This is a genomic window from Flavonifractor sp. An10 (genome assembly GCF_002161215.1).
Lineage (GTDB): Bacteria > Bacillota > Clostridia > Oscillospirales > Oscillospiraceae > Flavonifractor > Flavonifractor avistercoris.
Map to the genome: position 1 here is coordinate 168,291 of NZ_NFMB01000002.1, position 228,938 is coordinate 397,228.

Below are 228,938 nucleotides of genomic sequence, written 5' to 3' on the forward strand. Positions count from 1 at the left end.
GATGCTGATCGTGGCGGAAAAGTATCAGACCGGCTTTGACGAGCCGCTGCTGCACACCATGTTTGTGGACAAGAAGTTGTCCGGTGTGAAGGCCGTCCAGACTCTTTCTCGGCTGAACCGCACCATGCGGGGCAAGAAGGATACCTTTGTTCTGGATTTCGTCAACTCTGCTGAGGACATTCGCAAAGCTTTTGAGCCTTACTATGAGGAGACGGTGCTGGAGGAGGAGACCGACCCCAATGTGGTGTATGACCTGAAGAACACCCTGGACGAGTATCGGGTGTATCAGCAGATAGAGATTGACCGGTTTGCGGAGATTTTCTATTCCTCCAAGGAGCAGTCTAGCGGTGATTTGGGCAAGCTCCAGGGAACCATCCGTCCGGCGCTGGATCGATTTGAGGCACTGGAGGAGGAAAAGCAGGATCTCTTCAAGTCTACCTTAGCACGCTTCAACCGCATCTATGCCTTCATCACGCAGGTTTGCCGCCTGTTTGATAAGGAGATCCACAAGTTCAGCGTATACGCTAAGTTCCTCTATACCATGCTGCCCAAGGGTGGGCGGGATAAGGTCTATGTGGACGACAAGGTGCTGTTGGAATATTACCGGTTGGAAAAAGACTTCGAGGGCGGAATCCAGCTGGAGAGTACCCCGGAGGGCTTCCGTCCCATCACCGGTGAAGCTGGCCGCAGGGAAAAGAAGCGTGATCCGCTGACGGTCATCATTGAGAAAATCAACGAGAAGTACGGCACCAATTTTACCGAGATGGATAAGGTCCTGCTTCAGATGGAGAACGACTATGCCGCTCAGGACAAGTGGCACAACTACGCCCAGAATAACGACCGCAAGACCTTCATGCTGCTCTTTGAGAAAGATTTTCCAAATATGGCCGCCGCCCGCTATGAGCAAAACGAGGACTTCTTTGTGAAGATGTTCTCTGATCCTGATATGATGCGGCAGGTCATGGAAACGGTGGGGACGGTGCTGTATGAGAGGCTGAGAGGCCAAAAGGAATGATAGAGGGTACGATGAGGTGATGGAACCATGATTGAAAAAGTGAAGGGAATCTTAATCAATGGTCGTTGCTTTGCAAAAGAAACACCCCTTTCCTTTTTTCCTGGAGAGAATGACCGCATTGCCATTGTTTATGGCAAAAACGGAAGCGGCAAGAGCACAATTTCAGATGGATTTTCTCAGATTGCTTCTGGTGTTTTTTCCGAAGAATTATCTGCCTCACTAATTGACCGCTCCGATAATGCGATTGCTTTGGCTGCCGAAAGCAAGATATTTGTGTTCAATGAAAAATACATTGACGAAAATGTAAAGATTGATGCAGATGGGTTGGGGACCATTATCCTTTTGGGAGGTCAGGTCGATTTACAAGCGGATATAGATCACTATGCGGCGCTATTGGCGACAGCTCAAAGAGAATATGATGCGGCTGAATCGGCGCTAGAAGCATTTGGAAACAAGCATAATCCACTTAGCCCTGATTACCATTTGGAACGCATCAAAAAAGTATTACAGGGCGATTGGGCGGCAAAAGATTCTGCGATTAAAGGTAATAAAGCCAATTCGAAGGTGACAGAAGAAGTTATTAAAGAAATTGGCGGTATACTAGTTAACGAAACAAGAGAGCAATTACAGCAGAAGTTCGACGAAACTAAAGCTTTACTAGATAAGGTGGCCGATGCTACAACAACCTATCCGATACCTGTTTGTGAAGTTACATTTCCGGATGGCTTTGAAAAAGCACTTTGCTCGTTGTTGGCGAAAACAGTAGAAAAACCAGTGTTAACTGAACGGGAGTCTCTCATCCTTTTAATGATTCAGAATGGAAGGCAGTCTATTGTTGAGGCAGCCAAAAGAGACTTTAGCGACAAAGCGACAACAGTCTGTCCATATTGTTTCCGGGAAATTGATGAAGAATATCGGCGTGGTTTAATTGATAGCATCAATAAAGTGTTAAACAAAGATGTAGATGCTCATAAGGCTGAATTGCTTGCAATATCATTTCCTCAGTTTAGCGAAGACTATTCTAATTTTATAGACTTGGATGCTGAATTGGTAAAAGTGATTCAGCAGCAAATAAAAGCTTGTCAGGAATTGATAGCTCAATATGAAGATGCCCGGCAGCAGAAGCTTAGTAGCGTTTATAATCCATTAAATATTGCTCCCGTAGGCTTAGAGAGCGGTATACAACGACTTAATGTGTTTTTGAGTAAGCTTGAGTTAAAGCGACAGAAATTTGTGGATGCAATTCGCCAGCGAAAAGCAATTCTGCAAGAGTTGGTTTTGATCAATAAAAAAATTGCACACCTGCAAATAGAGCAAGCGTATCGAGATTACCAGAAGCAGCAGCGCGAAATGAGAGCCGCGGAAGCCAAACTGCAAACTAAGCAGAAAGAGGTAAATGAAACCTCAGAGCATTTAAAGGCCCTTGAGCAAAAAAAGTCAAATGTGGGACTGGCCATTGAAAACATAAACAATGCACTTGACTACGTGTTTTTTTCGCATGGTCGGCTTTCTATCGAGCTGAAGAATAATAAGTATTACTTAAAATCAAACAGAAAAGATGTCAAGCCCAAAAACGTGTCCTTAGGGGAGAGAAATATTATTGCCTTATGCTATTTCTTCACTCAGATATTGTCAAACCAGGATATTGGAAAACTATATCAGGATGAGGAATTGGTGGTCATTGATGATCCTATTTCTAGCTTTGATTTTGAAAACAAAGTTGGTATAAGTTCCTTCTTGAGGTACCAGACACATAAAATTATCAAAGGTAATGCAAAAAGCAAAATCCTATTTTTGACACACGATTTATCTACGTTTTCTGATTTGCAAAAAATAGCTGACGAAATGGAGAAGTCTTTCAAAAAGCAAAAGCTAGGTGTGTCAGTTAAGGGTAAATCATTTGAGTTGCAAGGGAGAACTTTGTCAGATCCGATAAAGTCCATTAATGAATATCGTGATTTGCTACACATGATTTTTAACTATGCAATGGGCAATACCGAGGGGTTAGATTTGGCAATTGGTAATTCTATGCGACGAGCATTGGAAGCATTCTCTACTTTTATTTATGGGACAGGAATTGCAGAAGTCTCTTTTGACCCGAAGGTTATAAAAAGTTTGGGCAATCATTCTAGGTATTTTGAAAACCTTATGTATCGGCTCGTGCTCCATGGAGAAAGTCATTTTGAAACCCGTGTTTATGCGATGCAAGACGATCTTAGTTTTTACCGTTTTATTTCAGAAGAAGAAAAACAGCGCACTTGCAAAGAGGTTTTATGTTTTATGTACTGCTTAAGTCCGGATCACATCGAATCGCATATTCCGGATGCAATCCATGAGATTCAGAAATGGATGGCAGACATTCGCACAAACGAAGAATTTGATATTATAGCTAATCCGAAAAAGCGGATTATCCATCTATATGATATTCCTTTGTCCGCTGGTTTAGGTGAGAACATACTGGATAGTGACATACCTTTTGTAGAATATGAAACGGATGTTGAGGATGGGGACTTTGCGCTTCATGTATCTGGTGACAGTATGGAGCCGGATATTCCCAACGGAAGTACCGTCTTTGTCAAAAAGCAAAGTGAAATAGCTGATGGCATAAGTGGTGCATTTTTCCTTAACGGGGAAGTTTACTGTAAAAAACTGCTACATAAAGATGGAAAGGTCTTTCTTTGCTCGGATAATGCTGAATACCAGCCTATCGAAGTTCATGATGGAGATACCCTAATAGTGTATGGAAAGATTGTCAAAGTGCTCTGTTAGTGCTATAATACTCCTAAGCCACCCAATCGTCCGTCTCAAGTAAAACCCCTGATAGGATGGCCTGGATAGATTTTTGATAGCAAAAGTCCGAATAGACCTTATGATAAGGATAATCTGCATCAAATAAAATCACGTCGAATCAAATCCTCTATACAAAAAAGTTTAGAAATGGATTTAACTCGGCGAGTGGGAATAATCACCTCCCGGAGCCCTGAAAATCTGAGCTTATGAGGTGAACAGATACCCATGCGAATGAGAAGAAAACCCAACCTGATCCCCCGGATGGAGCGCTGCGCCCGGGTCTTGATCTCCGATCCGGAGGCGCGGCGGGGAAACTGGCGGGAACTGATGCCCGAGGCGGAGACGGTGTACCTGGAGCTGGGCTGCGGCAAGGGCCGCTTCACGGCGGAGACCGCGGAGCAGAATCCCAAGGCCCTGTATATCGCGGTGGAGCGGGTGCCCGACGCCATGGTGATCGCCATGGAGCGGGTATGTGCCAAAGAGCTGCACAACGTCTTTTTCGTGGACGGGGATGCGGCTCTGCTGCCCCAATACTTTGCCCCGGGGGAGGTCTCCCGCATCTACATCAACTTCTGCGACCCCTGGCCGGGCAACCGCCACGCCAAGCGGCGGCTGACCCATCCGGACTTCCTGCTGCGGTACCGGCAGGTACTGACGGAGGACGGGGAGATCCATTTCAAGACAGACAACCGGGATCTCTTTGAGTGGTCGCTGTTCCAGTTCCCCCGGGCGGGGTTTACCCTGTCCCAGGTGACCCGGGATCTCCACGCCGGCGGCGTCTGCGGCGTTATGACCGACTACGAGGAGAAGTTCCACAGCCTGGGCACCCCCATCAACCGGTGCGTGGCCGCGGTGGGCCCCCTGCCGGAGCCGGAGGAGCCGTCTGAGACGCCGGACAATCTGTAAAAGAAAACCGTCCCCGCCGTATCGGCGGGGACGGTTTCTTTTGACTTACAGGAGGGCCACCACCCGGTACATGAGCAGGTAGTGGAACAGGGAGCCCAGCAGGATAAAGACGTGGAAGATCTCGTGGCAGCCGAAGCGGGGATTGTCCCGGCCCGGCCACTTGACGGCATAGAGCACGCCGCCCACGGTGTAGAGCACGCCGCCGCCCACGGCCCAGAAGAAGCCGGCAGAGGGGAGCACCTGGAGCAGCGGCACCAGGGCGGCCAGGGCCAGCCAGCCCATGAAGATATAGATGCCCGCGGTAAGCCAGCGGGGAGAGGAGATCCACGCGATGGTGAGCACCAGCCCGGCCAGGGCCAGACCCCAGATCACCGCAAACATGCCCCAGCCCCAGAACCCCACATCCCGCAGCACCACCAGGCACACCGGGGTATAGGTGCCGGCGATGAGGAAATAGATGGAGGCGTGGTCGTATTTCCGCAGGGCGATGCGGCCCCTGACGGACACATTGCGGCAGTGATAGAGGGTGCTGGCTGTATACAGCCCCACCATGCTCACGCCGTAGATGAGGAAGGAGGCCGCGTGCCACACGCTCAGCCCCAGGGCCGCGCAGCGCAGCAGCAGGAGCACGGTGCCGACCAGGGCCAGCACGGCACCGATGCCGTGGGTAATGGCCGACCAGGGGCGCAGGCCGTCATAGGGATCCCGATCCTTCTCCCGCACTCTGGCCCGGCGGGGCGTGACCTGGACGGGGCAGAATGCCGCCTTCCGGCGCGGCAGCGCGTTTTCCATGTTCATAAGCTCACCTTCCTTTTCTATAGTATAACACCAATGGCGATATATAATCAATATAAATCTTAAATATAATTTTGAAAATTATATAGATAAATCTGGGAAAGAAGCCCAAGTTAGGATCCCCAGCGGTGCCGCTCTCTATGCGGCCGGCGGTGCAGCGTTTCCTGAAAGGCCGGCGGGCACAAAAAAGGATCCGCGGCCGGCAAACGGCCGCGGATCCTCATGGAGCCTGCTTAGTACATCAGGTTCTTCTCGGTCTGGGGATCAAACAGGTGAATGAGCTCGGGACGGAAGGCGAAGCGGATCTCCGTGCCATAGGGGATGCCGGCGCGGTGCTCCTCGGGCAGATCCATGGTGGGGATGCGCAGCACCACGTCCTTGCCCACGGCGTTGACGTGCAGGTACACCTCGCTGCCCATCATCTCAGACACGTCCACCTTGCTGGCGATGGTGTCGGGGGTGTTGGCGGTGGCAAAGGAGATGTGCTCGGGACGGATGCCCACGGTGACGGCCATGTCGCCCACGCCCTTCTCGGCCAGCAGCTTCTGGGCCACATCGCCCAGAACCACGGTGGCCTCGCCCACGGTGATCTGGTACTTGCCGTCCTTCTTGGCCAGCTGGCCGTCGAAGAAGTTCATCTGCGGGGTGCCGATGAAGCCGGCCACGAACAGGTTGGCGGGCTGGTTGAACACCTCCTGGGGGGTGCCGATCTGCTGGATGAAGCCATCCTTCATGATGACGATGCGGTCGCCCAGGGTCATGGCCTCGGTCTGGTCGTGGGTGACGTAGATGAAGGTGGTGTCGATGCGCTGACGCAGCTTGATGATCTCGGCGCGCATCTGGTTGCGCAGCTTGGCGTCCAGGTTGGACAGAGGCTCATCCATCAGGAACACCTGGGGATCGCGGACGATGGCGCGGCCGATAGCCACACGCTGACGCTGGCCGCCGGACAGGGCCTTGGGCTTGCGGTCCAGGTACTGGGTGATGTCCAGGATGGCGGCCGCCTCACGAACCTTCTTGTCGATCTCGTCCTTGGGAGTCTTGCGCAGCTTCAGAGCAAAGGCCATGTTGTCGTACACCGTCATGTGGGGGTACAGAGCGTAGCTCTGGAAGACCATGGCGATATCCCGATCCTTGGGCTCCACGTCATTCATCCGCTTGCCGCCGATGAGCAGGTCGCCCTCGGAGATGTCCTCCAGGCCGGCGATCATCCGCAGGGTGGTGGACTTGCCGCAGCCGGAGGGGCCCACCAGCACGATGAACTCCTTGTCGGCGATGTCCAGGTTGAAGTCGTGGACGGCGGTCACCTTGTTGTCGTAGATCTTCTTCACATTCTTCAGCGTAACAGTTGCCATTTGCATGGGCCGAAAGGGCAATGCCTCCGCAAATACCCTCTTGCCCGCAGGGAGCGGAACCCTGCGGACGTTACGACAGGTCTCCACACTGCCGCACCGCCGGCCCGGCGGATGTTCCTCCTTTTTTTACGGCTCACGCCGCCCTATGAGAATGGAGTAGGGGGGCGCGGCCTGAATATAGGGGTTGCGCTGCTTATTTAACCGCGGTCAACCAGTTCCCCGCGGAAAAATACGTCCTTGAGCTCCAGGTTCTGATCCAGAACCACCACGTTGGCCCGCTTGCCGGGCTCCAGGCTGCCCATGCGGCTGAAGATGCCGATGGCCCGGGCGGGATTCACCGCAGCCGCCCACACGGCGTCCTCCAGGGGGATGCCGAAGGAGACGGCGGTGCGCATGCAGTTCATCAGGTTGGTGACCGAGCCGGCCAGGGTGCCGTCGGCCAGGGTGGCGTACTTGCCCTTCACCTTGACCGGCTGGCCGCCCAGGGTGTAGTCCCCGTCGGGCATGCCGGCGGCCCGCATGGTGTCGGAAACCAGGATGACCCGCTTGGGGCCGAACATCTTGAAGGTGGCCCGCACCACAGAGGGGTGGATGTGGACGCCGTCACAGATGAGCTCCACATTGCAGATGGGGGTGTCCAGGGCGGCCCCCACCACGCCGGGGGCGCGGTGGCTGAAGGGCGGCATGGCGTTGAACAGGTGGGTCACCTGCCGGGCGCCCAGGCGGAAGGCCTCCATGGCGGTGTCGTAGTCCGCCGTGGTGTGGGCGATGGACACGGTGACCTCGCCCTCCACCGCCTCGATGAACTCCATGGCGCCCGGCTCCTCCGGAGCGATGGAGACCAGCTTGACCAGCCCCTTGGAGGCGGCCATCAGCCGGCGGAACATGTCCACGTCAGGGGCGTGGATCCAGTCGGCCTTCTGGGCGCCCTTCTTGGCGGTGGAGAGGAAGGGCCCCTCCAGGTTGATGCCGCACAGCTCGGCGCCGGGCTTGTTGGCGTCCCGATGGGCGGCGGCCACCTGACAGACCTTTGTCAGCTGCTCCTCCAGCAGGGTCATGCCGGCGGGGCAGATCTGGGTGACGCCCTGGGAGAGCTCATACCTGGCCATGATCTCCAGGCCCTCGGGATCCGCGTCGGAGAAATCCTTCCCCATGCAGCCGTGGAAGTGGAGATCCGTCAGGCCGGGGATCACATAGCAGCCGCTGGCGTCATAGGTCTTGCCGTCGGCGCTGGAGCTGGAGAGCAGGCGGCCGTCAAAGCACACGTCCCGCCGCACAAAGCCCTCGTGAAGGTCGAAAACCTGTCCTCCGGTTATCCGCATACGGGTACACCTGCCTCTGCCAGTTTGTGGAGGGCGGCCTTGTCGCCCACCAGGGTCACGTCGGGGTGGAGCTGGAGCACGGAGGCGGGAACCTCCTTGGTCACCGGGCCGGCAAAGGCGCGGCACACGATGTCGGCCTTCTCCTCGCCGCTGACCACCATCAGGATGCGCCGGGCGTTCATGATGTTCTTGATGCCCATGCTCAGGGCGTGGCGGGGCACCTCGTCCCGGCTCTCAAAGAAGCGCTGGTTGGCGTCGATGGTGCTGTCGGTGAGATCCACCACGTGGGTCTCCAGGCCGAAGTCGTCGCCGGGCTCGTTGAAGGCGATGTGACCGTTGTGGCCCATGCCCAGCAGCTGGAGATCGATGCCGCCCAGGTCGCGGATGAGCCTGTTGTAGGCGGTGCACTCGGCCTGGGGATTCTTGGCCAGGCCGTCCAGCACGTGGGTGTTCTCCGGCTTGATGTCGATGTGGTCAAAGAGATTGACCTGCATGAAGTAGCGATAGCTCTGCTCGTGGTGGGGGGACAGGCCCAGGTACTCGTCCAGGTTGACGGAGCGGGTCTCGGCAAAGCTGAGATCCCCCTCCTTGTACCAGTCCACCAGCTGTTTGTACAGGCCCACCGGGGTGCCGCCGGTGGCCAGGCCCAGCACGCAGTTGGGCTTGTAGATCACCTGGGCGGAGATGATGTTGGCCGCCCGGCGGCTCATGGCCTTGTAGTCCTCCGCTTGATAAATACGCATATTCAGCAAGCTCCTATTCGTTAGCAGTATTTGGCGATGGCGGCGGCGATCATGGCGTGTGCCTCGTCCACTACAGCGGTGTCGGTGTCGATGAGGGCGGGCATGGGCTTGCGGACGGAGCCGCAGGGCACGCCGTTCTTGGCCAGGATGGCCTTCTGCACGGCATACAGGTTGCCGTGGGCCTCGCACATCTTGTAGATGATGCGGTCGATGTCGTTCTGGATCTGGCGGGCGGGCTCCATCTCGCCCTTCTGGAAGTGCTCATACACCTTCAGGAAGAGCTCGGGCATGACGGCGTAGGTGCCGCCGATGCCGGCGCAGGCGCCCATGGCCAGGCCGGAGATGTACTGCTCGTCGGGGCCGTTGAACACCAGAACTCCGGCGTCCTTCCACATCTGGATGTCCTGCACGGGCATGGAGGAGTTCTTCACCGCCACCACACGGGGGTTCTTCTGCATCTCCTTCAGCAGGGAGGGGGTCAGGGCCACGCCGGCCAGCTGGGGGATGTTGTAGATGACGAAGTCGGTGTTGGGGGCCGCGGCGGAGATGTCGTTCCAGTACTGGGCGATGGCATACTCCGGCAGGTGGAAGTAGATGGGGGGGATGGCGGCGATGGCGTCCACACCCAGGCTCTCGGCGTGGGCGGCCAGCTCCCGGCTGTCAGCGGTGTTGTTGCAGGCCACATGGGCGATGATGACCACCTTGCCCTTGGCCTCGGCCATGACGTTCTCCAGCACCACCTTGCGCTCCTCCACGCCCTGGTAGATGCACTCGCCGGAGGAGCCGCCCACGTACAGGCCGTTGACGCCCTTGCCGATCAGGTAGCGGGTCAGGCCCCGCACCCGCTCCGGGGAGATGTTCCCCTCGTCGTCATAACAGGCATAAAAGGCGGGAATGACACCGCGGTATTTGTTCAGATCGCTCATGATAATTCCTTCTCTCATTCTAAAGCTATTCCGATCTTTTTGCAAGTGGAAAATGTGGCTCAGCCCTTCACGGCGCCCATGGCAATGCCCTGGGTGAAGTACTTCTGGAAGGCGATAAACACCACGATGATGGGGATGGAGGCCAGGGCCGCGCCGGCCATGATCAGGCCGAAGTCGGAGGACATCTCACCCTGCAGGTTGGCAATGGCCAGGGGCAGCGTCCAGTTCTTCTCGCTGGTGAGCATGACCAGCTGGAGGAAGTAGTCGTTCCAGGTGTTGACGAAGGTGAAGATGGCCAGGGCGCCGATGCCCGGCTTGATCATGGGGAACACCACGCTGAAGAAGGTGCGCAGCTCGCCGGCGCCGTCCACACGGGCGGCCTCCAGAATCTCGGTGGGCACCGTCTCGGAGAACTGCTTCATCAGGAACACGCCGAAGGGCCAGCCCACGGTGGGCAGGATCACGGCCCAGATATTGTCGTTGAGGCCGATGGCGGTCATCTCCTGCAGCAGGGGGATGACGATGACCTGCTTGGGCAGGGCCATGGCGCAGATGATGATGGTGAACAGAATGCCGCGGCCGTAGAACCGCTTCTTGCCCAGGGCGTAGCCGGCCAGGGAGGCGGTGATGCAGGTCAGGATCATGGCCATGGCGGAGATAAACACGATGTTGAACAGCCACAGGAAGGCGGGGTGCTCAAACAGCCGCGCATAGTTGTCGACGGTCGGGTTCTGGGGGAACCAGATGGGCTCACGGGCGTTGATCTCGATGGCGTCCTTGAAGGAGCCGGTGACAATCCAGTACAGCGGGAACAGGAAGAACAGGGTGATGAGAACCAGGATCACCACGGCGAATACCTTGTACCCGGTGGAGGTACCGCTCAGATCGGTCTTTTTGTTTGTCATGTTCTCTCTCCCCCCTTAGTCCGTCTTCGCCACTTTGAACTGGATGGCGGAGAAGATGGCGATGATGATGGCCAGAACCACGCCGATGGCGTTGGCGTAGCCCAGGTCGTTGAGGCGGTAGGCGGTGTCGTACACCTGATACATGATGGTCATGGTGGAGTCCAGCGGCCCGCCCTTGGTCAGCAGCTGGATCAGCGCGAAGCACTGGAAGGAGTTGATGGTGGTGATGACCAGCACGTAGAGGGTGGTGGGCATGACCTGGGGCCACTTGATCTTCCAGAACACCTGGAGCTTGGTGGCGCCGTCCACCTGGGCGGCCTCGATGAGGGACTGATCCACGTTGCCCAGGGCCGCCACGTAGAGCACGATGGGCTGGCCGATGGAGGTGGTAAAGAGGATGAGGATGATGAACCAGAGGGCGGTGCGCTGGTTGCCCAGCCAGTCAAAGCCCACGTTGTTGGTTACCTGATTGAGGATGCCGTTGTAGGGGTTGAGGATCCACTTCCACACCACGGTGATGGCCACCGAGCCGGTGACCACCGGCAGGTAGAACACACAGCGGAAGAAGGAACGGGGGATGGCGTGCATCTTGTAGATGGCGGAGCTCACCCACAGGGAGAAGGCGGTGACGGTGGGCACCGCCACCACCACGATGATCAGGGTGTTGATAAAGCCCCTGTGGAACACGGGATCCTGGAACAGCTTGATGTAGTTGCTCAGCCCGGCGAAGCCCTTGATGCCGCCCAGTCCATACTCCGTGAAGCTGTAGAACACGCAGATGAACATGGGGATCACCACAAACCCGATGAAGAAAATCAGGCTGGGCAGCAGGAACAGGTAGGCGGAGATGGTCTCTCTGCGCACCAGGGCCTTGCTCATGCCGGAGAACTGGGACTGCTTCTGCTTTTTAGGCTTCCGCTCGGCGGTCGCCGCTGCGGTGTTTTGCGCCATGAATCTCCCTCTCTTTCAAGTGGTTTTCTGCCTTTCCCGCACCGGGAAAAGAGGCTGTGCCCGCCCCCTCTCAGCAGGGAGCGGGCACAGGAGTGCACAATTTAGATCAGATGCTCCGGTAAGTAAGCTCAGCCGATGTTGGCGTTGGCCTGCTCCACGAAGCTGTCGGCCGAGGTCTGAGGATCAGCACCGGTGGTGAGAACCGCAGACAGCATTTTCCACCAGTTGCCGCGCTGCTCAGTCCAGCCGCCGGTCAGGTTGTAGTAGCGGCCCAGGTAGTCGCTCATCAGAGCGAAGGGAGCGCGCAGCTCGGCGTCGGCGTCGCCCTCATAGACGTCGCCCCAGTCGGAGTGGACGGGGAAGAAGCCGGTGGTCTTCACAGCCTCGGTGCCGGCAGCCTGGTCGTCGCACACGAACTGGATGAACTTCTTGGCGGCGTCGATCTTGGCCTGGTCGCCGTTGTCAAACACGCCGAAGCCGTAGGGGCCGGCCATCTCCAGCTCGGGGGTGCCGTCGTCGGAGGGGAAGGCCATGGCGAAGGGGGTGAACTGGGTCTGCTCGGCGTACTGGGTGTAGTTGGAGTAGTTCCAGCAGAAGGTCACGGCGCAGGTCTGGTTGGCGAAGGACTGCAGCTCGTCGGCGGCGGCGTAGCTGGCGTTGGCGGACAGGGAGCCGTCGTTCACCATGGTCTGCAGCAGGGTCAGGGCCTTCACGTTGTTCTCGCTGTTGACGTTGTAGGAGGTGCCGTCCTCGTTGACATAGTAGTCGGAGTACAGGTTGTTGACGAGGGCGCGGGTGCCCTGGTCGCCGCCCTGGGCGCCGCAGTAGACGATGCCGGGGGTAGCCACGTTGACGGTGCCGGCAGCGGCCGCGTCACGGATGGCGGCCATGGCGGCCACAAAGTCGTCGGTAGTCCAGGTGCGGGTCTCCTCGTCGATGTACTGCAGGGCGCCGGCGGCCTCAAAGACCTCGTAGTTGATGGCCATGCAGTGGGCGGCCACGCTCAGGGGGTACATGTAGTAGGTGCCGTCCAGCTGGGACACGCTGGAGATGCCCTCGGCGATGTCGGAGCCGCCGGCAGTCCACAGGTCGGACAGATCCACCATCAGGCCGTTGCGGGCGTAGTTGCCCACGATGCGCTCGGGGCCCTCAAAGATGATGTCGGGGGCGCTGTTGGAGCTGATGGCGGTGGTCAGCTTCTGGTCGCCGTCCTGATAGTTGATGGGGGTCACGGTGACAGCGATGTCGGGGTTGGCCTCGTTGAAGGCGGCCACGATGGGCTCCCAGGCAGCGGCATCGGTAAAGCCGCCGATGTTGAAAGACCACAGGTTCAGCTCCACGGCGCCGCCGCTGGAGGTCTCGCTGGCAGGAGCGTTGGAGCTGCCGGCGGGGGTGTCGCTGCCGCCCTGGGTTCCGCCGCCACAGGCGGCCAGACCGAGGGTCATGCCGGCGGCGAGCAGGAGAGCAAGAGGTTTCTTCATGTTCATTGTTACATCCTCCTCATTTTTGATAAATTTTGCGAGGACTGGGGTTGCCCCCGTTGTGTAGATTGTATAGTTTCGGGCCGGGTTTGTCAATACGATTTTCAAAAAAATTTTCAAAACATTTTTTGTTCTGCAATTTTCTTTCAAAATCGCCCTGCTGCGGTCAGATGTGCTTGTCGGAGAGCACCTCGGCCACGATCTCCCGGGTGGCGGCGCACCTGGCCGCGTCCCGGCGGCAGACCTCGTGGAAGAGCACGTCCGTCAGATAGAGCTGGGCCACCCGGGCCGCCACGGAGCCCACCTGGAGCGGCCCCTCCCGGGAGCCGCACTGGAGCACCACGTCGGCATAGGCCGCCCCCGGCGACTTGGGGAAGCGGGTGATCAGGATGGCCATGGCCTTCCGCTCCCGGACGATTTTCAGATTTTTCAGCAGCTCCTCGGTGGAGCCGGAGTAGGAGTAGTAGAGCACCGCGTCCCGGGGCGTCAGGTGGGAGGCGGCGATGGCCTGCATGTGGGAATCCACCACCGCCGTGAAGTTGGGCATGCTGGTGCTGAACAGATGGGCGCACTCCTGGGCCAGGAGCATGGAGCCGCCCTGGCCCATGCACAGCACCTTCTCCGCCGAGAAGAGGATGTCCGCCGCCCGGCGGATGGCCTCGGGGCGGATGAGCTCCAGGGTCTGGGCCATGGCATCCCGGTCGGCGGCATAGACCTTGCGGCTCATCTCCTCGATGCTGTCCTCCGGCAGCACCTCGCCCTGGGTGGGGAGGGTGTCCGGCCGGCCGGCCGTGGAGTTGGCCACCGCCAGCTTGAAGGCGTTATACCCCTTGTAGTCCAGCCTCCGGCAGAACCGGGAGATGGTGGCCTCCGCCACGCCGGACTCCTCCGCCAGCTCGGAGATGGACATGAACTGGGTCTTCTGCTGGTGGATGACCACGTAGTCAGCCACCTTTTTCTCCGCGCTGGTCAGCTGGTAGTACTCGCTGTTGATCTTCTCAAATACATTGCCGAAGGGCATAAGCGCCCCCCTTTACTGCCTGGCCAGGAGCTGATCCAGCATCTGATCGCACATGATCAGCATCCGCGGCAGGTGGAAGGGGCCCTTGAAGGTGCTGCCCTTGCAGGCAGGCATGGTGGGCTTGCCGTCCCGGCGGAGGTAGCCGTACCAGTCGCCGAACTCGGGGTCGGAGAAGTGCTCCTTGCAGTAGTCCAGGGTGCGCTCGAACCAGGTCAGGTACTGCTCGTCGCCGGTGTCCCGGAAGATCATCAGGGAGGCGATGAGGATCTCGTCGTGGGGCCACCACAGCTTCATGTCGTGCTCATAGGCCTCGGGGGGACGGCCCAGGCAGTCGATGAAGTAGAGCAGTCCGCCGTACTCGTAGTCCCAGCCGGCGTTGATGGCCTGGTCGAAGATCTTCACGGCGGTCTCGTGCTGCTTCTTGTCCCCCTTGCGGTTGGCGTCCTCCATCAGGAACCAGGAGCACTCGATGTCGTGGCCGGGGTTGACCACCCGGCCCTCGGTGACGTCCAGGCGGGGGGTGCCGTCCATGGCCACGCTCTCCAGGGTGCAGCCCAGCTCGGGCTTGTAGTGGTACTGGAAGATCTCATTCACGCACTCCGCGGCCCGCTCATTGTACAGGGCCTCCTGCTCGGGATCCACCCGGCGCAGCACGGAGGTGATGTTCAGGTAGATCATGGGGTTGGCCAGGGCGCGGCCGGAGCGGGTCTCGGGGATGGTCTTGGGGCCCAGGCCGGTGGGGTCGGTGATGAGCCCCTGGTTCAGGTTCCAGATCAGGTCATAGGCGGCCCGGGCGCGCGCCAGGCACTCCTTGTCGCCGGTGACGCCGTAGTACTCCGCGTTGGCGATGGCATAGAAGCCCTCGGAGAAGCAGTAGCGGCGCTGGCGCAGGGGCTTGCCGTCGCCGGTGACGGTGAAGTACATGCGGTTGCCCGCCTTCCGGTTGATGCAGTACTTCTCCATGAAGTCCAGGCAGCTCTTGCTGGCCTCCAGCCACTCGTCCTTCACGCCGTACACGTGGCACAGATAGGCGAACATCCAGGCGCAGCGGCCCTGCATCCAGACGCTCTTGTCGGTGGAGAACACCTTGCCCTCCCGATCCAGACAGGTATAAACGCCGCCGTGCACCGGATCCATGCCGTTTTCCAGCCAGAACCGGATGCTCCGCTCCAGCTCCTCCTTAATCCATTTCTGATGGCATTGCAGCCGAATAGACAGATCCATCCTTGATCCCACCTTTTCAGATTCGGGGGAAACCTCCCCTGTTGCCACCATCATACCTGTCCCCGCCGCCTCCGTCAAGAGAGTTTGGAAAATTATTTTCAAAAACCTGAAAATATGCTTGACAGATCCAAAAAAACTGATAGCCTATAGGGGAAGGAACTCTGTGTGTTTCCGACAAAAAAGGAGGATGTATCCGAATGAAGCATCTGGGTATTGAGGTGCCTGTGAAACATGTGCCGGAGCTGGATCCCGGCTTCCTGCCCCTGGGCAAGTTCTGCACCGCTTTTCTGAAGGACGCCAGGCAGCCCCTGGACATCGCCGTGGAGCGGGCCGGCGGCGAGGTGGCCGTGTACAAGACCTTTATCCACGGCACGCCGGACATGGCGGAGGCCGACACCTACTATGTGGATCGGCTCATCAAGACCATGCTGTGGTATATGGGCGGCTTCAAGGTCTATCTCAGCGGCAGCAAGGACATCTATGAGGCCATGAAGGACACCTACTGCGTGGGCGGCAAGCGGAGCTTTGACGCCGAGTTCATGTCCAACGTGTATGAGAAGCCCTTTGAGGTGGTGTACTGCGACGCCGTGCCCGCCGAGAAGAGCAATCCCCAGGCCGTGGGCCGCCACCTGGGCGGCTGCCGCATCGGCTTCGACGCCGGCGGAAGCGACCGGAAGGTGTCCGCCGTCATCGACGGGGAGCCCGTGTTCTCCGAGGAGGTGGTGTGGTATCCCAAGGTCACCGAGGATCCCGACTACCACTACGAGGGCATCGTCTCCGCCCTCAAGTCCGCCGCGGCCCATATGCCCCGGGTGGACGCGGTGGGCGTGTCCTCCGCCGGCATCTACATCGAGAACCGCACCATGGTGGCCTCCCTGTTCCTCAAGGTGCCCAAGGATCTGTTCGACGCCAAGGTGAAGGACATCTACATCCGCGCCATCCGCGACACCTTCGGCGACGTGCCCTACGTGGTGGCCAACGACGGCGACGTGTCCGCCCTGGCCGGCGCCATGAGCCTGGAGGAGAACAACATCCTGGGCATCGCCATGGGCACCAGCGAGGCCGTGGGCTACGTGGACGAAAACGGCAACATCACCGGCTGGCTCAACGAGCTGGCCTTCGCCCCCGTGGATGTGAACCCCGACGCCATGGAAGACGAGTGGTCTGGCGACATCGGCTGCGGCGTCAAGTACTTCTCCCAGGACGGCGTGATCAAGCTGGCCCCCGCTGCGGGCATCAGCCTGTCCGACGACCTGGCCCCCGCCCAGAAGCTCAAGGAGGTTCAGAAGCTGATGGAGAACCCCGGCTCCCCCGCCGAGGCCATCTTCCGCTCCATCGGCGTGTACCTGGGCCACTCCCTGGCCCTGTACCACCACTTCTACGGCTTCAAGCATGTGCTGCTGCTGGGCCGGGTCATGTCCGGCCGGGGCGGCGACATCATCCTGGACGTGTGCAAGCAGGTGCTGGCCGACGAGTACCCCGAGATCGCGGACAAGATCAACCCCACCCTGCCCGACGAGAAGGCCCGCCGTGTGGGCCAGTCCGTGGCCGCCGCCTCCCTGCCCGAGCTGAAATGAGCCGTCAGGCGGCAATCCCCGCCCTGCTGTAACCCCGAACGGGCCCGGCGAGCCGTCGCCGGGCCCGTCCTCAGATCAAAGGAGGCCCCCGCATGGCCAAAGGTATTTTCAACCCGGACAACGACATCTGGCGCTTTACCGCGAAGCTGGTGGATCTCTTCCTGCTCAGCGTGTTCTGGCTGGTGTGCTCCATCCCCCTGTTTACCATCGGGCCGGCCACCTCCGCCCTCTACAACACGGTGGTGCGCTGCATCCGGGGGAACCGGCGGGACAGCTGGACTCTGTTCTTCCGGACGTTCCGGGACAACTTCAAGGTGGGGGCCCTGACCAGCCTGGTGGTGCTGGCCGCGGGGGCGCTGCTCTTTCTCATCTACAGCATGCTCTACCAGACCGCGCCGTACAGCCAGGCGGGCTATGTGCTCTTTATGGCCTACTACGTGTTCCTCCTGCTGCCTCTGGGGGTGCTGTGCTGGCTCTTTCCCACTCTCTCCCGGTTTGAGTTCGGGGTGGGCGGCCTGCTGTCCAACTGCGCCAAGCTGGCCATCGCCCACCTGCCCTCTACGGTGGCGCTGGCCCTGCTGCTGTACGGGACGGTGTTCGTCTGCATCAACTTCTTCCTGGCGGTCTTTTTCCTGCCCGCCGTCCTGGCCCTGGCCCACTCCCTGCTGCTGGAGCGGGTCTATGCCCCCTATATCCGCGAGCAGCTGGGAGAGGAGGAGCCGGAGGAGGACGACGGCTGAGCCGAGCCCGGAAAACAAGGAGGCCCCCCGATGTTTTACATCGGGGGGCCTCCTTCAGCCTGTCAAAAAACCGCCATGCAGTCTTTCTCGAAAAAGCGGCGGAGCCGCTTTTTCGACACAGAAGTTACGCCTTGAGGCGCAGCCACTCGCTGGTGTACAGATCCAGGATGTCCTGGGGCAGATTGGTGTAGGACTCGCACTGGGCCATGATCTCCGCGTCGGGATAGGCCATGGGGTCGCTGGACACCTCGGGATCCAGCTCCTCCCGCACGCTCATCAGCGGGGTGGAGTACCAGATCTCCTCGCAGTTCTTCAGGCCGGCCTGGGTGGAGCACATGTAGTTGATGAAGGCCTCGGCGTTCTCCTTGTTGGCCGCGCCCTTGGGGATGCACATGGCGTCCACGTAGATGTTGGTGCCCTCCTCGGGGAGATAGAAGGCCAGGTCGGAGTTGTTCTCCTGCATGGTCAGGAAGTCGCCGTAGTAGTAGGTGCCGATGGCGGCGTTGGAGCCCTCCATCTTGCTGAAGATCTGATCCATGGCATAACCCTGGAGGACGGACTTCTGCTCGATGAGGGAGTCCACCGCCTCGGTGATCTGGTCAGGGTCGGTGGTGTTGTAGGAGTAGCCCAGGCGCTTGAGGGCGATGCCGATGGCGTCCCGGGAGTTGTCAATCATCAGGATATCGTTGCTGTATTTCTCATTCCACAGCAGATCCCAGCTGCCGGTGTCCGCCTCGTCCACCATGGTGGTGTTGTAGATGACACCCATCAGGCCCCACATATAGGGGACGGAGTACAGGTTCTCCGGGTCGTACTCGGGATTCTTCAGCTCCGGGTCCACGTCGGAGAAGTTGGGAATGTTGTCGAAGTTCAGGGGCTCCAGCTTGTCCTCTTCGATGAGGCGGGAGATCATGTAGTCGGAGGGGATGATCACGTCGTAGTCGGCGCCGTCGCCGTCCAGCACGGCATACATGGCCTCGTTGCTCTCGAAGGTCTGGTAGTTGACCTTGATGCCGGTCTCTTTCTGAAAGTCCTCCAGGACGGACATGTCGATGTACTCGCCCCAGTTGTAGACGTTTACCTCGCCGGCAGAGCCGCCGCCTCCGCAGCCGCTCAGGCAGGCCGCCGCCACAGCGGCGCCCAGGGTCAATGCCACAAATTTTTTCAATTCTCTCTCGTGCTCCTTTCAGACACAAAATACATATTTTCCAAACCCGCCGGGGCGTGCCCCGGCGGGGCCGGAACAGGGAAGGGGGATCAGGGCCGCACGCCGGCCCGCCGCTCGGCCCGGATGGCCGCCTGGGTGCGCCGATCCTGCCGGCTCTGCCGGACATTGATGAGGATCATGAGGGCGATGACCACCACAAACATGAGGGTGGACAGGGCGTTGATCTCCGGGCTGATGCGCCGGCGCACCATGGAGTAGACCACCATGGACAGTGTGTTGGCCCCGGAGCCGGCGGTGAAGTAGCTGATCACAAAGTCGTCGATGCTCATGGTGAAGGCGATGAGGGCCCCGTTGAGCACGCCGGGCAGGATCTCGGGCAGGATCACCTTGCGGAAGGCGTACCACCCGGTGGCGCCCAGATCCTGGGCGGCCTCAAAGATGTTGGGATCCAGCTGCCGCAGCTTGGGCATGACGGACAGGATCACGTAGGGGATGTTGAAGGTGATGTGGGCGATGAGCAGGGTGCCGAAGCCCAGCCGGAGCCGCAGCCCCAGGCCGCCGAACAGGCCGTTGAGGGCCCCCAGGGCCAGCACGAACAGCAGCATCATGGACACGCCGGTGATGATGTCCGCGTTGGTCAGGGGGATGTTGTTGATGGTCATGCAGACGGTGCGGGCTCTCCGCTTCATGTTGGCAAAGCCGATGGAGGCGGCGGTGCCCGCCACGGTGGCGATGGCCGCGGAGAGGATGGACACCAGCAGAGTGGTCTGGAGGGCCTCCAGCACATACCTGTCCTGGAACAGCTCCGCGTACCACTGGAGGGAGAAGCCGCCCCAGACCGCGCTGCTCTGGGAGGCGTTGAAGGAGAAGGCCACCAGCACCAGGATGGGGGCGTACAGGAAGATGAAGACCAGAATCAAAAAGAGCTTGCTGAAAATTCCGTTGCGTTTCACAGCAGCACCGCCTCCCCCTCACCCTCGCCGAAGCGGTTCATAATCCCCATGCATACCAGCACGATCACCATCATCACCAGGGAGATGGCCGAGCCCAGATGGGGGTTGTAGGCGTTGCCCAAAAACTGCATCTCAATGAGATCGCCCAGCAGGATCGTGGTGCCGCCGCCCAGCAGGCGGGAGATGACGAAGGTGGACACCGAGGGGATGAACACCATGGTCACGCCGGACAGCACGCCGGGCAGGCTCAGGGGAAAGATCACCTTGCGGAACACCTGCTGGCTGTTGGCGCCCAGATCCTGGGCCGCCTCGATCACCCGGGGGTCGATCTTCTCGATGACAGAGAAGATGGGCAGGATCATGAAGGGCAGGAAGTTGTACACCATGCCCAGCACCACCGCGCCCTGGGTGCCCAGAAATTCGATGTAGGCCACGTCGGTGGGCAGGGCCAGGCCGAAGGCCCCGTTGAGGGCCCCGTTCAGGCCGTTGAGCAGGTTGAAAAAGCCCAGGGAGCCCAGGATGTTGTTGATAAACCCGTTGCGCTCCAGCAGGAACATCCAGGAGTAGGTGCGCAGCAGGAAGTTCATCCACATGGGCAGCATGATGAGCATGTTGGCCACCCGCCGGAAGCCTGGGGGCGTGCGGGTCAGCAGGTAGGCCGCCGGGTAGCCGATCAGGATGCAGATTACCGTGGCGATGGCGGCCAGCAGGAAAGAGCGGGCGAACACGGCGGCGTACCCCGCCATGCCCGCGAAGTTCTCCAGGGTGGGAACCCAGGCGCCGCCTGCCAGCTCCTTGGTGAAGGCGTACACCACCACCACAATGAGGGGGATTACCACAAACAGGGCCATCCACAGCACATAGGGCGCGGAGAGCCAGGAAAGCCGTCTATTCTTCATCGCCGTCCTCCGCCTCCAGCCGATCCTCATTGAGCTCGTCGTACTCGGAGGAATAGGAGCTGTAGTCGCCGAACATGCCGGAATAGGCGCTCTTCTTCATGATGTGGAAGCCGTCGGGGTCGATCTTCACCCCAATCCTGGCCCCTACAGGGGAGAAGTCGGTGGTCTGGATGAGCCACTTGAAGCCCTTGAAGTCCACGATGATGTCGTAGTGCATGCCCTTGAAGGTGACCTCGGTGACGGTGCCGGTGAGCTGGCCCTGCTCCTCGGGGACGATGTCGATGTCCTCGGGCCGGATTACCACGTCCACCGGCTCGTTGGGGGCGAAGCCGCCGTCCAGGCAGGGGAACTTCTTGCCGTACATGCCCACCACCTTGTCCTCGTGCATGATGCCGTCGATGATGTTGGACTCGCCGATGAAGTCGGCCACGAAGGCGTTCTTGGGCTCGTTATAGATGTCCTCGGGTGTGCCGATCTGCTGGATTTTGCCGCCGTTCATCACCACCACCGTGTCGGACATGGTGAGGGCCTCCTCCTGGTCGTGGGTGACGTAGATGAAGGTGATGCCCACCTGCTGCTGGATGCGCTTGAGCTCGATCTGCATATCCTTGCGCAGCTTGAGATCCAGGGCGCCCAGGGGCTCGTCCAGCAGCAGCACCTGGGGCCGGTTGACGATGGCCCGGGCGATGGCTACCCGCTGCTGCTGCCCGCCGGAGAGGGAGTTCACCGACCGCTTGCCGTAGCCGGCCAGGTTCACCAGGGCCAGGGCCTCCTCCACCCGGGTTTTGAGCTCCGCCTCGGGCACCTTCTGAATCCGCAGGCCGAAGGCCACGTTCTCAAAGATGTTCATGTGGGTGAACAGGGCGTACTTCTGAAAGACGGTATTGACCTTCCGCTTATGGGGCGGAACGTCATTAATCCTCACGCCGTCGAAGAACACATCGCCGGAGGTGGGCTTCTGAAAGCCGCCGATGATACGAAGTGTCGTGGTCTTGCCACACCCGGAGGGGCCAAGCAGCGTGAGGAATTCCTTGTCATTGATATAAAGGTTGATGTGGTCCAGAATGACGTCGTCGTCAAATTTCATGAAGCAATCCGACAGGCGGATCAGTTCCTTGGACATGTATCCTCCCCCATTTCAAAATGGTAGTAAAGGGCGTACCCAAACCGGCGGTTGGGTACGCCCTCATTGCGAAACAAATCATATATGCTCCGGCGAAAAATGTCAATAAGAAAATCGAAAATTTTCAGGGATTTTACGGGACGGGCCTCCCGGGGGCCCCGGAGGGGAAATATTCCTCGGCAAAGTCCACCTTTTCCACGGTGAACACCCTGCCCCGCAGGTACTCCAGCACACCGGCGTCGGTGGGGAAGGTAAACTCCAGCTTATAGGAGTAGAGGGCCTGGAAGGAGCGGCCGTACCTCTTGTTGTCCCGCTCCCGGCCGTACTTGCCGTCCCCCAGCAGGGGGTGGCCGGCGGCGGCGAACTGGGCGCGGATCTGGTGGGTGCGGCCGGTGAGCAGCTCACACTCCACCAGGGACAGCCCCCCGGCGGTGCGGAGGGTCTTATATAAGGTAGCGGCGCTCTTGCCGCCGGGCACGGGGCGGGAGTATACCTTCACCTGGGCCTTGTCCTCGTCCTTGAGCAGGAAGCCCTCCAGCTTCCCCTGGGGTGGGCTCATGCGGCCGTGGATGACGGCCAGGTAGTATTTGGCGATCTCCCGGTCGCGGATCTTCTGGTTGAGCACCCGCAGGGTCTCGGCGTTCTTGGCGGCCATGACGATGCCGCCGGTGTTCCGGTCGATGCGGTTGCACAGGGCGGGGGCGAAGGAGTGCTCGTCCCGGGGGTTCCACTCCTTCTTCTGATAGAGGTAGGCCTGGATGTGGGTGATCAGGGTGTTGACCTTCTCGTGCTCATCGGCGTGGCAGAGCAGGCCGGGCCGCTTGTCCAGCAGCATCAGGTTCTCGTCCTCGTAGACGATCTCCAGCCGGGGCCTGAACACCGAGAGGAAGGCGTTGTCCTCCCGGGGCTGGTCGAAGAACTCGTCGTTGATGTACAGCTGGAGCACATCCCCCTCCTTCAGCCGCACGTCCCGCTGGGAGCCCTTGCCGTTCACCTTCACCCGCTTGAGGCGGATATACTTCTGGGCCAGGGGGCCGGGGAGCAGGGGGAGGGTCTTGGCCAGCCAGCGATCCAGCCGCTGCCCGGCGTCGTTTTTTCCGATGGTAAACTCTCTCATTGAGCCGCCTCACGTCGTAAGATAGATTGGATTTCAGTTCAGTATACCACAAGCGGGGGCGGCAGGGAAGGGGGGAAGCTCCAGGCTGTCGATAAACTCTCCAGCCAAAGGATTCGGAGGGAGGGATAGTGTGAAAGGCTGCCCCGCAGGGCGTTTCGGAGCGCAACCGCCGCAATGCGGCGGCGCTTGGCGCGGAGATGAACCGTCAGGGTTCCCTTTCGCGTTGGATCAAACAACTTTTTGAAACTTTTTTGAAGTTTCAAAAAGTTCAGCAGCGTGTCGGAAAGGCTTTTTCGACACGCTGGGAAATGTAGGTTTGTCAAACATATTGGACAGTGAATTCGTTCGGAGAAAGCCAACTAAGCGGTCTCATGGGGAAGTTGTTGGAGCGGCGGTTGTGGACAGCGAGCTGTCTGGCGAAGTCATCCAGGGAGTAAAAACTGTGGCAGGAATAGAAGCGTTTCTGGTCCTCACGGTGGCTGCGCTCCACCTTGCCGTTGTGGCGAGGCGTATAAGGCCGGATGAGCTTGTGGCGGATACCCAGTTGGGCGGCGGCGGACTCAAACAGAGTAGGGAGATCCCGCTTGCTGTTGGAGAAACGATTGGTAAATTCAAAGCCATTATCCGTCTGGACACATTCCACGCGGATTCCCCGGCGGGCGTACCATTTGGACAGCTTTTTCAGAAAGTCAGCGGAGGAAAAGGTGGACTGCTCCGGGTAGGCGGCCAGGAAGCGCAGGCGGGTGAACTCATCAATGGCGGTGTACTGAAACAGGCGGAGTTCCGAGTCGGTGATGCAGCGGCGGGGGACCACCTTCACATCTACCTGAACCCGCTGGCCGGGATAGGTCATCTGCTGGTAGGGCTTTGGCTTGTAGGCCGTTTTCTTCTCTTTAGGTGAGAACAGCCCCAGCTTTCTCATCACCCGGAACAGGCTCTCTGGGCGGCGGGTGTAGCCTCGCTGCCGCAGCCGGTGCCACAACTCCACCATACCCAGATTCGGATTGCGGCGGCGCATATCCCGGATCAGTTTTAGTTCTGCTTCTGTGTGCTGGTTTGGATGGCTGTGGGGCCGCCGGGACTGGCAAACCAGGGATTCTGCTCTGCCGTCCCAGCGTTTCTTCCAAAAGTAGATATACGACCGGCTTTTGTTATACTTCCGGCTTGCCCGGCTGACGCCGTATTTCTCCGCGTACTTCATCAGGGATTGCCGATATGCCATGTCCTGTGTTATACTCTTGCTCATGAAGGATATGGCCCCCTCTCGTCAAGTTGTTGTCTGCAACTCCAACTTTAACCGATGAGGCCTTATCCTTCATCCTTTTTCTTCACTTGTCCAAAATGTATTGTAATCCTACAAAAGGCTTTTTCGACACGCTGGGAAAGCACTTGCATGTTTCACCGGAATTATGCTATGATAACCTACAGGACTTTCTCCCATACACATGATGTTAGACAAAAAAGAGGCCCGTAAAGGAATACCGCCTGCTGGAGTTTGCAAAAATGCGGATTTTCAGAAAAAAGTATTTGACATTGGGCCCCGGTTTCTGTATAATGTCTGCTGTGCCATTATGTGAGGTGTACCATGCGACTGGATCTGCGACCCATCCTTCATGTTCCCGGCGCGTCCCTGCCCTTTGACTTCACCCTGGATCTGTCCGGGCTGGATTTCTATGGGGAGCGCCCCTTTGCCCACCCTGTCCGGATCACCGGCGCGGTGCGCAATATGGCGGACGCCCTGCTTTTGGAGGGGAGTGCGGAGACCACGTTGGAGCTGGTGTGTGACCGCTGTCTCAAGCCCTTCCGGCAGGAGATGCATCTGCCGGTGTCCACCCTGCTGGCCGAGACCCTGGAGGACGAGGAGAACGACGAGATCGTCCTGCTGGACAACGGCGAGGTGGATCTGGACGAGGTGTTCACCACCGCGGCGGTGCTGAACATGGACGCCAAGCATGTGTGCTCCGAGGACTGTAAGGGGCTGTGCCCCACCTGCGGCGCGGATCTCAACGAGGGATCCTGCGGCTGCAAGCCTGAACGTGATCCACGTTTCGCTGCCCTTGCGCAGCTGTTGGATAAAGAGAATGAGTAAGTTTTGCCCGGCCAGGGCATGAACCTAAGGAGGTGTCATACATGGCAGTCCCTAAGAGTAAAGTGTCCAAGCAGCGCCGGAATAAGCGCCGCAGCTCCGTGTGGAAGCTGGAGACTCCTGGCGTTACCACCTGCCCCAAGTGCGGTGCGTTCCGTCTGCCCCACCGGATGTGCAAGAACTGCATGACCTACAACGGCCACGAGTTCGGCAAGGTGGAGGCCCCCGCCGAGGCGAAGTAAATAGGCGAAAAGAAGAGGGGACTTTGCCCCTCTTTCTTTTTGCCCGGAAATAGGGTACAATAAGAAGCGCGGAGGCGCCCGGGAGCAGGACGACAGCGAACCACGCAGACCGAAAAACAGGCCGGCCAAAGGCCGGCGGCATTTTCGGCGGAGTGGTGAGCAGTTGTCCGTGGCGGAGGGCGCGCAGCGTGACAGCAAGAAACGCGGAGAGCGCCGCAGGGGCGGATTTCATCCGCGCGCGGAAGAAGGAGGCCGGGGCCATGAGCCTGACCAAAATTCAATCGGTGGATCCCCACAGTCCGGCCCGCCGGGCGGGCGTGCGGCCGGGGGAGATCCTGACCCACATCAACGGCCGCCCCATCGCGGATGTGCTGGACTATAAATTCTACTCCTACGATCCCCGGCTGGAGCTGACTCTGGCGGGGGAGGACGGCCGCACCCGCACCGTGCGGGTGCGCAAGGACGAGGGGGAGGAGCTGGGCCTCAACTTCGAGACCTATCTCATGGATAGGGCCCGCTCCTGCGCCAACCGGTGCATCTTCTGCTTTGTGGATCAGATGCCCCCCGGCATGCGGGAGACCCTCTATTTTAAGGACGACGACGCCCGGCTGTCCTTCCTCATGGGCAACTATATCACCCTGACCAACCTGTCCCGCCGGGAGATCGACCGCATCTGCGAGCTGCGCATCTCCCCCATCAACATCTCGGTTCACGCCACCGACCCGGCCCTGCGGGAGGCCATGCTGAAGCACCGCCGGGCGGGGGAGTGCCTGGACATCATGGGGCGCTTCGCCGCCGCGGGCATTGAGATGAACTGCCAGATCGTCTCCTGTCCCGGCGTCAACGACGGCCCCGCCCTGGCGCGCACCCTGGCGGATCTGGGAGAGCTGTACCCGGCGGTGGAGAGCGTGGCGGTGGTGCCGGTGGGCCTGACCAAATACCGGGAGGGGCTGTGCCATATCGAGCCCTACACCCCGGCCCAGGCGGCCGCCCTGATCGACCAGGTGGAGGCCTTCGCCGCCGCCTTCCTGGAGAAGCACGGCACCAGCCTGGCCTGGTGCTCCGACGAGTTCTATCTCATCGCCGGCCGGGAACTGCCGGAGAAGGCGTACTACGAGGACATGAATCAGCTGGAGAACGGCGTGGGCATGCTGCGCCTGCTCCAGAGCCAGGCGGAGCTGGCGGCGGACGACGAGGAGCTGGCCGCCCTGGCGCCGCCCCCCTTCTCCATCGCCACCGGCGTGTCCGCTGCGCCGTTTTTGCAGAAAATTGTTGACACCTGCCGGGAAACATGTGCTAATATAAACGGATCGGTCTACCCCATTGTCAACCGCTTCTTCGGGGAGACCATCACTGTCTCCGGCCTGATCACCGGGCGGGATCTGATCGACCAGCTCCGGGGAAAGGAGCTGGGGGAGCGGCTGCTCATCCCCTCCAACATGCTGCGGGCGGGGGAGCGGGTGTTCCTGGACGACGTGACCGTGGAGCAGGTGGAGGAGGCCCTGGGCGTCCCCGTCTGCCCGGTGGACGCCGAGAGCGGCTTCGACCTGGTGGACGCCATGTTCGGGCGGAGCCCGGAGCCGCCGGAATATACCCTGCCGCCGGAGGCGGAATATTATCGTTACAATCCGTGACAGAGAGGGAGCGTGATAGGACATGAAGCCCTTAGTTGCCATCGTGGGCCGCCCCAACGTGGGCAAGTCCATGCTGTTCAATAAGCTGGTGGGCCAGCGGCTGTCCATCGTGGAGGACACCCCCGGCGTCACCCGTGACCGGCTGTACGCCGAGGCGGAGTGGCGGAACCGGAAGTTCGATCTGGTGGACACCGGCGGCATTGAGCCTTCCGCCGACAGCGAGATCCTGGCCTTCATGCGCCAGCAGGCGGAGATCGCCATCGACCACGCCACGGTGATCGTGTTCCTGTGCGACATCAAGACCGGCCTGACCGCCTCCGACCAGGAGGTGGCTAACATGCTGCTGCGCTCCGGCAAGCCGGTGGTGCTGGCGGTGAACAAGATGGATCAGGTGGGCATGACCAACCCGGACATCTATGAGTTCTACAACCTGGGCCTGGGCGATCCCATCGCCGTCTCCGCCGTCCACGGCCACGGCACCGGCGATCTGCTGGACGAGTGCTTCCGGTACTTCCCCCCCGAGGACGAGGAGGAAGAGGAGGATGACGTGATCAAGGTGGCGGTGATCGGCAAGCCCAACGTGGGCAAGTCCTCCCTGGTCAACCGGATTCTGGGGGAGGAGCGGGTGATCGTCAGCGACATGGCGGGCACCACCCGGGACGCGGTGGACAGCTATTTCGAGAACGCCAAGGGCAAGTACCTGTTCATCGACACCGCCGGCATGCGCAAGAAGGCCAAGGTGGACGACCGCATTGAGAAGTTCTCCGTCCTCCGGGCCACCATGGCCATCGAGCGGTGCGACGTGTGCCTCATCATGATCGACGCCAACGAGGGGGTCACCGAGCAGGACACCAAGGTGGCGGGCCTGGCCCACGAGGCGGGCAAGGCCTGCATCATCGTGGTCAACAAGTGGGACGCCATCGAGAAGGACGACAAGACCATGGATCGGATGCGCCAGGATGTGCGGCGGGATCTGGCCTACATGACCTACGCCCCCATCGTGTTCATCTCCGCCCTGACGGGCCAGCGGGTGGATCGGCTCTTTGATCTGATCAACTACGTCTCCGATCAGGCGGCCATGCGCATCACCACCGGTATGCTCAACACCGTGCTGGCCGACGCCACCGCACGGGTGCAGCCCCCCACCGACAAGGGCCGCCGGCTGAAGATCTACTATATGACCCAGATCGGCGTCAAGCCCCCCCACTTTGTCTGCTTCTGCAACGACGCCAAGCTGTTCCACTTCTCCTATCAGCGGTATCTGGAGAACCAGATCCGCGCCACCTTCGGCCTGGAGGGCACGCCCATCAAGCTGACCATCCGGCAGAAGAGCGATAAGGAGGGATAGATATGCCCGGTATGACATGGGCGGATCTGGCGCCGTGGATGCTGTCTGATCTGCTCCTGCCCTTGGTGATCGTGGCGGTGGCAGCCTACTTCTGCGGCTGCTTCAACGGCGCGGTGATCGTGTCCAAGTATATCCTGCGGGACGACGTGCGCACCCACGGCAGCGGCAATGCCGGCCTGACCAACTTTTACCGCACCTTCGGCGGCCCGCTGACCTTTGCGGTCATTCTCACCGATGTGCTCAAGGCCGTCGTGGCCGTGTGGGTGGGTATCCTGGTGGCGCGGTACTGGGACGGCGGCTTTTGGAACCAGGAGGCCATTGCGGTGGTATACGGCAAGTACTGGGCAGGCACCTTCTGCCTGCTGGGCCACATGTTCCCCTGCATGTTCCATTTCAAGGGGGGCAAGGGCATCCTGTCCGGCGGCACCATCGCCATCATGATCGACTGGCGCATCGCCCTGGTGGTGTGGGGCGGCTTCCTGATCCTGGCGGTGCTCACCCGCTGGGTGTCCCTGGGCTCCATCTGGGCCGGGGCCTCCTTCCCCTTCGCCACCTGGTTCGTATATCACGACTGGATTCTGCTGCTCCTGGGTATTTTCATCGGCGGGCTGATCGTCTGGAAGCACCGGGGCAATTTGAAGCGGATTCTCAGCGGCACCGAGTCCAGGTTCAGCCTGCACCATAAAACTGACGAGGGGGCGTCCAAGACATGAAGATCGCGGTGATGGGCAGCGGCGGCTGGGGCACGGCCCTGGCCCTGGTGCTGCTGGAGAACGGGCACGATGTGACCCTGTGGTCTTATACGGAGGCGGAGTCCGCCGTCCTGCGGGAGCGGCGGGAGAACCCCATGCTCAAGGGGGTGTCCCTGCCCGAGGGGCTGAAGCTGACCTCCGATCCCGCCTGCGCATCGGGCTGCGGGGTGGTGGTGCTGGCCACCCCGTCCTTTGCCGTGCGCACCACGGCCCGCACTCTGGCCCCCCTGCTGGAGCCGGGCGCGGTGCTGGTGTCGGTGTCCAAGGGCATTGAGAAGGACACCTCCCTCACCCTCACCGAGTCCATCGCCCAGGAGGTGGGGGAGGGCCATCCCATCGTGGCCCTGTCCGGCCCCTCCCACGCCGAGGAGGTGGGCCGGGGCGTGCCCACGGTGGTGGTGTCCGCCTCCAAGGACAAGACGGCCGCCGAGCTGGTGCAGGATCTGTTCATGAACGAGCGCTTCCGCGTGTACGCCTCCGACGACGTGGTGGGGGTGGAGCTGGGAGCGGCCCTGAAGAACGTCATCGCCCTGTGTGCCGGCATCTGCGACGGCATGGGCTTCGGCGACAACACCAAGGCGGCCCTCATGACCCGGGGCCTCACCGAGATCGCCCGGCTGGGCGTGGCCCTGGGCGGCCGGCGGGAGACCTTCGCCGGCCTGTCCGGCGTGGGGGATCTGATCGTCACCTGCACCTCCATGCACTCCCGCAACCGCCGCTGCGGCATCCTGATCGGCCAGGGCACGCCGGTGGACGAGGCGGTGAAGGAGATCGGCGCGGTGGTGGAGGGCTACTATGCCGCCGCCACGGCCAAGGCATTGGCCGACAAGACCGGGGTGGAGATGCCCATCACCGAGGCGGCCTACCAGGTGCTCTATCAGGACAAGAAGCCCAGGGCCGTCATCAAGGAGCTGATGACCCGGGCGCGTAAGCACGAGCTGGAGGACAGCTGGGTCTGAGCCCCAGAAAAAAAGAAAGAAAAATTGAAAAAAAGGCTTGCATCTCGCCGCGGAATGTGGTAATATAATCAAGCCGTCTGAAACGGGCGGCTGTTTCCGGGTGTGGCGAAGTTTGGTATCGCGCTTGAATGGGGTTCAAGAGGCCGCTGGTTCGAATCCAGTCACTCGGACCAACTCATGAGGATCCGAATTACATTATCCAGATGGATAGTGTAATTCGGATTTTTCATTTCTATTGAGAATGTGATTTGACGGACAAGGGCAGGGGAATATAACCTTGCCCTTGTTTATTCTTATTTAATATGTTATTTGTGACAACTTTAGCAAACAGGGGATGCGGCATTTATTTATGCCTGATGGCAAGGGCTTTATTGATTTTCCCCCTGTGTTTTATGCTGTTGTTGTTTCGATTACTTTTTGGGGATTGCAAAGTTTTATATATTTTAACATATCACATTACAATTCGGATAATGGTTCATCTGTCGCCGTTCTCCTAACTGTACGCCATTGTAAATTTGATTTTCTCCTGTACAATAGCATTCTACAGCATTGCATAGGAGGAATCAAATTATGCGCATCAGCACAGAAGAAAAGGGATCTCTGGTTGTCCGCTACCAGGCCGGTGAATCCGTCGCCGAGATTTGTGCCGACACCGGCGTGCCCAGGAGTACGTTCTACACATGGATCAAGCCGTACACTGTGACCATGACAGACTCCGGTCATGCTGTCAGCCAGCAGGCGTTTATCAAAATGAAACAGAAACTTCAAAAGTTGGAGCAGAAGATTGAGATTTTACAAAAGGTCAACTGCACGGTTTCAGCGCCGCTTCAGGAAAAGTTGCAGGAGCTTGCCAAACTGCACGGTCAGTACAGTGTCCATGCCTTGTGCGAGGCTCTTTGTGTATCCCGCGGTACCTTCTACAACCATATCTTCCGGCGGAAAGAAGTAACGGCCTATGATAAACGAAGGGTCGAGATGAAAGAGCATATCCAGGCAGCTTTCGATGAGAGCCAGCAAAGGTTTGGCGCAAATAAAATCGCTGCTGTGTTGGCAGAGCGAGGCGTTCGGACTTCGCCCAAGTATGTGGCTGAACTAATGAGAGAAATGGGATTACAAAGTGTATCCATCTACTCCAAACGCGATTATCAGAAAAGTGAGCGGCTGGCAAAAAAGCAAAACATGTTACAGTGGCAGTTCAAAGTGGATGACCCGAACCGCGTTTGGGTCAGCGACATCACTTGCTTTAAGGTTAATGGCAAGTATCTCTATGTCTGCGTAATACTCGACCTTTTCTCACGTAAAGTAGTAGCCCACAGAGTATCACCAAAGAATAGTACCTATCTGGTTACCTCTACCTTTCGTCAGGCATATCAGAATAGAAATAAGCCCCAGCAGCTGATGTTTCACAGCGACCAAGGCCCGCAATATACATCCAACACATTCCGGAAACTACTTCGCATGAACAAGGTTGTCCAATCTTTCTCGAAGTCCGGCCGTCCTCATGACAATGCTGTAGCCGAGTCCTTCTTTGCCTCCATGAAGCGAGAGGAGATTTATCGGACCCAATATCACTCCGAGCACCAGTTCATGAGAAGTGTTGATACCTACATAGAATTTTACAACACTAAGCGCCCTCACAGCACGCTCAACTACAAGACGCCGGATGGGTTCGAATTGCTCCATGCGCAAAAGAGAGAGCGGACAGGCTGATCTGGGCAAAGGGTTCAAAATTAGGTATTTTTCGTTTTTTCAACCATCAAGCTTGCGACTTTCATCTTTGCGATAAAGTAGGCGGGCCACACATGAGAAAAGAGAAAGCCTGAAATAACAAGACTTTCTCCCATAAAACGAGGGTAGGAGTATTAGACAGTCTAAGAAAACTGTTCAATACTCCTACCCTCATCCAGTTGGTGGAGGCGGGGGGAGTCGAACCCCCGTCCGAAAACGCTTCCTCGGGAACTTCTCCGGGCGCAGACGGTCATTTACATTCCCTTGCCCTGGCGTAGGCCGTCAAACTACAGGGCTTGGTAGCTTCATTGTTCATGGTGCGCTCAAAGCTTTGCGCACACACGGGCACCACTCAACGACGCCCCATCCCGGCTCGTGGTCCTTCCGGGCGGGACGGTCACGGCTTAAGCCGCGACAAGCTCAACGTTATCGTTGTTCTTTAATTTATAAGTTGCCCATTTTAAGGATGCTGGGCGCATCCGCCCGCTATTCCCGCCTCTACGTCCCCGTCGAAACCAGTACGCCCCCATGTCGTCGCAAAGTACATTTCACTCGGAACACCCTTTCGGGTATTCCTCGCTTCATTTCCTTGCTCCTCCATTTCCAGACGAACCCGCTTGCGCTGGGCTTCGCCTGGAGGCCTGACTCTGCAAAGTCCATTCTGTTCGGGACGCCCTTTCGGGCATCCCTCACTTCATTCCCTTGCTCCTCGCCTTCCCGGCGAACCCGCTTGCGCTGGGCTTCGCCGGGAGAGGGGAGGTCACAGAACATATCCGCGTGAATTTAGTTTGTTGAGCTTCGAAATCAGCACTTCTCCGGCGCGGGGTAATCCACGCCGAAGGTCTCCACGGTGACGGACTTCATCCGCTGATCCTGATGGGGCTTATCCATCCGATCCCGGTCGGCGCTGACGATGGCATCGGCCACCTCCATGCCCTCGATGACCTTGCCGAAGGCGGCGTACTCGCCGTCCAGGTGGGGGGCCTTCTCCACCATGATGAAGAACTGGCTGCCGGCGGAGTTGGGGTGCATGGCCCGGGCCATGGAGAGCACGCCCCGGTCGTGCTTGAGATCGTTTTTCACACCGTTGTGGGTGAACTCGCCCTTGATGGAGTAGCCGGGGCCGCCCATGCCGTTGCCGTTGGGGCAGCCGCCCTGGATCATGAAGCCGGGGATTACCCGGTGGAAGATCAGGCCGTTGTAGAAGCCGGACTGCACCAGGCTGATGAAGTTGTTCACCGTGTTGGGAGCCACCTCGGGGTAGAGCTCGGCGACCATCTTGCCGCCGTTCTCCATCTCAATGGTGACAATGGGGTTCTGAGCCATGTCATTTCATCCTTTCCCGGGGCCGGGCCCCGCTGTTTTCTCAGTAGTCGCGGCGGCCGCGGGTCTTCATGGCGCGGTCCATCTCCCGCTTGGCGTCCTTGGCCGCGGCGGAGGCCCGCTTGTCATAGAGCTTCTTGCCCTTGGCCAGGCCGATCTCCAGCTTCACCCGCGGCCCACGGAAGTACACCGACAGAGGCACCAGGGCGTACCCGTCCTGCTTCACCTTGGCGAAGAGCCGCAGGATCTCCCGCTTGTGCATCAGCAGCCGGCGGGCGCGCAGCGGATCCTTGTTGAAGATGTTGCCCTTCTCATAGGGGCTGATGTGCATGCCGTGGACGTGCATCTGCCCGTCCTTGACGATGCAGAAGGAGTCCTTCAGGTTGACATGGCCCTGGCGGATGGACTTGACCTCGGTGCCCGCCAGCTCGATGCCCGCCTCGTACTTATCCTCGATGAAGTAGTCGTGGTAGGCCTTGCTGTTCTTGGCGATCACCTTGATCCCCTTGCCGTCCATGTCCTCACCTCCTGGATGCCGCCCTGCACGCTTAGGTATCTATTATAACACGGCTGTCAAGTGGTCAGACGGGAAAGTATGTAAGCAGGGCGTTCAGGGCGTCCCGGCGCCACACCGGGCGGCCGTGCTCGGCCAGGCTGGCCTCCAGGTGGGGGCGGGAGGACTCTGCCCGGCCGAACTCGGACAGGCGGGCGGCGGCCCCCGCCGCGCCGGCCTCCAGGGAGAGCCACCAGCGGTCGTCCCACCAGAGCAGGGCGGCGTCCGGCCGGGGCTCCGGCAGGGCCCGGGCGGCGGCGGCCAGGCTCTCCAGGCCGCCGAAGGAGAACCAGACCCGCGACCGCGGGCGCACCCGGGCGAACACCAGCACGCCGCAGGTGCCGGGATAGGCCTCGATCTCCACCGGCCCCGCCAGCTCGATGCCCGCCTCACGGAAGGCGTCCCGGGCCAGGGAGAGGGCCCTCTCCAGGGTGAGGGCCGCGGGGGTGAGGCCGTGCTCCTTCAGATCGGCGGGGGTGATGTACAGCGCCACGCTGGCGTCGGAGATGGGCTGGATGGTCATGGCGGGGCCTCCTTTTCATGAACTGGGATATCTGAGCGGTATTATACCGGATAGGCCGCAGGTTTGGATAGCTGTAATGATTGGGGGGATTGGCAAAGGAGAGGGTGGCGCGGGGCGGAAAACTATGCTATAATATTGCTTAACTACTCAAGGATACGCCGCGCGGCGGCAAAGGAGATGGGCCGGATGGAACTGATGGAAAAGACGGTGGAGAGCCAGGTGCTCTTCTCCGGGAAGATCATTACCGTGCGCCTGGACAGGGCACAGCTGCCCAATGGCCGGATTGCCTCCCGGGAGGTGGTGGAGCACCCCGGCGGGGTGGCAATCCTGCCGCTGTTTGACGACGGGACGGTGCCCCTGGTGCGGCAGTTCCGCTACCCCTTCGGCGCGGTGGTGGAGGAGCTCCCCGCCGGCAAGCTGGAGAAGGGGGAGGATCACCGCCTGGCCGCCCTGCGGGAGCTGGAGGAGGAGGTGGGCGCCCGCTGCGGGAAGCTGACCTATCTGGGCTGCCTGTATGCCTCTCCCGGGTTTTCCAGCGAGGTGCTGCACATGTATCTGGCCCAGGAGCTGACCCAGGGGGAGTGCCACCCCGACGAGGACGAGTTCCTGGAGGTGGAGCGGGTACCCTTCGCCCGGCTGGCGGAGCGGGTGATGGCCGGGGAGATCACCGACGCCAAGACGGTGGCCCTGGTGCTGAAGGCCAAGTTGCTGCTGGGCCTGTAAACGGGAAAGGGGAGCATACGATGAGCAAGCGTATTCTGATTGTGGAAGACGAAAAGAACATTGTGGATATTCTCACCTTCAACCTCAACCGGGAGGGCTATGAGACCCTGGAGGCCTATGACGGCGCCGCCGGGCTCCAGCTGGCCCTGGAGCAGAACCCGGATCTGATCCTGCTGGATCTGATGCTGCCCAAGATGAACGGCTTCGACGTGTGCCGCAACCTCCGCAAGGAGAACCGGAGCACGCCGGTGATCATGCTCACCGCCCGGGAGGAGGAGACCGACAAGGTTCTGGGCCTGGAGCTGGGGGCCGACGACTACATCACCAAGCCCTTCTCCATGCGGGAGCTGCTGGCCCGGGTGAAGGCCAACATCCGCCGCAATGAGATGGTATCCGCCGCCGCGGGGGCCGCCCAGACCGGCGGCGGAGAGCGCATTGAGCACGGCCGCATCGCCATTGATCCGGATCTGATGGTGGCCTACAAGGACAACCAGCCCCTGGAGCTGACCCAGCGGGAGTACGAGCTGCTCAAGTTCCTGGCCTCCCAGCCGGGGAAGGTGTTCTCCCGGGAGGCCCTGATGGAGCACGTGTGGAACTACGAGGGCTACGTGGGCGACGTGCGGGCCGTGGACGTGGCAGTCCGCCGCCTGCGGGAAAAAGTGGAGGACGACCCGGCCTCTCCCCAGTTTGTGGTGACCCGCAGAGGCCTGGGCTACTACTTTAACGCCTGAACATATGCCAAGGGTGGACGCCGGGGCGTCCTCCACGGGGCCCCGCAGAGCGGGGACGGCGCTCAGCGCCGTCCAAGTGTTTTGCCCCAAGGGCAAAATCTTGATGCCGGCGGAATTCAGTTCCGCCGAGCAGATAGAATCTGAACTGGGGTTCCCGCACGGCCTGCCGCGCGGGGCGCAATGACCCGGCCTCTCCCCAGTTTGTGGTGACCCGCAGAGGCCTGGGCTACTACTTCAACGCCTGAGCGGGGGCCTGCAGCCGCTCAGAATATCCACACTCAGGAGGGGGGCTCCCCGTGTTTCGCAGCCTGCACATGAAGCTGATGCTGATCATGACGCTGCTCATCGTGTCTCTGATGACCGTGGTGGGGGCGTTCCTGATCAACTCGGTGGCCAACTACTACACCCAGGACTTCTATACCCAGATGTCCGAGGCCTTCGGCGACCCGGACTTCCTGACGGATCTGGGGACGCCCATTGAGGGGGAGGAGGACGGTGCCTCCAGCATCGCCTATATTCTCAATGCCAACAGCGCCCTGGGCATTGACAACCGGAACCGGAAATACTACGTGCTGGACGGCACCGACGGCCACTGGCTGGCCGGCTCCGACGAGGAGAGCGCCGGACAGGATCTGCCCGACGACTCCCGCAACCTGATGCGGGTGCTGGCGGGGGAGCAGGTCAGCAGCGACAGCACCCCCACCGCCTCCTACATGGACGTGGCGGTGGCGGTGGAGCGGGGGGGCAGCCGGTATATCGTCTACGTGCTGGACAACGGTGCCAACGCCACCGCCCTGAACAGCGAGCTTATCACCCTGATTGTGGAGGCGCTGATCTTCGGCCTGATCATCTCGGTGCTGCTGTCCTTCCTGCTGTCCAAGACCCTGACCACCCCCATCGAGCGGCTTACCGAGGGCGCCGAGCGGGTGGCCGACGGGGACTTCTCCCACAAGATCGAGGTGGCCTCCCGGGACGAGATCGGCGTGCTCACCGGCACGTTCAACGACATGGCGCAGCAGCTCAAGCGCACCCTGGAGGAAGTGGAGAACGAGCGCACCAAGCTGGGCACCCTCTTCCTCCACATGACCGACGGCGTGGTGGCCTTCTCCCGGGACGGGACGGTGATCCAGTCCAACCCCGCCGCCGAGCGGATGCTGGGCCGGGCCATCCCCATCGGGGGCGGCGAGAGCTATGACACCCTGTTCTCCGACGTGGCCCCCCTCCAGGGGGTGCTGGCGGTGGAGCAGCCCGGCTATCTGGACGGGGAGCGGGAGGTGGACGGCCGCAGTCTGGAGCTGCTGCTCACCCCCTTCGACCAGGAGCGGCTGGGCGGCGTGCTGGTGGTGATCCACGACGTGACCGAGCAGCGCAAGACCGAGGAGATGCGCCGGGAGTTCGTGGCCAACGTGTCCCACGAGCTGCGCACCCCGCTGACCAACATCCGCTCCTACGCCGAGACCCTGGCGGACAACGCCGGGGATATCCCGCCGGAGACGGAGAAGAACTTCCTGGGGGTCATCCTCAACGAGTCCGACCGCATGACCCACATCGTGCAGGATCTGCTCACCCTGTCCCGGTTCGACTCCGGCCGGTCGGAGCTGAACCTGGCCCCCTTCGACTTTGGGGAGGCGGTGCGGGACGTATATCAGGCCAACCGGCTGGAGGCCCAGCGCCACGGCCACACCATGGAGCTGGAGCTGCCCGGCAGCCTGCCGGAGATCGTGGGCGACCGGGAGCGGATCCTCCAGGTCATGATGAACGTGGTGTCCAACTCCATCAAGTACACCCCCGACGGGGGGCGCATCCGCCTGTCCGCCGGGGTGCAGGGCAAGCGGGTGTGGATGGAGGTGGCCGACAACGGCATCGGCATCCCCAAGGAGGACAGGGGGCGCATCTTTGAGCGGTTCTACCGGGTGGACAAGGCCCGCTCCCGGGAGTCCGGCGGCACGGGCCTGGGACTGTCCATCGCCAAGGAGATCATTGACCGCCACCAGGGCACCATCGAGCTGGTAGACCGCCCCGGCCCGGGCCTGACGGTGCGCATCACGCTGCTGGTGGAGGGGCCTGGCCATGGCTGGAAATAAGCATCCCCGCCGCCGCAGGCACAGCGGGCTGGAGCGGCTCAAGAGCCTGCTCATCGTCCTGCTCACCCTGTCCGCCCTGGCCCTCACCCTCCGGGTGCTCCTGTTCAACGAGCTGGCCGGGCAGGGCCCCCGGGGCTGGCTGGACAACCTGACCTCCCTGTTCCGGCAGGAGCAGACCGCCTCCACCGGCGATCCGGGCGGCTCCATCCAGTCCTCCGCCGCGGCCCAGCCGGTGCGGCTCTCCGTCTCCGACGGCTCGGAGCGGTTTGCCGTCCAGTACGACACGGCTCAGACCGACCAGATGTTCTCCTCCCTGGGCATCCTGCTCAGCGAGGCCCTCTCCAGCGCCGCCGCCCCGTCTGAGGTGACGGAGCAGGCGTGGCGGGACGCCCTGTGCGCCCCGGGCGTCTGGTTCGACTTCCTGGGGGACATCCCCCTGGAGGCCCTGTGCGCCTGGATGGTGGAGGGGGGGAGCAATCCCAACCTCACCGCCGCCGCCCGGCAGGTGGCCGTGGCCCGGGACGATGGCGGCGGGGTCTCCCTGTACTATCATAATGTGGAAGACGGCCTGTATTATGCCTGCCGGACGGCGGTGGCCTACGAGGGCCACATGGACGAGCTGGTCACCGGCTACGGCGGCAACGGCGTCTCCTTTGTCTTTGAGCTGGAGGAGGGCGGCGGCTATGACGGGCTGGATCCCTATGTGCTCCTCTCCGCCGCCACCCCCAGCCCGGCGGTGTTCCGCGCTTCCACCCCCCTGTCCGGAACCGACACCAACGCCGTTTCAGCCCTTCAGGAGTCCCTCTCCTTCCAGGTGTCCAGCGACGCCATCTACGCCATCCCCGGAGGCCTGCGGCTGCGCCTGGGCCGGGAGACCCTGGAGATCGGCGGGGACGGCACCGTGACCTACCACACCTCGGAGGAGCTTCCCACCCGCTACCCGGTGGGGGAGGACGGTTACACCGTCACCGAGCTGGTGGAGACCACCCGCCGGCTGGCAGCGGACACGGTGGGCCGCACCTGCGGCGCGGCCAGGCTCTATCTGGCCGGCGTGGAGACGGGCGGGGACGGGGCCGTGACGGTCAGCTTCGGGTACAGCCTCAACGGCGCGGCCGTTCTGCTGCCCGAGGACGGCTGTGCCGCCCGCTTCACCGTGCAGGACGGGCAGATTACCGACTATACCCTGCGCTTCCGGGAGTACGAGGAGACTGCGGAGCACAGCCTTCTGCTCCCGGAGCGGCAGGCCGCCGCCGCCCTGGACGCCCTGTCCCCCGAGGGGCGGGAGCTGCTCCTGTGCTATACGGACAACGGCGGCGACACAGTCCAGGCCGGCTGGGTCGCCAGATAGGAGTGCGCCATGGAATGGCCCAAGCTGAAAAACATCATTCTGCTCCTGCTGGTGTGCGTCAATGTGTGCCTCCTGCTCCTGGCCGGGCTCCAGGGGAGCCGCAGCGCACGCTATGAGGAGGAGACCCGCCAGGCCGCCATCGACGTGCTCGAGCAGAACGGCATCACCTTCGGCCCGGAGCGGCTGCCGGCAGACACCCAGCTGCGCCCGCTCACCGTCACCCGTGACCGGGAGAGCGAGGCCCAGGTGGCCCAGACCCTGCTGGGAAGCGCGGAGCGCCAGGGGGAGAACGAGGTGCGCCAGCTCTACGTGGGAGAGGGGGGGATGGCGGAGTTCTCCATGAACGGCACCTTCTCCGTCTCCCTCCAGCCGGGAGCTTGGGTGAAGGAGCACGACCGCTCCCACGTCGACGCATCCCAGGCCTGTCTGGAGCGCATCGGCTTCCAAGGTGCGCTGGAGACGGAGGAGCGGGACGAGGCCTCGGGCCAGGTGCGCCTGACCTTCCACCAGGAGTGGGAGGATGCTCCGGTGTTCTCCTGCCGCGTTGTCCTGACGTGGGAGGGGGACGAGCTGGTACATCTGGAGGGCAGCCGCCTCTCCGGCACCTCCACCCAGGCCTCTGCCCGGGGGGAGCCCCTGTCCGCCGCCTCCATCCTGGTTCGCTTCCTCAGCGGCATCAACGAGGGGGGCTATGTCTGCGGCCGGGTGGACGGCATGACGGCGGGCTACCTCCTCAGCGGGGCCGCCCGGCCGGTGGAGCTCACCCCGGTGTGGCGCATCGACACCGACAGCGGCTCCTACTATGTGGACGCCTATACCGGGGTTCTGACCCCGGATCAGACCTGAATCGGAGCCCAAAAAGGAACCGCCCCGCCGGCACAGCCGGCGGGGCGGTTTCTGCGAGTCAAAAAAGTGGCTGGAGCCACTTTTTTGAGGAAGCTGCATGGCGGAAGGGGTTCGGTTTCTTCCCAAAAAGTCACCCCTTCCGCCATGAGAAGTGTCATTTCCGACGCACATGTCGCCGGAAATGACAGATTTTGATTTTATTCCGTCCTCTGCGGAGAACGGAACTCTGCGAGGCTTTCTCCCTGGGCGGTTTTGCCTGCTATTGGGAGGCCGGAATGAAGGGCTCGCTGCCCGGCGTCTCCGCCGGAGTGGGAGACGGGGCAGGCGTGGTGTCCGGCGTGGTGGTCTCCCCGGTGCCCGGGGTTTCGGTGCCGGGAGTCTCCTCCGGCTCCGGCGTGGGCCAGGTGGCCGGGTTCTCCGGATCGAAGTTCTCATACCGGGGGTCGTTCACCGGCGGCCAGGTGGAGGGATCCGTGATGTCGAAGCTGTTGGGATCGTAGCCCGCCGGCTCCACAGGCTCCGGAGCGGTGGTGTGGACGTCGCAGGTGCCCTGGGCGTCCAGGAAACTCTTGAAGTAGTTGCCGTCGGGGGAGCTCACGCCGCCCACCAGCTCCCGGGTGTAGTCCAGGATGCCGATGGTCTGGACGGTGCCCTCGGTGATGCCCAGGCTCTCGTCCGCCTCCCGGGGGCAGAACTCCCCGGCCAGGTGGTACAGACCCTCGATGGCGGTGCCGCTGCTGTCCAGCACCGGGCTGTCGGTGCAGACCTCCACCGACACGTGCATGGCGCAGGTCTCCGCCGGCACGTCGTCGGCGAACAGGGTCATGCTCTGCACCCGGCTGCCCCTGGGGTCGTTGAGGCAGGCCTCGCTGGCCCGCAGGCCGCTGTCCCGGCAGATCTGCACCGTGACCAGCCCGTCCGGCTGGGTGAAGTCCTTGTTCTCCAGGCCCTCGTGCACCTGGCTCATGACCTTCTCCCACATGGTGACGGCCGGGTTGCCGCTGGCGTAGATGCGCTCCGGCGTGTCATAGCCCACCCAAACCGCGGCGGTGTAGTAGGGGGTGTAGCCCACGAACCACCGGTCGGTGTTGGAGTTGGTGGAGCCGGTCTTGCCGGCCACGGTCATGCCGGAGATCTGGGCGGCGGTGCCGGTGGCGCCGTTGCCGCCGGTGACCACGTCCTTGAGCATGTCGTTGATATAGTAGGTGGTCTCGCTGGAGAGCACCGCCTCCGGTTCCCGGTTGGTATTGTCCAGGATCACCTCTTCGGTGCCGTCCTCCGCGATGCGGGTCACCTGGGTATAGGTGCGGGACTCGATATACAGGCCGTCCCGGGGGAAGACCGAGTAGGCCGCAGCCATGTCGATGACCCGCACGCCGTTGGTCAGGCCGCCCAGGGCCAGCTGGCTGGAGCCCAGGTCGTTCTTGATCTCGCCGTTGACCTCCAGCCCCTCCTCCAGATCGATGTGGAAATTGTCCTGCATGAAGTTGAAGGAGTTCTCAAAGCCCAGCATCTGCAGCACCCGCACCGCCGCGGGGTTGGAGGACACCCGCAGGGCGTCGGCCACTGTCACCAGCCCCCGGTAGGTCTGGGGGTTGTTCAGGGGCCAGGCGCTGCCGCCCAGCACCTGGACGGGGTAGTCGTCAAAGACGGAGGCGGGGGTGATGAGCCCGGCCTCCAGGGCGGGGGCATAGACGCTCAGAGGCTTGATGGAGGAGCCGGGCTGCCGCCGGGAGCGGCTGGCGTAGTTCCAGCCCCGGTTGGTGGTCTTGTCCCCCAGGGCGCCCGCCAAACCCACGATGTTGCCCTCGGGATCCACAATCACGATGGCGGACTGGATCTCCTGGCCGGAGTTGCTGGTGAGCTCCAGGTTGCTCCGGTCGGAGTACACCGACTCCACAATGCTCTGAACATTCTGATCCACGCAGGCGTAGATGCGCAGGCCGCCGGAATACACCATGTCGGAGGCCACCAGCTCGGAGTAGCCGTACTGCTCCATCAGATCGTTCATCACGTCGGTGATGACCTGCTCATCGTACCAGCTGTAGATGGTGGCGGGCTCCTCCTCGTCCACGTCAGAGACAAAGACCAGCTCCTCCGCCACGGCGGCCTGGTACTCCTCCTCGGTGATGATCCCCTGGTCCCACATGGTCCAGAGCACCAGCTCCTGGCGCTGTTTGTTGCGCTCCCGCCCGGTGGTCACCTCGCCGTCCTCGTTGGTCATGCGCACGTTGGAGTTGGGGCCGTAGATGGTGGGGTTGTTGGTGATGGAGATGATGCTGGCGCACTCAGCCAGGGACAGCTCCGACAGATCCTTGCCGAAGTAGTGCTCCGCAGCCGTGGCCACGCCGCTGCAGGTGTCGCCCAGATAGATGTAATTGAGGTACCACTCCAGAATCTGCTCCTTGGAGTAGTTTTTCTCAAAATCCAGGGCGGTGAAGATCTCCTGGATCTTCCGCTTCACCGTCACGTCGTCATAGCCGGTGAAGTTCTTGATGAGCTGCTGGGTGATGGTGGAGCCGCCCTGAATGTCCTGGCCGGTGAACATGAGGATCACGCCGTAGAGGGTGCGGCGCCAGTTGACGCCGTGGTGCTCCCAGAAGGTTCGATCCTCGATGGCCACTGTGGCCTTGATCATGTCCTCCGGGATGTCCTCATAGTCCACCAGGATGCGGTTCTCATCGCCGTGGAGGGAGAGATGCTCCACATACTCCCCGGTGTTGGGATCCTCATAGTAGATGATGCTGGTCTGATCCATGACGAAGTTGGCCTCGATGTGGGCCTGGGGGATGATCACCGTCTGGATGTACCTGGCGGCAAAGCAGATCAGAATCACTGCGGTGATGATCCCGATGAGCAGCAGGGTGCCGACCACCTTGCCTATGGTGACGGCCACCGTCGCCGCGGTGGAGCGCTGCCTGCGCGGCCGCTTCCGTCCGGGCTGCGGGGCCTGATTGGATGTTGTAGCCAAAAGAACACCTCCGTAAATCGGTGAGCGCGGGTGGATGGGTGCAAGTCCGGCGCCGCATGGTACGGCGCCTTGCGCCTATTATACCATGATCTGCCCGCTTGTCCACCCTAATCATACCCTGCTTTAGAATAATTTTATGATTTATCTGCGAAAAATCCGGGGATTTTCCCCGTTGATTTCATGTTTTTTCAGTCGTTTCGAGGGCCAAATGCCCCCGGATGAAAAATTTGGCTGTCCACACTCTTGCATTTTGGGCCGGGACGGGATACAATAGAGCAGGAAGAAACGGAAGGCAGGTAGCCGATATGAGTGAAGAATTTGGCCCGGATTTCATCACCGTCACCGACGAGGACGGCAATGAATTTGAGCTGGAGCATCTGGACACCCTGGAGTACAACGGCCAGACCTACATGGCCTTTTTCCCCGCCGTGGCCGCCGGACAGGACGGCGAGCCCGCCGACGGGGAGGAGGAGGACTACGGCCTCATCATCCTCAAGACCGTGCTGGTAAACGGGGAGGAGCAGCTCTCCACCCTGGACAGCGACGAGGAGCTGGAGGCGGTCTACCAGCAGTTTATGGAGTCCCTCTTTGCCGACGAGGACGAAGGGGACTGACAAGGACACAAATTTTCCTGCTCGGTGCGTGACGGGCTCTATTTAAACCCACATCTCTCAAACGGGATGCCAGAACTCACGGCGTGAACCGCAGGCCTCCCGGCCCCCCTCCGAGGTGCGGCTGGAAGTTGGAAGCGACGAAGCGCCGTGGAGGCAACCCACCTGCCATTTTGTGCAGGTTTTAAGTGGGCTCGCACGGCCAGAGCGGGGCCCCCACGAAGCGGAAGCTTCGTGGGGCTTTTTCTTTTTCCTCTGTTTGAATAAACTGTAAAACCTGCTTTTCCTCTTGCGCAGGCGGGGTTTTTCCTGTATAATATTTGAACGTCTACGGAAACCCCGCCTCTGCGGGGGAGATTACTGAGAGGACTGAAGCTACAAATGAGCGCATCCAGAGAAAAGAAAACGCGCCAGAGCGACCCCAACAAGGGGCTCACCCAGACCCAGCGGAAGGAGCTCCAGGAGCAGAAGGCCGCCAAGCGCAAGGCGGTTCTGTATACGGTCATCGGTGTGATCGTCGCCGTCCTGGTGGTGATCCTGCTGGTGTGGCACTCCGGCATCTTCCAGCGCCGGGAGGCGGCCGTCAGCGTGGGCGGCCGGGACTACAGCGTCACCGATGTGATGTACTACTACGACAGCGCCGTGCAGACGGAGTATCAGTACAGCCTGTACGGCGCGTCCAGCTTTGACGCCAGCGTGGATCCCGCCGAGCAGTACCGGGATGAGGCCCAGACCCAGACCTACCACGACTACTTCCTGGATCAGGCCGTGACCGCCCTGACCAGCCAGACCGCCCTGCTCAACGCTGCCGACGAGGCCGGCTATACCATGACCGAGGAGGACCAGGCCACCGTTGACGAGGCGATCGAGTCCATGCGCCAGACCGCCGAGCAGTACGGCCGCAACCTGGCCGGCTATCTGAAGGTCCGCTTCGGCCGGTATATGACCCCCTCCGCCTACCGCGCCTGCCTGGAGCGGGCCCAGTTGGCCTACGGCTACTCCAACAGCGTGTACGACGGCCTGACCTATACCGACGAGGAGATCCAGACCTACTACGAGGAGAACGCCGACACCCTGGATACCTTCCAGTACTACTATGCCTTTATCGACGGCACCGCCGAGTCCACCACCGACGAGGAGGGCAACACTGTGGAGCCCACCGAGGAGGAGAGCACCGCCGCCATGGAGGAGGCCAAGGCCCAGGCCGACGCCTTTGCCGCCGCCCTGAATGAGGCCGACGACAAGGCCGCCGCCTTCGGCGAGCTGCTGGCCGACTATGTGGGCGAGGACAGCGTGGACACCTACAGCCCCCTGCGCACCACCGTGGGCAGCGGCCTGGCCTCCAGCTACTCGGAGTGGATGCAGGATGCCGGCCGCACCGCCGGCGACGTGACCGTGGCGGAGAGCACCACCTCCAGCAGCACCGGCTACTATGTGGTGCTGTTCATGGATCGCTATCGTGACGAGACGCCCACCGTGGACATCCGCCACATCCTGATCCAGGCCGAGCTGACCCAGGAGGACGACGAGTCCACCGAGGACGTGGACGAGAGCCAGATCCCCACCCAGGAGGCCCTGGACGCCGCCAAGGCGGAGGCCGAGGATCTGCTGGCCCAGTGGGAGGCCGGCGACAAGACCGCCGAGTCCTTCGGCGAGCTGGCCAATGAGTACTCCGACGACACCGGCTCCAACACCAACGGCGGCCTGTACGAGCAGGTCTATGAGGGCCAGATGTTTGAGGCCTTCAACGACTGGATCTTTGACGAGGCCCGCCAGGAGGGCGACACCACCGTGCTGGAGAACCCCCAGGACGGCCAGCAGGGCTGGCACGTGATCTATTTCCAGAGCTGGGACGACCCGGTGTGGAAGAACACGGCGGACAGCTCCCTGCGGGGAACCGACTATAACGAGTGGCTCACCGAGATCCAGGACGGCCTGGAGGCCACCGAGGGCAGCGGCATCAACTACGTGGGCTGAGCTGCGGAACAAGCATGAAAAAAGCGGACGGGGCCACGCTCCGTCCGCTTTTTTGAAAGGAAGCTGTATATGGACGAGCGATTTCTGCGGACAGAGATGCTGCTGGGGCCGGAGGCCATGGAGAGGCTGGCCGCCGCCCACGTGGCGGTGTTCGGCCTGGGGGGCGTAGGCAGCTGGTGCGCCGAGGCCCTGGCCCGCTCCGGCGTGGGCGCCCTCACCCTGGTGGATCACGACGACGTGGGCCTCACCAACCTGAACCGGCAGGCGGAGGCCCTGGAGTCCACCCTGGGCCAGCCCAAGGCCGCCGCCATGGCGGAGCGCATCTCCCAGATCAACCCGGCCTGCCGCCTTACCGTGCTGGCGGAGAAGTACGAGGCCGCCAGCCGGGAGAAATTCTTTGCCGTCCCCTACGACTACATCGTGGACTGCATCGATCTGGTGTCCTGCAAGCTGGATCTGATCGAGACCGCCCTGGGGCGGGAGATCCCCATCATCTCCTCCCTGGGCACCGGCAACAAGCTGGATCCCACCCAGTTCCGCATCTCCGACCTGTCCAAAACCGAGGGCTGTCCCCTGGCCCGGGTGGTGCGCAAGGAGCTGCGGGCCCGGGGCATCGTCCACCACCGGGTGCTCTGGTCGCCGGAGGAGCCCCGGGCGCCCATCCAGACCGAGGCCCCGCCCCCCGGCCGCCGCTCCGTCCCCGGCAGCGTGGCCTGGGTGCCCCCGGCGGCCGGCCTCATGCTGGCCGGCGACGTGGTGATGGCCCTGGCCGGCCTGCGCGCATAAAAGCATCCCTCCCCTGGCAGACTATGGCCAGGGCTTGTTTGAAACATGTCAACATGCCCAATCGACGGGTCTTTTGCCCGCTGGACGGCGCAATTTTTCCTTGAAATCCGTCAGGATTCCCGCAAAAAAATTGCTTGCCAGCGGCCCCAAATTCCTCGCCGCTGGACACATCGCCAATTTTCAAACAAGCCCTAAGGGAGGGATGCTTTTTGCAGAAAAAGTCCGGTTCAAAATTCCGCAGCGCCGTAGCCGGCGGGGCCGCCGGATTGGCCAACGGCTTCTTCGGCGGGGGCGGCGGTATGCTCCTGGTGCCCCTGCTCACCCGGTGGTGCGGCCTGGATCAGCGGCAGGCCTTTGCCACCTCCATCGCCGTCATCCTGCCCCTGTGCGTCCTGTCCTCCGCCATCTACTGGTTCCGGGGCGGGCTGGACTTCCTGCTGGCCCTGCCCTACCTGGTGGGCGGGCTGATCGGGGGCTTCCTGGGCGGTCGGATGTTCAAGAAATTGAATATGGTGTGGCTCCGCCGGGCCTTCGCCCTGCTCATCCTCTACGGCGGCGTCAAGGCCCTGTTCTTCTGATGGGCTGGCTGCTCCCCCTCCTGGCCGGAACCGCCACCGGCATCCTCTCCGGCTTCGGCGTCGGCGGCGGCACCCTGCTGCTCATCTATATGACCACCTTCGCCGGCGTGCCCCAGAACCTGGCCCAGGGGGTCAACCTGCTCTACTTCCTGCCCGCCGCCGCCACCGCCCTGCCAGCCCACATCAAGAACGGGTATATCGACGGCAAGACCGTCTGGCCCGCCGCCCTGGCCGGGCTGGCGGGCACCGCCCTGGCCGCCTGGCTGGCCACCGGGCTGGACGTGGAGCTGCTCCGCCGCTGCTTCGGCGGCTTCCTCCTCGTGGTGGGCCTGCGGGAACTGTTCGCCAAAACCTGACGGCAAAGGGTACGGAAAACTTCCCCGGCCGCAGCGGGAGACCGGGCCTCCGCATCCGCTCCAGCCCCCCGGCGGCCCGGCGGGCGCACCCGGTACAGCGCTGCGGCCATCGGGGCTTGCAGGGTAATCCCGATGCGTGCCGCCCGGGGCGCGGCAGCGCCTGTAGCGATGATCATTACGGGGCCCCGCCGAAGCCCAGCGAAGCGGGTTCGGTGGGGAGAGGAGGCACAGTGGAGGGAACGAGCTTTGCCGCTTGCGGTGAAGCGAATGATCTGGAACTTGTGCCGACGAAGCGGGCGACAATGCGCGGTTGGTTTTTGCCCTGTCCGTACAGCCCACCGCCGCCATGAGCCCCCGTTTTGGGGGGATCCAAGGGGCGGAGCCCCTGACCCTTCTTTCCCCCATTTCTTTGGGAAGAAATGGGGGCGCCCGCCGCGTCGGGGGTGCCGGGGGCGCTTCCGATAAAAATCCAGCGAAGCCACCTTCAAAAAAGCGGCGCGTCCCCGGGGATTCCCCAGCAAATGACGGGCGACCACAGGTCGCCCCTACGGACGGCGCGCCGAGTCGTCGCGCCCCACGGGGCCAGCGGTGGCGGGGGCAAGCGGGCGGATGATATCCGCCCCTGCGGGCCTGGCAGTTGTCATACCGCCCCGCGGGCGGCGCGTCAGGGATGCCGCGCCCTACGCCTGTCCCCGCGCCCGCCTGAAGGTGAGGTATCCCTCCAGAATCAGCGTCGCCGCCACCGCGTCCACGGTTTTTTTGTGGTTTTTCATCCGCTTGCCCGAGGCGTGGAGGATGCTGTGGGCCTCCACGGTGGTGCGCCGCTCGTCCCACAGCACCGGCTTGAGGCCGCAGGCGGCCTCCACCTGCTCCGCAAAGGCGCGGTACAGCTCGGCCCGGGGGCCCTCGGTGCCGTCCATGTTACGGGGGAAGCCCATGACCAGCTCCTCCACCCGGTGCTCCCGCACCAGCCGGGCCAGCTCCGCCGCCACCGCCTCCGGCTTCCGGCTGTGGATCACCGTGGTAAACCCGGCCAGCAGGCCGGTGGGATCGGAGATGGCCACCCCGGTTCGGGCGTCTCCGTAGTCAATCGCCATGATGCGCAATCCAATCACTCCTTTTCTCCCCCAATATACCCGAGAACCGGGAAAAAAACAAGGAAAAATCCTTGACTTCCGGGAGAAGCTGTGATAGACTCTATTCACCTATGAAAAAGGGCTCTTTTTTTGTGCGCATTTTTACGGTGTGATGACGTACAAACCCTTCCCTCGTCTGGAGGACATAGGGAGGCAAGCATGCCGAATCCGCACCGTGACGAACTTGACCGGCCGTTTTTCTGCCGGTGGTGCGTTGCTGGATTCGGCCCGCGGCCGGGTTCAGCTTTTTTGCTGTCCGCGGCCAATCATTGAAGGAGGTGCCGAACATGGCGAAAGCCGGCAACCGGGTGAAGATCACCCTGCGCTGCTCCGAGTGCAAGCAGCGGAACTATAACACCAACAAGAACAAGAAGAACACTCCCGACCGTCTGGAACTCAACAAGTACTGCCCCTTCTGCAGGAAGCACACGGTTCACAACGAGACCAAGTAATGCGTGCTCTGATTATGGCGCAGAAGAAAGAAGGGTGAAACGGAATGTCTGAAAACGAGAAGCTGGAACAGGCCGCCGACAAGGCCGCCGACAAGCCCGCGAAGGCCGAGAAGAAGAAGGACGCGAAGCCCGCTGACAAGAAGCCCGGCGTCTTCGCCCGCATCGGCAAGTGGTTCAAGGATATGAAGGGCGAGCTGAAAAAGGTTCAGTGGCCCACTCGCAAGCAGACCATCAACAACACCGTGATCGTGATCGTCTGCTGCATCATCGTGGGCATCTGCATCTGGGTGTTTGATGCCCTGGCCGGCGCCGTGATCACCGCCCTGCTGGATCTCTTCGGTAAGGGTTAAGGTGCGGCATGGCTGACAACGCGAAGTGGTATGTGGTGCATACCTATTCCGGCTATGAGAACACCGTGGCCGCCAGCATCGAGAAGGCCGTGGAGAACCGCGGTCTGCGCGACCTGATCCAGGAGGTCAGCATCCCCCTGGAGACGGTTACCGAGATCACGGACAACGGCCCCAAGACCGTGGAGCGCAAGGTCTTTCCCGGCTATGTGCTGGTGAAGATGGTGATGACCGACGACACCTGGCATCTGGTGCGCAATATCCGCGGCGCCACCGGCTTTGTTGGCTCCGGCAACAAGGCCATCCCCCTGACAGACGAAGAGATTGCCGCCCTGGGCGTGGAAAAGCGCGAGGTGGTGGTCGGCTATCAGGTGGGCGACAACGTGAAGATTACCGACGGCGCTCTGGAGTCCTTCCTGGGCACCGTGGAGGAGATCGACCTGGATCGCAGCAAGGTACGGGTGGTGGTCTCCATGTTCGGCCGCGAAACCCCCGTAGAGCTGGAGCTGGATCAGGTCGAGCCGGTCGAATGACATCCCGGGCCCTGCGGCCCGATTCCCCGCACGTGGGAGGGACTGCCCTGCAGTTCCGCTTCCAACCACATTTATCGTAGGAGGTGCTGTTTCAAATGGCACAGAAAATTACTGGTTATGTGAAACTTCAGATTCCCGCGGGCAAGGCGACTCCCGCGCCCCCCGTCGGCCCCGCCCTTGGTCAGCACGGCATCAACATCGCCGCCTTCACCAAGGAGTTCAATGAGCGCACCAAGAACGACGCAGGCCTGATCATCCCCGTGGTGATCACCGTCTACGCCGACCGCTCCTTCACCTTCATCACCAAGACGCCCCCCGCGGCCGTCCTGATCAAGAAGGCCTGCAACATCGAGTCCGGCTCCGGCGTGCCCAACAAGACCAAGGTGGCCACCATCAGCAAGGACGATGTGCGCAAGATCGCCGAGACCAAGATGCCCGACCTCAACGCCGCCAGCATTGAGGCTGCCATGAGCATGATCGCCGGCACCGCCCGCTCCATGGGCGTGGTCGTGGGCGACTAAGGCGAAGGAGGGAATGGAATATGTTTAGAGGCAAGAAATATCAGGAGAGCGCCAAGCTCATCGACAAGGGCGCTCTGTACGATACCGCTGAGGCCATGGAGCTGGTGGTCAAGACCGCTCCCGCCAAGTTTGACGAGACCGTGGAGCTCCACGTGAAGCTGGGCGTTGACTCCCGCCACGCTGACCAGCAGGTTCGCGGCGCCATCGTCCTGCCCCACGGCACCGGCAAGACCCAGCGCGTGCTGGTCTTCGCCAAGGGCGACAAGGCCGAGGCCGCCAAGGCCGCCGGCGCCGACTTCGTGGGCGAGATGGATCTGGTGGAGAAGATCCAGAAGGAGAACTGGTTCGACTACGACGTGGTGGTGGCCAGCCCCGACATGATGGGCGTCGTGGGCCGTCTGGGTAAGGTTCTGGGCCCCAAGGGCCTGATGCCCTCCCCCAAGGCCGGCACCGTCACCCCCGACGTGGCCAAGGCCGTCACCGAGATCAAGGCCGGTAAGGTGGAGTACCGTCTGGACAAGACCAACATCATCCACTGCCCCATCGGCAAGGTCTCCTTCGGCGCTGAGAAGCTCGCCGAGAACTTCAACGCCCTCATGGGCGCCATCGTCAAGGCCAAGCCCTCCGCCGCCAAGGGTCAGTACATCCGCTCCTGCGTGTGTGCTTCCACCATGGGCCCCGGCGTGAAGATCAACGCGGCCAAGCTGATGTAATGCTCTCCGGGAGAGGACTCCTTTCCCGGCTGTCCGGCCAGCGGCCGTGCCGACCAGTCAGGTCGGCGCGGCCGCTGCGCTTTTACCTCCGCCTTCGCCCAGGGACGGGCTTCGACAAAACTTTCTCCGCCGCCGGCACAAAAACCTCTTGCCAAGCCGCGGCAGATATGCTATAATTTTTTAGTCAATTGAATTGCAGGTATAGTTCAGTGGTAGAACGTCAGCTTCCCAAGCTGAATATGAGGGTTCGATTCCCTTTACCTGCTCCACGTCGGAGCAAAGTCTGCTTTGCTCCGACGTCTTTTTATGACTGAGGCAAAAAAGACGTCATCCGCCCGCTCTCTTACTCCTTCCTTTCCAACTGCGACCCGCTGCGCTGGGCGCGCACTTGGTAGGCCGCCCTGCGGGCGGCATTTTTCTCCATTAAGAAATATCGATTTTAACCTGCTCTTCCAAGAAGAAAGGCATGGCCTGTTGGTCATGTCTTTCTTCTTGGTGTTCGCCATTCAGGGGCGGCTCCACTCTGTCTAGACTGCTGCTGTCTATTTGTTACAATGGTTATTGTAACAGGGGCATGTCGGAATACAAAGTATTTTGTGGGAAGGCGTATGCAAACCGATATCAAGGTTTCATCTGAGACAACAAATCGGAGTATAATGCATACGCAGATAAACTCCCTTGTCCAACAAATTGTTGTGATCCAAGGGCGTGGTTTGGCGACGAAAAGAAGCCCGTATTCAATCAGATTAATTTAGATGAAGGAGCAAATAGAATGAAGCCTAAAATGAGCTTTCAAGACTGGTGCCTCCAAAACCGCTCATATCTGCTGCTTCATTTTTATCAGGAAGGGAACAATCCGCTCTCTCCTGATAAAATCGGATTTTCCTCCGGAAAGCGTGTTTGGTTCCGCTGTCATGTCTGTGGGCTTTCATGGCAACGCACATTAAATCATGTCACAAGGAACCCGGCGGTCCAAACCTGCCCATTCTGCGAACACCGAAAACCCAGCCCGTTTTATAATCTGGCGACGGAGTATCCGGAATTGAAGGATGAATGGGACAGCGAAAGAAATCCATTTCCGCCGGAAAGCTGTTTGCCCCATTCAAAACAAAACGTTTATTGGCGCTGTACAAAAAACCATCGATGGAGGGCCATAATCTGTGATCGCGCTGAAACAGCAGAGAAAGCGCGGAAATCAGGAGCCCCGGTATGCCCCTATTGCTCCGGAGAGCGTGTGTCCACAGCCTATAATCTGGCTGAAAAATATCCGGAAGTTGCCGGGGAGTGGGACTATGTATTAAACAACGGACAAAAGCCAGAAGATTTCCCGCCGCACAGCAACCACAAAGCCTGGTGGAAATGCACGTACAATCCCTCACACAAATGGCTGGCAAAAATATCCAATCGGACATCGCTGGGACGAGGCTGCCCCCAATGTGCAAAGGATTTTAAAATGTCCTATCCCGCGCGCGCATTATTCTATTATTTGCGGCAGGCTTGCCCAAGCTGTACCTGTGAGGAACCATTCCGAAAATATAAAATGGATATTTTTCTGCCTGAACGCAAATTGGTGCTGGAACATGATGGGTATTATTACCACAGCAGTTTGGCGGCCAGAAAGAGGGCGGAACAGAAAGACCGCGCCCTGCGGGAGGCGGGGTATCAGGTGCTTCGCATCTGTGACAGCAGGGAGCTGGCTGAGCCGGTTGTATTTCAAAAATCGAAAATTCTATACAGATTTGACGAGCGGGACCGGTATCTTGACCAAATGATCGCTGCTGTATTTTCCTATCTTGATTTGCCGCCGCTCGATTTTTACCACTGGCGGGATCGATATGCAATCAACCGAATGTATTTTCACGAGCGAAAGAAACGCACCCTGGCGGTAGAATATCCTGAGATTGCACGGGAGTGGAGCACCCGCAACACTGACAATCCTGATACTGTATTCAGCGGTTCATCTCGAAAAGTTTGGTGGCACTGTCCGAAATGTCAGCAGGAGTATCAAGCAACAATTGCCAACAGAACCAAGAACCGCTCAAACTGTCCGTTCTGTGACAATCTTCGGGCGTATGAGAAAAACTGCCTGGCAGTGCTCCGATCGGAAATTGCCGCTCAATGGCATCCTGAGTTGAATTTCCCCCTGACACCCTATGATGTAGTTCCCGGCTCTGAAAAAGAAGTATATTGGGCATGTTCGGAAGGACATGTTTGGAAGGCAGCCATCTGTTCCCGCACTAAGCCCCGAGAAAGCAGATGTCCCATCTGTTATCCGAGAACCGTGACGCGATGCGGCCCAGTGCGGCCGATGGATCCTGCGCTTGTTCAGATCTGGCATCCCACAAAAAATTTGCCGCTCATACCCAGTGAGATAGCGAATCAATCCAATAAAAAATTTTGGTGGCAATGTGAAAAAGGTCATGAGTGGCAATCTGATCCCAGCCATCTCAACAGACTGGCGCCTTCAAAGCGCTGCCCCTATTGCAATGACCGGGCTGTTTGCGGGGACAATTCCCTGCTTGCGCTGTATCCGGAGCTGGCTCGGGAGTGGGACAGCGAACTCAATTTTCCGCTGACGCCGGATCAAGTGCTCTATTGCTCTGGCAAAAAGTATTGGTGGCGGCGCGGGGAGTTCGTGTGGCAGGCGAGCATCAAAGATCGCCAGCGGAAAGGGGAGGGGATCCCCCGCAGTTAATACCTCAACTGCTTCCCGCACCTGCGCCTGTCTGTGTCCCATCCGGAGCTCGCTGCCCAGTGGGACATCTCAAAAAACGCGCCGCTAGGGCTTGTTTGAAACATGTCAACATGCCCAATCGGCGGGCCTTTTGCCCCCCTGGACGGCGCAATTTTTCCTTGAAATCCGTCAGGATTCCTGCGAAAAAATTGCTTGCCAGCGGCCCAAAATCCCTCGCCGCTGGACACATCGCCAATTTTCAAACAAGCCCTAGCATCGGAACAAGTTTCTGCACAGTCCGGGAGAAAGGTTTGGTGGCGATGTGAAAAGGGGCATGAATGGAAAGCTCCTGTCTCAAATCGAAGCCGGAGAGGACATAAGTGCCCCTATTGTGCAAATCGTTCCAAGAGGTTGGGCAGCGTTGCAGAGGAACGTCCCAATTTGCTTGAGGAATGGGATTATGAGAAGAACGAAAATGCACCACAAAATTGTTCTGCGCGTTCCAACAAAAAAGTGTGGTGGAAATGCAGTGTCTGTGGCCATGAGCGGCAAACATCCCCCGACAATAGGTTTTGCGGAAGTGGCTGCCCAGTTTGCGCGCGAAAACAGCGTCGCATCTCTTTTGTCAACACATGACAGCCTGTCGAGAAACCCGGCCTGCGCATAATCCGCAGACCGGGTTTCTCGACAGGCTGAGGCGGCGGGCCTCAAATGGGCCCGCCGCCTTTTTCCTTGGCTAATGGGGTGTGTGATGGAGACCGTCTGTTCAGCGCAGCCCGTCCGTCAGCTCCTGCACCTCCCGGAAAAACCGGGACAGGTGGAAGCCGTCGGCCACGGCGTGGTGGATGTTCATGGTCAGCGGCATGATCAGCCGCCCCCGCTCCTCCTCATACCGGCCCCAGGTGACCACCGGGGCCAGGAACGTCCCCTGGTCAAAGACGTGGACGTCAAAGTGCCGGTAGCGCACCCACGGCAGGCAGGACACGTCGAAGAAGTTGGGCGGCTGGTGCCCAACCACGCCCCGGAGCTCCCCGTACCGCTCCCGATCCCGCAGGAAGCGGGCGTGGAAGACGGACAGCTCCCCGGCATACTCCGTCACCAGCTTGGTGAAGTTCTCATCCTCTCGGTGGAAGTGGGCATAGCTGGGGGAGACAAAGTCCCACCGGATCAGGTTCCCCGATGTGTCCCAGCCGTACTTGAACTCGTCGTGGGCGTTGATCACCCGGGACACCGCCCAGATCATGGCCGGGTAGAACTTCAGGCCGCGCCCCTTGACATACCGCACCAGCGGCGTCACGTCCATGTCCACGGTGAGGCTCATCACCACCCGCATGTGATCCAGATAGAACTGAAAAAGCCCACTCCGGCTCCATGCGCTCCGGTCAACAATATGGTAAGTTGGATTCATGTGGATTTCCCCTTTGCATATTTGTCTGTTTGTCAAACATGCAGGGCCGCGGGGATCACGGCGCTTGCTCCATGCAGGCCGGCCCGGTCAGGCCCCGCATGGAGCGGAAGCAAGGCCGCGCTTCATGTGCCCACCTCCTGAGGTTTTTTATCTTGCCGCGGCTGCAGACAGTCAGGGATGCCGCGCGTAGAAGTCCTTCAGCAGCTCCGCCAGGGCCTGGGGATTTTCTTCATTGACCACATGGCCGGTATGTGCGATGATCTGCAGCTCCGCGCCCGGGATGTTCTGAGCCAGGAACCGGGCGGATGGGAGATTCGCCCGATCCTTTTCCCCGCAGAGGATCAGGGCGGGGCAGCGGATGCCGCCCGCCCGTGCGCTGAAGTCCAGGTTTTTCATGGAGCTCCCCAGGGCAAAGGTATTCCTCTTGTCAAAGGCCATGGACGTGAAGACGGACTTGGGCAGGAACCGGAACACCGCATTTTGGAGGGCGAAAGACGCCCCGGGAACCTTGTGCGGCGTGCCGATCAGCACCAGCGTCCTCACCTGCTCCGGGTGCTCCAGCGTGTAGTGCAGGGCCAGGATCCCGCCCAGTGAGAGGCCGCAAAGATGGAAGGGCTCTCCCACCTGCGCGCAATAATCCGCAAAGGAGGCGCAGAGATTGGGGTAGCTGGCCTCCTTCCCCCCGAGGATGCCGGAGAGCTCAGGGCAAAGGACGTCCTCACGGCCGCCCAGACAGGAAACCGTCTTCTCCCAGCTTGCCGCCCTGTGCCCGGAGCCGTGAACCAGAATGATCTTCGCCATAAGCGCCCTCCTAGGTCAGGTATTTTGGCTTATTCTACCACATCCCCGGCCGGAATTCCAGCGCCGCCAGCGGGGCCGAACCGCACCGCGGCCCGCACCCCCTCCTCCGTGTTTTGGATGGCGCAGGACGCGCCGTGGCGCTCCAGAATCATGCGCACCAGGTAGAGGCCCAGGCCGCTGCCGCCGGTGCTCCGGCTGCGGGAGCCCTCCTCCCGGTAGAAGGCATCAAAGAGATGGGGCAGGGCGCCGTCGGAGATGTGGACGCCGGTGTTTTCCACCTCCAGAACGGGGACACCCCCCTCCGCCCGGACGGTGACGCGCACCTCGGCCCCCTCCGGGGAGTAGCGGGCGGCGTTGGAGAGCAGGTTGTCCACCGCCCGGCCCAGCAGGGCGGCGTCCCCCTCCACATACACGCCGGGGGTAAGGCGCAGCTCCAGGGTCATGCCCCGCTGCTCCAGCAGCTCGGCGTAGGCGTCCAGCCGGGCGGATACCAGGGCCGACAGCTCCAGCCGCTCCCGCTTCTCCGCCTCCGCCCCCGACTCCATGCGGGAGACCGAGAGGATCTCCCCCACCAGGGCCTCCATGCGGTTCGCCGTCCGGAGGGCGCGGGCCAGGTATCTGTCCCGATCCCGGTACACCCCCACCCCGTCCAGCATGCCGCCCAGCTGGCCCTTCAGGATGGTCACCGGGGTCTTCAACTCATGGGAGGCGGCGGCAAAGAAGGCCAGCCGGCGGCGCTCCTCCGCCCGGGCCCGCTCCATGTCGTCCCGCAGGGCGGCGTTGGCGGTTTTCAGCTCCGCCAGGGCGGCGGAGAGGCGCCCGGCCATCTCGTCCAGGCTGCGGCCCAGCAGGCCGATCTCGTCGGGGCGGCTCTCCCCGCACTTCCACTGGAAGTCCAGCTCCGCCATCTTCCCGGCGATGGCGCTGATGCGGACGATGGGCTTTGCCAGATAGCGGGAGTACCCCACCGCGCACAGCAGGGAGAAGGCCAGCAGGGCCAGGGCCAGCCAGGGGGCCACCCGGCCCAGGGCCTCCACCGCCTGGTTGGCCAGGCGGAACGGCGGGGTGACCAGCAGCTGGTAGGTCTCCGGCCGGTCGGCAAAGGTCACGTCGGCGGCCAGGGCCCCGGCCATGGTGGTGGTCACCACTCCCTTTGCGCGATCCAGCTGCACCTGGTAGTCGCTGCTCTCATAGGCGGCCACCGAATCGGACTGCTCCACGGCGGTAGTGACGGACACATAGAGGGAGCCCGTGTCCGCCGATGCACCGTCGGGGCTGGCCAGGGACACCGACGCCCCGCTGTCCCGGATAAACTCGTCCAGAATGGGGCCGGCGTCGGCCAGGTTGGTCTGGGCCAGCCGGGCGACCAGCCCGTCCACCTGGGTCTGGAGGCGCTCACTGACCACGGCGGTATAGGTGATGGGGGCGGCCCAGGCGATGAAGGCGAAGGTGAGCACCCCCGCCCCCAGCAGCAGGACAAAGGTGAGCAGAAAAATCCGGGCCGCCAGATGCTCACGGATGCTCTTTCGGAACACGATAGCCCACCCCCCGTACCGTCTCGATGCAGTCCACCCCCAGCTTTTTGCGGAGGTTCTTGATGTGGCTGTCCACCACCCGCTCGTCCCCGAAGAAGTCGTAGCCCCACAGCCTGGCCAGCAGCATTTCCCGGGTGAACACCCGGCCGGGGCGGGCCAGCAGCTCCCGCAGCAGCTCAAACTCCCGCAGGGTGAGTTTCTCCGGCAGGGGCTCCCCGCCCAGGCGCACCTCCAGGGCGTCCAGATCCAGGGTCAGCTCCCCATAGCGCAGCAGCTCGGCCCCGCCGGCCGACCCCGACACGCGGCGGAGCACCGCCCCGATCTTCCGCAGCAGCACCGGCATGGAGAAGGGCTTGGTCACATAGTCGTCAATCTCCAGATCAAAGCCCCGCAGCTGCTCCGCCTCCCCGTCCAGGGCGGTGAGCAGGATGATGGGCACCCGGGACTGGCGGCGGATGAGCTCGCACACCCCAAAGCCGTCCAGCTTGGGCAGCATCACGTCCAGCAGCACCAGATCAAAGTCCCCCCGCTGGATGAGATCCACCGCCTCAATGCCGTCCCCGGCCAGGGCGGTGTCGTACCCCGCGTCCCGGAGGTAGGCATCCAGCAGCTCCTGGATGTCCGCCTCGTCCTCCACAATCAGAATCCGTGTCATGCCATCAACTCCTGTGCCCACATCCTAACACACAATTGTGAATTTTGTGTGGAGAACCTCCCCCTTCCGGCGGGGAAGCGCAAAAACAGGCGGGGCGGCCCGCATGGGCCGCCCCGCCGCGCTGTTTCGGCTCCTACAGACGCCGCAGCCCCTCCCAGCAGGCCATGATGAAGCAGTGGGGGAGGAACTTGCTGGCTGCCCGCTGCACCAGGGCGGGCAGGCCGCAGGTGGTCACCGCCATCCAGCGGCTGTCCCGCAGGGCCCGCCGGGCCACGGTCTCCGGCCGGAGGGCAAAGGGAAAGCAGCGCACCGTGCGTCCGTTTTTGGTGTCCCGGGCCACGTCCATGAACTCGGTGCGGATCCACCCCGGGCACACCGCCGTTACCCGGATGCCCCGGGGGGCCGCCTCCCACCGGAGTGCCCGGCTGTACCGGAGCAGGAAGGCCTTGGTGGCGGCGTAGACGTTGAAGCCGGGCAGGGGCTGGAAGGAGGCGGAGGAACAGATCTCCAGCACCCGCCCGCCTCTCCCCATATGGGGCAGGACGGCGGCGGTAAGGGCCACGGCGGCCTTGCAGTTCAGATCCACCATGTCCGCCGTCTCCTGGAGGGTCATGTCGGCGTAGGTGCCGAACTTGCCGAAGCCGGCGGAGTTGATGAGCACCCGCACGTCCGGCCGCTCCCGCTCCAGCAGGGCGCGGAGGGCCTCCACGCTCTCCATTTTGGTCAGATCCAGGGCGATGGAGCGCATGGGGGTGCGCAGCTCCGATGCCAGGGCCTCCATCCGCCCCTCCCGGCGGGCCACCCCCCAGATCTCGTCCAGGCCGCCCAGCTGATCCAGGCGGCGGATGAAGGCCGCCCCCAGGCCGGAGGACGCCCCGGTTACCAGTGCGATATTCACGCCAATGCCTCCCTGCCGCGTTGTTTCCTCTATTTTACCCCCAAAAGGACGGCCCATGCAAGCCCGCCGGAGCGCAGAACAGGGAGTCCGGATCCTCTCCGGACTCCCTGTATCCTGTTCTACGGGCCTGTATTCAGGCGGCCGGAGCTCATGTTATCGTCTCATTCAAAACGCACCTAATATCTCGCTCATTTTGTCCCTCTCGCCCCTCATTCTGGTCAACAGCCATTTGATCCAATTCATCACGTTTTTCTCGTCTTTTCCTCATAAACTCCATCGACCAATCCCCAAAAGTGGGCAAAAAAGAAGGGAGCCTAAGGGTAAAACCTTAGACTCCCGTGCCATTTTCAGCGGGATGTTATGTCTGTTTTGGACGAGACACTGTCATGGAGTCTAAAGATATTTATCATTATATCATCACCGTCGGTCAGACGCAACCTATTTGATATGCGGGTTATCCAGAACCTCCCATGATATCTCCGATGCAAAGTGTATATCGTAAGATATCTATATTGCAAAGGAGTATCGTATATGACAACTATTCAGACATATGTACCATCGCCTCCAACGCCAGGCTTGGCCACAATTTACATTGTTCGTGTTCAAGAAACCGATGACTCTATTCTGCTGTATTACGACATTGCGCTTGGTCCATCAGCAGGCTATGCGTATTGTCTCTATCAAGTCACTGGTTTTTGGCCGTTGTGCTGGCGGATCACGAAAAAATCTGCTGGCGAATTTGTCCGGTGCTGTGCATTGAAAGCCATTCAGCGCAACCGCAGAAATGTAAAAGACCTGCTTGAGAGCGCTGATTCCTCGTTGGTTGTCTATTTAGATTGTGCAGATGATTCTAACAGTGATAGCATCCATATTTGTAGATCCTATCCCTTGGATATCAGCAAAATAAATCCTGATGACATTCGGATTAACGGTACAGTGTCTTGGGCCGAAGGATCACCAGAGAACATTCGAGCAAACTTGATGGCGGCTTACAATCCGAACTTGCCTTTGTTATTGATTAGCAAGGAGGAGAAGGCATCCCCCATGATAGATTGGGCGGCTAAACACCACGTCATTCTCTTGCCCAGCAAAATGGATTCCGGAGATTATCAGATGTTAGATGGAAAGTACATTGTAGACCGAAAATCTGACTTACTGGAACTTTTTAATGATTTTTGTATGCCAGATAATCGCCGTCGCTATGAAAACGCCGCTGTCAGGGCAAAAGGCCAGAGGAAGAAGTTAGTATATGTTGTTGGCACAAACGATGTCACCGATATCGATTCGCTGGAAGGTTGGTCTGCTCCAATTCCCGGGAAAAATAAGATCGCAGATGGAAATTCATTGGCTGCACACTTGCGGCGCTATCAGATGACTTTCCCACATATATCATTTGTCTTCTGTCCTTCGGATACTCTCTGTAAAACGATTTTTGAACAAGCCAACGGAAAAGCGTAGCAGGGCAACTCCTTCTTTGCTTCTCTGGAATAATAGTAGTATATTTCCACTATATAGCGAAAGAAGGTGAAAAATCAAAGATAAAATCACCCAATGCATAAAATTAACAAGTGGGAAGTACCCCTGATGGGTACCTCCCACTTTTGTTTTGCAAGGAACAGCCTTCTTCAATAACGTTTCCATCTGATAACCATTTGCTTGTTCTCTGATAAGGTGTCATGAGTTTGCGTAATGTAAGCAAATTGCAATGCAAGGAGCTTACATATGCAAAACTTTATGCCGCACTACAAAAAACAATCCTATGCAATCACCGCTGATGGCCTACAATTCCTGAAAGACTTTGGGAAAGTTTCGAATTACAATGGATATATTCAGATTGCTTTAAAAGATGATACAAAATTTAAAACTATCTGCTCTGTTTACCTACAGGATCTCGCTGACTATGTTTCGAAAATGGAACTGTATCCCTCAAAGAATTATTATCTAACAGCGACGTCCTTCACCAAGATTGAGCGGTCATATGAAACTATGTTTTCTTACAACGCCATCGTTATCGACATTGACTGCCATGTGAACTCAATTACAATGCAGGAGAGGGAGCGTTTAATTGATAACTTTATTTGGCGCTTCAACAATGACTGTGTACAATGCAAGGACTTAGACTCTCCTAACTATGTCGTGCTGACTGGACGCGGCGTACAACTTTGGTGGTTTCTTATCCCTGTATATGCGCCTCAGTTCAAGAATTGTATTTTAGATATTTCTGCCCATTTTACCGGTATTATTCAGAACTTGCTGGATGAATTCCAAACGGAACTGAGCGGCTTGGAAGTTGATGTAGCCGCCTCCAAAAATCCGATCGGCTTCTTTCGTATGCCGGGAAGCACGAATCCGATTGTGGGGAAAGAAGTATGTGTCCAGCATTTAAGTGATAAGCGCTTGGATCCCAAATCGTATCGAGATGAACATCTGCCGTTTACCTCCGAAGCGAAACAGACGGTCAGTAAAAAGAAGTATGTCGCCACAGCTCAGGATCAGAGTGAGTGGTTCGAACACCTTGTGGAGGCAGTCAAAAAAATTCGAGATCTCCGCGCCGCACCGATTGGGAGTGAACAACGGAATAACTTTATCTATCTTTTCTTTTGCCTCACAAAATCTATCTATCCTGTTGATGTGGCAATGAGCCTGACAGAGGAGTTTAATTTGGGCTTTCAGGTTCCGCTCAGACCGCAGGAACTGAAAAGCACGCTATCATCTGCAGTTCGGAAACACTATGTAATCGGGCCTAAAAAAATCATTGACCTTCTGAACGTCACCGACGAAGAAGCAAACCTGGTTAGTCTTATGTCTCCAAGCACCCATACCCATATCAGCAAATTGGAAGAAACAGGAAAAGTGAATCGCGATGCAAAAATTCTTAAAATGTACCTTGAGGGAGCCAAGCAAAAAGATATAGCAGCTGCCATCGGTGTTACGCGCCAGACAGTCAGTGCGGTGCTCAAGACTCAAAATGCCGAAGCCCTTCTTGTCGCCAAAACAAAACTTTTGTCTGACTCTGGCGTAAAAGCCAAAGAAATCGCCCAAAAACTGTGTTGCTCACTGCGAACAGTCACTTACCGTCTTTCCGCCGCCAAGGCCATGGATGAGTGCGATTTCGCCAAATGTGCAAAAATGTTAAAAAGTTGCCCCTATAATGGTTTAACTTTATCTCCCGCTCCCAGACAGGGGAAAACGACGGAGGCTGCACAGGCGGTAGTAGTTCACTTGGAAAGGTTTGTCCTGAAGTATCTGAAACGGGCCTCTCAGTCCGAAGGAAGTCTATGTCTGCCGGAGTCTGTGCTGGTTGAGCGAGTTATCGAATCTCGTAAACGGGCCAAGCCCGATGAAATCGTTATTACCTGCAAATCTATGGCTCAAAAGGGTATCATTAAATATGTGACAGATATAGGCAACACCAATTATCTTTATCTTCCGCAAAACTATGAACTGGAAGCAAACACTGCAAAAGGAATTTTAGCAGTGATTGGAGCAGAAAAGAAAACTGCCATTTCGACAGATGAAATCGTTCGCCTTCTTTTCTCTTATGAGTCCGAAAAGCAGATAATGCTCTCCATTGAGCAAAAGTCTGCAGTGGTTACTGCCCTTACCTCTCCTATGTGTATAATCACTGGCGGTCCAGGGACCGGAAAAACAGCTGTAACGGATGCGATTTGCTCACTGATTTTGAAACACAATCCGGGTTCTAAAATAAAGCTCTGTGCCCCAACGGGCAAAGCCGCAGTTCATCTTGCTGAGTCTACAGGACACCCTGCAACCACAATACATAGTTTGATACCTGCCCACTCTATAAAATGCGATTATCTCATCGTGGACGAAATGTCGATGGTCAGCACGGAACTTTTTAGCGCTCTAATCGAAAAAACTGCCTCAAGTGTACGAATTGTACTGATTGGAGATCCAGATCAGTTGCCCTGTATTGGGCTTGGGAATATTCTGCGTGACCTGATTGCATCAAAATGTATGCCAACGGTTACGTTAAAGACCCGCTTCCGTCAAAATGGCAACAGTGGTATAACCGAATTTACAGAGAATATAAGTGGACAAGCAGATTTCCGCATAGCATTATCCACCATTAGCGATTCCTTATCGTCCGATATCTCTTTCCGGTGTGCAGGCGGTTCCGTTGTATCAACCGTTTCTGATATTGTGACTGATTTAATAACACAGTATGGCGTAAGCACCAGTGAAATTCAGGTACTCACCCCGACAAAGAAGTGCGCCAATGAACTTAATATTCAACTGAGAAATATTCTCAATCATTCTGTATATGGACAAGCTCCAGCAGACCCGGAACTCCTCATGCCTGGTGATCGGGTAATCTTCTGCAAAAATGACTATAGCCGCAACCTTTTTAACGGTACAGAAGGTATCGTTAAAGAATCTAATCCTCAATATGTCACTATTGAATATGCCAATCATCATATTGTAAGACATACCATTGCAGAAATACAGAAGCGAAACCTCATTCTCTCATATGCGCTGACGATCCACAAAGCACAGGGCAGCGAGTATTCCACCGTCATTGTCCCCCTCGATGATTCAATGGACAGTATCCTTACTCGAAACTTAGTATATACTGCTGTCAGTCGGGCAAAAAAGAGATGCGTTTTGGTTAGTTCGAAAGCCACGTGGGAACGGGCTCTCCAGCGCACTCTGGAAGGAACCCATCGTTCGAGACTGTCGGTTCTGCTCAAGCAAAATCCAAACTAAAGAATTGAGTGTTTTCTCGTCAATATACAAAGCAATTATAGCTTTCAAGTTTTAAACCGCAACTCCGCTACTATTGCCTTGGCCTTTCACATTTTTTCAATGTAATTCACCAGGAAAGTATCTTTGCTCTGATATGTAACGCAAAATATGTATAGAATAAAAATGAGTTCACAATTCCAAAAGAGGCGGTAATTTTTGCAAAAGGGGTGGAAATGATGCTACCGGGTGAGGAAAGAATTCGTGACTGTGCCGCTACATATTACGCGGCCATAGAAAAGTATAATGCGGCAAGGCAAGAGATCAATCTACTCAAAAACAATCTTTATAATCTGGATTTTAGTGCCCGCATTCAAAATCTCGAGGATACTCTCCATGTGTTGGAAGACAGTATAAAACAACACTTTTCTATATTATCCCATGCCATTGCAACCATTCCCAATAAGAAGCACCAAGAAGTTATGGAAGATTTTCTTCTCTATAAAATGCCCAAGGCAAAAATAGCAGCAAATGTGGGATATAGTTACCGACACATATGTAGCTTGATTTCCCAATTTTGCTATCGCCATGTGAGTTCATTTGAAGGAGCGCAGGATGATGGGACAGGTTTCTAAACAAAAAGGAAAGCGCGGCGAACTTGACCTTGCACATGAGCTACGGAAACTCGGCGTTCCTAATGCTCGCCGGTCCCAGCAATTCTGTGGGACAGAGTCGAGCGCCGATATCGTTGGAGTCCCCATGGTACACATTGAGTGTAAAAGATCAGAAAGGTTATCCCTTTATGACGCATATAACCAGGCGGCAAAGAACACTGGGGATTCAGGGAATCTGCCGGTTTTGGTACATCGCCGCAGCCGTCTGCCGTGGCTTACAATTATGTCCCTGGACGATTGGATTAAATTATACAGGGCCTATATTATTCATTGCACGGATTTGTAGGCGAAAAAGTTGCCTGCGACAGCATAATTTTAACAAATTGTAAAGTAGCTTTGTGTAAGCTATTTTCGACAAACAAGAATATCACGTGTATGCTGTGTATCATAGCCGATAATGTCTACCGTTTCCTTCTGCGAACCTATGCTCAACTTGTAAGAATGGAAGCCATCGTCCTGTCGGACTTGGAACTCATATGTTTCACCTGCATCCAAATTGACGGTAGCACTTTCGCTGTAGCTATCCATGATGTTATTGTCGAGCTTATCCCACATCATCATACGGAAGCCGACACCACTCTTATACTCAGACAAATCGAAATGGTAGCGACCGGGAACAGGGGCGGTATCCCAATCCATGACACAATGGGCAGTATGTTGGTTCGTAACCTCGTCTATACCGCTGTGACTCGAACTAAGAAAAAATGTATTCTCATTGGCTCTCAGACCGCTTTAATTCGTGCCTTGAGTTATAGCGTTGATGGTCATCGCTCCATGCTGGCTACTCGGCGTCAAGGTATGAAGCAGTAAAATCAAGGTGTATGACCCAATCACGTTGTTAAACTCGGAAAATCAAGGACTCAAGAGTTCTTGCTGTGGGGCGTCTACATTTAATTTTGCTCTACATATTGAAATTTACAAGCAATTATTGCATTTTGGGATAAAATGTGATATAATACATTCAACAGTTGGGTGATCGCAACGGCGAGGCCCAACTGTTTTTATTTTACAAGGAGGATTTACCGTTACAAAGAAGATGAATTTACAAATGATGACCAAGGCGAGCGCTTGGGACAAAATATTCTGCGGTCTGTGCTTTTCTGCAGTTGTATGGCTCATAATCTGTTTTTTTTTCGGTATCATGCCTGCTATTGTTCAGCAAAATAGTATGGCCCCAACATATTGTGATGGCGACCTGATTCTGATGCACCGGCTGGATGAGGCCGAGCTCCCCAATCGAGGTGACGTAGTTACTTTTTTTGCCGAGCCTGGTAACAGTACGCTGTATGTGAAGAGAGTCATCGGGTTACCTGGCGACCAAATCCGAGCAGATGACGATGTATTAACAGTTAACGGTCGATTTTTTGATAACATTCCAGGAACCGGAAGTTGGATTGTCAATGTGCCAGATAAGCATATTTTTCGCTTGGGAGACAATCGAGCTTCCTCATATGATTGCCGCTACATGGGGTGTATACCTGTTGAGCAACTCTGTGCTAAAATTTTGTGATTCACCGCAAAAATCGTGATATTCCAAGTGGTATTCGTATATCATAAATCAACTTCACATGGAAGGTCGACGCCAGGTGAAAATCTTAAGAAAGGATGATCAACACAAGGGCCCACCAAGTACAGGACAACTCAATACATCTGATCACAAATAAGAAAGGCGACCTGGAAACAGGCCGCTTTTCTTATTAAAAATTTTCCACAATATCACAATACTTCTTGTAAAAAAAAACATTTATAATATAATCGTAGTTAGTAGAAAGGCATTTTGATGGAGGAACCAGAAATGAACTTCTCTTATTGGGATTGGAATTTGCCCTAAAACGTATGGAAATTGAGAAGCCTTAAATTATAAGACAGTATAGAGGGGGAAACCGTATGTCTATCATCAAATTTAAAATGTACGGCGGGGACCTGGAGATCACCGAGGGGGTAACTGTGGCCGAGTGCGAATACTGTGGCACCAAGCAGACGGTTCCCCGACAGAAACAGCCTCGAAACAAAGTTTACCTCCATCTAAGCAGATGCGAGATTATGCAAGCGGATGTGTTTCGCAGTTAACAGCTGAGCAAAAAGAGGCTATTCATGATTATACAAAGGGGATTCCTCCTTATTATAGAAATATAAATAGCGTTCTCATGGGCACTCAAAGTAACTATGATCTTGTTAACGAAGAACGATGTGAGTTTACATACAACGCTGAAAGAGACAAGAACGCCATGCGATATCACAGTGTGTCGTGGCTGCAGTGCCAGTGTATTAGGCGATTTGGTTCTGGCCTCTGATGATAATCTTCTTGGTGCGCTCTTCGCAGATAAAGGGTTCGCGAGCATGAGTATGTCTCGAGGATTAGCTTTCAAATAATGACATGCTTCTAGAGATTCATCTCCCAGCCGGTAGCTACGCAGCGAACATTGAAACGCTTAGCGCTGCGGGTAGATATGAAAAAGAAGTTTTGATTGATAGAGGTCAGTTATTCCAGGTTGCTGGTGTGCATAGGGACGAAAATGGCAGAAGAGTTCTTGAGGTCAATGCTATTAGGAGGTAATATGAGTAACGAACGATTTAACAATAATAAAGGCGATATAGAGTTCAAGCGATGCCAATGTGAATTTTGCAGATATAATTGCAAGGATGAAAACGGAATTGATAAGAAAACGTGTCCAAAATATCCGGATGGCAAGCCAGATGAAGTTCTGCAAACAAAAGTAAAGTGTCCCTTCTTGGACTTTCAAGCGATGTTACAGCGAAATGCACAAATCTTTCGAGGGATTCCTGGTTACAGAAAGTTTGATACTGTTCGTCGTTTACGAGGATTGTCTTCGGAAGAAAAATACTATATTAAAACTAAAGAGCAGCAAGAGTTCTTGCTGAAGGTCAGCAATATCCCTAACGCTCGAAAGATGGATGAAGAGCGGCTGTGGTTAAACTACCTTGAATCTAATGGAATATTAACAAATCGTGTTTTAGATTACGGTAGTTTCCATAGGCATCGGAGTGCCTATACGCTATTGTCTTGGATTCCTGGAATGTCTGTATCTGATGTTTTGAATGACGCAAACAACGACGTTTGCCTTCAATTAGGGTACAAGGCGGGGACGCTCTTGAGGCAGATTCATAAAATTAAGCCTCCCCAGCGCCTGTTACCGCAAGCGATGTCTCGTGTAATTGATGAATGTATTTTTAAGTTTTCCTGTGATGATGTATCCCTTGAGAAGTATCCATCAATGAATGTTTTTTTAGATTACCTAAAAAAACACAAGCATATCGATTTGCACGAAGAAACATACAGTATATTGCACGGCGATTTTCACACCGGAAATTTGATCTTTTATGACAATCGCATTTGTGCGATTGACTGGATACGTGGCGCATGCGGGAATCCGATTGACGATTTTGTTCGCAATATTGTAAACGGCTCTGAAAATCCTGCTTTCGCCTCCGCTCAAATTGATGCGTATTTTGACGGAAATGTTCCAGAATCATTTTGGCTTGAACTGGCTATTCTTACAGCGATACACGAATTAAAGATTACCGAATTTCAATTTCCAGACGCCAAAAATGGAGAAGCATTTGTGAGTTATCAGCACGGTCTTGTTGTGGACCAATATAATTCAATGCAGTTACTTATACCAAAATATTATTCCCATACATAGAGGAGAGAAAATCATGAGTATAGAAGATGAAATCAGAGCTAAAAAAGAGAAAATGCAAGCAGACATAAGAAAAGCTGAAGTAGAAAAGAGAGAAGCAGAGCGTGTTCAAGCTGCATTTAATAGTGCTGGAATGAATCACTCCTCTCCGGTATTGATTGTACCAGCAACAGAGTTGCAGGCAGTTATCTCAGAGGCGATTCCTAGTATGCGATTCAATTCTCCCAAAATTGTTCGCACCATTACTATGACAGATGGGCAACGCACCTTTGTACGTTTCGCAAGGACGGGGCAAAATAGTGAGCGTGCGGACATGTATTCGTTTGATGTAACCTTATATTCTAGCGGTTCAGGCAAGGGCTCGTATACTTATAACATGTGGGTGTTTAAAAACGGAGCAATTTCTTTTAACAAGAGTGGCACCTCAAACATGACCTGGGCTGAAATAAAATCAACTGGAATAACTGCAGCAACTGTTCGTTCTAAAATTATTGAGGCAATTGCACTGCAATCTATTAAAAGAGAGTCTTCGTATTCGCAATCTTCTTCAAAATCTTCCAGCTCTGGTGGTTGCTATATCGCAACAGCCGTATATGGTTCTTATGATTGCCCTGAGGTGTGTGTGCTGCGTCGATATAGAGATAATAGATTGCAGAAAAATACTCTCGGAAGATTGTTTGTCAAAGTGTATTACGCAATCAGTCCTACTTTGGTGAAATGGTTTGGCAAAAAAGCATGGTTTACCTCTTTGTGGCGTGGTTATTTGGATAATAAGGTATCTTCATTAAAGAAAAGTGGATATAGCGATGAAAAATATAACGACTAAACTCCGTTCTTCCGGTTTGTTATTAAAAGCCCCTATTTATAATGCTGAAAATATCCATGCTAAAAACCGTAAGAATGCCATAGTGATGTTCTCTGGTGGGATGGATTCTACTGTGTCATTATGGTGGGCTCTTGATAACTATGAAAATGTTGAAATCCTTATAGTGGACTATAATCAGCCTCACAGTATCGAGATTGACAAAGCTATTAAGATTGCTAAGATGGTCGGCGCAAAATATCAAAAGATTAAAGTTGATTTTCCAACTTCGTTTTGGGGCATTGAGAATCACCTGACCAGAGGGCAGGCTTGTCTTATGACCTCTTTGGCAGCGCTCAATATAAGTCATGATGGTGCTGATATAGTAATGGGAATCCTGTCTACAGATAACTATGGTGATTGCGACAGAGATTTTTTAGACCACATAGCAAGTGTATTATTTCATCCAAATGATTGGTCAGATATTGGTATTGCAACGCCGTTGCGCGCAGTAAAGAATAAATCAGATGTGATTGCATTAGGTTATCAATATGGAGCTCCATTAAGCCTTAGTTGGACTTGCCGGGATCCGATAAATGATAAACCGTGCCATAATTGTATGCAATGTAGACAGCGGGACGAAGCTTTGGTTTCTTTTTATCGAGAATATGGCATATCAAAGGACCAATATGATAAGTGGAGTCTTGTTTGTGCTTCCCCCTATCACCCGTATTTTCGGGATGTTTCGTATGATATCCATATTGTTGTAGAGGCGTTTCTACAAGCTGGTGGCTTCAAACACGGCAAAAGGTGTTACGTATACACTTCCCCCGATGGAAAACAGCGTGTTTCTACACATATTTCGTCAATTGAATCACTTGAAGAGGCAGGTACGGGGTCATTTATGGATTTAATTCACATACATGGGTATCTGCATAATAATTATCGGTGGGAGTTGTGCGTTTCCCCAAATGGGGCTATTGCAGCAACTGATGTATTACCCAATGTGAGTGTTATTGAAGAAGAGCTTATCAAGAAAGCTGAGTTTTAATGTGGAAACAGTAAATAAAATTGTAGTAATAGCAGGTCATTCTGGTTCAGGTAAGAGCACCCTAACAAAAAGGTTGTCCGAGTCTTTTTTGTGTGAATCATTAAATTTTAGCTATATAGGACAAGCCTTAGCTGCCGAAGAACGAGGTAGTGTTGTTTTTGATGGGCTTAACGATTATATATATCAATGTATTTTGTCAACTGCTCGAAAAAACCTGCTTACATTTGTTGATGGTCTTGCCTCAGATGATATTATTCAACGCCTCTCTGCCGAAGGTTTTTCCATATTGGTTCTTTTTCTGGATACACCATACGATATGCGTATAAAACGTATGATGAACAGAGAAAATTGCTCTTTGTTTGAAACGGAAAATATTGAACGTGCAAAAGCCTATGGGAAGGAAAAATCCGGATTATCTAATGTAATTGCAATGGCGGATCATAGGATTGACGGCACTAAAGCGATTGATGAAATACTGGCGGATGCGATATTATACCTAAAGGAGAAATTGCGACTTGAGTAGTAGTATTACAGACAAAAAATCGAACTTATTATGGAGCAAGTCGTTTATAATTATTGCGCTAGTAAATGCACTGACGTTCCTAGGATTTAATATGGCTACGGCTGGGTTTCCGGTATACTTGTCTTCTCTTGATATGGACGAATCTGTAGTTGGCTTTTCTACCTCGCTTGCTGCCGTCGGTTCTCTTTTCATGCGCCCCTTTGCCGGATACCTGGGCGCAAAGATTTCATGTAAAAGATTCTCTTTTATGGGATTAGCATTAATGGCTGTACCATGTGCAATTTCTATGGTAGCTGTTAATACCAAGGTTCTTCTTCTTATGCGCTTTTTGCAAGGTATTGGTTGGGGGATATCCTCCACCTGTTGCGCAACTATTATCGCTCAATGTGTTCCGTCAACACGGTTGTCAGAGGGAGTTGGATATGCGGGTGCTATTTCATCAGTTACAACAGCCTTTGCTTCCAGCCTCGCAATATTCATCCTCCAAAGCATGAATGTTATCTCCATGATAATCTCTATTGGATTGGTTATTGCGCTTGCAATATTACTTTTGTTGTTGATGAGGCCCACCGAAATAGCGACTTCAAATCAGGTGCGTAAAAATCCTATCGTGATCTGTCCTCCTAATGCGATAGTCCCTGCGGTAATGATTTTTTTTATTACTTTTGGATATTCTCCAATAATTACTTTCGTGACACGCTTTGCATCAGAGAGCGGATTCGCAGGTGTATCTTTATTTTTTTTGATTTATGCCATTGCAACAATAGTGATAAGACCATTAACGGGTATTTTCGCAGATAAATATGGGTGTGTTTTGCCCACAATGTTTGCTATGACCACATCTGTGTTAAGCCTTGTTTTTTTGCTTGTTGCCCATAATAGTATGATATTCTATTTTGCAGGAGCACTTTCTGGCATTAGTACTGGGATGGGAATGAATGCTTTGCAAACGATGGCGTTAAAAGGTGCAACTACTCAGACCCGTGCTGCCACTATGTCTACATTTCTTTTTGGTTTTGATTTTGGCATGGCTATTGGCGCTGGTATATCTGGATTACTCGTTAAAACATATACATATAATGCAATGTATGGAATTGTTGCAATTGCCCCATGCGTGGGACTATTATTCTTCATTTTGATTTCCGCGGTAAAAAGAAAAAGGGCGTGATAAAGTTGCGTGCGTTTAGGAACGCTGGACCCGCCAAATGGATTGCAAGAAATTGGTCTTTACGCATTACTAGGCTATGGGTAATTTGAAGGGACTCATTCTGAAGGATTTTGCCGTTGCTACAATCGCGACTTTGGCAACGGTATGGCAACAAAAAATCAGATGGCCTCTACCGCATACGGCGATGGCCAGCGGCCACGGTTGCGGAGCTTAGCGACCGCTGTGCGGCCTAACGGCCACCCCAATATAAACAGCTAATTGAAGCAGTCCAAAACTTCTCCATAATGATGGTATCCGCAACAGCGGAAATCTACATTTATGGAGGGTAGTGTTGGAGTTTTGGGGGTGGATTTTGTCAACACGCCCAATCCTTGACACTACCGTGAACAGTATTACAAAGTCATTTGGGAGCAGTAATATCTACTCATAATAGTAAAGCCTCCGCCAAATTGAGAATTGGCGGAACTGGCTTCTGCAAAGTAAGCGGTGTATGTACTCAACACCAACACGATGACGTTACACCGCCCCTCCTGCTCCAGTGCGGACAACATCAAGCCGTCAAACCGTCAGGACTACCACGGTTCCAAGGAGGATCTCAATGCTCAGAGGTACACTCCTTGCAAACGTCGTTTTCCATAGGAAGGGATACCGCTTTCTCAATAATTATGAATCTCTTTAATCACATCTAAACATCTGTACTGAAAATTGGCAGAGTTAGGTTCTATCTCGGCAATATACTCACTTGTACCCAAATGGAGTTTACACAGAGTTTGGCATTGACCCAGAAGAATCTTCCATTTTTTGCTTTAGCGTATTAACCCTTTTATAGATATTAAAATAACAGCACTCAGAGCAATCTTCCTGTACGGTTTTTTCATAAGACATCCCACACTTTTTAATTACACCAACAGCACGTTTATTCCGTACATCGCATGCCGCGATAATCTTTTCCAGTTTTAGTGTATTAAAGCCATATCGAAATAATTCATCAAGTGCCTCTCGCATCAGTCCACTGCCCCAATATTCTTTTCCAATCCCAAAACACACCTCACCAGACAGGCTTTGTTTATTAAAATATAGTGCGATGATGCCAATGACTTCGTGATTTGAGTTGTTCTCAATTGCCCAGCGCGCTTCGCCGCCCCTCTTCTGTCGGATTTCCCAATATTCGATTAAGTATCTAATTTTTGCAAGAGTATAAACCGGAGCGGCGTAGTATTTATGATTACTCTCATCCGCTGCATAATTCCGGTGGAACGATTCAGCATCATTCAAACTGAATGGGCGTATAGTCAATCTTTTTGTTGTAAAAGTCGGTATCATCTTATCCTTCGGTCTGCTTCAAAAATGTTTCGATATGATTGTAGCACTGAAAATAATAATAGACAAATGTGACAATCTCCAATCCAAGCTGGATCAAAAATTCATTGCTCACTTCCAACATAGTTGATTGATTCAGTTCTTTTTCCAAAATATTCTGCATCTTACTCATTACTGCAATAAGTTTTTTTGTGGCTCCTGTCTCGTCCTTTATTCCCACAGCTTCAGCAACTTGAATAGAAGAAGTGGCCGTTATCTTGCATTTAATAAAGAAAAAGCCAAGTCGCTCCGGATAAAATGAGAGATTGTACAACAGCGATTTAAACTCTCTCTCTATGGAACTTTGGCTCCAATTTTCTTCTAAAAGAAAAATCTTCGTTACCAAGTATTCAGCTGTATATTCCTTCCACATTCGTTCACCAATTTGAAATAGAAATCGCATCACCTCATCATTTGGTGGCATATTCTTAGACATGCTGTCACAATATGCGTGTGCTAATTCGTGCAGAACGATTCGTAGGGATTCATCCGATGGCTCTAATAGCGATTCCCTTATGATAATGATAGCTTTTTTTGATGTTTTAAGCAACTCCGCTCTGAGTTGAACTGCATACTGTTCTAGTTGGACAGTGGTAGATTTTACCTCGAGCCGCAAAATCCTTGCTGCATTTTGGTAGACTGAACTGTATGCGCCTTCTGGCGCTTCCCATAACATAATATCATTCAATTGATATGGAAAATCGGGGTACTCCTTGACGAACAGCCTATAGGCTTCTTCTAGCAGTGTGTTTTTACACATATTACATTCCCCACCTCCGGCAACAAGAAAATATGCTGTTGCAAAATATATCTTGAAAATTAAGGTAAAGAAAAAGTTGCTGAGAATTCCCGAAGCGACGGGTTCTCAACAACTTTTTTCGTGTTAAATTTCCTGCTTGGGTCTGAAAACTGCATTTTGCAACTGGCCCTTTCGAGAGGATTAGAACATAATACCGTACCGCTCAGAATACTTATCGTGCCTCTCGTAATAAGCTTCGTGAAGGCCCTCTTCTGTTATTACGGTGTTGATATGCATCAGACGATCGAATACCTTTCCCGCCTTGGCATCTTCGGGAATGTCAAACTTGCTGCTGTCGAGTTTAATATCCTGACTCATTTTTATACCCCCTTAGTCATTTCACAGCGAGATTAAAAATATCTACATTTTGATTATAAGCGATGAATCCCTGATTGTCAATGCAAAAAACGCCATCTGTGACGCTTTGTTGCTATTATAGTAACCGGCAAGGCTGTCCAGTGACATAATGAAGAAGTCATCATATACTTCTGATAACAACTTCATAATCACACCCGATGTAATCCAGTATTTGTTTAGATAACACCTCCATCTGCTTATATATCTTGACCATGCCATTCACGCCAGATAGATTATTCTTTTTGCAATATGGCGAGAGACTCATCCATTTAGTGAAGCCAGCACCCCAAGAATTTGGTTCCATACCACGCTCTTGAATCGTAATCGTGATTAACTTCTCGATGTCATCAGGCAAGAGTAAATACGTTCTGCAAGACAATGGGCGAATGATACTGGCTAATGTATTGAAATAGGTCAGGATCTCCTCCACACTGATATCGTAAAATCCAAGAATATCCAGCAGCTGGTTATGCAAAATTGCTCCTTCTGCAATATAGACCCTGTGAGTTAATCCATAAGTTTGTACAAATGATTCCCAAAGGAGAAAATGATGTTCCTTGTAGATATCAAATGACACTCTTCCGTCTCCAATATCATACTTGCACAACTGAGGGAGGACTGTTTGAAGCTCTAATGTTTTGTACATCACCTTCGTATATGCCACTATTACATTTTCATAGAGCAAATACGAATTAGCCTTCATCGACTGTGCTGTTTTAATGGAAACCTTCATCAATAGTTCTTCAAATACCCGTTGTGGGATAATCGCCTGCCTAAACAAATCTACCGGTTGACTGGTCTCCTCCTTATAATATACAACATCATCGTTTGCCTCTAATAATTGCTTTTGTAAAGAATACGCAAAAGTTGATTTCCCTGAGCCTGGGAGCCCTTCCACAAAGCACAGTCTGGCAGGCATAATCACACCTCCTTTGCATCAAGTTTACGAAAGATAATGCTCTTTTTTATTTTGACTTGATCAAGAATCTTTTGTTCTATGCGTTTTCTATCCATACAGAATTGTACTGCACCAGAAAAGCCAGACATCCCATGCTTTTTTCCATAATTACAAGTCGTTACTAGCTTAATAAATCCATCAATCCAGCGATATCCTTGATCATTCCTCATCTTTGCAGTTTGTAAAAGCAACTGTTCTATCTGGTCTGTCGATACATAAACCAACTCTGTCGATATTTCGCATATAGTTTCTAGTAGAGCATTCACAAATTGAAGAATGGTGCTATCATCTGCTTCATAATACCCCAGCAGTTCTGTAATAGGGTGCTGCAACAGTGCGCCTTCAAATAGGTACACAGTGTTATCTGAAATCGTTTTAGCAAAGGTTTTCCATCTGCTGCGGGTTATTTCTTTGTATCGTTCATAGCCTGCCCTTCCATCACACAATTCGTGGGCAAGTGCATATGAAGTGAGATTCTTATCCCGCAGATGATACTTAGACAAAAACTCAAGCCAATTCACATAATAATAGTTGCCTTCAATGGATGAGAATTGTCTCACCTGATCTTCAATCGTACTCTTAAACTCAGAGTGAAGTGAGATAATCATATGAAGAAATGCCGTGAATTCTTCTTCCGAAAAAATGGCCAGTCGGCAAATATCGAGTGGGCAGGGTTTCTCAGACCGCATCACAATATGCACATTCGGGTAAGTATGTCGTACTTCCTCCGCCTTTATTTTTGCAAGCGTTGATTTTCCAGAACCGTGAATACCCTCAAAAAAGAATACTTTATTCATAATCAAACATATCCGAAACTTGAAAGTAAATTCGATATGCGGTTTTGATCAATCGCCGTTCTTTTTGAAGCATCCTTAATTTTTTGATATAATTTGTCTCTAAATAACCCTGCTTTTTTAGTGTTTTCATCACGATTTTTCAGCAAACCAGAATTTTGACAATGCTCCTGAAGCAGAGCAAATGCATTGCCTTTTTCAATTTGCTTTAGCCAAGTTGCAGCTTTGTCCCCATAAAATACCCTAAGCAAAGCAACTATTTCATTCAGAGCCACCCCGGATAAGGTCATTTCTATATATCGTTTTAGGAAGGTAGCACAGTCAATCCTAGTATCTTTAAGTACTAACAAAGCTTTCTCAGGCTCACAAATATCAAACAGCAAGGAAGCATGTAAGAAATCAAAGATATCACGATCCCAGTTGTGTAGTAGCATTCTCAGCAGAAATGCATCCTTACTAAAAGCACATCGGCAGGCGTCTCGCTTTTTATCCAAAGGAAACTCGTTAGACAAGTACTCAATAAAATGATTTGCGATAACAGTCTCCTCGGCCAACCTGTTGTCAAAAATGATGTGCGACAATGATAGAAATGGGATATACACCTTATAAACCGGGAAATTTAAGATGCTGTTGTCACGAATAAAAACATCACAGCCATTATCTTTGAGAAGGCGCAATTGATGTATTACACCGATTCTATTATTATATGTGTCAAAAATCTGCCACGGAACAAATTCCCAAGATGCTTTATCAAGAAACACACTATTCGGGACGCTTCCAATATCATCTCGTAACAGAGAAACCCAGTTGCTCAAGCATGTTGAATCTTCGTCAGCATGAGCAATCCAATCTGTCATATCTGCTCGGTCTATCAAACAAGAGACACATTCATGATCCTGAAACAACTCGGTCAGGCATCTCTCTAAAGCGATTTCAAAGCATGGATGTGCTCCAAAATTAGTAAGGTAACGTTGTGTCTGGTTATCAATAACCAGAATACAGATAACAGAAAAACCTTTTCCCAAAGAAGCATCCTTTACAATAATGTTGAATCGTCCTTGAGCTTCAATCTGCCTTATGACCTCGTACAATTCTGGGCACCGTTTACGAACATATTCCTGCGGAATTGTTGGAGGTGTCAAGTTGTTGAATACAATTTTGTATTTAACATATCGTTCAATTGCCTCGTCCAGCGCATGCCCTATGGCTTCCTCCGGTGTATTGCCACTTCCTCCGCCGTTGGAACCACACATTTTTGATAGAATGGCATCTGGGAGCAGTTCGGTTTTTCCAGATGAAATGTTATAGTACGGTACAAATGGGGTTTGATCACTTTGAAGGAGTTGCTTCCAAATCTCTATGATTTCTGCTTTTTCAACTCTGTCGGATCCGCAACAGTTCTGCATATCCCGAAACACTATTGGGGAAACGTCTTCAATCGCTTCAATGGGTAATAGAATCTCATCATAATAGCGGAGAAAACCTCCGTATGCTTTCGCATGCTCTGAAGTTTTGCTGATATCAAACGCAAAATGATTACACAAGTGCTCCATAGACTCTCCAAATGCACTTGCAAGGCAAAAAGATTCAGTAGTTCCTTTTCCAGCAACATTCCACTGCCCGTCTACATCATATAAATATGCAGAATAAACGCTATCTACATGCTTTTCAATTGTGTATTCCATATTCAATTGTAATAAGGTATAACAAGCTTTTATTGTTTTGACTGTCTGCAATGGTTCGGCATCTTTATGCTTACTATACAGAATTATCACACCCTTCTATCGACTTATGATTCTGATACGTAGACTCTTTTAGGGTACAAAAGTAACTCATTCACTTTATCAAGGTCGATCATAATTGGTTTCTCTTCCAACACGGCCTCCTCACCCACAGCAATGCGGTCAAAGAAACTGACAAAATCATATCTGAATTCTTCTTGGCTATTTATAGTATCCTCCCTATAAATTGACCGGAACACGTATTCTTGGAAGCGTAAAAGATCAGCCTCACACGGCGACCGGTCATCCAGATACTGAATGAGAAACGGTCGGAGCTCATAATATAGCGTATCTATATTTTCTATTACTCGCAAAAAAGTTGCTTCTTCTGGCGGAACCCGAACTCCATCGTAGTATTCTATGGCAGGGTTGTCAATCTGATTTCCGATAGATATTTCGGTATACCACATTTTCAAATCCGAATATACTTGAAACGCTTTTTGTCCCATCATCCATGTGTATAAGTGATTATAGAATTCCTTATAGTCCACCTTGCTCTTTTGGTGCAGATATGAGGCTACAAAAAGAAGAATACCAAATGAGTGAAATCCTTTGACAATAGACGTAAACATCCTACAGTTTACCCACGCTTCTCTTGGCATTGTTGACGTCTCAACCACAATATCCGCAAACTCTTGGATTAACCTCAGATTGTAATCGGGTCTGCAGTAATACACCTTCAATGGCATCTTTACCGTCTTGATTCCATATTTATCTGCAGTTGTCGGAATGCCAATTTCTGAATTCACAAGTAAAGCAAAGTCATATACATTAATATAGCGATATTGGCCATCGGCAATCAGTTCGCATATTCCTGCAGTAAATGTGTCATAAGATTCCCCCGGAAGCCCTAAAATAAGTTCCGAATATGTAGGAATGTTTTCTTTGTTATATTGAGCAATTAACTTTTTGAAATGTGCTACAGGAAGATTGCGCCGACCAATCAGTTCTAATGTTTTCGGATTTAGCGATTGGAAAGAGATTGTTACGCCGGCAAGAACACCGCACACGTTTAGGATTCTTGAAATCTCCAAAACTCTTTCATCGCTCTGTTTACTAAAAGAAACAGAAAACTTGTATGGGAAACCATACCTTCTTCTCGTTTCTGCGATTTTCTTCGCGATAGTTAGATCTCTTGAGAACATGCCGAAGTTGGAATCTGCGCCGTTGCAGACCACGATTTGATGTTGGCCCATCCATTCTATTTCAGCAAGTATTCGGTCGAGATCCATCATCCTGAGACGGGATTGGTTGAGTCCCCAGTCACAGTAGGCACAGTGAAATGGGCATCCACGGTTAGTTTCTATGGTCGCGCTGTAACGGGCATCTGGGTCATCAAACATTTTGTCAAACACTCCGGTCAGATATGGTGACGGATAGTCCTCAACAATGCAGTCAGAATGATAGTTATATGAGATCTTATCATCCAAGCGATAGGAAATGTTATTCACACACTCTCTGTCCAAACAACCTATCTGATATAAAAGTAATTCTTGAAATGGGATTTCTCCCTCCCCGTGGATTAAGTAATCCACATACGGGAGTTCTTGGAGCAACTTGCTTTGGCCAATTGGTATGCTGTGTCCACCGAAAATGATAACGCATTCAGGATAAGCTTCCTTGATTTGTTTTGCTAATTGCTTACTATACTCAAAATTCCAGATGTAACAGGAAAACGCAAACACATCCGGCTTCTCAAGGATACAGAGATAACGTTCAGGATCCAATTTTTCTACGAACAGGCCACACAACCGGTAGTTTGCTCTAATCACATCATCCTGAAATGCATATGCGTACAGTATCCCGATTGAATACGGAAGAGAGATGATACCGTCCGGCTTATCGCACGCCTGCATCATATACAAATTTTTCATGACTACACTCCCAGTGTCAATGCGCTCAAATAGTCGTTTGCCTGCTGTTGACATAAATGCCTAATCACTGCGTCTTTCAGTGAACCCTTCATCCTAATCACTGTCCCCGTTGAGCTGTAATCTACAGCCGTTTCTGAGAACCGGCGAAACTCCAACAGGCTGTCAAATCGTTTGTTCTTTCCGTGAGCAGCAAAACCAAATGTCTTCCCCGGAATGCAAAAGACCGATACATACGGTGACACATGCGGGTTATAGCAATAACTCGAACCGTCCCACTTAAGATCGTGTATGCATCTGTCAAAACATGGAATTTTGATACCGCAATGCTCCGAATCCGTTGGACGGTAAAGATCAAACAGCATAGAAAGAAATGTCTGATATGTTTGTTCTGAGATACCGCCCTGCATACCAAGAACAGGAAAGCACCTATTGACGGAAAAGTCCATGCCCAAACAGGAAAAGAAGGTAAAAATATCTTTTGCCCGGCTGGACGACAATTCTGTCACAGTAGCAAGCGCAGACACATCGACACGGTTATTACGGAGGAGGTCAATTGCACGCATCACCATACTATATGTACCAAATCCGCCTGCGTTTTTCCGATATTCGTCGTGAAGACTCTTCGGACCATCCAAACTGACGACAATCCCAACATCGTATTGATGAAACAACTCGGCTGTTCTTTGTGTAATCAATGTGCCGTTGGTCTGGATTTGTATCGCAGGATTGCCATTTTTGCGGATCAGTTCAAACAGTTTTTCAAGATTATCCGGCGCAATCAGTAGTGGTTCTCCACCGTGCAGTATGAACTGCACTGACCGTCTGTTCCTTCTTGCAAGTTCGGATAGGCAAGAAATATACTCTTCACACGCATCGAGATTTTCCGCAAAAGCGTTGTTAACTACAATCTTGGAGGTCCTAGTGCGGTATGTATCTGAATGTTCGTAACAATACCGACAGGAAAGGTTGCATTCAAACGTAGAAATAATAACTCCTATCATTGGGATCAACTTTCCTTGTAAAATGATTTGTAATAATCATAAATATAATGGACAATATCCTTTTGGCAGGCACAAGTGTTCGGCCTGGAGAAGATAGTGTGATTAATTGCTTCTGCAACATATGGGCATCCGCCATTACAGTACAATTGGATATCACAATCCTTACATTCGGTCTGGAACAACTGATCGCAGCGGCTACCAAACGCTTTATCTCCAAGGGCGATATTCAGGTTATCGGTCAGGATATTCCCAATCCTATTCTCACTATCCATGCAATAATGTAGGCACCGGAAAAAGTCTCCGTTTGGTTTAATTGCAACTGTTGTACGACTGCAATCTCTGATAAACGAACAGACTTCCATATATATTTCACTCTTAATACACATGGCGCTGATGATACGCTCGAAGCATGTAATGGAAATATTACTTTCTTTGTCGTTAATCCAGAGATTGAACATCTCTCTCGCAAATTTAATGTATGCTTTTTCGTCTAGTGGAGTATAGGATTTTGGAAGACTCGGATCTGTAAAGCACGGATTGAATGAAAAATCGAGATTGTTTTCCTTGAAGAAATTGTAGAAATCTTCAGGAGATTGAATAGTAACGTCTGTAACAGTGGCCAATGCACCGACCGAAACTCCCGCCTCCTTCATCTTCATGATGTTCCGATAGACCTGATCGAATGATCCGTCACCTGCCGCATTAATCCGATAAGCATCATGCATATATTTGGGACCATCGATACTGGTGCCAATCTGGATGTTGTACTTCAAGAACAGTTCAATAAAAGTATCGTCCACCAGCGAGGAGTTTGTTTGCATTCCAATCGTAGTATTCGGGTAACTTTTAATGATCTCACACCCCTTTTGGAGCAAATCATGTCCAATCAACAGCGGTTCCCCACCATGGAATGTAATATCGGTTTCTTTCCGTCCGAGGGACTTGTTAATTGCAATGAGTTCTTCAATGAACTTCCTAAAATAGCGATCCAGAAAAGTTGCAAATGCCTCGCGTATCTCATTGATTGGTATCATCTTTTCGCAGTGCATTGTTTCTTCAAAGCAATACTTACACCTTAGGTTACATTCGGGTGTACATAAAAGTAATCCATTCATATGTTTCTCCCTCAATTATCACTTAGTTATACTCTGATTTGCTTTCAGCCTCATTAAATTCCATTTTCTCATTATTTATGCGATATATATCGCAATCTTGGACAGGATTGGCTTCAATCAGATAATTTGTGCTTTGCTCCAAACCTGATTTCAGGATAATAGCATGATAAACCCATAAAACAAGTTTTGGGATCAGACGGAAAAACCATGTTCTCTAGGTATTCCTTCCGGGAACTGGATTGTTCGGCAATTGCAATATTAGCTTTTACCATAGTTATGCTTTTTGCTATGTGTTCCTGTTCTGCCGCTCTGCCGACAATCTTCAAGGCGTGGATATTCATTTCCGTAAAATCATAGATTGCGCACATCCCGCAGGCATCATGCTCGTACAGTTCTTTGAACATCATGTCGTTAAAAAAGAGTTGCTGAGCCAAATCAAATGTGAGATTTGTACCACCAATTTGCTTTTTCGAGAATTTAAGCGTCCGGCACAAAGCGCCGTGAGGATAACAGTGAAAGCCCAAGCAGTTGGCATCAGAAAATTTACATCCATTTCTCATCATGAACACTTCAAATTCAATCTCTGGAAAAGATTCTTTCATTCTTTTCACATCTTCGATCCGCACATCTCTGGGAACAATCACTCGCTTCACGCCTGACATAGCATATGTACTCAAAATTTGAGTATTGTATACACCGCACATCGTACTTGCGACCGCACTGATTCCCTCTTGCCTGCAAATATCTGCGACTCTAAGATTCGAAACTATAACGCCGTCAACTTTAAACTCTTTCAGTTTTCGTATATACTCCTGAAGCATTCGGAGCTGATTTGGGTTGTAATAAGGTGCGTTCAGAGTGACATAAATCTTTTTTCCTAAGCGATGCGCTTCTTCAATCGGTTCTATTAATTCAGGCAGAGAATACCGATTGGCATCTTCTGCAAAGTCAGACATTCTATTTAAGTCATAAAAGCGCTCGTTGTTTGAAGCCCAAGAGGTTTCATAGAAGCCAATATAGAACTCGTCCGCTCCGCTTTGTGCAAGATGTTTCATGTCATTCGCATGATTGATTGGAGCCAATATAAACATAAATTCACCTAATACTTTACGAGTTGTTGATATCGGACAAAGGATATTTTTGTTTCCAGAGATATAGGGGAAAATCAATAAATCTAACCTCTGAGTCAGTCCGAATCGTATTGGCAGACACCTCAAAGAAAACAGCCTTTCCAACTTGACAGAACGTGTGTCCTTCTTGGTCGACATAATTTAAAAAGAATCGGCTGCATACCTCACCACAAGGGCTGCTGAGATCAAATTTCTCCCATACACTCCGATTGAGTCCTGCAAACTGACAGTTCCTGCCCATTGTAGCATATGAGCAATTCCTATGGATTGCAGCTCTTTTCCCCCCAATGTGGATTTCCATCGTTTCTGCACATACATCAAATTCAATTGTTTCGGCCAACGACTCATATTCATCTGAGTAACCGTAATATTTGAAACAACCCTTGGAATAATTCGCATGCCGGATATCCCGGGAGTATTTCTGAAGCAGTCGCCCGTGATTTATGTTTACATTCCCTCTCCCGCTGATATATCGCAACATACCGACATCGTTGACCGTTACCTCGTCAATCACGTCTCTGTACTGGGTTAGGAGTTCGTCAATGAGCCTAATACCATTGTTTAGGAACGATTCCGAAAAAACGGGCAGCGTCAAAGTGATTCTGATGTTATTTTTTCGACAGTAGGGATATGTGCTCGCAAACATACCTCGGATGTTTCGAATGAAATAGTCATCACAGAAATATGCGCCGAGACAAATCCTATCGTATCCGACTTTTTTTGCATCCTCAGCTGCAGACATGAGATTTTCCACGCACTCATATTCATAAAGTAATGCTGTGAATATGTCACACAGGTTCAAGCAATATTCCATAATCACTTCTCCGTAATCTGTTTTTGTGATTTTCCATCAGTTCCGTGTCACGCATCAACAACACGACAGTCAATTGCACCTTGTCTTTCTATGAACGGGTCAAACACCTTACAAGGTCAATTGTTTCCGATGAGTACAGTGTCTATCGTCTCGTTAGCTTTTCTGATAAACTCCGACTTAAAGCCGATGCAGCCAGCTGTGCAGTGTCTAGTCTTTCTGTAGTAACACGCCTGACAGTCCGCACAGTCCGCAATACGATACGCTTCGCAGTCGACCCTGTTCAGAAAATATGAGGCCAGGTCGGTTACGGAGTCAAAATCACAGATATTTACCTTCTCAAAGGAGGACATACCGAAACAACGTACTGCCTCAAGCGTCGGAAGGATATCAATTACTGGATAACACAGAGAGTTCGTCTCCAGCAGGTTACTCTCCTTGACCCCATACCTATCAAGATACTCCTGAATCCATTGCTTTTCTTCGTCTGTCCAGATACAAACGGGGGGCTTGTTACAGTCATAATAGGGTACAATCGCGTTATCGCAGAACCGTCTGAGCAGATTCATCAAGCCCTGTTTTCTCTGCCTAAAGAAAGCGACGGAACTGACTGTGTCGCAAACGCTGAAATCGGGAACTGTCAACGACAATCTGACCCTGTGCAGATCAAACCGATTCAAGAGTTCGATAATGAACGAACAGTCTAAATCATCCGAGTAATAGTTGACACCAAGATTAATTCGATCGCGCATATAGCGTTGGTTGATTAGCACATCCAAGTTTTTTGCGATCTTTGCAAAACGCTCTTCTCCGATTGTCTCGGGCGAATTACAGTTGACCAGCAATCTGAACTTTGGAGATGAGATTTCATCGATATAGGGTTCCAGTTCCAACCCGTTCGTATAAACAGTGCACTCCTTTATCTTTCTATCCTCGATAATCGTTCTCAGAATGTTCTTAAAATCCTTATGTAGCGTAGGTTCGCCACCAATCAAGCCGAGAAATGCAGGCCCATCCTTTGTAATAAAATGTACCGCCGACAGGAAACTATCAAATGTGATGTCGGTCGACTGCTTGTTGACAAATTCGTTTGCAAAGCAATACGGGCAATTCAGATTACAGCGATAAGTTAGCATGATGTTTGGCATAGCATTTCCTCCAATCCGAAAGCACAAGGATTTTGAAACGGTAGGCGCAATTTGTTTGAATTGTTCAATTAAAAACGCTTAGAACTCTAAATTGCCTATATCATATCAGATTTTTCGCTATTTGTATAGAGCCAAGCTTGTGGCACAGGTAAACAATAACCAAAAGTAAAACGATAGGAGTCCTCGGAATACGCCAAGGACTCCTTTTACTCTTTAATAATGTGGATATAGTTTTTACAAACCAAAATGATACCTGATTCATATGGAGATCTGTTTGCATAACATAAATCAACATCAAGGCTCTCGCAGAAGCGCTTCAATGCTTCGCTTTTGATTTTCATACATCGATAGATTGATGTATGGATACAGTTTTCTCAATAGATTTGAATCCTTTCTTTTGAGAATTTCTTCAATCAAATCTAGACATCGATATTGAAAATTGGCGGAACTAGGTTCTATCTCGGCCATATACTCCACACGAAAAATCGGGGAAGTATAGTGAAACACACATTTTAAAAGTGATTCTTCGGGCATATATCTCTTATAACAGATAATTAAATTAATCATTTCGAGATTTTGCTCAACCGTCCCAACAGGATTGATAAGGAACAACTTATGTGTTGTTGCCCAAAACTCGGGAATCCACGAAAACTCAACATTAGTTGGATCTCGTGACTTTAATTCTTCCTTATATGCCTCAAGATTCTTTTCGCTCCAAATCTGTCGGCTTACATCGCCAGACCAAGGCATGAGTTTCTCCACCTTCATAAAATAATAATTTCAATAGATTACAAACTCATAGGGGAAGACTCCTCTCTGGCACGAATATGTAATAGCCATAACTATGAGAATCATCATCCTCTATGTGTGATAGCAGAAACTTGCATTTCTCTCTTATATCAATTCCAGTCAAAACAACCTTTATCTGCTTTGCCCACTCTATAATCCACTTGGCCATTTCAATCTGGGAAGCACTGCGGCCACACAGACTCATATCTATGTCTTCGATACACAGAATTTTGTTTTGGCAATTTTTCAACATATCCGAATGAAATTGCTGGCCGTCTGTGCCATGAATTATGTGACGTATCCATTGCTCCAGCAAAATATGGCATGGGAGGATTACAGTGTTCTCGTTGCCCAATGTCTTTAAGAATGAGGTTTTCCCGCACCCAGACGGCCCAGCAATAAATATAATTCGTATATTGGCAGTAGCAACTTCCTCTTTAAGCTGCTCACTGCAACATGGGCTATCACAACCCCCAACTAATCTCCACATTTAAGTGCTTCACCCGCCTCCCATTTAATATCTTAAGCCTTCCTAAGCCTAAATCCCAACCCATCAACATTTCATTATCTCTTTCAAATACTGTTTGCCAGAATTGATTTTACAAGGTCACTGGGCATTCCCCAAATTAAGTGTAGAGTCCTTTCTTCGCCATAGAAAGAAGGTACTCAATGGCCCACACTTTGGATGGCATACTGGCATAGACTCTGGCCTTCTCAATAAACCTCAAATGTTCCTGTGTGTTCAAGCTTATCGTTTCTTGCCTTCCCCTTTTCAATCGATTCATCTGTCTATAGGCTACTTCAGCTGTTACCCCTAGGCCAATATAGTGATCAAAAACATCCTCTCGAAATAGAATTCCATCCGGTAAAGGAACACTATCAAGAAAAGCGGTGATATCCACATCCTCTTTCCAGCAGAAGCGCATGAGGCTGACATACCGGATTGCAGAGAAAAAGGTCTCAATGCGGGTACACATACTTTGTAGCACCCGTCGGGTGTTCTGATTCTTTCCATGATCTTCAATTGGTAGCAGGCTCCTCAAATTTCTGAGAATAAATTGCTTAGTACTGCCTATACTTAAGGGGTTGAACCAGTTTTCACAGTACGATGGTAGTTCGGTATCCGTAGCTAAAGCAACACTGGGGAATACAGCAAACTGATCCGGAGCATAAGGTTCAACTGGTTGCTCATTAGGTTTGTAAAGTTCCATTGCCAAGGAAACTATCTCAGCATACCGATTGACAGGAATCATGACCAAACCCATCAGTCTTTCGTCCGCTAAGAAGTATTCGCCCTTTAAATTATGGCCATCCACCTCCATCAATGCGCCGCAGGTGCAACGGCGGGGAGAGAGGTCAAAACCATCTATAGTACTATCATCAAATATAAACTCCATTCTATGACAAACAGGGCAGATATAATGTGGGGGCAGAGGATTTGTTGGTGACAGCCCCAAAAGGTAAAAGAGAAAAGAGGACGCAGCAGTTTGGGCAAAATAATACGGGCAATTATGAAACTTTAGCATATCACAAAATGAGATAATCTGCTTTAAATCCTCTCGCTTTGCCCCTCTGATGGAGGACTGTATTTCCGCAGCAAGCCGCTCCCGAGCAAGAATAGGTGGTGAAGGACCGTACTTCTGATAAAGGGCCGTTTCTACTCGTTCTTCCATGAAAATATTCTCCCTCATCCAATTCAAGGATACTCAACCTGCCAAGCCTTGTAACATTAATTTGTGAATAACTGGGAACTGGCTAATCTCCGAAGAATAGCATCCTCAACCTCTTCCAGTGACATTGTCATCATCATTTTTGCCATATCTGGATTTCCGGCATCTTTTGCAAGTTCTATGAAGTCACGATTTCCAACATATAATCCGCCCAATCCGCCTGAACCATACCTGTATTTCAGCGGCCTTGGAGCGTAAGATAGGGATTTCAAATATGCTGACAGCGCCTTTCGACCCTTCCCTCTCAAGCGGTATATATCTCCCTGCTTTTTATAGCTCATTTCCAGGTGCTCGTCCGAATTCATTTGATCACTAAACCGCAGCATAGAGTTTATCGTTCTTTGCGCTGCCCTATAGTCTTTTCGATCTCTGCAGATATAGTACATTTCCAACTGGCAGGAAAACAAAGCAAGCCAGGCAGGCCTCAACTTGTTAATATCTTTGGTGGTTTTTGCTTGCTGTTGAAACGCTTTTGTGCGCAATGTCACGAGTTTCTTTTGCCAATAATAGGCGGATCTAAGGCTTCCCTCCACACCGTCATCATATTGGAATGCGAAAACAAGTAGCTGTATTGTTTGTTGGCTATTCGCGGATGCTACTCTCTTATAACATTCCAGCATCCGTTTCATATTTTTTCGCACTACAATACCATGACAGTAAGCGATTCCCAGAAAAATATCATGCTCAGGCTTGAAAGCCCGTGTCTGCACTGCTGCTTTTCTTGCAAAGTGGAGCAAAACAGGCGTGGGAACATTCGTCACTAGCAGGAATTGGGAATGCTTCAGCACTTTCTCGACAGCATCCGAAAATGTGTCCTCAGGCTTGAGGTTTTTGCCCATCCAAGAGGATATTGCCTGTCTTTTCTTGTCATTGCGTATGAGTTCCGCCACAAACATTAATTGTTTTTCCTGGCGCGATACACACCTAAAAAAGACATATCCGTCAAAAATGTTTTGAACTTGACGAACTGTATCTTCATCCAGCATCTCGATCGCCGGAAATTCGATAATCTTCTTCATTCCGTTTCCTCATTATCCGAAGCCGCAAGGTAGGCATCAATTCTAGTAAAGTATTCACCAACTGCATCATCAGCATATGCCCGTGCGGTTATCTCGACTGTCTGGAAGTAGTACTCCATAAATTCCTGTTCCGTACTGCCACCGTCCGCATAATCCGAATACTCATCCAGATATTCCCTTGCTGTGTTAAAAACCTGAAGACTGCGGTATTCTTCGCTGCTATCTAGGTACAAATCTACCAACACATGTTGGTAAGCGTGGTAGCACTCATGCGCAACTGAGTTTAGAATCTCTTCTGGCGAATCCTCTTCTAAGTGCCCTATATCAATCGTGATACGATTGGTCGCATCTTCATACGTAGCAACTGTGCCCTCCTCCAACACATCGGTTTTGACAACCAAGGCGTCAAAAATGCCAAGGTATCTGCGTTCAATGTTGGCTACAACCTGCATAACCGATAATCTTTCCTCAGAAGAAAGCCCAGCCCAGGTTTCCGTCTGGAGTAAACATAGAGTCTCTATATGATTTGCGATCGTTTCGCTCTCTACAGATTCATCAATGCTTGGCAAAGCATTCATCGCAACCGGGATTCCGCCGTTCAGTTGTGTTATGGCGCAAAATACCAATATGGAGGACAGACAAGTTGGAACAATAACTCTGGTATTCACTGCGGTTTGGTATAATCGCCTCAGTACCGTCCGTTTTCTGTTTGCCGTTTGCTTTATAGGGGCCAATAACACCCACAATGCAAGGAGAATGCTCAATACCGCTCCGATTGCCGCAGAACAATATATCCCCAGCAGGAAATATTTCCCTAGAGATATTGTCGCGTAAACTTCATAAGGAATCAGCAATGTGATTACAAGATTCATAGTATTCCGGTGTGTGGGAGCTGTGAATAAGAATCCTAAAATAATGAAGGATGCGAACAGCAGCCACAATATTAGTATAGATTGCTCATAAGAACAATTTGGGATCCTGCGGAACAAAAGAGAGCGATACCATACCATGCTGAGCAAACCCCAGAAGATATGTTGACCGGCATATGTAGAAATGTGATATTTATTTCTCATGGAATTCACCATACATAAGGGCTCTTCTACAGAACCCACAACAATTATATTTGTCCCTTTTCAAGTTAAGTGTTGCTGGATGGAACCTCTCTAAATGTGGGACTCGTATAGTGCCTCTGCCTCAAAATATACCCTGGAACTCAGGCGTTCTGGAGATCTCATCCGTAACGATACAGAAAGCAACACTTAACCTAAATGGGAGTTATATTTTGGCTTTTGTGACTAGACATTGTGTTCCCTACTTAACCACGGGAGAAAACAGACTTTTGATTTGCATACTTATTTGACTTCGCCGGAAGCATGGCGGCCATTTTTAGCCATATTTATTTTTATTGTATGATGCTATGTGATGAAAATCAAGTGTCTATCCTGACATTGTAATTATAACATATCAGGTGGGCAGTGGCTGTCATTCTTATTATTTTTTTCGATTTTTTCTTGAAGTTGCATCAACATCGTTTGGAACAGTCGACACCAGGCGAAAATCTAACAGAAAGGACATAGAAACCGCAAGGGTCCATAGAATCCAGGCACAACAACTCAACACGCACAATCACACAAAGAAAAGCGGCCTGATTTTTAGGCCGCTTTTCTTTGCGTGAAAAAGGACTATGGTCGAAGAATCTCCCCCAATGCAATATATTTCGGACAATTTTCAGCGCAAAAAATGCGGAATATATAAATTCCAAAAAGTCGTATATCCGCTCACAATTGTCCTCAAAAACAGATTGATTTGGCGCGAATCGTATATTTTTGTAAAATATTTGATAAATTGCGCCTATTTTCGACCATGATTACAGCCTACTACTGCTATATATCGATAAGCCGTCGGACGACTGATTTTTGCCAACCTTGCCAGCTCCGAGACATTGATTTTCCCTGCCTGATATTGTGTAAAATACCTCCAAAAGACCTTTGGAATATCATCTTGCGTAATTGGGGGCCGGCCTATTCGCTTGCCTTTTGATCGGGCATTTTCTACTCCTGAGCGCACACGAGTTCTAATCATCCCCAACTCCAATTCTGAAAAAACGGCAATCAACTGCAGAAAGGCTACCGTCATCGGATCAGGCTCGTTAGCTCGGCAATCGATGGTGATGCTACCCAAAATCTGGAGACGGATGTGCTTGCCTTTTATTTTCTCAACGATTTGGCAAAACTGCTGGACAGACCTGGAAAGTCTGGATGGTTCCGTGACAACGATTGTATCACCTGACTGGACTGCTTCCCACATCAGATTTTGTTGCTCTTTGCTGTCCGCATCGCCATGCTCATATTCCCACCATATGACTGTAGCCCCAGCGGCTCTCAGTTCTCGCACTTGACGGTCGATATCCTGTTTGCTTTCGCAGGTAGAACACCGAGCGTATCCATGTGTAACAGAAAACCTCTCTGCAGTTTTCATTACGGTTTTCGTTTCTTTTTACCCCCTCTCGGGGCCCCCAAACGGGGGCCCCAGCGTGTAACGAAAAACAACTGTTTTTCGGACGCCCCTACCGGATCTCCGGGTAGGGGTCATCATCGTCGTCATCGTCATCGTCACCATCGACAAACCACTCCGGCGGCAAGTCCAGCGGACCGTCATCATCGTCCGGGGGTTCGTCGTCCGGGGCGGCCATGGCGTGCGACTGGGCCACCTGCCGGGCGTCCCAGTGGCAATCGTCGGCCATAGACCTCAGACAGTCGCAGCACAGCCCTGCCACCATGTCGGCCACGTCTGCGGCGTATTTGCGCATGACCAAGTTGAGTTTGGGCATCGCTACCCTTAGTCCCTCCAAAATGTCCACGGCCTCGCTGATATAGGCCGGTTCCTCTTTGATTTTGCGTTGCAAGGTCCAGAGGGAGATTCCGAAAGCCGCCCAGTCGTCTACTGCCCAGCAGTCCATCTCCTCAACCTGGATGTTGTTGGTATTGTTTTCCACGATTTCAGTCCTCCTTCATCTTATCTGTATGTCTCTGGTCTACGTCAGCCCTCCAAAGCGCCCAGGACGCCTCAAGCTCGTGCTGGACGTCGGTGAGTAGAAAACTTAAGGATTCTGCCACCTCGGAGAAATCCGGCAGTAGGGGCAGTTGCTTGGGGTTCTGATAGTCGCTCAGCGCGGCCAGGAATGCCGCCGCCCATTGGACCCCCTCCCGGGGCGGCCCATCCTCGCAAACGCCACAGACAAGCCGCTGCAGGGTCTCTATGGTCTGCCTGGGGTTGTCGCTGTGCTCAATTTCGACCATGATCTCGCTGTACTTATCCATTGCGGGTACCTCCTTCCAAGTCCATGCTATCCACGTATCTGCTCAGCCGCCGGGAGATGTCCCGGACAGCCTTGACCGCTGCCAGCGGGGGCCGGGTCTCAAATCGCCCCGCATAGTCTCTGAGGGCTGCCAAAATCTGCCCACCCCAGGCGATTGCCGTCGCCCGGTCATCGTACTTGATGGTCTGCGCCACAGAACCACGCAGGTAGGTCATCAGCACCTCATCGGCCCCATCTCGCTCAAGTAAATAGGCTGCCATTGCATAGCCGCCCCCCCTTCGCATGTAGATCGCCTCCTGTCAAAAAGTTCAAAGAATTTTGAGTCTCATATCAGATGCAAAAAACGAAACCATGATCAGACACAAATCCGATCACGGTTTCGTTATATATATTATATCACATTTCCGCTAAAAACACAAGAACTATCGTTGGTTTTCCCATGAAAAAGCGCAAGTTCTTTTTGCATAAAGTAGCGGAGAGCGTGGCCGTAGGCGTCCATCTCATGCTCTGACATGTAAGCATCAAGGTGCCTCCGCTCCTCCTCGGAAAGATGGATTGTGACGGCATAGGTTTGCCGCTTTTCGGGCTCTGTTTGTTTTCCGCTTTGGACCCAGAATGGTTCTATCCCAAATCGCTCCGCATAGGGCATGACCTGATCCACCCGGATCCCCAACAGTTTGGCTACATTCCTTTTTGTGTAGGGGCGTCCCCTTGTGCTTAGTTCCAGCATCTTCTGATAGATATGCAGAGGAACCTGTTCCTTGGTAAATAGCGCCTCCGGCCCCATTCCAAGCAAAACGGACAAAAGTGCGTATTCTTCGGTGTAGGCGATCTCACCCAACCGGAGTCGTCGAGCGTGGGCCACTGTAATTTGCCGGCCAAATACATCCTCAATCATAGCCGCTCCAAACTTATTAGTCAGAACTGTATATATCCGTGCCGTGTCCCAGGCCAGCCTCCTGACATTTCCCGGAGCCAGAAGGCCGGCGTTTTCTATTGCCCGGCCCAAGTTGTCTGTATCCTCTATGCTGGCGGTTACATCAAATGGCATCTGATACCACTGGTGCAAAAGGTCAGTCAGACCGTGTTCCGTCTCGCTACTCCCCAAATTTGGCTTGGGGTTCTCTTCCGGAATCAATACCAACTGTCTGCTGAGGGACATGGTATCCCGATAGGGAGCCTCCATCAGCCGGCAGCCATGCACGGGACACAGCGGCATGATCCAGATCTGGTGCTCTATGTGCCAGTATGATTCCCCATAATGTTCTCGGTCAGCCTGGGCGCAAAGTGGGCAATATCGTAACGGATGCTCCCTCAGTTTTTTGGTAAGCGACAGCAGACGGGGCTGTATATCCTCTCCGGCCAGGTAACGACGTAAATATTCTTCCTTCTGTTTCTCTGGCAAAAAGAGTAGACGGAAGGGCAGGAGGGAGTGATGCAATGCTAGTTCCGCCAGGTTCAGGACTCCATCCGGGAGTCTATGCGTGAGTTGCCGCATGGTCTCATTGGGTAGCAGGCTACCGACATTGGGGCGCTTACATCCTGGAAATAGCATCTGAAGGGTATCGCTCCAGTAAGCAAAGCCAGACTGGAGATGAAACCGTGTGATTATTCCATACCACAGTTCGTCCGGATATGGGGCCGGAAAGAATGGGATCATAGATGCAAAACCTCCCCTATGTTCAAGGACAATAACACCTTGCAGATAGAATCTGCCCGCTTGTGCTGTTTCCACAGCTCGATCAAATCCACTCGATCGCGGACCTTTGGTCGCCGGCCCCGTGGTGTGGCATACATTCTGGGCACCGAATCATGTGGGATGGCGGGCATCTCCTGGTGCTGGCCTTCTTCTACTACAGAAATCGAGAAGTCAGAGAGGGATACGCCGGCGGGATATGTTTTGGGAATGCTGATGCACAACATGTTAATAGCTCGCTGCACTATCTTGGCATCAATCACATCTTCACTCCCGATGATGGCCTGGGCTTGGGCCTCCATAAATATCTGGATGATGTACGCCGGGATGCCTCCGGAGTGATCGTAGATTTTATTGGCGATCTGATCTGTCAGGGCAATCCGATGCAATGTAAATTGATATTGCCAGATTGTCTCCAAAAATCTGCGGTAAGTTCCGTCCGGGCGTAGGGGTAGCAGCCGCAATCCACGGGTCCGCCGCTTCAAGTGATCGTGTCCACAAAACACTTCGTCTGCCTCCAATGTCCCAACGAAATAGATCCCCGTGCAGGTGTCATTCAGAAGTTCCAACAGGAAGGTCACCAGGGGTTTAATCCGCCTAGTCTTTTCTGCCGTTGAGATGGCATTTTGAATCTCATCCACCACAATCAGCCCGATGGCATGGTTGAGACAGATGATCTTAAGCTGGGTGGTCAGGGCACTGGCAGAGATCCGGGACTGGTGAGAGATTACCCGAAAATAATCTGATCCAATCGCCCGGTCCACAGCGGCGATGATGTTATAGGTCAGGGTCTTAATCGAGCAGTCGCTGGGGCACTCCACGCAAATGTATAAAATCTGCTTTTTAAAGAAGGGTTGACCCTGAAACTCCCGGTGCTCTATCACCTGAGGCAGTTGAGCGAGACATCGACGCACGGTGGATGTCTTGCCTACGCCGGGAATCCCCAGGATGGAGCCGCTTTGAGCCTGGGTGCCAAAAGAAGTCTGCCCACTCTGCCGCACTACCCCGATTTGCCGGATAGAGTCCAACACAGTCTTGGTATGGTAGGTAGTCTGGATGGCTCGATAAAACAGGTCGTAGATTGTATACATATAGTCAAGCGGGAGGAATAGATTTGCCAGGCCAGACAGCAGTCTCCGGCGCTCCTCTCCGCTCAACGATAACAAATTAGGAGGAACGACGGGCAGGCTTTGAAGCCGCTGCAAAAATATATCCTTGGGCATCAATTCTGGAAGGGCTGCCAGATAGGGGTTGTCCTCCGGCTCGGTGTAGATTGCTCTTACGGTGTTGCTGTTGGTATATTTCACGTCAGATACCCCTCCTCCTGCTCCCGGTTCTCTTGAATAATCTTCCCGCTGATTTTTTTGCTTTCATGCTCTTGAATTTTCCCCACAATAATTTCTCTGGCCCTTCCCAGCAGTTCAACCCTTGCCTCTGTCTCCTGGGCGGCCATCTCCCTGATGCGCTCCTGCTCCTTGGCTCGGTAGGCCGCCAGTTCCTCCTCATTCAAGCCCTGGTACCGGCTGCTGGCCTGGGAGAGCGGCAGAGGGTAGTAGTTGTGGTCGTGGAGCAGATAGACCTTTGAAGTGTCCTCCGGGGAGTAGGCTACCGTGACCTTACTCCCCTGCAGCTGCTCCAAGAGCCGACGGAGACCGGGATCACTATACGATAACCCCCGGAATACAACGCCCTTTTGTGTCACCCTGGCTTCTTCCCTGGGCAGGGCTACGCAGGTCAGCTTCTCCTCGTCTACATCCAGCAGGACGGAGCGGCCCATATCCTCATACCACCGCCACAGGTTTGCAGGGGTGGGGGCCACCTGGTCGGCCATCATCTCCGGTGTCAGGGGATAGTTCTTTAACGTGCGGCTATTGAGGTACAGGACGATGTGGATCAGGACCTTGGTATAATCGTCCATGGTCAATATCGCCTGGCTACGGTAATCGGTGGACCATCGCTCCATGGCATCCGGCTCAATGACTCCCTTGCCTCGGAGCAGGCTCTTGTACCTCTGTTGGATCAGGTCAAAGGTTTTCTCCACGATCCCCTTGTGGTCGGGCCGGAATGGAGGAACGCTCTCCCGCTCCACCCCATATCGGATACAGAGTTCGTCCATCCGCTGGCCGCAGAACTCCCGGCCCTTGTCGGTGATAATGCCGCCCGCAATACCACGATTGGGCCATTGCTCGTGGGTGATCTGGATACCATAAGAGGCACAGTAGGCCACCTTGTCACTGGCCGCATGGACCAGGCAGGAGGCCACCGCAGACTCACCAGCCGTCAGTCCTACATAGAGCCCAGCGATCAGTTCAGTCGCCGTATCTACCGCCAAATAGATATAAGGCCGCCCGATCACCAGGGAGGGGTCAAAGCGGGATACCAGATAGATGTCCCCTTGGGTGGCATCCATCTGGTAGTAGCCGATCTTGTCCTTCCAGGTTGTACCGGAGCCGTAGTGGAGCCTTCCATTTCGCTGGTACACCGACAATCCGCTGCGGGTGATGGCTTTGCGGCTCCCCTTGTGCAGCCCCTGGCGATAGTAGTATTGCCGAAAGCTGTGCCAGGAGGGGTGGTTCTCCGCCAGCTTGCCCGTCCCATCCACATAGTGGGCCAACAGCATACAGTCGTAGGCGTCCCGCAAAGACCTCTGCGCGCTGGAAAAGTAGTAGGTCTCTATTGCCTCGTCGTACAGAGTTTTAACGTCTTCCATCATACGGCTTTTCCCCTGCTTTGGGGGAGCAGACACACTGCCGGAAGCCAGCCATCGGTAATAGATCCGCAGCACCCGGCGTGAGGTCGTGTTGTACTCCTGGGCCTGCCGCTTGGCCAATAATCGTCGCTTCTCCCGGTCGGTCATGCACCCCTCGTCCGATATCAGAGGCTGGATCAGCAGCAGCCGTTTCTCCTCAGCGGCGGTCTTCGTACTCGGTGTCCCCTCCAAAGTTTCGTCCGGAGTCTGGATGCGCTGATACCTCTCTAACACCGCACTGGATACAAAAAATGGGGCCGCCGGTTTGTCGTAGCAGATCAGCCAGGTGCCTTCCGCTTGCTGTCGCAGAACTCGATAGCGGGTCCCAGCAGAATCTAAAAACATTTTTGCATCCTCCTTCATCACAAAATATATGCTCCAATCACGCCAAAAGCGGGGGATCGTTGCCGAAAAAGCGGGGTGTTACTGCCGAAAAAGCGGGGTGTTGTTGCCGACGGGCGGAACCCATTAAATTTCAGCGAAAAATTTCGCCGCAAATTATTCTCATTTCCTTTGGAAAATATCAAAATTTCACGGATAAGATACTTAAAAATCACCTGATTTTAATTTTAAAATTATGTTAACTGTCTTTGCATTTCAAAATGTTTAAAATGATTAAGACTATTCCTTCAGCCTCGCTGTTTGACACAGCGGGCTGAGCTAACGATGAACCTCTCTTAGCATGTGTATAGCTGACGTAAGAGTTTTTGATAACTGACTCTTGCCGTACTGTTTGGCATTACAATACCATTCGCCTACAAGGGATGGACTGCGTCCATCGAAACAGCCCATGAATCCTCAAAGTAACGTCAGAAGCTTCTGGTTCCATAAATCCACGCAATAAAGCCGACGAGGCACCCCACAGTGCTCCACGCATAATGTGCCTCTTGATCTTCTATGTATTGCATGGCGTGTAGGCGATAATACCTCAAAGTCCATCGACAGCATTTCACATAGCCAACTAATGACCACCCACATGCTTATTATTACATGGCTGATCATTCGTTTCTTTTGATGGAACATATCAGAAAAAGCAGTCATCGTCACTGAAGCTCCAAGAATAGTTATCCCGCAAGAATGGACAGAGTTCCGCCGCCCAGCCCTCAGGTGGCAAAGGGTGTGCCGTCCTCCACAACGATGACTTTCCAGTTCCCGCAGCCCCGGAACACCCAGTAACGCCGGGACAGTTCCAGCCGCTCACACGTCGCACGATTTGCCAGCGAAGCTTTTCGAATAATCTCCCGTATCCCAAAGCTCCCGTCCTGATAGAGAATCCAAAAGTCGCTGGCCCATTGCGTTTGAAAATACTCTTTCCGGATGTCCACATGGCTGAGGTGGAGCAGTGCGGATGGCTCCCAAGTTTGATTTGCCTCATATCGAGTAACGGTGTGGTCTTCCTCCAGCCGGTCCGCATACCTTCGTGCTGCCTGAGAATGGACGCAGACGGGGCAATCGTTCTTTTGGGAAAAGTAAGTAATGTCACGAGTTCTCGTCCCTGCTTTTTCCATTGGTCAGTTCTCCTCCTCCATCATTTTCTCGGAATAATTTCGCAAAATCGCCGGCTAATTCCTTCTAAGCCTTGAATTATTCCGAGATTTTGCAATTTTCCAGCAAAAACTCCAAATAATTTTGGGAATTAAACCGAGATCTTGCGAAAAGCCTTTTTGAAACAATTTCCGTGGAAATCAAAGAGAATTGTAGCAAAAACCAACTATACACTACATATTTTATCTTGAAATATCGTCGCCTGCGGCTTCGTCCTTTCCACAAAATCTTCGACTAAATCCATTTATTCCGAGCCTCCATGTTATCGTCTCATTCAAAACGCACCTAATATCTCGCTCATTTTGTCCCTCTCGCCCCTCATTCTGGTCAACAGCCATTTGATCCAATTCATCACGTTTTTCTCGTCTTTTCCTCATAAACTCCATCGACCAATCCCCAAAAGTGGGCAAAAAAGAAGGGAGCCTAAGGGTAAAACCTTAGACTCCCGTGCCATTTTCAGCGGGATGTTATGTCTGTTTTGGACGAGACACTGTCAGCTCACTTCTCCGCCAAAAGCTTGTTCAGCTCCGACATGAAGGTGCTGATGTCCTTGAACTGGCGGTAGACCGAGGCGAAGCGGACATAGGCCACCTCGTCCACCTCCCGCAGGCGATCCATCACCAGCTCTCCGATCCTGGCGGAGGGCACCTCCCGATCCATCTCGTTCTGAAGGGCCTGCTCAATCTCATTGGCGATCCCCTCCAGTTGACTGAAGGGCACCGGGCGCTTCTCACAGGCGCGCAGCATGCCGTTGAGCAGCTTGCTCTTGTCAAAGGTCTGGCGGCTGCCGTCCTTTTTGATGACCACCAGGGGCAGGCTCTCCATCGTCTCATAGGTGGTAAAGCGCTTGTGGCAGGCCAGGCACTCCCGCCGGCGGCGGATGCTGGCCCCCTCGTCCGACGGCCGGGAATCCACCACCTTGCTCTCCAGATGGGCACAATAGGGACATTTCATGGCGTTCTGCCTCCTTCCGCAGTCTGGCCAGCGTCTGTCCGCCGCCTGTTCACCGCTATGCTGTCTGCATAGCATGCTATGATACCTTATTATACCATGAAGCTTTCCCCGTGGGTATCCCCTTTTTCTGAAAAATTTGCCTGTCTGAAACAGCCCCCATAAAAAAGAGAAAAAAACAGTTGACAAACCCTGCCCACTCTGCTAAAATACAATTCGTTCGGTCGGCCAGTCCGGCAGGCACAAGCGAATACGGGGGTATAGCTCAGCTGGGAGAGCGCTTGAATGGCATTCAAGAGGTCAGCGGTTCGATCCCGCTTATCTCCACCAAAGGGTGTGTAAAAAGGCTTGTTTCGTGAGAAAACAAGCCTTTTCCCTTTTCTCTGATGAAATCGGCATATCCGTGCCATCTCAACACTCCCCAAGGGGGGCGTTCCGTGTGAACGCCCCCTTTTTGTATCCCAAGTTGGGACAAATTTTATCATTACTTTGATGCACGTCTTTTAGTTTTTTAAGTAGAGTGCTTCATCAATGCGACATATTGCTTTTCTGAGATTAGATGCAATAATAGGTGAAACGTTTTCATAGATCCTTCTCTGTTAATAATACGCATTGGATCTTTGGGGCTGGTTCTAAAGATATTAGTAAGGACTTCAAGGGAAAGAGGGGAAATTTTAGGCATTCTGCACCTCCACCAAAATGTATATAATTAACTGGACTAATATTGTGTATATAAAAGTGAATATGGGTTTCGTAGCAAACGCCGATAATATTAAGTGAAGATTTTTTATTGTAACAATTTTTTGCCAATTTCTCAATATTTAGAGCCGAAAATCGGCTCTTTTTTCATGCCCAAAGGAGGTGATAACATGGGCCAGACAGTTTTATTCGACTATTTCTACGGCGGACAGTCGGATGCTTTCAGTTAGGGTCGGACGTGGGTTCGGGCTGAGCCGGGCTGTCGGCGGTGGGATGAGCGGTCACGCCGCTCTCATCCAGGGTGTAGAAGGTGGGAGCGGACTCGCGGGTGGTGTACCACACCACCTGGCCGTTGTAATAGATGGGCTGGCAGTTGGACAGGGGGGCGTTTTCCGCCGTCCGGACGTCGGAGACAGTGCCGTCGGCGCTGTACCGGGCGTACTGGAGCTCCCTGGTGTTGTAGAAGTAGCCGTTGTCCGCCTTCTCCGCCATGTCCCACAGGATCCAGCCGCCGTTCAGGCCGGTGGTCACCAGCCGGGGCTGGGAGCCGTATTCGGTGGAGCTGCTGCTGAAATTGGTGAGCTGGCGCACGGTAGTACCGCTCTGGGAGAAATTGTCCTTATCCGTATAGGCCAGGTAGACATTGCTCACGTCACGGCCGATGCGGGAGCTGGAGCCCTTGCCGATCTCGCTGTACGCACTGAGATAGCCGGTGCTGGTCTCGGCCAGACCGGTGATCTGGGCGCCGGTGGTGTTTTCTCCCGTGGCGCCGGGCCAGGCGCGGACGGTAACGCTCTCCGACACGGCACTCCAATAGGAGCCCCCGGTGGTGATGAATTGATTCCCGCCGGCCTTGGCGCGATAGCGCATCAGCACCGCCCCGCGGGGGTACGCGTCGCCGTGATCCAGGGCGACGATGTTGCCGTCCTCGTCCACCAGAATGAACTGGTTGAAGGAGTGGGACACATACCCCGCCGACGTGTTGGCCACGCCGGAGAAGGAGTCGGTGATGGTCATGTCCTCCTCCCGGACGGAGAAGGTCAGGTTGGCCTGGTGATTGAGACCGTCGCTGCTGGCATACATCTCGTGGCAGGTGCGCACGTACAGATACCCTCCGTACTCGTCGCACCGCAGGCTGCCCGCGTCAAAGGGCACGGTGGTGTTGGCGCCGCGCAGGCTGGCCTGGCCCAGGCGGTTCCAGTCCTTGTCGTACTTGACCACCCGGATGACCTCCACGCGGTCGCTCTCGGAGGGGTTCTCCTGGCCGAAGATCACAAAGTTATAGTCCTCCCCGGCGAAGAACCCGCCCCAGATGGGCAGCTCCATCTCCAGCGTGCGGGACTCCAGGAGCTGAAACGCGCTGTTGTAGGTCTCCACGATGATCTGCTCCGGCCGGAGCACCTTGGTCTCGCCGGTGTTGGAGGAGTACATCTTCTGGCCGGGATCGTACTCTACCCGGATCAGGTTCTCTCCGTCCTGATACAGGTAGGAGTGGATGGTGACCGCCCAGTTGCCGTTGTAGATACCGCCCTCGTTGGTGCTCACCGCCGGGGGCGGCCCGTTGGCGGCCATCGCCGCCGCCGGAAGCAGGGACAGTGCCAGGGCGGCCGCGCAGGCCAGCGCGCCCAGACGTCGGAAAGGATGCCTGTGTTTCATTTGAAATTCCTCCTTCTTGTTGACAGGGATCTGCTGACTGGAACCGGACGAAATGCCGGATCAGCAACTGATTATGGGTGGGCTCCGGCTCACACCCGGTCGGCCAGACCGGCCAGGCGGCACAGCATGGCCGCGGTCTCGGCCCGGGTGATGTGGGAGCTGCCGTTGAAGTTCCCGTCCTGGTCGCCCTGGGTGATGCCCGCCCGGTACCAGCGGTAGACCGCCCACCCATAGGGGTCGGACTCGGCCAGGTCGGGCACGATGATGTGGGGGTGGATGGGGGCTGTTTCGCTTTCGGGCACGGCCCGGTTCAGGATGTCCACCATGTCAAACCGGGTTGCCAGGTTGTCCATGGTGCTCAGCGGCAGCCGGATTTCGTCAAACAGCCCGTTGGCCACACAGTAGTTGTAGGCCCCCATATACCAGGGCCCGGGGGCCGTGGGGACAATCAGCCCGAACTGGCTGGTGTGGAGACGGGCGGCCAGGGTGACCACCTCGGCGATGCTCAGGGTGCCGTTGGGGTTGAACCGCCCGTCGCCGGTGCCCTCCATCAGCCCGGCCTGGGCGGCCGCGTTGACGTAGGGGGCGTACCAGGCGCCGGCGGGCACGTCGGCGAAGCTGCCCGTGCCGGGCTCCGGCTCCGGTTCCGGCTGGGCGGCGGACATCGGATAGGCGGTGACGCCGCTGTCGTCCAGGGTGTAGAAGGTGGGGGTGGATTCGTGGGTGGTGAACCAAACCACCTGTCCGTTGTAGTAGATGGGTTGGCAGTTGGACAGCGGGGCGTTTTCCGCCGTCCGAATGTCGGAGATGGTGCCGTCGGCACCGTACCGGGCGTATTGGATGTTGTCGCTGTAATAGAAATAGTCGCCGTTTTTATCCGCCAGGTGCCACAGAATGTAGCCCCCGTCCAGCCCGGTGGGCACCAGCCGGGGCTGGGCGCCGTACTGGGTGGAGCTGGCGCTGAAATTGGTGAGCTGTCGCACGGTGGTGCCGCTCTCGGAGAAGTTGTTCTTATCGGTATAGGCCAGATAGACGTTATAGACATTTGTGTTGTCGGAGGCGTCCCCCAGGCCGGTCTCGCTGTATGCGCTGAGATAGCCGGTGCTGGTCTCGGCCAGGCCGGTGACCTGGGCGCCGGTGTTGTTGGCCCCGCTTGCTCCCGGCCAGGTGTCCACGGCGAAACGGACGCAGGTGTCATCGGGATAGATGTCGCGCATCCTGGGAGTGCCCAGGAAGCTGTCGCCGCCGGCGGGCGCCTTGTATCGGGTGAGCACTGCCCCTCGGAGGGTGGCGTCGCCGTGGCTCAGGGCCACCAGACGCTGCTGCTGGTCCACCAGCAACAGCTGGTTGAAGGAGTGGGCCACATAGCCGGAATTGAGCGCCACATCGGTATAGGAGTTCGTGATGGTCATGTCTAACTGGCGGATGTTCAGCATCATGTCCATCTGGTGGTTCAGGCCGTCGGCGTCCATATACATGCTGTGGGCGGTGCGCAGGTAGAGATGGCCGTTGGACTCGGCGCAGCCCATACCGCCCCAGTCAAAGGGGACGATGGTGTTGGCTCCGTACAGACTGGCATGATCCAGGCGGTTCCAGTTCTTGTCGTACTTGACCACCCGGACAACCTCCACACTGTCGTCCTCATTGAGGTTTGCCTGGCCGAAGATTACGAAGTTGTAGTCCGCCCCGGCAAAGAATCCTCCCCAGATGGGCAGCTCCTTCTCCAGCGTGCGGGACTCCAGCAGCTGAAACCTGCTATTATAGGTCTCCACGATGATCTGTTCCGGGCGGAGCATGGTAATCTCGCCGGTGCTGGCGGAGATTATTTTCTGGCCGGGATCATACTCCATCCGGATCAGGTTCTCCCCATCCTGGTACAGATAGGCCTCCGCCGGGCAGGCGTGATAGCCGTTATAGATGCCGCCGGCGTTGGTGCTCTCCGCCGGAGTCAGCCCGCCGGCTGCCGCACCGGCCGCCGGTAGCAGAGCTAACACCAGGGGGCCGTACAGGTCAGCGCGCCCAGGCGCCGGAATGGATGCCTGTGTCTCATTCGGAATTCCTCCTTCTTTTTTGCTGTACATCTATATAGTGCCAGATCTGGCCCGGTCGGTTTTATCCCCGGAAATATTTCCACAGAAATTTTGACCAGACCACTACCGTGGCATGATCTTCATCGTGCAGCCGTCACCCTGGGCCACCATGCCGATGCTGCACTGTTCAAAGCCCGTTCCGCCCAGGGAGCTGTCCCCGGGTGTGTAGTTCTGGCAGACCAGAAGAGTTACGACGGAGTAGGCATAGGGGGAGCCGGGCCTGTTCGCCTCGATCTGACGGAGGATGTCCGTATCCACCTCCACAAAGAGGGAGAAGGGCTGCCCGGATACAAAGGGCACGTAGCTCTCGCCGCCCGCGGTACGCAATACCACATAATTATACAGCCTGCTGTCCAGAACCCGCATTCCTGTGGCGGTAAGGGTATTTCCAGAGAGCTGGAGCTCCAGATACTGACCATCCCGGAAATCCTCCCGGTAGCTGTCGGCAAAATAGGGCTCTGTAGGAGCGGAGACAGGCGTGGGGCTGGGGGTCGGTGTGGTGTTGGGGTCGGCGTAGGCGTGGGAGCGGGGTAGGTGTCACCGGGCCGTAGAGGTTGGCGTGGGAGAAGGCGGGTGGTGTGGGCTGGGCGGCCGTCGCCGTGGGTGTGGGCGACGGGTGCCGTGGGCACGGGTGTGGGTGTTGCGGTTGGGAGCGGCGTGGGACTGGGCGTGGGTGACGCCGTGGCCAGCGGGGGGGGGAGGACGTGACGGTCTCCACCACCGCTATGGCGGGCGCATCCGGCTCCGGGGGCAGGTGGGTGAGGGCGTATCCGCCGCCTCCCACCGCCACGGCGCCCGCCACCACCAGGGCGGCCACCTTGGCGCTGATGCCCCCGGCGGCGGCGCTGCCCGCCGCGGAGCTCCCGGCTGCTGCCGCTGCGCTGCCTCCCGCTGCGGCGGCAGAGCCTCCCCCGGCAGCAGCCGCGCCGGAGCCGGCGGCCGTACCGGCCGCCGCCAGCCCCAGCACACTGCGCACATGCTCCAGGCCCTGCTGGACAACCTCGGGATCCAGGTTCAGGCTGCGCTCCTGAAGCAGGAAGGCCGTAAACAGCATGGCGGGGTTGATGGCGTTCAGGTGGACGGAGTCCAGCATTCCCTGCTGGACGGCCTGCTGACGCAGCTTTTTCTTCGCGTAGTTGATGCGGCTTTTGACCGTCCCCTCCGCACAGTCCATAATCTGCGCGATCTCTTTGATGCCGCAGTGGTCGTACCAGAACAGCATGGCTGTGATGCGCTGCTCATCGGGCAGCTGATCGATCATCTTGGCCAGGGTGGCGCCGACCTCCCGGTTGCACGTGATCTCCTCCGGGGATTTCTCGTTGCCCTGGGCATTGATATAGTCAAACACGGTGCTCTCCTCCACGGCAAACTCATGGGAGGAATTCCGCTTCTGGCGGGCTTTCAGAGCCTTGTGTACCGCAATGCCGCCGATCCAGGAGCGAAGTGCCTCCGGCTCCTGGAGCTTGTCGATGGAATGGAATACGGCGATGAATACGTCCTGGGCCACGTCCTCGGCGTCATCCTTATGATTTAGAATTTTCATGGCCTGGAGATATACCATGCGGTAGCAGGTGTTGTAGAGCTGGGTAAAGACCTCGTCGTCTCCCGCCCTCAGCCTGCGAACCACCTCGGTGTTGCTCAGATCTGGCAGAAGCTGCATCTTGTCGTCCTCCTTTTGTTTTGCCCTCTGTCTGTTAGTGTCACTTGGAGGCCGTTTGGTTTTATTTCCCGAAAAAAATTTTTGTTTTTATGGCCGCTCTCCCGGAGCCCGGCCGGCACAGAAAAAATTTTTTCGAAAAAATTTGTGAAAAGATAAAACCTGTTTGGCGGCTCGGGGTACTGATCTAGTGAAACGGTTCCCATCTGGGCGGGGGAGTGCGGCCCCACAGATGGGGGAAAGGAGTCAGATATGAGAAGGACAGAACTCACCGGGCCGGCAGGCCGGTGCAGGGCAGGGGCATACGCCGGCCTGCCGGGCGGTCTCGCCGCCAGGATGCTTTCCGGTGTACTGGCCGCGGCGATTTTGGTGGGCGGCGGGCTGGCCCTGGGCGGCTGCAGCGCCGACGGACAGGAGGCGGCCGCCCCCTCGCCCTCGGAGACGGCGGCGCCGGAATCCGCCGCGCCGGAGCCCACCCCGCCGGCGCCTGTGGTGCTGGATACGGCGTATGTGGGTCAGCTGCCCTACACCGGCGGCGCGGCCCAGTGCGCACTCACCCCGGAGCAGGCCGAGGCCTTCGCCCAGATCATAGAGGAGGCCGCCGGGGAGAGCCAGAGCCTCTATGGAAAGCCGGAGCTCAAGCAGTATGCGCTCTGCCAGGTGGCCCTGTTCGACGCGGGGAACGGCATCCCCGCCCTGCTGGTGGCGGAGGGGTACTACTACGATTACGGCATCCGGGAGATCACCCGGCAGGATTACCAGTTTTACAAGGGAGAGGTCTACTACTGGGATGGGAGCCAGGCCGTGGCGCTGCTGGACAGCCAGCCGCAGTACCTGGTTCTGACCGACCGGGGACTGGAGGTCTCCTATGCCTACTCCGACTACACGGAGACCTATCCCCTGTCCGACGGGCGCATCTCCGCCGAACCGGCGGAGCGGTACATCTCCTTCCGGCTGGTGGGAGACACACAGCCCACCGAGGCGGATCTCCAGACCGAGATAGCGGCGTACGAGAACTTGGATATGAGCTTTGACTTCACCACCCTGACCGGGGACAAGTGGAGCCAGGAGACGGTCTGGGACAAGTATGACCAGGAAAACGTCACCTACTGGCGGATCGCCGCGTCCGACGGGGCCTTTATCCGGTACAGCGATGACACCCGGCCCGCCCATCGGCTCTCCCCGGACAACTGGCTGGTGGGCGTGGGCCTGGACATCTTTTCCGGCAAGAACGACGTCTCCTTCCGCTGGGAGGGCAGCTGGGGCGACGGCGCACAGACCGCCGCGGTGCTCCGGGAGGGGGCCCAGGCCGCCCGGGCGGAGCGCCAGCCGGAGTCCGAGCCGCCCCAGAGCGCCGGGGAGGCCCCGGCCCAGGTTCCCGTCCCCCGCATCCAGCGGATCGACTGGGATCAGCCCATCAACAATATGGAGGTCTATTTCGAAATGCCCGTGTTCGACAACGCCTCCGGCGGCTACCAGGTCATCAACCAGTTTTTCCAGCAGAAGCAGGAGGCGTTCTTTTCCCCGGACAACCCGTCTCTGGCCAGGGCCCAGGAGTGGGATTCGCCGGAAAACCACATTCCCCCCAACGAAATTTACACGTACTGCTACACGGTCCAGATCAAGGACTGCACCGACCAGCTGTTCAGCGCGACCCTGAGCAGTTCCTGGTACATGGGCGGGCAGTACGATGCCGGGACGGACGCCTACACCTTCCGGGTGGATACGGGGGAGCTGCTGGGGCTGGATGATCTGCTGGAGGGGAGCGAGGCCGAGATCAAGGAGATGGTCGCGGAGGCCGCGGTACAGGAATATGGGGTCGGCACCGCGGCGGTGGAGACGATCTGCAGCGATACCCTGGATCAGTTCCAGTTCTATGTCTCAGAGGGACACATTTTTGTCTGCTTTGACAAGTACGAGCTGCCTGAAGTGGGGCCGGCGGTTTTGGATGTGGAGCTGACGGCCCAGCTCAAGCCCCTGTCCTGAACACCCCGGAAAAATATGCCGGACGCGGTGCCGCCATGGCGCCATACACACAGAACATACTGAAAGGGAGAGAAAGACATGAAACACGTGAAAAGCGACACGGATCGGCCCGTCCGCTGGACCGCAAAAGAAGTGGTGGTGGGGAATACCTTCTGGTTCCTGGTGCTTACGATCATCGGGTCTGTCCTTCTGATCCGCGGGGTGAACAGCGGGCTCACCTATGTGCTGAACCTGCACCGGGAGAACAGCCTGTTTACCTATTTCAGGCGCGCTCTTTCCTCGTGCAAGATCCAATTATCTATATCGCAAAGATAAAAGACGCAAGCTTGGTAGTTGAAAAAACGAAAAATACCCAGCTTTCAACCCTTTGTCCAGATCAGTCAGTTCGCTCTCTCCTTTGTTCATGGAGCAATTCGAGCCCATCCGGTGTCTTGTAGTTGAGTGAACCGAACCAGCAAAAACGGACAATAGACAAAGTCCCCCCCTGATGTAGGAAAATAAGACTACATCAGGGGGATTCTATATGGCAAGAAGGTATCAAAAAGTGCAGAAGCTTCTGCCAGAAATCAAGCGGATGTTGGAGAGCGGGATGAGCCAGGGGGAAGTTGCGGAAAGGTTGGGGCTGAAGGGCGACAGGCCAATCCATGCATTGCTGAAACGAGAGCGAAAGAAAGCCATGCAAGTCATGTCCAACCAGAGAGGACGAAAACCCGCCAGGACTTTGCAGGAATATCAAGTATGAAAACAAGCGTCTGAAAATGGAGAATGTACTACTGCGGGATTTTATTATGCTCATGGGGAGGAAGTGAGGCCGAAGGTAAAGTATCAAGTAATTTATCGTCATCAGAGCGCATATCCGGTATCCGTCATGTGCACATTCTTTGGGGTATCCAGGAGCGGTTATTATGATTATGTGAAGCGAATGAATCGGCCCGAGAAGGACGCACCGCTGGCTGCGCTGCTTCGGAAACAGCAGGAGCATTGCTTTCAAACCTACGGCTACCGCCGGATGCACCTGTGGTTAGAGCGGCAAGGCATCCACCATAACCCGAAAACTGTCCTTAGGGTCATGGAAAAATACGGCCTTTTATCTGAAATTCGGAGAGAACGGAAATGGAAGAACCTGGGGCAGCAAGTACATAAATATCAGAATTTACTCAACAGGGAGTTTCACGCAGACAGGCCCAACAGCAAATGGGTAACAGATATTTCTTACATCCAAACGAAGCAAGGGGTACTGTATCTGTCCATGATCCGGGATCTCTATGACAACAGCATCGTGGCTTATAAGACCGGAGCACAGCAGTCGGTGAATCTGGTCCTGGACACCATTCGTCTGGCCATGAAGCGGGAGAAAAAGAGGGTCGCTGCGGAGTTGCAGCTCCACAGCGACCAAGGCTTTCAATACACATCCCAAGCATATTTCCAGCTGACTAAACAATACGGCATTTCGCCTTCCATGTCAAGACGGGGAAATCCGTATGACAATGCCATGGCCGAAAATTTCTTCTCCATCCTTAAAACAGAGTGTATTTACTGACATAAGCCAGCCACTTTCTCTGAGGCCAACGAGATGATTGACCGATACATTCACTTTTACAACCACGAGCGTATCCAGTTAAAGACTGGAGAGGCGCCGCTGGCGCGGCGCCTCTCCTACTAAAACTCTATATTTCCTACCAGGGGCTTTTTTGTACTGTCCGCATAATCTGGGGCTGTTCAGGAATCCCTCCCGGGGGTCTTTGTTCGCTTTTTGTCACTCCCAGGGCTGGAAGCTCCCGTCCAGCACCGCGCGGCGGTGGATGCTGACAAAGTCGGGGGAGGCGTCGGGGCACTGCTCCCGGACGGCGGCCACCACCAGTTCCGGGTTAAGGCCCGGGTTCTGGGCCTTCAGCACCAGATCCAGGGCGATGGTGTCCCGCCGCTCCTCCACCGAGGCGCGGGCGATCAGGGGGATCAGATCCACCTCGGTAAAGCCGCTCTTGGCCTTCTTGCTCCGCTTGGTCATCACCAGGCTGTCCCGCTCCAGCAGGGCCTGGATGTCCCGCTCCGCCCCAAAGGGGGCGCCGGCCTCATACTCCAGGGTGACGATGTAGTTGACGTAGCACAGCTCCTTCACCGGGCGCACACCCTCGTAGCAGCGGGTGACGGTGATCCCCGCCGGCAGGGCGGCGTTCATCCGCGCCGGCACCTCCTCCAGAGGCACGTTGAGCACCTGGCACTCCAGCACCTCGCAGGCGCTGGAGAAGCCCACCGACAGGGGCAGGGGGATGGACACGAAGGCGTGGGGGTTAAAGCCCTCGGTGTGCTTGACGGCGATGCCCGCCCGGAGGAAGGCGCGCTGGAAGGTGCGCATGAGATCCAGGTGGGAGATGAACTTGGCGGTGTCCGCCTTGCTGAACGCTAATCTATGCTTCGGCATCGCATTTCCCTCCCGGATACAGCTTGTCCGCCCCGCAGCCGGTGCACTGCACCCGGCAGTCGGGGGTGATCACCGCCTGATAGGCCCGCTCCCGCTCCCGCCACAGGAAGGGGGTGGTCACGCCGGTGGAGGTGACCGACCAGGGCAGCACCTCGTCTTTGGCCCGCTCCCGGTTGGCGTAGAAGCGGGGATCCAGGCCGCAGGCCTCAAAGGCGGCCATCCAGCGGTCGAAGTCGAAGGACTCGCTCCAGGCGTCGAACTTGGCGCCCTGGCGCCAGGCCTCCTCGATCACCCCGGCCACCCGCCGGTCGCCCCGGGAGAACACCGCCTCCAAAAAGCTGGTGTCCGGGTCGTGCCAGTTGTAGCGGATAGACCGGCCCCGCATATGCTCCCGCAGCAGCTTCACCCGCCGGCGGTACTCGTCCATGTCCACCTGTCCCTCCCACTGGAAGGCGGTGTGGGGCTTGGGCACAAAGCAGGCGGTGGACACGGTGATGGATACCCCCCGCTTGGGGTTGGGGGTGGTCTCCTTCCAGGCGTGGTAGACCTTCTCCGCCAGATCGGCAATGCCCAGCACGTCCTCGTCGGTCTCGGTGGGCAGGCCCAGCATGAAGTAGAGCTTCACGCTGCTCCACCCGCCGGAGAAGGCGGTGCGGCAGGAGCGGAGGATCTCCTCCTCCGTCACGTTCTTGTTGATGGCGTCCCGCAGACGCTGGGTGCCAGCCTCGGGGGCGAAGGTGAGGCCCGACTTGCGCACGTGCTGCACCCGCTCCATCAGCCCCAGGGAGAAGTTGTCCGCCCGCAGGGAGGGCAGGGACAGAGAGACCTTGTTGGGCTCGCACCAGTCCAGCAGGCCGTCGCACAGCCCCTCCAGGGCCCGGTAGTCGCTGGTGGACAGGGAGGACAGGGTCATCTCCTGATAGCCGGAGTTCTTACAGGCCTCGATGCCCTGCCGGATGAGCCGCTGAGGGCTGCGGGCCCGCACCGGCCGGTAGGCATATCCCGCCTGGCAGAAGCGGCAGCCCCGGATGCAGCCCCGGAACACCTCCAGCATCACCCGGTCGTGGACGATCTCGGTGGAGGGCACAATGGTCTTCACCGGGAAATAGCTCTTGTCAAAGTCCTGGACGATCCGCTTGGTCACCACCGCCGGGGCCCCCTCCCGGGGGGTGATGGCGGCCACGGTGCCGTCGTCTTGGTAGGACACGTCATAGAGAGAGGGCACATAGACGCCGGGAACCCGGGCCGCGGCGGTCAGGAACTCCTCCTTGTCCCAGCCCTCCTCCCGGGCCTTCCGGTAGAGCTGGATGAGCTCCACGCTCACGTCCTCCCCCTCGCCCAAGACAAACAGATCCACAAAGGGGGCCAGAGGCTCTGGATTGAAGGCGCAGGTGCCCCCCGCCACCACGATGGGGGTCAGCTCCATCCGCTCCTCACTGCGCAGGGGCAGGCCGGCCAGATCCAGCATGTTGAGCACGTTGGTGTAGGCCATCTCGTAGCCCAGGGAGAAGCCGATGAGATCAAAGTCGGCGATGGCGTCGCCGCTCTCCAGGCCGTAGAGGGGGATGCCCTCCCGGCGCATCTCCGCCTCCATGTCCAGCCAGGGGGCAAACACCCGCTCGCACCACACCCCCTCCATCTCGTTCATCACGCCGTAGAGGATGCGCATGCCCAGGTTGGACATACCGATCTCATAGGTGTCGGGGAAGCACAGGGCGTAGCGCACATCCACCTCACGGCGGTCCTTCACCACCGCGTTGTACTCCCCGCCGGTGTACCGGGCGGGCTTCTGCACCCGCGGGAGGATGTGTTCCAAAGTTCGATTCATGCCGAATCCACTCCATAGACAAAATACAGTAAATTGTATTATACTATGACCCGATTCGCCTTGCAAGAGTGATTGCAAAACCTTTTCCTAAAAAAATTTTCCCATCTCCCGCAAAAAGTGGAGCAAAGGGCCGTGGGCCGCCTTCTGGGACGGCCCACGGCCCGCTTGTTTTCCTGGTTTTTACAGATTTGCGTCCAGCACGGCGGTATAGGCCGCCTCGGGCATGACGCCCACCTTCCGGTCGATCTCCTTGCCGTCCTTGAGGAACACCACTGTGGGAATGCTCATGACGCCGAAGCGCATGGCCAGGCCGGGCTGGTCGTCGGTGTTCACCTTGCCCACCAGCACCCTGCCCTCATACTTCCGGGCCAGGCCGTCGATCACCGGGGAGAGCATCTTGCAGGGCCCGCACCAGGAGGCCCAGAAGTCCACCATGGACAGCCCGCTGGCCGTCGCCTTGTCAAACGCCTCTTCCGTCAGATGAATCAGTGCCATATTGAATCCGTCCTTTCTCTGTCTTGAAAATCAGATGTAGTTTAGCCTGTTTGAATCAGGGTATCCACATATTCCGCCGCCCGGTGGCCCGCCACCTGGCCCTCCCCCACGGCCTTGGAGACCTGGAGGGGCTGCCCGGTGCAGTCCCCCGCGGCGAACACGCCGGGGACGCTGGCGGCCATGTTCCGATCCACCCGGATGTAGTTCCCCTCCAGCTCCAGGCCGGGGAGCAGCTCCGCCGGGGCCATGGAGGGCCGGAGGATGAACACCCCCTCGCAGGGGAGGGTCACGCTGTCGGCCTGCACGGCCTCCACCGCCCTGTCCCCCAGCACCCGGAGCTTCCCTGCCTGCACATAGGGGATGTCGGGCCGCAGGCCCTCCGGCGGCCGGGGGCTGACGTAGGTGACCCTGCAGCCGATCTCCCTGAGGTAGTTGGCCTCATGGGGGGCGTCGGCGGCCCGGCCAATCACCACGACCTCCTTGTTCCGATAGAGCATCCCGTCGCAGGTGGCGCAGTAGCTCACCCCCGCGCCCAGGTGCTCCGCCTCACCGGGGAGCTTTCCCGCCTGCACCACGCCGGTGGCCAGCACCACGGCGCGGGCCTGCTCCACCTCGCTGCCCACGGCCAGGTAAAACTCCGTCCCCATGGGCAGGATGTTCAGCACCCGGCCGTTTCGGCGCTCCACGCCCATCTCACGGGCGTGTGCCTCGAACCGCTCCAGCAGCTCCGGCCCGGCAACGCCGTAAAAGCCCAGGTAGTTGTCAATGCGGCGGGTCTTGTACAGGGCGTTGTCCCGGGCGTCGCCGCCGATGACCACCACCGACTTGCCACGGGCCCTGGCCTGCACCGCGGCGGACAGGCCCGCCGGGCCGCCGCCTACGACCGCGATGTCGTACACTGGTACTCCCCCTCCCGATCTCCGAAGATGGCGGCGATCACCGCCGCCACCTCCGGATTGGCGATCTCATAGTATACCTCGTTGCCCGACCGGGAGCACTTGACCACCCCGGCGGCCTTGAGGCGCATCAGGTGCTGGGAGATGCAGGACTGGGACTGGCCGGTGTTGGCCTCCATACAGCCCACGTTGCGGCACCCGCACACCAGCAGGCCCCGGACAATCCGCAGCCGGACGGGGTGGGCCAGGGCCTTGAGCAGAGCCGCCCGCCCCTCGTAGTCCACCTTCTGTTCGTCCATGCCTCTCACCTCACGTTCAAACTTTCTAATATTATTATATTCAAATATTCTAATATGTCAACCCCCATTTTCAAATTTGATCCGGCGGCACGGATTCCGCCCGCCGCCCCAGGCTGTCGAAAAACCTCCCAGAAGGAAAGCCTCGCAGAGTTCCTGCGGCCATCTCGGCCTAAGAGCCGCCGCAAGCGGCGGTTGGCCTCGAAACGCGCCTGCGGGTGCAGGCAGCCGCAGGAATCAAAATCAAAATCCGTCATTTCCGGCGACATGTGCGTCGGAAATGACACTTCTCATGGTGGAAGGGGTGACTTTTTCGCGAGAAAACGAACCTCTTCCACCATGCAATCTTTCTCGAAAAAGCGGCTTTGCCGCTTTTTCGACGCACTGCGGCGGCGCGGATTCTGCCCGCCGCCCTTTCTTTTCCCGCCGGTCTGTGTTATGATGAGGGGGAACACGGAAAGGAGGCGTTGTCATGGCGCCGCACAGAAAAATCCCCCTGTTTCTGCTGCCGATCCTGCTGATTCTGCTGGCCGGCGCGGTTGTGCTCCTGGTACGGGGGCAGCCCCTGACCCTGGAGCGCATCTTCCACAGGCAGGGCTATGCCATCACCGGCCAGACCGAGACCGCCTTGACCCTCACCCTCTCCCGCGACCAGATGCCGGAGGGCTTTCCCGAGGAGGTGCCCATCAGCCAGGCGGAGGGGGAGCTGGAGCTGCTCCTGTATCAGGACAGAGACACCAGCTTTTATCTCACCGCGTTCGCCCAGTCCAACCAGGATTCCGATATTCTCCACGCCAGCATCGAGCTCCGGCACCAGCTGTCCCGGGAGGGCGGTGAGCTTCTCCTCCCCTACCAGGTCAACGAGGACGGCAGCATCACCGTCGGCCTGGGCATCGACCGCGAGAGCGTCCGGGCGGACGGGGAGGCCCGGCCCGAGGCCGTGCTCCTGGCCGGCCAGAGCAGCAGCCGGTTCGATCTGTATATCGACCGGGCCCTCTTCCTCCGCTCCGACGCGCTCAGCTTCCAGATCGGCCCCTTCTACTATCTGACCTACGAGCCCAGCTAAAGGAGGTTTCCCGCCATGTCCACCCTGCTGATCAAGAACGCCCGCTACATCGTCTCCTGTGACGACAGGGACACCCTGCACGAGCACAGCAACCTGTTCATCCGGGACAACGCCATCGAGTACATCGGCCCTGAGCTGCGCCAGGCCGACCAGGTGATCGACGCCTCCACCATGGCGGTGTACCCCGGCCTGATCAACACCCACCACCACCTCTACCAGCTCTTCTCCCGCAACCTGCCCGAGGTGCAGCGGATGGAGCTGTTTCCCTGGCTGGTGACCCTGTACGAGGTGTGGAAAAACCTGGACGAGGAGGTGGTGACCGCCTCCACCCAGGTGGGGCTGGCTGAGCTGCTGAAAACCGGCTGCACCACCTGCTTTGACCACCACTATGTGTTCCCCGACCGGGCCGGGGATCTCATCGGCGCCCAGTTCCGGGCGGCGGAGCGTCTGGGCATGCGGTTCCACGCCTCCCGGGGCTCCATGGATCTGTCCAAGAAGGACGGCGGCCTGCCCCCCGACAGCGTGGTGCAGGACATCGACGCCATCCTGGCCGACTCGGAGCGGCTGGTGCGGGTGTGGCACGATCCGGCCCGCTTCTCCATGCGGCAGGTGGCCCTGGCCCCCTGCTCCCCCTTCTCGGTGTCCACCGACCTGCTGCGGGAGAGCGCACGCCTGGCCCGCGCCCTGGGTGTGCGCCTGCACACCCACGTGGCGGAGACGAAGGACGAGGAGCAGTACACCCTGGAGAAGTTCGGCCTGCGGCCCCTGGCCTACCTGGAGGGGCTGGGCTGGACTGGCCCCGACGTGTGGTACGCCCACGGCATCCACTTCAACGACGAGGAGCTGGACGTCCTGGCCGCCACCGGCACCGGCGTGGCCCACTGCCCCATCTCCAACATGAAGCTGTCCTCCGGCGTGTGCCGGGTGCCCGACATGCTCCGCCGGGGGGTGCCGGTGGGGCTGGCGGTGGACGGCGCCGCCTCCAACGACGGCTCCAACCTGCTGGAGGAGCTGCGGGTGTGCTACCTGCTCCACCGGCTGAACTGGAGCCAGAACGCCCCCACCGGGTACGATATCCTGAAAATCGCCACCCGGGGCTCCGCCCGGCTGCTGGGCCGGGATGACATCGGGTATCTGGCCGCCGGCATGGCCGCCGACTGCTTCCTCATCGATCTGGAGCGGGTGGAGCTGGCGGGGGCCCAGTTTGACCCCATGTCCCTGCTGGGCACCGTGGGCTTCAAGGGCCCGGTGGACTACACCATCGTCAACGGCGTGCCCGTGGTGCAGCGGGGGGAGCTGGTTACCGCCGACGAGGCGGAGCTGACCGCCCAGGCCAACGGAACCGTCCGGCGCTATCTGGGCCGCCTGTGACGTTCCCCCGCGGCCGGTTGACCCATTGCGCGATACCCCGGCGCGGGCCCCGTCTGAGGCGGGGCCCGTGCCCTGATCTCCCTCAGGAAGGCAGATGTTACTCCCATGGACGACAACAGCCAGAACCGGCTGACCACCGGCAGCGTCCCCCGGAAAATGCTCCTGTTCGCGCTGCCGATTTTTCTCAGCAACCTGTTCCAGCAGCTCTATAACGCGGTGGACTCGCTGATTGTGGGCCAATTCATCGGCCAGCAGGCCCTGGCTGCGGTCAGCTCCTCCTCCAGCCTGATCCTGCTGCTCATCGGCTTCATCAACGGCGTGTCCCTGGGCGCCGGTGTGCTCATCGCCCGCTTTTACGGCGCCGAGGACGAGGAGCACCTGGAGCGGGCCGTCCACACCACCCTGGCCCTGGGCCTGACGGCCGGCGCGGTGCTCACTGTGCTGGGCGTGGCGCTCTCCCCGCTGATTCTCCACTGGATGGGCACGCCGGCCGACGTGATTGACAACTCCATCCTCTATTTCCGGGTCTACTTCCTGGGCTCCATCGCGGTGGTGCTCTATAACATGGGGGCCAGCATCCTCCAGTCCGTGGGGGACAGCCGCAGCCCCATGGTCTACCTGATCCTGGCCTCCCTGACCAATGTGGTGCTGGATCTTCTCTTCGTGGCGGTGTTCCACTGGGGGGTGGGCTCCGCCGCCCTGGCCACCATCCTCAGTCAGATCCTCAGCGCCTTCCTGGCCTTCCGCAGGCTCACCCGCACCCGGGCATGCTACCGGGTGAACTGGCGGCGCATCCGCTTTGAGGGGCCCATGCTCCGCCAGGTGGTCACGCTGGGCATCCCCTCCGGCGTGCAGAGCTCGGTGGTCTCCCTGGCCAACGTGATCGTCCAGGCCAACATCAACGCCTTCGGCTCCGCCGCCATGGCCGGCTGCGGCGCCTACAGCAAGATTGAGGGCTTCGCCTTCCTTCCTGTCACCTGCTTCGCCCTGGCCCTGTCCACCTTTGTCAGCCAGAACATCGGCGCCCGGCGCTTCGACCGGGTGCGCCAGGGCATGAAGTTCGGCCTCATCTGCAGCCCCGTGCTGGCGGAGCTCATCGGGGTGGCCATCTTCACCCTGGCCCCCTTCCTGATCGCCCTGTTCAACAGCGATCCCACCGTGGTATCCTTCGGCGTGGACGACGCCCGCACGGTGGCCCTGTTCTACTGCCTGCTCTCCTTCTCCCACTGCTGCGCAGGCATCCTCCGGGGTATGGGCCGCCCCGTCGTGCCCATGGCCATCATGCTGTGCGTCTGGTGCGCCCTGCGCATCACCTACATCACCGTGACCGTCCACTTCATCCCGGACATCCACGTGGTCTACTGGGCCTATCCCCTCACCTGGGCCATCAGCTCGGTGCTGTTCCTGTTCTGCCTGCGGCGGATGCGCTTTCCGTCCGAGGAGCATGGGGAGCCTGCATCCTATACCAGGGGATGACCCGCCCCGCGCCTGCGGACGGGAAAGGAGGAGACGCCATGCACAAATCGGGGCACGCACCGTCCGACATCCCCAGTAAAATCTCTGCGTGAAAGGGCTTGCCTATTCCTCCTCCATCGTGTATAATGTTTGTCAGCCAATCCGCCGGTATGATGGAATTGGTAGACGTGACGGACTCAAAATCCGTTGGTGGCAACATCGTGTCGGTTCGAGTCCGACTACCGGCACCAAACGCAACAAATCCGAACCTAACGCTGATTGGCGAGGGGTTCGGGTTTGTTGTTTTCTTTGACCGCTATGAGGCCACATACTTCCGCAACGGGGTGAAGCGCAGGCCCACCTCCAAGCCGAGAGGCCCAAGAAAGAAAAAGACGGTTTAACGAAACTGCGGACGCACCAGAAAAGGTGTGTCCGCATTTCTTTATTACCCTGTTGCCGTGGCCTTGCGCTTTATGGCTTGTTGCTCCTCCTGCCACGCCGCAAACTCCCGCTTGCCCTCCTCGCTCTCGAAATATGCTTGTATCTCCGGGAACAAGCTCCGGGCCAGGGCCTCCAGCTCGTGGTCGGGTATCCAGCACTTGTGCGCTCCCATACATCGCCGCACAGTTCCCTATATGATTTCCTTTTTCAGCGGTGCGCCCATGCGTGGGCGTTATATAAATATAGGGGCCTACACTTTAACTTCTACGTTTCTTCCTCACTGTTTCTTTCATGTGCCCTCTCCTTTCTGGCTCTGTTATACTGTCGATAGTTAATGATGTTCCGAAGTTCGCCATCCGAATCTCTGACAGATATGGTCTTTTCGTATGTCAGCGGAGCCGTGCCGATTTCTGCCTGGGCCTCTCCCTCTGTCATTTGCCGCACCTCTGGCCGCTTTATCCCTCGGCTGGTGCGGTACAGGTTGAAGCCGGGCGGATATAGGCGCAAACGGGCTCCCTTTATCACAGCCTTGCTCGTTCCACCCGCAACCGGCTTTTCTTCCAGCCGGCCCCGTTTGACACCGGCTTGCACCGCCTCTGTCAGTTCCATGTCTCCTAGGTAGGCGGTTAGGTACAGGCCGGGATTGTCTATCCCTTGTAAGCTCTTGGTCTTGGTGAAGCCATGGCCCCATAGCCGGGCCACATCTTCGTTTGGAATAAACGGGGCTTTGCCGGGGAATAGGAACAGTGCATGGAGGTGCCACGCTCCCCTGCCTTGCGGCTCCGCCGCTACGATGTACTCAGCGGACGGCTGGCCCTGCTTGTCCAGGTAGTAGCGAAATCGCTGCCAAAAACGCCGGTAGTCCTCATACAGTTGGGTCGGGTCGGTCATGTTTGCACGGTATGTCAGCGTCACCCACAAGGCCCTTGCCGGGTTGGTCATGTTTGCATTGATGATGTCCCGCAGGTTGCGGAGGCTTTGCGCTACACTGGCCAGCGCCTCTCCCCGGTTCTCTGTATGCCGGAACTCCTTGACCTCTCCCGTCCGCTTGTCGAGGTACAAATCTGCTGACAGCTTTTCAATGGCTATTTCCGGCGGGCCATGGACTGCATATTAGTCCCCATCCCCCCAAAACTGGCGGTACGTACCACCCGGACTCTATCGTGAACCTCCCACAAGAAGCTCCTGAAGGGCGCAAGAGTTGTAACACAGAGAAACAGAAGGGGCCGGAGAGGATGAATATCCTCTCCGGCCCCTTCCGGTTATTTCGGCGTGTGGGTCACAGTGCGGATCGATTCTGATTGCGGTCAGGAAAAAGATAAAAAACTAAGTAATCAAATGAACAGGAACAGGAAGCCCACAATGACGAAGTAGATGGACATGGGCAGCGTGAGCACCATCACTCGGATGGGATCCACCTTGCCGGCGTCCTTGCCCAGCTTCTGTACCAGGATGCTCTCCACCACAGCGGAGATTGCCAGGGCGGGGGCACTGACGGGCGGGAAGGCCTGACCGCCGGAGGCGATATGGGCGGAGGCCACAGCCGCATGGACGGGGTCCACGCCCACAGAGGCCAGGGCGGGGGCCAGGAAGGAGAAGATGGTGTTTTGTCCGGTGGACTGGGAGCCGGTGAGGGCGGAGATCAGCAGGATGCCCAGGCCGCCGCTGACCTTCAGGGCGCCGGCCTCCATGGAGGCGGCGAAGGCCTGCACAGCTTCAATCTGGCCGGCGGCATAGAAGGCGCCCAGGAGCAGGGCGGCGCCCAGCTCCACCTTGACGGCGGGCAGTGCGCCCACCACGCCGTTTTTGACCACCTTGGGCAGATTCTTGCGTACCGGTTTGAAGAAGAGGGAGACCAGGGTGGCGGTGATCAGGAAGGTGACGATGTTGTTGCTCAGCCCTTTGAGGATGGTGATGTTGCTGAGCCAGCCCATCAGGGGGCCGGTGGCCATCTGCACCAGATTGATGCCGGCCGCCGTCTGGAGAATCACCAGCAGGATCAGAACTGCCAGGGGGAGCATCAGATGCCAGTTGCCGTGCATAATCTGGCCGGCGGTCTTGTTGGGAATCAAATGCTCGGGCAGGGCCTTGATCTTCACAAAGGCGAAAACCGCATAGATGGTGCAGATCACAAAGCCGATGCCCACGGTGATATAGGAGATGTTGACCACGGGTGTGGTGTCCACCTGGGCCAGGGAGGATGCCAGGAACACCGCCTGGGTGATGGGGGGCATGATGGAGCCCAGAGAGGCGCCCATCATGATGATACAGCCGATCCCCGCCGCGGAGATCTGCATGTCGCTGAGGATGCCGATGACCAGGATGCCCACCACGGTGGCGCTGGCCACGGAGTCGCCCAGGAGAGAGCCAGCCAGGCCCAGGACCAGAATGATGGCCACGATGAGGCCCTTGGGAGAGCGGCCCAGGGAGACCCGGGCCACGTTCAGCACCAGATCCAGGGTCTTCATCTCGGTCTGGGAGGCGGCGTAGATGCTTCCGAAGATGTTCAGGGCCATGATCCAGGCCAGCTTGTCGATACCGTCAATCCAGGCCAGGACCCATTGCAGGGGGTTGAACACGCCGCCCATAAGCAGGGCCAGCAGGCCGGCGATAATCAGCGCGTAGGTGACCTTTCCCCCGACAAAGGGGATTTTTTTCACCATGATCAGAACGATCAGGACGATGACAGGGACGATGACAGTTATCATCTGCTCTCACCTCTCTTGATTCTGTATTTATGGGTTTACCAGCTTCATGGCCTGGCTGGCGGCGATCAGAATCGGGTCGTAGACCGGGGCCACGGGAGGGGCATAGACCAGATCTAGCTCGTTGATCTGGGCCACGGTCATGCCGGCGGTAATGGCGGTGGCGAGCACGTCCACCCGGCCGGCCACGGTGGGGCCGCCCATGGCCTGGGCCCCCAGCAGGCGGCCGGAGGCGCGGTCCACAATCAGACAGATGTGCATGTCGGAGCCGCCGGGGTAGTAGGAGGCGCAGTCCCGCTTGCGGATCAGGCTGGCCGCCGCGTCATAGCCGGCGGTGCGGCCCTGCTCCAGAGACAAGCCGGTGGCCGCGATGTGCAGCTCAAAGACCTTGGTCACCATGGAGCCCAGCACGCCGGGGAAGGCGGCCTCCTCGCCGGCCAGATCCGCGCCGGCCACCCGGCCCTGCTTGTTGGCCGTGGTGCCCAGGGGGACGTAGACCGGCTGGCCGGTGAGCAGGTGGCGCATCTGCACGCAATCGCCGCAGGCCCAGATGGCGGGGTCGCTGGTCCGCTGGTGTTCGTCCACCACAATGCCGTCCTTCAGGCCCAACTCCAGGCCGCAGGCACGGGCCAGCGCAGTGGCCGGGCGCACGCCGATGGAGATCAGAACGCCGTCCACCTCCATGCGCTGCCCGTCCGAGGTCTCCACGGCAGTCACCCGGCCGTCTGCGCCGTGGATGGCGGCCAGGGCGGTGCCGGTAAAGAGGCGCACGCCGTGGAGCTCCAGGGTCTGGGCCGCCGCCTGGGAGAAGCTCTCGTCCAGGAAGGGCAGCAGGCGGGGCAGCTGCTCAAAGACCGTGACCTCCGCACCGGCCTGGGTCAGCTCCTCGGCCATCTCCAGGCCGATGAAGCCGCCGCCCAGGATAGCGATGCGCCGACGGGCGGCCAGGGCCCCCTTCAGGCGGATGCCGTCCTCCACGGTGCGCAGGTAGTACACCCCGTCCAGTTCTGTGCCGGGGATGTCCGGTCTGACGGGGGCGGCGCCGGTGGCGATCACCAGCTTGTCGTAGGGCCGCTGGAACTTCCGCCCCGTGTCCAGATCGGTGACGGACACGGTTTTGGCGGTGCGGTCGATGGCGGTGACCTCGTGGTGGGTAAAGGTGGGGATCCCCCGCTTGTTGGCCATCTCGTGGGGGAACAGGGAGACCAGCTCGTCCGGATCGTCGATCATGCCGCCCACGAAGTAGGGCAGGCCGCAGGCGCCGTAGCTGATGTACCCGGTCCGCTCATAGACCTCGATGTTCAGGTCGGGGCGGACGCGCTTGGCCTTGGAGGCGGCGCTCAGACCGGCGGCCGTCCCCCCGATTACAATGACTTTTTCCCCCATGGGCGCTTACCGGACGCCGTACTTGTCGATGACGCCCATCTCGCCCATCAGGCGCTCCAGCTCGTCCCGGCCCTTGCCGGTAAACTCCTCGTAGGGGCGGCGCAGGTGGCCGCCGGGCAGGCCCAGGATGTCCAGGGCGGCCTTGATGCACACGGGGTTGGAGAAGGTGTAGAGCATCTTCAGCAGGGGATACCAGTGGGTGTACTCCCGGCGGCAGTCTTCCATGATCTCCATGCTGGTCCAGGGGCGGGAGTAGAGAGCGGACTCCTCGGGGATGATGTTGCCGCCGATGTTGGCCGTGCCGGTGCCGCCGACGGCCAGGGTGGGGATGACGATGGAGTACTTGGGGAAGTCGCAGCACATGATCTTGACCTTGCCCTGGCACTGGGCCTGAACCTGCACCAGCTGGGAGCAGTCGCCCATGGCCTCCTTGTCCAGCACGAAGTGGGGGTGCTTGTCGGACAGGTACTTGATGGTCTCGGGGGTCAGGTGGACGCCCAGGCGGGAGGGGTTGTTGTACACGCCGCAGGGGATGCCGATGGAGCTCATGCAGGCGTCCAGGTGATCCCGGGCGGCCCGCTGGTTCACCAGCACGTAGGGGGGCACGGTGAAGATGACGCCGTCGGCGCCCTCGGCCTCGCAGTACTTGGCCATCTCGATGGCGCCCTCGGTGGTGGTGGAGGCGGCGCCGAAGAACACGGGGATCTTGCCCCGGGTCATGGCCACCACCTCTTTGACGATGGCCTTCTTCTCCTCCACGGTGAGCAGGGTGGTCTCACCGGCGGAGCCCAGCACGAAGATCTGGCTGGTGCCGTACTTGATCTGGCGGTTGATCAGGGTCTCGAAGCCGTTGAAGTCGATCTTGTCGTCGGGGGTAAAGGGGGTGGGCATGGCCACAAAGGAGCCTTCCAGCTTGATCATAACAAATTCCTCCTCAAAAAGTAATGATTAAAAGAGATCAAAGCGGTTGGGGTCAAAGCCGGGGGCGGCGGGCACGTCGGTCTTGCCGTCCACGATCAGGTCGCTCACCAGCTTGCCGGTGACGGGGGACAGGCAGATGCCGTCGCCCTCGTGGCCGGCCGCCAGGAAGAAGCCGGGCACGCCGTTGACAAAGCCGATGAGGGGCTTGCTGTCGGGGGGATAGGGGCGCAGGCCGCCCATGGTGCGGATGATGTTCAGGTTCTTCAGGCCGGGGATGATCCGGGTGGCGTTTTTCAGCAGCTCCCGGAGGCACAGGTAGGTGTTGCCCGTGTCGTAGCCCACGAACTCCCGGCTGTTGCCGAACTCAATGTTGCCCTTCTTGGACTGGACCAGAGAGATGGCGATGCCCATCTGGGCCTTCAGGGAGTGGTTGTTCTTCAGCATCTCGGGGTGGTGCTTGCCCACGATGTAGCGGGCGTTGTTGACCAGCTTGTGGACGAAGGGGGGCACGGCCTCGGTGATCACCGTTTGGCCCCGGCGGGGCTTGATGGGGATGTTCAGCCCTACCATCTTGCCCACGATGGGGGCCCAGGAGCCGGCGGCATTGATCACGATGGGGGCGTAGTAGGTGTCCCGGTTGGTCTTGACGCCGGCCACGGCCCCGTTGCGCAGGAGGATCTCCTGGGCGGCCTCGTGGGTAAACACCTTGGCGCCTAGGGACACCGCCTTGTCGGCAAAAGCCAGGTTCAGGCGGAAGGGGTTCACGTCGGCGTCCACCTCGCTGTAGGACGCGCCCACGATGGCGTCCCGGTTCAGGCCGGGCTGGAGGTACATGGTCTCGTCCACGTCAATGATGCGGGAGTTGAGGCCCAGGGCGTTCTGCTTCTTGACGATGCCCTCCATGATGTGCAGCTCGTCCTCATTCTCGATGAGGAGCAGGGAGCCCTTCTTCTCATACTCGATGTCCCGGCCCAGCTCCTGGGAGAGGGTCTTGTACAGCTCCACGCTGTACAGGGCCAGCTGCAGGTGCTCGTTGGGCTCCTTGGTGTTGGGGGCGATCATGGTGTCGCAGGAGCCGCTGGCGCCGCTGTTGAAATAGTTGCGCTCCAGCTGGATCACCCGCTGGCCCCGCTTGGACAGGTAGTAGTTTATGGAACTGCCGATCACGCCGCCGCCAATGATGATCACATCTGCTGTCAACGACATGCCTCATCCTCCTCTCTGGTGATGGCGGTCAGATCGCCCACATTCAGCAGGCGGACCGGGAAACGCTGGTGGGTGCAGCAGGCGTCGAAGTCGATTTTCGCCTCCCGCAGCATCCGCTCGATGTTCTTCCGGCAGGTCATGCCCTGGCAGACGCCCATGCCCGCGTTGGTGCGCACCTTGATGTCCCGCACGCTGCGGGCACCGGCCGCAATGGCCCGCTTGATGTCGCCCACCGTCACCTCTTCACAGCGGCAGACGTAGATGTCGTCCTCGTTGGGTACCATCACTGCCCCCCCTTTCTGTCGATGCCGCGCACATCCATGAGATACTCCTTGGGGATCTCAACGGTGACCACGGCGGTGTGGTCGAACGCCGGTACGTTCCGCACGCTGTGGACGGTGCCCTGGGTGACGAAGGCGCCGTCCCGGTTGGTGCAGCGGACGGACGCCCCCGGCTCCGGCAGGGGCACGTACTCATAGGGGAAACTGACCAGCGATGTGGTCTCACTGTAGTTCTTGTGGAGATTGAAGATGGCCAGGCCGGGGCAGCGGGTAATGCAGATGCCGCAGCCGTTGCACTTGTCCGCGTCCAGCCTGGGCAGGGCGGTGATCTCAGCGCCCACCGTGATGGCCTTCTGAGGGCAGGCCGTCTCACAGGGGTTGCAGGGGATGCACTGCACGCACTCGATGCAGGCCACCGGGCCGCGTTCCAGCCGCTCCGGCGTGGGGATTCCGGGGGTGTGTTCCATCACTGCTTCCCTCCCTGATGATAGTAGTTGAGAATCTGTGCCTTGGCGTCCGCCCGCTTCTGGCCGAACTCGCCGGAGCGCAGGGAGGCCAGTCGGGCCCGGATGTCCTCCTTCTCCGCCGCGGCCTCGCCGGCAGGCACATAGCCCAGAGCCTCCGCGGCGGCGGTGCCGGCCAGGCGGCCCTCCTCCATGGCGGTGCTGGCCTCCTCAATACCGGAGATGTCCCCGGCGATGTACACGTCCGGATTGCTGGTGCGCATGTCCTCGTCGTGGAGGGGAATCACGCCGCCCAGGGCCGGGATTTCGGCCAGCTGGCAGCCGGCCATGCTGGCCAGCTCGATCATGGGAGTCAGGCCCACGGCCATGCACACCGTGTCGGCCTCCAGCACCTTTTCGGTGCCGGGAACGGGCTGGAAGTGGTCCAGCTCCACCAGCTCCACCTTCTGCACGCCCCCCTCGCCGGTGACCCGGTTGATGGTGTGGGACAGGTAGAAGGGCACGCCGGCCCGGCGGAGCTTGTTGGCGTGGACGCCGTAGCCGCCGATGGCGGGGGCGGCCTCCACCACGGCCACCACGTCCATGCCCGCCTGGAGCATCTGGTAGGAGACGATCAGGCCCACGTTGCCCGAGCCCACCATCACCACCCGGGAGCCGGGCTGGACGTGGTGCAGGTTCACCATGGTCTGGGCCGCGCCGGCAGTCATGACACCGGGCAGGGTGGAGCCCTCAAAGTAGAGGTTGTTCTCGTTGGCACCGGTGGCGATGATGATCTTCTTGGCCTTGACGGTCTGGACGCCGTCGGCGCTGCCGTACAGGGCCAGGTGGTCGTCGAAGATGCCGTAGACCGGATAGCCCAGCAGCACCTCCACCTGGAGCTGCTCCGTCTCCTCCAGCAGCTGCTCGCCGATGCGGAAGCCCCGCACGCCGGCGTTGTGCTCCCGGGAGCCGAAGAACTTGTGGATCTGCTTGAACAGCTGGCCGCCGGGCCGCTGGTTCTCGTCGATGATGAGCACCTTGGCCCCCCGGCGGGCCGCCGCGATGCCGGCCGACAGGCCGGCCGGGCCCGCGCCGATGATCAGGATTTCGACCTCCCTCACGCCTGCTCCTCCTTTCCGCCCAGTCCGTACTGGGTCTCCACCGTCATGCCCTCCTCCACGGGGGTCACGCAGGTGCGGGTGTTGGGTACGCCGTTGACGATCATTTTGCAGTCGTTGCACCGGCCGATGCCGCAGAAAATGCTGCGGCCGGTGTGGTTCTTGGCCGTGTACCGCAGGGGGCGCACCCCGGCGGCGATGAGCGCCGCCGCGATGGGCTCTCCGGTGACGGCCGGGATTTTCTTTCCCTCATAGAGGATGTAGGTGTCCGGTTGCCGGCCCACCTCCAGGATGGGATGCTGCTCGACTCTCATAAAGACCCTCCTATTCTCGAAACGTGGTATTGGACGATCTGGCTGGGCGTACCAGCGCGCCCCGCGGGGGAGCTGCATGCTGAACGAAAAAGAAAGGCAGTGCAGGATAGGTCGTCCCCCTTGATGGACCCTATCTTACACTGCCAATCGGCCTTTGACGAGCAACCTGTAAACAAGTTGACCAAATATATTTTGTAAAACAGCTTACAAATAAAGCGGTTTGATGAAACTGACCGGTTGAATTTTGTTAGATTTGCCTAAATACTCACCAGTCCTCCGGGTTCAGTCTGGCATTTATCTGAATCCTACGATTCAGCATCCGAATGACACCTTCATCGCAGAGCTCCCCCAGCAGCTTGGACACTGTGATGCGGGAACTGCCGATGATGACGCTGAGGTCGCTCTGGCTGTAATGTACCCGTTGGTCATACCATTGGCCGTCGATCAGCCTAGTGCGGTCGGCGGCCACCAGGAAGAGCTTGATCAGGCGATCCCTATAGGAGTTAAAGGTAATATTTTCGATCTCATGCCGCATGATCAGCGTCTTTTTAGCGCTCTCCATCAGTACCGCATTTCGGAAGAGCGGGGATTCGTCCGTTAGGCGGAGAAACGTGTCGTGATCCAGCCGGTACAGGGTTGTGGGGAGATCCGCTTTGGAGATCACCGTGCTGGGCTCATTCAAAAAATTGACCGCCTCGCCGAAGAACCACCCCTTGGACAGGGTGTAGAGCAGCTTTTCGCCGCCGTTCTGCCCGATGATGTAGTGGCTGGTTCGCCCCTCCGCGATATAGTACACGCCTCCGATCTTCTCACCAATTTTGCAAAAAACTGTTTTGGGCGCTAACAGGATGATGGTACCGTGCTTCTGAATAAATTGTTCCAGTTCGCTGTCCATTCCGTTTGGAAGGGTGAAGCTGGAATAGGCAAACGCCATAAAATCACAACTCCTCTCCTGGGCAGGGATGCCAGAAATGCATGATTCCATGGTCATAAGTTTACACCCTTAACCGTCAAAAGGCAATGCGGTTTTGCGCCGTTATTCTGTCCGGACGAGCAGATCTGGTATGGTACCCCAATAGTCTTAAAAACTAAGCCAACTGTGGATGTACTTTGAATGAGCCGCATAATTCAATCTGTATAGTGATAAAAATACCAGAAGCACCGCCCGGGGGATGTCGAGAAAGCCGCAGGGAAGAGGAGAATGTGGTCCGCACCCACTCCGTGTGAGATGGCAGATGCCCACAGGAAGGCCCCTGTCGCGGCCGTGTCAGCCATGTGTGCCGCTTTCGGGAGTGGGGTAGGGAAAACACACAGGATACGCCGATTGAAGTAGCACGCCCACATGAAAATTCAGAGAAAGAACGCCTCCGTGGGCCCCGTTTCGGGCCGTTTGGGGCGTTCGATTTTCGTACTAGGATAAAGGGAGGTGGTCGCAAGCGTCCACCTCCCGGCCACAAAGCCCCACAGTGCGGGGCTTTTCCGGTTTTCGAGGAAGGTGCACCTTTTCGCCACAGTCGGCGGTTTCAGGTGGTCGGTGGTTTTGGGAAAGCCAGTGTTCCCAGCCGATTCCGGCCTTTTTGGCCGACGCTGTGGACTGAGAACGCAAAATTTGCGCCGTAAAGCAAAGAGAAATGCGATGCTGTTGACAAAGAGAGCTCCAGGTGCGGCCAAATGATAAGGATCTGTTAACTCTGCGGGTTTGGGGTGGCTATTTTCTTCCTTCTGCGGTATTGTGTGGTGCTGCGAAGGAGGCGAACAATATGGCCAAGAAGCGGGCCAATGGCGAGGGAAATATTCGCAAGCGCAGCGATGGGCGCTGGGAGGGCCGGTACACCGCCGGATACCACCCGGATACCGGCAAGCGGATTATCAAGAACGTGCTGGGAAGGACCCAGGCCGAGGTCAAAGCGAAGCTGAAAAAGGCCATTGAGGAAGCCGGCAGCCTGGACGTGGCCAGGGCCGGGAAATACACGGTGTCGGAGTGGCTGAGGCTGTGGTTTGAAATCTACGCCAAGCCCAATTTGCGGTTCTCCACAGCGGAGTACTACCGGCGGGGTATTGAGCTGCACACGATCCCCTACATCGGGGAGGTCAAGCTCAACCAGCTGACCACCCGGCAGATTCAGAACCTTTACCGGGAGCTGCAGCAGAACGGCCGCCGCAGAGCCGCGCAGAAGACCAAACACCCTGGCCTGAGCAGTTCCACCATCCGGGGCGTCCACACCATGCTCCACAGTGCCCTGGACCGGGCGGTGAAGGAGAGGCTGCTTCTCCACAACCCGGCTGAGGACTGCATTGTGCCCAGGCTCCAACGGCAGGAGATGAGAACCCTGAAGCCGGAGGACATGAGGGCCTACCTGGAGGCGGCGGAGCGGCGGGGTGTGCTGACCCTGTTCTACCTGGAGCTGGTCAGCGGCATCCGGAAGGGCGAGCTGGCCGCCCTCCTCTGGACCGACTTGGATGTGGAACACGGCACTATCTCGGTGAACAAGTAGGTGGGGCGGAACGCCCAGGGAGAATTGACCGTCTGCCAGCCCAAGACGTCCAACTCCGTCCGGGAGATCTCCATCCCCAGGGAGGCGGTGGAGCTACTGGTACAGGAGCACCAGCGGCACCCGGAGAGCCCCTATCTGTTTCCATCCCCCAAGACCGGCGGCATGTACCACCCGGACTCCATCGTGAACCTCCACAAGAAGATCTTGAAGGATGCCGGGCTGGAGTATGTCAGATTTCACGATCTGCGCCACACTTTTGCCACGGTGGCGCTCCAGAGCGGTGTGGATGTAAAAACGGTGTCCGCCATGCTGGGACACTACGATGCCGGGTTCACCCTGCGCACCTACACCCACACCAACCGGCGGATGCAGGAGAAGGCCGCCGAAAAAATGGGGAATTTCATGGCGCAGGTGCTGTAACACAGAGCAACAGGAAGGGCCGGAGAGGATATTCGTCCTCTCCGGCCCTTTCCGGTCATTTCGGCGTGTGGGTCACGGTGTGGGTCAAAGTCTGACCCACATTTTGACCCACACCGTATTTCCTCAAAAAGTGACAAAACCGGCGGAAATCATCCGATTTCCGCCGGTTTGTGGAGCTGGAAACGTGACTTGAACACGCGACCTGCTGATTACGAATCAGCTGCTCTACCGACTGAGCTATTCCAGCGTCCGGCCGCCGGGGGCTTCGGCCCAAAGCGGCGATTTTTATAATACTATACCGGAGGGGCGTTGTCAAGTCCCAACGCCCTGAAATTCAGCGAGGCAGGGGAGGGGAGAGGCGCCCGGCCTCAGAACCCGGGGCTGGAGGCCAGGCGGATCAGCCTGCGCCGCAGGCAGGCGGTGAGCTCCACCTTGCGCACCCCCGCGTCCCCAAAGTCGATCACCGCCAGGGAACCGGCCCGGCTCTCCACCACCCCGGGGCCGAAGGAGCGGTGCACCACCGCCGTGCCGGGCAGATAGTCCTTCTCCCAGGCGGCCACTGCGGCGGCGGAGGGCTCCTTCCGGGGGGCGGCCTTCTCTTTGTGCTTCTGGCTGCTCCAGGCGGGCAGGCCCAGGAACTGCTCCACAAAAGTGGAGGGCGGGGAAGGCTCCCCAAAGCGGTTGGCACAGGTGAGCAGGGTGAGCCGTTTCTTCGCCCGGGTGGCGCCCACGTAGAAGAGCCGCCGCTCCTCCTCCAGGGTGCGCTGCTCCTCCTGAGACAGATCGTTCCCCTTCCGGGGGTTTACCGAGGGGAAGATGCCGTCCACCGCGTCGATGAGGAACACCCGGTCGTACTCCAGACCCTTGCTGGCGTGGATGGTGGACAGGACGAAGGGGCAGCCGGAGCTGTTTCCCGCCTCCACCGTCTCACGCAGGGTATCCAGCCGGCGGAGCAGCCCCTCCACCCCCGGCTCCTGCCGGGCCAGGGCCAGCAGGATGTCCACCCGGCTGCGGTCGCCCCCCTGGCTGGACAGATAGTCCCCGTAGCCCATGTATTTGACGATGCGCTGGAGGGCGGCGAAGCTGGACAGCTGGGGCAGCTTGGACAGGTGGGTGCGCAGGGCCTTGAGCCGTCCAACCTGCCAGGGCTCGATGCCGCCGCCGTCGATCAGGGCGTCCAGCACGGGCGCCCCCTCCGGCACCCGGCGGAGCCTGTCCTGGAGGACGTTCCGCTTGATGCGCACCTCCAGCTTGTAGTACACCCGCAGCAGCCGCTCCCGGTCGGTGGGATCCAGGGCCAGGCGGAGCACGTCGGTGAGATCCCGCACCGCCGGGCTGGTGAAGAAGAAGCCCTCCCGCTGGCGGCAGGCGTAGGGGATGCCCCGCCGATCCAGCAGATCGATGAGGGGCAGGGCGCTGTCGTTGTTGCGGTAGAGCACCGCGGTGGGAACCGCGCAGTCCTCCGCCGCCTGGGCCAGGTAGCTGGCCTGCTGCCCGTAGTCCTCCAGCTGGACATGGCGCACCGCCTCCCCCTGGGGGCGGCTGGGGCGCATGTGCTTGGCGTGGCGGCTGCCGTTGCGCTGGATGAAGGCATCCGCCTTCTCCACAATGGAGCCGGCGGAGCGGTAGTTGGTCTCCATCAGCAGCACACGCCCCTCCGGGTAGGCCTTCTGGAAGTCCAGCAGGCCCTGGGGCCAGGCGGCCCGGAAGCCGTAGATGCTCTGATCCTCGTCCCCCACCAGGAACAGGCTGTGGCCCCCCGCCGCCAGCAGGTTGAGGATGGCGTGCTGAATCTTGGAGGTGTCCTGGGCCTCGTCCACGCTGAGGCAGGGGAACCGGCGCTGATACCAGGCCAGCAGCTCCGGGTATTTCCGCAGGGCCCGCCAGGCGAACACCAACTGGTCGTCGTAGTCCATGCGGCGGTGCTCCTCCAGATAGCTGCGGTAGCCGAAGTACACCGCCGGGAAGTCCACCCCGTCCATGCGGACGGCCCGGATCTCCTCGTCCCGCAGCATGCCGTTCTTGCAGCAGGTGATCTGCCCCCGCACCTCTTTCACCTCCTGCTCCCCCGGCCACTCCGCCCCGTTGGCCTGCATCAGCCAGCGCACCAGGGCGTTCAGCTCCCCCTCGCTGCTCCACAGGGCGAAGGGCTCCACCCCACGCAGCCGGGCGTAGCGGGAGACGATGGACTGGCACAGGCCGTTGATGGTGCGGAAGGACAGTTCCTCCGCGTGCTCCTCCCCGAAGAGGGAGATAAAGCGGCGCTTCATGTCCCCGGCGGCGGCCACGGTGTAGGTGACGGTGAGCAGCTGCCGGGGATCCACCCCCCGGCAGTGGATCAGATAGCCCAGCCGGGTCACCAGGGTGGTGGTCTTGCCGCTGCCCGGCACCGCCAGCAGCAGGGTGGCCCCCGCGTCGGAGAGGATGGCCGCCTCCTGCTGGGGGTCGGGGTGCAGACCGTATTTGGCTTTGAACTCGGGGTAGGTCACGGCATCCGTCCTCCTGTGGATGTGTGGATGGCAGAAAAGGCGGCAGGCCAGTCCTGCCGCCTTTGGGGCGTGTTTTGGATTATGGATTGCACTGACCGCAGGGGGAGTAGCCCTCGTCCAGCAGGGCCTCCCGGCTGCCCACATAGCTCTGCCGGTTGGCCGGGTTCATGCTGGCCACGCCGGAGCAGTCGGGCAGGTGGAACTTCTTGCTGCTGGTGTTCAGAATGTAGGTGGTCTCCGCCGGGGTCTGGGTGTCCTCCGCCGGGGCCTCATCCCCCTCGGCCCGGCTCTCCCCGGTGGCGTAGTCGATGGTGACGCCGGGCTGGACGTTGTAGACGTACACGTTGAAGCACACGCCCTCCCCACCGTCCTCCATGCTGAGGGCCTCCATTAGCACGCCGCCGGCCACCAGATTGTCCCCCTCAAAGATGGGGGTCACCCGGTAGAGCACGTGGTTGTCCGTCTCCTTCACGTAGTCGGCCACCAGGTTCTCAAAAGGCAGCATGCCGTCCACGTTCATGTACCGGGTGCCGGTGATCAGGTTGCGCTCGTTGGCGTTCTCGCCGGTGAGCTGGAAGCCGATCAGGTGGCAGCGGTTGTAGAGGTACTGGCCGTCGTACTCCACGTTGATCCAGCCGGAGGGGGTCACCGAGCTGATGCTCTCCCGATCCTCGGTGGGCATCAGCTCCGTCCCCACGCAGGCCCAGGCCGGGCCGCAGCGGCCCAGCCCGTCCAGCTCGCTGTAGGTCTCAAAGGCCTCGGTGGTGTACTCGTCCTCGGTGAAAAAGGGCTGGTTGCCGTTGACGGCCACATAGGGCTCTCCGGCATAGGCGGGGAGTTCATCCAGGCTGACGGCGGGAACCGCGGCCTCCTCATCATAACACCCGGTGAGGAGCAGGACGAACAGGAACAGCAGAGGCAGGACTCGTTTCATCGTTGGTAGACCTCCTTGGTAATGCGTGGGTGGGAACTGCCGGAGAACTCCTCCCGGCTGACCAGCCGCCACCCCGGCGGCTCCGGCCGTATGTCCAGGTACACATCGGCGGGGTAGCGCCGGTTCCAGCGGTAGAGCACCAGCCCCTCCATCCGCTCCAGCCAGGGCAGCAGGGGACGGCCCTCCACGAAGCAGAGCTCCCCCGGGCCCGCCCGGTTCAGGAAGTCCTCCGCCGCCGTCAGATGCCCCTCCGCCCCGGGGCCGAACAGGGCCAGGGAGGACGGCGCGCACCACAGCGGCCGCCCCGCCGCATCCGCCAGCACGCGGGCGCTTACCTCCCGATCCCGGCTCTGCCGCCGGCCGCCGAAGGCCATGCCCCAGCCGTCATCCACGCATACGATGGGAATCATCCCGGCACCTCCCGCCTGCATATCTGGGTGGAAACAAAAAGGCAACTGCCGAAGCAGTTGCCTTTTTGGTACGGCTGAAGGGATTCGAACCCCCGACCTTTTGGTTCGTAGCCAAACACTCTATCCAGCTGAGCTACAGCCGCATATCCGTTCAAACGGAACCGCCTCAACGACGGCTCAATTATATTATCACAGCCGCCGACGAAATGCAAGAGGAAATTCGAATATTTTTGAAATTTTTTCATCCGCTCCCCGGTGGCCCTGCCGCCGCCGGTTGACAATCCCGCCGGGTGCTTTATAATAAGGACAATCACTGCTGACCGGGCCGCGCGGCGCGGCGGGTCGGGAAACGGAAAAGGAGGGAGGCCGCGGTGGGGGACTTGAAGCGGCTGCTGGGCTATCTGGGGCCCTACCGGAGGGATCTGATTCTGGGGGCGCTGTTGGTGCTGGTGGAGACGGCCTTTGAGCTGGTGATCCCTGTGCTCATGGCGGACATCATCGACGTGGGCGTGGCGCAGCAGGATGTGCCCTTTATTCTCCACAAGGGGGTGCAGATGGGGATATGCGCCCTGCTGGCGCTGATCACGGGCCTGCTCTACGCCCGGTTTGCCGCCCGGGCGGCCTATGGCTGGGGCGCCCGCATCCGGGAGGAGCAGTTTGCCCGGGTGCAGAACTACGCCTTTTCCAACCTGGATCACTTTGAGACCTCCTCCCTGGTCACCCGCATGACCACCGACGTGACCGTGCTGCAGAACGCCGTCAACGGCGGGCTGCGGCCGCTGGTGCGTGCGCCGGTGATGCTGGTGATGGGCATCGGCCTGTCCATGTGGATGAATGCGGAGCTGGCCCTGGTCTTTCTGGTGTGCACCCCGGTGCTGGGGGTGATCCTCTTCTGGGTGGTGCGCAGGGTGGCCCCCATGTACGGCCGCCTGCAGAAGGCGGTAGACCGGCTCAACAACGTGGTGCAGGAGGGGCTCACCGCCATCCGGGCGGTGAAGGCCTTTGTCCGGGGGGAGTATGAGGAGGAGAAGTTCGCCGCCGTCAACGACGAGCTCACCGACACCAGCCAGAAGACCTTCCACTACGCGGTGCTCAACCTGCCCGCCTTCCAGCTGGTGATGTACACCTCCACCGTGCTGCTCATGTGGTTCGGCGGGAACATGATCCTGGCCGGCAGCCTCCAGGTGGGGGAGCTCACCGGCGTGCTCAGCTATGTGCTCCAGATCATGAACTCCCTGATGCTCATCTCCAACGTGTTCCTGCTGCTCACCCGCTCCCTGGCCAGCGCCAGGCGCATCCTGGAGGTGCTGGACGAGGACATTGTGCTCACCTCCCCGGAGGGCGGGGCGGAGGCGGTGCCCGACGGCGGCGTGGACTTTGAAAACGTCTCCTTCAAATACCACGCCGGGGCGAAGGAGTACGCCCTATCCGGTGTGAACCTCCACATCCCGGCGGGCCAGACAGTGGGCATCCTGGGGGGCACCGGCTCGGCCAAGACCACCCTGGTGCAGCTCATCCCCCGCCTGTACGACGCCACCGAGGGCACGGTGAAGGTGGGCGGCCGGGACGTGCGGGAATACGACCTCCACGCCCTGCGGGACGCGGTGGGCATCGTGCTCCAGAAAAACGTGCTCTTCTCCGGCACCGTGCGGGGCAACCTGAAGTGGGGCAATCCTGACGCCACGGATGCGGAGCTGTGGGCGGCCTGCAGAGCGGCCTGCGCCGACGAGTTCCTGGAGCGGATGCCCAGGGGCCTGGACACCGATCTGGGGCAGGGGGGCGTCAACGTCTCCGGCGGGCAGAAGCAGCGGCTGTGCATCGCCCGCACCCTGCTCAAGCGCCCCAAGGTGCTCATCTTCGACGACTCCACCAGCGCGGTGGACACCGCCACCGAGGCCCAAATCCGCGCGGCCCTGTCTGCCCTGCCCAACGTGACCAAGCTGATCATCGCCCAGCGCATCACCTCGGTAATGAACACCGACCAGATTGTCATCCTGGAGGACGGCCGGATCCACGCCGTGGGCACCCATGAGAGCCTGCTGGAATCCGACCCGATCTACCAGGAGATCTACGCATCCCAGATGAAAGGAGGGGAGGAGCATGGCCCGTCAGCTCAGCGCAAAAAAGCCTAAGCACCTGGGGTACACCCTGCGCACTCTGCTGTCCTACCTGGGGCGGCACAAGCTCCTCCTGCTGGCGGTGGCGGTGCTGGTGTCTGTCAGCGCCCTGGCCAACCTGCTGGGCACCTATATGATCCGCCCCGTGGTCAACTCCCTGGCGGGCGGCCAGGTGGGGGATCTCATCCGCGGCGTGGCGGTGACGGCGGGCATCTACGGCCTGGGGGCGGTGTGCGCCTACGGCTATACCCAGATCATGGTGAAGGCCGCCCAGAAGGTGCTGCGGGACATCCGGCGGGATCTCTTCGCCCACCTCCAGACCCTCCCCCTGCGCTTCTTCGACACACGGCGCCACGGGGACGTGATGAGCTACTTCACCAACGACGTGGACACCATCTCCGACGCGCTGAACAACAGCTTCGCCATGGTGATCCAGAGCTTTATCCAGGTGGCGGGCACCCTGACCATGCTGTTTATTCTCAACTGGCAGCTCTCTCTGGTGGTGGCGGTGTGCTACGTCGTCATGTTCGGCTACGTCCGGTTCAGCGGGAAGCGGAGCAAGGCATACTACACGAAGCAGCAGGCCAGCCTGGGGGAGCTGGACGGCTACATCGAAGAGATGATGGCCGGCCAAAAGGTGGTGAAGGTGTTCAACCACGAGGAGGCCAGCCTGGAGGAGTTCCGGGCGAAGAACGAGACCCTGCGCCGGGCGGGCACCGGAGCCCAGGGCTATGCGGCCACCATGGTGCCCGCGGTGGTCACCATCTCCTATATTAACTATGCCATCGTGGCGGTGCTGGGGGGCATCATGGCCATCAACGGCATGACCGACGTGGGCAGCCTGGCCAGCTATCTGGTCTTTGTGCGGCAGGCCGCCATGCCCATCAACCAGTTCACCCAGCAGACCAACTTCCTGCTGGCCGCCCTGGCGGGCGCCGAGCGGGTGTTCGAGGTCATGGATCAGCCCGGCGAGGTGGACGAGGGCCGGACTGTGCTGGTCAACGTGAAGGAGGAGGGCGGACGGCTGGTTCCCTGCGGGGAGAAAACCGGGCGCTGGGCCTGGCGGAAGCCGGACGGCTCCCTGACGCCCCTGCGGGGGGACGTGCGCTTTGAGCACGTGGACTTCGGCTATGAGGACGGCCATCCTATCCTGAAGGACATCAGCCTCTACGCCGAGCCGGGGCAGAAGATCGCCTTCGTGGGCTCCACCGGCGCGGGCAAGACCACCATCACCAACCTGATCAACCGCTTCTACGACGTGCAGGGGGGGCGGGTGATCTACGACGGCATCGACGTGCGGGACATCAAAAAGGACGATCTCCGCCGCTCCCTGGGCATTGTCCTCCAGGACACCCACCTGTTCACCGGCACCATCGCGGACAACATCCGCTTCGGCAAGCTGGACGCCACCCGGGAGGAGGTTGAGCGGGCCGCCCGCATCGCCAACGCCGACTCCTTCATCCGCCGCCTGCCCCAGGGATACGACACGCCGGTCACCGCCGACGGCGCCAACCTGTCCCAGGGCCAGCGGCAGCTGCTGGCCATCGCCCGGGCCGCCGTGGCCGATCCGCCGGTGCTGATCCTGGACGAGGCCACCTCCTCCATCGACACCCGCACCGAGGCCCTCATTGAGAAGGGCATGGATCAGCTGATGGAGGGGCGCACCGTGTTTGTCATCGCCCACCGGCTGTCCACCGTGCGCAATGCCGATGCCATCCTGGTGCTGGAGCACGGCCAGGTGGTGGAGCGGGGCAGCCACGAGGCCCTGCTGGCCCAGAAGGGCGAGTACTACCAGCTCTACAACGGCATGTTCGAGCTGAGCTGACCGCCGAAAAGCATCCCGGCCCCGGAGCACAGTTCCGGGGCCGGGATTGTCTGTTTCCCGGGGAAAGCCGGGGGCGCGGCGTCACAGGGCCCAGCGCTGGCTCTCGGCCTGGGTGCGCACCATATGGGCGTAGATGCCGCCCTGCTGCATCAGCTCGGCGGGGGAGCCCTGCTCCGCCGCCACGCCGTGTTCCAGCACCACAACCTTGTCCGCCCCCGCCACGGTGCGCATGCGGTGGGCGATCACCAGCACCGTCTTGTCCCGGATGAGCCGGGACAGGGCGCTCTGGATCAGGGACTCGTTTTCCACGTCCAGGGAGGCAGTGGCCTCATCCAGCAGGATGATGGGGGCGTTTTTCAGAAAGGCCCGGGCGATGGAGATGCGCTGCCGCTCACCGCCGGAGAGCTGGCAGCCGTTCTCCCCGATCCCGGTGTTCCACCCGCCGGGCAGCTTCTCGGCAAACTCGTCCACGTTGGCCAGCCGGGCGGCGGCGATACACTCGGCGTCGGTGGCGTCCTTCCGACCGATGCGGATGTTCTCCAGGATGGTGTTGTCAAAGAGGGTCACGTCCTGGAACACGATGGAGTAGAGGGAGAGCAGGGCCTCCGGGTCGGCCTTGGACACGTCCATGCCCCCCACGGTGATCCTCCCCCGGTCGGCGTCCCAGAACCGGGCGGCCAGCCGGGACACGGTGGTCTTGCCCCCGCCGGAGGGGCCCACCAGGGCGGTGACCTCCCCCTGCTTCGCGGTGAAGGACACGTCCTTCAGAACCGTCTCCCCGGTGTTGTAGGAGAAGCCCACGTGGTCGAAGGTGATGTCGCAGCACCGGTTGGTGAGGGTGTCCGAGCCCTGCTGCACCGGGTGATCCAGGATCTCGTTCATCCGGGCCACGTTGGTGCGGGTGCTGATCACGGCGGCCAGGTTCTGTAAGGCGCCCTGCAGGGGGTCGTACAGCCGGGAGACCACCAGCAGGAACAGGAAGAAGGTGAGCACGTCCAGGCCGCCCTGCACCAGCAGCAGGGAGCCCGTCAGGGCCACCGTGGCAATGCCCAGCTTGAGGATCAGGGAGGCGGACACCACGAAGGCGGCCAGGCCGAACTCGTTGATGATGCTCCGCCGCTCCACCGCCCGGATCTTCTCCTCCAACCCCGCCAGGTAGGCCCCCTCGGCGTTGTTGGAGCGGAGATCCCGCACCGTCTCGATGCACTCCTGGATGCCGTCGGCGCAGGCCATCCTGGCGTCCATGGCCTTCTGGTTCAGCTTCTCCTGCACCCTGGCGGAGCCGGCCACGATGGCGAAGGACACGGGCAGCACCCACAGGGCCGCCAGGGCCATGCGCCAGTCGATGCAGAACAGCCCCGCGGCCACCAGGGTGGTGGAGCAGATGGCCCCGGCCAGCTCGGGGACAAAGTGGGAGAAGCTCTGCTCCAGGAAGGTGCAGTCGGCCATGATGGTGCTGGTGAGATCCGCCAGATCCTTCTTGCCGAAGAAGGACAGGGGGAGCTTCCGCAACCGCTCGGCCAGGGTGATGCGGCGCACGCCGCTCTCCACATAGGTGGCCAGATAGGTGGCGTTGTACTGGAGCCAGGTGGTCAAAAAGATCAGCCCCACGCAGGCCGCACACCCCGCAATGTAAAAGGGAACCCGCCCGGCGGCCACCCCGCCGCCCAGCAGCTCCCCCACCAGCAGGTAGAGCAGCCCAACCGGGAGCATAAAGGACAGGTTTTGCAGCACGCAGGCGATGCAGCCCTTGATAAGATCCCTGGCGCCCTGCTCGGACAGGGCGTATTTCCGCTGCAGCTTCTGAATCACGGTTTCATCCCTCCTTGGCGACCTTCCACTGGGTGGAGGTCTGGTAGTTGTCCCACAGGCGGCGGAAGAGGCCGTCCCGGGCCAGCAGCTGGTCATAGGAGCCGTGCTCGGCGATGCGGCCCTCCTCCACCACAAAGATCTGATCCACATGGGCGACGGTGGACAGGCGGTGGGCGATCATCAGCACGGTTTTGCCCTCGGCCAGGCGGGCGAAGGCGGCCTGTACCCTGGCCTCGTTGTCGGGATCGGCAAAGGCGGTGGCCTCGTCCAGGATGATCACCGGGGTGTTTTTCAGCATCACCCGGGCGATGGCGATGCGCTGCTGCTCCCCGCCGGAGAGGTACACCCCCCTGGCGCCGATCACCGTGTCCACCCCCTGGGGCAGCTTTTCCAGGATGTCGCCGCACTGGGCGCTGCGGAGGGCGGCCAGCACCTCCTCCCGGGTGGCCTCCGGCCGCCCCAGCCGCACGTTGTCCAGGATGGAGGCCTTGATGAGCCTGCTGTCCTGGAACACGAAGGACACCGTGTTCATCAGCGTCTCCTTGGCGATGTCCCGCGCGTCCACGCCGCCGATGCGGATCACGCCGCTCTGGGGGTCGAAGAAGCGGGCGATCAGCTGGGCCAGGGTGGTCTTGCCGCCGCCGGAGGGGCCCACAAAGGCCGCCGTGGTACCGGCGGGGATGGAGAGGGTGACGTGCCTGAGCACCTCCGGCCCGCCGCCGTAGCGGAAGCACACGTCGCTCAGCTCCACGGAGCCGTCCCGGGGCTCCCGGGGGCGGGCGGGCTCGGGCAGGGGAGCCAGGCTGAGCACACTGTCGATGCGCTGGAGGGCGTCGTCCACGATCATGGCGTTCTCGCTCTGGAACATGATGCGGGTGAGGGTGACGGAGATCACCGGCGTGATGATGATGTAGAAAATCAGGTTGAGCAGGAACTGGCTGGTGACCCCGTTCCGGGTGAGCACCAGCGCCCCGGCGGTCAGGAAGGCGAACACCCCGTTGATGGCGGCGGTGTAGCACATCATGGGCAGGCGCAGCTGCTTGGTGTAGGCGATCACCCACACCTTGTAGCGGTCGATGGAGTCCTTGAACTTCTTGAAGGAGAAGATGGTCTGGCCGAAGGTCTTGACCACCGGGATGCCCCGGACGTACTCCACCGCCTCATTGGACATGTCGTCCAGGGCGTCCTGGTACTCCTTCATCTTCTGCTGCATCCGGGGCCCGGTCATAGCCATCATAATGAGGAAGCCCAGGGCCACGGGGGCCAGGCTCAGCAGGCCCAGCCGCCAGTCGAACACCAGTAGCAGCACCAGCAGGCCGATGGGGGTGGCGATGGCCCCCGCCCGGTCGGGGAGCTGGTGGGCCAGGTAGGTCTCGGTGGCGGCGCTGGACTCGTTGACGATCTTGCGCAGGCGGCCGCTGCCGAACTGCTCCGCCGCCCCCAGGGGCAGGGTCACGATGTGGCGCATGGCCTCGATGCGAAGGCTGCTGGCGATGCGGAAGGCCCCCATGTGGGAGCACATGAGCGCCGCGATGTACACCAGCACGGCGAGCACCGCGAACAGCACCGCCATCCAGCCGTTATGGGCCAGGCCCCGGGCCCGGGAGAAGTCCGGGGCGGCGGCCAGCACCTCCCCCATGAGGCGCCAGATGTACCAGTAGGGGATCAGGGCCAGCAGGGCGCTGGCCGCCGACAGCACCCAGGACGCGTAGGTCAGGTATCTGTGCCCGCCGGCGTAGTCCAGGAGCCGCGACAGATTGGATGGTTTCTTCAATGCAATTCCTCCTTTTCCGTGTGCTCGATAGTTAGTATAAACTAACTATCGTTCAAAAAGAAAGGGACAGGTTGTGTCCCTCGCTTTTTCGTGGTTCGTGCCGCCCTACGACTGGCCCATGACCTCCAGCCAGCCGGCAGTGTAGAAGTCCCGCATCTGCCGCAGGTAGTTTTCCGCCTCCTCCAGGGGCATGGCGTGGAGGATCAGCTCAAAGAAGGTGCGGAACATGCCCGTGATCAGGATGTGCTCCAGCCGGCGATCCAGGCGGGGGGCGGGGCGGCCCAGCTCCCCCAGGACGGCCATGTAGTCGTGGGTGGCTGTAACCTCGATTTCCACCATCTCGTCCACCAGCCCGGCAAAGCGGGTGCCCTCCGAGGCGGTCAGCAGCAGCTGGCACTCCTCCAGATGGGCGTAGGCGTAGTGGAGCATGTCGAACATGCAGCCGCCGGAAAAGCTGCCCAGCTCGTCCGGCTGCCGGTGGTGGGGGAGGTGGGCGAACTCACTCTGGGCCTGCCGGAAGCGGCGGATCAGATAGTCGTAGTGGGGGCCCACCAGGGCCTCATACAGCGCCTCCTTGCTGGGGTAGTAGCCGTAGAAGGCGCCGGTGGTCATGCCCAGGGATTTGACGATGCTCCGCAGGGAGGCAGAGGGGAAGCCCTTCTCCCGAAATTCCGCCCGGGCGGCCAGGTGGATGCGCTCCAGGGTGGTGGGCTGCTGCTCCGTCATGGGATCACCTCGGTATAGCGGTGTTATATAACGCTGTTATATTGTAACAGACGGCGGCGCCGCTGTCAAGGGCGGCGGGACATTTTTAGGCAGCGGCACGGGATATCGGGATATATGGACAGCCCCGGCCATATCGGCCGGGGCTGTCCGCGCAATCGGTTCATTCAGATGTTGGGCATTTTGGCGGTGGGCATCATCAGCACCTTGCCGGTGCCCCGGTACACGTTGACCAGGCCCTCGCCGGAGGCGGCGGAGCCGATCAGGCTCTTGCCGGAGCGCTCCACGGTGAAGTTCAGGCTGTTGCTCCAGGCGATGGCGTAGTTGCCGTCGATTTTCAGCACGTCGTTCTGGAGGGTGATCTCGATGAGCTCCTCCTTCGGGCAGTCGGACTCGATGCAGAAAATGCCGCTGCCGTTGAGGCTCAGGTTGAACAGCCCCTCCCCGCCGGCCACGGCGGAGGAGAAATTGGAGCGCATCACGGCCTTGTGCTGCAGGGTGGACTCGCAGGCCAGGAACAGGCCGTCGTCCAGCACCACCGAGCCGCCCCACTGGGCGGCGTCCATCAGGATCAGGTGGCGGTAGGTGGGCTCCAGCACCAGCAGGCCGTCGCCGGTGTACTCCGGCTTGATGGCGGACTCGCCGGTGGCCTTGCCGCGGACGGCCTTTCCCAGGAAATCCCCCACCCCCTTGATGCCGGTGGTGGCGTTGACGTTGCCCAGCATCCACTGCATGGCGCCCGCCTGGATGGTCACCTCGGCCTTGCTGAGATCACAGACCAGCTGGCGCTTGCGCACGTTCATCTGCGCGCTGTAGAAAGCGGTGGCCGCTGAGCCGGGGGTCACGCTGAGATCCCGCTGGTACTCGAGCACCTGGAACGCGCCCAGCTCCGAAAGGATCCTGACATCGTCGTTGTCGGTGAAATTGGAAATCTGATACATGGGACAGCACCTCCAAAAATCTGTTGTTTCAGTCTGGGGTATGCGCTGTGCTGCCTCTATTATACCGACTCCGAAATAAAACCGCAAGTCCGGAAAAGCGCACTCCCGGGCCCTTCTCAGGCGAAAATGGTCTCCGCCCCCACCTTGACGCAGCCCGGCGGGGCGTACTTCCACTTCTCCAGCCGGCCCTGGGTGATAAAATACTCCAGCAGGGCGGGGCCGTCCAGGGGCGGCAGGGTGTCGATGGCCAGCAGCTTGATCTTCATCCGCTCGGGCAGGATGGCCTTGATGTACACGGAAACCCGCTGCCCCTCCGCCAGGCCCGCCTTCCGCTCCGCCAGGCCGGACAGGTTGGGGGTGAGCTCCACAAAGGCCCCGTAGTCCTTGACGCCCCGGACGATGCCCGGCACCGTCATGCCCGGCTGGAACCGGGCGGCGTTCTCCGCCCAGGTGCCCAGCAGCTCCCGGTGGGTCAGGTAGATGCGCTCCGCCCGGGGATCCAGATCCAGCACCGCGGCATAGACGGCCTGCCCCACCCGGAACCGCTGGCCCGGGTGGGGGATGCGGGAGACCGAGATGTTCTCAATGCCGATCAGGGAGGGCACGCCGCAGCCGATGTCCACAAAGGCGCCGAAGGGCTCCAGGTGGGTGACCACGGCGGGGATGATCATGCCGGGGCGCAGCCCGGCCAGCATGGCGTCCAGGGCGGCCCGCTGGGCCCGGCGGCGGGAGAGCCGGGGGCGGAGGGCGCCGTTTTCCTCTTCCAGGGCTTCCACCGTGAAGCACACCGGCCTGCCCACCCGGGAGAGGATGGCGATCTCCCGGGTGGTGCCCTCGGCGATGCCCAGGGCGGCCTCCTCCCGGGGGATCACCCCGGTGAAGGGCCCCACGGTCACCAGCAGATTGTGGCCCTCGTCGCACAGCTGGGCCACCCCCTCCAGGACGGTTTTCTCCTCCATGGCCCGGCGGAGTGTGCCGGCGGAGGCGCAGGCGGCCTCGTTTTCCGGTGTATGCAGCAGACGCCCCTCGGGCGGATAGCGGCTCGTCAATATGACCAAATCCTTTCTCGGCTCCAGGCGCTTTTTTCTTACCCAACCACTATATGCGCCCCCTCCGGTTGAATTGACAGGGGCGGAGCGGGAATTTATAATATAGACATCTGATGCTTTACACAAATAAAGCGCGCGGCCCGGCCGCGCGGAGAGAAGGGGGCGCGGCGCGTGGACATTCACGTGGGCGATGTACTGGAACTGAAAAAGGAGCACCCCTGCGGCAGCCGGCGGTGGCTGGTGCTGCGGGTGGGCATGGACTTCCGCCTGCGCTGCGAGGGCTGCGGCCACGAGGTCATGCTGCCCCGGAGCAAGGCGGAAAAGAGCATCCGGAAGATTCTGCGGGAGGAGGGGACGGAATGAAGGAATTTTGGAGCGCGCGGGCCAGGAGCCTGACCCCCTATGTGCCGGGGGAGCAGCCCCAGGGCCAGACCTTTATCAAGCTCAACACCAACGAGAACCCCTATCCCCCCGCGCCGGCGGCCCTGGCGGCCATCCGGGCGGCGGCGGACGGCACCCTGCGGCTCTACCCCGACCCGGAGTGCGGCGTTCTGCGGCAGGCCCTGGCGGAGACCTACGGCCTGCGGCCGGAAAACGTGTTCGTGGGCAACGGCTCCGACGAGGTGCTGGCCCTGTGCTTCCAGGCCTTTTTTGACCCGGGGCGGGAGATCCTCTTTCCCGACGTGACCTACAGCTTCTACCCGGTGTTCGCCCAGCTGTACGGCTTGGACTACCGGGAGGTGCCCCTGAACGACGACTTCTCCCTGCCGCTGGAGCCCCTCCTGGGCGGGAACGGCGGCGTGGTGATCGCCAACCCCAACGCCCCCACCGGACAGGCGGTGGGCCTGGACGCCGTCCGCGCCCTGCTGGAGGGGAATCCCCGGGCGGTGGTGCTGGTGGACGAGGCCTATGTGGACTTCGGGGCCGCCTCCGCCGCGGAGCTGGTGGGGGAGTACCCCAACCTGGTGGTGGTGCAGACCATGTCCAAGTCCCGCGCCCTGGCGGGCCTGCGGGTGGGCTATGCCCTGGCGGACGGGAACCTGATCGCCGCCCTCCACAGCGTGAAGAACTCCTTCAACTCCTACACCCTGGATCGGCTGGCCCTGGCCGGGGCGGCGGGGGCCCTGTCGGAGCCGGACTATCTGCGCCAGACGGCGGAGAAGATCATAGCCACCCGGGCGCGGACAACGGCGGCCCTGCGGGCCATGGGCTTCCAGGTGGCGGACTCGGCGGCCAACTTCCTCTTTGTCTCCCACCCAGCGGTGGCGGCCAAGACCCTGCTGGACGGCCTGCGGGCGCGGGGAATCCTGGTGCGCTGGTGGGACAGGCCCCGCATCTCCAACCACCTGCGCATCACCGTGGGCACCGACGGGGAGATGGACGCCCTGCTGAGCGCCCTGGAGGAGCTGGTGCCGTGAGATACGAGGGGAACATCTACCGCCCGCCGGGGGAGTGGAAAAGCTACCTGCTGCAAGTCACGGTGGGTTGCTCCCACAACGCCTGTACCTTCTGTGGCATGTATAAGGACAAGCGCTACCGGGTGCGCCCCCTGGAGGAGATCTTCGAGGACATTGCCATGGCGAAGGCGGCCTACGGGGACGTGAACCGGGTATTCCTCTGCGACGGGGACGCGGTGGCCATGGATACCGCCGATCTTCTGGCGGTGCTGAAAAAGCTCTATGAGACCTTCCCCTCCCTGGAGCGGGTCAACGCCTACGCCGGGCCGGTGAGCACCCTGGCCAGGACGGCCGGGGAGCTGAAGGCCCTGCGGGAGGCGGGGCTGGCCCGGCTCTACCTGGGGGTGGAGAGCGGCAGCGACACGGTGCTGAAGGCGGTGCGCAAGGGCGTGGACGCCGCGGGCATGCTGGAGGCGGGCCGCCGCCTGGTGTCCGCCGGCTTCGATGTGTGGGTGATGGTGCTCATCGGCCTGGCCGGGCCGGGGACGGCCTCCCGGGCCCACGCCCTAGACACGGCGGCCATGATCAACGCCATGGGGCCCCGCCACCTGTCCGCCCTGACCTATATCCCCGAGCGGGGCACCGTGCTGGGCCGGGCGGTGGAGCGGGGGGCGTTTCAGCTCCTCACCGCCCGGGAGGCCCTGGAGGAGACCCGGCTGCTGCTGGAGCATCTGGAGGTCAATCCCCTCCACTTCACCAGCGACCACGCCTCCAACTACCTGCCGTTGAAGGGCGGCCTGCCCGAGGACAGGGGGCGGCTGCTGACCCTGATCGACCAGGCCCTGGCGGGGGAGCGGGGCGTGCGGGCCGAGCAGTGGCGGGGCCTGTAAGAGGAAAGGAAGAGGAACATGGAAGACAACCATCTGCACATCCTGTGGACAAACGCCGACCCGGTGGTGTTCGACAAGATGGTCATGATGTATGCGGTGAACAGCCTGGTGCGGGGCTGGTGGGAGCGGGTGACGGTGATCCTCTGGGGGGAGACCGCCCGCCTGGCCGCCCGGGACACCGGGGTGAAAGAGCGCATCCAGCTGGCCATGGATCAGGGGGTGAAGTTCTCCGCCTGCATCACCTGCGCCCGGGAGCTGGGCGTGGAGGAACAGCTGCGGGACATGGGGCTGGAGGTCATCTCCTGGGGCCCGCCCCTCACCGAGCTGCTGAAGGCCAGGGCGCCCCTGCTCACCGTCTGACGGGTTTATACAAGAAGCTGACAGGCATTTTGCCTGTCAGCTTCTTTTTTGCCCTGTCCCGGATCTGACCTTTTTTGTGGACGGGGGCCTCTATAATGGGACGTGGCGGGCCGGCCGGGAGGGGGAAGCGGGATGACGGTGATCTATCTGGATGAGCTGTTCCTGCTGAACTTCGTGGTGGACTACCTGCTGCTGCTGGCCGCCGGACGGCTGTGCGGCGAGGTGCTCCGCCGGGGCTGGCTGGCCCTGGGCGCCGCCGTGGGCGCGGGCTACGCCGCCGCCGCCTTCCTGCCGGGGATGGGCTTCCTCCTTCACCCCCTGTGCAAGCTGGCGGCGGCGGTGCTGGCTCTGCTGGCGGGCTACGGCCGCAGCCGGCACCTGCTGCGGGTGGGGCTGGTGTTCTTCGCCGTGTCCGCCGCCTTCGGGGGCGGGATTTTTGCCCTCCAGCTGCTGGGCGGCCAGGGGCTCACCCTGCGCAGCGGGATTCTGTACTCCGCCATGGATCTGCGGCTCATCCTCCTGTCGGCGGCGGGGTGCTATGTGCTCATCACCCTGGTGCTCCAGCGGACGGCAAGGCACACCGCCGCCCGGCGGGAGCTGGCGCCCGTCCTGCTCACCCTGGAGGGGCGGCGGGTGGCCCTCACCGCCCTGGTGGACACGGGCAACACTCTCACCGACCCGGCCACCGGCCGGCCGGTGATGGTGGCGGAGGGGGAGAAGGTGGCCAGGCTTTTCCCCGCCGGGCAGGCCCCGTCGGGGGAGGAGCTGCGCCGCCCGGTGGACGCCCTGGAGCGGCTGGGCCGCCAGGGGTGGCAGGGGCGGTGCCGCCTGCTGCCCTACCGGGCGGTGGGGGTGGAGTGCGGCATGCTGCTGGCCCTGCGGCTGGACGGGGCGAAGGTGGGCACGGAGGACTACGGCCGGCTGCTGCTGGCCCTGTCGCCCACCCCCCTCACCGACGGGGGCGGCTACAGCGCGCTGATTGGTACATAAATCAACACGGAGTGCGGGGGTGCGGATATGAAGAGCTGGAAACTGCGGTGGTATGCGGCGCTGCAGCGGATCCTGGCCCGGCTGGGGCTCAGGCTGCCGGGCAAGATCATGTACATCGGGGGGAGCGACACCCTGCCGCCCCCTCTCTCCAAGGATGAGGAGGCGGAGCTGATCGCCCGGCTGGACGGGGGCGACGAGGGGGTGAAGAGCCAGCTCATCGAGCGCAACCTCCGCCTGGTGGTGTACATCGCCCGCCGGTTTGAGAACACCGGCGTGGGCATCGAGGATCTTATCTCCATCGGCACCATCGGGCTCATCAAGGCCATCAACACCTATCAGCCCGCCAAAAACATCAAGCTGGCCACCTACGCCTCCCGGTGCATTGAGAACGAGATCCTCATGCACCTGCGCAAGACCGCCAACCTGAAAAGTGAGGTGTCCTTCGATGAGCCGCTGAACACCGACTGGGACGGCAACGAGCTGCTCCTGTCCGACATCCTGGGCACCGAGGGGGACGTGGTCATGAAGCCCATCGAGGCCGACGTGGATCGCCAGCTCCTCTCCGACGCCCTGGAGAAGCTGGAGGAGCGGGAGCGGCGGATCATCACCATGCGCTTCGGCCTGGACGGCCGGCCTGAGCGCACCCAGAAGGAGGTGGCCGACCAGCTGGGCATCTCCCAGTCCTACATCTCCCGGCTGGAGAAGCGCATCATCAACCGCCTGAAGCGGGAGATCCTGAAGATGCTGTGAGTCCCGCTGTTGACAAATGGTTGGAAATGGGCTACGATTCCCATTAGAGAGAAATGTAATCCATACAGGAGGGATTCGGATGGAAAAAATGGCCGTGCCGGAGGGGAAGTACCTGGCCTCCGTCAAGGTGGGCCCCAAGGGGCAGATTGTCATTCCCAAGGAAGCGCGGGAGCTGTTCGGCATTCAGCCCGGCGACACCCTGCTGCTGCTGGCGGATGTGAACCGGGGCATTGCCCTCCAGACCTTTGAGAAGGCCGACCCCATCTTTGCCGAGGTGTTTGCCGGGGGAGAGGGGTAGAGGAAAGAAACCAGAAGCCGCGCCGAAGAGCGCGGCTTTTTTGGCTTGACAAGAGAGACTGGAAGTGATATAAGTAAGAAAAGTAATACTAATAATACTATGGAGGAGATACCATGAGCCGGATCGCCTTTTTCTCCATCCCAGCCCACGGCCACACCAACCCCACGGTGGAGGTGGTGCGCACCCTGGCGGCACGGGGCCACCGGGTGCGCTACTACTCCTTTGAGGAATTCCGGGGAAGGCTGGAGGGCGCGGGAGCGGAGTTTGTGCCCTGTGATTCCTATCTGCCCCCGGCGCCCCGGGACGTGGAGCGGCGCATCGGCCGGGACTTCGCCAGCCTGATCGGCATGGTGGTGGATGTGACGGCGGCCATGGAGGAGCAGGTGCTGGGGGAGCTGGCGGCGTTCCGGCCCCACTGCATCGTGGCCGACTCCCTGTGCATCTGGGGCAAGCTGTACGCCGAACGGCTGGGGATCCCTCTGGTGTGCTCCACCACCACCTTTGCCTTTGACCAGGTGACCGCCAGGGGGATGCGCCCCCGCCCCGGGGAGCTGCTCCGCACCCTGGCGGGTGTGCCCAGGATCGGGAAAAAGATGGCCCTGCTGCGGGCCCACGGCTACCGGGCGGAAAAGCTGACGGATCTGATCCAGAACGACAGCTCCACCGACACCATTGTCTATACCTCCCGGGCCTTCCAGCCCGGCGGGGAGCGATTTGGGGAGCGGGTGGCCTTTGTGGGGCCCGTCCTGCCGGAGCTCCCCGCCCCGGCGGAGCGGGGGAACCGGCCCCTCATCTATGTGTCCCTGGGCACAGTGATGAACCGGAACGCCCGCTTTTACCGGAACTGCGCGGAGGCCCTGGGGGGCGGCCCCTGGGACGTGCTGATGTCGGTGGGGAGCGGGGAGCGCGCGGCCTCGCTGGGGGCCCTGCCCCCCAACGTGCGGGCGGAGGCCCGGGTGGATCAGCTCCGGGTGCTCCAGGCCACCCACCTGTTTGTGACCCACTGCGGCATGAACAGCGTCAGCGAGAGCATCTGGCAGGGGGTGCCCATGGTGCTCTCCCCCCAGCAGTCGGAGGAGCGCATGGTGGCCCGCCGGGCCGCGGAGCTGGGGGCGGGGCTCCTGCTGAAGCGCTCAGGCCCGGCGGCCATCCGGGCCGCGGTGGAGGAGGTGCTGTCCCGCCGGGCGGACTACTGCCGGGCCATAGAGCCCCTGGCCGCCGGCTTCCGGGCCGCCGGAGGGGCCCTGCGGGCGGCGGAGCACATCGAGGGCGTGATCGCCCGGCGGAGCGGCGTGGCCCGCCCGCAGCTCCCATGACGGCGTCTCGGGACAGCAAAAAAGAGATGCGGATGAAAATCCGCATCTCTTTTTTGACGTTCAGGTTGTCTCCGCCTGGCCCAGATCCACCTCGGGCATCAGCTCCTGATCCACGATGGCCAGCATCTCCTCCAGCTTGGCGCACTCCTCGGGGGAGAAGCGCTCCCGGATGCGCTCGGTTACCATATGGACATAGTCGTTGCTGATGTTGTAGTAGTCCTTGTACTTCTGGGTAACCTGGAGGTGGTACTCCCGCTTGTCGTGCTCCGACTGGATCTTCTGGATATAGCCCTTTCGGATGAGACTGTTGATCTTGTAGGCCGCATTGGGCGGGGAGATCTTCATGAAGGAGGCGAACTCGTTGACGGTGGGGGAGCCCAGGGCCTGGATGGTCTCCATGGCGAAGGTCTCCACAGTGGTCAGGCTGGCCTCCCGGTTCTGAAAGCGGGCGAAGATCTCCTGGTAGAAGTGCAGCTTGAATTTGGTATACACGATTTCAAATTTCTCTTCCAGCATACTGGGCCTCCGCGTCCAAAGTGATAGGGGTTCTCTCTTCCTCATTGCGGAGGGGCAAGGGTTCAGGCGTTGGGGGCCAGGGCGAAGGTGAGCTCCGCCGTGACGGCGGCCTTGCCGTCCACGGTGGCCTTGGCCTCGGCCACCGCCACCGGGCCCTTCTGCTTGATGATGGTGCACTCCAGCTCCAGCACGTCGCCGGGGGTGACCTGCTTGCGGAAGCGGGCGTTCTTGATGCCGCCGAACAGGCCGATCTTCCCCTTGTTCTCCGGCATGGACAGCATGGCCACGGCGCCCACCTGGGCCAGGGCCTCCAGGATGAGCACGCCGGGCATCACGTGGTACTGAGGGAAGTGGCCCTGGAAAAAGGGCTCGTTGACGGTGACGCACTTGATCCCCTTGGCCCACTTGCCCACCTCGCCGTCCACGATGCGATCCACCAGGGCGAAGGGGTAGCGGTGGGGGATGATCTCCGCGATCTGATTGGAATTCAGCTGCAGCATCTCTCAGCCCTCCCACTTCTTAAACAGCACGCAGGCGTTGTGGCCGCCGAAGCCCAGGGAGTTGGACAGGGCGTATTCCACCTGCTGCTCCCGGCCCTGGTTGGGGATGTAATCCAGGTCGCAGGCCGGGTCGGGCACCTGGTAGTTGATGGTGGCGGGCAGGAAGCCGTCCCGCAGGCCCAGGGCGGTGAAAATGGCCTCCACCGCGCCGGCGGCCCCCAGCATGTGGCCGGTCATGGACTTGGTGGAGCTGACGGCCAGGCGGTGGGCATGCTCGCCGAACACGGTCTTGATGGCCGCGGTCTCGCCGGAGTCGTTGAGGGGGGTGGAGGTGCCGTGGGCGTTGATGTAGCCCACCTGCTCCGGAGACACCCCCGCATCGGACAGGGCCTGGGCCATGGCCCGGGCGCCGCCCTCCCCGTTGGGGGCGGGGGCGGTGATGTGGTAGGCGTCGCAGGTGGCGCCGTAGCCCACCACCTCGGCGTACACCTTGGCTCCCCGGGCCATGGCGTGCTCGTACTCCTCCAGCATCAGGATGCCGGCGCCCTCGCCCATGACGAAGCCGTTGCGCTCGGCGTCGAAGGGGATGGACGCCCGGTTGGGATCGTCCCCCACGTGGAGGGCCCGCATGGTGGTGAAGCCGCCCATGGACAGGGGGGTCACCGCCGCCTCGGCGCCGCCGCAGAGCATGACCTCGGCGTAGCCGTCCCGGATGTGGCGGAAGGCGTCGCCCACCGCGTTGGAGCCGCCGGCGCAGGCGGTCACCGGGCAGGTGCACATGCCCTGGAAGCCGGAGAGGATGGCGATATAGCCCGCGCCCATGTTGGCGATGGTGGTGGGGATATAGAAGGGAGAGGCCCGGTCGTAGCCCTTCTCCGAGCAGCGCAGGGTCTCGCTCTCGGCCATCTCGATGCCGCCCACGCCGCTGGACACGATGACGCCGCAGCGGGTGAGATCCTCCTGCTCACGGTTCAGGCCGCTGTCGGCCAGGCACTCCTTGGCGGCGGTCATGGCCAGCTGGATGTAGCGGCTCATGTGGCGCACGTCCTTCTTGTCCAGCACGGTGGTGGGATCCCAGTCCTTCACCTCGGCGGCCAGATGCACCTTCTGGGCGGAGCAGTCGTAGTGGGTGATGGGGCCGATGCCGCATACCCCGTCTTTGACGGCCTGCCAGGTATCGTCAGCGTTGTGGCCCAGGGGGGTGATGGCCCCCAGGCCGGTTATCAGCACTCTGCGTTTTTCCATATTACTTGTTGCTCCTCCTTGTCGAGCGGCGGCCGCCATGTATGGCGGCCCTACAAGAAACCAAGATTGTATCCGTTTGTAGGGCGGCCATATATGGCCGCCGGGTGCGGTTCAATGCCGCGGGGACACACGCCCGACGGCTCGCCGCTTCTCGCTGTCACGGCTTGCCTGCTCGCGACGCCCGGCTTCCCTCCGTCTCGGGCTGGTCTGCGGGCCGCCCTGCGGCCCTGCGCTCGCCCTCGCTCCGATCCATCCGGGCTGCTCCCGACGGCTCGCCGCTTCTCGCTGTCACGGCTTGCCTGCTCGCGACGCCCGGCTTCCCTCCGTCTCGGGCTGGTCTGCGGGCCGCCCTGCGGCCCTGCGCTCGCCCTCGCTCCGATCCATCCGGGCTGCTCCCGACGGCTCGCCGCTTCTCGCTGTCACGGCTTGCCTGCTCGCGACGCCCGGCTTCCCTCCGTCTCGGGCTGGTCTGCGGGCCGCCCTGCGGCCCTGCGCTCGCCCTCGCTCCGGTCCATCCGGGCTGCTCCCGACGGCTCGCCGCTTCCAGGTGTCATGCTTCGCGCCCTCCGCGACGGGCAACTGCTCACCGCTCCGCGAAAAACACCTCGCGCCTGTGGCGCGACTGCTTTTTCGTCTGCGCGGCTCGCTGTTGCCCTGCTCCCGGGCGCTCCGCACTTCTCCCTACATCCCCATTCCTCCGTCCACAGAAAGCACCTGGCCGGTGATATAGGCGGCCTCGTCGGAGGCCAGGAAGGCCACGGCGGCGGCCACGTCCTCCGGGGTGCCGGGGCGGCCCGCCGGGATGGCGGACAGCATGGCCTCCCGGGCGGCCTCCGGCAGGGCGGCGGTCATATCGGTGGCGATATAGCCGGGGGCCACCGCGTTGACGGTGATGCCCCGCCCGCCCAGCTCCTTGGCCAGGGACTTGGTCATGCCGATGACGCCCGCCTTGCTGGCGCAGTAGTTGATCTGGCCCGGGTTGCCCCGCAGGGCCACCACGGAGCTGAGGTTGATGATGCGGCCGTACTTGGCCTTCATCATGGGCCGGGCGGCGGCCTTCATGCACAGGAAGGTGCCCTTCAGGTTGGTCTCAATGACCGCGTCGAAGTCCTCCTCCTTGAGCATCATGGCCAGGTTGTCACGGGTGATGCCCGCGTTGTTGACCAGGATGTGCAGGCCCCCCAGCTCCTTGACGACGGTGTCGATCAGGGCCTTGACGGCGGCGGGGTCGGCCACGCTGCCCTGGACGGCCCGGGCCTGCACGCCCAGGGCCTCCAGCTCCTTCAAAGTCTCCTCCGCGGCGGCGGTGTTGCCCGCGTAGGAGAACACCACGTTGGCGCCCCGGCGGGCCAGCTCCAGGCAGATGGCCCTGCCGATGCCCCGGCTTCCGCCGGTGACCACGGCGGTCTTTCCAGTAAAGCTCATAGCGTTATCCTTTCAGCGCGGCGGAGAGGGCGTCCACGTCGGCGCAGGTCTCCACGGCATAGGTCTTGATGGCGGGGGCGGTCTTTTTCACAAAGCCGCTGAGGGCCTTGCCCGGGCCGATCTCCACGATGGTGTCCACGCCCAGCTCGGCCAGGCGGCGGATGGTGTCCTCCATGTAGACGGAGGACTGCACCTGCTTCTCCAGCAGGGCGGGGATGGTGTCGCCGGGGCCCATCTCACGGCCCAGGCAGTTGAACAGCACGGGGATGCGCATCTCCCCGAAGGTAATCTCCTTAAACTTCTCCCGCAGGGCGTCGCCGGCGGGGGAGAGGAGGGAGGTGTGGAAGGGCCCGCTGACCTTCAGGGGCATGCACCGCCTGGCGCCCAGCTCCTTGGCGATCCCGGCGGCCTTGTCCACAGCGGCCTGCTCGCCGCCGATGACCAGCTGGCCGGGGCAGTTGTAGTTGGCGATCTCCACCACGCCCGCGTCGGCGGCCTGCCGGCACGCCTGCTGCAGCTTCTCCCGATCCAGGCCCAGCACGGCGGTCATGCCGCAGGGGCGGCCGGCGGCGGCAGAGGCCATGGCCCGGCCCCGGAAGGCGGCCAGGGAGACAGCCTGCCCGGCGGTGAACACCCCGGCGCACTGGAGGGCGGAGTACTCGCCCAGGGACAGGCCCGCGGCGTAGGCCGGGGTGATGCCCTTTTCGGCCAGGATGGCGGTCATGCCGGCGGCGAAGGCCACCATGCAGGGCTGGGTGTACTCGGTCTGGTTCAGCACCCCGTTGGGGTCGGAGAACATGGTGGTTTTCAGATCAAAGTCCACGTCGGCGGAGTCCACCACGGCCCGGAAGGCGGGGTAGGCCTCATAGAGGTCGGCCCCCATGCCGGGGTGCTGGGTGCCCTGACCGGCGTACAGAAATGCCAGGCTCATTCGCTCAGCTCCTTCCGCACCTGCTCGTAGCCGGCCATCAGCTCCTCAAAGATCTGCCGCAGGGGCCTGATGGCGTGAACCATGCCGGCCACCTGGCCGGCCATGAAGCTGCCGGTGTCCACGTCGCCGTCGAACACCGCCCGGCGGAGGGAGCCCAGAGTCAGCTTCTCCATCTCCTCCAGGGGCAGATTCTGCTTCTCCATGCGCAGGTACTCCCGGGCCATCTTGTTCTTCAGCACCCGGACGGGGGCGCCGCCGGAGCGGCCGGTGACCACGGTGTCGTTGGCCCCCGCCTTGAGGACGGCCCCCTTGTAGTTGTCGTGAATGGGGCACTCCTCACTGGCCAGCAGGACGGTGCCCACCTGCACGCCGCAGGCCCCCAGGGCAAAGGCGGCGCACAACTGACGGCCGTCGGCGATGCCGCCGGCGGCGATGACGGGGACGCTCACCGCGTCCGCCACCTGGGGCACCAGGGCCATGGTGGTCATCTCGCCCACATGGCCGCCGCTCTCGGTGCCCTCGGCGATCACGCCGTCAATGCCGTAGCGCTCCAGCCGCTTGGCCAGCACGGGGGCGGCCACCACGGGGAACACCTTGATGCCCGCCTCTTTCCAGGCGGGGACGTACTTGCCCGGGTTGCCGGCGCCGGTGGTGACCACCTGCACGCCCTCCTCCACCACCACCTTGGCCAGCTCGTCGATGTGGGGGTTCATCAGCATCAGGTTGACGCCGAAGGGCTTGTCGGTGGCGGCCTTGGCGTCCCGGATCTCGGCCCGCAGGGCCTCGGCGTCCAGGCCGCCGCCGGCCACCAGGCCCAGGGCGCCGGCGTTGGACACGGCGGCGGCGAACTTGCCGGTGGCGATGTTGGCCATGCCGCCCTGGATAATGGGGAACTCAATCCCCAGAAGCTCGTTTAATTTCATAGATACTCCTTATGAAATGACTCCACGAGAAAGCCTCGCAGAGTTTCCCCGCCCGCAGGCGGGGAAATAAAATGAAATCCGTTTTCGGCCGCGACATGCGCGTGGACGAAAACACTTCTCAGCCCGCAAGTGTGAGTTTTATCCGGCTTCGCCGGATAAAACTTGCGCGCGGGGGGCTGCATCTCCCTCCAACAAGCGGCTCTGCCGCTTGTTGGAAGCTACGCCAGTTCCAGCAGCGCCCCCGCCCAGGTCAGGCCGCCGCCGAAGCCCACGCACAGGGCCCGCTGGCCGGAGCGCAGCTCCCCGCCGGTGATCAACTCGTCCAGCAGCAGGGGGACGCTGGCGGCGGAGGTGTTGCCGGTGTGCTCGATGTTGCCGGTGCACTTGGCCGGGTCGATGCCCAGCTTTTTGACGGCAAAGTCGATGATGCGCTGGTTGGCCTGGTGGAAGACGAACCGATCCACATCCTCCAGCCCCAGGCCGGCCTTGGAGAGCACCTCCCTGGCACAGCGGGGCACGGCCTCCACCGCGAAGCGGAACACGGGCTGGCCGTCCATGTGGATGTAGGAGGGGCGGTCGGAGTGGACGCCGGGGGCGTAGAGCACCTCGTCGTTGCCCCGGCAGCCCAGCACGGCGTGGAGGGATGGGTAGCCGGCCCGCCACTCCACCACGGCGGCGCCTACGCCGTCGCCGAAGAGCACGCAGGTGCCCCGGTCGGAGAAGTCGGTGATCCGGCTGAGCACCTCGGCCCCCAGCACCAGACCGTACTTCCGGGGCGCGGCGGCCAGGAGGCACTCGGCGGTGTGGAGGGCATAGACAAAGCCGGAGCAGGCGGCGTTCAGATCAAAGCACACCGTGTCCTCCGACAGGCCCAGCTCCCTCTGGAGCAGGCAGGCGGCGGCGGGGGTCAGGTAGTCGGGGGTGAGGGTGGCCACGATGCACACCCCAACCTCCTCCGGCTTCACGCCAGAGCGCTCCAGGGCCTGCCGGGCGGCGGCCAGGCAGAGGGAGGTATGGCTCTCTCCCTCCGCGCAGTAGCGGCGGGAGCGGATGCCGGTGCGGGTGGAGATCCACTCGTCGTTGGTGTCCACGATTTTGGCAAGATCGTCGTTGGTGACCACCTTGCTCGGCACGGCGGAGCCGGTGCCCAGGAGTTTGATTCCGCTCATGTGCGCTCCTTTCTCAGGGCCTTGGCGCCCATGGCCCGGAATTTCTTATACCGCCCGGCGGCCAGGGCCGCGCCGCTGAGCTTGCTCAGGGAGTTGAGCTCCCGCGCCAGGACGGTGTCCAGGGTCTTGTACAGAGTCTCTGGGTCGGTGTGGGCCCCGCCCGCGGGCTCGGGGATCACCTTGTCGACCACCTCCAGCTCCAGCAGGTCGGCGGCGGTGAGCTTCATCACCTCGCAGGCCTCCTCGCTGCGGGAGGAGTCCTTCCACAGGATGGCGGCGAAGCCCTCGGGGGAGAGGACGGAGTACACCGCGTTCTCCAGCATGAGCACCCGGTTGCCCACGCCCAAGGCCAGGGCGCCGCCGCTGCCCCCCTCTCCGGTGACCACGGAGATCACCGGCACGGTGAGGCTGCTGGACAGGGCCAGGGTGTGGGCGATGGCGTCCCCCTGGCCCCTGGCCTCGGCCTCCAGGCCGGGGTAGGCTCCGGGGGTGTCGATGAAGGTGATGATGGGGCGGTGGAACTTCTCGGCCTGGAGCATGAGCCGCTGGGCCTTGCGGTAGCCCTCGGGGGAGGGCATGCCGAAGTGGAAGGCCAGGTTCTGCTCCAGGGAGCGGCCCTTCCGGTGGCCGATGACGGTCACCGGCTTGCCGTGGAACAGGGCGATGCCGCCCAGGATGCTGCCGTCCTCGGCGCACAGGCGGTCGCCCCGCTGCTCGAAGAAGTCGGTGAACAGGTGCTCGATGAACTCCGCCGTGCCGGGGCGCTCCGGGTGGCGGGCCAGGGCCACCCGCTGGGCGGCCGTCAGCTCATTTGCCATGCTCGTCGCCCCCCTTTCCGTGGAGCTTCAGAATCTGCAAGAGGGTGGTGCGCAGCTGGGGCCGGGGGACGATGGCGTCCAGGAAGCCGTGCTCCAGCAGGTACTCGGCGGTCTGGAAGCCCTCGGGCAGCTTCTCGCCGATGGTCTGCTCGATCACCCGGGGGCCGGCGAAGCCGATGAGGGCCCCCGGCTCGGACAGGATGATGTCCCCCAGGCTGGCGAAGCTGGCGGTGACGCCGCCGGTGGTGGGGTGGGTAAAGACCGAGATATACAGCCCGCCCCTCTGGGAGAACCGCTCCAGGGCGGCGGAGGTCTTGGCCATCTGCATCAGGGAGAGGATGCCCTCCTGCATCCGGGCCCCGCCGCTGGCGGAGAAGAGGATCAGGGGCAGCCTGTACTTGTCGGCGAACTCCACCAGCCGGGTGACCTTCTCCCCCAGGGCGGCGGACATGCTGCCCATGAAGAAGCGGCTGTCGATGGCGCCCACGGCCACCCGCTGGCCGCCCATGCGGCCGGTGGCGGTGACCACGCCCTCGTTCATGCCGGTGCGGCGGCGGGCCTGATCCAGCTTGGCCTCATAGCCGGGGAAATCCAGGGGGTCGTTGGAGGCCAGGCCGGCGTCCAGCTCCCGGAAGGTGCCCTTGTCCAGGATCAGGCTCAGCCGGTAGTAGGCGCCCACGGGATAGTGATGGCCGCACAGGGGGCATACATAGCGGTTGGCCACCAGCTCCCGCCGGGGCACCGCCCTGGAGCAGGCCGGGCAGGTCTCCTCGGTCTGGGCCGGTGCGGGGGAGGAGCCCCGCAGGGCCTTCAGGGACAGCAGCTTCTGCCGCCGCTGGGCGAATACGCTGCTCATGCCTCACGCACCTCCCCGCTGCCGCTCCAGGCCAGGAGGGTGTCCATGTTGGCCTCCAGGAATCCGGTGGAGTAGTTGCCCCGCACGAAGTCGGGGTGGTGGAGAATCTGGTGGAGCAGGTCGATGTTGTTGGCCGGCCCCTCGATGATCAGCTCCTCCAGCGCCCGGCGCATCCGGCGGATGGCCTCCAGCCGGGTGGGGGCGTAGACAATCAGCTTGGCCATGAGGGAGTCATAGTAGGGGGGCAGCTCGTAGCCGTTGTAGAGGCCGGTGTCCACCCGCACGCCGTACCCGCCGGGCAGGTGGAGGAAGTCGATCCTCCCCGGGGAGGGCTGAAAGCCCTTGGCCGGATCCTCGGCGTTGATGCGGCACTCGATGGCGTGGCCCCGGAAGGCCACCTCCTCCTGGGTGACGGAGAGGGGCAGCCCGGCGGCGATGCGGATCTGCTCCCGCACCAGATCCATTCCGGTGACCAGCTCGGTGACCGGGTGCTCCACCTGGATGCGGGTGTTCATCTCAATAAAGTAGAAGTGGCCCTCCTGATCCAGCACGAACTCGATGGTGCCGGCGTTGACGTAGTGGGCGGCCCTGGCGGCGGCCACGGCGGCCTGGCCCATCTGCTCCCGCAGGGCGGGGGTGAGGGCCTTGGAGGGGGACTCCTCCAGCAGCTTCTGGTTGCGCCGCTGGATGGAGCAGTCCCGGTCGCCCAGCTGGATCACATTCCCCTGGCCGTCGGCCATGATCTGGAACTCGATGTGGCGGGGGTTGACAATCAGCTTCTCCAGGTACATCTCCCCGCTGCCGAAGCAGGCCACCGACTCGCTGCGGGCCTCCTCGAAGAGGGGGATGAGCTGCTCCGGGTCGTACACCCGGCGCATGCCCCGGCCGCCGCCGCCGGCGGAGGCCTTGATGAGCACCGGGTAGCCGATGGAATCGGCCAGGGCCTTGGCCTGCTCGGCGGTGTCCACCGCCCCGTCGGAGCCGGGCACCACCGGCACCCCCGCCTGCTGCATGAGCTTCCGGGCGGCGGCCTTGTTGCCCATGGCGCGGATCACGTCGCCGGAGGGGCCGATGAAGGTGATGCCGGCGGCCTCACAGGCGTCGGCGAACTCGGCGTTCTCGCTCAAAAAGCCGTAGCCGGGGTGGATGGCGTCGCAGCCGGTGGCCTGGGCCACGGTGAGAATGGCGTCCACGTTCAGATAGCTGTCCGCCGAGCGGGCGGGGCCGATGCAGTAGGCCCGCTCCGCCAGCTGGACGTGGAGGGCGTCGGCGTCGGCCTGGGAGTAGACCACCACGGGCTCGATATCCATCTCCCGGCAGGCGCGGAAGACCCGCACGGCGATCTCGCCCCGGTTGGCAATCAGAATACGCTTGAACATGGGCTCACCCTTCCCGGTAGCGGATCAGCGGCTCCCCGAAGGACACCAGGGCTCCGTCCTGCTGGAGCACGGCCTCGATGACGCAGTCGCAGGGGGCCTGCACCTCGTTCATCATCTTCATGGCCTCCATCAGGCACACGGTCTGCCCCTTCTTTACGTGGTCGCCCACCTGCACATAGGGAGCGGCGTCGGGGGCGGAGGCGGCGTAGAAGGTGCCCACCAGGGGGGCGGTGATGAACAGGCCCTCGGGCTCCGCCGCCGGGGCGGGGGCGGCGGCAGGCGCGGCGGCCTGGGCCGCGGGGGCGGCGTAAACCGGGGCGGCGGCCCCGCCGCCCTTGCCCAGCTCCAGGGAGAAGTCCTTGGTGGTCAGCTTGAAGCTGGTGGCGGCGCTGGCGTCAAACCGGGCCATCAGCTCGAAAATCTCTTGGTTGCTCATAGCGGCTCCTTTCGGAAAAAAGGCATCGGCAAAAGCCGATGCCCCGGTTCCTCAAATTACTCAGCGTGATCTTCCAGATACTTGACCAGATCGCCCACGGTCTTCATGTTGGGCAGCTCCTCGTCAGCGATGGTGACACCGAACTCCTCCTCCAGGGCCATGGACAGCTCCACGGCGGCCAGGGAATCGGCCTCTAGATCCTCGGCCAGACGGGCCTCGGGGGTCACCTTGTCGGCGTCGCAGCTCAGGGTCTCCACGATGATCTCTTTAACCTTCTCAAAATCCATGATAGATTCTCCTTCAAAAATAGTTCAGACATTTTACTTAAAAATTTTTAAGTAAAATAACTGAGGGATATTTTAACAGGAGATTTGGATTTGTCAAGATGGAACTTTGCAAAATAGTGGATTGCGCCAAAAATTCCGCCGGGCCGCCGGGGCGTGTGGGCAAAAAGAGGCAGGGAACACCCCGCGAAAGGTGGAAACGCCGCCCCTCCGCTCAGGGCGCCCAGTGGAATTGCTCCGCTCCGGCCCCCAGCTCAAAGTGATATTTCGCAATGCCCAGGTCAATTTTGCTGTAAAAGCCCAGCCCGGCCCCGGCTGACACGGCGTCCCCCCGGAGGGTGAAGCGGAACTTCTGCTGGTTCATGGCTGTGGGGGCCAGCAGCGCGGCCTGCACGCCATGCCGGAACCACTCCGGCATGGGCCCGTCGGCCTGGGCCACCTCCTCCGGCGCCTTGCTCCTGTGGCTCACGCCCTGGGTCTGGCCGTAACCGATGGCGATGACCAGCCGGAGGGCCTCGCCGGGGCCCACCGCAAAGGCCGTCTTGATCTTGCTGTAGGTCATGGCCACCCAGCAGGTGTTCAGGCCCATCTGCTGGGCCCGCAGCACCACCTTTTCGCCGTAGTAGCCGCACAGCTCATCCAGCTTGGGGCCCTTGGGGCCCACCAGGGCGATATAGTTCTTCACACCGGAGAATTTCCCATAGCGGGCCATCATGCCGCCGAAGCCCCGGGGCTCGTCCCACACCGGCTGCATGTGCAGGCCGCTCTCCCGGTTGCACTGGTCTATAAAGACCGACAACTCCTCCCGTACCTCCGGCGGGAGCGCCTTATCCTCATACGCGCGCACAGAGTGGCGCCGCTCCATTGCTTCCCATAGCTCCATCATTTCAGATGCCTCCCGTGCTGCTGCAGCTCGTCCGTTTCACTCCTGTCCGGCGCGGCTCTCATGACGCGCCGGATATGGGAGAACAGGCGGATGACCTTTTCGATCTCACCATCCTGGGGATCCAGATAGTAGTAGATACAGGTTCCCTCTTTTCTGGAGCGCACGACCCCGGCCTCCTTTAGGATCTGTATGTGGTGGGAGATGGAGGGCCTGGACAGATGGGTGCGGCGGGCCAGCTCAATCACCCGGCGGCCCCCGCAGGGGCCGTCCAGCAGAACATACAGAAGGTACTGCCGCGTCTCGTTCCCCAGGGCGTTGAGCAGCTTCTGGCAGTCCCGGAACTCCGATTGCAGGCGTGTCAGTTCCTGTTGCATGTTTTCCAAATCACTCACCTCCGGCCGGCGCGGGCTCCAGTCCGTCTGCTGCTGGAATGTGTACGGAGCAAAGCCGCAAAGCGGTTTATTCAGCGGACATTATTGTAGCATAAAATTGGGCCCGGCGGTTGATTGGTAAAGAAAATAGAGACGGAGTTTCACCGGAGCCTCCGCCGGTGCGGGGAGACAGGCTGTTGTGTCCCGGCGGGAAACGTGGTAGGATAGGGGGGCAAAGGAGGCGCATAGCCATGAAGGTATTCATCAGCGCGGACATCGAGGGCACCGCCATCACCGCCACCCGGGAGGGGTGCCGCCCGGGGGAGTTTGAGTACGAGCACAGCCGCCGGGAGATGACGGCGGAGGTGGTGGCCGCCGCCGAGGGGGCCCGGGCCGCCGGGGCCGACCTGGTGGTGGTGAAGGACGCCCACGGGCCGGGGCTCAACATCCTGCCCGAGGAGCTGCCCGAGTATGTCCAGCTCATCCGCAGCTGGAGCCACGCTCCGGAGATGATGGTGGAGGGCCTGGACGAGAGCTTTGACGCGGCCCTCTTTGTGGGCTACCACAACGCCGCGGCGGAGGAGGGCAACTCCCTCAGCCACACCATCAACGGCGGGGTGGTGCACCGCATCACCGTCAACGGCCGGCCCGGCTCGGAATTCCTGATCTACAGCTGGATGGCCGCCTGGTACGGGGTGCCCAGCGTGTTTCTGGCCGGAGACCGGGCCCTGTGCGAGGTGGGAAAGACCCTCCACCCGTCCCTGGTCACCGTGCCGGTGAAGGACGACGTGGGGGGCCGCTCCCAGGGGCTGAGCCCCGCGCTGGCCCACCGGCTGATCCGGGAGGGGGCGGAGCGGGCGCTCCGGCAGGATCTGGCCGCCGCCCGCATCACCCTGCCCGAGCACTTCCGGGTGGAGCTGACCTACAAGAGCCACCGGGACGCCTACACCAAGGGCTTCTACCCCGGGGCGGAGCGGGTGGACGCCGTGACCCTGGCCTACGAGGCGGATGACTGGTACGAGGTCAACCGCTTCCTCCTGTTCGCCATTTGACGGCTTCAAAGGCTAATATTCTAAAGACAGGGAGACGATTCATGTTCAAAAAGCTCGACCTGCACGGCATCCACTGCATCGCGCCGGTGCCCGGAAGCCGCAGCCCGGCGTGGTACTGGGGCAGCGACTTTGCCTCCGGGGATCTGTACGAGGCGGAGGAGCTGTTTCGCGGGGGACACCCCGTCCGCGGCAACCGCCTGGTGTTTGTCCGCTACCCGGAGGGCCGGGTGGTGGAGCCCATCGCGGGGAGGGAGGGGCGGTACTTCGGCCGGCCCTGCTTCGATGGGGGAAGGCTGTACATCCTGCTGGCGGACTTTCCCGGGGGGCGGATTGAAATCCACCGGTACGATGACGGGACCGGGCAGACGGACCTCCTGGCCGCCATCCCCCTGGACCAGGTACCGGACTGCTACAATCTGCTGCTGTTCGGCTCCCCCCTCCTGCTGACCCGGCAGGGGAACGACGGGAAGTTCCAACTCCTCTGGCCGGACAGGTCGGAGTTCCCCCTGGAGGACAGCGGCGCCTTCCTGGGCCGGGGGGAGGACGGCCGGCTGTATTTCAGCCGGTGGTTTGAGGAGCCGGACGGCTCCGATTACCGGGAGGAGGTGGTGGTGCGGCGGTACCCCGCCGGGGAGGTGCTGGAGGTGATTCCGGGCACCCTGTGGGAGATGCCCGACGGCCAGCAGTGGATTCTCCAATAGCATATGTGAAAACAGAACGTGCCGCCCGGCAAACCGGGCGGCACGTCTGTTGTGTGGGGGGTGTTGTCGTAAGTAGCCGCCCCGGCTGGGGCGGCAGGGGCGGTCAGTTCCGGCAGCAGCCGCAGGAGCCGCTCCCATCCCCGTCCTCTGCGGTATCCCACAGGAAGGCGGGGTAGGAGACATACACCGGCCAGCGGGTGTTGACGGCGGAGCCTCCGCCGGGAAAGACGGGCAGCTCGGGGAAGGAGGGCAGGGTGGAAATCCCGCCGTTTCCGGCGGTGGAGCCGTTTCCGCAGCAGCAGCGGCGGCAGCAGCAGTTCTGCCACTGACAATAAGACATGAGATATTCCCCCATACAGATGTCGGCGGGGGAAACCCGCCGCATCAGCAGTATACGCCGCAGGGGGCCGGCGGGTGCGTGGACAAAAAAGCCGCCGAACCAGAGGTTCGGCGGCGGTGGGTACATCTGACCGTCCTATGTTAGGCGGCGACCACGTTGACCGCGCGCAGCTTGTCGGCGTTCTTGGGATCGGGCTCCACATCATAGGTGACCTTCTGGCCCTCCTGCAGGGTCTTGAAGCCGTCGCACACGATGGCGGAGAAGTGGACGAACACGTCGTCGCCGCCCTCGTCGTTGGAGATGAAGCCGAAGCCCTTGGTCTCGTTGAACCACTTGACAGTACCGTGATACATGAATGGTACCTCCTGAAAAGATTTTGATCTAAATGACATAGAAAAAACCCACATGCCTGTTGTTCGTCTGAAGAAGCGACGATGACTACAAACATGTGAGTTCAGGCCGTGCATTTAGACTACTTGATATACTATACCACCAATTCCAGATTGCGTCAAGAGGAAAGCGCAGGAATCTGCGGCAGAGGGTGTAGGAGTACAATACATATTGGACAGAAGAATAAAAAAGGATGAAGGATAAGGCCTCATCGGTTAAAGTTGGAGTTGCAGACAACAACTTGACGAGAGGGGGCCATATCCTTCATGAGCAAGAGTATAACACAGGACATGGCATATCGGCAATCCCTGATGAAGTACGCGGAGAAATACGGCGTCAGCCGGGCAAGCCGGAAGTATAACAAAAGCCGGTCGTATATCTACTTTTGGAAGAAACGCTGGGACGGCAGAGCAGAATCCCTGGTTTGCCAGTCCCGGCGGCCCCACAGCCATCCAAACCAGCACACAGAAGCAGAACTAAAACTGATCCGGGATATGCGCCGCCGCAATCCGAATCTGGGTATGGTGGAGTTGTGGCACCGGCTGCGGCAGCGAGGCTACACCCGCCGCCCAGAGAGCCTGTTCCGGGTGATGAGAAAGCTGGGGCTGTTCTCACCTAAAGAGAAGAAAACGGCCTACAAGCCAAAGCCCTACCAGCAGATGACCTATCCCGGCCAGCGGGTTCAGGTAGATGTGAAGGTGGTCCCCCGCCGCTGCATCACCGACTCGGAACTCCGCCTGTTTCAGTACACCGCCATTGATGAGTTCACCCGCCTGCGCTTCCTGGCCGCCTACCCGGAGCAGTCCACCTTTTCCTCCGCTGACTTTCTGAAAAAGCTGTCCAAATGGTACGCCCGCCGGGGAATCCGCGTGGAATGTGTCCAGACGGATAATGGCTTTGAATTTACCAATCGTTTCTCCAACAGCAAGCGGGATCTCCCTACTCTGTTTGAGTCCGCCGCCGCCCAACTGGGTATCCGCCACAAGCTCATCCGGCCTTATACGCCTCGCCACAACGGCAAGGTGGAGCGCAGCCACCGTGAGGACCAGAAACGCTTCTATTCCTGCCACAGTTTTTACTCCCTGGATGACTTCGCCAGACAGCTCGCTGTCCACAACCGCCGCTCCAACAACTTCCCCATGAGACCGCTTAGTTGGCTTTCTCCGAACGAATTCACTGTCCAATATGTTTGACAAACCTACAAAAGCGCAGGAATCTGCGGCAGAGGGCTATACCTGCTCCCGGTCGGTGTTCTCCGCGATCAGGCGGCGGATGGACTCGGCGGGATAGGACAGCAGCCGCCCGTACTCCCAGGCCACCTGGCTGCGGTTGCCGCCGAAGTAGGCCCCCTCCGCCACCAGGGCCGCCTTGCGCTCCTTCAGGCGCAGGTACTCCTCCAGCACATGGCCGGCCCGGTAGAACAGGATGTTGTGCTTGCCCCGGTTCAGGGACAGGGGGAACAGGTCGGAGAGCAGGGGCTCGTCCTCTATGTAGAGCTGGTTTCCGTACCGCTGGCACAGCTCCCGGGCATAGGGGAGCAGGGCGTCCCGCTCCTCCGCGCTGTCCATGGGGTGGCTGAGGGCCAGAGATTTGACGCCGGCGTACACCATTTCGTTGAAGCAGTCGATGACGCCGCACTGGTAGGAATAGGAGTCGATGTTGCGCATGGTTGGATGCCTCCCGTCTTGTCTCCCCTATTGTACCCTTTCCCACAGAAAATGGCAAGGGAGAAGGACAGGGAAATCCAGGAAGTTATGTCGGATTTTCGCGGGCCCATCCCCGGCAGCGCTCCACGGCCCGGTGCCAGTCCGCCAGCAGGCGCTCCCGGTGCCGGGCGTCCATGGCGGGGGAGAAGGTGGTGTCGCACCGCCACAGGCGGGAGAGCTCCTCCCGGCTCTCCCACACGCCGGCGGCCAGGCCGGCCAGATAGGCCGCCCCCAGGGCGGTGGTCTCCCGGATGGCGGGACGCAGCACCGCCCGGCCCAGGATATCCGCCTGGAACTGCATGAGGAAGCCGTCCCGGCTGGCGCCCCCGTCGGCCTTCAGGCTGGTGAGGGGCACCCCGGTGTCCGCCTCCATGGCCCGGGCCAGGTCTGCCACCTGGTAGGCGATGGACTCCTGGGCCGCCCGGGTGATGTGCTCCCGCCGGGTGCCCCGGGTGAGGCCGATGAGCATGCCCCGGGCGTACATGTCCCAGTAGGGCGCCCCCAGCCCCGTGAAGGCGGGCACCAGGTACACGCCCCCGTTGTCGGGCGCCTTCCGGGCGTAGTACTCCGCGTCCCGGCTGTCGGGGAAAAAGCGCAGCTCGTCCCGCAGCCACTGGATCACCGCGCCCCCCACGAACACCGAGCCCTCCAGGGCGTACTCCACCTTGCCGTTGAGGCCCACGGCAATGGTGGTCAGCAGGCCGTTCCTGCTCTCACAGGGGGTATCCCCGGTGTTCATCAGCAGGAAGCAGCCGGTGCCGTAGGTGTTCTTGGCGTCCCCGGGGGAGAAGCAGCCCTGGCCGAAGAGGGCGGCCTGCTGGTCGCCGGCCATGCCCGCGATGGGGATGCGTACCCCCTGTATGTCGGTATAGCCGTAGATCTCGCTGGAGGAGCGCACCTCCGGCAGCACGGAGCGGGGGATGTCCAAAGCCTCCAGCAGGGTGTCGTCCCAGTCCAGCCTGTGGATATCGAAGAGCATGGTGCGGGAGGCGTTGGTCACATCGGTGACGTGAACCGCCCCGCCGGTGAGCTTCCACACCAGCCAGCTGTCCACCGTGCCGAAGAGCACCTCCCCACGCGCCGCCTTCTCCCGCGCCCCCTCCACGTGATCCAGCAGCCACTTGAGCTTGGTGGCGGAGAAGTAGGCGTCGGGGAGCAGGCCGGTGACGGCCCGGATGTGCTCCTCCAGCCCGTCGGAGCGGAGCTGATCCACCAGCTCCGCCGTGCGGCGGCACTGCCACACAATGGCGTTGTGCAGGGGCCGGCCGGTGGCCCTGTCCCACAGGATGGTGGTCTCCCGCTGGTTGGTGATGCCGATGGCGGCAATCTCCGGCGGCTCCACCCCCGACCGGGCGATGGCCTCCATCATCACGCCGTACTGGGTAGACCAGATCTCCATGGCGTCCTGCTCCACCCAGCCCTCCCGGGGGTAGTACTGGGTCAGCTCCTTCTGGGCCACGCCCAGAATGTTCTGTTCCCGGTCGAAGAGAATGGCCCGGGAGCTGGTGGTGCCCTGATCCAGGGCCAGGATGTACTTGCCCATATTAAGCGCCTCCTGATGGAGAGATGTTGTGAAGGGTGAAGCGGGCCCGGTCTGCGGTGAGCACACCCTCCCGCTGGAGGGCGCCGATGGTGCGGGACAGGGCGCTGCGATCCACGCACAGGTAGTCGGCCAGGGCCTGCCGGTCAAAGGGGACGGTGACGGTGCGCCGCCCCGTCCGGTCGGACAGCTCCTCCAGATAGGCCAGCAGCCGCTCCCGGATGGTGCGGCCGGACAGGTGGTTCAGCTTGCCCGCCAGATGGAGGTTCTTCTCCGCCAGCACGGCCAGCAGGTTGGCAATCAGCCTGGCGTGGCAGCCGCAGGCGGCGGAGCAGGGGGAGGAGATGCGCCGGCAGTCCAGCAGAAGCACCGCCGCCTCGGCCTCCGCCGTGACGGTCACCGGCAGGCTCTCCGCCCGGGCGCAGGCATAGGACTCGGCAAACAGGCCGCCGGGCCCCATGCTGCCCATGACCACCCGCTGGCCGTCGGCCCTGGCCCGGCTCACCTGCACCTGACCGGTGAGCACCACCCCCAGATGGGTGGCGGGCTCACCGGCGCGCAGCACCGCGGCCCCCTTTTGGTAGCGCCGCAGCTGACCGCCCAGGCAGTCCACCGCCGCCAGAATCTGTTCATCCTCCATGCCGCGAAACAGCGCCGCCCGGCGCAGCGCACCCAGATAGGCCTGCATCGTATCCTCCCCGTTGCAGCAGCAACCTTTTCTGCTCTGATCCTATCAGACCCCCGGGAAAAAGGCAAGATGAAATGGCGGCCCGGCTTGCAAAATGGCGGGGAAGCTGGTACAATCAGAGCAGTACACACAGAATGGCGGTGAAGAAATGGGTGGCCTGTTCTCCGTGGGGGTATTGCTGATTATTGTAGGCGTCCTGTTCCTGCTCATCCCCCTGGACATGCTCCGGAAGGTATTCCGCCGGATGCGCTCCAAAATGGGAACCAAGGTGGGCGGCGTGGTGCTGATCATCGCGGGCATTGTGCTGATGCTCTACAAGTGAAACCGGAGCGACACAGAGGGGCCGCCGGCGTATGCCGGCGGCCCCTGTTTACAGCCGGGAGAAGAGCCCGCGCAGCACGCCGGAGGCCCACAGCTGCCGGGCCAGCACCCCGGCCAGGGGGGCGAGCACCATGCCGGCCACCCCGAAGGCCCGGAAGCCCACATACATGCAGGCCAGGGCGGCCAGGGGCGGCAGCCCCACCCGTTTCCCCACCAGCCTGGGCTCCAGCAGGCTGCGCACCAGGGTGACAACTCCGTAGAGGAGCAGCAGCCCCAGGCCAAGCCGGACATCTCCCAGCAGCAGGGCGATGGCTCCCCAGGGGAGCAGCACCGTCCCCACCCCAAAGACGGGCAGGGCGTCCACCAGGGCGGTGAGCCCGGCCAGCAGCAGGGCGGGCTCCACCCGCAGAAGGAAAAAGCCCAGAGCCAGCTCCCCGAAGGTGAGCAGCATCAGCAGCCCCTGGGCCCTGAGCCAGCCGCCGAAGGCCGTTTTCAGGCCGCCGGACACCCGGCCCAGCCGCTCCTGCCAGGTGCCGGGCATCAGCCGCCGGAGGGAGGCGCGCAGGAGGGCGGCCTGCGCCTGGTAAAATAGGCGGCCAGGAGGGTGGTAAAGAGAAAGAGGGCGGCGGAGGAGGGCGGCGGCCAGGCCGGCGGCCCCTCCGCCAGGGCCTGGAGAGCCGGCCGGGCAGGGCGGCCTGGCGGGCCAGGTTCTCCAGCCCCTCCCGGGCGGCGTCCTGGAGGGGGAGGGGCAGGGCCACCAGGAAGCGGTAGGCCCACCCCTCCAACTCCTCCGCCAGGGCGGGAAGCCCGGAGAGCAGCACGGGCAGGCGGGCCACCAGCCGGGTCAGCTCATACCAGGCCCGCCACAGGGCCAGGGCCAGCAGGCCCAGCAGGGCGGCGGCCAGCGCGGCGGTGCACAGGGCGGCGGCCCCCCACCGGGGCAGGCGGAGCCGCCGCATGAGAAGGCCCACGGCGGGCTCCAGCAGGGCGGCCAGTCCCCAGGCCAGCAGAAAGGGGAGCAGCCAGGGCAGCAGGAAGCGGACGCACAGCCACAGCCCGGCCAGGGCCAGGGCGGCGTAGAGGAGGCGGAGGAGGAAGCGCAGGTGCCTGTTTTCCGGCAAAAAGACGCCTCCTTCCCCGATAATATGTAGGATTCCACAAAAAAGCGCGGACAGATCTGGAAGAAATCGGCGGGATTGGCGGAGGTTGGCCCTTGCGGCGGGGCGGGTGGATGTGCTACAATAGACCACAAGCGGAAAACAAATGGCCTTCCGCTGTGGACACATAAAGCGGGAGGTGCATAGTATGGGAAAAACGCCGAGCTATTTTATTGTGGAGGCCGGCGCGCTGCCCGAGATTTTCCTGAAGGTGGCGGAGGCCAAGCGGCTCCTGGAGACCGGTGAGGCCGAGACCGTCCACCAGGCGGCCCAGCAGGTGGGCATCAGCCGCAGCGCCTTTTACAAGTACAAGGACGCGGTGCGGCCCTTCAACGACATGCTCCACGGGCGGATCGTCACCTTTCAGTTCCTGCTGAAGGACGAACCGGGGGTATTGTCCGCCGTCCTGAATATCTTTGCCCAGACAGGCGGAAATATTCTCACCATCAACCAGTCCATCCCGGCCAACGGCTGCGCGGCGGTGACGGTGGGGGCGGAGACCTCCGGCCTGTCCCTGCCGGTGGAGGAGCTGATGGAGCGGGCCCTGCGGATGGAGGGCGTGCTGCGCTGTGAGATTCTGGCGGGCTGAGTGCCCGGATGTGAGGAGGAGAGACAGAGTATGGTGAACGTGGCAATTCTGGGCTTTGGCGTGGTGGGCTCCGGCGTGGCCGAGGTGCTGGCAACCAACGGCCCCCATATTGATCAGAAGGTGGACGATCTGATCCGCCTGAAATACATCCTGGACGTGCGGGACTTTCCCGACAGCCCCTTTGCCGACAAGGTGGTTCACGACTTCTCGGTGATCGAGAACGACCCCGAGGTGTCCATCGTGGTGGAGACCATCGGCGGGGCGAAGGCGGCCCTGGACTTCACCCGCCGGGCGCTGCGGGCGGGCAAGAGCGTGGTCACCTCCAACAAGGAGCTGGTGGCGGAGCACGGCTGTGAGCTGCTGGCTCTGGCGGCGGAGCAGGGGGTCAGCTACCTGTTCGAGGCCAGCGTGGGCGGCGGCATTCCCATCCTGCGCCCCCTGAACCAGTGCCTGGCGGCCAATGAGATCGAGGAGATCACCGGCATCCTCAACGGCACCACCAACTATATCCTCACCCGGATGATCCGGGGCGGGCTGAGCTTTGACGCGGCGCTGAAGGAGGCCCAGGCCAACGGCTATGCCGAGCAGGATCCCACCGCCGACATCGAGGGACACGACGCCTGCCGCAAGATCTGCATTCTGGCCTCCCTGGCCTTCGGGCGGCACATCTATCCCCGTCAGGTGCCCGCCGAGGGCATCACCGGTGTCACCCTGTCCGACGTGGCGTGGGCGGAGTCCTGCGGGAAGAAGCTCAAGCTGCTGGGCCGGGCCATCCGGCAGGCCGACGGCAGGGTGTGCGCCTATGTGTCCCCCCACCTGGTGGACGTGGAGAACCCCCTGGCCGGGGTGGAGGACGTGTTCAACGCCATCGCCGTGAAGGGCAACGCCATCGGCGACGTGATGTTCTACGGCCGGGGTGCGGGCAAGCTGCCCACCGCCTCCGCCGTGGTGGCCGACGTGATCGACGCGGCCAAGCACCGGGATGAGAAGAAGCGGGTGTTCTGGGCCGAGGGCGGCGAGGACACCACCGTGTCCCCAGACGGCCTGGCCTCCGCCTGGTACGTCCGGGGCTCCGGGGATGTCGGGGCGGCGAAGGCCGCCCTGCCCGGGGCCAGGCTGCTGGAGCGGGCGGACGCCCCGGCGGGCGAGTTCGCCCTCCTCACCGGCCCCATGACCCGCCCGGAGCTGGACGGGAAGCTGGCCTGCGTGAAGCCCCTGTCCGTGTTCCGGGTGCTGGACTGAGGGCATAGGATGGCCTGGGGCGCCCTGCCCCGGCCTGTCCTGACTTTTTCCTTTGTAGGGGGTACATATACCAATGGGACTGATTGTACAGAAATTCGGCGGGAGCTCGGTTGCGGACGCCGACCGCATCCGCAACGTGGCCCGCATCATCACCGAGACCTACCGCCGGGGCCATAAGGTGGTGGCGGTGCTCTCCGCCCAGGGGGACACCACCGACGATCTCATCGCCAAGGCGGCGGAGATCAACCCCAACGCCTCCAGACGGGAGATGGATATGCTGCTCTCCACCGGGGAGCAGATCTCCTGCTCCCTGTGCGCCATGGCCATCGAGGCCATGGGCTATCCGGTGATCTCCCTGACCGGGTGGCAGGCGGGCTTCCGCACCAACTCGGCCTACGGCGACGCCCGCATCAAGCGGGTGGACGTGGAGCGGGTGCTCACCGAGCTGGACAAGAACACCATCGTCATCGTCACCGGCTTCCAGGGCATCAACAAGTATGACGACATCACCACCCTGGGCCGGGGCGGCTCGGACACCTCGGCGGTGGCCCTGGCCGCGGTGCTCCAGGCGGATTTGTGCCAGATCTTCACAGATGTGGACGGCGTGTACACCGCCGACCCCCGCCACGTGACGGGGGCGCGGATGCTGGAGGAGATCACCTACGACGAGATGCTGGAGCTGGCCACCCTGGGGGCCCAGGTGCTCCACAACCGCTCGGTGGAGATGGCCAAGCGCTACGGCGTCAATCTGGAGGTGCTCTCCAGCTTTTCCGGCAAGCCCGGCACCAAAGTCAAGGAGGTTGCGAAAACCATGGAAAAACTGCATGTCAGCGGCGTTGCCTGCGACAAGAACGTGGCCCGGCTGGCCGTGGTGGGCCTGCCCGACGAGCCCGGCATCGCCTTCAAGATCTTCTCCCTCATGGCCAAGGAGAACGTGAATGTGGATATCATTCTCCAGTCCATCGGCCGCCACAACACCAAGGACATCAGCTTCACCGTGGGCAAGCAGGACATGGAGCGGGCCAAGCAGGCCCTGGAGGCCCGGAAGGAGGCCCTGGGCTTCGACCACGTGGACGTGAACGACGCCATCGCCAAGGTGTCCATCGTGGGCGCGGGTATGATCCACAACCCCGGCGTGGCCGCCAAGATGTTCGAGGCCCTGTACAACGCGGCCATCAACATCCACATGATCGCCACCAGCGAGATCAAGATCTCCGTGCTGGTGGATCTCAGCGAGGCCGACCGGGCGGCCCAGGTCATCCACGACCGCTTCTTCCACGAGGTGGGCGTACAGTAAACCGAAAAAGCGCGGAGCCGGTTCCCATCGGGAACCGGCTCCGTTTTTGTGTGCTCAGGCGTTGAATACGTACTTGTCCAGGCGGTGGAAGGCCTCCTGAATGCGGGAGAGGGGGGAGGCCAGGTTCATGCGGATGTGGCAGGGGCCGTGGAACGCCCGGCCGTCCTGCCAGGCCACGCCCACATCCCAGCCGGCCTTGATGACCTGATCCAGGGTCTTGCCGGTGCGCCGGCAGTAGTCCGTCAGATCCAGGAAGAGCATATAGGTGCCCTGGGGCATGGAGACGTCCACGCCGTCGTAGTGCTGCCGGATGTGGTCACAGGCGTATTTGCAGTTGCCCTCCAGCACCTGAAGAAGTTCGGAGACCCACTCTCTGCCCTCGTCGGAATAGGCCCCGATCAGGGCGTGCATGGACAGCACGTTCATCTCGTTGTAGTGGGTGGCGTCGCCGTGGGCGGTGACACGGTCGCGCAGATATTTGTTATAAATGATGTGATAGCTGCCGATCAGGCCCGCCAGGTTGAAGGTCTTGGAGGGGGCGTAGACGGCCACGGTGTGCTCCCGGGCCCAGTCGTTGACCATGAGGGTGGGGATGTGCTGGTGGCCGGTATAGGTGATGTCGGCCCAGATCTCGTCGCTGATCACGAAGCACTGGTTGGCCTCAAAGACCTCCATGGCCTTCTCCAGCTCCCAGCGCTCCCACACCCGCCCGGCGGGGTTGTGGGGGGAGCAGAAGATCGCCAGATGGATGTTGTTGGCCTTCAGCTTGGCGTCCATGTCCTCGTAGTCCATGCGCCAGATGCCGTTTTCATCCTTTTTCAGAGGGCTGTACACCGAGGTTCGGCCCAGATATTCCACATCGGCGGCGAAGCCCACATAGGTGGGGCTGTGAAGCAAAACCTTGTCGCCGGGGGCGGTCAGGGTCTGCACCGCGCTGGTGACACAGCCGTGGACGCCGTTCTCATAGCCGATGTATTCCCGCTTCAGCTCCCGGAAGCCGTGGCACTCCGTCTGCCAGCCGATGATGGCGTTGTAGTATGCGTCGCTGGGGAAGAAGTAGCCGTACAGGGGATGCTTGGCCCGCTCAATCATGGCGGCGGGAATAGTGGGGCAGGTGGCGAAGTTCATGTCGGCCACCCACATGGGGATGGGGTCGAAGCCTTCCTTGGGGGCATCGGGCTCGTTGCCCCAGACTTTATGCCCGATGCTCTCCACAGCCAGGGCGTCTTTGCCCCGGCGGTCAATGATGGATGTAAAGTCGTATTTCATAATAAAACCTCCTTATTTAGCCCTCATTCTCGGTATCGACCAGGGCGCGCTCAATCGTCTCCTGCTTGCGGGCGGCCAGGACATCGGGCGAAACCCACTTCATTTTCAGGGTGATGAGAGGGATAATGAACATGACCACAATTTCGCCCACACACAGGGCGGCGGCCTTGAAGTCAAGGTTGATGAACAGGTTATAGATAATCATGATGCCGAAAACACTACCGGCTACAGAGCAGAGGTTCCAGACCCACTTCGGGAAGCGGAGGCCCCGCTTTTCCCACTGCTCCGGATACAGCTTGGGCAGACGCAGGCAGTAGAGGTTCATGAAAATATTCAGGATCATAGTGGGGATCATGGTATTGCCGACAACACCCTCAATGTCCAGGCCGGTCACCAGGGGGATCAGGCTGACAACATATAGCACCAGGTACATGACCCAGGGATAGCCGCCCTTGGTGGTCTTGGTGAACACGGAGGGAAGCCAGCCGTCCTCAGCCACCCGCAGGATAGGCGCACGCAGATAGGCCATAACACCCAGCATGGTGGAGGCCACAGCGCAGATACCGCCGCCCACCACGAAGAACACGTATAGGCCACGGGGCAGGATCGCCTCGGCGGTGACGCTGATGTTCTGGCCGGCCACCTGCTCATAGGGCAGGATGCCGCTGGCCACATAGCCCATCAAAGCATACACCACGGCGACAACAACGGTGGCGAGAATTGAGGCCAGGGGAATGGTGCGCTTGGGATTCCTGGTGACTCCGCCCATAGAGATCATGGCAGAGGTGCCCATACAGGCAAAGGACATCATGGAGAGAGAAGCCATGAATCCGCCAAACCCGTCGCGCCAGAATCCGCCGTCCGCATTGGAGAAGAAGCTGGCGGCGTCTACCTGGGGAACGCCGAACACAATGAACATCCCCAGAGATACAAGCAGGGTAACGGTAATCAGGTTCTCAATCAGGGTCAGCATGCGGGAGCCGCGGATGGTGCATACAAATCCCAGCGTCAGAACCAGCACCGAGAAAGGCATCTGGAAGTTGCTGACCTGCGGCCACAGTTGTTCCACAAATTGCGTGATAGCCAGCGAGTGGCCAGCCAGTACAAAGGCGGACGCGATTTGGAACCAGGCCGACACACCGGTGAGCAGCGGCGGGAAGACCATGGACCGGGCGGCGTAGTCGCCGCCGGGCAGCACGAACATGGAGCCAAATGCCAGAGAGTTCCAGAAGGCCAGCAGCATGTAGACGCAGCCAATGCTGCATACCAGCACAATGGACCGCCCGCCATAGGCGATGCCGGAGCCCATCATGATGAAGATACCGGTGCCGATGCCGCCGCCCACGCAGAGGCCGATCAGATTGAGTAAGCCTAACTTTTTCCCTTTTTCCTCCACGGAAATTCCTCCTTTATAGATTATAGCACGAATCCTGTGGGTTTTCCGCTTTATTTTGATCAGCGCGTCCGCTGCAAAGCACCGCCGTATTTACGAGCTATATTATTAAGTAACTAAATAAAGTAGCATATTTATAATATCACCACAGCGGCAGATGTCAAGCAAAACTGTGCAGATTTCACAGGTTCTGCGGGGTACACAAAATCGGAGCGTGCATTTTGGCGGATTCGACAAAGAAAACCGGGGCGCGGCCATGGCCGCGCCCCGGTGGTTCACAGATTATGTTCCTTGCTGTGCTGCACATCCTCCTGATACGCCTCGTTGAGCTTCCGCTGCACCATCAAATGGTGCTCCAGCTCCTGGGTGGAGAAGGTATCCAGGAGCCGGAAGGTGGCCTCCTGGCAGGAGCGGTTGAAGGAGGTGTGATCCTGATAGACCCGCTGGCCGCTGTCGGTGAGATAGAGGTTGAAAATCCGGTTGTTCTCCGGGTTGCGCACCTGCTCCACCCAGCCCTTGGCCCGCAGCTTCCGCACGATCTGGGAGCAGGCGCTGGGGGTCTTTTTCAGGATGGCGGCCAGCTCGGTGACGGTGATCTCCGGGTGCTCGCCGATGAGGTCGATGATCTGGGCCTCCGACTGGTAGAGGGTATTTTCCCCGTACTGGTGGGGGAGGGAGTCATATTCATACATCAGGTCGTAGGCCTCGTCCTGGGCCGCCCAGATCTGCCGGAGCAGGGCCTCGCGCTGGTCTTCCATAGCCGTCCGCGTCCTCTCTTACATAGTTGCCACCATATTATAACGGATTTGCCGCCGGGACGCAAGCCGGGAATTGGCCTTACTCGGTGTCGTGGTTCACCGCCCGGTTGATGGCGGAGAGGATGCCCTTCAGGGGGGCCAGGTTGATGTTGTGGCTCATGCCCACGCCGAACCAGTCCTTGCCGTTCTGATCCTGCAGGTGGATGTAGGACACGGCCTGGGAGTCGGAGCCCTGCTTGATGGCGTGCTCGCTGTAGTCGATAAAGGTAAAGCGATCCATCTTCTGGCCGTGGATGGCGTTGAAGAAGGCGTCGATGGGGCCGTTGCCGGAGCCCTGCACCTGGAACACGGTGTCGGTGTGGCGGAGGGTGCCGGCAAAGGTGACGTGGGAGTGGCCCTCCTCGTCGGTGAACTCGGCGAAGGAGTGGCGCACCAGCTCGTAGGGCTTCACCGCGTCAATATAGTGGGTCTTGAACAGGTCGTAGATGGCCTCGGGCTTGAGCTCCTTGCCCACCCGGTCGGTCTCCACCTGGACGATGTGGCCGAACTCCGGGTGCATGGCCTTGGGAAGGTCGAAGCCGAAGGAGTGCTGCATGACGAAGGCCGCGCCGCCCTTGCCCGACTGGGAGTTGATGCGGATGATGGGCTCATACTGCCGCCCCACGTCCGCCGGATCGATGGGCAGATAGGGCACCTCCCAGTACTCGGTGCCGCTCTCCTCCATGTAGCGCACGCCCTTGTTGATGGCGTCCTGGTGGGAGCCGGAGAAGGCGGTGAACACCAGCTCGCCCACGTAGGGCTGCCGCTCGCCGATCTTCATCTTGGTGACCTTCTCGTACACGTCCCGGATCTTGTTGATGTTGGAGAAGTCCAGGCCCGGATCCACCCCCTGGGTGTACAGGTTTAGGGCCAGGGTCACCATGTCCACGTTGCCGGTGCGCTCGCCGTTGCCGAACAGGGTGGCCTCCACCCGCTCCGCGCCGGCCAGCTGGCCCAGCTCGGCGGTGGCCACGCCCTCGCCCCGGTCGTTGTGGGGGTGCAGGGAGATGATGGCGCTCTCCCGGCTGGGCAGCTTGGAGATGAAGTACTCGATCTCGTCGGCGAAGTAGTTGGGCATGCAGTTCTCCACCGTGGTGGGCAGGTTAAGGATCACCTTGTGCTCCGGCGTGGCGTGGAGGGCCTCGATCACCGCCTGGCAGATCTCCACCGCCGCGTCCATCTCCGTGCCCATGAAGGACTCGGGGGAGTACTCATACCGGAGATCCATGCCCGCGTCGATGGCGGGCTGGCTCAGCTCCCGGATCAGGTGGGCGGCATCCACGGCGATCTTCTTCACCCCCTCCACGTCGGTGTGGAACACCACCTTCCGCTGGAGGGTGGAGGTGGAGTTGTAGAAGTGGAAGATCACGTGCCTGGCGCCGTCAATGGCCTCAAAGGTCTTGCGGATCAGATGCTCTCTGGCCTGCACCAGCACCTGGATGGTCACGTCGTCGGGGATGTGGTTCCCGTCGATGAGGGCGCGGAGAAACTCATACTCCGTCTCCGAGGCGGAGGGGAACCCCACCTCAATCTCCTTCACGCCGATGTCCACCAGGGTGTGGAACAGCTCCAGCTTCTCCTCCACGTTCATGGGGTCGATCAGCGCCTGGTTGCCGTCCCGGAGATCCACCGAGCACCAGATGGGGGGCGCCGTCAGCTGCTTGTCGGGCCAGGCGCGCTTTTCCATCTTGAGGGGGACGAAGGGGATGTACTTTTCCTGTGCGGGCTTCATGAAAATTCCTCCTGTTCTCGGGGTCAGGGTACGAAAAAACGCCCCTGACCAATCCATTTGGTCAGGGGCGTAGAATTACGCGGTACCACCCTGCTTCCGCCGCCGGTTGCCCATGCGGCGCTCATGGCCTCCAACAAGGCCGCGGCCGGTAACGTGGCCGTGACGGTTCGCCCTACTGCTTGCGGTTCAGGCGGACGGCTCCGGGATCAGGATGCGCGCGGGCTCCCGCACCGGTTTGCACCAACCACCGGCTCTCTGCCCGGGAGGGGCCGCGCCTTCTTCCCATCATCGCCTGTTCTGGGATGCTGTTTCAATTATTCTATCCGACCGGCCGGCCTTTGTCAAGGGAAAAGATTGCCTGTCGGTGAAGGACGGCGATTTGACGGGAAAGGGTGAGGGGAATTTTGTAAAATTCACGTAAATTCTCATTGACGGGGTAATTTACATTCGATATACTTAGTCTGGAAAATGTAAAGAATCTGAAAAAAGAATGTAAAGATGAGGGAATGAAATATGAACGCGAGTATCGTGCTCGGGCTGCTGGGCGGCCTTGCCCTGTTCCTCTACGGCATGCAGATGATGAGCTCCGGCCTGGAGGCCGCGGCCGGCAACCGGATGAAGGGCATCCTGGAGCGGCTGACCTCCAACCGCATCCTGGGCGTGGCCGTGGGCGCCGTCATCACTGCGGTGATCCAGTCCTCCTCCGCCACCACCGTCATGGTGGTGGGCTTCGTCAACTCCGGCATGATGTCCCTGAAGCAGGCCGTGTGGGTCATTATGGGCGCCAACATCGGCACCACCATCACCGGCCAGCTCATCGCCTTGGATGTGGGCGCCATTGCCCCCCTGTTCGCGTTTGTGGGCGTGGCGATGATCGTCTTCCTGAAAAAGCCCCAGCTCCACCACTACGGCAGCATTCTGGCGGGCCTGGGCGTGCTCTTCATCGGCATGGAGATGATGGGCACCTCCATGGAGCCCCTGCGTGAGATGCCCGCCTTTGTGAACATGGTGAGCACCTTCTCCAACCCCCTGGTGGGCATCGCCGTAGGCGCCATCTTTACCGCCATCATCCAGTCCTCCTCCGCCTCCGTGGGCATCCTGCAGGCCCTGGCGGTCAGCGGCGTGGTGGGCCTGGACACCTCGGTCTATGTCCTCTTCGGCCAGAACATCGGCACCTGCATCACCGCCGTGCTGGCCGCCATCGGCACCAGCCGCAATGCCAAGCGCACCACCGTGGTGCATCTGTCCTTCAACATCATCGGCACCGTCCTGTTCACCATCCTGTGCCAGGTGACCCCGCTGGTGCCCTTCATGCAATCCCTGACCGACAACCCGGCGGCGCAGATTGCCAACATGCACACCCTCTTTAATGTGGTCACCACCCTGCTCCTGCTGCCCTGCGGCGGGCTGCTGGTGAAGCTGGCCATGCGCATCCTGCCCGACCGGGAGGAAGATCAGAAGGAGGGCATGCACCTGGCCTTCCTGGTGCCCGAGCCGGCCCGCACCAAGCAGGAGCACCCCATCGGCCTGTCCGCCATGTACCTGACCCAGCTGCGCCAGGAGCTCAACCGCATGCTGGGCATGGCCAAGGACAACATCGCCACGGCCTTCCAGGCGGTGCTGGAGCGGGATCCCAAGGAGGTGGAGAAGGCCCAGGCCACCGAGGAGTACATCGACTTCCTGAACAAGGAGATCTCCCAGTACATCTCCAAGGGCATGGTGCGGGAGACCAACGCCAAGGACTCCTCCGCCATGAGCTCCTATTTTAAGATCACCGGCAACATTGAGCGCATCGGCGACCACGCCATGAACATCTGTGAGTACACCCAGAAGCTGGCGGACAAGCACATCCGCTTTTCCGAGGAGGCCCAGGACGAGATCCGCGCCATGGAGCAGGTCTGCCTGGACACCCTGGCTCTGCTGGAGCAGGAGGGCATCCAGCCCACCGAGTGGCTGACCAAGGTCTCCGCCATGGAGCAGCGCATCGACGACATGACCGACGAGTTCCGCCGCAAGCAGCTGGAGCGCATGCGGCAGGGCTCCTGCTCCGATGAGGCGTGCATCATCTTCTCCGAGCTGCTCACCGACTTTGAGCGCATCGGCGACCACGCCCTCAATATCGCCCAGGAGCGGGCGAGCATTGCGCCCGAGTCCACGGACGCGTAACAGTGAATCCTGAGAAGGGGAGTGCCGCCCCGGGGCGGCGCTCCCCTCCTGTCTTGCGGGGCGGGGAGGGCCCGCCCGTTCCCCTGCGGATTTCAGAAAATCAAAAAATACCGGAGATCTCCCCGGTACTGCTTGACGGGGGATTTTCCATCTGTTATGATAATATGTTGGAAAAAACCTTATGCATATAGAGCTCAGGGCCCGGTTCCAGGCCCTGTTAGAAGGAGAATGACATATGTACTGCACCCGTAAGCTGACCGAGCAGGTGACCTGGGTGGGCGGCAGCGACCGCCGGCTGGCCCTGTTCGAGAATCTGTTCCCCGTACCCCACGGCGTATCCTACAACTCCTATGTGATTATGGACGAAAAGACCGCCGTACTGGACACGGCGGACGCCGCCATCTCCCGCCAGTTCCTGGAGAACGTGCTCCACACCCTGGGCGGCCGCCCGCTGGACTACCTGGTGGTCAACCACATGGAGCCCGACCACTGCGCCAACATCGAGGCGCTGGCCCTCCGCTTCCCCGGGATGAAGATCGTGGGCAATGCCAAGACCTTCACCTTTATGAAGCAGTTCTACGACCTGCCCCTGGAGGAGCGGATGATCATCGTCAAGGAGGGGGATACCCTCTCCCTGGGCAGCCACACCCTCCACTTCTACATGGCCCCCATGGTGCACTGGCCCGAGGTGATGGTCACCTACGAGTCCAGCGAGAAGCTCCTCTTCTCCGCCGACGCCTTCGGCACCTTCGGCGCCGTCAACGGCAGCCTGTTCAGCGACGAGGTGAACTTCGACCGTGACTGGCTGGACGACGCCCGCCGCTACTACGGCAACATCGTGGGCAAGTACGGCCTCCAGGTGCAGGCCGCCCTCAAGAAGCTCTCCGCCCTGGACATCGCCATGATCTGCCCCCTCCACGGCCCCGTGTGGCGGGAGAACCTGGACTACCTGCTGGGCAAGTACGACAAGTGGAGCCGGTATGAGCCGGAGGAGAAGGCCGTGGCCATCTTCTACGCCTCCATGTACGGCGACACGGAGAACGCGGCCGATATCCTGGCCGCCGGCCTGGCCGAGGGCGGCGTGAGGAACATCGCCATGTATGACGTGTCCTCTACCCACATCTCCTATCTCATCTCGGAGGTGTTCCGGTGCAGCCACCTGGTGCTGGCGGCCCCCACCTACAACAACGGCATCTATCCCGCCATGGCCAACCTGCTCCACGACATGAAGGCCCTGATGCTCCAGAACCGCACCGTGGGCCTGGTGGAGAACGGCTCCTGGGCGCCGGTCAGCGGCAAGCTGATCCGGGCCGAGCTGGAGAGCCTGAAGGGCTTCCAGGTGCTGGAGCCCGTGGCCTCCCTGAAGTCCGCCCTCAAGGGGGACTCCCTGGAGCAGCTGGGCCAGCTGAAGGACAGCATCCTGGCTTCCCTCAACGGCTGATCAGGTGGACAAAACACGCGGTTGCCGGTAAATCCAGCCTGTCGAAAAGCCTTTCCGACAGACTGACGCGGCCCATCGGTCTTCGACCGATGGGCCGCGCTCTGTTTTTCCTTGCATTCTCTGCTTCCGTCTGTTCAGTCCAGCAGCTCCTCGGCCGGGATCCATTCCTCCGGGGAGAGAAGCTGGCTCTCCACCAGTTCCTCGAACCGAACCTCGAAGGTGTCTTGATCCACATCTTCATTGTCCAGCAGATAGGTAAGCGTCTCGACACCGCCGTCCGACGTGTCCTCGTGAATCGTCAGGTTGGCGGTTTCCTCGGTCTCTCCATCGGACAGATAGCGGAACAGATTGTACAGGTGGGAGTATCGGGTGGGCCCGGTGCCCGTATCGTACTGCCGTACCATGGTGCCGTCCCGCAGGGGATAGTCCCGACAGCTTGTCTCCATGATATCGTACTGCCAGCAGGACAATTCCCCGTCCCCGTAGTGGAACACGGCATTGAACAGGGCGGGCTGCCCCACCTTCTGCACCACCAGTTCAGCCCCGCCGTCCCCATCCAGATCCAGCAGTACATACTCCAGCTCCTTCGCCGGGGGCAGGGTGACCTGGTACAGCTCCAACCCCTCCGGAGGGCGGTTCAGCGCCCCTGGCTCTCCCTCCAGCAGGGCCCGGTAGGCCTCCAAGGTCTCGGCCGACACAGGCGCAGGGTATAGCGGCTCCGGCGAAGCGGGCACGGGGCTTCCGGACAGCGCCGGCGGTTCTACGCCCCCCGCGCAGGCGGTAAGGACGGCAGCCAGTAGACAGGCCAGCCCCATTACGGATGTGCGGTTCACAGCGGCACTCCTCCTTCGGACGGTTGTGCGGTCATGATACCACCCGTACACCCCCAGGGAAACCCAGTTGCAGTTTCAAATGTTGAAAATTTGGTAACAAGTCCCCACAAGTCCGGCGCGGAAGTACTGTCGCCGCGGAAGGACACACGGCACGGCAGCGACGCGCGAATAAACCTTCTGGGGAGGGGCGTGTACTCACGACCCGGGCGGCATGGCGGCTCACCGGGGGCGCAGCTGCCAGAAGACCACGGCGCCGGCGGCGGCCACGTTGAGGGAGTCCACACCGTGGGCCATGGGGATGCGGACAGTGTCGTCGCAGCAGGCGATGGTCTCGGGGGAGAGGCCGTTCCCCTCGGAGCCCAGCAGGACGGCCAGCCGCTCCGCCTGGGCCAGCCGGGGCTCCTCAATGCTGGCGGCGCTGCCGCTCAGGGCCATGGCGGCGGTTCGGAAGCCCATCTCCCGCAGGAGGGCCAGCCCGGCCCGGGGCCACTGGCCCTCCCCCTGGCCGATCCAGGCCCACGGCAGCTGGAAGACGGCGCCCATGCTGACCCGGATGGCGCGCCGGTAAAAGGGGTCGCAGCAGGAGGGGGTGACCAGCACGGCGTCCATCCCCAGCGCGGCGGCGGAGCGAAACAGGGCCCCCACATTGGAGGCGTCCGTGATGTTCTCCAGCACGGCCACCCGGCGGCTGTTCCGGCACACCGCCTCAACATCGGGGAGAGCGGGCCGGCGCATGGCGCAGAGCATGCCCCGGGTGAGGGCATAGCCGGTGAGCCGGGCCAGCACCTCCCGGTCGGCGGTGTAGACGGGGACATCCCCGCAGCGCGCCTCCAGCTGCCGGGCGAACAGGGGCAGGTGCCGGCGCTCCATCAGCAGGGACAGGGGGCGGCAGCCGGCGTCCAGGGCGCAGGAGATCACCTTGGCGCTCTCGGCGATCAGGACGCCCTGCTCCGGCTCCCGCCGGCTGCGGAGCTGTGCGTGGGTGAGCTGGGTGTAGGGGCTCAGCTCGCGAAGGGAGAGATCTGTGATCTCCACAATGTGTGCCATGGCGCACCTCCCGGGTGGCGGATGTTCTGTCCGGCGGATTGTCCGTACCGGACTCAGCGGTACCCACCATATCATATACCGGGCTCTTTTTCAAGCGGTTTCCCGCCGCCTTTTCCCCGGGGATGCCCATCCGTCCATCCAAATTGAAGAAATTGCGCAAGATGTAGGTTTGTCAAACATATTGGACAGTGAATTCGTTCGGAGAAAGCCAACTAAGCGGTCTCATAGGGAAGTTGTTGGAGCGGCGGTTGTGGGCAGCGAGCTGTCTGGCGAAGTCCTCCAGCGAGTAAAAGCTGCGGCAGGAATAGAAGCGTTTCTGATCCTCGCGGTGGCTGCGCTCCACTTTACCGTTGTGGCGAGGTGTATAGGGGCGGATGAGCTTGTGGCGGATACCCAGATGGGCGGCGGTGGTCTCAAACAAAGTAGGGAGATCCCGCTTGCTGCTGGAGAAACGATTGGTAAATTCAAAGCCATTATCCGTCTGGACGCATTCCACGCGGATTCCGCGGCGCGCATACCACTTGAACAACTTTTTCAGAAAATCCGCAGAGGAATAGGTGGACTGCTCCGGGTAGGCAGCCAGGAAGCGCAAGCGTGTGAACTCGTCAATAGCAGTGTATTGGTACAGGCGCAGCTCAGGGTCTGTGATACAGCGGCGGGGAACCACCTTCACATCTACCTGAACCCGCTGGCCGGGATAGGTCATCTGCTGGTAGGGCTTTGGCTTGTAGGCCGTTTTCTTCTCTTTAGGTGAGAACAGCCCCAGCTTTCTCATCACCCGGAACAGGCTCTCTGGGCGGCGGGTGTAGCCTCGCTGCCGCAGCCGGTGCCACAACTCCACCATACCCAGATTCGGATTGCGGCGGCGCATATCCCGGATCAGTTTTAGTTCTGCTTCTGTGTGCTGGTTTGGATGGCTGTGGGGCCGCCGGGACTGGCAAACCAGGGATTCTGCTCTGCCGTCCCAGCGTTTCTTCCAAAAGTAGATATACGACCGGCTTTTGTTATACTTCCGGCTTGCCCGGCTGACGCCGTATTTCTCCGCGTACTTCATCAGGGATTGCCGATATGCCATGTCCTGTGTTATACTCTTGCTCATGAAGGATATGGCCCCCTCTCGTCAAGTTGTTGTCTGCAACTCCAACTTTAACCGATGAGGCCTTATCCTTCATCCTTTTTTATTCTTCTGTCCAATATGTATTGTACTCCTACACATCCAAATTGAAGAAATTGCGCAAGAAAGATTGACAGAGGGGAAAAAATATGGTATGATCACCTTCGCACTTGACCGGAGATCGGACGTGGAGAGATGTCCGAGCGGTTGAAGGAACCGGTCTTGAAAACCGGCGATGCGCAAGCATCCGTGGGTTCGAATCCCACTCTCTCCGCCACATTTTATTTGTTCGGCAGGCTGTTGTCAGGTATTTGCAGAAGTACCCAAGTGGCCGAAGGGGCTCCCCTGCTAAGGGAGTAGGGCGGGAAACCGTCGCGAGGGTTCAAATCCCTCCTTCTGCGCCAAAATAACCACACCGGAAGGTGTGGTTATTTTTATGCTTACCGTAGGAAACTTGACATGCCCGGCAGAATGAGTCCCGTCTGCGCCGAAGTTTTGCCGCGGGCAAAACGCTCGTACGGCGCTTAAGCACCGTTGGCCAGTCAGAGGAAAGGGATCATGCGGCGGTTTTTGACAGAGAGAGGCCGCGGCCCCGTGGGGCTGCGGCCTCTCTCTGCTGTGGTATATTTTGGGCTGGCGCGTCAGTCCAGAAGCTGGGCCTGTACATCGATGGGCAGGGAGTCGATCAGGCTGTGGTTGGCGTTCATCAGGATGCGCTCCTCCAGCTTCAGGCCGAAGGTGGCCCCCTCCATCACCGCAGCGTGGAGGTTGCGGGGCTGCTTGCTGTCGCCGGCGTTCACCACCGGGATGCCCGCGCGGCGCACCTCCTCAAAGAAGGCTGTGTTGGAGCGGGTGTGGCAGGTGATCACGTCGTCAATGGCCAGCTCGGTGCGCTGGAAGGACTTGTCCATCAGCACCACCCTGCCCTTCTCCACGCTGTACACCGTGCTGTTCTCGATGATCCTCACCGGGAACTTGAAGGGCTCGCTGTGGAGGGCCTCCGCGTCGGTCTGGGCAAACCGCTTGCGCAGCACGTACATGTGGATCACCTCCACGGAAGCGGCGAACTCCTTGTTTTCCGTGACGATGGTGACCTCCTTGCCCATGCCGGCCAGGGCGGCGGCGGTATCGGCCGCGGCGTAGTGGTCGCCCCACACCAGCACCCGCTGGCCGGTGCGGCGCATCTGCCGGTCTTTGGGGTGATAGGGGCAGGTCACCTTGGGGCAGGCGATGGCCTCCTCAAAGGGCACCACCCGCTCCGCACCGATGCAGTCGGGCACATAGCTGGACGCGCCGGTGGCGTTGAGCACGATGTCAAAGCCGCGGAGATCGTCCGCCGTGGGGGCGGTGTGCAGGCGCACATCCACCTCCAGCCGGCGGATTTGGCCCCGGATCCAGTCGGCGTACCACTTCATCTTTTCCTTGCCGGGGGCCATGCAGCAGCCCAGGATGGCGCCGCCCAGCTCGCCGGTCTTTTCAAAGAGGGTGACGTGGTGGCCGCGGGAGGCGGCGATGCGGGCGGCCTCCATGCCGGCGGGGCCGCCGCCCACGATGCCCACCTTCAGCGGATTGGCTGCGGGGGTCATCTCGTCAAACTCCATGTGGCCGCAGGCGGGGTTGATAGCGCAGCCGATCTCCTTCTTGGCCATCATGCTCTCCTGCCAGCAGCCGGTGAGGCAGGAGATACAGCGGCGGATCTGGTCATCCCTGCCCAGATAGGCCTTCAGTGCCCAGTAGGGGTCGCAGAGCATCTGCCGGGACAGGCCCACCATATCGGTGTCCCCGTCGGCCAGCACCTTGTCGCAGAAGTCGGGGTTGCGGAAGGAGTGGCTGTTGATCACGGGGATGGACACCGCCTGCTTCACCGCCCGGGAGGCGTACAGAGTCCACCCCTCGGGGTAGTACATGGGGTCGAAGCCGGCGCCGGGGCTCTCCTGGATGCACTGGCTCAGATCCAAGGCAGCCGCGCCGGCCTTCTCCAACTCCACGGCCACCCGGACGCTCTCCTCACAGGTTCGGCCGCCCTCCACCCACTCGTCCACCGAGTAGCGCACCAGGATGGGGAAATCCCTGCCGCACTTCTGCTGGATGGAGCTGATGATGGCCAGGGGGAAGCGCATCCGGTTCTCAAAGCTGCCGCCCCAGCGGTCAATGCGCTTGTTCAGATAGGGGGACATGAACTGGGAGATCAGGTAGCCGTGGGCGGCGTGGAGCTCCACCCCGTCAAAGCCGGCCTGCTTGACCCGCCAGGCCGACTCGGAGAACTTGTCCACCATATCCACCACCTCCTCGGTGGTCATGGCCCGGACGGGCTTGCCCTTCTCCTCGGCATTTTCGTAGACGATCTCGTGGCCGGCGCTCCAGGGCAGCTTGACCACCATGTCGGTGGCCGACATGGTGTTGTAGCGGGGCCAGGCGCACTGGCGTCCGGGGTGCTGCAGCTGCACCACGCACTTGGCGCCGTACTTGTGCATGCTCTCCGCCAGGCGGGCCAGGCCGGGGATCTGTGTATCGCTGTCCGCCACCAGGCCGGTGACGGTGGGGCGGCCGGTGGCCGCATCGGGGGAGGTGGCCCCCACGATGATCAGGCCCACGCCGCCCTTGGCCAGCTGGCTGTGGTGATGGATGTCCCGCTCACTGACGGAGCCGTCGGCGTTGGAGGAGCTCACATCGGTGGGCACGTGGCAGATGCGGTTGGGCACCAGCATATTGCCGATTCGGATGGGCTGGAACAGATGTGGGTACTTTAACATAGCGCAGAACCTCCCAATGATTCAGATCTGCCCCTCGGGCAGCGGATTACGGTTCGTCAGGGGCCGGCAGGCGCAGGGCTCCGGCGGCAAAGAGGATGACCAGCAGACCGGCGAAGATGGGCACGGACATGCCCACCTGGATGGAGACGGCGTCGGACAGGTCGGCCATGAGAATGGGCACCACCACCCGGGCGATGCCGGTCACGAACATGTACATGGAGGTGGTGAGGGTGGTGCTGCCCTGATAGCCCCGGGCGCACTCCGCCACCATCATGGGCATAAAGTGGCCGGTGACCAGGCCCAGCAGCCCGAAGCACAGGCACATGACGGCGGCGCTTCCGCTGAGGATGCCCAGGGCCAGCAGGCCGGCGGACAGAGCCCCGCCGCCCAGAATGAGCAGCAGGGGGCGCACCCGCAGGTGGGGCGCCAGGAAGCGGTTGACCGTGGCGGCCACCCAGTAGACGGTCAGGCAGGTGGCCCCCAGGGCGTCGTTGTTATGAACCAGGAGCATGTAGCGCACGATCCAGCAGGTCAGGCCGGTCTGCACCATGGCGCACATGGCCCCGCAGGCCAGCAGCAGCAGATTGCGCTTTTTGCGCAGATAGCCGCCGAACTGCTGCAGGGAGAGCCGCTCCTCCCGGGCCTGCTGCCGGCTGTCCAGCCCTTTGGCGCCCCGCCGGGCCAGGGCCACACAGAGCATGGCGCCCGCCGTCATTGCGGCGATGACAAAAAATACGCCGCGCCAGGAGATCCCCAGCAGCAGGGCCTGCATCAGCAGGGGGGCCAGCAGGCTGCCCACGCCGAACAGGCCGTGGAGCAGGCTCAGATACTTGGGGCTGTCATGGGGGTGAAAGTCGATCATGCAGGAGTTGATATAGCCATCCAGCCAGCCGCAGCCCACCCCCAGCAGCACAATGGCGGTGAGAAACACGGCGAAGGAGGAGGCCGAGCCGGAGAGAAGCAGCATCGCCACCTGCAGCAGTCCGGACAGGAGCAGCATGAACAGCTTCTCCGTCCGCCCCTGGAACAGGGGGTTGACCAGCAGGGCCAGCATATAGCCCACGCTGAGCATGCTGCTCAGCAGGCCCTGGGCAGCGCCGGTCAGGGAGAAGGCGGCCACCACCTCGTTGAGCAGCACGCTGCTGATGGAGTTGACAAAGGCGTAGAGAAAGGCGGTGACCAGGATCGCGGCGGTGACGCCCTTGACGGCTGGCGGATTGGTGCGGGTTTCCATGAAATCGCTCCTTTGGCAGAGAAAAACCGGCATCGGACGGTGCCCGATGCCGGTTTTCCAAAAGTGGGGCGCCGACGGTTAGTCAGCTTACTGCCGGACGTTTTTCTCGCGGTTGTAAAGGATCAGCAGCAGAACCATGATCAGGCCCATGAAGATATTGCGGAGAGGCTGAGAGAAGCCCATAGTGGTCAGCGCGTTGCTGAGCACCACCATGACCAGGGAGCCGGCGATGCTGCCCGTGTAGGAGCCCACGCCGCCGGAAAGGGTGGTGCCGCCGATGATGACCGCGATGAGGGAGTTATAGGCGTACTCATCGAAGATCTGGCAGCGGGCGGCGTTCATATACGCCGCACCCAGCATGCCGGCAAAGGCGGCGAACAGGCCGGAGAACACATAGGTCAAAATCTGCACCCGGGCCACGCTCACACCGCTGAGCCGCGCCGCCGTGGGGTTGTTGCCCACCAGATAGACCTGCTTGCCGAAGCGGGAGCGGTTGAGCAGATAAAAGACCAGCGGAATGAGAACCACAGCGTAGAGCACAATGGACGGCAGGAACTGCAGCCCGAACAGGCGGGCGGTCACCGTCTTGATGAACGTGGGGGAGGCATAGCCCATGGGGCTGCCCTGGGTGAGCACGTACTGCATCCGGGTCACCACGTTGGAGATGGCTAGGGTGACAATCATGGGGGGCAGGCCGATCTTCACCGAGCAGACGCCGTTGAGCAGGCCCACCAGAGCGCCCATGGCCAGAGCGGTCACCAGCAGCTGGAGGAAATGCCCGTCCTCGCCGTTCATGATAGTGGTGGTCAGAATGGCCGCCGACGACATGACCGCGCCCACGCCGAAGTCCATGCCGCCGCCGATGAGCACGATGGTCTGGCCCGCGGAGGCGATGCTCAGCAGCAGGGTGAGCATGATGATGGAGCCGATGGCGCTGGCGTTGAAAGAAGACGGCGTCTTGATGATGGTGGCCAGATAGAGCAGGCCGGCGATGATAAAGGCCATGCGGGCGGGGCTCTTCTGGATAAACATCTTCACCCGCTGGCCGGCGGACAGCTGCTGTGCAGACAGAGCGTTACGCATTCCCGTCGCCCCCCTTCTTAGTCTCGACGGGCTCGTCATAGTGACGGTCGCTGCGCCGGAACTGGCGCACGATGCCCTCCCTCAGGGCGTCGCGCTGGCCCTTGGCCGTGACGATGGTCATCAGCAGGCCCAGGAAAATGATGATGTCGGACACGAAGTTCTGCCAGTAACTGGTGACGGAGAAGCCGGGGATCAGGTCTACCAGCAGGGAGAAGAAGTAGTACACGGAGTTCTGGATCAGCACGTAGAAGCCGGAGCCGAACACGGCGCAGGCCACATTGCCCCAGCCGCCGAAGCCCAGGCCGCCCAGGATGCAGGCAGACAGGGAGCGGATGCCGTAGTCCTCGGCCTGCAGCGGGTTGCCGGAGGCGATCATCAGCGTGATGCAGATGCCGGCCACGCCCACAAAGATGCCCTTGAGGATGAAGGCCTTGAGCTGCACCTGCATGGGGCTGATGCCGGCGGCAAAGGCGTTGCGGGGGTTGGCGCCCACGGCGTAGATGTGGGTGCCGAACCGGTTGCTCCGGGCATACCACCAGATGAGCAGGACGCCCACGATGAACAGGGCGGACACCGGGATGATGCCCAGGATCTGGGAGTCATAGGCCTGGTAATAGACCTTCTCCACCTTGCCCTGGGGCACGTCCATGATCAGCACGTTGATGCCCTTGATGATGTAGGTCAGCGCGTAGCTGGCCAGCAGCGCCGGCAGGCGGAACACCGAGCAGCACACCCAGCAGGCCAGGGAGGCCAGGACAGCCACCAGTACCACGACACCGACGCCGAGGATCACGCGGTCACCCAGCTGGAGTTTGAGGTGAACGGCCGCAAGGTGCTCTGCGTGGGCGAGGACAGCTGGGTCAAACAGGGCGGCATGCAGGACTGCATCGAGATTTACGGCGACAAGGGCGTGTGCTACGCCGATCTGTTCCAGGGCAACTCCTCCCAGATGTACAGCCTGGAGGGCTACGACTACGCCAGCGAGAAGGCCGGAGCCACCACCGGCTGGACATACCCCATCTTTGAGGAGGCCTTCAACCAGGGCTATCCCCAGGAGCTCACCCACTTTGTGGACTGCGTGCGAACCGGCGGGAAGCCCGTCTCCGACGGCGAGTACGGCAAGGCCGTGCTGGAGGTCATCCACGCGGCATACCGCTCCGCAAAGGAGGGCCGGAAGGTGGAGCTGCCCTGGCAGTCCCGGGCCGGCAGGCCGGTGGACAACTGGAGGTGATTGCGGTGCAGCGCTTCCCCAGCGACGCGGCCATGGGCGAGTACCTGGCGGATCGGATCGCCGAAGTGCTCCGGGCAAAGCCGGACGCCCTGCTGTCCATTGCGGCGGGCACCACCTCCTTCCCGGTGTTTGACGCGCTGAAACGGCGGGTCAGGGCAGGGGAGCTCTCCTTCGCGCAGGCCGGCTTTTTCGGCATGGACGAGTGGTGCGGCCTGCCCCAGGACGCCGACGGCGCCATGGCGGACTTCCTCCGCCGGCATTTCCTGGACGAGGTGGACTTCAAGGAGGTGTTCCTCTTTGACGGCATGGCCGATCCCCAGGCCGAGTGCGCCCGGGCCAGGGCGTTCCTGTCCAGCCGCGGCGGCCTGGATGTGATCGTGTTCGGCATCGGCGTCAACGGCCATGTGGCGCTGAACGAGCCGGGGGCGGATCCCACCCTCCACGCCCACGTGGCCCAGGTGGCCCAGGTTACCGCCCACGTGGCCCAGAAATATTTTGAGAAGAAGGCGCCCCCGCTGACGATGGGGGTCACCATCGGCCTGGCCGACGCGCTGGATACCGGATCGGTCTGGCTGGTGGCCAACACCCCGGCCAAGCGGGAGGCGGTGGAGAAGCTGGAGGCCCTGGCCGGTGCGGGCACCCCCAACAATCAGGTGCCCGCCAGCCTGGTGGCCGCCATGCCGCAGACGGAGCTGCTGGTGACAGAGGCGGTTTACGCGCCGGCCTCCTGATCAGAGCGCACAGAGCAGAGCCCTGGAACCGGATCCGGTTCCGGGGCTCTGTGCCTGCACGGGCCGTACTGGCCCCGCCCGGCTGTTTTCGCCCAACCCCTTGAAATCGGCGCGGTTTTCAAGTATAATATCACAGATTGCATGCGGCCTGGGGCCGAAGTGACAGATTCAAAGAAAGCGTGAGAGATTTGAAGTACGATTTTGCCGCCATTGAGCCCAAGTGGCAGAAGAAGTGGCTGGACGAGAAGACCTTCCACTGCGAGAACCACAGCGACAAGCCCAAATTCTACGCCCTGGTGGAGTTCCCCTATCCCTCCGGACAGGGCCTGCACGTGGGCCACGCCCGGCCCTACACCGCCATGGACGTGGTGGCCCGCAAGAAGCGGATGGACGGGTACAACGTGCTCTTCCCCATGGGGTACGACGCCTTCGGCCTGCCCACCGAGAACTACGCCATCAAAAACCACATCCACCCGGCCAAGGTGACCCACGACAACATTGAGAATTTCTCCAAGCAGCTGCACATGCTGGGCTACTCCTTCGACTGGGATCGGGTGATCAACACCACCGACCCCAGCTACTACAAGTGGACTCAGTGGATCTTCCTCCAGCTGTACAAGCACGGCCTGGCCTACAAGACCACCATGCCGGTGAACTGGTGCACCTCCTGCAAGTGCGTGCTGGCCAACGAGGAGGTGGTGGAGGGCGTCTGCGAGCGGTGCGGCTCCCCCGTCATCCGCAAGGAGAAGAGCCAGTGGATGCTCAAGATCACCGAGTATGCCCAGCGGCTCATCGACGATCTGGACGAGCTGGACTTCATCGAGCGGGTGAAGATCCAGCAGAAGAACTGGATCGGCCGCTCCACCGGCGCGGAGGTCACCTTCCAGGCCACCACCGGCGACGAGATCGTGGTGTTCACCACCCGGCCGGACACCCTGTTCGGCGCCACCTACATGGTGCTCTCTCCGGAGCACGAGCTGGTGCGCAAGTGGCTGGACGCCGGCCTGCTGCACAATGCCGACGATGTGACCGCCTACCAGAAGGCCGCCGCCTCCAAGTCCGATCTGGAGCGCACCGAGCTGAACAAGGAAAAGACCGGCGTGTGCCTGGACGGCGTGAAGGGCGTCAACCCGGTGAACGGCAAGGAGATCCCCATCTTCATCTCCGACTACGTGCTCTCCACCTACGGCACCGGCGCCATCATGGCCGTGCCCGCCCACGACGACCGTGACTGGGAGTTCGCCAAGAAGTTCGGCTGTGAGATCATCGAGGTGGTCTCCGGCGGCGAGGACGTGCAGCAGGCCGCCTTCACCGCCAAGGACGAGACCGGCATCCTGGTCAACTCCGACTTCCTCAACGGCCTGACCGTGAAAGACGCCATCCCCGTGATCACCAAGTGGCTGGAGGAGAAGGGCATCGGCCGCGCCAAGGTGAACTACAAGCTGCGGGACTGGGTGTTCTCCCGCCAGCGGTACTGGGGCGAGCCCATCCCCATGGTGTACTGCGAGAAGTGCGGCTGGCAGCCCCTGCCGGAGGATCAGCTGCCCCTGGTGCTCCCCGACGTGGAGAGCTATGAGCCCACCGACGACGGCGAGAGTCCCCTGTCCAAGATGACCGACTGGGTGAACACCACCTGCCCCCACTGCGGCGGCCCCGCGAAGCGGGAGACCGACACCATGCCCCAGTGGGCCGGCTCCAGCTGGTACTTCCTGCGCTATATGGATCCCCACAACGACAAGGCCCTGGCCTCCCCGGAGGCCCTGAAATACTGGTCGCCGGTGGACTGGTACAACGGCGGCATGGAGCATACCACCCTCCATCTGCTCTACTCCCGGTTCTGGCACAAGTTCCTGTACGACATCGGCGTGGTGCCCACCAAGGAGCCCTACCAGAAGCGCACCTCCCACGGCATGATCCTGGGCGAGGGCGGCGAGAAGATGTCCAAGAGCCGGGGCAACGTGATCAACCCCAACGACGTGGTGGCCCAGTACGGCGCGGACACCATGCGGCTGTATATCATGTTCATCGGCGACTTTGAGAAGGCCGCCGCCTGGAGCGACAACGCGGTGAAGGGCTGCAAGCGGTTCCTGGACCGCGTATGGAACCTGTCCGACAACCTGACGGACGAGGCGGGCTATTCCAAGGCCAATGAGAGCGCGGTGCACAAGACCATCAAGAAGGTGTCCGACGACATCGAGGCCATGAAGTTCAACACCGCCATCGCCGCCCTGATGGCCCTGGTGAACGACTTCTACGCCAACGGCTGCTCCAGGGGCGACTATGCCGCCCTGCTGCTCATGCTCTCCCCCTTCGCCCCCCACATGGTGGAGGAGCTGTGGGAGGCCCTGGGCTTCGCCGCGGACAAGGGCATGGCCTGCGCCCAGCCCTGGCCCGCCTACGACGAGAGCAAGACTGTGGAGGCCGAGGTGAACATGGCGGTGCAGGTCAACGGCAAGCTCCGCGCCACCATCACCGTGCCTATGGACAGCGGGGAGGAGGCCGTGGTGGCCGCCGCCCTGGCCGACCCCAAGGTACAGAAGTTTACCGAGGGCAAGAACCTGGTCAAGACCATCCTGGTGAAAAACAAGCTGGTCAACCTGATTGCCAAATAAGTTCCGTGCCCGGTATGTAAAAACGCTCTTGACATTTGGGGCATTATAGAATACAATGATTCTGTTAAAGCCATATCTTTGTGGCCCTTTGGCGGTGGAATCCCGCCGCTTCGGAGGGAGGGGAAGTCAATGTCGGAAGTCCATGTGAAGGACGGGGAGTCCTTGGAGAACGCGCTGAAGCGCTTCAAGCGCAGCTGCGCCAAGTCGGGCGTTCTGGCCGAGGTTCGCAGGCGTGAGCACTATGAGAGCCCGAGCGTGAAGCGCCGCAAGAAGTCTGAGGCCGCCCGCAAGAACCGCAAGAAGTATTACTGAGAACTTACAAGGCCCCGCACCCAATGGGTGCGGGGCCTTGCTGCGCCTGTCGAAAAAGTGGCGAAGCCACTTTTTCGAGAAAGATTGCATGGCGGAAGGGACTCGATTTCTTGCGAAATAGTCACCCCTTCCGCCATGAGAAGTGTCATTTCCGACGCGCACCCCCCAGGGGGCCCTCTCTTGCCCCTTCGGGGCAATTCACCTTGTGTCGCCGGAAATGACAGATTTTGATTTTATTCCTGCGGCTGCGACCGCAGGAACTCTGCGAGGCTTTCCTTCGCGGGAGTTTTTCGATACGCTGAGGCCCCGCACCCAATGGGTGCGGGGCCTTGCTGCGTCCAGGGAGGTGCCCCGCCAAAAAGAGAGGTATTTGTATCTTTCCGCTTGACAGCGGAATTTTAAAATGATATATTTATCCCATAAAGAGATAAATATATCTCATAAGACGGGAAGGATTCCAAGATGAAACAGCACTCTGTCAGACGAATTGTACTGCCGGGCGTGATCTGCGCCCTGCTGCTGGCGGCGGCCAGCGGGTACTCCATGGCCTTCAACGGGGGCCGGCTGGTGGAGCCCATGGACTTTTCCACCTACGTGTTCCGGGCGGGGGATCTGCCCATGCTCCTCGCCCTGGCGCTCACGGTCTGCTACGTGGGGTATCTGGTTGTCCTCCTGGTGGGGTATACCCTGTCCAGCAGACATCGGCAGGCGTCCGCCAGTACCGCCCGGGCGGTGAACCCCAGGCTGGGACTGCTGGGCCTTTTGGGGTTCCTGGGCTTTCTGGGCTTCTGGACTTACCAAACGGATGGGAGCATCTTCCCCTTCGTGTTCTTTCTGTTCTTCGGCTTCTTTGGCTTTTTCTTTGAGGGGAAGCTGTCCGGCACCCTGATGGACGAGCGGTACAGGGAGAACCAGCTGCGGGCCCGCACCACGGCCAACCGGGTGGCACTGACCATCATCTTCCTGGCGGTGCTGCTGCTGGGGCAGGGGAAAATCATGGGCAATCTGGAGCTCACGCTGGTGGCCTTTGTGATCGTGGTGGTGCTGGCCCTGGCGCTGGAGCTGTTTCTCAGCTCCTATCTGCTCTACCGCTATGACCACGACGAGCCAGCGGCCAGGGACGGGGAGTGAGCCATGCCGGAGTTTGAGTGCAGGCTGAAAAAATACCGCCAGCTGAAGGAACTGACCCAGGAGCAGCTGGCGGCCAAAGTAGGGGTGCGGCGGGAGACCATCATGCGCCTGGAGAAGGCCCAGTACAACCCCTCCCTCAAGCTGGCCATCGACATCTCCCGGGCGGTGGGCGCCCCCATCGAGGAGATTTTCCTCTTTCCCGAGACTTCAGAGAAGGAAGAACAGGGCGGGGACGGATAGCATCCGTCCCCGCCCTGTACGGCTCTTACCGCGCCATCTCCTGTTTTGCCCACGCCATCAGGGCGGGGAGGGTGCACCCGTCCTCCAGCAGTTCCCGCTCATCCGGCTCCAGCAGGGGGAGCAGCTCCCGCCTTGCGGCCGCATACCGCCCGGTGCGGCGGAGGTGGGCCAGCCGCAGGGCGAAGAAGGCGGCCTTCTGCAGGGCGGGGATAGCCTCCTCCGGACGGGCGTCAAAGAGAGCGGTGTGGCAGGCGGCGTGGTAGAGGGCGGAGGTCCCCGCCCGCACCGCCTGCTCCAGCGCCTCCTGCCCCATGGGCGGCAGCAGCCCCTCCAGGGAGCCGTACACCGGCAGGGTGTCCAGCTTCAGCTGGAGGGCGTCGAAGGCGGGCCAGGCGGCCAGGGCGGCCCGGTCGCAGAAGAAGCCGCAGGCCCGGTCGGCAAAGGGCATTTGCGCCAGCAGGGCCCGGCAGGCGGTCAGCTCCGCCTCTCCCAGCTCGTCCAGCACCACCACCAGATCCACGTCGCTGTCCGGCCCGGCCTCTCCCCGGCCATAGCTGCCCTGGATGCCCACGAAGGCCACCCGGCCGGGGAAGGCCTCCAGCAGGGCGGGGAGAAAGGCGTCCATCCACGGTTTCCAGTCCATCACGCATACCTCCTTGTCAGAAATGGGAGGCAAGTATACCAGAAACCGGGAATCAGCGCAAGGCTATTTCAGGATTTCCTCCAGCAGATCGTCCACCTGGGGGTAGGCCAGCACGGCGGAGGTGATCCCCAGACTCCGGGCGGTCTGCAGCTTTTTTCGGATGGAGCCGGCGTCGTCGAAGAGGACGAAGTGGGCCCCGTTCTGCCGGGACATGTAGGTGAAGTAGTGGGCGCACAGCTCGCTGGAGAAGAACACCGAGGGGGCGCGCTCCTCCAGGCGCTCCTGCAGCTCCTCCCGGGTGAGAGGCATGCCCTGGCCGGTGGGGGAGGGGAGGAAGAAGTCCTCCGCCGCCCGCTCCACCGCCAGGGCCACCCGCCCGGCTCCGTAACGCTCCACCGCCTCCTGGAGCCGCTGGCGGAGGGAGCCGCCGGACAGGGCGGAGGGGATGAGCACCAGGGCGGAGTCGGAGCAGGAGCCGTAGGCCTCCGGCACATAGAGGGGCCAGCTCCGCCTGCGGCAGGCCTCCCCCAGGGCCTTCACCGCGCCGGCCAACACCGGCACCGGGTAGCCCTCAAAGTCGCACAGGATGCCGTCAAACCCCCGGGCCATGCACTCCCGCAGAATCTCCTGGCACAGGGGCCCGGCCTCCCCCCGGCCGTCAAAGCCGGTGTTGTCCACCACCATCAGCCCGCCCCGCAGGGTGACGGGCATGTTGGCCCGGAACAGGTGGGGCCCGCCCCCCACCCGGTAGGCCACGTGGGCCACGGGCAGGCCGAACCGCTGGGCCGCCCGGGTCTGGTCGGGCGGCGCGGTGAGGATCAGGTTCAGGTTGGTTTGCATGTCTTAAGTACCCCCTTGTCCAAGTTCTCAGAAGCGTGTATAATTCTATGCGGACAAGACGGCAAATAGACGAGGTGAAACCATGGCCTTTTCCATGCTGCCCCACTGGACGGGCGGCAGTATCTTCGACATCGACCCCGCCGCCCTGGCCGGCCGGGGGATCACCCTGCTGCTGGCCGATCTGGACAACACCCTGGTGCCCTACGGCGTGCCGGAGCCCACGGAGGCGGTGCGGGCGTGGAACCGGGCGCTGGAGGAGGCGGGGGTCACCCTGTTCGTCCTCTCCAACAACCGCCACCCACAGCGGCCGGAGCGGTTTGCCCATGCCCTGGGCGTGCCCTTCCTGGGCCACGCGGGCAAGCCCAGGCCCGCCGGCTTCCGCCGGGCCATGGAGCAGATGGGCCGCACCCCGGCCCAGACCGCCATTGTGGGCGACCAGATCTTTACCGACATCCTGGGGGGGCGGAACGCCGGGGTGCTCACCCTGCTGGTGGAGCCCATCCGCCTGGCGGGCAACCCGGGCCGCTACCTGCGCTACGCCGCGGAGTGGCCCTTCCGCATTCTGGGAAAACGGAGGTCAAAACCCTTATGAGCGCAATCTTCGGCCCGGCGGGCAACGCCGACTCCTTCCCCTATAAATCCTCGGCGGACGCCCCCCGCTGGCTGGCGGGGCTGGGCCTGGACGCCTATGAGTACCAGTGCGGCAAGGGGGTCAACGTCAGGGAGGACACCGCCCGCAAAATCGGCGCGGCGGCCAGGGAGGCGGGCATCCGCCTGTCCCTCCACGCCCCCCTACTTCATCAACCTGGCAAACCCCGACCCGGACAGTTTGCAGAAGACCATCGGCTATATCACCGCCGCCTGTGAAGCGGCGGACTGGATGGGGGCAACCCGGGTGATCATCCACTCCGGCGCCCTGATGAAGCGCACCAGAAGGGAGGCCCTGGACATCGCCATCCCCTCCCTGCGGGCGGTGGTCGCCGCCTGCGACGAGGCGGGGTATGGGCACATCGCCCTGTGCCCGGAGACCATGGGCAAGATCAACCAGCTGGGGGATCTGGACGAGGTGCTGGAGCTGTGCACCCTGGACGAGCGGCTGGTGCCCTGCGTGGACTTCGGCCACCTGTACGCCCGCTCCCTGGGGGAGCTGGAGGGCCATGAGGCCTGCGTCCGGATGCTGAACCGCATCCGGGAGGTGCTGGGGGAGGAGCGGGCCGGAACCTTCCACAGCCACTTCTCCAAGATCCAGTTCACCCCCAACGGCGGCGAGAAGATGCACCTGACCTTTGCGCAGGACGACTTCGGCCCCGACCCGGCCCCCCTCATGGCCGAGGTGGCCCGCCGGGGCTGGAGCCCCACCTTTATCTGCGAAAGCGCGGGCACCCAGGCGGAAGATGCGCTGACCATGAAGAGACTGTATCAGGCCGCGGCCCCGGGAGAAGAGGCACAGCCATGAGCCCGGCGGTATGGATTGCGCTTCTGGCCGTGTTCCTCCTCCTGCTCGCGGGCCGCAGGCGCGCGCGGAATCTGCGGCGGAGGGACCGCCGGAGACGAAAGGAGAGCAGATTGAGCATGAATGAGATGATCCGTCAGCTGCTGGGGAAGCGGTGCGTGGTCTGCCTGGACGGCGGCTTCGGCGGCTCCCTGACCGGCGTGCTGGAGGCCCTGGAGGACAACTGGCTGTCGGTGCGCACCGGAAAAAACGGGGCGCTGGAGCTGGTGAACCTGGACTACGTCAACCGCATCCAGGAGCTGCCCGAGAAAAAGAAATAGAGGCAGAACGTAGGGCGGGGGCTTGCCCCCGCCGCCGATCCATCAAAAAAAGACGACACCATTAGAATCATAGAAGGGAAGTTTTCAACATGAACCATCTGAAACAGATTGCGGCCAAGCTGCCCGAGTACGGCATCGACGCCATGCTGCTCAACAGCGAGCCCGGCGAGTACTACGCCGTGGGCTTCCACGGCGAGGGCAACGTGGTGGTGACGGCGGAGAAGTGCTTCTACTTCACCGACTCCCGCTACATTGAGGCGGCGGGCAACCTGATCACCGGCGCGGAGATCGCCATGACCGGCCACAGCCGCAACTACCGGGCCATGGTGCAGGAGGTTGTGGAGCAGTGCGGGATCAAGACCATGGGCTTTGAGGAAAACTACCTGTCGGTGGCGGAGTACGAGTTGTGGGAGAAGGGCCTCACCGCCGAACTGGTGCCCGCCCAGAAGCTGGTCAACTCCCTGCGGGCCGCCAAGGACGAGGAGGAGATCGCCCTGATGCGCAAGGCCCAGGAGATCACCGACAGGGCCTTTGACGAGATCCTCAAGTTCATCCAGCCCGGCATGACCGAGCAGGAGATCGCCGCCAAGCTCCAGTACGACATGCTCCGCTTCGGCGCGGAGAAGATGAGCTTCGACCCCATCGTGGTCTCCGGCCCCAACGGCAGCCTGCCCCACGGCGTCCCCAGCGGCAAGCAGGTGCAGAAGGGCGAGTTCCTCACCATGGACTTCGGCTGCAAGTACGGCGGCTACTGCTCCGACATGACCCGCACCGTGGCCCTGGGCGAGCCTACCGAGGAGATGAAGAAGGTCTACCAGATCGTGCTGGAGGCCCAGCTGGCCGGCATCGCCGTGACGCGGGCCGGGGTGCCCGGCACCAGCATCGACGCCGCCGCCCGCAAGGTGATCGCCGACGCGGGCTACGGGGAGTTCTTCGGCCACGGCTACGGCCACAGCCTGGGGATTGAAATCCACGAGTCCCCCAACGCCAACACCCGGGACAACACCCTTCTGCCCGTGGGCGCGGTGGTGTCCGCCGAGCCGGGCATCTACCTGCCCGGGAAATTCGGCGTGCGCATCGAGGACGTGACCATTTTGCGGGAAGACGGCTGTGAAATTCTCACCAAATCCCCGAAAGACCTGATTATTCTCTAAAAACCCTTGCAAATACGGGGAGAATGGGGTAAAATAGCGTAGCTGATTTAGTACAACCTGATTTTGGAGGATGAATACCAATGCCTACGATTTCTGCCAGTGACTTCCGCAACGGCGTGACCTTTGAGATGGACGGCCAGGTCATGCAGGTGGTCGAGTTCCAGCACGTGAAGCCCGGCAAGGGCGCCGCCTTCGTGCGCACCAAGATGAAGAACGTGATCACCGGCGGCGTGACCGAGACCTCCTTCAACCCCACCGCTAAGTTTGAGCAGGCCTATGTGGAGCGCAAGGACATGGAGTACAGCTACAACGACGGCGATCTGTACTACTTCATGGATCCCGAGACCTACGACCTGGTGCCCATCGGCAAGGAGCTGCTGGGCGACAACTTCCGCTTCGTGAAGGAGAACATGGTGTGCAAGATCAACTCCTACAAGGGCAAGATCTTCGCCGTGGAGCCTCCCACCTTTGTGGAGCTGGAGGTCACCGAGACCGACCCCGGCTTCCGCGGCGACACCGCCACCAACGTGACCAAGCCCGCCACCCTGGAGACCGGTACCGAGATCAAGGTGCCCCTGTTCATCAACCCCGGCGACAAGATCAAGATCGACACCCGCACTGGCGAGTACCTGGAGCGCTGCAAGGCTTAAGCGTCCGAGCGCCCGGGAGCAGGCGCACAGTGAGCCGCGCAGACGAAAAAGCAGTTGCGCCGCAGGCGCAAGGTGTTTTTCGCGGAGCGGTGAGCAGTGTGCCGTCGCGGAGGGCGCGAGGCGTGATAACAGGCGCACCATCTTAACGAAGGCCCTTCGTGGCCGCCTGAGAAAGGGAGAAAAACAATGACGATTTCCGAGAAGGTCGCGTATCTGAAGGGCCTGGCTGAGGGCCTGGATCTGGACACCTCCAAGTCCAAGGAGGCCAAGCTGATCTCCGTGATGATCGGCATCCTGGAGGAGATCGGGATGTCCATCGAGGATCTGGAGGAGAACACCGTAGCCCTGGGCGAGGAGCTGGACGCCGTGTCCGACGATCTGTCCGACGTGGAGAAGGCCGTCTTTGAGGATGAGGACGAGGACGACGACTGCTGCTGCGACGAGGACGACGATTTTTTTGAGGTGGACTGCCCCAACTGCGGCGAGACTCTGGTGATTGACGAGTCCGTCCTGGAGGAGGGCGTGATCCAGTGCCCCAGCTGCAAGCAGAAGTTCGCTCTGGATCTGTCCGACGAGTGCGGCTGTGGCTGCGAGGACGACGATGAGGACGGGGACTGCGGCTGCGGCTGTGAAGACCACGACCACCAGTAAGAGCAGATACAAACGGCTACAGCGGGGAGGCGGCCGCCTCCCCGCTGTTTCTCTGCCGTCGTCCCGCCAGCCGTTTCTTCAAAATTTCTTGATATTTTGGGGAAATCAGGCTTGACACGGCCCGGCCGGGATGGTATACTATCAGGCGTGTTCAAAGACAGCAGGTGGCGCCAGCCATAATTCCTGCCGAGAATGCAGCCACAACGGAATGAGATTCTTTGTGCTGTTTTCGCGTGCTTTGAATGCGAAAACGGCTTTTTTGTTGCGTCTGCATCGGAAAAGTTGGACTCAATCTCAACGGAGGTGAATTCCAAATGCCTAACGCAAAGGTTCTCAGTGAGAAGCAGGCCATCGTGGCTGAGCTGACCGAGAAGTTCAAGACCGCCAGCAGCGGCGTGCTCGTGGACTACAAGGGCATCACCGTGGCCGAGGACACCGCTCTGCGCGCCGAGTGCCGCAAGAACGAGCTGGACTACGCCGTAGTGAAGAACACCCTGGTGCGCTTTGCCATCAACAACGTGGGCCTGGAGGAGATGGATTCCGTCCTGAACGGCACCACCTCTCTGGCGCTGTCCCACGGCGATCCCATCGCCCCCATGCGCGTCATCAACAAGTTTGCCAAGCAGTTCAATGGTGAGAAGTTCACCATCAAGGCCGGCTTCATGGACGGCAAGGTTCTGTCCATGGACGAGATCAAGGCCCTGGCCGAGCTGCCCTCCAAGGAGGTTCTGCAGGCGCAGGTTCTTGGCACCATGCTGGCCCCCATCACCAGCCTGGCTATCGTCATCAAGGCCATCTGCGAGCAGAAGGGCGGCTCCGTGGAGCCCGCCGAGGCGGCTGCCGAGGCTGCCGAGTAATATCCCCGCATCAAACATTCAAAAAAATATTTATTTCATAGGAGGTTACCTATCATGGCTTCTGAGAAAATCACTGCCCTCATCGAAGAGGTTAAGGGTCTGACTGTTCTGGAGCTCTCCGAGCTCGTCCACGCTCTGGAGGAGGAGTTCGGCGTCTCCGCCGCCGCTATGGCCGCTCCCGCCGCCGGCGGCGCTGCCGCTCCCGCTGCTGAGGAGAAGACCGAGTTTGACGTGGTGCTGGCCGAGGTCGGCGCCGAGAAGATCAAGGTCATCAAGGCTGTCCGCGAGATCACCGGCCTGGGCCTGGCCGAGGCCAAGGCTGCCGTCGAGGCTGCCCCCAAGGCCATCAAGGAGGGCGTCTCCAAGGACGAGGCCGAGGAGCTGAAGAAGAAGCTGGAAGAGGTCGGCGCCAAGGTGGAGCTGAAGTAATCCGGTTTCCCAACCAAACCAAAAAACCGTGCCCGGGCATATGCCCGGGCACGGCTTTTTCTTTTTCATACGGAGTGCGGCGCTCACCGCTGCCGCATCAGGCGGGTCAGGACGTTTTTGCAGGGCCGGAAGAGCACCAGCGCCATGGCGAAGTTGCCGGCGCAGTGGAGCAGATCGAAGGGGATGCCGCTGACCCACCAGGACAGGGCGAAGGCCCAGCCGCCGCTGACCCAGTACACCAGGGCGCACAGGGCGCCGAAGCTCAGGCCGAAGGCGCCGGAGAGCACCGCCCAGCCCAGGGGGGACTCCATCCGCCGGAACACCATGGCCAGCAGCACCAGCACCAGCCACACGTAGGTGTAGCAGATAGACCAGAAGCCGATGCCCCAGATCAGCAGCTCCATGGCCACATAGACATACAGCGGGGCCAGAACCCTCCAGCCCAGCACCACCGTGTACACCACCAGCAGGAGGGACACCGGCTCAATGTTGGGCAGCCAGGCCAGGGCCATCTTGCTTACCCACAGCAGGGCGCCCAGCAGGGCCAGGAGCACCAGCTCCCTGGCCCCCATGGGCTTCCCTTTAGAACTCGTCATAGCCCACCATGAAGGTCAGCTCGAAGTGGTCGCCGTCGGCAATGGGGGTGGTGTCCGCGCTGGTGTTGATCATCTCGCCGCCCTGGGTGAGCTTCCACCACTCCTGCGCCCCTTCGTCCGCCGTCTCACCGTCGGCTACCAGGATATACAGCCCGTAGGGCCCCTGATTGTCCTCCACCACGCCGCCGGCCACCAGGGCGGGGCCCAGATAGGCCTCGTCGGTCTCCAGGGTGAAGTCCTTGGCGGTACCGTCTCCGTGAACCACCTGCACCGTCACGGTCTTGGCGCCCGTCTCCCCCGTGGGGGCGGTCAGGCGCCACACCAGCACCAGCGCGGCGGCCACGATCACCAGGATCACCACCGCCAGCAGCGTCTTTCTCTTTTGCAATCTCATCTGCCTCCCTATATTGGTCAAGTAGAGACAGTTTACCACAGTTCGGCGCCGGTTTCAACTCAAATCCCCGGCCTCCGCCGGATCAGGCGGCCTGGGGCAGCCGCCGGGGCGGAAGGGGAACACGGCGTACCACGCCCCGCCCAGCCGCCGGACGGAGGCGAAGCAAAACAGGGGCGTCAGGGGGAAGGGCGCCGCCGGGTCAAAGGGGTAGGCCAGGGAGAAGCCGCCCTCCTCCGGCCGGTACAGGGCCCGCCGCTCCCCGGCGGCCCGGGCCAGCAGGGGCTCCCCCATCCGCCTGGCGGGGCTGGGCTCCCACTGCCAGCCCGCCGGCGGAGCGGCGGCCTCCCGCCCGGGGACGGCTCCGGCGGCAAAGGCCAGCTCCGCGGCCGCACCGGCGGGGGGCCACGCCCCCTGCCGCCGGAGCTCGTCCAGGGACAGGGTGCGCCGCAGCTTCAGCGCGCCCCCCTCGGGCACAAAGGTGCCCGCCAGGGCCCGCCCATGCGCCCCCAGCAGCCAGCCCTTGTACAGCCCGCGCCGGTCGTCGGGCAGCTCCGCTTCAATCCGCGCCCGCCCGTTCTCCTCCCGGACGGTGAGCCAGCCCCGGCCGCCGTCCAGGGAAAACCGCTCCATGCCGCCGCCCCCTCTCCCGGTCTCTCCCTCTATCCTATGCGCGCCGCAGGGGGAAATGCGCGCGGAGGCGGTTGACAGACGGCGGAAGCCCTGCTATACTGTGGGCGATCAAAAAAACGATGGGAGCTGGGAAGATGCGCAAATAACCTGAACTGTCCATGCACGCGGAGGCGGCCCCTGGGGCCGTCCGGTTCGTCGTGCGCCGGCAGGAGGGTTATGTGAGCGCGCTTCCCCTTTTTTGCACCCTTTTTGGACAAAGTGGGCGCGGGAGGCCGGATCCTCCTGCGCCCATTTTTGCATATTGAGGTGATGCACCATGTCTCTCATTGAGATTCGCAATCTGACCTTCGCCTATCCCGGCAGCTTTGACAACGTCTTTGAGGGGCTCAATCTCCGGCTGGACACCAGCTGGCGGCTGGGCCTGGTGGGCCGCAACGGCCGGGGCAAGACCACCCTGCTGCGGCTGCTCCTGGGGGAGTACGAGTACAGCGGCGCCATCTCCGCGCCGGCGGAGCTGGCGTATTTTCCGCCCAGGGTGGCCCATCCGGAGGCGGACACCCGCGCCGTGCTGGAGGAGCTGGCACCCGGCCTGGAGGAGTGGCGGCTCCTCAGGGAGCTGGCCGCCCTGGAGGTGGACGAGGGAGTGCTGGACAGGCCCTTTTCCACCCTCTCCGGCGGGGAGCAGGTGAAGGCGCTCCTGTCCGTCCTCTTCCTGCGGGAGGGCGCCTTCCCCCTGCTGGACGAGCCCACCAACCACCTGGATCTGGAGGGGCGGCAGCTGGTGAGCCGCTGGCTGTCCCGGAAGGAGGGCTTCCTGCTCATCTCCCACGACCGGGCCTTCCTGGACGGCTGTGTGGATCACATCGCTGCCATCAACAAGAAGGACGTGGAGGTGCGGCAGGGGGACTTTTCCGCCTGGTGGCGGGACAAGCAGGCCCGGGACGACTGGGAGCGGGCGGAGAACAGCCGCCTGAAAAAGGAGATCGGCCGGCTGGAGGACGCCGCCCGGCGCACTGCCGCCTGGTCCGACCGGGTGGAGGCCAGCAAGAAGGGGAGCCGGAACGCCGGCCTGCGGCCCGACCGGGGCTACATCGGCCACAAGGCCGCCAAGATGATGAAGCGCTCCAAGGCCGCCCAGGCCCGCCGGGAGGAGGCCGTACAGGCCAAATCCGCCCTGCTGAAAAACATCGAGCTGGCGGAGGAGCTGAAGCTCCACCCCCTCACACACCCCAAGGCCCGGCTGGTGGAGGTGAAAGAGGCCGCCCCCGATTACGGGGGCGGCCCGGTGTGCGCCCCCGTCTCCTTCACCGTGGAGCGGGGGGAGGTGGCGGCCCTGACCGGCCGCAACGGCTGCGGCAAGTCCAGCCTGCTCAAGCTGGCCTGCGGGGAGGACATCCCCCACACCGGCCTGTTTGCCCTGGCCTCCGGGCTGGTGGTGTCCTGGGTGCCCCAGGACGCCTCCTTCCTGCGGGGCTCCCTGCGGGACTTTATCCGGGACAGCGGCGTGGACGAGACCCTGTGCAAGGCCATCCTGCGCAAGCTGGACTTCTCCCGGGCCCAGTTTGACAAGGACATGGCCGACTACAGCGCCGGGCAGAAGAAGAAGGTGCTCCTGGCCCGCAGCCTGTGCCAGAGCGCCCACCTGTACGTGTGGGACGAGCCGCTGAACTATATCGACGTGTTTTCCCGCATGCAGCTGGAGCGGCTGCTGCAGGCATATCACCCCGCCATGCTTCTGGTGGAGCACGACCGGGCCTTCCTGGACGGCCTGGCCGACAAGCTGGTGCCGCTGCACGCCGGGGCCGCGTCCGGCGGGAGGTAAAGATTTTTCCCGGCCGGCCGCGGGCCGCAAAGCACTGGGGCTCCTGAATGGTTACCCGCCGGAAACCGCTCAATTGTTACCAGCCGGTAACTATAGCACATTATTGTGCGTACTTTTCAAAAGACGGAAGGACTGCTACAATCCGGTTATCAGGAGCGGCACACGCCGCGCAAGGAGGTTTTTATCATGTCATTGAAGAATCTGTTCAGCCTTGGCAGGGATCGGGAGGAGAAGCCCACAGCCTGTGGGACGGCCTGCGGTTCCGGCGACAAGAAGCCCACAGCCTGCGGGACGGCCTGCGGTTCCGGCGACAAGAAGCCCACAGCCTGCGGAACGGCCTGCGGCAGCGGCGACAAGAAGCCCGCAGCCTGCGGAACGGCCTGCGGCAGCGGCGACAAGAAGTAAGGATACAGCCAGACCTCCCCGCGGGCCCCGGCCCGCGGGGACGCAATTCCAAGCGAGGGATCAGACATGGAGTATTTTGCGTTTCAATGGCACATCACCGAGGCCTGTGACCAGCGGTGCCGCCACTGCTATATCTACGCCCTGGGCAGCCACGCCAGGTTTCAGGAGATGGCCCTGGAGGACATGCTGACGGTGATTCGGAACTGCCAGACCTTCTGTGAGAAGGCGGGGCGGCTTCCCTACTTTTACATCACCGGCGGCGACCCTATCCTCCACCCCCAGTTCTGGACGCTGCTGGAGATTCTGCGCATCGCGGACATCCCCTTCACCATCATGGGCAACCCCTTCCACCTGACGCCGGAGGCCTGCCGCCGGATGAAGGACTGCGGCTGCCGGAAATACCAGCTCTCCCTGGACGGCCTGCGGGAGACCCACGACGGCATCCGCCAGCAGCCCGGCTCCTACGACGCCACCATGGCGGCCATCCCCATGCTGCGGGAGGCGGGCATCGACTCGGCCATCATGACCACGGTGTCCCGCTGGAATGTGCAGGATATCCCCGCCCTGGTGGACGAGGTGGTGGCCCATCGGGCGGACATCTTCGCCTTTGCCCGCTACTGCCCCTCTCCGAAGGATCGGGACGTGTGCTGTTCCCCGGAGGAGTACCGGGACATGCTGGAGCAGTGCTGGGAGAAGTTTCAGCACTACGAGGCGGAGGGGTGCCAAACCACCTTCAACCTGAAGGATCACCTGTGGACGCTGTTCCAGTATGAGAAGGGCCTGTTTGATCCCGGCCGGTATCCCGACGACGGGGTGGTCTACGACGGCTGCAACTGCGGCAACTGCCACCTGACCATCCTCTCCGACGGCGCGGTGTACGCCTGCCGCCGGATGGAGAGCAAGGTGGGAAACGCCCTCACCGACGATCTCTACGACCTGTTCACCGGGCCGGAGTTCGACCGGTACCGGGTGTACGAGAACTTCCAGAAGTGTGCCAGGTGCGAGCTGCTGCGGTTCTGCCGGGGCTGCCCCGCCGTGGCGGCCGGCTACCACGGGGACATGTACGCCCCGGATCCCCAGTGCTGGAAGGAGGTGGGGGCATGACCGCGCTGGAGGCCATCCACCGCCGCCGCTCCATCCGGAAGTACCGGGACAGGCAGATCCCGGAGGAGGCCCTGCGGCAGATCCTGAAGGCCGGGGCCTGCGCCCCCAACGCCGGCGGCGGGCAGCGGACTATCCTCTGCGGGGTGCGCAGCCGGGCGCTGGCCGGGCGCCTGGGGCGCTGGAGCCTGGCCCGGTTTGACCGGAGCCGCCTGGCCGGAGGCTTTGTCTCCCGGGAGCAGCCCAGCGCCATTGACGACCCGTCCATCCGCAACGGCTTTTACGGCGCGCCGTCGGTGTGCGTGGTGTTCGCCCAGGAGGATTTCCTCTACAGCATACCGGACGCCTTCTGCTGCGCGGAGAACATGGCGCTGGCGGCCTGTGCGCTGGGCATCTCCTCCTGCATCGTGGCCCGGGCGGAGGAGACCTTTGACCACCCGGAGGGGAAAGCGCTGATGCAGGCGTGGGGCATCCCGGAGGGCTATATCCCCCGGTGCTTCGTCCTGCTGGGCTATGCGGACGGGCCCTATCCCGGCCCAAAGCCCGTCCGGGACGGGCGCATCCGCATTGTGGAATCGGAGGAGGCGTGACGGCATGGACGCGGAAACCTGTCTGAAAAAGCTGGGCTATGTGGGGGTGCTGGCCTTCGCCACGGTGGACGAATCGGGCGGGCCCCAGGTGCGCAACATCAGCGCCATCCACTATGAGGAAAACGCCCTCTACTTCTTCACCGCCCGGGGCAAGAACTTCTGCCGGGAGCTGCTGCGGGACGGCCGGGTGCAGGTGCTGGGCTATACCAGGTACAAGGAGATGCTCCGCCTGTCCGGGACGGCAAGGCCGGTGCCGGCGGAGGAGCAGGAGAAATGGCGGAATCTCATTTTTGAGGAGCAGCCCTATCTGTCCAATGTCTACCCCGGGGACACCCGGGACATCGGGATCATCTTCTGCATCCGGGACTTCACCATCGAGTATTTCAACCTGGGGGTCAGCCCCATCTTCCGGGAGAGCTATGCGGTGGGCGGGGGGCAGATCCGCCCCAAGGGCTATGAGATCTCCGCCGCCTGCATCGGCTGTAGCGCCTGCCGGCGGGTATGTCCCCAGGGGGCCATCGATCCGGGCAGCCCCTATGTGATCCGGCCGGAGAACTGCCTCCACTGCGGCAGCTGCTTTGCACACTGTCCGGTGCAGGCGGTGGTGCGGCTGGGATAGGGGGGCGGAGCCGTGAACCGTATGGAACAGATCCAATTTCTCAACCGGAGGCTGCTGGCCGAGCTGCCCCAGTATCAGGAGGAGGCGGCACAATACCCCGCGGACGAGGCCGCCCAGCGGCGGCTGCTCCGCGCCCTGATGAACGTGCGGCCGCCTCTGCCCCTGGCGCCGGACTTCCTGGCGGTGCAGGACGCCCTGCTCTCCGCCGAGCGGGAGGCGCGGGGCGTGGTGGACGGGGATGCCCTGCCCGCCGTTCCCGCCGAGCCCCGGCTGGCGCTCTGGCGGGGGGACATCACCCGGCTGCGGGCGGACGCCATTGTCAACGCCGCCAACAGCCGGCTGCTGGGCTGCTTCGTCCCCTGCCACGGGTGCATCGACAACGCCATCCACTCGGCGGCGGGGCTCCAGCTCCGGGAGGAATGCCGCCGCATCATGGCGGAGCAGGGCCGCCCGGAGCCCAACGGCCGGGCCAGGCTGACAGAGGGCTACAACCTGCCCGCCCGGTACGTGCTCCACACCGTGGGGCCCATCGTCCGGGGACGGGTGACCGGGGAGAACCGGCGGGAGCTGGCCTCCTGCTACCGCGCCTGCCTGGAGCTGGCGGCGGAGCACGGCCTGCACAGCGTGGCCTTCTGCTGCATCTCCACCGGGGAGTTCCGCTTCCCCAACCGGGAGGCCGCCGGGATCGCGGTGGACACCGTTACCGGCTTTCTCCGCCGCAACACTTCCATCCAGAGGGTGATCTTCAATGTTTTCCAGGAGCTTGATGAGCGTATCTACCGGAGCATGCTCGGAGGCGGTTGACCGCCTGCGGGAGGCGCTGAATCGGGCGGATGCCGTGGTGGTGGGCGCGGGCGCGGGCCTGTCCGCCTCTGCGGGGCTGACCTACGACGGGGCGCGGTTTGAGGAGCACTTTGGGGACTTCATCGCCAAATACCATATCCCGGATATGTATGCCGGCGGCTTCTACCCCTTTGAAAGCCTGGAGGAGTACTGGGCCTGGTGGAGCCGCCAGATTCTGCTCAACCGCTATGAAAAGGCCCCCCGCCCGGTATATGAGGCCCTGCTGGCCCTGGTGAGGGAGAGGGACTGCTTTGTCCTCACCACCAACGTGGATCACCAGTTTCAGATGGCGGGCTTCGACAAGAAGCGGCTGTTCTACACCCAGGGGGACTACGGCCTGTGGCAGTGCTCCCAGCCCTGCCACCAGGAGACCTACGACAACGAGGAGACCGTGCGCCGCATGGCGGCGGAGCAGCGGGACATGCGGGTGCCCCCGGAGCTGGTGCCCCGCTGCCCCAGGTGCGGCCGCCCCATGACCATGAACCTGCGGTGTGACGGCACCTTTGTGGAGGACGAGGGCTGGCACGCGGCCGCCGGGCGGTATGCGGAGTTTCTCCGGCGACACCGGGGGGCGCGGGTGCTGTTCCTGGAGCTGGGTGTAGGCGGCAACACCCCGGTGATCATCAAGTACCCCTTCTGGCAGATGACGATGCACAACCGAAACGCGGTCTATGCCTGCATCAACCGGGGGGAGTCCTTTGTCCCCCGGGGCCTGCGGCGGCGCGGCATCGGGATCTCCGCCGACATCGGGGACGCGCTGGCCCTTCTCTCCGGAGCGGAAGCATAGAGCCCCGGACGGAAACAGGCGCCCATGGAGAATCCATGGGCGCCTGCTGGCATATAACGGGGGAGAGAATTTATGGGGCGGTGCTGCCGTGTGCCGGCATCTGTCCCGTACAGAAGAAGGTATAGTGGCCGCTGGCGTACACCGTGCCGTCCGGGCCGGAGATTTCCACCGAGACCAGGCAGGTGGTGCGGCCGCGGTGCTTCACCTCGGCGCGGGCGGCGACACGCCCCTCCTTTGCCGAGCGGATGAAATCCAGGCTGCCGTGGAGGGTCACATATTTCCGCCCGTCTGTCCGGCAGGCGGCGCCGGCGGCACAGTCGGCCAGCGTATAGTAGGCCCCGCCGTGGAGGACGCCGTAGGGGTTCAGGCTGTTGGGGCCCATTTCCAGATATGCCTCCGCCACATTCTCTCCGGTTTGGTTGGTATGAATTCCATTGAAGAGGGCGAAGGCATTGGCTCTGGTGATCTCATCAAAGCTCTCTTGGTTCAGCACAGACATTCCCCCTACTGCAGAATAATCCGGTCGCCCTCTACCCGCTCCACGGTGGCCAGGGCCTCCACCCGCACGCCCATCCGGCGCAGAACCCGTCCGCCGTCCCGCATGGCTTTTTCGATGGCGACAGCCACGCCGGCCACCTCACCGCCGGCCTTGGACACCAGCTCCAGCAGGCTCAGGACAGCCTGGCCGTTGGACAGAATATCGTCCACCACCAGCACCACGTCATCCTCAGTCAGGTACTTCTTGGACACACGGAGGGTGTAGGTCTTGTCCAAGGCAAAGGAATGGGTCTCCGCCGTGTAGACCTCCGGGTCGATATAGCCCGTCCGGAAGCGTTTGGCATAGACCGCAGGGACGCCCAGAGCCCGGGCCACAAAGCAGGCCAGAGCGATGCCGGAGCTCTCCGCGGTGAGCACCTTGGTGATCTTCTCCCCCCGGAACCGCTTGGCCAGCGCGTCGCCCATCCGCTCCATCAGGCCCATATCCATGCAGTGGTTGAGGAACATGTCCACGTGGATGATGTCCCCTTCGCCCACCACCGCCTCATTCAAAATCCGACGCTTTAATTCTTCCATGCTGCTCCCTTCCGTCTACTCGCAGGCAGATCAAGCTCAGTTCAGTTGATTATAACCCATTTTTGCCCATCCTGCAATATTGACAAGAATATAAAAATAGGGTATCCTAATACATACGGCAATTGGCCAGTCCAATGGCCCGAATTTATGCAGCGGTATCGAAGTGGTCATAACGGGGCTGACTCGAAATGGATGGGGGCTTAGGCCGCTTTGTCCGCGAAAAGTTTCCGGTTTCCCACTGTTCCTGGTGTTTTTACTCACTTATCCCTGCGTAGTTCTCTCCAACAGTTCTCTCCAATTCTCTCCTGAATGAGGATGGAGCGCCTGTGGGAGTGACCGATTTGGAGATGTACCCAAGTGGTTGAAGGGTCCGCACTCGAAATGCGGTAGGCCGGCTCAAACCGGTGCGAGAGTTCGAATCTCTCCATCTCCGCCACCTTGCTCCAGCAGTCCAGATGGGCTGCTGGAGCTTATTTTTTATACCTGCATTTCCCACTTGCACTTCACTCCGTCCGCCGCCGGCAAGGGCAGCCCCTGCGTCATAGCCTGAGCGGAGGACAGCTTGGAGGAATAGTCAAGGTGGGCATAGATATTTGCGGTGGTGCTGAAATCGCTGTGTCCCAGCCATTCCTGGATCTGCTTGAGGGGCACCCCATTTGCCAGCAGGAGACTGGCACAGCTGTGTCTTAAATCGTGGAGACGAATCCGCTGAAGTCCATGCTGCTCCAGATACTCCGGGAATTTGGAGGTCAGGTAGTTGGGGTTGATGCGTTTGCCCAGCTCATTGACAAACACATAGCCGTCATAGGAGTAATCGTAGCAGTTGCCGCAGATCCGTTTGTTGTATTCCTGCTCCTCTTTTACCTGCCGAAAATAAGCGGCGAAGCTGCCTACCAGGGGCAGGGTGCGCAGGCTGGACTTTGTCTTGGCCGATTCCTGCTCCAAAACGTAGGTTTTCCCATCAATGCGTGTGGTGGTCACCGTGTGCTTGATGGTGATGGTGCCCCGCTCGAAGTCAATGGCGTCCCACTTGAGGCCAACCAGCTCACCTCGGCGCAGGCCGTAGAAAGCAGCCACCAGTATCGGAAGCTCCATCCAGGTGCCCTTGAGTACTTCAAAAATCTGCTGGAGCTGCTCTGCGTCCAGAAATTTGGGCTGAAACTCGTTCTTTCTCGGGCGGTCCACCTTGGTGGCCACATTCTGTATGACCAGGTCGGTTTTCAGAGCATATTTCAGCGCCTGATGGATGACGGCATGGTCGTGAAGCACAGAATTCGGCTTGACTGTTTTCAGCCGTTCTCCATAAAACTGCTGAATATGCCGTGCCTCTAGTCCTCGCAGCGTATATCCCTTTTGCCGGAAATACGGCTCGATCACACTGTGTACGATGTTGGAATAGGAGCCATATGTGGCAGGCTTGATCTTGACCCGCACAATGTCCAGCCATTGCAGCAGATAATCTGCAAACAGCATATCCGAGCAAAGCTCATCCGGTTCCGGCGGGGGCACAAAGCTGGAACGAATACGCAGCAGCTCCGCCTCTGCCTTCCGCTTGTTGCCCTTCTCAGGCAGTCCGGTGGCGTGCCATTTGCTTTTCCTCTTGCCCTTGTTGTCCTTATAGCTGATGACCACATAATAGTAGCCCTTTTTTACCTGTAAATGTCCTGTTATCATATCAATCTCCTTTCCGGGGCGGCTCCCCACAGGACAGCTTTTTTGATGCAGCCCCATCTTACTCCATAAGCTGCCCACTGTCTACGCTGCGATTTTGTTTGCGGCAGACACTTTCGCCCCTACCGCTCCCGGCGGTTGCGCTCCCGCTGGCGTTTCAGCAGTTCCAGCCCCTTCAAGATGTCCTGTTTCATCTGCGTGTCGGAATATGTGGCGGGGAAGAATTTCTTTAACTCTGTCATGGGAAGATGCAGTTGCTCCTGCTGGTTGGCCTTGGGCTTGGAGAGAATCTGCTCCAGATCCTCCTGGGTCAACATCCCCAGTTGAGAGAGCTTCTTCAGGCTGATGGCCTGACTGTGGGAGGGGGTGCAGTCGAACTGCTCCATACAGGAGAGAAGGCGGGTTTGCTCTTCCTCCGTCAGATAGGACAGCTCCACGGCTGGACGGAGGGCCATTTTCCCTTCGTCCACCATCGCAAGCAGCGGGGGCACCAGGTGGGTCAGCCGGATATAGCGGTGGATCTGATTACGGCTGTCTCCGCTCTCCTTGGCCAGTTCTTCATAGGTATTGAACCTTTTCCCCAGTGGGGAAAAAGTGTGGTCACTGCGGTAGCCCTGACGATTCAGGACTTCCAGCTTCATCTTGTAGGCAAAGGCTTTTTCACTGGGCAGGATGTGCTCTCTCTGCAAATTGGCGTCCACCATGGCCACCACCGCCTCCTCGTCGGTCATTTCCCGGACAATCACCGGCATGGTTGTAAGGCCCAGCCGCTCACAGGCAGCCAGCCGCCGATGGCCCGACACCAGCTCATAACCGCCGCCCTCTCTGGGGCGGGCCAGGCCGGGGGAGATCACCCCCATCTGGCTGATACTCGCCACCATATGGGCCATCTCCTCATCGTCCCGCAACGCAAAGGGATGCAGGGGAAAAGGGTGCAGCTCTGCCACCGGCACTTCCCGTACCCGCTCCAGCTTGGCGTCGTCCCGCTCGGCCTGGGTGGTGAACAAATCCTCGATGCTCATCAGATGTATCTTGTTTTTAACGCTCATATTCGATCCTCCGTTTCTTGTTTTTGTGGAACTGACGGTAGGAGCGCCGCATCTTCTGCTCCAATAAAATCTGCCGTCTCTTTTCCGGCAGCTGTTCCAGCAGCTGCCTGGCGGTTGCCTGCTGCCGGCGCAGAGTGGAAAGCTCCCGGGTCAGTACCGTGCGCTGCTCTTTCAGTCCGTCCATCTGTTCACCAGGCTGACACCGCCGCAGTTTGTGATAGATCCCCGTCCGCTGCCGTAGCTTTTCTTCTATTTGGGATTGGACGGAGATAAGAAAGCCCTCCACATCCTGCGCGCTGTTCAGATGTTCCCGGTGAATCAGCTCGATCTGGCGGGACAGCTGTTCCAGTTTGGCCACCTCCAGCCGCATCATGGGCGACAACGGCCTTGTCCGGCTTTTTCGGGGAAAAATCCCCAGGAAATAGCAGTAGTGGAGATACAGCGCCCTCAGGCCGGTAATCTTTTTTGCGCTGTGAAAGCTGCCCGCCATGCGCATCCGTTTGGGCGACCTGGACAAGTTCCGGCGTATCTGCTGATAGGTCCGCCCACAGGCCTCCTTTTTCCGGTAATCCATGGTGTCAATTCTCTGGATGATCCTCCTGTGGTCGTACTCCTCACCCAGCCGTACCATGCGTACGGCTTTTTTTGCGCCTATGGCTCGAATGGTGGCATACTTGCGGTGGGGGCTGGCGTTAATGAGATAGCCTTTTTCCTTCATCACCTGGCAGAAGTCAAACCAGCTCCAGGAAATGCCCACCGCCTCATCGATGGCTTGCCGCATGAGACCGAAGGTTGTGGGCTTGCCCTGTTTTTCCGCAAAGTAGAGGTTGCGGGGCGTCTTGCCGCTGGGATGTTCGATCACCGTCAGATTGTGCTCCCGGCACAGCTGGTCGGAGATCTCCCGCATCCGATAAAAGGCTCTCTGATTGCAGTTGAACTTTTTTCCATCTGCGAAACTGACCGAGTTGATGACCAGATGGTTGTGATAGGTGCCGGTGTTGAAATGGGTGGCCACCAGCACCTGAAACCGATCTCCCCACATTCTCTGGGCCAGCTCCACGCCCAGCTGGTGGCACAGCTCCGGGGTCACCTCGCCGGTTTTGAAGCTCTGGATACAGTGGTAGGCCACATTGCCACCAGTTTTGTTAAAGTAGCGCTTGGTATACATCATGTCCTCGTAGGCCTGTTCCCGGCGGCAATGGAGTCCGGTCACATACATGGTCTGCTCCATATTCACTTTCTCCTGGTTGCCGGCATAGTGGAGCACCTGCTGCATATCGGAATAGTGTGTCTTCTCCGGGTTTTCGGCATAGCCCACGATACGGCTCAGGCTGTCCTTGATTGCCTTAATCTTGGTGATCCCCACGGTCCACCCCCTGCTTCAAGTTCCCGAAGCGTTCCATGGGGTGGGGAGCGGAAAGATCTTCCCCCATACCCAGCCTTCTCAGGTAGGCGGAGAGGGAAATGCCGCACCGCCTCGCCATCCGCTCCAGCCGCTCTTTTTCCTCTTTGGATACCCGCACGTTGATGCCATACGTTCGTTTTCTCATATCGTTCTCCTTTCTCGGGGGTTATAGGGGCCGCAGCCCCTCTCGGCGTCTGCCGCCGGCTTTGGTGGGCAACACAAAGCCTATGCTCGCTACCCTCCAGGACACCCCTTCACGGGGTGCCCTGGGCTGCCCGGGCTACGTTGACCGGCATGACGGTTATGACGGTTATGACGGCTGTGACGGCTCTTTCTCTATGACGGGATTGCTGTCATTTGCGTCATTGCTGTCATGGGTGAGAGTCAGGCGGAGGATGCGCTCCGAGGCTGTCCGCCGGGTGGAATAGCAGATATTTTCCGGAACCAGAACTCGCTCCCAGTGGCGCACGATATACCGGGTCACCGCATTGGGCGTAACCTCTGTTTCGCCCATCTGCTTCAAAAGCGTTGTGGCGCTTCCCTCATAGCCACCCTGTGCTTTGACAAACTCCACCAGCCGGAAAAGAAACGGTGGCACGTCGTCCTTCTGAATTGTAGCTGAATCCTTTCGCTCTACCAGCGTCCAGCGGTAGTTCTCGAAGCGGAGGATAAGCTGCTGATATTCGATGTCCCGACCGGTTGCCAGGAGGATGGCTTCTTCTTCGGCCCGGTTGCTCTTTTTCAGCAGATATGTGGCATCCGCCGCCCCCATCAGGGCTGTGGACCCGGACACCTCGTTAAAGGGGTCTGCGCTGTCGGTGAGCTTGCGCAGGTGATGAACCAGGATCATGCAGAGGTTATGGCGGTCTGCGATGGCCTTGAGGGAAGCCATGTCGCCGTAGTCGCTGGCATACATGCTGCCCTTGTTCACCGTGCCATCCCGCACCTTTTGCAGAGTGTCGATGATGACCAGCCGGGTCTGGGGATAGTCCCTCAAAAAATCCTCCAGTTGCTCCTGTAAGCCGCTCCCCAGCCGCTGACACAGCACCGAAAAGCGGAGGGTTTCTGGTGCTTCCTCCGTCAGCTGCTGCAAACGGCTTTGAATCCGTGCGTAAGTATCCTCCAGACACAGGTAAAGCACGTCACAGCGATGGGTGGCAAATTCCCACAGGGGTTCTCCCCGCGCCACCTGCAATGCCAGCCACAGCATCAGCCAGCTCTTGCCGATTTTGGGGGAACCGCACAGGGTATTCAGCCCCTGAGGAATCAGCCCCTCCACCACAAAGAAGGGGCGCTGCAATGGACTGGTCAACAGGGTGTCCGCATCCATGTACTGAATCTTCTCAACCGGCATGATCCTGCGCCTCCTGCTCCATCACATAGCGAATGACGCTGACCTTGGGAATCTTGAAGGAGTTGCCGATTTTTATGCCAGCCAGACGGCCGTCATTGATCAGGTGGTAGGCCAGGTGGCGGCTGATGCCCAGCATGTTCTGGAGCTGGGCCACGGTCACAATGTCCGGATAGTCCGGAAACATCATGTGATAGAGGTCCCGAAGTTCTGATTTCTTCATAGTGCTTCATCCTTTCATTTTTTGCGCGTGATTAGCTGTTAAAGGGCAAAAAAACACAGGCCTTTCGACCTGTGTTTTTTTGCTATGTATGCCCTTGCGTATATGCCAGCCATTGTTCTGCCAGCCTGTCCACCCGCTTTTTCACTGCACTGTGGGTGTGGTATCCCAACTGATCTGCAATTTCCTGATAGGTATATCCATTTTTGCGTAGTTCCAGAATGTGAATATCTCGAGGGGTAAGCTGTTTTATAAAGTCTTTTACCAGCACCTCTGCTACGACTTGTTCCTCTATGTTGGACTGATCTGGTTCGGTTGCTCCCTCCATCAGTCCGTCCAGAGATTCCTCCATACGGGGCGCAAAATTCCTGGTGTGGTAGCGTTTCCTTAGAAAATCAATCTTGGCTGCTGAGTTGACGGATGAATAGTCCTCGTCACAACGGTTTTGCTTTACAACTTCAATAATCTCTTTCATACCATGCTTATCTATCGCTCGTTCTACCGTAGTATGCATAATGGTGTTGACCTCATCCATGGTACGGTAGGGATATTCAAATGATCTTGGCCGAGAAAAGAGAAACTGCAAGTTGTAGTCGGAGATCTCTGCCAGACAGTTTAGAAAAAGGGGCGTGGCATAGGTCCAGCGATAGATGGGGTCATCCATTGAAAATGCTTCCTTCTTAGCATAGATCCCAAGATGAGGCCATACCAGAAAGGAAATTGCTTCCATCATCAAATGGATAAACTCCGTATTGAAAATGACTTTTCGGTAATGCTCGCTTTCCAATGCCTTTAGAGCAGATCTTGGAATATCACGGCATTCTTTACTTTTAGAGATCATATCCAACGGCAGCAGGTAATAGGCCGGCAAATAGCGCAGAGGGGTGTCATATGGAAAGACCATCAAAGAAATCTGAGCGTTTTGTGTGTTGGCCTCTGCACTGGAAGCATTGCCGGGTTGCTGTGTCATAAAATCCCTCCTTCATTTTGAGTATTAGCTTACCACTCTGCCCCTAAAACGGACTGAAAGTACCAGATTGTTCCTGAATCATGTAAAATTTTTTAGAGCTTATCACTTCATGCGGGAGATTAAAGTCAATTTTTGTCGAATCAATCTAAAGTAATTATAGATATAGCTGCTTTAACCTAAGATCTTGTGTTCGGACATGAAATTGTATTGTCCTAAATTTTTGTATTTGCTATAATAAAAGCATCAATTTCCCGACAAGTTAGCCTAAATGGTTGCCGCTTACAATAGATTTGGAAGCGGTGTGTTGGGAGTCAATATCAGGGATATTGTCGATTTACTTCCCCAAGTATAAGTATATTTATCGCATAGGAGAACGCTTAAGATGTTCGATATGAATCAAAAAATAGATTTTCAAGCGCAAGAAAATGCCACCAAGATGATAGGGTACGTAAAAAAGGCCTCAGAAATGACCCATATAGTCATCATGGCGGCTCAAAAAGCATCAAAGGCCGTTTCTGCCATTCAAACACAAGATAAGAGCAGAAAATGGACAGTTTTGCAGGAATATCTGAAAGAATACGGTGCGTTTATCAATCAGACATCCTTACTTACCGGAGTGTATGTCTACCAAGTAAATGCGGAGTTTTATGCTGAGGTTCATTTGCAGGAGCTTGACCGGCAGCTTCAAATTATGGTTGGAATCGTATACTTGAAAGAGGCGGTTCGTGCTGCAATCAATGCGACATATAAGGAGTGCCTGAAGAAGCTACTCAAACAGAGTGGGCTATTCACCGAGGCACAGCTAAATCTTTTGTAAATTGAATGGAGAGCCAATATGCCAACACTTGAATGGATTGGAAAAGATAAAGTGGTAAACCACCACCAGGAGGTGCCCTACCGGGTGCTGGAGCGCCAGTACAGCTATGATGAAGCCGGACAGCACGCCGAGGACAATGGCAGCGAAAACATGATTATCCACGGTGACAATCTGGAGGCGCTGAAAGCCCTGCTGCCCCAGTACGAGGGCAAGGTGAAGTGCATCTACATTGATCCTCCATACAATACCGGCAACGAGGCATGGGTATACAACGATAACGTCAATGACCCCAAGATCAAAAGGTGGCTGGGAGAAGTGGTTGGCAAAGAGGGCGAGGACCTTTCCCGGCACGATAAGTGGCTGTGCATGATGTACCCCCGCTTGAAGCTGTTGCAACGGCTGTTGGCGGAGGATGGAGCTATTTTTATTAGTATTGATGATAATGAATTATACAATCTCAAAGAAATCTGCGATGAAATATTTGGGCCTAACTGTTTTGTATCAAATATATCATGGCAAAGAACTTATTCTAAACGGAACGATTCAAAAGGAATTCCAGCAGAGATAGAACATATACTTGTATTTTCCAAGCGAGGCCAATGGATTCCTAAACGATTGCAGCGTACTGCCGCAATGGATGAAGGATATAGTAGCCAAGATGGAGACGAGCACGAATGGTCATCTGTTACAATTAGTGCTCCTGGTGCTGCAACCCACCAAGGAATGGTGTATGCAATACAACATCCGATTACAGGGGAATTACTATATCCACCACTTGGACGCTGTTGGAGCTTTGGGCAGGCACAAATGCTTGAGTGCATGAATGAATGGACAGATTATGAGTTAAGGATAATTAACGACTATGAGAAAAGATGTGAAATTTGTGGCAGCGATCGAGGAGTTTCAAAAGAAATAAATGCGATTATGCTCAAAAAGCCATTTGAAACAGCTCAAGCTGAGGCACTTAATCGATACAATCAAGGAATAAAAAAAGAGCGACCTTGGCCGCTATTGTACTTTACCGCCAAAGGCAAAGGTGGCTTACGAAGAAAACAGTATCTTGATAAGAGTTCTGGAAAAGTGGCTACAAATCTTTGGCCTCATATTGATGTTGGTCATACTGGAGAAGCGGCTAATGAGCTATCGGTAATTTTTAATGGCCGTTCTCCTTTTGATACTCCAAAACCATCCCGTCTTATTGAGCGCATCTTACAAATTGCATCTGATCCTGATTCCATCATTCTTGATTCTTTTGCCGGTTCCGGAACTACCACCCACGCCGTGCTCAACATGAACAAGGCCGACGGCGGCAACCGTAAATTCATCCTGGTGGAAATGATGGACTACGCCGACAGCATCACCGCCGAGCGTGTTAAACGGGTAATTGACGGCTATGGAGAGGGCAAAAAAGCCGTGGAAGGCACCGGCGGCAATTTCAGCTACTATGAGCTGGGTCCTGTACTTCTGCTGCCGAACGGCAACCTCAACGAAGAAGTAGGCCCGCAAAAAATCCGGGAATATGTCTACTTCATGGAGACCAAAGAGCCCCTGCCCGCCGAACAGCCCATGGACGAGCCTTACTTCATGGGCCTGTGCCGCAACACCGCCTATTACTTCTACTATGAGCGGGAAAGCGTCACTACCCTGGACTATGCCTTTTTATCCACCATCCAGACCAAAGCCGAGGGCTACACCATCTATGCCGACCTATGCGCCATCCCCCAGGAGACGCTGCGCCGCCACAACATCACCTTTAAGAAAATCCCTCGGGACATTGCTCGCTTGTAAAGGAGAGACGCAAAATGGCGGAAGAGCTTTCCGAAATATCTAAATTTGTCTCTAGTTACTGGAATTATTACCTTGAGCTTGAGGAAGCCTTTAAGCACACACAGAAATATGTTGCCTTTGACAGACACAATGATCGCACCTACTCTGTTGAGTATTTGAAACTTATTCAGGCTGTGTGCAGTGAGATTGATGTTGTGGCAAAAGAAATTGCAGAACATTTTGACCCAGACTTCTGTACAATTCAAAGGCCCACTATTTCCCACTGGGGATATGTCCTCATTAATAATATGCCCCAAATCGCAAAAGCCCGTATCCACTTTACTAACGGGTATGTGGTCAAACCATGGGATAAGTTTGGATATACCCAATATTCAGATAAAAAAGGAAATATAAGATACAAATTACTTCCAAACTGTGACACACCCAGTTGGTGGAGCGATTACAACAAAATGAAACACCAACGCACATCAAGAAATGCAGATGGTGAAATCAACTTTGTAAAGGCAAATCTTAAAAATATGGTTTTGTCATTGGCAGCACTATACTCCATGGAATGGCTATATATGTGGAGTATTCACACTGAATTTGGGCCTAAAATTGTAGAAAGCAGTGTGTTTGATCTAATATATAGCGATTCTGTTGAAGACATAGGTGGTACATAATATGGAACTGAAATCTTATCAGAAAGAGATCATTGCTGATCTTGCACACTACCTGGAGCTGGTTGTGGAGCTACAAAGCCCGGCAAAGGCGTATCAGGCCCTCTGGAACGAAAAGAATGTTCTGGTGGGCTTGGGAGGTATGCCGAATTATGTGAATGTGCTCCCCGGCGTGCCCCATGTGTGCGCTAAGGTACCCACCGGCGGCGGCAAGACCTATATCGCCGCCAGTTCTCTGCGGACAATTTTTGACGCCATGCCCCAGCTCAGCGCCAAGGCCGTTGTATGGTTGGTGCCCTCCGAGGCCATTCTGACCCAGACCCGTAAGGCACTGGAAAATCCAGACCATCCCTACCGCCAGCGGCTGGATGTGGATTTTGGCGGGCGGGTGCAGGTGTACTCCAAGGAACAGGCCCTCATGGGGCAGAACTTCACCCCCTCTGCTGTGACAAAACAGCTTTCCTTGTTTGTGCTCAGCTATGATTCCTTCCGCACCAGCAAAAAAGAAGGGCGCAAAGCCTATCAGGAGAACGGCTATCTGGCCGAGTTTGCAAAGTGGATGGATGATCCGTCCGTTCTGCTGGCCGATACCGATGAGACGGCGCTGATCCAGGTGATCCGCTATCTCAATCCGGTGGTCATCGTGGACGAGAGCCACCATGCCACTTCGGATTTGAGCGTGGAAATGCTGCAAAACTTTAATCCCAGCTTTGTGTTTGACCTGACCGCCACCCCCAAGAAGAAAAGCAATATCATCTCTTTTGTGGACGCTGCTCGACTGAAAAAGGCCAACATGGTCAAGCTGCCGGTCATCGTCTACAACCGTAAATCTCAGGCCGATGTATACGGGGATGCTATCGCTATTCGTGCCAAGCTGGAGGCACAGGCTAAGCGGGAACAGGAAACCAGCGGGCGCTACATTCGTCCCATCGTTTTGTTCCAGGCACAGCCCCGCAACAATGCGGACAGCACCACATACGAAAAAATCAAGAAGACGCTGGTGGATGGCGGTATTCCCGAAAAGGAAATTGCTATCAAAACCGGCGATAAGGACGAGCTGAAAAATGTGGACTTGCTGTCCCCAGACTGCCCCATCCGGTACATTATCACCGTGAATGCCCTGAAAGAGGGCTGGGACTGCCCCTTTGCCTATGTGCTGGCCACGGTGGCAAACCGTACTTCTACTGTGGATGTGGAGCAGATTTTGGGGCGTGTGCTTCGGCTGCCCTACACGCAGAAGAACAGCAGCGAGGTGCTGAATCTCTCCTATGTTATCACATCTTCCGCAGACTTTCATCAGACGCTGGAGAAGGTTGTGGCCGGGCTGAATAGCGCCGGTTTCAGCAGCCATGACTACCGGGCACAGGATGTGGATGTTCCCGTTATGGCACCTCCCATCGCAGAGACAGAGCAGCTTCCCATTGTAGCCCTTCCCGCTGACGAACCGGATTTGCCGGAGGTAGACGGCTCGGATTTGAAGGCACGTTTTGAAGCAGCTGCACAGGAGGCGGAGCAATCCGTGCAGGATGGAACGATGCAGTCAGACCCTATGCTGTCACAGGCCCTGCAACAGAACAAGACCTATGAGGACGAGATCAACCAGGCCGACAACACCGCTTTGAGCCAGGCTCCATCGGAGGTGCGCGACAAAATGAATCAGTTCCGAATGAATGAGGACTTTGCAGATGAAGCCGCCACCCTGCGTTTCCCCCAATTTATGTTGGAGACTGGCCCCAGCCTGTTTTCGGAAGCCCACGAAACCCTGGAACTGGAACATTTGGAGGGTGGTTTCTCCCTGCGGGACAAAGACGCTCATGTGGATTTCACCACCGTCAACGCTGAGATGGCGCGGGTGGATGTAGACGACAGCAAAGACAGCACCGCAAAGGCGTGGCGGCTGTCCGGCGGTGACAGCGCCTTTTTCCGGGAATGGTTCAACACCCAGCCCTCGGAAAAGCGACTTTCTTTGTGTAAGGGCATTATCAAGCAAAAGCTGTCCAAGATGAACTGCGTCAACGACCGGGAGCTGGATGAGTACATCGACCGGGTGATCGGCACCATGAGCGAAGATCAGCTCTCCGAGCTGGAGCAGTCGCCGTATCCCTATGTCGTAAAGATTCAGGGGAAGGTGAAGGAGCTGATTGCCCAGCATCGCTCCGGCGTCTTTGATACCTGGCTAGAGCAGGACAAGATTTCCTGCCTGCCCAACTATGCGCTGCCAGCGGTGATCTCCCCAACGGCATTTACCTCGATGGTGCCGAAATCGCTCTATACCGCCGAAGAAGATATGAACGAGTACGAGTTCAAGGTGGTGTGGGCACTGTCAGAAATGGGTAACGTTAAGTGGTGGCACCGCAATATCTCCAGACTGGGCTTCCAGATTAACGGGCCTGTTCACGCCTACCCCGACATCATCGTGATGCTCCACAGCGGAAAGGTACTGATGGTAGAAACCAAGGGGGATCACCTGGATAATGATGAGTCCAAGGAGAAAGCCAAAATCGGCGACCAGTGGGCGAAGCTGGCCGGAAAACAGTACAAGTATTACATGGTGTTTGAGACCAAGCAGCCGGACTATCCGGGAGCGTATTCTCTGGAGCGGTTTATGGAGATTGTGAAGGGATTGTAATTTTCCTGAAATATTTGGAGGAAGATATGACCACTAGAATTGAAGTTTGTACAAAGGAAGATGAATCCACAACCGTTAAGGGCGGTATTTTGGAGCAGTTAGTGGCACAAATATTGACGGTTCAGCAGTTTGAAGTTACGCAAACGGTGCGTGTAACTGGCATGGAAATAGATGTATATGCAAGACACAAAATTACAAATCAAGAGATTCTTGTTGAGTGTAAAGCGCATGAGAATGCTTTGCCTGCGGATGTCATCACTAAATTGCTAGGCAACATAATGCTGCGCAAAGCTGATGCTTGTTGGCTTGTTACGACAGGGCCTCTGTCTAAAGATGCTGAAGGCACGCGGATTGAATGGGAGCGAGAATCAAATAGTGACAGAGGAAAATTGGCTTTTTATACGCAGGACAGAATTCTGGATTTATTAGTCGACTCTAAACAAATTCAACCGTTGAATAAAATGCTTGGCCTAATTTCAAATGAATTTGTGGCTGGAGATGATGCAATGTTAATGTGCACCTCTTCAGGCATGTACTGGATCATACCAGTTGTTGATCCTGCGCTGGGAATGTCCTCAACGGTTCTTGCATTTGACGCAGTTCATGGTAAAAGAATTACATCAACTGAACAACTTAATAATTTAAAGGCCCATAAAAACAGCTTTAGTAGTTTTCAATGGCTCGGTAGCGAAAATATTGACTCTAAGCAAACAGAATTGCTTGCCGAAGAATACAGAAACATTGTTCCAGTAATAAGTGGTGATGATTGGAGCGACTATCGCCCAGCAAGACCGGAAGATTTTGTTGGTAGAGCAAAGATTTTGGCAGACATGCTTGAATTTTTAGAATGTGTTAATGGTGGCAATTCAAAAACAAGATTGTTTTCTATAAAAGCACCATCTGGCATGGGAAAAAGTTCTGTTGTATTGAAATTGGCTTCCCTGGTAACAAAAAGCAGAAAGTATTCCAAAAAGTTTTTTGTATACGCAGTAGATGTCCGTACTGCTATGTCAGCACGATATGCAGAGATGGCAATTAAATCTTGCTTTTCTGAAGCTGATTCACAAGGATTTACAGATGTTACAACGAGGGACATCAATTCAACTACTGTAAGTCAATACCTAAATGATAGTTCAATTCAAAAGACATTAGAATATTTAAAACAACACGGGAAAACTATTGTAATTGTATTTGATCAATTTGAAGAGCTGTTTTCTCAAAAGGGTTTGTATCCACTCTTTGATAATATGCGTGTCCTTTGCAATGAGATAGATGCGCTACAAGGTCCACTTGTTTTAGGATTTGCATGGAAAACAGATTTAACGATTCCTGCTGACCATCCAGCATATTATATGTGGTCAAATTTGGCAGATAGGCGTAAAGAATTTGAATTGTCTCAATTTAAGGCAACAGAAATTAAAAGCGCCATTAAGCTTTTTGGTAGGCATTTGCAAGAGCCTGTTAATCCCATTTTAAACAATTACTTAACCAAACAATGTCAAGGATACCCTTGGTTGTTAAAAAAGTTATGCATTCATGTCTTCAAGTTGATACACGATGGAAACAGTCAGGACTATGTTATTGGTCAAAGACTTAATATAGTGGACTTGTTTGAAAGGGATATTTCGGAACTAACGCCAGACCAGCACGCTTGCGTAATAGAGATTGCTAAATCTTCACCGGCGGATTATTTTTCAATTACAGAAACATATGGTAGCGATATGGTGCAAACTCTGATAAATGGAAGAATTGTAATCCGACGTGCATCAAAGTTAACGTTGTACTGGGATATTTTCCGAGATTACGTTTTAAATAAGACTGTTCCAGAACTTATGTTAGATTATATTCCTCAGCAGCAGTTTAGAACAGATATGCGCGCATTCGTGTGCCTGATAGACAAAGGAGATTTGACATCTTCAGAATTGGGAAATGAATTGTCTATAAGTACATCTACAATTGATAATATAATGATTGACGCTGTTATGTTTGGGGTTGCACAAAAAAACTCAAATGCTATACATATCATCCCAAGCACAAAAGAAGCCCTTTTATCCTCTCTACAAACTATTTTTAAGAAGCATACTGTATACATTGAAATAAAAAAATTAGGAATTGAATATTTTGATTATTCCTTATTTGCTAAGATTTTTCATGGAATTTATACCGATACCAATATTAATACCAAGACAAAAGCAACATATTGCAGTAAATTATATAATTGGTTTGTATGCTTGGGATTGTTTGAAGAAACTCACGGCAAAACTCATTTTATAAATGTACCGAGTGCTAAGTCTGCTGTATTTAATTTGGATGCAAGAACTCGTAGAGGTCGATATCAAAGCGGCGGTCAAAATCTATTTTGGGGACAGACTTCTCCTGAAAAAATGATATTTGCGTACAAATTGATTAAGTCTGGACAAACAAACTACGATACGCTTAAATCGAACGGGTACAGGAATGCAATAGAAGCTTTAGTAGCTGCTCGCGCAATAAGAAAACACGGAAATGATGTTTATATTATTTGTAGTCTCTCTCAGGCTTTTACAAATATCAAACAGGCAGATACAATTATATTTTCAAAATCTTTGATGGAGCAAAACCCCTCTATTAAAAGTGATGAAATGGGAATAAAGCTTGAAGAAAAATTTTCAAAGAAATGGAAGGATGGTTCAAGAACACGGTACGGAAATTCGATGATTCTATGGGTCAAATATTTATCATCTAATAGTTTCGAGGAATCTCCCGCTATCAACTGAACACAGCAGAAAATTTTTCAGTATAAAATTGTATATTTACCAACAGCTAAGGGGCTGTTGCAAAATAATGCAACAGCCCCAGCTTTGCTATCCTGATTTTTAAAACGGAAAGCTGAATAACCAGTTTAACCCATAGACACCCTGACTAGATTAACCCAATAGGCACAATCAAATTATTCTCGTCAAAGGCCCCCAGCTTTTCTGCCATGCACAGTATCGCGCCGGTACCACGCTGAAGCGGAGATTTGTCGATCAACTCAAAGACCTTTGTGAGCTTTTTCGGCGGGGTGGCCATCTTCTTGATCTCCAACGGATAGAGCTTTCCGTCCTGCTCCAGCAGCAGGTCGATCTCCTTGGCGTCGCTGTCCCGATAGTAGTAGAGAAACGGCTCCAGCCCCGCGTTCTGGTAGGACTTCATAACCTCAGACACCGTGAAATTCTCCAGCAGCGCCCCGTTCATAGCCCCGGCCATAGCCGTCTCCGGGCTGGTCCACCGGGTCAGATAGCACACCAGGCCAGTGTCGTAAAAATACAGCTTGGGCGTGGAGACCGTCCGTTTCAGCAGATTATTGGAATAGGGGTGCAGCAGAAATATAATACCCAGCGCCTCCAGAATATGCAGCCAACTCTTGGCCGTGGCCTGGTCGATCTCCGCATCATCGGCAATGCCCTTGTAGTTCACCTGCTGACCGGCCCGGGCGGCGGTGGCCCGCAGAAACCGCAGAAATTTCAGACTGTCGATTCCAGAGGACAGCCGCCGCACATCCCGCTCCATATAGGTATCAATATAACTGGAATAGAACAGATTGGCGTTGGTATACTGGCCGGTGACCAGTGCGGGCATACCACCCCGGAAAATCCGCTGATACATGGTCGGAGTGTCGCATACCGGGCAGTGCTGCTGCCGCTTTTGCAGCGCATTCAGATCTACTCGGAAGGGGCCTGCGGCAGGACAATGGAGAATCTCACTCTGTGACATGGGAGACAGGTGGAGCAGAGCCACTCTCCCTGCCAGAGATTCCTGCACACCCTCCATCATTTTGAACAGCTGAGAGCCGGTCATCCAGAAGTCACCCGGCTGGTGGCGCTGATCCACCATCATTTTGATGTAAGGAAACAGCTCCGGGGCATACTGCACCTCGTCGATCAGGAGAGGCGGCTTATGAAGCTGGAAGAACATCTTGGGGTCGGTCTTTGCAAGCTCACGCTCTGTGAGATCGTCCAGAGTGACAACTGTCCGTCCCTGTCCCTCTACCTCGATCAGATGCTCCAACATGGTGGTCTTGCCCACCTGCCGGGGACCTACGATCAGCAATGCGGGATACTGGGAGGAGACCTCCAGAACCACCGGCTCCATGTGGCGGGTAACGTACACATCCCTCACCTCATTTCGGATAATATCAGACTACACTCCTATTTTACCCGAAAAATATGGGTGTGACAAGTCTACCATCCAATTTATTATAGTATTGTGTATATCAGTTCCCGCAGGACAACTTCTTCGGCAGCGGCCCTGAAATTGTTCATGGCTCCTACCCATGCCATCTGGTCTGACTCCTTCAGGCGCTCGTCCACTCCACTGGTAGCTGCCATCTTTTCCACCATATCAATCACCATTTCTTCGGCCCGCAGGTCAATCTCTGCCAGATGGTCATCCAGCTGCCCAACCAGCAGCAAGCGGTCGTACAGCATGGGTCTGTGCTGCTTCAGGTAGGTTTTACGAAGCATACCGTACTTGCCCAGCGGTCGGTCATCTGTCTCCGGCAAGCAGAGATCAGGGTAGTAATAGTCCCCCACCTGGGTATAGGTCAAAGATTGACTCATAGGTCTATTCCTCCTCCGTCATAAAAGTATCCAGGATCAACCTGGCACCCATGCGAAAGCCGCAGACAAAGCTGTCTAGGTCACAGCGGGCATTCAGCTCGCTCCAGGCGTCGGTATACGCCAAGAAACGATCCCTCTGAGGTTCCTCTAGCTGCTCCAGCAGCCATTTTTCCAGATCGGAAAGCGTCCGCTGCACCTTCCTCATTGCTTCGGGATGGATGCTTTCCCGCGCCTGTGGGTCCATATTGCCATAGAAGAATTGCTCTAGATAGCGCATCATTTGCCCTCCTTCTGCTTGGTATGGGCATCCATCTCCTTGTGGAAGGACATCATGGTGACGATATGCCATTGGGATTTGCGGTGGATCGTACGGAACCGCATGGAACAAATAAAGTCAATAAGGACTACTTTGGGGATATAGTAGCTGCCGCCGGACTGGATGTAGTACAGCTCACCCTTGCGGCACCACTGATGGACAGTGGTGGGGCCGTAGCCGATCAACTTGGCCACCTGTCTGCCGGACATTACATCGGGGCAGTCCTTCATCAGCCTCAAGAGATACCCTTTCAGTGCCTTTCTGGTTTTCTCCGGCAGCTCCTTCGACGTCAGGGCCGGAAATTTCGTTTTGCGCTTTGTGTGTTGGGGCAGATACAACTCCGGGCAGATTCCCTTTCCCCGGAGATAAGTCTGCACATCCTCTTTGCGGATCTGATAGCAGCGGGTCTTTTTGCCGGTATATTGGCAGGGTACCTTGCCGGTTTGGAGCAGGTACCTGGCGGTGGATTTGCTGATATGGCACAGCTTATAGAACTGGTCTTTGCTCATCACATCAGGAACGGTATCCCAGTTAATTGGCTCATAATTCATGGCAATCACCTCGTCAGAAATGTTGCATCAAAAAAGCCATTTCCTGTGTGTTGCCAGGTGGGCACTTTCGCCCGCAGTTCTCTCCGTAGTTCTCTCCAAAACGCTTGAGTTCTCTCCAAAAACGGCCAAAACGGGCATTTATTCGAATTTCAGGGGTTTGAGGGCATGGGGCCGGATCAATTAGCGCAAACCGCTGTGGCACAAGGGCTAGACAGCGGATAAAACCGCCTGAAAACGCCTGGGAATTTCAAGAAGTGTATAATTGGACAACCGACTCGAAATCGTTTGATCGGTGATGAGCCGGTCCGTGGGTTCGAATCCCACCGTCTCCGCCAAGGGCTTGTAGTGGGTTACCCACTACGAGCCCTTCTTTTTTATACTGAAGTTTTCCCACGCACAAACATGGCACCCATTGTCGCTGCAGACTGTTCTTGAGCTGAGAAGTCCAAGTGAGCATAAATATCAGCTGTAGTAGAGAATGTGCTGTGGCCAAGCCAGATCTGGATCTGCTTCATTGAAATCCCGTTGCTGAGAAGCAGACTCGCACAAGTATGGCGGAGATCATGGAACCGAATTTTCTTTAGACCGTATTTTTGAATAAGCCAACTGAAATGCTCTGTAACATAATTGGGCCGGAGAAGCCGACCACACTGGTCAACACAGATGTAGTCAAGGTAATCACGGCAGTAGGATTTCTTAAAGAGCCGACGGTACATTTCCTGCTTCTCTTTTTCTTCCAGCAGCAGTTTCTCTACTGCTGGGATTAAAGGCAATGTACGAAAGCTAGACTTGGTTTTCAAGACATCTTCCCCGACTGGAACAAATTTTCCGTCTACTTCAGCTTCAATCACTTTATGGCTAATAGATATAGTCTTATGTTCCAGATCGATTGCATGCCATCGCAACCCGAGAACCTCACTTCGGCGAAGACCATAATAGGCTGCTATTTTTACACAGACCTCTAAAGGATCGGATGCTACTGCATCAAAGAGCTCCAGCATTTCTTCCTCATTATAGAAGGTGCCATGGTAAACATTTTTTTTAGGGCGATCCACCTGGTCTGCTGGATTCCTAGGAAGAATGTCTTTTCGTACCGCATTTTGCAGGGCTTTTCGGATA

218 protein-coding genes, 9 tRNA genes, 2 other RNA genes, 3 pseudogenes and 1 other annotated feature (2 of these 233 cut by a window edge) are annotated in these 228,938 nt (G+C 58.7%); of the genes and pseudogenes, 100 read left to right on the top strand and 132 right to left on the bottom strand.

Annotation, left to right across the window (positions count from 1 at the left end; genetic code table 11):
• The 3 genes from B5E42_RS03570 to trmB all read left to right on the top strand — a co-directional run.
• Positions 1-1,015 carry the 3' portion of a type I restriction endonuclease gene (locus tag B5E42_RS03570; protein ID WP_087236786.1) on the top strand. 1,988 nt of this gene lie to the left of the window's left edge, so 1,015 of the gene's 3,003 nt are visible here — the last part of the coding sequence; its start codon lies off the left edge, out of view; the stop codon is at positions 1,013-1,015.
• A 27-nt stretch (positions 1,016-1,042) separates the two neighbouring features.
• Positions 1,043-3,784 (top strand): AAA family ATPase, encoded by a 2,742-nt coding sequence (locus B5E42_RS03575; RefSeq protein WP_087236787.1) that lies wholly within the window; start codon positions 1,043-1,045, stop codon positions 3,782-3,784.
• 246 nt (positions 3,785-4,030) lie between these two features.
• Positions 4,031-4,711, top strand: coding sequence for a tRNA (guanosine(46)-N7)-methyltransferase TrmB (gene trmB / locus B5E42_RS03580; RefSeq protein WP_087236788.1), 681 nt, complete (start codon positions 4,031-4,033; stop codon positions 4,709-4,711).
• A gap of 45 nt (positions 4,712-4,756) precedes the next feature.
• Here the strand turns inward: trmB and B5E42_RS03585 are convergent, their stop codons facing one another.
• From B5E42_RS03585 to B5E42_RS03630, 10 genes are all read right to left on the bottom strand, one after another.
• Positions 4,757-5,509 carry a hemolysin III family protein gene (locus B5E42_RS03585; protein ID WP_087236789.1) on the bottom strand — a complete coding sequence of 251 codons (753 nt, stop codon included), beginning with the start codon at positions 5,507-5,509 and terminating at the stop codon, positions 4,757-4,759.
• A gap of 230 nt (positions 5,510-5,739) precedes the next feature.
• Positions 5,740-6,861: a sn-glycerol-3-phosphate ABC transporter ATP-binding protein UgpC gene (gene ugpC / locus B5E42_RS03590; RefSeq protein WP_087236790.1), complete on the bottom strand. Its 1,122-nt coding sequence runs from the start codon at positions 6,859-6,861 to the stop codon at positions 5,740-5,742.
• A gap of 197 nt (positions 6,862-7,058) precedes the next feature.
• Positions 7,059-8,183 carry an N-acetylglucosamine-6-phosphate deacetylase gene (gene nagA / locus B5E42_RS03595; protein ID WP_087236791.1) on the bottom strand — a complete coding sequence of 375 codons (1,125 nt, stop codon included), beginning with the start codon at positions 8,181-8,183 and terminating at the stop codon, positions 7,059-7,061.
• A complete protein-coding gene (gene nagB / locus B5E42_RS03600) occupies positions 8,174-8,926 on the bottom strand; it encodes a glucosamine-6-phosphate deaminase (RefSeq protein ID WP_087236792.1) in 753 nt (250 codons plus the stop codon). Before nagB ends, nagA begins: the two co-directional genes overlap by 10 nt.
• 20 nt (positions 8,927-8,946) lie before the next feature.
• Positions 8,947-9,852 carry a dihydrodipicolinate synthase family protein gene (locus B5E42_RS03605; RefSeq protein ID WP_087236793.1) on the bottom strand — a complete coding sequence of 302 codons (906 nt, stop codon included), beginning with the start codon at positions 9,850-9,852 and terminating at the stop codon, positions 8,947-8,949.
• Between the two features lie 59 nt (positions 9,853-9,911).
• Positions 9,912-10,757 (bottom strand): carbohydrate ABC transporter permease, encoded by an 846-nt coding sequence (locus B5E42_RS03610; protein WP_087236794.1) that lies wholly within the window; start codon positions 10,755-10,757, stop codon positions 9,912-9,914.
• A 15-nt stretch (positions 10,758-10,772) separates the two neighbouring features.
• Positions 10,773-11,708 (bottom strand): sugar ABC transporter permease, encoded by a 936-nt coding sequence (locus tag B5E42_RS03615; protein WP_087236795.1) that lies wholly within the window; start codon positions 11,706-11,708, stop codon positions 10,773-10,775.
• A 128-nt stretch (positions 11,709-11,836) separates the two neighbouring features.
• The gene (locus B5E42_RS03620; protein ID WP_087236796.1) at positions 11,837-13,195 is read right to left on the bottom strand and encodes an extracellular solute-binding protein; all 1,359 of its coding nucleotides are present in this window, start codon (positions 13,193-13,195) and stop codon (positions 11,837-11,839) included.
• A gap of 160 nt (positions 13,196-13,355) precedes the next feature.
• Positions 13,356-14,210, bottom strand: a complete 855-nt coding sequence (locus B5E42_RS03625) for a MurR/RpiR family transcriptional regulator (RefSeq protein ID WP_087236797.1) — start codon at positions 14,208-14,210, stop codon at positions 13,356-13,358.
• Positions 14,211-14,222: 12 nt separating this feature from the next.
• Positions 14,223-15,434 carry an AGE family epimerase/isomerase gene (locus B5E42_RS03630; protein WP_087236798.1) on the bottom strand — a complete coding sequence of 404 codons (1,212 nt, stop codon included), beginning with the start codon at positions 15,432-15,434 and terminating at the stop codon, positions 14,223-14,225.
• 197 nt (positions 15,435-15,631) lie between these two features.
• Between B5E42_RS03630 and B5E42_RS03635 the strand changes: the two genes are divergently transcribed.
• The gene (locus B5E42_RS03635) at positions 15,632-17,011 is read left to right on the top strand and encodes an ROK family protein (RefSeq protein WP_087236799.1); all 1,380 of its coding nucleotides are present in this window, start codon (positions 15,632-15,634) and stop codon (positions 17,009-17,011) included.
• A 92-nt stretch (positions 17,012-17,103) separates the two neighbouring features.
• Positions 17,104-17,751: a YesL family protein gene (locus B5E42_RS03640; RefSeq protein WP_087236800.1), complete on the top strand. Its 648-nt coding sequence runs from the start codon at positions 17,104-17,106 to the stop codon at positions 17,749-17,751.
• A gap of 124 nt (positions 17,752-17,875) precedes the next feature.
• Here B5E42_RS03640 and B5E42_RS03645 read toward each other — a convergent pair whose 3' ends face one another.
• From B5E42_RS03645 to B5E42_RS03670, 6 genes are all read right to left on the bottom strand, one after another.
• Positions 17,876-18,919, bottom strand: a complete 1,044-nt coding sequence (locus B5E42_RS03645) for a spermidine/putrescine ABC transporter substrate-binding protein (RefSeq protein WP_087236801.1) — start codon at positions 18,917-18,919, stop codon at positions 17,876-17,878.
• Positions 18,920-19,008: 89 nt separating this feature from the next.
• Entirely contained in the window at positions 19,009-19,872 is an 864-nt protein-coding gene (locus B5E42_RS03650; protein ID WP_087236802.1) for an ABC transporter permease, read from the bottom strand.
• Positions 19,869-20,771 (bottom strand): ABC transporter permease, encoded by a 903-nt coding sequence (locus tag B5E42_RS03655; protein WP_087236803.1) that lies wholly within the window; start codon positions 20,769-20,771, stop codon positions 19,869-19,871. The genes B5E42_RS03650 and B5E42_RS03655 overlap by 4 nt, the downstream gene beginning before the upstream one ends.
• Positions 20,761-21,894 carry an ABC transporter ATP-binding protein gene (locus B5E42_RS03660; RefSeq protein WP_087236804.1) on the bottom strand — a complete coding sequence of 378 codons (1,134 nt, stop codon included), beginning with the start codon at positions 21,892-21,894 and terminating at the stop codon, positions 20,761-20,763. The genes B5E42_RS03655 and B5E42_RS03660 overlap by 11 nt, the downstream gene beginning before the upstream one ends.
• A gap of 133 nt (positions 21,895-22,027) precedes the next feature.
• On the bottom strand, positions 22,028-23,011 hold the full coding sequence (locus B5E42_RS03665; RefSeq protein ID WP_087236805.1) for an RluA family pseudouridine synthase: 984 nt from the start codon (positions 23,009-23,011) through the stop codon (positions 22,028-22,030).
• 319 nt (positions 23,012-23,330) lie between these two features.
• On the bottom strand, positions 23,331-24,233 hold the full coding sequence (locus tag B5E42_RS03670) for a DDE-type integrase/transposase/recombinase (RefSeq protein ID WP_242966978.1): 903 nt from the start codon (positions 24,231-24,233) through the stop codon (positions 23,331-23,333).
• A gap of 363 nt (positions 24,234-24,596) precedes the next feature.
• Here B5E42_RS03670 and B5E42_RS03675 point away from each other — a divergent pair, with 363 nt between their 5' ends.
• The 8 genes from B5E42_RS03675 to B5E42_RS03710 all read left to right on the top strand — a co-directional run bounded on the left by B5E42_RS03675 (position 24,597) and on the right by B5E42_RS03710 (position 31,742).
• A complete protein-coding gene (locus B5E42_RS03675; protein ID WP_087236806.1) occupies positions 24,597-25,100 on the top strand; it encodes a DUF177 domain-containing protein in 504 nt (167 codons plus the stop codon).
• Between the two features lie 41 nt (positions 25,101-25,141).
• Complete coding sequence (gene rpmF, locus B5E42_RS03680; RefSeq protein WP_087236807.1) at positions 25,142-25,339, top strand: 50S ribosomal protein L32; 198 nt, start codon at positions 25,142-25,144, stop codon at positions 25,337-25,339.
• A 260-nt stretch (positions 25,340-25,599) separates the two neighbouring features.
• Complete coding sequence (locus tag B5E42_RS03685; RefSeq protein ID WP_087236808.1) at positions 25,600-26,973, top strand: DUF512 domain-containing protein; 1,374 nt, start codon at positions 25,600-25,602, stop codon at positions 26,971-26,973.
• A 22-nt stretch (positions 26,974-26,995) separates the two neighbouring features.
• Positions 26,996-28,321, top strand: a complete 1,326-nt coding sequence (gene der, locus B5E42_RS03690; RefSeq protein WP_087236809.1) for a ribosome biogenesis GTPase Der — start codon at positions 26,996-26,998, stop codon at positions 28,319-28,321.
• 2 nt (positions 28,322-28,323) lie between these two features.
• Positions 28,324-29,034, top strand: a complete 711-nt coding sequence (locus B5E42_RS03695; RefSeq protein ID WP_087236810.1) for a glycerol-3-phosphate acyltransferase — start codon at positions 28,324-28,326, stop codon at positions 29,032-29,034.
• Positions 29,031-30,032: an NAD(P)H-dependent glycerol-3-phosphate dehydrogenase gene (locus B5E42_RS03700; protein WP_087236811.1), complete on the top strand. Its 1,002-nt coding sequence runs from the start codon at positions 29,031-29,033 to the stop codon at positions 30,030-30,032. Before B5E42_RS03695 ends, B5E42_RS03700 begins: the two co-directional genes overlap by 4 nt.
• 96 nt (positions 30,033-30,128) lie before the next feature.
• A tRNA-Pro gene (locus B5E42_RS03705) sits at positions 30,129-30,205 on the top strand.
• A gap of 397 nt (positions 30,206-30,602) precedes the next feature.
• On the top strand, positions 30,603-31,742 hold the full coding sequence (locus tag B5E42_RS03710) for an IS3 family transposase (protein ID WP_087236812.1): 1,140 nt from the start codon (positions 30,603-30,605) through the stop codon (positions 31,740-31,742).
• 198 nt (positions 31,743-31,940) lie between these two features.
• Here the strand turns inward: B5E42_RS03710 and ssrA are convergent.
• The 4 genes from ssrA to B5E42_RS03730 form a co-directional block, all read right to left on the bottom strand.
• Positions 31,941-32,288, bottom strand: a transfer-messenger RNA (tmRNA) gene (ssrA, locus tag B5E42_RS03715).
• 276 nt (positions 32,289-32,564) lie between these two features.
• Entirely contained in the window at positions 32,565-33,086 is a 522-nt protein-coding gene (locus B5E42_RS03720) for a peptidylprolyl isomerase (protein WP_087236813.1), read from the bottom strand.
• A gap of 40 nt (positions 33,087-33,126) precedes the next feature.
• Positions 33,127-33,600, bottom strand: a complete 474-nt coding sequence (gene smpB / locus B5E42_RS03725; RefSeq protein ID WP_087236814.1) for an SsrA-binding protein SmpB — start codon at positions 33,598-33,600, stop codon at positions 33,127-33,129.
• A gap of 64 nt (positions 33,601-33,664) precedes the next feature.
• Positions 33,665-34,159: a hypothetical protein gene (locus B5E42_RS03730; RefSeq protein WP_087236815.1), complete on the bottom strand. Its 495-nt coding sequence runs from the start codon at positions 34,157-34,159 to the stop codon at positions 33,665-33,667.
• Positions 34,160-34,345: 186 nt separating this feature from the next.
• On the opposite strand from B5E42_RS03730, the gene B5E42_RS03735 reads away from it, so the two are divergent.
• The 5 genes from B5E42_RS03735 (at position 34,346) to B5E42_RS03755 (ending at position 39,891) form a co-directional block, all read left to right on the top strand.
• Positions 34,346-34,882: an NUDIX hydrolase gene (locus tag B5E42_RS03735; protein WP_087236816.1), complete on the top strand. Its 537-nt coding sequence runs from the start codon at positions 34,346-34,348 to the stop codon at positions 34,880-34,882.
• A 20-nt stretch (positions 34,883-34,902) separates the two neighbouring features.
• A complete protein-coding gene (locus B5E42_RS03740) occupies positions 34,903-35,613 on the top strand; it encodes a response regulator (RefSeq protein WP_087236817.1) in 711 nt (236 codons plus the stop codon).
• A 296-nt stretch (positions 35,614-35,909) separates the two neighbouring features.
• Positions 35,910-37,697, top strand: coding sequence for an ATP-binding protein (locus B5E42_RS03745; protein WP_343214173.1), 1,788 nt, complete (start codon positions 35,910-35,912; stop codon positions 37,695-37,697).
• Positions 37,684-39,045, top strand: coding sequence for a hypothetical protein (locus B5E42_RS03750; RefSeq protein WP_087236818.1), 1,362 nt, complete (start codon positions 37,684-37,686; stop codon positions 39,043-39,045). Before B5E42_RS03745 ends, B5E42_RS03750 begins: the two co-directional genes overlap by 14 nt.
• A gap of 9 nt (positions 39,046-39,054) precedes the next feature.
• Complete coding sequence (locus B5E42_RS03755; protein ID WP_087236819.1) at positions 39,055-39,891, top strand: hypothetical protein; 837 nt, start codon at positions 39,055-39,057, stop codon at positions 39,889-39,891.
• A 259-nt stretch (positions 39,892-40,150) separates the two neighbouring features.
• Here B5E42_RS03755 and B5E42_RS03760 read toward each other — a convergent pair whose 3' ends face one another.
• Positions 40,151-42,862, bottom strand: coding sequence for a transglycosylase domain-containing protein (locus tag B5E42_RS03760; protein ID WP_087236820.1), 2,712 nt, complete (start codon positions 42,860-42,862; stop codon positions 40,151-40,153).
• Between the two features lie 305 nt (positions 42,863-43,167).
• Here B5E42_RS03760 and B5E42_RS03765 point away from each other — a divergent pair, with 305 nt between their 5' ends.
• The 6 genes from B5E42_RS03765 to B5E42_RS03790 all read left to right on the top strand — a co-directional run bounded on the left by B5E42_RS03765 (position 43,168) and on the right by B5E42_RS03790 (position 47,170).
• Positions 43,168-43,476 (top strand): DUF1292 domain-containing protein, encoded by a 309-nt coding sequence (locus B5E42_RS03765; protein ID WP_087236821.1) that lies wholly within the window; start codon positions 43,168-43,170, stop codon positions 43,474-43,476.
• An 11-nt stretch (positions 43,477-43,487) separates the two neighbouring features.
• Positions 43,488-43,691, top strand: a non-coding RNA gene (ssrS, locus tag B5E42_RS03770) — 6S RNA.
• 163 nt (positions 43,692-43,854) lie between these two features.
• Entirely contained in the window at positions 43,855-45,450 is a 1,596-nt protein-coding gene (locus B5E42_RS03775; RefSeq protein ID WP_087236822.1) for a peptidylprolyl isomerase, read from the top strand.
• Positions 45,451-45,519: 69 nt separating this feature from the next.
• A complete protein-coding gene (locus B5E42_RS03780; RefSeq protein WP_087236823.1) occupies positions 45,520-46,236 on the top strand; it encodes a tRNA threonylcarbamoyladenosine dehydratase in 717 nt (238 codons plus the stop codon).
• A gap of 209 nt (positions 46,237-46,445) precedes the next feature.
• Positions 46,446-46,814, top strand: coding sequence for a sulfite exporter TauE/SafE family protein (locus B5E42_RS03785; protein ID WP_087236824.1), 369 nt, complete (start codon positions 46,446-46,448; stop codon positions 46,812-46,814).
• The gene (locus B5E42_RS03790; RefSeq protein WP_087236825.1) at positions 46,814-47,170 is read left to right on the top strand and encodes a sulfite exporter TauE/SafE family protein; all 357 of its coding nucleotides are present in this window, start codon (positions 46,814-46,816) and stop codon (positions 47,168-47,170) included. Before B5E42_RS03785 ends, B5E42_RS03790 begins: the two co-directional genes overlap by 1 nt.
• 680 nt (positions 47,171-47,850) lie before the next feature.
• Here B5E42_RS03790 and ruvX read toward each other — a convergent pair.
• Positions 47,851-48,276 (bottom strand): Holliday junction resolvase RuvX, encoded by a 426-nt coding sequence (gene ruvX, locus B5E42_RS03800; RefSeq protein WP_087236827.1) that lies wholly within the window; start codon positions 48,274-48,276, stop codon positions 47,851-47,853.
• 317 nt (positions 48,277-48,593) lie between these two features.
• Here ruvX and rpmG point away from each other — a divergent pair, with 317 nt between their 5' ends.
• From rpmG to B5E42_RS19480, 8 genes are all read left to right on the top strand, one after another.
• Entirely contained in the window at positions 48,594-48,758 is a 165-nt protein-coding gene (gene rpmG, locus B5E42_RS03805; RefSeq protein WP_009259908.1) for a 50S ribosomal protein L33, read from the top strand.
• A 44-nt stretch (positions 48,759-48,802) separates the two neighbouring features.
• Complete coding sequence (gene secE / locus B5E42_RS03810; RefSeq protein ID WP_087236828.1) at positions 48,803-49,108, top strand: preprotein translocase subunit SecE; 306 nt, start codon at positions 48,803-48,805, stop codon at positions 49,106-49,108.
• Positions 49,109-49,116: 8 nt separating this feature from the next.
• A complete protein-coding gene (gene nusG, locus B5E42_RS03815) occupies positions 49,117-49,638 on the top strand; it encodes a transcription termination/antitermination protein NusG (protein ID WP_087236829.1) in 522 nt (173 codons plus the stop codon).
• A 95-nt stretch (positions 49,639-49,733) separates the two neighbouring features.
• Positions 49,734-50,159: a 50S ribosomal protein L11 gene (gene rplK / locus B5E42_RS03820; RefSeq protein WP_087236830.1), complete on the top strand. Its 426-nt coding sequence runs from the start codon at positions 49,734-49,736 to the stop codon at positions 50,157-50,159.
• A gap of 20 nt (positions 50,160-50,179) precedes the next feature.
• Positions 50,180-50,872: a 50S ribosomal protein L1 gene (gene rplA / locus B5E42_RS03825; RefSeq protein WP_087236831.1), complete on the top strand. Its 693-nt coding sequence runs from the start codon at positions 50,180-50,182 to the stop codon at positions 50,870-50,872.
• Positions 50,873-51,067: 195 nt separating this feature from the next.
• Positions 51,068-51,141 (top strand) — tRNA-Gly (locus B5E42_RS03830).
• A 503-nt stretch (positions 51,142-51,644) separates the two neighbouring features.
• Positions 51,645-53,567 (top strand): zinc-ribbon domain-containing protein, encoded by a 1,923-nt coding sequence (locus B5E42_RS03835; RefSeq protein ID WP_087236832.1) that lies wholly within the window; start codon positions 51,645-51,647, stop codon positions 53,565-53,567.
• A 439-nt stretch (positions 53,568-54,006) separates the two neighbouring features.
• The gene (locus B5E42_RS19480; protein ID WP_242967006.1) at positions 54,007-54,213 is read left to right on the top strand and encodes a hypothetical protein; all 207 of its coding nucleotides are present in this window, start codon (positions 54,007-54,009) and stop codon (positions 54,211-54,213) included.
• A 99-nt stretch (positions 54,214-54,312) separates the two neighbouring features.
• Here B5E42_RS19480 and B5E42_RS03845 read toward each other — a convergent pair whose 3' ends face one another.
• From B5E42_RS03845 to B5E42_RS03865, 5 genes are all read right to left on the bottom strand, one after another.
• Positions 54,313-54,954: a CatA-like O-acetyltransferase gene (locus B5E42_RS03845; protein ID WP_087236834.1), complete on the bottom strand. Its 642-nt coding sequence runs from the start codon at positions 54,952-54,954 to the stop codon at positions 54,313-54,315.
• Between the two features lie 171 nt (positions 54,955-55,125).
• Positions 55,126-55,755: an alpha/beta hydrolase gene (locus B5E42_RS03850; RefSeq protein ID WP_087236835.1), complete on the bottom strand. Its 630-nt coding sequence runs from the start codon at positions 55,753-55,755 to the stop codon at positions 55,126-55,128.
• 29 nt (positions 55,756-55,784) lie between these two features.
• Positions 55,785-57,290: a HAMP domain-containing sensor histidine kinase gene (locus B5E42_RS03855; protein ID WP_087236836.1), complete on the bottom strand. Its 1,506-nt coding sequence runs from the start codon at positions 57,288-57,290 to the stop codon at positions 55,785-55,787.
• On the bottom strand, positions 57,268-57,945 hold the full coding sequence (locus B5E42_RS03860; protein WP_087236837.1) for a response regulator transcription factor: 678 nt from the start codon (positions 57,943-57,945) through the stop codon (positions 57,268-57,270). The genes B5E42_RS03855 and B5E42_RS03860 overlap by 23 nt, the downstream gene beginning before the upstream one ends.
• Positions 57,946-58,078: 133 nt before the next feature.
• Positions 58,079-58,843, bottom strand: coding sequence for an SDR family NAD(P)-dependent oxidoreductase (locus tag B5E42_RS03865; protein WP_087236838.1), 765 nt, complete (start codon positions 58,841-58,843; stop codon positions 58,079-58,081).
• A 531-nt stretch (positions 58,844-59,374) separates the two neighbouring features.
• On the opposite strand from B5E42_RS03865, the gene B5E42_RS18675 reads away from it, so the two are divergent.
• From B5E42_RS18675 to B5E42_RS03915, 9 genes are all read left to right on the top strand, one after another.
• The gene (locus B5E42_RS18675; protein WP_141242440.1) at positions 59,375-60,301 is read left to right on the top strand and encodes a hypothetical protein; all 927 of its coding nucleotides are present in this window, start codon (positions 59,375-59,377) and stop codon (positions 60,299-60,301) included.
• 264 nt (positions 60,302-60,565) lie between these two features.
• The gene (locus tag B5E42_RS03875; protein ID WP_087236840.1) at positions 60,566-63,571 is read left to right on the top strand and encodes an AAA family ATPase; all 3,006 of its coding nucleotides are present in this window, start codon (positions 60,566-60,568) and stop codon (positions 63,569-63,571) included.
• 212 nt (positions 63,572-63,783) lie between these two features.
• Positions 63,784-64,182 (top strand): hypothetical protein, encoded by a 399-nt coding sequence (locus B5E42_RS18680; protein WP_162613897.1) that lies wholly within the window; start codon positions 63,784-63,786, stop codon positions 64,180-64,182.
• A 1,087-nt stretch (positions 64,183-65,269) separates the two neighbouring features.
• Positions 65,270-65,731 carry a signal peptidase I gene (lepB, locus tag B5E42_RS03890; RefSeq protein ID WP_162613898.1) on the top strand — a complete coding sequence of 154 codons (462 nt, stop codon included), beginning with the start codon at positions 65,270-65,272 and terminating at the stop codon, positions 65,729-65,731.
• Positions 65,732-66,779: 1,048 nt separating this feature from the next.
• A complete protein-coding gene (locus B5E42_RS03905; protein WP_162613899.1) occupies positions 66,780-67,886 on the top strand; it encodes an aminoglycoside phosphotransferase family protein in 1,107 nt (368 codons plus the stop codon).
• Positions 67,887-67,899: 13 nt separating this feature from the next.
• Entirely contained in the window at positions 67,900-68,709 is an 810-nt protein-coding gene (locus B5E42_RS18690) for a CFI-box-CTERM domain-containing protein (RefSeq protein WP_141242443.1), read from the top strand.
• A complete protein-coding gene (locus tag B5E42_RS03910; protein ID WP_087236846.1) occupies positions 68,690-69,736 on the top strand; it encodes a 7-cyano-7-deazaguanine synthase in 1,047 nt (348 codons plus the stop codon). The genes B5E42_RS18690 and B5E42_RS03910 overlap by 20 nt, the downstream gene beginning before the upstream one ends.
• Before the next feature lies 1 nt (position 69,737).
• Positions 69,738-70,259 (top strand): hypothetical protein, encoded by a 522-nt coding sequence (locus B5E42_RS18695; protein ID WP_141242444.1) that lies wholly within the window; start codon positions 69,738-69,740, stop codon positions 70,257-70,259.
• Entirely contained in the window at positions 70,252-71,427 is a 1,176-nt protein-coding gene (locus tag B5E42_RS03915; RefSeq protein WP_141242445.1) for an MFS transporter, read from the top strand. The genes B5E42_RS18695 and B5E42_RS03915 overlap by 8 nt, the downstream gene beginning before the upstream one ends.
• A gap of 759 nt (positions 71,428-72,186) precedes the next feature.
• Here B5E42_RS03915 and B5E42_RS03925 read toward each other — a convergent pair.
• The 24 genes from B5E42_RS03925 to nrdR form a co-directional block, all read right to left on the bottom strand.
• Positions 72,187-72,750 (bottom strand): GNAT family N-acetyltransferase, encoded by a 564-nt coding sequence (locus B5E42_RS03925; protein ID WP_087236848.1) that lies wholly within the window; start codon positions 72,748-72,750, stop codon positions 72,187-72,189.
• Between the two features lies 1 nt (position 72,751).
• The gene (locus B5E42_RS03930) at positions 72,752-73,546 is read right to left on the bottom strand and encodes a hypothetical protein (protein WP_087236849.1); all 795 of its coding nucleotides are present in this window, start codon (positions 73,544-73,546) and stop codon (positions 72,752-72,754) included.
• 180 nt (positions 73,547-73,726) lie between these two features.
• Positions 73,727-73,903 (bottom strand): hypothetical protein, encoded by a 177-nt coding sequence (locus B5E42_RS19100; protein WP_162613900.1) that lies wholly within the window; start codon positions 73,901-73,903, stop codon positions 73,727-73,729.
• Between the two features lie 160 nt (positions 73,904-74,063).
• On the bottom strand, positions 74,064-74,861 hold the full coding sequence (locus B5E42_RS03935; protein ID WP_087236850.1) for a hypothetical protein: 798 nt from the start codon (positions 74,859-74,861) through the stop codon (positions 74,064-74,066).
• 2 nt (positions 74,862-74,863) lie between these two features.
• Entirely contained in the window at positions 74,864-75,697 is an 834-nt protein-coding gene (locus B5E42_RS03940) for a hypothetical protein (RefSeq protein ID WP_141242446.1), read from the bottom strand.
• A gap of 2 nt (positions 75,698-75,699) precedes the next feature.
• Positions 75,700-77,430 carry a YcaO-like family protein gene (locus B5E42_RS03945; protein WP_141242447.1) on the bottom strand — a complete coding sequence of 577 codons (1,731 nt, stop codon included), beginning with the start codon at positions 77,428-77,430 and terminating at the stop codon, positions 75,700-75,702.
• 53 nt (positions 77,431-77,483) lie between these two features.
• Entirely contained in the window at positions 77,484-79,349 is a 1,866-nt protein-coding gene (locus tag B5E42_RS03950) for a radical SAM protein (RefSeq protein WP_162613901.1), read from the bottom strand.
• Between the two features lie 2 nt (positions 79,350-79,351).
• Positions 79,352-80,350: a radical SAM protein gene (locus B5E42_RS03955; protein WP_087236859.1), complete on the bottom strand. Its 999-nt coding sequence runs from the start codon at positions 80,348-80,350 to the stop codon at positions 79,352-79,354.
• Between the two features lie 5 nt (positions 80,351-80,355).
• Positions 80,356-81,465, bottom strand: a complete 1,110-nt coding sequence (locus B5E42_RS03960) for a radical SAM protein (RefSeq protein WP_087236862.1) — start codon at positions 81,463-81,465, stop codon at positions 80,356-80,358.
• Between the two features lie 113 nt (positions 81,466-81,578).
• Positions 81,579-82,634 (bottom strand): U32 family peptidase, encoded by a 1,056-nt coding sequence (locus B5E42_RS03965; protein ID WP_162613902.1) that lies wholly within the window; start codon positions 82,632-82,634, stop codon positions 81,579-81,581.
• Positions 82,635-83,525: 891 nt separating this feature from the next.
• Positions 83,526-84,554 (bottom strand): radical SAM protein, encoded by a 1,029-nt coding sequence (locus tag B5E42_RS03970; protein ID WP_087236867.1) that lies wholly within the window; start codon positions 84,552-84,554, stop codon positions 83,526-83,528.
• Positions 84,555-84,848: 294 nt separating this feature from the next.
• A complete protein-coding gene (locus tag B5E42_RS18700; RefSeq protein ID WP_162613903.1) occupies positions 84,849-85,304 on the bottom strand; it encodes a hypothetical protein in 456 nt (151 codons plus the stop codon).
• Between the two features lie 665 nt (positions 85,305-85,969).
• The gene (locus B5E42_RS18705; RefSeq protein WP_141242449.1) at positions 85,970-87,016 is read right to left on the bottom strand and encodes a hypothetical protein; all 1,047 of its coding nucleotides are present in this window, start codon (positions 87,014-87,016) and stop codon (positions 85,970-85,972) included.
• Between the two features lie 56 nt (positions 87,017-87,072).
• Entirely contained in the window at positions 87,073-88,092 is a 1,020-nt protein-coding gene (locus tag B5E42_RS03980; RefSeq protein ID WP_087236872.1) for a hypothetical protein, read from the bottom strand.
• Entirely contained in the window at positions 88,089-89,177 is a 1,089-nt protein-coding gene (locus tag B5E42_RS18710) for a hypothetical protein (protein ID WP_162613904.1), read from the bottom strand. The genes B5E42_RS03980 and B5E42_RS18710 overlap by 4 nt, the downstream gene beginning before the upstream one ends.
• Positions 89,178-89,943: 766 nt before the next feature.
• Complete coding sequence (locus B5E42_RS03990) at positions 89,944-90,570, bottom strand: recombinase family protein (protein ID WP_087236876.1); 627 nt, start codon at positions 90,568-90,570, stop codon at positions 89,944-89,946.
• A gap of 88 nt (positions 90,571-90,658) precedes the next feature.
• Positions 90,659-91,087, bottom strand: a complete 429-nt coding sequence (locus B5E42_RS03995) for a hypothetical protein (RefSeq protein ID WP_087236878.1) — start codon at positions 91,085-91,087, stop codon at positions 90,659-90,661.
• Between the two features lie 4 nt (positions 91,088-91,091).
• Entirely contained in the window at positions 91,092-91,412 is a 321-nt protein-coding gene (locus B5E42_RS04000; protein WP_087236880.1) for a hypothetical protein, read from the bottom strand.
• Positions 91,405-91,671: a hypothetical protein gene (locus B5E42_RS04005; protein ID WP_141242451.1), complete on the bottom strand. Its 267-nt coding sequence runs from the start codon at positions 91,669-91,671 to the stop codon at positions 91,405-91,407. The genes B5E42_RS04000 and B5E42_RS04005 overlap by 8 nt, the downstream gene beginning before the upstream one ends.
• A gap of 131 nt (positions 91,672-91,802) precedes the next feature.
• The gene (locus B5E42_RS04010) at positions 91,803-93,071 is read right to left on the bottom strand and encodes a TniQ family protein (RefSeq protein WP_087236885.1); all 1,269 of its coding nucleotides are present in this window, start codon (positions 93,069-93,071) and stop codon (positions 91,803-91,805) included.
• Positions 93,068-94,414 carry an ATP-binding protein gene (locus B5E42_RS04015; protein ID WP_087236887.1) on the bottom strand — a complete coding sequence of 449 codons (1,347 nt, stop codon included), beginning with the start codon at positions 94,412-94,414 and terminating at the stop codon, positions 93,068-93,070. The genes B5E42_RS04010 and B5E42_RS04015 overlap by 4 nt, the downstream gene beginning before the upstream one ends.
• On the bottom strand, positions 94,411-96,201 hold the full coding sequence (locus B5E42_RS04020) for a Mu transposase C-terminal domain-containing protein (protein WP_162613905.1): 1,791 nt from the start codon (positions 96,199-96,201) through the stop codon (positions 94,411-94,413). Before B5E42_RS04020 ends, B5E42_RS04015 begins: the two co-directional genes overlap by 4 nt.
• 758 nt (positions 96,202-96,959) lie before the next feature.
• Positions 96,960-97,364: a hypothetical protein gene (locus B5E42_RS04025; protein ID WP_087236891.1), complete on the bottom strand. Its 405-nt coding sequence runs from the start codon at positions 97,362-97,364 to the stop codon at positions 96,960-96,962.
• Between the two features lie 535 nt (positions 97,365-97,899).
• Entirely contained in the window at positions 97,900-98,355 is a 456-nt protein-coding gene (gene nrdR / locus B5E42_RS04030) for a transcriptional regulator NrdR (RefSeq protein ID WP_087236894.1), read from the bottom strand.
• Between the two features lie 251 nt (positions 98,356-98,606).
• Here nrdR and B5E42_RS04035 point away from each other — a divergent pair.
• Positions 98,607-98,682, top strand: a tRNA-Ala gene (locus B5E42_RS04035).
• Between the two features lie 591 nt (positions 98,683-99,273).
• Here the strand turns inward: B5E42_RS04035 and B5E42_RS04040 are convergent.
• From B5E42_RS04040 to B5E42_RS19285, 4 genes are all read right to left on the bottom strand, one after another.
• Positions 99,274-100,707: a hypothetical protein gene (locus B5E42_RS04040; RefSeq protein ID WP_087236896.1), complete on the bottom strand. Its 1,434-nt coding sequence runs from the start codon at positions 100,705-100,707 to the stop codon at positions 99,274-99,276.
• 89 nt (positions 100,708-100,796) lie between these two features.
• On the bottom strand, positions 100,797-102,701 hold the full coding sequence (locus B5E42_RS04045; RefSeq protein ID WP_162613906.1) for an S-layer homology domain-containing protein: 1,905 nt from the start codon (positions 102,699-102,701) through the stop codon (positions 100,797-100,799).
• A 159-nt stretch (positions 102,702-102,860) separates the two neighbouring features.
• Entirely contained in the window at positions 102,861-103,130 is a 270-nt protein-coding gene (locus B5E42_RS04050) for a hypothetical protein (RefSeq protein WP_141242453.1), read from the bottom strand.
• 4 nt (positions 103,131-103,134) lie between these two features.
• Positions 103,135-104,457 (bottom strand): sigma-70 family RNA polymerase sigma factor, encoded by a 1,323-nt coding sequence (locus B5E42_RS19285; protein ID WP_087236903.1) that lies wholly within the window; start codon positions 104,455-104,457, stop codon positions 103,135-103,137.
• 249 nt (positions 104,458-104,706) lie between these two features.
• Between B5E42_RS19285 and B5E42_RS04060 the strand changes: the two genes are divergently transcribed.
• The 4 genes from B5E42_RS04060 to B5E42_RS04075 all read left to right on the top strand — a co-directional run bounded on the left by B5E42_RS04060 (position 104,707) and on the right by B5E42_RS04075 (position 107,980).
• The gene (locus tag B5E42_RS04060) at positions 104,707-106,440 is read left to right on the top strand and encodes a DUF4163 domain-containing protein (RefSeq protein ID WP_141242454.1); all 1,734 of its coding nucleotides are present in this window, start codon (positions 104,707-104,709) and stop codon (positions 106,438-106,440) included.
• Between the two features lie 78 nt (positions 106,441-106,518).
• Positions 106,519-106,755 carry a hypothetical protein gene (locus B5E42_RS04065; RefSeq protein ID WP_087236909.1) on the top strand — a complete coding sequence of 79 codons (237 nt, stop codon included), beginning with the start codon at positions 106,519-106,521 and terminating at the stop codon, positions 106,753-106,755.
• A 208-nt stretch (positions 106,756-106,963) separates the two neighbouring features.
• Complete coding sequence (locus tag B5E42_RS04070) at positions 106,964-107,182, top strand: hypothetical protein (RefSeq protein ID WP_087236911.1); 219 nt, start codon at positions 106,964-106,966, stop codon at positions 107,180-107,182.
• Positions 107,183-107,245: 63 nt separating this feature from the next.
• Positions 107,246-107,980, top strand: coding sequence for an IS3 family transposase (locus tag B5E42_RS04075; protein ID WP_141242455.1), 735 nt, complete (start codon positions 107,246-107,248; stop codon positions 107,978-107,980).
• 216 nt (positions 107,981-108,196) lie between these two features.
• Here B5E42_RS04075 and B5E42_RS04080 read toward each other — a convergent pair whose 3' ends face one another.
• The 5 genes from B5E42_RS04080 to B5E42_RS04100 all read right to left on the bottom strand — a co-directional run bounded on the left by B5E42_RS04080 (position 108,197) and on the right by B5E42_RS04100 (position 112,380).
• On the bottom strand, positions 108,197-108,862 hold the full coding sequence (locus tag B5E42_RS04080; RefSeq protein ID WP_087236913.1) for a TIGR03936 family radical SAM-associated protein: 666 nt from the start codon (positions 108,860-108,862) through the stop codon (positions 108,197-108,199).
• Positions 108,849-110,690, bottom strand: a complete 1,842-nt coding sequence (locus B5E42_RS04085; protein WP_087236915.1) for a TIGR03960 family B12-binding radical SAM protein — start codon at positions 110,688-110,690, stop codon at positions 108,849-108,851. Before B5E42_RS04085 ends, B5E42_RS04080 begins: the two co-directional genes overlap by 14 nt.
• 180 nt (positions 110,691-110,870) lie before the next feature.
• Positions 110,871-111,185 (bottom strand): thioredoxin, encoded by a 315-nt coding sequence (gene trxA / locus B5E42_RS04090; RefSeq protein WP_087236917.1) that lies wholly within the window; start codon positions 111,183-111,185, stop codon positions 110,871-110,873.
• A 41-nt stretch (positions 111,186-111,226) separates the two neighbouring features.
• Entirely contained in the window at positions 111,227-112,084 is an 858-nt protein-coding gene (locus B5E42_RS04095; protein WP_087236919.1) for an NAD(P)/FAD-dependent oxidoreductase, read from the bottom strand.
• A complete protein-coding gene (locus tag B5E42_RS04100) occupies positions 112,063-112,380 on the bottom strand; it encodes a metalloregulator ArsR/SmtB family transcription factor (protein ID WP_087236921.1) in 318 nt (105 codons plus the stop codon). The genes B5E42_RS04095 and B5E42_RS04100 overlap by 22 nt, the downstream gene beginning before the upstream one ends.
• 469 nt (positions 112,381-112,849) lie before the next feature.
• Here B5E42_RS04100 and B5E42_RS04105 point away from each other — a divergent pair, with 469 nt between their 5' ends.
• The 4 genes from B5E42_RS04105 to B5E42_RS04120 all read left to right on the top strand — a co-directional run bounded on the left by B5E42_RS04105 (position 112,850) and on the right by B5E42_RS04120 (position 116,520).
• Complete coding sequence (locus B5E42_RS04105; RefSeq protein WP_087236923.1) at positions 112,850-113,443, top strand: hypothetical protein; 594 nt, start codon at positions 112,850-112,852, stop codon at positions 113,441-113,443.
• Between the two features lie 15 nt (positions 113,444-113,458).
• A complete protein-coding gene (locus tag B5E42_RS04110; protein ID WP_087236925.1) occupies positions 113,459-114,814 on the top strand; it encodes an 8-oxoguanine deaminase in 1,356 nt (451 codons plus the stop codon).
• Between the two features lie 105 nt (positions 114,815-114,919).
• The gene (locus B5E42_RS04115) at positions 114,920-116,290 is read left to right on the top strand and encodes an MATE family efflux transporter (protein ID WP_087236927.1); all 1,371 of its coding nucleotides are present in this window, start codon (positions 114,920-114,922) and stop codon (positions 116,288-116,290) included.
• A 143-nt stretch (positions 116,291-116,433) separates the two neighbouring features.
• Positions 116,434-116,520, top strand: a tRNA-Leu gene (locus B5E42_RS04120).
• 194 nt (positions 116,521-116,714) lie between these two features.
• On the opposite strand, the gene B5E42_RS19290 is transcribed toward B5E42_RS04120, so the two are convergent.
• From B5E42_RS19290 to B5E42_RS04170, 11 genes are all read right to left on the bottom strand, one after another.
• On the bottom strand, positions 116,715-116,882 hold the full coding sequence (locus B5E42_RS19290) for a hypothetical protein (RefSeq protein ID WP_204244372.1): 168 nt from the start codon (positions 116,880-116,882) through the stop codon (positions 116,715-116,717).
• Positions 116,883-116,974: 92 nt separating this feature from the next.
• Entirely contained in the window at positions 116,975-117,772 is a 798-nt protein-coding gene (locus tag B5E42_RS04125) for a hypothetical protein (RefSeq protein ID WP_242967007.1), read from the bottom strand.
• Between the two features lie 272 nt (positions 117,773-118,044).
• Positions 118,045-119,418, bottom strand: a complete 1,374-nt coding sequence (locus tag B5E42_RS04130) for a hypothetical protein (protein ID WP_087236931.1) — start codon at positions 119,416-119,418, stop codon at positions 118,045-118,047.
• Between the two features lie 27 nt (positions 119,419-119,445).
• Positions 119,446-120,801 carry an FAD-dependent oxidoreductase gene (locus B5E42_RS04135; protein ID WP_087236934.1) on the bottom strand — a complete coding sequence of 452 codons (1,356 nt, stop codon included), beginning with the start codon at positions 120,799-120,801 and terminating at the stop codon, positions 119,446-119,448.
• A 6-nt stretch (positions 120,802-120,807) separates the two neighbouring features.
• Positions 120,808-121,722, bottom strand: coding sequence for a dihydrodipicolinate synthase family protein (locus B5E42_RS04140; protein WP_087236936.1), 915 nt, complete (start codon positions 121,720-121,722; stop codon positions 120,808-120,810).
• Positions 121,723-121,749: 27 nt separating this feature from the next.
• The gene (locus tag B5E42_RS04145) at positions 121,750-122,928 is read right to left on the bottom strand and encodes an FAD-binding oxidoreductase (protein WP_087236938.1); all 1,179 of its coding nucleotides are present in this window, start codon (positions 122,926-122,928) and stop codon (positions 121,750-121,752) included.
• Positions 122,919-123,212, bottom strand: coding sequence for a (2Fe-2S)-binding protein (locus B5E42_RS04150; RefSeq protein ID WP_087236940.1), 294 nt, complete (start codon positions 123,210-123,212; stop codon positions 122,919-122,921). Before B5E42_RS04150 ends, B5E42_RS04145 begins: the two co-directional genes overlap by 10 nt.
• On the bottom strand, positions 123,212-123,676 hold the full coding sequence (locus B5E42_RS04155; protein WP_087236943.1) for a 4Fe-4S dicluster domain-containing protein: 465 nt from the start codon (positions 123,674-123,676) through the stop codon (positions 123,212-123,214). The genes B5E42_RS04150 and B5E42_RS04155 overlap by 1 nt, the downstream gene beginning before the upstream one ends.
• On the bottom strand, positions 123,676-124,773 hold the full coding sequence (locus B5E42_RS04160; RefSeq protein WP_087236945.1) for an NAD(P)/FAD-dependent oxidoreductase: 1,098 nt from the start codon (positions 124,771-124,773) through the stop codon (positions 123,676-123,678). The genes B5E42_RS04155 and B5E42_RS04160 overlap by 1 nt, the downstream gene beginning before the upstream one ends.
• Positions 124,770-125,084 (bottom strand): (2Fe-2S)-binding protein, encoded by a 315-nt coding sequence (locus B5E42_RS04165; protein WP_087236947.1) that lies wholly within the window; start codon positions 125,082-125,084, stop codon positions 124,770-124,772. The genes B5E42_RS04160 and B5E42_RS04165 overlap by 4 nt, the downstream gene beginning before the upstream one ends.
• A 265-nt stretch (positions 125,085-125,349) precedes the next feature.
• Positions 125,350-126,018, bottom strand: a complete 669-nt coding sequence (locus tag B5E42_RS04170) for a Crp/Fnr family transcriptional regulator (RefSeq protein WP_087236949.1) — start codon at positions 126,016-126,018, stop codon at positions 125,350-125,352.
• An 826-nt stretch (positions 126,019-126,844) separates the two neighbouring features.
• Here B5E42_RS04170 and B5E42_RS19485 point away from each other — a divergent pair.
• Both B5E42_RS19485 and B5E42_RS19490 read left to right on the top strand, forming a co-directional pair.
• Complete coding sequence (locus B5E42_RS19485) at positions 126,845-127,579, top strand: site-specific integrase (protein ID WP_242967008.1); 735 nt, start codon at positions 126,845-126,847, stop codon at positions 127,577-127,579.
• Entirely contained in the window at positions 127,580-127,999 is a 420-nt protein-coding gene (locus B5E42_RS19490) for a site-specific integrase (RefSeq protein WP_242967009.1), read from the top strand. It begins immediately after the preceding gene.
• Between the two features lie 171 nt (positions 128,000-128,170).
• Here B5E42_RS19490 and B5E42_RS04180 read toward each other — a convergent pair.
• The 5 genes from B5E42_RS04180 to B5E42_RS04200 form a co-directional block, all read right to left on the bottom strand.
• Positions 128,171-128,246 (bottom strand) — tRNA-Thr (locus tag B5E42_RS04180).
• A gap of 121 nt (positions 128,247-128,367) precedes the next feature.
• Positions 128,368-130,488, bottom strand: coding sequence for an ATP-dependent helicase (locus B5E42_RS04185; protein ID WP_087236951.1), 2,121 nt, complete (start codon positions 130,486-130,488; stop codon positions 128,368-128,370).
• A 79-nt stretch (positions 130,489-130,567) separates the two neighbouring features.
• Positions 130,568-131,422, bottom strand: a complete 855-nt coding sequence (locus B5E42_RS04190; RefSeq protein ID WP_087236953.1) for a DNA/RNA non-specific endonuclease — start codon at positions 131,420-131,422, stop codon at positions 130,568-130,570.
• On the bottom strand, positions 131,419-131,832 hold the full coding sequence (locus tag B5E42_RS04195; RefSeq protein WP_087236955.1) for a hypothetical protein: 414 nt from the start codon (positions 131,830-131,832) through the stop codon (positions 131,419-131,421). The genes B5E42_RS04190 and B5E42_RS04195 overlap by 4 nt, the downstream gene beginning before the upstream one ends.
• A 66-nt stretch (positions 131,833-131,898) precedes the next feature.
• Positions 131,899-131,975 (bottom strand) — tRNA-Arg (locus B5E42_RS04200).
• Between the two features lie 228 nt (positions 131,976-132,203).
• Between B5E42_RS04200 and B5E42_RS04205 the strand changes: the two genes are divergently transcribed.
• Together B5E42_RS04205 and B5E42_RS04210 are read left to right on the top strand one after the other, a co-directional pair.
• A complete protein-coding gene (locus B5E42_RS04205) occupies positions 132,204-133,964 on the top strand; it encodes an ABC transporter ATP-binding protein (protein ID WP_087236957.1) in 1,761 nt (586 codons plus the stop codon).
• A complete protein-coding gene (locus B5E42_RS04210) occupies positions 133,933-135,774 on the top strand; it encodes an ABC transporter ATP-binding protein (protein ID WP_087236959.1) in 1,842 nt (613 codons plus the stop codon). Before B5E42_RS04205 ends, B5E42_RS04210 begins: the two co-directional genes overlap by 32 nt.
• Before the next feature lie 81 nt (positions 135,775-135,855).
• Here B5E42_RS04210 and B5E42_RS04215 read toward each other — a convergent pair whose 3' ends face one another.
• The 5 genes from B5E42_RS04215 to B5E42_RS04235 form a co-directional block, all read right to left on the bottom strand.
• A complete protein-coding gene (locus tag B5E42_RS04215) occupies positions 135,856-137,586 on the bottom strand; it encodes an ABC transporter ATP-binding protein (RefSeq protein ID WP_087236961.1) in 1,731 nt (576 codons plus the stop codon).
• Between the two features lie 4 nt (positions 137,587-137,590).
• Positions 137,591-139,360 (bottom strand): ABC transporter ATP-binding protein, encoded by a 1,770-nt coding sequence (locus tag B5E42_RS04220; RefSeq protein ID WP_087236963.1) that lies wholly within the window; start codon positions 139,358-139,360, stop codon positions 137,591-137,593.
• 105 nt (positions 139,361-139,465) lie between these two features.
• Complete coding sequence (locus tag B5E42_RS04225; protein WP_087236965.1) at positions 139,466-140,086, bottom strand: TetR/AcrR family transcriptional regulator; 621 nt, start codon at positions 140,084-140,086, stop codon at positions 139,466-139,468.
• A gap of 164 nt (positions 140,087-140,250) precedes the next feature.
• Positions 140,251-141,024: an AIM24 family protein gene (locus tag B5E42_RS04230; protein ID WP_087236967.1), complete on the bottom strand. Its 774-nt coding sequence runs from the start codon at positions 141,022-141,024 to the stop codon at positions 140,251-140,253.
• A gap of 116 nt (positions 141,025-141,140) precedes the next feature.
• The gene (locus B5E42_RS04235) at positions 141,141-142,073 is read right to left on the bottom strand and encodes a S1 RNA-binding domain-containing protein (protein WP_343214174.1); all 933 of its coding nucleotides are present in this window, start codon (positions 142,071-142,073) and stop codon (positions 141,141-141,143) included.
• 171 nt (positions 142,074-142,244) lie between these two features.
• Between B5E42_RS04235 and B5E42_RS04240 the strand changes: the two genes are divergently transcribed.
• From B5E42_RS04240 to B5E42_RS04275, 8 genes are all read left to right on the top strand, one after another.
• Positions 142,245-142,436 carry a DUF951 domain-containing protein gene (locus B5E42_RS04240; protein WP_087236970.1) on the top strand — a complete coding sequence of 64 codons (192 nt, stop codon included), beginning with the start codon at positions 142,245-142,247 and terminating at the stop codon, positions 142,434-142,436.
• A complete protein-coding gene (gene hisC, locus B5E42_RS04245) occupies positions 142,433-143,491 on the top strand; it encodes a histidinol-phosphate transaminase (protein WP_087236972.1) in 1,059 nt (352 codons plus the stop codon). The genes B5E42_RS04240 and hisC overlap by 4 nt, the downstream gene beginning before the upstream one ends.
• Positions 143,488-144,360, top strand: a complete 873-nt coding sequence (locus B5E42_RS04250; protein WP_087236974.1) for a radical SAM protein — start codon at positions 143,488-143,490, stop codon at positions 144,358-144,360. The genes hisC and B5E42_RS04250 overlap by 4 nt, the downstream gene beginning before the upstream one ends.
• Positions 144,361-144,378: 18 nt before the next feature.
• Positions 144,379-144,720, top strand: coding sequence for a DsrE family protein (locus B5E42_RS04255; RefSeq protein ID WP_087236976.1), 342 nt, complete (start codon positions 144,379-144,381; stop codon positions 144,718-144,720).
• A 132-nt stretch (positions 144,721-144,852) separates the two neighbouring features.
• A complete protein-coding gene (locus B5E42_RS04260; protein WP_087236977.1) occupies positions 144,853-145,710 on the top strand; it encodes a sigma-E processing peptidase SpoIIGA in 858 nt (285 codons plus the stop codon).
• A 27-nt stretch (positions 145,711-145,737) separates the two neighbouring features.
• Positions 145,738-146,460, top strand: a complete 723-nt coding sequence (gene sigE / locus B5E42_RS04265; protein ID WP_087236979.1) for an RNA polymerase sporulation sigma factor SigE — start codon at positions 145,738-145,740, stop codon at positions 146,458-146,460.
• A gap of 79 nt (positions 146,461-146,539) precedes the next feature.
• Complete coding sequence (locus B5E42_RS04270; RefSeq protein WP_204244373.1) at positions 146,540-146,758, top strand: AbrB/MazE/SpoVT family DNA-binding domain-containing protein; 219 nt, start codon at positions 146,540-146,542, stop codon at positions 146,756-146,758.
• A gap of 113 nt (positions 146,759-146,871) precedes the next feature.
• Entirely contained in the window at positions 146,872-148,074 is a 1,203-nt protein-coding gene (locus B5E42_RS04275) for a macrolide family glycosyltransferase (protein WP_087236982.1), read from the top strand.
• 60 nt (positions 148,075-148,134) lie between these two features.
• Here B5E42_RS04275 and B5E42_RS04280 read toward each other — a convergent pair whose 3' ends face one another.
• From B5E42_RS04280 to B5E42_RS04345, 14 genes are all read right to left on the bottom strand, one after another.
• Positions 148,135-148,590, bottom strand: coding sequence for a MarR family transcriptional regulator (locus B5E42_RS04280; RefSeq protein ID WP_087236984.1), 456 nt, complete (start codon positions 148,588-148,590; stop codon positions 148,135-148,137).
• 62 nt (positions 148,591-148,652) lie between these two features.
• On the bottom strand, positions 148,653-149,090 hold the full coding sequence (gene fabZ / locus B5E42_RS04285) for a 3-hydroxyacyl-ACP dehydratase FabZ (protein WP_087236986.1): 438 nt from the start codon (positions 149,088-149,090) through the stop codon (positions 148,653-148,655).
• Between the two features lie 3 nt (positions 149,091-149,093).
• Positions 149,094-150,335 (bottom strand): beta-ketoacyl-ACP synthase II, encoded by a 1,242-nt coding sequence (fabF, locus tag B5E42_RS04290; RefSeq protein ID WP_087236988.1) that lies wholly within the window; start codon positions 150,333-150,335, stop codon positions 149,094-149,096.
• 681 nt (positions 150,336-151,016) lie between these two features.
• Positions 151,017-151,760, bottom strand: coding sequence for a 3-oxoacyl-[acyl-carrier-protein] reductase (gene fabG / locus B5E42_RS04295; protein WP_087236990.1), 744 nt, complete (start codon positions 151,758-151,760; stop codon positions 151,017-151,019).
• 4 nt (positions 151,761-151,764) lie between these two features.
• On the bottom strand, positions 151,765-152,691 hold the full coding sequence (locus tag B5E42_RS04300) for an ACP S-malonyltransferase (RefSeq protein WP_087236992.1): 927 nt from the start codon (positions 152,689-152,691) through the stop codon (positions 151,765-151,767).
• Positions 152,688-153,614 carry a nitronate monooxygenase gene (locus tag B5E42_RS04305; protein WP_087236994.1) on the bottom strand — a complete coding sequence of 309 codons (927 nt, stop codon included), beginning with the start codon at positions 153,612-153,614 and terminating at the stop codon, positions 152,688-152,690. The genes B5E42_RS04300 and B5E42_RS04305 overlap by 4 nt, the downstream gene beginning before the upstream one ends.
• Before the next feature lie 218 nt (positions 153,615-153,832).
• Entirely contained in the window at positions 153,833-154,783 is a 951-nt protein-coding gene (locus B5E42_RS04310) for a beta-ketoacyl-ACP synthase III (protein WP_087236996.1), read from the bottom strand.
• Positions 154,780-155,601, bottom strand: a complete 822-nt coding sequence (locus B5E42_RS04315; RefSeq protein WP_087236998.1) for an acetyl-CoA carboxylase carboxyltransferase subunit alpha — start codon at positions 155,599-155,601, stop codon at positions 154,780-154,782. The genes B5E42_RS04310 and B5E42_RS04315 overlap by 4 nt, the downstream gene beginning before the upstream one ends.
• Positions 155,591-156,457, bottom strand: coding sequence for an acetyl-CoA carboxylase, carboxyltransferase subunit beta (gene accD / locus B5E42_RS04320; RefSeq protein ID WP_087237000.1), 867 nt, complete (start codon positions 156,455-156,457; stop codon positions 155,591-155,593). Before accD ends, B5E42_RS04315 begins: the two co-directional genes overlap by 11 nt.
• A complete protein-coding gene (gene accC / locus B5E42_RS04325; protein WP_087237003.1) occupies positions 156,454-157,836 on the bottom strand; it encodes an acetyl-CoA carboxylase biotin carboxylase subunit in 1,383 nt (460 codons plus the stop codon). The genes accD and accC overlap by 4 nt, the downstream gene beginning before the upstream one ends.
• A gap of 4 nt (positions 157,837-157,840) precedes the next feature.
• Positions 157,841-158,272 (bottom strand): acetyl-CoA carboxylase biotin carboxyl carrier protein, encoded by a 432-nt coding sequence (gene accB / locus B5E42_RS04330; RefSeq protein WP_087237005.1) that lies wholly within the window; start codon positions 158,270-158,272, stop codon positions 157,841-157,843.
• Positions 158,273-158,328: 56 nt separating this feature from the next.
• On the bottom strand, positions 158,329-158,559 hold the full coding sequence (acpP, locus tag B5E42_RS04335) for an acyl carrier protein (protein WP_087237007.1): 231 nt from the start codon (positions 158,557-158,559) through the stop codon (positions 158,329-158,331).
• A 211-nt stretch (positions 158,560-158,770) separates the two neighbouring features.
• The gene (locus tag B5E42_RS04340) at positions 158,771-159,442 is read right to left on the bottom strand and encodes a nitroreductase family protein (protein WP_343214175.1); all 672 of its coding nucleotides are present in this window, start codon (positions 159,440-159,442) and stop codon (positions 158,771-158,773) included.
• The gene (locus B5E42_RS04345) at positions 159,439-159,816 is read right to left on the bottom strand and encodes a metalloregulator ArsR/SmtB family transcription factor (protein WP_242967027.1); all 378 of its coding nucleotides are present in this window, start codon (positions 159,814-159,816) and stop codon (positions 159,439-159,441) included. The genes B5E42_RS04340 and B5E42_RS04345 overlap by 4 nt, the downstream gene beginning before the upstream one ends.
• Positions 159,817-160,064: 248 nt before the next feature.
• Here B5E42_RS04345 and B5E42_RS04350 point away from each other — a divergent pair, with 248 nt between their 5' ends.
• Positions 160,065-160,865: a M55 family metallopeptidase gene (locus B5E42_RS04350; protein ID WP_087237011.1), complete on the top strand. Its 801-nt coding sequence runs from the start codon at positions 160,065-160,067 to the stop codon at positions 160,863-160,865.
• Between the two features lie 41 nt (positions 160,866-160,906).
• Positions 160,907-161,566 carry a hypothetical protein gene (locus B5E42_RS04355; protein WP_087237013.1) on the top strand — a complete coding sequence of 220 codons (660 nt, stop codon included), beginning with the start codon at positions 160,907-160,909 and terminating at the stop codon, positions 161,564-161,566.
• A gap of 103 nt (positions 161,567-161,669) precedes the next feature.
• Here B5E42_RS04355 and B5E42_RS04360 read toward each other — a convergent pair whose 3' ends face one another.
• Positions 161,670-161,906: a hypothetical protein gene (locus tag B5E42_RS04360; RefSeq protein WP_141242457.1), complete on the bottom strand. Its 237-nt coding sequence runs from the start codon at positions 161,904-161,906 to the stop codon at positions 161,670-161,672.
• 140 nt (positions 161,907-162,046) lie between these two features.
• Positions 162,047-162,259: a cold-shock protein gene (locus B5E42_RS04365; protein ID WP_009259878.1), complete on the bottom strand. Its 213-nt coding sequence runs from the start codon at positions 162,257-162,259 to the stop codon at positions 162,047-162,049.
• A gap of 327 nt (positions 162,260-162,586) precedes the next feature.
• Between B5E42_RS04365 and B5E42_RS04370 the strand changes: the two genes are divergently transcribed.
• Positions 162,587-163,489 carry a DDE-type integrase/transposase/recombinase gene (locus B5E42_RS04370; RefSeq protein WP_242966978.1) on the top strand — a complete coding sequence of 301 codons (903 nt, stop codon included), beginning with the start codon at positions 162,587-162,589 and terminating at the stop codon, positions 163,487-163,489.
• 36 nt (positions 163,490-163,525) lie between these two features.
• Here the strand turns inward: B5E42_RS04370 and B5E42_RS04375 are convergent, their stop codons facing one another.
• The 3 genes from B5E42_RS04375 to B5E42_RS04385 form a co-directional block, all read right to left on the bottom strand.
• Positions 163,526-163,963 carry a hypothetical protein gene (locus B5E42_RS04375; RefSeq protein ID WP_087237017.1) on the bottom strand — a complete coding sequence of 146 codons (438 nt, stop codon included), beginning with the start codon at positions 163,961-163,963 and terminating at the stop codon, positions 163,526-163,528.
• Between the two features lie 85 nt (positions 163,964-164,048).
• A complete protein-coding gene (gene glpK / locus B5E42_RS04380; protein ID WP_087237020.1) occupies positions 164,049-165,545 on the bottom strand; it encodes a glycerol kinase GlpK in 1,497 nt (498 codons plus the stop codon).
• 1 nt (position 165,546) lies between these two features.
• Entirely contained in the window at positions 165,547-166,230 is a 684-nt protein-coding gene (locus B5E42_RS04385; protein WP_087237022.1) for a Crp/Fnr family transcriptional regulator, read from the bottom strand.
• 148 nt (positions 166,231-166,378) lie between these two features.
• Here B5E42_RS04385 and B5E42_RS19295 point away from each other — a divergent pair, with 148 nt between their 5' ends.
• Positions 166,379-166,552: a hypothetical protein gene (locus tag B5E42_RS19295; protein WP_191379444.1), complete on the top strand. Its 174-nt coding sequence runs from the start codon at positions 166,379-166,381 to the stop codon at positions 166,550-166,552.
• A 48-nt stretch (positions 166,553-166,600) separates the two neighbouring features.
• Here the strand turns inward: B5E42_RS19295 and B5E42_RS19495 are convergent, their stop codons facing one another.
• Entirely contained in the window at positions 166,601-167,092 is a 492-nt protein-coding gene (locus tag B5E42_RS19495) for an AI-2E family transporter (protein ID WP_242967011.1), read from the bottom strand.
• A 280-nt stretch (positions 167,093-167,372) separates the two neighbouring features.
• Positions 167,373-167,837, bottom strand: a pseudogene (locus B5E42_RS20020) (hypothetical protein); the annotation flags it as partial.
• A 19-nt stretch (positions 167,838-167,856) separates the two neighbouring features.
• Between B5E42_RS20020 and B5E42_RS04395 the strand changes: the two are divergent.
• The 3 genes from B5E42_RS04395 to B5E42_RS04405 all read left to right on the top strand — a co-directional run bounded on the left by B5E42_RS04395 (position 167,857) and on the right by B5E42_RS04405 (position 170,836).
• Complete coding sequence (locus B5E42_RS04395) at positions 167,857-168,297, top strand: ACT domain-containing protein (protein ID WP_087237025.1); 441 nt, start codon at positions 167,857-167,859, stop codon at positions 168,295-168,297.
• A 30-nt stretch (positions 168,298-168,327) separates the two neighbouring features.
• Complete coding sequence (locus tag B5E42_RS04400; protein ID WP_087237027.1) at positions 168,328-169,539, top strand: homoserine dehydrogenase; 1,212 nt, start codon at positions 168,328-168,330, stop codon at positions 169,537-169,539.
• 73 nt (positions 169,540-169,612) lie between these two features.
• Positions 169,613-170,836 carry an aspartate kinase gene (locus B5E42_RS04405; RefSeq protein WP_087237029.1) on the top strand — a complete coding sequence of 408 codons (1,224 nt, stop codon included), beginning with the start codon at positions 169,613-169,615 and terminating at the stop codon, positions 170,834-170,836.
• Positions 170,837-170,890: 54 nt separating this feature from the next.
• On the opposite strand, the gene B5E42_RS04410 is transcribed toward B5E42_RS04405, so the two are convergent.
• The 4 genes from B5E42_RS04410 to leuA form a co-directional block, all read right to left on the bottom strand.
• The gene (locus tag B5E42_RS04410; RefSeq protein ID WP_087237032.1) at positions 170,891-172,105 is read right to left on the bottom strand and encodes an aminotransferase class I/II-fold pyridoxal phosphate-dependent enzyme; all 1,215 of its coding nucleotides are present in this window, start codon (positions 172,103-172,105) and stop codon (positions 170,891-170,893) included.
• A gap of 16 nt (positions 172,106-172,121) precedes the next feature.
• Positions 172,122-173,501, bottom strand: coding sequence for an APC family permease (locus B5E42_RS04415; protein ID WP_087237034.1), 1,380 nt, complete (start codon positions 173,499-173,501; stop codon positions 172,122-172,124).
• Between the two features lie 272 nt (positions 173,502-173,773).
• On the bottom strand, positions 173,774-174,256 hold the full coding sequence (locus tag B5E42_RS04420; RefSeq protein ID WP_087237036.1) for a MarR family transcriptional regulator: 483 nt from the start codon (positions 174,254-174,256) through the stop codon (positions 173,774-173,776).
• A gap of 79 nt (positions 174,257-174,335) precedes the next feature.
• Entirely contained in the window at positions 174,336-176,027 is a 1,692-nt protein-coding gene (gene leuA, locus B5E42_RS04425; RefSeq protein ID WP_087237037.1) for a 2-isopropylmalate synthase, read from the bottom strand.
• Between the two features lie 513 nt (positions 176,028-176,540).
• Between leuA and B5E42_RS04430 the strand changes: the two genes are divergently transcribed.
• The gene (locus B5E42_RS04430) at positions 176,541-178,193 is read left to right on the top strand and encodes a Na/Pi cotransporter family protein (RefSeq protein WP_087237039.1); all 1,653 of its coding nucleotides are present in this window, start codon (positions 176,541-176,543) and stop codon (positions 178,191-178,193) included.
• A 235-nt stretch (positions 178,194-178,428) separates the two neighbouring features.
• The gene (locus tag B5E42_RS04435; RefSeq protein WP_087237042.1) at positions 178,429-179,634 is read left to right on the top strand and encodes an FprA family A-type flavoprotein; all 1,206 of its coding nucleotides are present in this window, start codon (positions 178,429-178,431) and stop codon (positions 179,632-179,634) included.
• 134 nt (positions 179,635-179,768) lie between these two features.
• Here the strand turns inward: B5E42_RS04435 and B5E42_RS04440 are convergent, their stop codons facing one another.
• The 3 genes from B5E42_RS04440 to B5E42_RS04450 form a co-directional block, all read right to left on the bottom strand.
• Positions 179,769-180,467 carry a hypothetical protein gene (locus B5E42_RS04440; RefSeq protein WP_242967012.1) on the bottom strand — a complete coding sequence of 233 codons (699 nt, stop codon included), beginning with the start codon at positions 180,465-180,467 and terminating at the stop codon, positions 179,769-179,771.
• Between the two features lie 219 nt (positions 180,468-180,686).
• A complete protein-coding gene (locus B5E42_RS04445; RefSeq protein ID WP_087237044.1) occupies positions 180,687-181,514 on the bottom strand; it encodes an RNA methyltransferase in 828 nt (275 codons plus the stop codon).
• Positions 181,515-181,686: 172 nt separating this feature from the next.
• On the bottom strand, positions 181,687-182,589 hold the full coding sequence (locus tag B5E42_RS04450; protein ID WP_242967013.1) for a DDE-type integrase/transposase/recombinase: 903 nt from the start codon (positions 182,587-182,589) through the stop codon (positions 181,687-181,689).
• Between the two features lie 228 nt (positions 182,590-182,817).
• Between B5E42_RS04450 and B5E42_RS04455 the strand changes: the two genes are divergently transcribed.
• Together B5E42_RS04455 and B5E42_RS04460 are read left to right on the top strand one after the other, a co-directional pair.
• Positions 182,818-182,905, top strand: a tRNA-Ser gene (locus tag B5E42_RS04455).
• Between the two features lie 36 nt (positions 182,906-182,941).
• A tRNA-Ser gene (locus B5E42_RS04460) sits at positions 182,942-183,032 on the top strand.
• A gap of 237 nt (positions 183,033-183,269) precedes the next feature.
• Here the strand turns inward: B5E42_RS04460 and B5E42_RS04465 are convergent.
• The 4 genes from B5E42_RS04465 to B5E42_RS19105 form a co-directional block, all read right to left on the bottom strand.
• On the bottom strand, positions 183,270-185,381 hold the full coding sequence (locus B5E42_RS04465; protein ID WP_087237048.1) for an FAD-dependent oxidoreductase: 2,112 nt from the start codon (positions 185,379-185,381) through the stop codon (positions 183,270-183,272).
• A gap of 46 nt (positions 185,382-185,427) precedes the next feature.
• Positions 185,428-186,615: an MFS transporter gene (locus tag B5E42_RS04470; RefSeq protein ID WP_162613907.1), complete on the bottom strand. Its 1,188-nt coding sequence runs from the start codon at positions 186,613-186,615 to the stop codon at positions 185,428-185,430.
• Between the two features lie 87 nt (positions 186,616-186,702).
• Positions 186,703-187,698, bottom strand: a complete 996-nt coding sequence (locus B5E42_RS04475; RefSeq protein WP_162613908.1) for an ABC transporter permease — start codon at positions 187,696-187,698, stop codon at positions 186,703-186,705.
• Complete coding sequence (locus B5E42_RS19105; RefSeq protein WP_343214176.1) at positions 187,691-188,578, bottom strand: hypothetical protein; 888 nt, start codon at positions 188,576-188,578, stop codon at positions 187,691-187,693. The genes B5E42_RS04475 and B5E42_RS19105 overlap by 8 nt, the downstream gene beginning before the upstream one ends.
• On the opposite strand from B5E42_RS19105, the pseudogene B5E42_RS19110 reads away from it, so the two are divergent.
• From B5E42_RS19110 to B5E42_RS04505, 6 genes and pseudogenes are all read left to right on the top strand, one after another.
• Positions 188,459-188,929: pseudogene (locus B5E42_RS19110) on the top strand (Gfo/Idh/MocA family oxidoreductase); the annotation flags it as partial. The gene B5E42_RS19105 and the pseudogene B5E42_RS19110 sit on opposite strands and share 120 nt — an antisense overlap.
• Positions 188,930-188,934: 5 nt before the next feature.
• Positions 188,935-189,660, top strand: a complete 726-nt coding sequence (locus B5E42_RS04485; RefSeq protein WP_087237054.1) for a 6-phosphogluconolactonase — start codon at positions 188,935-188,937, stop codon at positions 189,658-189,660.
• Positions 189,661-189,848: 188 nt separating this feature from the next.
• Positions 189,849-192,272 carry a leucine--tRNA ligase gene (gene leuS / locus B5E42_RS04490; protein WP_087237056.1) on the top strand — a complete coding sequence of 808 codons (2,424 nt, stop codon included), beginning with the start codon at positions 189,849-189,851 and terminating at the stop codon, positions 192,270-192,272.
• A 129-nt stretch (positions 192,273-192,401) separates the two neighbouring features.
• Positions 192,402-192,584 (top strand): 30S ribosomal protein S21, encoded by a 183-nt coding sequence (gene rpsU / locus B5E42_RS04495; protein ID WP_087237058.1) that lies wholly within the window; start codon positions 192,402-192,404, stop codon positions 192,582-192,584.
• 462 nt (positions 192,585-193,046) lie between these two features.
• Entirely contained in the window at positions 193,047-193,715 is a 669-nt protein-coding gene (locus B5E42_RS04500; RefSeq protein ID WP_087237060.1) for a DUF3796 domain-containing protein, read from the top strand.
• Positions 193,716-193,718: 3 nt separating this feature from the next.
• Positions 193,719-193,955 (top strand): helix-turn-helix transcriptional regulator, encoded by a 237-nt coding sequence (locus B5E42_RS04505; protein WP_087237062.1) that lies wholly within the window; start codon positions 193,719-193,721, stop codon positions 193,953-193,955.
• A 25-nt stretch (positions 193,956-193,980) separates the two neighbouring features.
• On the opposite strand, the gene B5E42_RS04510 is transcribed toward B5E42_RS04505, so the two are convergent.
• Together B5E42_RS04510 and B5E42_RS04515 are read right to left on the bottom strand one after the other, a co-directional pair.
• Positions 193,981-194,598 (bottom strand): nucleotidyltransferase domain-containing protein, encoded by a 618-nt coding sequence (locus B5E42_RS04510; RefSeq protein WP_087237064.1) that lies wholly within the window; start codon positions 194,596-194,598, stop codon positions 193,981-193,983.
• 63 nt (positions 194,599-194,661) lie between these two features.
• A complete protein-coding gene (locus B5E42_RS04515) occupies positions 194,662-195,438 on the bottom strand; it encodes a hypothetical protein (RefSeq protein WP_087237066.1) in 777 nt (258 codons plus the stop codon).
• An 82-nt stretch (positions 195,439-195,520) separates the two neighbouring features.
• Between B5E42_RS04515 and B5E42_RS04520 the strand changes: the two genes are divergently transcribed.
• From B5E42_RS04520 to rplL, 8 genes and pseudogenes are all read left to right on the top strand, one after another.
• Positions 195,521-196,030 (top strand): YqeG family HAD IIIA-type phosphatase, encoded by a 510-nt coding sequence (locus B5E42_RS04520; RefSeq protein ID WP_087237068.1) that lies wholly within the window; start codon positions 195,521-195,523, stop codon positions 196,028-196,030.
• Positions 196,027-196,894, top strand: a pseudogene (locus B5E42_RS04525) (TIM barrel protein). The gene B5E42_RS04520 and the pseudogene B5E42_RS04525 overlap by 4 nt, the downstream one beginning before the upstream one ends.
• Positions 196,895-197,010: 116 nt before the next feature.
• Positions 197,011-197,211 (top strand): hypothetical protein, encoded by a 201-nt coding sequence (locus B5E42_RS04530; protein WP_087237070.1) that lies wholly within the window; start codon positions 197,011-197,013, stop codon positions 197,209-197,211.
• A gap of 89 nt (positions 197,212-197,300) precedes the next feature.
• A complete protein-coding gene (locus tag B5E42_RS04535) occupies positions 197,301-198,365 on the top strand; it encodes a Xaa-Pro peptidase family protein (RefSeq protein ID WP_087237072.1) in 1,065 nt (354 codons plus the stop codon).
• A gap of 80 nt (positions 198,366-198,445) precedes the next feature.
• Entirely contained in the window at positions 198,446-199,015 is a 570-nt protein-coding gene (efp, locus tag B5E42_RS04540) for an elongation factor P (protein WP_087237075.1), read from the top strand.
• 186 nt (positions 199,016-199,201) lie between these two features.
• Complete coding sequence (locus B5E42_RS04545; RefSeq protein WP_087237077.1) at positions 199,202-199,666, top strand: CD1247 N-terminal domain-containing protein; 465 nt, start codon at positions 199,202-199,204, stop codon at positions 199,664-199,666.
• Positions 199,667-199,799: 133 nt separating this feature from the next.
• Positions 199,800-199,936, top strand: a sequence feature (ribosomal protein L10 leader region).
• Between the two features lie 44 nt (positions 199,937-199,980).
• Entirely contained in the window at positions 199,981-200,523 is a 543-nt protein-coding gene (gene rplJ, locus B5E42_RS04550) for a 50S ribosomal protein L10 (RefSeq protein WP_087237079.1), read from the top strand.
• A 54-nt stretch (positions 200,524-200,577) separates the two neighbouring features.
• On the top strand, positions 200,578-200,952 hold the full coding sequence (gene rplL / locus B5E42_RS04555; protein ID WP_065534595.1) for a 50S ribosomal protein L7/L12: 375 nt from the start codon (positions 200,578-200,580) through the stop codon (positions 200,950-200,952).
• Positions 200,953-201,035: 83 nt separating this feature from the next.
• Here the strand turns inward: rplL and B5E42_RS04560 are convergent, their stop codons facing one another.
• The 3 genes from B5E42_RS04560 to B5E42_RS04570 are packed head-to-tail and all read right to left on the bottom strand — an operon-like array spanning position 201,036 to position 202,572.
• Positions 201,036-201,548, bottom strand: a complete 513-nt coding sequence (locus B5E42_RS04560) for a hypothetical protein (RefSeq protein WP_087237081.1) — start codon at positions 201,546-201,548, stop codon at positions 201,036-201,038.
• A complete protein-coding gene (locus tag B5E42_RS04565; protein WP_242967014.1) occupies positions 201,535-201,936 on the bottom strand; it encodes a DUF4430 domain-containing protein in 402 nt (133 codons plus the stop codon). Before B5E42_RS04565 ends, B5E42_RS04560 begins: the two co-directional genes overlap by 14 nt.
• Before the next feature lie 60 nt (positions 201,937-201,996).
• Positions 201,997-202,572, bottom strand: a complete 576-nt coding sequence (locus tag B5E42_RS04570) for a hypothetical protein (protein ID WP_087237086.1) — start codon at positions 202,570-202,572, stop codon at positions 201,997-201,999.
• A gap of 316 nt (positions 202,573-202,888) precedes the next feature.
• Between B5E42_RS04570 and abc-f the strand changes: the two genes are divergently transcribed.
• From abc-f to B5E42_RS04605, 7 genes are all read left to right on the top strand, one after another.
• Positions 202,889-204,394 (top strand): ribosomal protection-like ABC-F family protein, encoded by a 1,506-nt coding sequence (gene abc-f, locus B5E42_RS04575; protein WP_087237088.1) that lies wholly within the window; start codon positions 202,889-202,891, stop codon positions 204,392-204,394.
• Positions 204,395-204,580: 186 nt separating this feature from the next.
• Positions 204,581-204,799 carry a hypothetical protein gene (locus tag B5E42_RS04580; protein WP_087237091.1) on the top strand — a complete coding sequence of 73 codons (219 nt, stop codon included), beginning with the start codon at positions 204,581-204,583 and terminating at the stop codon, positions 204,797-204,799.
• Between the two features lie 66 nt (positions 204,800-204,865).
• The gene (gene acgM, locus B5E42_RS04585) at positions 204,866-205,903 is read left to right on the top strand and encodes a radical SAM/SPASM domain protein, ACGX system (protein ID WP_087237093.1); all 1,038 of its coding nucleotides are present in this window, start codon (positions 204,866-204,868) and stop codon (positions 205,901-205,903) included.
• Positions 205,900-206,490: a nitroreductase family protein gene (locus B5E42_RS04590; RefSeq protein WP_087237095.1), complete on the top strand. Its 591-nt coding sequence runs from the start codon at positions 205,900-205,902 to the stop codon at positions 206,488-206,490. Before acgM ends, B5E42_RS04590 begins: the two co-directional genes overlap by 4 nt.
• Positions 206,491-206,494: 4 nt before the next feature.
• Entirely contained in the window at positions 206,495-207,109 is a 615-nt protein-coding gene (locus B5E42_RS04595; RefSeq protein ID WP_087237097.1) for a 4Fe-4S binding protein, read from the top strand.
• 12 nt (positions 207,110-207,121) lie between these two features.
• The gene (locus tag B5E42_RS04600; RefSeq protein ID WP_204244374.1) at positions 207,122-207,913 is read left to right on the top strand and encodes a protein-ADP-ribose hydrolase; all 792 of its coding nucleotides are present in this window, start codon (positions 207,122-207,124) and stop codon (positions 207,911-207,913) included.
• Positions 207,876-208,739, top strand: a complete 864-nt coding sequence (locus B5E42_RS04605) for a Sir2 silent information regulator family NAD-dependent deacetylase (RefSeq protein WP_242967015.1) — start codon at positions 207,876-207,878, stop codon at positions 208,737-208,739. The genes B5E42_RS04600 and B5E42_RS04605 overlap by 38 nt, the downstream gene beginning before the upstream one ends.
• Positions 208,740-208,809: 70 nt before the next feature.
• Here B5E42_RS04605 and B5E42_RS04610 read toward each other — a convergent pair whose 3' ends face one another.
• Both B5E42_RS04610 and B5E42_RS04615 read right to left on the bottom strand, forming a co-directional pair.
• Positions 208,810-209,232: a PaaI family thioesterase gene (locus B5E42_RS04610; RefSeq protein WP_242967016.1), complete on the bottom strand. Its 423-nt coding sequence runs from the start codon at positions 209,230-209,232 to the stop codon at positions 208,810-208,812.
• Between the two features lie 11 nt (positions 209,233-209,243).
• Positions 209,244-209,813, bottom strand: a complete 570-nt coding sequence (locus tag B5E42_RS04615) for a xanthine phosphoribosyltransferase (protein ID WP_087237101.1) — start codon at positions 209,811-209,813, stop codon at positions 209,244-209,246.
• A 343-nt stretch (positions 209,814-210,156) separates the two neighbouring features.
• Between B5E42_RS04615 and B5E42_RS04620 the strand changes: the two genes are divergently transcribed.
• Positions 210,157-210,249: transfer RNA gene (locus B5E42_RS04620), tRNA-Ser, on the top strand.
• Positions 210,250-210,290: 41 nt separating this feature from the next.
• Here B5E42_RS04620 and B5E42_RS04625 read toward each other — a convergent pair.
• The 7 genes from B5E42_RS04625 to B5E42_RS04655 all read right to left on the bottom strand — a co-directional run bounded on the left by B5E42_RS04625 (position 210,291) and on the right by B5E42_RS04655 (position 216,479).
• Positions 210,291-211,487: a site-specific integrase gene (locus tag B5E42_RS04625; protein WP_087237103.1), complete on the bottom strand. Its 1,197-nt coding sequence runs from the start codon at positions 211,485-211,487 to the stop codon at positions 210,291-210,293.
• A gap of 119 nt (positions 211,488-211,606) precedes the next feature.
• Positions 211,607-212,533, bottom strand: coding sequence for a ParB/RepB/Spo0J family partition protein (locus B5E42_RS04630; protein WP_087237105.1), 927 nt, complete (start codon positions 212,531-212,533; stop codon positions 211,607-211,609).
• Positions 212,523-213,899 carry a relaxase/mobilization nuclease domain-containing protein gene (locus tag B5E42_RS04635; protein WP_087237107.1) on the bottom strand — a complete coding sequence of 459 codons (1,377 nt, stop codon included), beginning with the start codon at positions 213,897-213,899 and terminating at the stop codon, positions 212,523-212,525. The genes B5E42_RS04630 and B5E42_RS04635 overlap by 11 nt, the downstream gene beginning before the upstream one ends.
• Positions 213,880-214,083: a ribbon-helix-helix protein, CopG family gene (locus B5E42_RS04640; protein WP_087237109.1), complete on the bottom strand. Its 204-nt coding sequence runs from the start codon at positions 214,081-214,083 to the stop codon at positions 213,880-213,882. Before B5E42_RS04640 ends, B5E42_RS04635 begins: the two co-directional genes overlap by 20 nt.
• Before the next feature lie 165 nt (positions 214,084-214,248).
• A complete protein-coding gene (locus B5E42_RS04645) occupies positions 214,249-215,292 on the bottom strand; it encodes an AAA family ATPase (RefSeq protein ID WP_087237111.1) in 1,044 nt (347 codons plus the stop codon).
• The gene (locus tag B5E42_RS04650) at positions 215,282-215,512 is read right to left on the bottom strand and encodes a helix-turn-helix domain-containing protein (RefSeq protein WP_087237113.1); all 231 of its coding nucleotides are present in this window, start codon (positions 215,510-215,512) and stop codon (positions 215,282-215,284) included. Before B5E42_RS04650 ends, B5E42_RS04645 begins: the two co-directional genes overlap by 11 nt.
• Positions 215,513-215,594: 82 nt before the next feature.
• Positions 215,595-216,479, bottom strand: coding sequence for a sigma-70 family RNA polymerase sigma factor (locus B5E42_RS04655; protein ID WP_087237115.1), 885 nt, complete (start codon positions 216,477-216,479; stop codon positions 215,595-215,597).
• Positions 216,480-216,861: 382 nt separating this feature from the next.
• Between B5E42_RS04655 and B5E42_RS04660 the strand changes: the two genes are divergently transcribed.
• The 5 genes from B5E42_RS04660 to B5E42_RS04680 are packed head-to-tail and all read left to right on the top strand — an operon-like array spanning position 216,862 to position 225,128.
• Positions 216,862-217,296 carry a hypothetical protein gene (locus B5E42_RS04660; protein ID WP_087237116.1) on the top strand — a complete coding sequence of 145 codons (435 nt, stop codon included), beginning with the start codon at positions 216,862-216,864 and terminating at the stop codon, positions 217,294-217,296.
• Between the two features lie 18 nt (positions 217,297-217,314).
• On the top strand, positions 217,315-219,084 hold the full coding sequence (locus tag B5E42_RS04665; protein WP_087237117.1) for a site-specific DNA-methyltransferase: 1,770 nt from the start codon (positions 217,315-217,317) through the stop codon (positions 219,082-219,084).
• 14 nt (positions 219,085-219,098) lie between these two features.
• On the top strand, positions 219,099-219,746 hold the full coding sequence (locus B5E42_RS04670; protein ID WP_087237119.1) for a hypothetical protein: 648 nt from the start codon (positions 219,099-219,101) through the stop codon (positions 219,744-219,746).
• A 1-nt stretch (position 219,747) separates the two neighbouring features.
• A complete protein-coding gene (locus B5E42_RS04675; protein WP_087237121.1) occupies positions 219,748-222,372 on the top strand; it encodes a DEAD/DEAH box helicase family protein in 2,625 nt (874 codons plus the stop codon).
• Positions 222,373-222,398: 26 nt separating this feature from the next.
• Entirely contained in the window at positions 222,399-225,128 is a 2,730-nt protein-coding gene (locus tag B5E42_RS04680; protein ID WP_087237123.1) for a restriction endonuclease, read from the top strand.
• A gap of 145 nt (positions 225,129-225,273) precedes the next feature.
• Here the strand turns inward: B5E42_RS04680 and B5E42_RS04685 are convergent, their stop codons facing one another.
• From B5E42_RS04685 to B5E42_RS04705, 5 genes are all read right to left on the bottom strand, one after another.
• On the bottom strand, positions 225,274-226,485 hold the full coding sequence (locus B5E42_RS04685; protein WP_087237441.1) for an ATP-binding protein: 1,212 nt from the start codon (positions 226,483-226,485) through the stop codon (positions 225,274-225,276).
• 104 nt (positions 226,486-226,589) lie between these two features.
• Positions 226,590-226,952, bottom strand: coding sequence for a TnpV protein (locus B5E42_RS04690; RefSeq protein ID WP_087237126.1), 363 nt, complete (start codon positions 226,950-226,952; stop codon positions 226,590-226,592).
• 4 nt (positions 226,953-226,956) lie between these two features.
• Complete coding sequence (locus B5E42_RS04695) at positions 226,957-227,229, bottom strand: DUF6809 family protein (RefSeq protein WP_087237129.1); 273 nt, start codon at positions 227,227-227,229, stop codon at positions 226,957-226,959.
• Complete coding sequence (locus B5E42_RS04700; protein ID WP_087237132.1) at positions 227,229-227,819, bottom strand: helix-turn-helix domain-containing protein; 591 nt, start codon at positions 227,817-227,819, stop codon at positions 227,229-227,231. The genes B5E42_RS04695 and B5E42_RS04700 overlap by 1 nt, the downstream gene beginning before the upstream one ends.
• Positions 227,820-228,193: 374 nt before the next feature.
• A protein-coding gene (locus B5E42_RS04705) for a site-specific integrase (RefSeq protein WP_087237134.1) crosses the window boundary here: on the bottom strand, positions 228,194-228,938 show its 3' portion. 470 nt of this gene lie beyond the right edge of the window; only the last 745 of its 1,215 coding nucleotides appear in the window; the start codon falls outside the window, past its right edge; the stop codon is at positions 228,194-228,196.

Excerpts from the sequence above, each read along its gene's own strand:
- B5E42_RS03575 (WP_087236787.1), top strand. The coding sequence starts at position 1,043 with ATGATTGAAAAAGTGAAGGGAATCTTAATCAATGGTCGTTGCTTTGCA.
- trmB (WP_087236788.1), top strand. The coding sequence starts at position 4,031 with ATGCGAATGAGAAGAAAACCCAACCTGATCCCCCGGATGGAGCGCTGC.
- B5E42_RS03585 (WP_087236789.1), bottom strand. The coding sequence starts at position 5,509 with ATGAACATGGAAAACGCGCTGCCGCGCCGGAAGGCGGCATTCTGCCCC.
- ugpC (WP_087236790.1), bottom strand. The coding sequence starts at position 6,861 with ATGGCAACTGTTACGCTGAAGAATGTGAAGAAGATCTACGACAACAAG.
- nagA (WP_087236791.1), bottom strand. The coding sequence starts at position 8,183 with ATGCGGATAACCGGAGGACAGGTTTTCGACCTTCACGAGGGCTTTGTG.
- nagB (WP_087236792.1), bottom strand. The coding sequence starts at position 8,926 with ATGCGTATTTATCAAGCGGAGGACTACAAGGCCATGAGCCGCCGGGCG.
- B5E42_RS03605 (WP_087236793.1), bottom strand. The coding sequence starts at position 9,852 with ATGAGCGATCTGAACAAATACCGCGGTGTCATTCCCGCCTTTTATGCC.
- B5E42_RS03610 (WP_087236794.1), bottom strand. The coding sequence starts at position 10,757 with ATGACAAACAAAAAGACCGATCTGAGCGGTACCTCCACCGGGTACAAG.
- B5E42_RS03615 (WP_087236795.1), bottom strand. The coding sequence starts at position 11,708 with ATGGCGCAAAACACCGCAGCGGCGACCGCCGAGCGGAAGCCTAAAAAG.
- B5E42_RS03620 (WP_087236796.1), bottom strand. The coding sequence starts at position 13,195 with ATGAACATGAAGAAACCTCTTGCTCTCCTGCTCGCCGCCGGCATGACC.
- B5E42_RS03625 (WP_087236797.1), bottom strand. The coding sequence starts at position 14,210 with ATGCCCTTCGGCAATGTATTTGAGAAGATCAACAGCGAGTACTACCAG.
- B5E42_RS03630 (WP_087236798.1), bottom strand. The coding sequence starts at position 15,434 with ATGGATCTGTCTATTCGGCTGCAATGCCATCAGAAATGGATTAAGGAG.
- B5E42_RS03635 (WP_087236799.1), top strand. The coding sequence starts at position 15,632 with ATGAAGCATCTGGGTATTGAGGTGCCTGTGAAACATGTGCCGGAGCTG.
- B5E42_RS03640 (WP_087236800.1), top strand. The coding sequence starts at position 17,104 with ATGGCCAAAGGTATTTTCAACCCGGACAACGACATCTGGCGCTTTACC.
- B5E42_RS03655 (WP_087236803.1), bottom strand. The coding sequence starts at position 20,771 with ATGAAGAATAGACGGCTTTCCTGGCTCTCCGCGCCCTATGTGCTGTGG.
- B5E42_RS03660 (WP_087236804.1), bottom strand. The coding sequence starts at position 21,894 with ATGTCCAAGGAACTGATCCGCCTGTCGGATTGCTTCATGAAATTTGAC.
- B5E42_RS03665 (WP_087236805.1), bottom strand. The coding sequence starts at position 23,011 with ATGAGAGAGTTTACCATCGGAAAAAACGACGCCGGGCAGCGGCTGGAT.
- B5E42_RS03670 (WP_242966978.1), bottom strand. The coding sequence starts at position 24,233 with ATGGCATATCGGCAATCCCTGATGAAGTACGCGGAGAAATACGGCGTC.
- B5E42_RS03675 (WP_087236806.1), top strand. The coding sequence starts at position 24,597 with ATGCGACTGGATCTGCGACCCATCCTTCATGTTCCCGGCGCGTCCCTG.
- rpmF (WP_087236807.1), top strand. The coding sequence starts at position 25,142 with ATGGCAGTCCCTAAGAGTAAAGTGTCCAAGCAGCGCCGGAATAAGCGC.
- B5E42_RS03685 (WP_087236808.1), top strand. The coding sequence starts at position 25,600 with ATGAGCCTGACCAAAATTCAATCGGTGGATCCCCACAGTCCGGCCCGC.
- der (WP_087236809.1), top strand. The coding sequence starts at position 26,996 with ATGAAGCCCTTAGTTGCCATCGTGGGCCGCCCCAACGTGGGCAAGTCC.
- B5E42_RS03695 (WP_087236810.1), top strand. The coding sequence starts at position 28,324 with ATGCCCGGTATGACATGGGCGGATCTGGCGCCGTGGATGCTGTCTGAT.
- B5E42_RS03700 (WP_087236811.1), top strand. The coding sequence starts at position 29,031 with ATGAAGATCGCGGTGATGGGCAGCGGCGGCTGGGGCACGGCCCTGGCC.
- B5E42_RS03710 (WP_087236812.1), top strand. The coding sequence starts at position 30,603 with ATGCGCATCAGCACAGAAGAAAAGGGATCTCTGGTTGTCCGCTACCAG.
- B5E42_RS03720 (WP_087236813.1), bottom strand. The coding sequence starts at position 33,086 with ATGGCTCAGAACCCCATTGTCACCATTGAGATGGAGAACGGCGGCAAG.
- smpB (WP_087236814.1), bottom strand. The coding sequence starts at position 33,600 with ATGGACGGCAAGGGGATCAAGGTGATCGCCAAGAACAGCAAGGCCTAC.
- B5E42_RS03730 (WP_087236815.1), bottom strand. The coding sequence starts at position 34,159 with ATGACCATCCAGCCCATCTCCGACGCCAGCGTGGCGCTGTACATCACC.
- B5E42_RS03735 (WP_087236816.1), top strand. The coding sequence starts at position 34,346 with ATGGAACTGATGGAAAAGACGGTGGAGAGCCAGGTGCTCTTCTCCGGG.
- B5E42_RS03740 (WP_087236817.1), top strand. The coding sequence starts at position 34,903 with ATGAGCAAGCGTATTCTGATTGTGGAAGACGAAAAGAACATTGTGGAT.
- B5E42_RS03750 (WP_087236818.1), top strand. The coding sequence starts at position 37,684 with ATGGCTGGAAATAAGCATCCCCGCCGCCGCAGGCACAGCGGGCTGGAG.
- B5E42_RS03755 (WP_087236819.1), top strand. The coding sequence starts at position 39,055 with ATGGAATGGCCCAAGCTGAAAAACATCATTCTGCTCCTGCTGGTGTGC.
- B5E42_RS03765 (WP_087236821.1), top strand. The coding sequence starts at position 43,168 with ATGAGTGAAGAATTTGGCCCGGATTTCATCACCGTCACCGACGAGGAC.
- B5E42_RS03775 (WP_087236822.1), top strand. The coding sequence starts at position 43,855 with ATGAGCGCATCCAGAGAAAAGAAAACGCGCCAGAGCGACCCCAACAAG.
- B5E42_RS03780 (WP_087236823.1), top strand. The coding sequence starts at position 45,520 with ATGGACGAGCGATTTCTGCGGACAGAGATGCTGCTGGGGCCGGAGGCC.
- B5E42_RS03790 (WP_087236825.1), top strand. The coding sequence starts at position 46,814 with ATGGGCTGGCTGCTCCCCCTCCTGGCCGGAACCGCCACCGGCATCCTC.
- rpmG (WP_009259908.1), top strand. The coding sequence starts at position 48,594 with ATGGCGAAAGCCGGCAACCGGGTGAAGATCACCCTGCGCTGCTCCGAG.
- secE (WP_087236828.1), top strand. The coding sequence starts at position 48,803 with ATGTCTGAAAACGAGAAGCTGGAACAGGCCGCCGACAAGGCCGCCGAC.
- nusG (WP_087236829.1), top strand. The coding sequence starts at position 49,117 with ATGGCTGACAACGCGAAGTGGTATGTGGTGCATACCTATTCCGGCTAT.
- rplK (WP_087236830.1), top strand. The coding sequence starts at position 49,734 with ATGGCACAGAAAATTACTGGTTATGTGAAACTTCAGATTCCCGCGGGC.
- rplA (WP_087236831.1), top strand. The coding sequence starts at position 50,180 with ATGTTTAGAGGCAAGAAATATCAGGAGAGCGCCAAGCTCATCGACAAG.
- B5E42_RS03835 (WP_087236832.1), top strand. The coding sequence starts at position 51,645 with ATGAAGCCTAAAATGAGCTTTCAAGACTGGTGCCTCCAAAACCGCTCA.
- B5E42_RS19480 (WP_242967006.1), top strand. The coding sequence starts at position 54,007 with ATGAGAAGAACGAAAATGCACCACAAAATTGTTCTGCGCGTTCCAACA.
- B5E42_RS03845 (WP_087236834.1), bottom strand. The coding sequence starts at position 54,954 with ATGAATCCAACTTACCATATTGTTGACCGGAGCGCATGGAGCCGGAGT.
- B5E42_RS03850 (WP_087236835.1), bottom strand. The coding sequence starts at position 55,755 with ATGGCGAAGATCATTCTGGTTCACGGCTCCGGGCACAGGGCGGCAAGC.
- B5E42_RS03860 (WP_087236837.1), bottom strand. The coding sequence starts at position 57,945 with ATGACACGGATTCTGATTGTGGAGGACGAGGCGGACATCCAGGAGCTG.
- B5E42_RS18675 (WP_141242440.1), top strand. The coding sequence starts at position 59,375 with ATGACAACTATTCAGACATATGTACCATCGCCTCCAACGCCAGGCTTG.
- B5E42_RS03875 (WP_087236840.1), top strand. The coding sequence starts at position 60,566 with ATGCAAAACTTTATGCCGCACTACAAAAAACAATCCTATGCAATCACC.
- B5E42_RS18680 (WP_162613897.1), top strand. The coding sequence starts at position 63,784 with ATGATGCTACCGGGTGAGGAAAGAATTCGTGACTGTGCCGCTACATAT.
- lepB (WP_162613898.1), top strand. The coding sequence starts at position 65,270 with ATGATGACCAAGGCGAGCGCTTGGGACAAAATATTCTGCGGTCTGTGC.
- B5E42_RS03905 (WP_162613899.1), top strand. The coding sequence starts at position 66,780 with ATGAGTAACGAACGATTTAACAATAATAAAGGCGATATAGAGTTCAAG.
- B5E42_RS18690 (WP_141242443.1), top strand. The coding sequence starts at position 67,900 with ATGAGTATAGAAGATGAAATCAGAGCTAAAAAAGAGAAAATGCAAGCA.
- B5E42_RS03910 (WP_087236846.1), top strand. The coding sequence starts at position 68,690 with ATGAAAAATATAACGACTAAACTCCGTTCTTCCGGTTTGTTATTAAAA.
- B5E42_RS03925 (WP_087236848.1), bottom strand. The coding sequence starts at position 72,750 with ATGATACCGACTTTTACAACAAAAAGATTGACTATACGCCCATTCAGT.
- B5E42_RS03930 (WP_087236849.1), bottom strand. The coding sequence starts at position 73,546 with ATGTGTAAAAACACACTGCTAGAAGAAGCCTATAGGCTGTTCGTCAAG.
- B5E42_RS19100 (WP_162613900.1), bottom strand. The coding sequence starts at position 73,903 with ATGAGTCAGGATATTAAACTCGACAGCAGCAAGTTTGACATTCCCGAA.
- B5E42_RS03935 (WP_087236850.1), bottom strand. The coding sequence starts at position 74,861 with ATGCCTGCCAGACTGTGCTTTGTGGAAGGGCTCCCAGGCTCAGGGAAA.
- B5E42_RS03940 (WP_141242446.1), bottom strand. The coding sequence starts at position 75,697 with ATGAATAAAGTATTCTTTTTTGAGGGTATTCACGGTTCTGGAAAATCA.
- B5E42_RS03950 (WP_162613901.1), bottom strand. The coding sequence starts at position 79,349 with ATGAAAAATTTGTATATGATGCAGGCGTGCGATAAGCCGGACGGTATC.
- B5E42_RS03955 (WP_087236859.1), bottom strand. The coding sequence starts at position 80,350 with ATGATAGGAGTTATTATTTCTACGTTTGAATGCAACCTTTCCTGTCGG.
- B5E42_RS03960 (WP_087236862.1), bottom strand. The coding sequence starts at position 81,465 with ATGAATGGATTACTTTTATGTACACCCGAATGTAACCTAAGGTGTAAG.
- B5E42_RS03970 (WP_087236867.1), bottom strand. The coding sequence starts at position 84,554 with ATGCCAAACATCATGCTAACTTATCGCTGTAATCTGAATTGCCCGTAT.
- B5E42_RS18700 (WP_162613903.1), bottom strand. The coding sequence starts at position 85,304 with ATGCCTTGGTCTGGCGATGTAAGCCGACAGATTTGGAGCGAAAAGAAT.
- B5E42_RS18705 (WP_141242449.1), bottom strand. The coding sequence starts at position 87,016 with ATGGAAGAACGAGTAGAAACGGCCCTTTATCAGAAGTACGGTCCTTCA.
- B5E42_RS03980 (WP_087236872.1), bottom strand. The coding sequence starts at position 88,092 with ATGAAGAAGATTATCGAATTTCCGGCGATCGAGATGCTGGATGAAGAT.
- B5E42_RS18710 (WP_162613904.1), bottom strand. The coding sequence starts at position 89,177 with ATGGTGAATTCCATGAGAAATAAATATCACATTTCTACATATGCCGGT.
- B5E42_RS03990 (WP_087236876.1), bottom strand. The coding sequence starts at position 90,570 with ATGAAAACTGCAGAGAGGTTTTCTGTTACACATGGATACGCTCGGTGT.
- B5E42_RS04000 (WP_087236880.1), bottom strand. The coding sequence starts at position 91,412 with ATGGATAAGTACAGCGAGATCATGGTCGAAATTGAGCACAGCGACAAC.
- B5E42_RS04005 (WP_141242451.1), bottom strand. The coding sequence starts at position 91,671 with ATGGCAGCCTATTTACTTGAGCGAGATGGGGCCGATGAGGTGCTGATG.
- B5E42_RS04010 (WP_087236885.1), bottom strand. The coding sequence starts at position 93,071 with ATGATCCCATTCTTTCCGGCCCCATATCCGGACGAACTGTGGTATGGA.
- B5E42_RS04020 (WP_162613905.1), bottom strand. The coding sequence starts at position 96,201 with ATGTTTTTAGATTCTGCTGGGACCCGCTATCGAGTTCTGCGACAGCAA.
- B5E42_RS04025 (WP_087236891.1), bottom strand. The coding sequence starts at position 97,364 with ATGGAAAAAGCAGGGACGAGAACTCGTGACATTACTTACTTTTCCCAA.
- nrdR (WP_087236894.1), bottom strand. The coding sequence starts at position 98,355 with ATGAAATGTCCCTATTGTGCCCATCTGGAGAGCAAGGTGGTGGATTCC.
- B5E42_RS04040 (WP_087236896.1), bottom strand. The coding sequence starts at position 100,707 with ATGAAACACAGGCATCCTTTCCGACGTCTGGGCGCGCTGGCCTGCGCG.
- B5E42_RS19285 (WP_087236903.1), bottom strand. The coding sequence starts at position 104,457 with ATGCAGCTTCTGCCAGATCTGAGCAACACCGAGGTGGTTCGCAGGCTG.
- B5E42_RS04060 (WP_141242454.1), top strand. The coding sequence starts at position 104,707 with ATGAGAAGGACAGAACTCACCGGGCCGGCAGGCCGGTGCAGGGCAGGG.
- B5E42_RS04065 (WP_087236909.1), top strand. The coding sequence starts at position 106,519 with ATGAAACACGTGAAAAGCGACACGGATCGGCCCGTCCGCTGGACCGCA.
- B5E42_RS04070 (WP_087236911.1), top strand. The coding sequence starts at position 106,964 with ATGGCAAGAAGGTATCAAAAAGTGCAGAAGCTTCTGCCAGAAATCAAG.
- B5E42_RS04080 (WP_087236913.1), bottom strand. The coding sequence starts at position 108,862 with ATGCCGAAGCATAGATTAGCGTTCAGCAAGGCGGACACCGCCAAGTTC.
- B5E42_RS04085 (WP_087236915.1), bottom strand. The coding sequence starts at position 110,690 with ATGAATCGAACTTTGGAACACATCCTCCCGCGGGTGCAGAAGCCCGCC.
- trxA (WP_087236917.1), bottom strand. The coding sequence starts at position 111,185 with ATGGCACTGATTCATCTGACGGAAGAGGCGTTTGACAAGGCGACGGCC.
- B5E42_RS04100 (WP_087236921.1), bottom strand. The coding sequence starts at position 112,380 with ATGGACGAACAGAAGGTGGACTACGAGGGGCGGGCGGCTCTGCTCAAG.
- B5E42_RS04105 (WP_087236923.1), top strand. The coding sequence starts at position 112,850 with ATGGCGCCGCACAGAAAAATCCCCCTGTTTCTGCTGCCGATCCTGCTG.
- B5E42_RS04110 (WP_087236925.1), top strand. The coding sequence starts at position 113,459 with ATGTCCACCCTGCTGATCAAGAACGCCCGCTACATCGTCTCCTGTGAC.
- B5E42_RS04115 (WP_087236927.1), top strand. The coding sequence starts at position 114,920 with ATGGACGACAACAGCCAGAACCGGCTGACCACCGGCAGCGTCCCCCGG.
- B5E42_RS19290 (WP_204244372.1), bottom strand. The coding sequence starts at position 116,882 with ATGGGAGCGCACAAGTGCTGGATACCCGACCACGAGCTGGAGGCCCTG.
- B5E42_RS04130 (WP_087236931.1), bottom strand. The coding sequence starts at position 119,418 with ATGATAACTGTCATCGTCCCTGTCATCGTCCTGATCGTTCTGATCATG.
- B5E42_RS04135 (WP_087236934.1), bottom strand. The coding sequence starts at position 120,801 with ATGGGGGAAAAAGTCATTGTAATCGGGGGGACGGCCGCCGGTCTGAGC.
- B5E42_RS04140 (WP_087236936.1), bottom strand. The coding sequence starts at position 121,722 with ATGATCAAGCTGGAAGGCTCCTTTGTGGCCATGCCCACCCCCTTTACC.
- B5E42_RS04145 (WP_087236938.1), bottom strand. The coding sequence starts at position 122,928 with ATGTCGTTGACAGCAGATGTGATCATCATTGGCGGCGGCGTGATCGGC.
- B5E42_RS04150 (WP_087236940.1), bottom strand. The coding sequence starts at position 123,212 with ATGGTACCCAACGAGGACGACATCTACGTCTGCCGCTGTGAAGAGGTG.
- B5E42_RS04155 (WP_087236943.1), bottom strand. The coding sequence starts at position 123,676 with ATGGAACACACCCCCGGAATCCCCACGCCGGAGCGGCTGGAACGCGGC.
- B5E42_RS04165 (WP_087236947.1), bottom strand. The coding sequence starts at position 125,084 with ATGAGAGTCGAGCAGCATCCCATCCTGGAGGTGGGCCGGCAACCGGAC.
- B5E42_RS04170 (WP_087236949.1), bottom strand. The coding sequence starts at position 126,018 with ATGGCGTTTGCCTATTCCAGCTTCACCCTTCCAAACGGAATGGACAGC.
- B5E42_RS19485 (WP_242967008.1), top strand. The coding sequence starts at position 126,845 with ATGGCCAAGAAGCGGGCCAATGGCGAGGGAAATATTCGCAAGCGCAGC.
- B5E42_RS04190 (WP_087236953.1), bottom strand. The coding sequence starts at position 131,422 with ATGAAACGAGTCCTGCCTCTGCTGTTCCTGTTCGTCCTGCTCCTCACC.
- B5E42_RS04195 (WP_087236955.1), bottom strand. The coding sequence starts at position 131,832 with ATGATTCCCATCGTATGCGTGGATGACGGCTGGGGCATGGCCTTCGGC.
- B5E42_RS04210 (WP_087236959.1), top strand. The coding sequence starts at position 133,933 with ATGGCCCGTCAGCTCAGCGCAAAAAAGCCTAAGCACCTGGGGTACACC.
- B5E42_RS04225 (WP_087236965.1), bottom strand. The coding sequence starts at position 140,086 with ATGACGGAGCAGCAGCCCACCACCCTGGAGCGCATCCACCTGGCCGCC.
- B5E42_RS04230 (WP_087236967.1), bottom strand. The coding sequence starts at position 141,024 with ATGTATCAGATTTCCAATTTCACCGACAACGACGATGTCAGGATCCTT.
- hisC (WP_087236972.1), top strand. The coding sequence starts at position 142,433 with ATGAAGGAATTTTGGAGCGCGCGGGCCAGGAGCCTGACCCCCTATGTG.
- B5E42_RS04255 (WP_087236976.1), top strand. The coding sequence starts at position 144,379 with ATGGAAGACAACCATCTGCACATCCTGTGGACAAACGCCGACCCGGTG.
- B5E42_RS04260 (WP_087236977.1), top strand. The coding sequence starts at position 144,853 with ATGACGGTGATCTATCTGGATGAGCTGTTCCTGCTGAACTTCGTGGTG.
- sigE (WP_087236979.1), top strand. The coding sequence starts at position 145,738 with ATGAAGAGCTGGAAACTGCGGTGGTATGCGGCGCTGCAGCGGATCCTG.
- B5E42_RS04270 (WP_204244373.1), top strand. The coding sequence starts at position 146,540 with ATGGAAAAAATGGCCGTGCCGGAGGGGAAGTACCTGGCCTCCGTCAAG.
- B5E42_RS04275 (WP_087236982.1), top strand. The coding sequence starts at position 146,872 with ATGAGCCGGATCGCCTTTTTCTCCATCCCAGCCCACGGCCACACCAAC.
- B5E42_RS04280 (WP_087236984.1), bottom strand. The coding sequence starts at position 148,590 with ATGCTGGAAGAGAAATTTGAAATCGTGTATACCAAATTCAAGCTGCAC.
- fabZ (WP_087236986.1), bottom strand. The coding sequence starts at position 149,090 with ATGCTGCAGCTGAATTCCAATCAGATCGCGGAGATCATCCCCCACCGC.
- fabF (WP_087236988.1), bottom strand. The coding sequence starts at position 150,335 with ATGGAAAAACGCAGAGTGCTGATAACCGGCCTGGGGGCCATCACCCCC.
- fabG (WP_087236990.1), bottom strand. The coding sequence starts at position 151,760 with ATGAGCTTTACTGGAAAGACCGCCGTGGTCACCGGCGGAAGCCGGGGC.
- B5E42_RS04300 (WP_087236992.1), bottom strand. The coding sequence starts at position 152,691 with ATGAGCCTGGCATTTCTGTACGCCGGTCAGGGCACCCAGCACCCCGGC.
- B5E42_RS04305 (WP_087236994.1), bottom strand. The coding sequence starts at position 153,614 with ATGAAATTAAACGAGCTTCTGGGGATTGAGTTCCCCATTATCCAGGGC.
- B5E42_RS04310 (WP_087236996.1), bottom strand. The coding sequence starts at position 154,783 with ATGAGCGGAATCAAACTCCTGGGCACCGGCTCCGCCGTGCCGAGCAAG.
- B5E42_RS04315 (WP_087236998.1), bottom strand. The coding sequence starts at position 155,601 with ATGGCAAATGAGCTGACGGCCGCCCAGCGGGTGGCCCTGGCCCGCCAC.
- accD (WP_087237000.1), bottom strand. The coding sequence starts at position 156,457 with ATGAGCAGCGTATTCGCCCAGCGGCGGCAGAAGCTGCTGTCCCTGAAG.
- accC (WP_087237003.1), bottom strand. The coding sequence starts at position 157,836 with ATGTTCAAGCGTATTCTGATTGCCAACCGGGGCGAGATCGCCGTGCGG.
- accB (WP_087237005.1), bottom strand. The coding sequence starts at position 158,272 with ATGAGCAACCAAGAGATTTTCGAGCTGATGGCCCGGTTTGACGCCAGC.
- acpP (WP_087237007.1), bottom strand. The coding sequence starts at position 158,559 with ATGGATTTTGAGAAGGTTAAAGAGATCATCGTGGAGACCCTGAGCTGC.
- B5E42_RS04340 (WP_343214175.1), bottom strand. The coding sequence starts at position 159,442 with ATGATGGAGCTATGGGAAGCAATGGAGCGGCGCCACTCTGTGCGCGCG.
- B5E42_RS04345 (WP_242967027.1), bottom strand. The coding sequence starts at position 159,816 with ATGCAACAGGAACTGACACGCCTGCAATCGGAGTTCCGGGACTGCCAG.
- B5E42_RS04350 (WP_087237011.1), top strand. The coding sequence starts at position 160,065 with ATGAAGGTATTCATCAGCGCGGACATCGAGGGCACCGCCATCACCGCC.
- B5E42_RS04355 (WP_087237013.1), top strand. The coding sequence starts at position 160,907 with ATGTTCAAAAAGCTCGACCTGCACGGCATCCACTGCATCGCGCCGGTG.
- B5E42_RS04360 (WP_141242457.1), bottom strand. The coding sequence starts at position 161,906 with ATGTCTTATTGTCAGTGGCAGAACTGCTGCTGCCGCCGCTGCTGCTGC.
- B5E42_RS04365 (WP_009259878.1), bottom strand. The coding sequence starts at position 162,259 with ATGTATCACGGTACTGTCAAGTGGTTCAACGAGACCAAGGGCTTCGGC.
- B5E42_RS04370 (WP_242966978.1), top strand. The coding sequence starts at position 162,587 with ATGGCATATCGGCAATCCCTGATGAAGTACGCGGAGAAATACGGCGTC.
- B5E42_RS04375 (WP_087237017.1), bottom strand. The coding sequence starts at position 163,963 with ATGCGCAACATCGACTCCTATTCCTACCAGTGCGGCGTCATCGACTGC.
- glpK (WP_087237020.1), bottom strand. The coding sequence starts at position 165,545 with ATGGGCAAGTACATCCTGGCCCTGGATCAGGGCACCACCAGCTCCCGG.
- B5E42_RS04385 (WP_087237022.1), bottom strand. The coding sequence starts at position 166,230 with ATGCAGGCCTATCTGGGTGCGCTGCGCCGGGCGGCGCTGTTTCGCGGC.
- B5E42_RS19295 (WP_191379444.1), top strand. The coding sequence starts at position 166,379 with ATGGGTGGCCTGTTCTCCGTGGGGGTATTGCTGATTATTGTAGGCGTC.
- B5E42_RS19495 (WP_242967011.1), bottom strand. The coding sequence starts at position 167,092 with ATGCCCGGCACCTGGCAGGAGCGGCTGGGCCGGGTGTCCGGCGGCCTG.
- B5E42_RS04395 (WP_087237025.1), top strand. The coding sequence starts at position 167,857 with ATGGGAAAAACGCCGAGCTATTTTATTGTGGAGGCCGGCGCGCTGCCC.
- B5E42_RS04400 (WP_087237027.1), top strand. The coding sequence starts at position 168,328 with ATGGTGAACGTGGCAATTCTGGGCTTTGGCGTGGTGGGCTCCGGCGTG.
- B5E42_RS04405 (WP_087237029.1), top strand. The coding sequence starts at position 169,613 with ATGGGACTGATTGTACAGAAATTCGGCGGGAGCTCGGTTGCGGACGCC.
- B5E42_RS04410 (WP_087237032.1), bottom strand. The coding sequence starts at position 172,105 with ATGAAATACGACTTTACATCCATCATTGACCGCCGGGGCAAAGACGCC.
- B5E42_RS04420 (WP_087237036.1), bottom strand. The coding sequence starts at position 174,256 with ATGGAAGACCAGCGCGAGGCCCTGCTCCGGCAGATCTGGGCGGCCCAG.
- leuA (WP_087237037.1), bottom strand. The coding sequence starts at position 176,027 with ATGAAGCCCGCACAGGAAAAGTACATCCCCTTCGTCCCCCTCAAGATG.
- B5E42_RS04430 (WP_087237039.1), top strand. The coding sequence starts at position 176,541 with ATGAACGCGAGTATCGTGCTCGGGCTGCTGGGCGGCCTTGCCCTGTTC.
- B5E42_RS04435 (WP_087237042.1), top strand. The coding sequence starts at position 178,429 with ATGTACTGCACCCGTAAGCTGACCGAGCAGGTGACCTGGGTGGGCGGC.
- B5E42_RS04445 (WP_087237044.1), bottom strand. The coding sequence starts at position 181,514 with ATGGCACACATTGTGGAGATCACAGATCTCTCCCTTCGCGAGCTGAGC.
- B5E42_RS04450 (WP_242967013.1), bottom strand. The coding sequence starts at position 182,589 with ATGGCATATCGGCAATCCCTGATGAAGTACGCGGAGAAATACGGCGTC.
- B5E42_RS04465 (WP_087237048.1), bottom strand. The coding sequence starts at position 185,381 with ATGTTAAAGTACCCACATCTGTTCCAGCCCATCCGAATCGGCAATATG.
- B5E42_RS04470 (WP_162613907.1), bottom strand. The coding sequence starts at position 186,615 with ATGGAAACCCGCACCAATCCGCCAGCCGTCAAGGGCGTCACCGCCGCG.
- B5E42_RS04475 (WP_162613908.1), bottom strand. The coding sequence starts at position 187,698 with ATGCGTAACGCTCTGTCTGCACAGCAGCTGTCCGCCGGCCAGCGGGTG.
- rpsU (WP_087237058.1), top strand. The coding sequence starts at position 192,402 with ATGTCGGAAGTCCATGTGAAGGACGGGGAGTCCTTGGAGAACGCGCTG.
- B5E42_RS04500 (WP_087237060.1), top strand. The coding sequence starts at position 193,047 with ATGAAACAGCACTCTGTCAGACGAATTGTACTGCCGGGCGTGATCTGC.
- B5E42_RS04505 (WP_087237062.1), top strand. The coding sequence starts at position 193,719 with ATGCCGGAGTTTGAGTGCAGGCTGAAAAAATACCGCCAGCTGAAGGAA.
- B5E42_RS04510 (WP_087237064.1), bottom strand. The coding sequence starts at position 194,598 with ATGGACTGGAAACCGTGGATGGACGCCTTTCTCCCCGCCCTGCTGGAG.
- B5E42_RS04515 (WP_087237066.1), bottom strand. The coding sequence starts at position 195,438 with ATGCAAACCAACCTGAACCTGATCCTCACCGCGCCGCCCGACCAGACC.
- B5E42_RS04520 (WP_087237068.1), top strand. The coding sequence starts at position 195,521 with ATGGCCTTTTCCATGCTGCCCCACTGGACGGGCGGCAGTATCTTCGAC.
- B5E42_RS04530 (WP_087237070.1), top strand. The coding sequence starts at position 197,011 with ATGAATGAGATGATCCGTCAGCTGCTGGGGAAGCGGTGCGTGGTCTGC.
- B5E42_RS04535 (WP_087237072.1), top strand. The coding sequence starts at position 197,301 with ATGAACCATCTGAAACAGATTGCGGCCAAGCTGCCCGAGTACGGCATC.
- efp (WP_087237075.1), top strand. The coding sequence starts at position 198,446 with ATGCCTACGATTTCTGCCAGTGACTTCCGCAACGGCGTGACCTTTGAG.
- B5E42_RS04545 (WP_087237077.1), top strand. The coding sequence starts at position 199,202 with ATGACGATTTCCGAGAAGGTCGCGTATCTGAAGGGCCTGGCTGAGGGC.
- rplJ (WP_087237079.1), top strand. The coding sequence starts at position 199,981 with ATGCCTAACGCAAAGGTTCTCAGTGAGAAGCAGGCCATCGTGGCTGAG.
- rplL (WP_065534595.1), top strand. The coding sequence starts at position 200,578 with ATGGCTTCTGAGAAAATCACTGCCCTCATCGAAGAGGTTAAGGGTCTG.
- B5E42_RS04560 (WP_087237081.1), bottom strand. The coding sequence starts at position 201,548 with ATGACGAGTTCTAAAGGGAAGCCCATGGGGGCCAGGGAGCTGGTGCTC.
- B5E42_RS04570 (WP_087237086.1), bottom strand. The coding sequence starts at position 202,572 with ATGGAGCGGTTTTCCCTGGACGGCGGCCGGGGCTGGCTCACCGTCCGG.
- abc-f (WP_087237088.1), top strand. The coding sequence starts at position 202,889 with ATGTCTCTCATTGAGATTCGCAATCTGACCTTCGCCTATCCCGGCAGC.
- B5E42_RS04580 (WP_087237091.1), top strand. The coding sequence starts at position 204,581 with ATGTCATTGAAGAATCTGTTCAGCCTTGGCAGGGATCGGGAGGAGAAG.
- acgM (WP_087237093.1), top strand. The coding sequence starts at position 204,866 with ATGGAGTATTTTGCGTTTCAATGGCACATCACCGAGGCCTGTGACCAG.
- B5E42_RS04590 (WP_087237095.1), top strand. The coding sequence starts at position 205,900 with ATGACCGCGCTGGAGGCCATCCACCGCCGCCGCTCCATCCGGAAGTAC.
- B5E42_RS04595 (WP_087237097.1), top strand. The coding sequence starts at position 206,495 with ATGGACGCGGAAACCTGTCTGAAAAAGCTGGGCTATGTGGGGGTGCTG.
- B5E42_RS04605 (WP_242967015.1), top strand. The coding sequence starts at position 207,876 with ATGAGCGTATCTACCGGAGCATGCTCGGAGGCGGTTGACCGCCTGCGG.
- B5E42_RS04615 (WP_087237101.1), bottom strand. The coding sequence starts at position 209,813 with ATGGAAGAATTAAAGCGTCGGATTTTGAATGAGGCGGTGGTGGGCGAA.
- B5E42_RS04625 (WP_087237103.1), bottom strand. The coding sequence starts at position 211,487 with ATGATAACAGGACATTTACAGGTAAAAAAGGGCTACTATTATGTGGTC.
- B5E42_RS04630 (WP_087237105.1), bottom strand. The coding sequence starts at position 212,533 with ATGAGCGTTAAAAACAAGATACATCTGATGAGCATCGAGGATTTGTTC.
- B5E42_RS04640 (WP_087237109.1), bottom strand. The coding sequence starts at position 214,083 with ATGAGAAAACGAACGTATGGCATCAACGTGCGGGTATCCAAAGAGGAA.
- B5E42_RS04645 (WP_087237111.1), bottom strand. The coding sequence starts at position 215,292 with ATGCCGGTTGAGAAGATTCAGTACATGGATGCGGACACCCTGTTGACC.
- B5E42_RS04650 (WP_087237113.1), bottom strand. The coding sequence starts at position 215,512 with ATGAAGAAATCAGAACTTCGGGACCTCTATCACATGATGTTTCCGGAC.
- B5E42_RS04655 (WP_087237115.1), bottom strand. The coding sequence starts at position 216,479 with ATGACACAGCAACCCGGCAATGCTTCCAGTGCAGAGGCCAACACACAA.
- B5E42_RS04660 (WP_087237116.1), top strand. The coding sequence starts at position 216,862 with ATGTTCGATATGAATCAAAAAATAGATTTTCAAGCGCAAGAAAATGCC.
- B5E42_RS04665 (WP_087237117.1), top strand. The coding sequence starts at position 217,315 with ATGCCAACACTTGAATGGATTGGAAAAGATAAAGTGGTAAACCACCAC.
- B5E42_RS04670 (WP_087237119.1), top strand. The coding sequence starts at position 219,099 with ATGGCGGAAGAGCTTTCCGAAATATCTAAATTTGTCTCTAGTTACTGG.
- B5E42_RS04675 (WP_087237121.1), top strand. The coding sequence starts at position 219,748 with ATGGAACTGAAATCTTATCAGAAAGAGATCATTGCTGATCTTGCACAC.
- B5E42_RS04680 (WP_087237123.1), top strand. The coding sequence starts at position 222,399 with ATGACCACTAGAATTGAAGTTTGTACAAAGGAAGATGAATCCACAACC.
- B5E42_RS04685 (WP_087237441.1), bottom strand. The coding sequence starts at position 226,485 with ATGGAGCCGGTGGTTCTGGAGGTCTCCTCCCAGTATCCCGCATTGCTG.
- B5E42_RS04690 (WP_087237126.1), bottom strand. The coding sequence starts at position 226,952 with ATGAGTCAATCTTTGACCTATACCCAGGTGGGGGACTATTACTACCCT.
- B5E42_RS04695 (WP_087237129.1), bottom strand. The coding sequence starts at position 227,229 with ATGCGCTATCTAGAGCAATTCTTCTATGGCAATATGGACCCACAGGCG.
- B5E42_RS04700 (WP_087237132.1), bottom strand. The coding sequence starts at position 227,819 with ATGAATTATGAGCCAATTAACTGGGATACCGTTCCTGATGTGATGAGC.